Here is a 224,082-nt window from a genome sequence, read left to right as displayed (position 1 = left end):
CTCAGCTAGTTTGTCTTCGTCTAGCACTTCGACCTCAAGGCCCAGAGACTTCATCTCGTCCAGACGGGCGGCAAATTCGCTGGTTGTCAGGACATTTGCAGGCTCATTGGTCAAATCACGGGTCATCCGCACCCCATCCGCAACCGCATACATCGGTGCGAACTGGGCCTCGGCCTCTTCAGGCTTGTTGCAAGAGATTGTGACCGAGCCCGCGGCGTCGCTATCCTTAGTTTTATGCGCATCAAAATCATAGCTGCGCAGGGCGATCCCCATCGCCAGATGCTCGGCCCGTGCCTGATTGCCCGCCATCACCAGCATATCGCGCCCGCCCGCCAGTTTGGCCAACGCAGCACCGGCCTTGCGCGCCTCATCTGCCTCGGGGCGGCGAGGCAGGACCAGAACATCCAGAGCCTCGGCAGCCATTCCAACCGGCCAGGCCAGCGAGATGACATCGCCGGTTTTTGCCTTGCCAAACGCATCGCTTTCAACCAATCGGGCAACGGCCCCTTTGGTCAGGCGATTGGCCCGTCGGGCTGCCGGGCTCATCTTGCGGTCAGCTGGAACCACGATCGTAACGCGCCCTTCGGCCTGCGCCATGGCTTCCACGTCGAAGGCTTGAAAACGGATTGGGACTAGACTGCTCATTGCGCGCTCCTGAAACTGTGTTCCCCAAGACCTAGCCCGCGCCGCCCGGCTTGACCAGATAGCAGTTTTCCCTGACCGCCAATTGCATTAAGGTCCCCCAAAAATATCCGGCAGGCTCGGGGGAGACGACAGTGGCACGACAGCGCAGGCATAGACCGTCGCGCATGGGTTTATGCAAGGGCAATATTGACCTGAGCGCCAACGCTGCAAACCCTGCGGGGTCGCGCTTGTGATTTTGGATCGCTATTTCGCTCGCCGCTTCATGCAGAGTTTTCTGGTCATTGGGGGCATCTTTCTGACCCTGATGATTCTGATCGACTTGATCGAACAAGTGCGCCGGTTCGACGAGGTTGATCTGTCTTTTGGCCGCTTGTTGCAGCTGACCTTGCTGAACACACCTGCCGCGATCAGCGAAATGCTGCCCTTGCTGGTGATCCTGGCAACCATAGCGCTGTTTGTCGGGTTGGCGCGCACCTCGGAACTGGTGGTAACCCGCGCGACTGGCCGATCCGGCATACGCGCGCTGGTAGCGCCGGTCTTGCTGGCGCTTGTGATCGGGGCCCTAGCCGTGACGCTTCTGAACCCGATCGCAGCAGCTACCTCTGAAGAGTACAACCGCCTTTCTGATTCCTATCGAAACAATGGCAGCTCAGCGCTGTCGATCAGCGGCGAGGGTCTTTGGCTGCGCCAAAGCACCGAGACGGGCCAGGCCGTGATACACGCGCGCGGCACAGCAAATGGCGATGAGTTGAAATTGAGCGATGTGACCATCGTTTCATTCAACCCGGACGGAAAACCAACACAACAGATTGCCGCTGAACAGGCCCGATTGATCGATGGCAGCTGGGTCCTAAGCAATGCTAAAGTCTGGAACCTTGAAGACGGCCAGAACCCCGAGACACACTCGGTTGAGCATGCTCAGCTTGACCTTCCGACGACGCTGACCCGCCAACGTATTCTGGATACGCTGGGGCAGCAGGATTCTGTGTCGGTCTACGATTTGCCCCAATTGATAGCGGACCTGCGCGAGGCCGGCTTCTCGACCAAACAATATGAGGTCTGGCTACAAGTCCAACTGGCCCGCCCGTTCTTTTTGGTTTCGATGGTTCTGATCGGCGCAGCCTTTACCATGCGCCATGTACGCTTCGGCGGCACCGGCGTTGCGGTTCTGACCGCGGTATTGTTGGGGTTTGCCATTTATTTCGTGCGCAACTTTGCGCAAATACTCGGGGAAAACGGACAATTGCCCATCTACGTCGCCGCCTGGGCACCGCCCGTTGCTGCCATCTTTCTGTCGCTCGGCTTGTTGCTACATGCGGAGGACGGCTGATGCCGCGCATTCTGTCTGCGCTGATGGCGAGCGCCCTGGCTGTCACGGCCCCTGCTGCGCTGCTGGCTCAAACTGCGCCAGCACCTGCGACCAATCAGGCCACCCAACAGGATGAGCCCGCCCTGTTGGTCGCGGATAAGATATTCATCACGCCCGAACGCGTGCTGGTCGCCGAAGGCAATGTCGAGGCGTTTCAGGGCGATGCCAAGGTCAGCGCGCAGCGCATCACCTTTGACCGCGAAACCGGAAAACTGTCGCTTGAGGGACCCATTCGGATCGATCAGGGCGGGCGGACAACCTTGCTGGCAGATTCAGCCGAGCTGGATGATGGCTTGCAAAACGGGTTGCTGATCGGTGCGCGTATGGTATTCGATCAGCAGGTTCAGGTCGCCTCGGTTCAGGCGCGGCGCGCCTCGGGGCGCTACACACAGTTCAGCAAGGTCGCGGCCACCTCCTGCCATGTTTGTGCAAATGGCAAACCTCCGCTTTGGCAAATCCGGGCGCGCAAAGTGACCCATGATCAGCTAGAGCGGCAGCTTTACTTTGAAGGCGCGCAGCTGCGCGTGCTGGACTACCCGGTCTTCTATTTTCCATATCTGCGCCTGCCCGACCCGACGCTTGAACGCGCGACCGGGTTTCTGGCACCATCCTTCCGCAGAACCTCACAGCTGGGTCTGGGTCTGCAAGTGCCATACTTCATCAAGCTGGGCGACAACAAGGACCTGACGCTGACACCGTTTGTCTCGGCCAGCACCCGAACGCTGGGCTATCGCTATCGGCAAGCCTTCGTGAACGGACGCATCCAGTTCGAAGGTGCCTATACCCGCGATGATGTGCAGCGCGATCAGGATCGTGGCTATCTGTTTGCCAACGGCTTCTTCAATCTCAGGAATGACTTCCGGCTGACATTCGACCTCAAGACCACCTCGGACGATGCCTATCTGGCGGATTACGGCCTGCCCGATCTCGACCGGCTGCGCAGTGAGATCGCGCTGACCCGGATCAAGCGCGACACCGCCTTCAGGACCAGCCTGATCCACTATAAAACACTACGCGACAGTGAGGAACAGGATGAGATCCCCTCGCGCGTGTTTGACCTGAACTACGAGAAGCGGTTCTTCCCAAACACGGTCGGCGGCGAAATGCGGCTTGGCTTTGTGGCTCATGCCCATGAACGCACCAGTGACGAGAATGTTGTCGGGCGCGATATCGCGCGCGCGACGTTTGATGCGGAATGGCTGCGCAGCTGGACCTTTGCATCGGGGCTGCGCGCGGATGCCCAGATCGGCGCTGCAATTGATACGTTTAACATCCGTAATGACGACGCATTTCCCAGCAACGTCACGCGCACCACGCCCCGCGCGGCGCTGACCCTGCGCTATCCCATGACACGGCGCGAGCAAACCGGTGCGACCCAGTTTCTGGAACCAATCGTGCAATTCGGCTGGACCGATGTTTCGGACACGGATGTTCCGAACGATGAAAGCACCTTTCAGGAATTCGATCAGGGCAATCTGTTGTCCCTGTCCCGCTTTCCGGCCGAAGATCAGCGCGAAGACGGGGCAACAGCGGTGGTTGGCGTCAATTGGGCGCGTTACAAATCGAACGGATGGCAGGCCTTGGCCACAATCGGTCAGGTCTTTCGCGCCGATGCTGACCCGAATTTCAACCTGACCTCGGGCCTGCAGGGTACCAAATCCGATCTGCTGGTGGCTGGCCAGATTAAAACCGCCAATGGCTGGTCGCTGGCCGGGCGCGGCTTGATCGAAAGCGATTTCAGTTTTACACGCGCCGAGCTGCGCGGCGCCTGGACAGGCGAGTTCAGCGCAATATCAGGCAGCTATGTCTGGCAAGAGCCTGATCCGGCTGAAAATCTGGATGAAGAAGTGTCCGAGATCTGGTTGCGCGGGCGGCACCAAATCGATCAGAACTGGCTGACGCGTGCTTCGGCCCGCTACGATCTTGCCAATTCCGAACCCATCCGCCTGGGGCTGGGTGTGACTTATCAGAACGAATGCGTTCAGTTTAACATGTCCGTAAACAGACGCTTTACCTCAACAACGACTATTGAGCCTTCGACCGAATTCGGGTTTACCGTTACGCTGACAGGATATGCCGTTGAAGGCGGCGGAAAGACGTACAAGAGAAAATGCAGTTGATTTCAGGTTTCTTCAGGTTTCTCCGGGGCGGATGCGCCCGTTCGATCTCATCGGCGTTGGCTGCCGTTGTTTTGGCAGTCTCTGTCCCGCAGGCCAGTGCGCAAAGCCTGTTTTCCCCTGCGATCCGCGTCAATCAGGATATCATCACCTGGTTTGAGCTTGAGCAACGGCTGGAGTTCCTGAACGCGCTGGGTGTGCCGGGTGGAACCGAGGCAGAAGTGCGTCAGGCCCTAATCGACGACCGCCTGCGCCAGCAAGCCATGCGCGAGGCTGGCGTTCAGGCCGCGCCTGAAGATGTCCAGGTGGGTATTGACCAGCTCGCCGCTCGCGGCCAGTTCAGCACTGAACAGTTCCTGCAACTGCTCAGCGAAGCGGGTATCGAGCCTGAAACCGTTCGTGATTTTGTTGCGGATCAATTGTCATGGCGCGACTATATCAGCGCACGCTTCCTGTCGCAGGCCCGCCCCAGCGAAGACGAGATCAACCGGGCCCTGGGTCAATCCGGCGGTGGTGGTCTGCAGGTTCTGCTCTCCGAGATCATTATCCCGGTGAATCAGCAAACCGTTGCGCAGGCGGAGCGGCTGGCAGAAGAAATCTCGCGCCTCGAAGGGTATGACGCCTTCTCGGCAGCGGCAGCGCAATATTCAGCCGCTGACACCCGCAACAATGGCGGTCGTCTGGACTGGTTGAACATCAGTAACCTACCGCCCGCGCTGCAACCCGTGCTTCTGGGCCTCAAAAACGGTGAGATAACGGAACCACTGACCTTGCCGAACGCCATTGCGCTGTTCCAGATGCGCGGCGTGCGCGAAGTCGCAGCTGGCGCCCCCAGCTATTCGAAGATCGATTATGCAATCTACTACTTGCCTGGTGGTCGCAGTGCGGACGCGCTGGCGCAGGCCGCGCGCCTGAGCGAAGAGATTGACACCTGCGATGATCTTTATGGCATTGCCAAAGGACAACCCGCCGACGTGTTGGAGCGGACCGAAGCCGCCCCCTCCGATATCCCGCGCGATATCGCCGTTGAACTGGCCAAGCTAGACCGGAACGAAGTATCGACTACCCTGACCCGCAACAACGGTCAAACGCTGGTGTTTCTGATGCTGTGCAACCGCACCCGCGATCTGGGTGAAGATACCTCGCGCGTCGACGTGGCCAACGCCCTGACACAGCAGCGCTTGCAAGCCTTCTCAGAAAGCCTTCTGGAACAGCTACGCGCCGACGCCACTATCGTCGAGCAATGATTGCGCCCATCGCGCTCAGCTGTGGCGACCCGGCTGGAATAGGTCCGGAGATCGCCGCCAAAGCCTGGGCAGAGCTGCGCGATGACTGCCCGTTTTTCCTGATTGGCGATGCCACCCATCTGCCCCCAGGTACGCCCTTAGCCCGGATCACCGATCCGGCTGACGCGCTGGACGCAAGCGCCCAAACATTGCCCGTTCTGCACGTGGATTTCCCGGTCTCCAACATCCCGGGCCAACCGGAACCGGCCAATGCGCCCTCGGTCATTGACGCAATCGAGCGCGGCGTTTCTTTGGCTCAATCGGGCGCGGCCTCGGCCCTCTGTACGGCGCCTATCAACAAAAAAGCGCTGATCGACGGGGCCGATTTCGCCTACCCCGGCCATACCGAGTTTCTCGCCGCTCTGGCCGGGCGCCAACATGTGGTGATGATGCTGGCCAGCGCGCAGCTGCGCGTCGTGCCGGCCACGATCCACATCCCGCTCGCGCGTGTGCCACAGGAACTGACACCAGATTTGCTGACCCAAACCATCGCGCTGACCGCGCAAGGCCTGCAACAGCAGTTCGGCATCACACATCCCCGGATCGCCGTCGCGGGGCTGAACCCGCACGCAGGCGAAGGCGGCAAGATGGGCACAGAGGAGCTGGACTGGATCGCCCCGCTGCTGAAAGGCTTAGACAGCCCCGATTACACCGTCACCGGCCCGCACCCGGCGGATACGCTGTTCCACGCCGCCGCCCGCGCCCGTTATGACGCCGCTATCGCCATGTATCACGATCAGGCCCTGATCCCGATCAAAACACTGGATTTCGACCGGGGCGTGAATGTCACGCTGGGCCTGCCTTTCATCCGCACCTCGCCCGATCATGGCACCGCACTGGATATCGCCGGGCAAGGCATCGCCAATCCCACCAGCCTGATTGAGGCCCTGAAACTCGCCCAACGCATGGCACAAAGCTCTTGATCCTTCACCTAGCTAAAAATATCCCCGCCGGAGGCAAAAAACGTCTGGCGCTGTCCCATCAATCCGCGCGACTGTAACCGGATCATGAGCGCTATCGACACCCTGCCTCCGCTGCGCGAGGTCATCGCCACCCACCAGCTTTCAGCCCGCAAATCGCTGGGCCAGAACTTCTTGCTCGACCTCAACCTGACCGCCAAGATTGCGCGTCAGGCCGGGGATCTGACCCAATGCGATGTGCTGGAAATCGGCCCCGGCCCCGGCGGCCTGACCCGGGGGTTGCTTTCTGAGGGCGCGCGCAAGGTGGTTGCGGTGGAAAAAGACACGCGCTGTATCGCAGCGCTGAACGACATCGCCGCCGCCTATCCCGGCCAGCTTGAGGTGATCAACGGCGACGCGCTGGAAATCGACCCGCTCGAACACCTGACCCCTCCGATCCGCATCGCCGCCAACCTGCCCTATAATGTAGGCACCGAGCTTCTGGTTCGCTGGCTTACGCCACCCCAATGGCCACCCTTCTGGCAAAGCCTGACCCTGATGTTCCAACGCGAAGTGGCCGAACGCATCGTCGCCCAACCGGGCAATAAAGCCTATGGCCGCCTCGCCATCCTGGCTCAATGGCGGGCCGAGGCTCGCATTGCCATGTCCCTGCCCCCTGGCGCGTTCACGCCACCACCCAAGGTCTCCAGCGCCGTGGTCCACCTGAGTGCCCTGCCCGAACCGCGCTACCCCGCAGACGCCGCAACCCTATCCCGCGTTGTCGCAGCAGCGTTCAACCAACGCCGCAAAATGCTGCGCGCTTCTCTGAAAGGTGTGGCCCTGGATATCGAAGACCGCCTGATCGCCGCCGGGATCAAACCCACCGAACGCGCAGAACAAGTGCCGTTGGAGGCGTTTTGTGCCTTGGCCCGGGAAATCTGTAAAGGCTGACAATGAGAACCTGACTTGTAAGGTCACGCGAACTCGAAAACCGGTCTTTTCATTCGTCGGGGAATGGACATACACCGACACGCATATTTCCGCTGAGCAAGATAAAGCAGCCATTTACGTCGCTGTGACAAAGGCTGACGTTTCAAGGGACTTAGTCGCTCTTTGAGCGCACCAAGGTGCGTTCTGCCCGAGCGAAACTAATAGTTTTCAAACGTTTCCTCATAGGGCACCCCAACGGCCCGTATTTTATCAACCAACCAAGACAGGCTGACGCCGGAGAATGACCTGAGTTGGATGGGATCCCGCGCGTGGAAATGCACCCAATACTGACGCACATCCATGTCTTCTTGTTTTTGAATGGTCTTGAGTTCTATCCGCTCGATCTCCGTTAACGGCGCGGCGAAACCATCCTCTTTGCCATGTGCGTGATCAGGGACCTGCCAAAGCAGATCGCGGTCAGTAAGTCGAAAATGCCACTCGCCCGTCGTTGACCGCGCGCGCAGCGCGAAGACCAATTCCTTCAACAACCTGTAAATCCCCGTGCCTATCATCATAGCGCCGAAAAAGGACCAAACGGTCAACGCTTCGATTGCGTCAATATCGAGTGACAGGATCTTGTCTTCAGACAGCAGCCGTATCCCAAACCAGATTAGACCCACTGCAAACAACGGAGCTATGATGAGCCGTGTTCGGTTTCTACCCCGAACGGATTGACGCACATCGAAATATGGCTCGCCTTCGGCAATTTCAGTCACTCTACCCCCCGGGATGGTTTATGCTAGCGGCACAGGCGCCATCCTGCGGAAGTTCGCACAAACTCTCAATACGCGATGGCCCTGCTGTCACAGATTTCCCGACGTCCAAACGCGCTGCGGCTTGCGTTGAATTCGACCCGACCGCTCCCGCAGCAGAGAGTATAGTCACAATGATAACATCCAACAAAAAGCCCTGCGTTTATCGGCAGGGCTTCTTCGGATTTTGTCTCTATCTCACTCCGCCGCTTCGGGCGTGTCGCCGCCGTTTGCCGCTGGCTCATCATTGGTTTCAGCCGTAGGCTTCGGCTTACGCTGACGCGGGCGACGCGGGGCTTTTTCCTTGCGCTCTTTCGGCTCAGGGGCTTCGGCATCACTACCTTGATTTTCAGGTGTTTCCACCAGACCCGATTCCGGAGAAGCTGCGGGCGCGTCAAAACCCATGACATCGGGCTGAGGTGCCTCGGCAGGGTCCGCCTGACGGGCCGCTTCGCGTTCCTGGCGTTCGGCGCGTTCGCGATCTCGCTCGGCCTGACGTTCGCGATTCTGGCGTTCCTGCTCTTCGCGGCGGGCTTCGATTTCACGCTGCGCTTCGCTCAACATGCGCAGATAATGCTCCGCGTGTTGTTGAAAGTTCTCGGCCGCAACACGGTCGTTGGACAGTTGCGCATCGCGCGCAAGCTGGTTGTATTTATCAATGATCTGCTGCGGGGTACCGCGCACTTTGCCTTCGGGGCCCGAGCTGTCAAAAACACGGTTAACGACGTTACCGCCGGAAGGACGATTGCGGTTGTTCTTTGCCCGCGAGCGGGATTTGGAAGATCTCATCTTACTTTTCGTCAGCCTTATACATACGCTGTCGATCAACCCCGTTTTTGCACTGCTCTTAGGCGTTTGCCGCGACGGAATCTCGACTTTTTGGGCTTGGCGTCAGGGGTGCGCTGCAACAGCGTCAACCTCGCCGACTAATCTTGAGTAAACATGTCCAGCACCGGCAGACAAGAGGATTCTCAGAATTTTCGCAGGTTTTTTACATAAACCGGCGTTTTTCGGCCTCAGTTTCTGGTTTTCATCCTGGCAAACGGGCCCCGACCACGCGGTCACGGCCGTCCAGATCGGGGATAATGCGGATGTCAGACAGGCCTGACGCATCAAACAATGCTGAAACCTGTTGGGCCTGTGTCGGACCAATCTCAACCAGAATGCGCCCGCCTGGCAGCAGAAAGTCTGGCGCATCCGCGGCGATGTGGCGATAGGCGTTCAGCCCGTCACCTTCATCGGTCAGCGCCATCCGGGGCTCATGCTCGCGCACTTCGGGCGACAGCCCAGTCATCTCGGACAGTGAGATGTAAGGGGGGTTGGATAGGATCAGATCGAACTTGCCCTGAATGGTCGAGAACCAGTTGGATTGAACCACCTCAATACGATCCTGCACCTTGTGCTGCACGGCGTTGGCGCTGGTTTGCAGGCAGGCAGCCTCGCTCAAATCAACCCCAACGCCTGTGGCACTGGCGCGTTCGGCCAAAAGCGTAATCAGAATGCAGCCAGAGCCGACACCAAGATCCAGAACATGATCAAAGGGCTCGCTGAGCGCGGCTTCGATCAGCGCCTCGGTTTCGGGGCGCGGATCCAGCACTTCATTGCTGACGCGGAAGCGGCGTCCATAGAACTCACGCTCGCCCAGCAGATGGGAAACCGGCACGCGGATCGCGCGGAGTGAGATCAGTTGATCATAGCGTTCGGCAATATCGGGGGCTAATTCCTCGGGCGCAATCAGAGTCACGCGGCTGGCTTCGATCCGGGCGGCATGCGCCAGCAAGACACGGGCATCGCGGGCCGGATCTTCCACACCCGCCGCCCGCAGGCGTGCCGTTGCGGTCACCATGACCTGCGCTGCCGTTTGCGCGCCGGTCATTGCGCCATCTCGGCCAGCAGCCGGGCCTGATCGTCCGCCGTCAGCGCGTCGATCACCTCATCCAGGTCGCCCTGCATCACCTGATCCAGCTTATAAAGCGTCAGATTGATGCGGTGGTCGGTCATGCGCCCCTGCGGGAAGTTATAGGTTCTGATCCGCTCAGACCTGTCCCCCGACCCCACCTGACTGGCCCGATCGGCCGAGCGTTCGCTGTCGATGCGCTGGCGTTCCAGATCGTACAGGCGTGTCTTCAGCACCTGCATCGCGATTTCACGGTTGCGGTGCTGGGATTTCTCTGAGCTGGTCACAACCAAACCGGTCGGCAAATGGGTGATCCGCACTGCCGAGTCGGTCGTGTTGACGTGCTGCCCGCCCGCGCCCGAAGATCGCATCGTGTCGATGCGGATATCATTGGCGTCGATCTGGATGTCCACATCCTCAGCCTCGGGCAAAACAGCAACCGTGGCGGCAGAGGTATGAATACGCCCGCCACTTTCGGTTTCGGGCACGCGCTGAACGCGGTGCACGCCGGATTCGTATTTCATCCGCGCAAAGACGTTGTCGCCCTTGATATGGGCCACCACCTCTTTGATCCCGCCGAGGTCCGAGGCCTGTTCCTCGATGATCTCAAACCGCCACCCCCGTGCCTCGGCATAGCGTTGATACATCCGCAGAAGGTCTCCGGCGAACAGCGCGGCTTCATCCCCCCCTGTTCCGGGACGGATTTCCAGCATAGCCGGACGCGCATCTGCGGCATCCTTTGGCAACAGCGCCAGTTGCAGTGCATGTTCTGCCTCGGGGATGCGGGCCTTCAGCTCGGGGATTTCCTCTTCGGCCAGCTCTTTCATATCCGGGTCGGCCAGCATCGCCTCGGCTTCGGCCAAATCCGCCACCAGCTGCCGCCATCCCATGATCTGATCGACCACCGGCTTGAGGTCGGAATACTCTTTAGCCAAAGCCGCAATATCCCCGCCCGAGGCACCATCGGCCATGGCCGCTTCGAGGTATTGGAATCGCTGGGTTATCTGCTCAAGGCGTTCTTCGGGGATCATCCGGGCGGTGTCTATCATCCGGGGGCTTTGGTCAAGGGCCAGCCTTGTGCTAAGCTGCCCTGCATGAAGGGGTTGATTATCGTTTTATCGCTGTTCGCTGCACCCGCAATGGCCGACTATGTCGGTCCCGACGGCAAGGTTCGCGATTGCTACTGCACCGACAAAGCCGGTTCACGCGTGGAGCTGGGCGAGATGATTTGCCTGCAAGTCGATGGTCGCATGTTCATGGCGCAGTGCCAGATGTCGTTGAATGTGCCGATGTGGCGCGAGGTGCAGGAGGGGTGTTTGTCCTCGGGTTTGGACTGGCCCGATCTGGATCATACCCTCAAGAGTTCCGAGTCATAACTGCCGCCTACATCTGCCCCAACCACGCATCAACGCGGGCCTTGTTCACCCCGAAATCCTTACGGCCAAAGCGTAACCGGCCATGGATTCGCAGCGTGTCTCCGTCCTGCTGGACTGTAGTGTAATCGGGAAAGCCAAACACCTTAGTGCGGGTGATGTAGGTGATCATCCCTTCGCTCACTGAACCGGCTAGAACGCGGGTACGCGGCGTTGCACCAGCGATACTGTGAAGCCGCGCCAGCCCATCAGGACCGGTCTCGACGATCCGAACTACACCACCCGGCAGATCTCTCTCCGCGCCTTCAGGGGCCACGTGCCAGCGCGCAGGGTCTGAAGGCGCAAGACGGATATAGGCGCCCATTGCGACACCCATCGCAATCAATAACCAAAACACCATCTTCATCTGTCCGCTCAATCCATTTGCGTCCAGCCTATCGACATCGCGCGTCGGCCACACCCCTACCGTGACGTCACGCCCGGCAGGATGCAAAGCAACTCAAACAAAAGGTTTGCTGCCGTGAGTGCCGTATTACCGGAGGGGTCATAGGGCGGTGAGACCTCGACCAGATCACAGCCCACCACATTGATCCCCTGCAAGGCGTGGATCAGTTGCAGCGCCTGTGGTGTGGTCAGACCGCCGATCTCGGGCGTGCCTGTTCCGGGGGCATAAGCCGGGTCAAGGCTGTCGATGTCATAGGTGATATAGACCGGGTGATCCTCAACCGTCTTGCGGATTTGCGAGCCGATCTGTGTCAAGTTCTGTTGCCACAACTCCCATGCGGGAAACTGACGGAACCCCCAGTCCTTGGCCTCGGTAAAATCGGTGGCGGCATAGCCCGAGCCGCGAATACCGATCTGAAAGGTCTTGTCAGGGACAATCAGCCCCTCTTCGTAAGCACGGCGAAAAACGGTGCCGTGGGTTTCGCGTTCGCCAAACATCTCATCGTTTACATCCGCATGGGCATCCACATGCACCAGCGCCACCGGCCCGTGTTTCGCGGCAATCGCCCTTAGGATCGGCAGGGTGATAGAATGATCGCCACCCATAGCGACAGGGGTCACGCCCTGAGCCAGTATTCCGTTATAACTGTCTTTGATGATCTTCAGGCTTTCAGACAGCGAGAATGTGTTGATCGCCAGATCGCCGATATCCGCAATCTGCATGCTGTCAAACGGGGCGGCCGTTGTGGCCATGTTATAGGGTCGGATCATCGCGCTTTCGCTACGGATTTGCTTGGGCCCGAACCGCGTGCCCGACCGCCACGAGGTCCCGATATCCATCGGTATCCCCAACACCGCCACATCCAGCCCCGACAGCGAGGTCGCCTGCGGCAGCCGCATGAACGTGTTCGGCCCGGAAAACCGCGCCAGATCGTTGCCGCTAATGGGTTGATTGTATTCAGTCATGCGCGTTTGGGTCCCATCCCGTCCATTCACTTGCTTAAGCACATACCGGAAGTATGGCTAATCATCGGTTAACGCGCGCCGTTGCACGTTTACTTTTTGTCAGCCATAAGCCTGTTCCACCCCAGCAGGCAAATAATCTGCGTCGCCACGTGGGCCCCGGCAATCGCCGTTGCCCCAGACGTGTCGTAGGGCGGAGAGACCTCGACCACATCCCCGCCCTTGATGTTGATCCCGGCGATATCACGCAAAATGATCTGCGCTTGAATCGACGTTATCCCACCCCAAACCGGCGTCCCAGTCCCAGGTGCAAAGGCCGGGTCCAGTCCGTCGATATCGAAGCTCAGATAGACGGGACGGTCGCCGAGAATGGATTTGATCTTCTGCGCCACGGCGGCGGGGCCGGACTCGTAAACCTCGCGCGCATCGATGATGTTGACGCCCAGAGTATCCTCGTTGCTGGTACGGATACCCACCTGAACCGAACGTTTCGGGTCCACGATCCCCGATTTCACCGCCTTGTAAAACATGGTCCCATGATCGACGCGGGACATATCATCGTCGGCCCATGTATCCGTATGCGCATCGAATTGCAGCAGGGATATGGGCCCGTATTTCTCGGCATAGGCTTTCAGGATGGGAAAACTGATATAGTGATCCCCGCCCAGCGTGACCGAGGCCACATCGGCGGCCAGGATCGTCCGGATATGGTCCGTCAGCGTGTCTGGAAAGGCCGGGATATTGGCGTAGTCATAGGCCATATCGCCATAGTCGACGATTGCCAGTTCGCTGAGCGCATCGAACGGCCAACCGTATGGTGCGTCGGGGGATTGCAAGGCACTCGCCTCGCGGATCGCGCGGGGGCCCAGCCTTGTGCCAGGGCGGTTCGTCACTGCTTGGTCAAAGGGCACGCCGGTGACAGCGATATCCACACCATTCAGATCCTTGGTATATAGCCGTCGCAGGAAAGAAGTCGCGCCACCAAAGGTGTTCTCATAGGACAAGCCCTTGAGGTCGGGGTTGGTAAAGGCCTCATCGACCTGATGTTTTGCGTCTTCCAGTGCCATGTCTTGTCCCCTCAGCCCAGCGGCTGCGCCTTTTCCACGATCCGGGCAAAGAACGAGGCCCCGACCGGCGCGATATCGTCGTTGAAGTTGTATTTCGGGTGATGCAACCCGGCGCCCTCACCCTGACCCAGAAACAGATACGCCCCCGGACGCGCCTGCAGCATGTATGAGAAATCCTCGGCCCCCATATCGCGGCCCATATTGTCGACAACGCGGTCCTCACCTGAGACCTCGCGCGCCACATCTGCGGCAAAGGCCGTTTTCTCGGCGTCATTGATCGTCGCCGGATAGCCGATTTGATAGTCCAACTTTGCCTCAACGCCATATGAGGCCGCCTGCCCTGCCACGATCTGCTCCATCCGCTCCATCACCATCTTCTGCACCGACGGGTCAAACGTGCGAACGGTGCCGTTCAGGTAAGCCGTGTCCGGGATCACATTGTTCACCGTTCCGGCGTGAATTTGCGTGACGGAGATCACCAGATCCTGCACCGCATAGTGGTTCCGGCTGACAATTGTCTGGATGGCCTGCGCAATCCCGCAGGCCGCCATTACCGGATCTTTGGTCTGGTGCGGCAACGCTCCGTGCCCGCCCTGCCCTTGCACGTGGATCTCGAACGTGTCCACAGCAGCCATCAGAGGCCCGGCTGTCGTGTAGAAGGCCCCCTCGGGATTTCCCGGATCATTGTGAATGCCATAGACCTGAGAGATGTCGAACCGGTCCATGATGCCTTCCTGCACCATCACATCCGCGCCACCGCCTTCTTCTTCGGCCGGTTGGAAGATCAACGCCACACGGCCCGCAAAATTCCGCGTCTCAGCCAGATAGCGCGCAGCGCCCAGCAGCATCGTGGTGTGCCCGTCATGGCCGCAAGCATGCATCTTACCGGGGTTCTTCGAGGCATATTCAACGCCCGTCTCCTCGGGGATCGGCAGCGCGTCCATATCCGCGCGCAACCCAATGGTTGGCCCGTCCCCCTGCCCGTTGATGATCGCCACCATCCCCGTCTTGGCAATGCCTTCGTGCAGCTCATCCACGCCGAACTCCCGCAGGCGCTCGGCAACAAAAGCGGCTGTCTCGTAGCATTCGAACTCCAGTTCAGGGATCGTGTGCAAGTGCTGGCGCCACTTGGCCATATCGGCGGCAAAATCGGCAATGCGGTTGACGACGGGCATCTGGGGTGGACTCCTGATCGGGACTGCGGAATGGATGCATCTGACACCGGAACGAAAGGGTTCGCAATGGCTGAAAATCCACTGATCCATGACAGCGATGCGGGTATAGAACGCCTGCTGGAAATCATGCGCCGCTTGCGCGACCCGCAAAGCGGTTGTCCGTGGGACATCGAACAGGATTTCGCCACCATCGCCCCCTACACGATCGAGGAGGCGTATGAGGTCGCCGACGCCATCGAACGGCAGGCTTATGATGAGTTGAAAGGAGAATTGGGCGACCTGCTGTTCCAATCCGTCTTTCACGCCCAAATGGCTGAGGAAGCGGGACATTTCACCTTTCAGGACGTTGTCCGCACCATGTCCGACAAGATGGTCGCCCGTCACCCGCATGTCTTTGGCGACGAATCCCGTGAAAAATCCGCTGATCAACAAACCAAGGATTGGGAAACGATCAAAGCTGCCGAACGCGCAGGCAAGGAACAGAAAGGCGCGCTGGATGGTGTGGCCGCCAACCTGCCCGCCCTTCTGCGGGCCCAAAAACTGCAAAAACGCGCTGCCCGCGTGGGATTTGACTGGCCCGATGCCAGCCATGTGCTGGCCAAGATCTCCGAAGAGGCTGCCGAACTGGAAGAGGCGCGCGACAGCATGGATGCAGACGCGCTGGAGGATGAATTTGGCGACCTGTTGTTCGTGATGGTGAATCTGGGCCGTCATTTGGGCATCGAGGCCGAAACCGCTCTGCGTCGCACCAATGCGAAATTCACCCGTCGCTTTGAGAAGGTCGAGGCGCGGCTGGCCGACCGCGGCAAAACCCCCGCTCAAAGCGATCTGGCCGAGATGGATGCGCTATGGGATGAGGTCAAAACCGAGGAGCATCGCGCTAACGGCAAACTCCCGCCTGCGGATGCGAAGATTGGGGCCTGAAACCGCTGGACAAGTGTGGTGACACTTGCGAGTGTCCGCGCTTCAAGACACCGGAGGCACAATGGCACCCCGCAAGATCATCATCGACACCGACCCCGGACAGGACGACGCCGTCGCCATTCTGCTGGCGCTGGCCAGCCCGGAAGAGATCGAGGTTCTGGGCATCACCGCCGTTGCCGGAAACGTCCCGCTGGAACTGACCGCCAAGAACGCCCGCATCGTTTGTGAGCTGGCAGGGCGCACGGATATTCCGGTTTATGCGGGGTGCGATTGCCCGCTCAAACGCCCGCTGGTCACTGCGGAACATGTCCACGGCAAAACCGGTCTGGACGGCCCGGTTCTGCCGGACCCACAGATGCCTCTGGCCGAGGGTCACGGGGTGGATTTTATCATCGAAACCCTGCGCGCGCATGAGCCGGGCACGGTAACGCTCTGCCCGTTGGGGCCGCTGACCAATATCGCTACAGCGTTCCAGAAAGCGCCTGATATCATCGAGCGGGTGCAGGAAATCGTCCTGATGGGCGGCGCGTATTTCGAGGTCGGGAACATAACACCAGCCGCCGAATTCAACATTTATGTCGATCCGGAAGCCGCTGAAATCGTGTTTAAATCTGGCATTCATATTGTGGTGATGCCGCTGGATGTTACCCATGATGCGCTGGTCACACCCCATCGCAACGATGCGTTCCGCGCGCTCGGCAGCCAGGTTGGCCATGCGGTTGCCGAAATGACCGATTTCTTTGAACGGTTCGACAAGGAAAAATACGGGTCAGAAGGTGCGCCGCTGCACGACCCCTGCGTGACAGCCTATCTGATACAGCCAGAGCTGTTCTCGGGCCGTCACATCAACGTTGAGATTGAAACCCAATCAGAACTGACTTTGGGCATGACCGTCGCGGATTGGTGGGGCGTAACCGACCGTACACCAAACGCCATGTTCATGGGCGACGTCGACGCGCATGGCTTTTTCACGCTTCTGACAGAAAGGCTGGCCCGTCTATGACCGCCGCGCTCCGCCTGGCCCGCCCTGAGGATCTGGATCGCCTGATGACGTTGGTTTCGGCCTTCCATGGCGAAGAGGGTATTGAACAGGACGACCAGAAACGCCGCGCCGCGCTAACCCCCTTGCTGGAGGGTATACCGCATGGATGTGTTTACCTGATCGGCCCGGGCCGCGCGCCGTTGGGCTATGTCATCCTGACCTTCGGCTGGTCGGTCGAGTTTGGCGGCATGGACGCGTTTGTCGATGAGATTTACATCCGCCCTGCCGTTCGGGGCCGAGGCATCGCAACTGAAGTTCTGCTGGAACTGCCCAAAGCCCTTGCCGGGGCTGGTCTGACCGCGCTGCATCTTGAAGTCGACCGCACGAATGAGGCAGCGCAAAAGCTATATCTGCGCACCGGCTTCAAAGCGCGTGAGCGGTACATGCTGATGAGCAAGATTCTCTGAGCGCTCAACTCTTTGCATTCCGAACCCCTTGTGTCCGCACGGCCCAGCTTTCAGGGCTATAATGGTTGTTTTTGATCCATCTTTCCCCGTGACCGCGCCTCTCTCTGACATTTAGACAGCGCGGCACAATCAAAAGCAGACATTTAAAGGGATACGCAGATGGAACAATTGATCGGACAATTGATCGGCGGCGCAATTGGCGGCTCGGGTGGCGGCAAGATCGTCAAAGGCTCGGATATGGGTAATCTGGGCAACATGCTCGCCGGGGCCGTGGGCGGCGTTGGCGGTGGCCAGTTGCTAAGCGGCCTATTGGGTGCTGGCGGCGCGGCGGCAGGCGGTATGGATATTGGTGCGCTTGCTGCAAACTTTGTCGGCGGTGGGATCGCCGGGCTGGTTGTTCAAGTCGTTGTCGGCATGATCATTAAGAAAATCAAGGGCTAACACCTTTTGCGCCAGCAAAAACGGGGGCGAGAGGCCCCCGTTTTTTTTGTTTATTTCAGGATCGACGCGCCCGCGTATTCGGCAACTTCGCCCAGAGATTCCTCGATGCGGATCAACTGGTTGTACTTGGCCAACCGGTCCGACCGCGCCAACGAGCCGGTTTTGATCTGACCGCAGTTCGTCGCAACTGCCAGATCGGCAATCGTGGCGTCTTCGGTCTCGCCTGAGCGATGCGACATCACGTTGGTGTACCGTGCGCGGTGGGCCATTTCGACGGCGCGCAGTGTTTCGGTTAGAGATCCGATCTGGTTCACCTTGACCAGCATCGAATTCGCGCAGTCGCGCTCGATGCCTTCGGCCAGACGCGCGGGGTTGGTCACGAATAGGTCGTCGCCCACCAGTTGCACCTTGTCGCCAATGGCGTCAGTCAGGGCCTTCCAACCGTCCCAGTCATCTTCGGACATGCCGTCTTCGATTGAGATGATCGGATAGTCGTTGACCAGCGCCGCCAGATAGGCCGCGTTTTCGTCTGATGTCAGGGTCGTGCCCTCGCCTGCCAGCACGTATTTGCCGTCTTTGAAATATTCAGTCGCCGCGCAATCCAGCGCCAGATGGATTTCCTCACCCGGTTTGTAGCCTGCCTTCTCGATGGATTTCAGGATGAAATCCAAGGCTTCGCGGGTCGATGCGATGTTCGGTGCAAAACCGCCCTCATCGCCCACACCGGTGGCCAGACCCGCCGATGACAGTTCTTTCTTTAGCGTATGGAACACCTCGGAGCCCATGCGCACCGCCTCGCGGATATTCGCGGCCGAGGTCGGCATGATCATGAATTCCTGAATGTCGATTGGGTTATCGGCATGTTCGCCGCCATTGATGATGTTCATCATCGGTACCGGTAGAACGCGCGCCGAGGTGCCGCCAACATAGCGGTACAGGGGCTGAGTGGTGAAATCCGCCGCCGCTTTAGCGGTCGCTAGAGAGACACCGAGAATGGCGTTTGCACCTAGACGACCTTTGTTGTCGGTGCCGTCCAGTTCGATCATCGCCTGATCGATGGCCACCTGCTCGGTCGCGTCAAACCCAACCAGTTCCTCGGCGATTTCACCGTTCACGGCAGCGACAGCCTCTAGCACGCCCTTGCCCATGTAGCGGGACTTGTCACCGTCACGCTTTTCGACCGCCTCATATGCTCCGGTCGATGCGCCCGAAGGTACGGCGGCGCGGCCCATGGTGCCGTCTTCCAGAATCACGTCCACTTCGACCGTCGGGTTGCCCCGGCTGTCAAGAATTTCACGTGCATGGATGTCGATGATGGTGCTCATGAGGCCCGTCCCTGTGGCTGAAATCAGTTGCACGCCTCATAGCAGCAACCAGCAAAAAGTAAACCTATCACGTTACCGCTAACACCCATATTCTCTGGCCTTTAGGGCTAACAGTTTGCTGTTTGCGCCAACAAGCGATCAGGCTGGAACCATCTGCCGCGCCAGCCGACGCTCACGGACAAAGGTGTAAAGGCCCGAACCGATGATCAGCGTGGCGCCTGCCAGGGTCAGTGCATCCGGGCGCTCGTTGAACATCAACATGCCTGCGATCATTGAGAACACAAGCCGGGTATAGCGGAAGGGCATCATGGCCGATGCCTCACCCACCCGCATTGCAGCCACGATGCCGTAATAGCCCAACATGCTGAACACAAAGGCAGCTAGGTATGGCACAACCTGAGCCGATTGCACCGGAGCATATGTTTGCCCGGTGGTCAGCATCAACACGCCACCGGCGATGATCGCGGCGATATAGGCTTGCATCGCAACCACGGTCGAGGCGACCCGAACGTCCAGCCTGCGGGTGATCAGATCCCGCGCGGCAATCAGAAAGACAGTTGCAACAACCAGCAAGGTTTCCGGCTGGAACCCCTCCAGCCCCGGGCGGATGATCATCAGAACGCCGATGAATCCGACGCCAATGGCGCTCCAACGGCGCCAGCCTACCTGTTCGCCCAGAAACAGCGCGGCCCCCATCGTCACCGCCAAGGGCAGCGCCTGAAACACCGCTGCCACCGTTGACAGATCGATCAGAGACAGTGCGGTCACGAACAACACCGCGCCCAGCCCCTCAGAGGCCGCACGCGCAAGCGGCAAGAGCCCCCATGCTGCCGGATCAAAGATCCGCTTACGCGATGCGACCGACAAGATGGCAAAGCTGCCACCACAGACGATGCCCAGCGCAATCAAGATCTGCCCGGTCGGCACGTTGGCTGACAGGTGTTTGATAAACATATCTTCGATTGCAAAGGCTGCCATCGACCCGATAAGCAGCAAGATGCCGTTTACGTTGTTCATGCGCGTTTCCATTGGATCGGACCGCAAACCAGCAGGCCCAATGGTCACCAGAACCCAAACGCCCGCAACGTCGCAACCACAATTGCGGCAATGTTCAATGAATTCCCGTGCGCCGACCAATCGCGTTTCGTGATGTGTCAGTCTTTGTCCAACGGCACACCGTACAGCTCAAGCCGATGGCCTTTAAGCTTGTAGCCCAGCTTGGCAGCGATTTTTTCCTGCAGAACCTCGATCTCGGGATCGACAAATTCAATCACCTCGCCCGATTGCATGTCGATCAGATGATCATGGTGATCACGTTCTGCATCTTCATAGCGGGCGCGCCCGTCACCGAACTCAAGCCGTTCGAGAATCCCCGCCTCTTCAAACAGCTTGACGGTGCGGTACACCGTGGCGATCGAAATACCGGAATCCAGCGCAGAGGCACGGGCATACAGCTCTTCCACATCGGGGTGATCGGCGCTCTGTTCCAGCACCTGCGCGATGATGCGTCGCTGGCCTGTCATGCGCAGGCCCTTGGTCTCACAACGCGAGATAATCGTATCCGACATGATGCCCCTCAGCCGCTTCTTGGGTTGCTGTCATAACCGGTCTGATCGCCCAGCGCTACAGGGATTCGACGACCCAGGTTGAGATCATACCGCGCGCTGTAAATCTGCCCAGATCGGCAAATGATCCGAGGCGATATGGGCTGGGCGATCCTGATGCGCCCCGTGATCCAGTGCCGTGATCCCCTGCCCCAAGGCGATCCGATCCAGTGCACCCAGCGGCTGCGCCGCCGGAAAGCTGGCGACCGGTGGCAAAAACCGCATCTCGGGCACCAGCTTGTCCAGCACGGGCTGGCGTGACCATTCGTTGAAATCCCCGGCCCATACGGTGGGCATTTCATCCAGCCCGTCATCACACCGTCGGATATGCGTGATCTGCTGACGCCGGGACGCAGGCAGCAACCCCAGATGCAGGCCCATCACCCGCAGCGGCCCGATCTGCGTGTCGAATTCAACCCGAACAGCGCCGCGCGGCTCGAACCCCGGCAACTCGTGGTGATCTGTTGTGCGGACCGAGATCTGGTCGCCCCGCCAGATCACCGCATTGCCATGCCAGCCCAGACTGCCCGCTCCGCCCAGATCAACGATCTGCCAGCCAGCTTCATCCAGCATGAAATGCGGTAAAGCGGCAGGGCGCGGTGGCAGGCGTTTGTCGGCCTCCTGCAGCACAACGATATCCGCTTGCATCCCGTCAAGGACCTGCATGATCCGCTGCGGCTGACGTCGGAAATCCAGCCCGACGCATTTCTGGATATTGTAACTGGCAAGACGCAAGGTCTGGGCTGAAGTCATGATCGCAGTCTAAGCAGCTGAGCAAACGGTCATTTTATGTAGCGACAAAGCCAGACGCGAAACAAGCCCGCGCTGCTCATGTCCCGCAGAACGTTGCCTGAACAACCTCACTGGATGTCGGGGGCCGCATCAGGTCTGCCGCCTCGGGCTGATCCTCATAAGGCTGCGCCAGAACCGTGTTCAGTCGATGGAACGGGGCATAATCGCCCTTTACAGCGGCCTCGATCATCTGCTCCAAGCGATGATTGCGCGGAATGAAAGCCGGGTTCGCGGCGATCATCACCACTCGTGGATCGTCTTCCCTATCCAGTCGCGCGGTCCAACCGTCCGCCCAGCCGTCAAAGGCGCTTGGATCGGTGAACTGGTCTCGCGCAGCATTGCCCGCCAAAGCACGGAACGTATTGGTGAAATCCGCCTGGTTTTCAGCCATGCGCTTCAACAGGTCAGAGATCAGGTCTTGATCCGCCTCTTCCGCGCGCGTCAGGCCGATCTTAGCCCGGAACCGCGTCAGCCATTGCTCCTGCAACAGATCAGGCATCGCATGCACAATCTCGGTCGCCTCTTCCACGGCGGCCTCTTTATCTTCCATCTGCTGGATCAGAGCGGTCGCCAGCTGCGCCAAGTTCCACACGGCGATATCCGGTTGGTTGGAATAGGCATAGCGCCCCATCCGGTCAATCGAGCTATAGACGGTATTGGGGTGATAGCTGTCCATGAAGGCGCAAGGGCCATAATCAATGGTCTCACCGGCTATCGAGGAATTGTCGGTGTTCATCACCCCGTGAATAAACCCAACGCTCATCCAATGCGCAATCAGCCGCGCCTGCGCATCGCGCACCCCGCGCAGCAGGCCCATCGGCCCGTCGGCCTGCGGGTAGTGGCGTTCGATGGCATAGTCGGTCAGCCGTCGCAGGTTTTCCAACTGCCCACGCGCCGCAAACACCTGAAACGTGCCCACCCGCAGATGGCTACGGGCCACGCGGGTCAAAACCGCACCCGGCATCGCCACTTCGCGATAGACAGGCTCACCTGTTTCCACGGCCGCCAGTGCCCGGGTGGTTGACACGCCCAGCGCATGCATCGCCTCTGACACCACATATTCGCGCAGAACCGGCCCCAACCAGGCGCGCCCATCCCCCCGCCGCGAAAACGGCGTAGGCCCCGAGCCCTTGAGTTGGATATCCCGCCGCACGCCATCGGCCCCAATGGTCTCACCCAGCAACACGGCGCGCCCATCGCCCAGTTGCGGATTATAAGTCCCAAACTGATGCCCGGAATAGAGCTGCGCCAAGGGTTCTGCCCCATTTGGCAGCGCATTTCCGGCAAAGACTTCGGCCATTTCTTGCGCTTCGCCGGGCGATATCCGCAGCAGTCGCGCCAGATCTTCGTTGAACGCGATCAGCGTTGGTGCCCGCACGGGCACAGGCGCTTGCCGAGAAAAGAACGCATCGGGCAAACGGGCGTAACTGTTGTCAAACGGGATCGTCAGGGTCATGTCGCAAACATATGAGCTGCGCCGACAATTGCCATAGCAGATCGCGCGAGCCCGTGCATAATCCAGACAGAAACGCCGAGGATACCATGACCGCCGACGACATCATCACCCACCTGAACCTGCAGCGCCATCCAGAAGGCGGCTGGTTCAAGGAAACTTGGCGCGCCGATAATCCCGGCCGCGCCACAGGCACCTGTATCTACTTTCTACTGCAAGCCGGAGAGAACAGCCATTGGCACCGCGTCGACGCCACCGAAATCTGGCTCTACCACTCCGGTGCGCCGCTGATCCTGTCCCTCAGCGAAACGGATCAGGGTCCGGCCACCGATCACCTGCTGACCCCCGACCTGACCGCAGGTGCGCCGCAGTTGATCGTGCCCAAAGACCATTGGCAAGCCGCGCGCAGCACTGGCGATTTCACTTTGGTCAGCTGTACCGTTTCACCGGGGTTCGAGTTCGAAGGCTTCGAACTGGCCGCGCCCGGGTTCGACATTCCAAAGGCGTGATCTGATGGACCACCGCGCCCTGATCGCAGCGATCCCGACCCAGACCAAAGAGCAACTGCAGCAAAGGTCTGATCGCGCAGGGCTGCGCCAGCTGGCGCTCTATGCCGCTTTGCTGGGGGTGAGCTCAGCTGGGATCGCGGCGCAGGTCCCGCTCTGGCCGCTCTTGCTGATCCCCCAGGGGCTGCTGCTGGTTTTCCTCTTCACGCTCAGCCACGAATGCACCCACAAAACCCCGTTCAAATCCAGCTGGATCAATGAAGCGGTCGGACATCTGGTCTCGGTGCCGATCATCCTGCCCTTCACATGGTTTCGATATTTCCATCTGGCCCACCACAAATGGACAAACCACCCCGAAAATGACCCGGAACTTGCAGGCAAACCCCGCCCTGAGGATTGGACTAGCCTGCTCCTCTACCTCAGCGGCTGGCCCTATTGGCTCGGGATGGTCAAAACACTGCTGCGCAATGCGAGGGGGAGGATCGACGCCCCCTATCTGCCCGCACGCCAACATGGCGCGATCCGCACCGAAGCCCGCATTCTGCTTGGGCTCTATGCGCTGGCGATATTCAGCCTGTTCTTCACGCCAATCCTGTTCTGGCTCTGGATTTTTCCAGTGCTGATCTGCCAGCCTGCGCTGCGCCTCTATCTGCTGGCCGAGCATGGCCTCTGCCCGCCCGTGGCCGACATGCTGGAAAACTCGCGCACCACATTCACCAACCGGATCATCCGGTTTCTGGCCTGGAACATGCCCTATCACGCAGAACATCACGCCTTTCCGAACGTGCCCTTCCACCAACTTCCCGCGTTTCATAACTGGACCCAGACCCACCTGAAATCCACATCAAACGGCTATACCGAATTCACCAAGGACTACGCCCAAAGCCTCAATTCCTAGGATCCAGTCTTCATCTGGCCATAAATATCCCGGGGGAGTCGCACAGCGGCGGGGGCAGAGCCCCCTACTCCTTGCTGCGGGACTTTAGCAGCAGGCTGATCAGGGGAATCAGCACCGCAGTGAGTGACCCCAGAGGATTCGCACCGATGCCTTTCACCGCACGCGCAACATCGCGCGCCTCGGTCGCCAGTTCCTCCAGTTCATCTTCGATATCTGCTATCGCCATATCCCGAACTTCCACTGCCGGCGCGACCTCATCTTCGGCATTCGATCGCCGCGCAAACAGCATAAGCAAGCCAGCCAATGCAAGATTTCCTAGTGACAACATCGCTGCTGCTGCTGCGGGCGACATCACGTCTTTCAAGGCCAGGAACAGAGCAACATCCAATAAAACGAGGGCAGACAAGGCCGATATTCCCGCCAGCACCATCAAAATGGTCTGTTGACGCATAACAGCCAAACGACGACGCGCGATCAGATGTTCGGTTCGGTAGATCGTCACCAAATTTCTGCTCAATCTGCTCATCGCGCCCCTCCTAACCTTGTGCCCGTCCGACCACGTAGCCAAGCGAAAAGGCAATCACGAGCGCCGTGATCGGATAGTCTGTCTGTAAGCGCCCGAACTCCTCGACCACATCCTCGCCCAGCGATTGCGCCTTGCTCAGATCAATCCCGTGATCGGCCAGCAATTTGCGGATTTCATACGATGTTTTGACCGGTTCGCTTTGATCTTCGGGTTCTGGGTCTGATCCGGTCTTTGTCTCCAACTCGGCATTGCGTTTTCGCAGTGTATCCAGTTCGGCTTCAAGCTCGGCTTTTGTGGCCATTCTAGCTTACCTTCATTGCATGGGTCCCACCCAACCGTCGCACAATGAGTTGTTTTTTTGAACTGTTTTCCGGTCGCGCTTCAACCCGTGCTTCGGGCCGAGACCGCGCTGACAACGCCGCCGCCCACCAAAACCGGAACCCCAGTCGTTCCCGGGCATGAGGTCGGCAAACCGCGCGCCACCCGCACAGCGAGATAGGCAAAGGCCTGCGCCTCTAGCATATCGCCATCCAAGCCCACCGCCTCAACTGGTTCGACCGGGCAATCCAGCGCAACCCGCAGCATCTCCATCAGCACCGGGTTATGCCGCCCGCCCCCGGTGACCAGCAGCCGTGTCGGAGGTTTGGGACAATGATCCATCCCCTGCACAACCCCGGCGGCGCACATACCTGTCAGGGTTGCGACTGCGTCAGCGTCGCTGAGTTCCTGAACCAGTCCGATCATCTCGGCAAAGTCATTCCGGTCCAGCGACTTCGGCGGCATTTTGCTAAAGAACGGCTCATCCAGAAACAACTCCAGTGCGCCATTTTCAACAGTGCCCTCTCGTGCCAGTGCCCCGTCTCGGTCCATCGGCAGGCCAAGTCGAGCCTGCATCAGATCATCAACTGGGGCGTTTGCAGGCCCGGTATCAAAGGCCAGCAACGCGCCCGGCATCTCGGGACCGTCAAAATTGGGGTCGACATAGGTTAGATTGCCCACACCCCCCAAGTTAAGGAAACACAGGGGCGCATCCGCGCCGATCCATTTGGCACAGGCAAAGTGATAGAACGGGGCAAGTGGCGCCCCCTCACCCCCCATCGACACGTCATCACTGCGGAAGTCCCAGACCACCGGAACGCCCAGCGCCTGCGCCAACCCAAGCCCATCGCCCACCTGAAGCGTGCCACGTCCGCGCGGTTCATGCGCTAGGGTCTGGCCGTGGACACCGATCAGATCAATCACATCGAACTCAGACAACGCCTCGGCATGGGCCACTGTCACCAGTTCAGCCGCTGCATCAACCTCGGGGCCATGCCACTTGCCCAATGCGGCCCGTAACACCGCACGCTCCACCTCGGAATAAGGACGATAGCCGCTTTCACCGAACCCAAAGATCCTGTGACCATCCGTTTCGACGACCGCTGTATCCACCCCGTCCAGCGAGGTGCCCGACATCGCACCCAGCGCACGGATCGGTTCGTTTGTTCTTATGGTTCGGCGCACCTGCTGCTCTCCTGCCCAAGGGTTAGATGCTGCTGCGACACTGCCCGCTTTTCGAATCCCAAGGCAAGGCGAATACCCGTGCGGTTTGTGTTTTTTGCCATGCGCGACCCGGGATCAACACCCAAGATTAATGTGGTGGTTGAGCGATTTTCAGTTTCACGTCAGCATAGTATCTTCGCAATGTACCGACTCTTTCGAACGACACGCAGCATATGGCACAGCAACCAACACCCAAGGACGTCGACGCGGTTGTAAGCCGCAATTATCAACTGATCTTCTGGTCCGGGTCTCTGGCCACGATTGGCGGCCAGTTGGTGAACCCGCGCCTTGTTCTGCCCTTTCTTTACCTGGCTTTGGGTGCGCCAGCCTTTGTTGCAGGGTTGCTGCTGCCGTTCGTCACCGGCGCACGGTTGATCGCTGAAATCTTTGTTTCGCCACTGATTAACCGCATCACCCGTGCAAAGGTTGCGGTCTATATCCCAAACCTGCTAACCGGAGCGATCCTGGCCCTCGTCGCCCTATTTGCGACCAACCTGCCGCAAACGATGGTCATTTTATTGTTCCTGCTGACGGCGATCATCATGGGCCTGTGTCAAGGCATCACCAGCCTTGGGACGAGCCAGATCTATGGCACCTCGGTCCCCGAGGCGAAACGCAACCGAATGGTCTTTGCCCAGGCGACCATATCGGGTGTGCTGGCGATCATCGTGGTGTGGGCGACCAAGGATCTGTTGTCCTCAGACCAGCCGATGCAACGGCATATCGTGGTCATGTGGTGCGGCGTGATTGCCATGTTTGCAGCCGGGATCAGCTTTGCCGGTGTGCAGCTGTTTGAGGATGAAATCGAACACCCGCCAAAACCGGTAAAAAAACCAAAGCCGCTGAAAGAACTGGCAACCGGTTTTGAAACCGGAATGGCCATGCCCTGGTATCGCAAATTCCTGATCGCGCGGCTGTTGTTCGTCTCGGTCGAACTGGCCATGCCATTTTACACGATCCACGCCGCAACCTACCATATCGGCACCAAACACTCGCTCAGCTATTTCGTGATCGGCGCCAGCGCCGGCGTGGTCATCGGCTCGCTTCTATGGGGTTGGCTGAGTGGTCGCGTTTCGGTCAAACATGTAATGTGGCTGGGCTGCCTGACATCGGCAATCTCGGCTATCGCAGCGCTTGGGTTCACGATGATGGGCTATGCCTCCAATGTCTGGATCTACGCCTTTGTCATTCTGCTGTTGTCACTGGGTGGCAACGGCGTGATCTATGGCCGCTACCTGTATCTGATCGAAATGACCGGCGAGAAAGAGCGCCCCTATCTGGTCGCGTTGGGCGATGTGACGGCGGGCCTGTTCGGGATTGCCTTTGCCGCAGGTCTCGGAGCAGTGGCACACCTGCACGACCCGGTAACGCCTATCATCGCATTGGCCATTTTGAACGTCTGCGCGATGCTCTATGCATTCACACTGCCCACCACCCCGGCCAAAGGCATGGCACCCACTCAATAGGCCGCCATTTCTTGCGAATTGGTGCCTTTCCCTTACCCCATCTGCCGCCTATACAGTGCCCCGCAACATAAACCCAAAGGGCAAACCATGACCTACCACCCCAAATCGGATTTCATCGCCACGATGATCGAGCGCGGCTTTCTGGCTGACTGCACCGATTATCAGGGCCTTGACGACGCGCTGATCTCTGGGGTGCAGACGGCTTACATCGGCTATGACGCCACGGCGCAGTCTTTGCACGTGGGGCACCTGATGAACATCATGGTGCTGCGCTGGCTGCAAAAGACTGGGCATAAACCGATCACCCTGATGGGCGGCGGCACCACCAAGGTGGGCGATCCATCGTTCCGCTCGGATGAGCGCCCCCTGCTGGGCCCAGAACAGATCGACGCCAATATCGCAGGCATGAAACAGGTGTTCTCGAAATACCTGTCTTACGATGACAGCGAGACCGGCGCGCTGATGCTGAACAATGCCGAATGGCTCGACAGCCTGAACTACCTCGATTTCCTGCGCGATATCGGGCGGCATTTTTCGGTCAACCGGATGCTGAGCTTTGAATCGGTGAAATCCCGGCTGGACCGTGAGCAATCGCTGTCATTCCTCGAATTCAACTACATGATCCTGCAGGCCTATGACTTCCTCGAATTGAACCGCCGCTACGGCTGTGTTCTGCAGATGGGCGGCTCGGATCAATGGGGAAACATCGTCAACGGTATCGACCTGACCCGCCGCGTGCTGGATCACGAGATCTATGGCCTGACCACGCCCTTGCTGACCACCAGCGACGGGCGCAAAATGGGCAAATCACAGGGCGGTGCTGTCTGGCTGAACGGCGATATGCTGTCGGCGTATGAGTTCTGGCAATTCTGGCGCAACACGACCGACGCAGATGTGGGCCGGTTCCTGAAAATCTTCACCGAATTGCCTGTGGACGAATGCGACCGTCTAGCCGCACTGGAAGGGTCCGAGATCAACGAGGCCAAAATCCGCCTCGCCAACGAGGTCACAACCCTCCTGCACGGGTCTGAGGCCGCCGCAACGGCCGAGGCCACCGCCCGCGAAGTGTTCGAAAAAGGCGGCGTTGGTGATGATCTGCCGACACTGACCCTGTCGGGCGATGATCTGCCGGTTTCGATTGTGCAACTGATCGTCAAATCCGGCCTTGCCAAATCCGGCAAGGAGGCCAAACGCCTGATCGCCGAAAGCGGTGCAAAGTTGGATGACGCGCCGCTGACTGATGCCGGTTTGATGATCGATTCAGTTGCTCTGTCCTCACCCATCAAGCTCAGCGCGGGCAAGAAGCGGCATGCGCTGGTGCAACTGGGATAAAGTGACACCTGCGAGATCGCGAAGACAAACGGCCACCATTTGGTGGCCGTTTTTTTTCTTGTGCCATTGCGAAGCAAGATGGTTTAGCGCTTTCCTTTGCCACCGCCCTTGCCGGGACCGTCACCGCCTTTGCCGCCACCTTTGCCGCCGCCCTTACCGGGACCGTCACCGCCTTTGCCGCCACCTTTGCCGCCGCCCTTACCGGGACCGTCACCACCTTTGCCGCCACCTTTGCCGCCGCCCTTACCGGGACCGTCACCACCTTTGCCGCCACCTTTGCCGCCGCCCTTACCGGGACCGTCGCCGCCTTTGCCGCCACCCTTACCAGGGCCATCACCCCCTTTGCCGGGGCCTTCACCGCCCCCGTCACCGGGGTTATCACCACCGCCATCACCGGGGCCTCCACCACCATCGCCAGGACCGTCACCGCCGCCATTACCGGGATCGCCTCCGCCGTCACCGGGACCGTCACCGCCACCGTTGCCGGGATCGCCGCCCCCATCTCCGGGGCCGTTTCCACCGCCATTGCCAGGATCGTCTCCGCCGCCATTACCCGGCCCTTGACCTCCGCCACCGGAATCACCGCCATCGCCGTTTTCACCCGCACCCGGCGCGCTTGGTAATGGACCATCCGAGTTGCGGTCTTCTCCGCGATTGCTGGCCGGGTCAGAGATCGACGCCGTTGGCAAATCCGTCAACAAGGCTGCAAGACCCGGACACATGGCGCCGGTATTCTGCAAGGTCGTCTCAAAATCCGCGCGCCTTTGCAGTTGCTTCAGAAAACTTGGCGTGACCTGCGAACAGGCGCAGAGTGCGGCGTAATCTCCGTTATTCGCCGCCGTGCGGGCGGTTTTCCAGTTGCAGACTTCTGTTGCGGCAGCCGCGCTGCCTGCCATCAGAACTCCAACAAATGGCGCAATTGCAAATGCGCCCAGTTTACCTTTGGTACTCGTTAACATTTTCAGATCCTCCTGACCTAGAAACACCCGAAGATGTCAGGTTATTCGATCAGCAAATGGTGGTGGTCCGTAAAAACTGGATGAGCGTAAGCTGAAGATTTCTTAACCTAGGGTCACCTGGCACCATAGCTGAGAGAGGCAGAGTCAATTGTCTGGACAGATCCCGCCTCACCCCGTTATTGAACAAATGTTCAGAAAAGTTGGAGGGCCGCCATGAACCTGTCAAACACCGCTGCCATCGTGACCGGGGGCGCCTCGGGGCTTGGAGAAGCGACCGCTCGCCATTTTGGTGATAAAGGCGCACAGGTCACTATTCTGGACCGGGATCAGGATCGCGGCGCACAGGTCGCCCGCGAGATCGGAGGCCATTTTGCACAGACCGATGTGACCGAGGAAAGCTCGGTCTCGGCCGCCATCGCCACCGCAATGGAAAAAATGGGTCGGATAAATGCTGCGGTGAATTGCGCGGGCATCGCCTACGGTATCAAAACAGTGGGCCGGGATGGTCCGCATCCGCTGGGCGCCTTCCAGCGTACCATCGACATCAATCTGGTCGGCACCTTCAACGTCTCGCGTCTTGCCGCTGCTGAAATGGCAAGAAATGAGCCCGAACCGGATGGCGCGCGCGGCGTGATCATCAACACAGCGTCGATTGCGGCCTTTGACGGGCAGAAGGGTCAGGCGGCCTACGCCGCGTCCAAGGGCGGTGTGGTCGGGATGACTCTGCCGATGGCGCGCGATCTGGCCTCAACCGGTATCCGGGTTATGGCCATCGCGCCGGGTATTTTCATGACACCGATGCTGGCGGGCCTGCCCGAAGAAGTGCAGCAACAACTGGCCGCTGACGTGCCCAACCCGGCCCGTCTGGGCGATCCGCAGGAATACGCCCAACTGGCCGGTTTCATCGTCGAGATGGGGTATCTGAACGGAGAGGTCATTCGCATCGACGGGGCGCTGCGGATGCGGTAAGTCTGCCCCATGACCGAACGCGAGAAAATGCAGGCTGGTGCGTGGTATTGCTGCCTCGACCCCGAGCTCGACGCCCTGCGCGCCACGGCACGGCGCGCGGTTCACGCACATAACTCGTGCGATCCTGATGCACGCGGCAACATGGACCCGGCGCTGCATGCACTGCTGGGTGATCCGGGTTCCGGTTGCTATGTCGAGGCACCGTTTCACTGCGCCTATGGCCTCAATATCCACCTGGGCAAACGGGTCTATTTCAATGCAGGCTGCGTGGTTCTGGATACAGCACGGGTGCAGATCGGCGATGACACGATGTTCGGGCCTCAGGCGCAAATCTATTGCGCGCAACACGCCAAAGACCCGGCAGAGCGTGCCCGTGGGCTGGAAATCGCGTTGCCGGTGACTATCGGCAACAACGTCTGGGTCGGCGGCAGCGCCCTTATTCTGCCCGGAGTGACAATCGGCGATAACGCCATCGTCGGCGCGGGTGCTGTGGTCACAAAGGATGTAGCCGCCGCTAAAACCGTAGTCGGAAGCCCTGCACGGCCTCTCTGACGATGCTCAGATTAAAACACGGTTTTGCCCCCAATCGGCAAGTGCCTCAATCACAGGACCCAACGCTTGCCCCTTGGGTGTAAGGCTGTATTCGACCTTGGGCGGTACCTCCGGGTAGACTTCGCGATGCACGATTCCATCAGCCTCCAACTCACGCAGTTGTTTGGTCAGGCTGCGCTGGGTCACGGTTCCCAAAGCGCGTGATAACGCACTAAATCGCATGGTTCCGCCCAACAGATGATAGATCACCAAGCCCTTCCATTTGCCCGAGATTTGTTCCAGCCCCGCCTCAACCGGGCAACCGCCGCTGCAATCATATCTTTCGAACCGATTCATATTTGGCCTTTTGTTTTTACAGTATACAAACTGTGCCTACCTACACATATTGTGCGTTCTTGCGTAGTTGACGTGTATGTCACATATCCGTGGTCATCACAAAAATCACCCATAGGATACACCATGGCCTTGACTATTCTCGCCCAGATCACCGCCAATCCCGGCAAGGAAGACCTTGTGCGCACTGAGTTGGAAAAGCTGATCCCGATCACGCGTGGTGAAGAGGGTTGCAAGCAATACGACCTGCATATCGACACAACCAATCCCGGTTTCTTTGTCTTTTACGAAAACTGGGAATCTCGCGAGCTATGGCAGACCCACATGAATGCTCCGCACCTCTCCGCCTATATGGAGGCGACTGAGGGCAGTGTTGCTGATTTCGTCCTGAAAGAGATGACGCGGATTGGTTAACTGCTCAAAAGAAAAAGCCCGAGGTCAAAGAGCCTCGGGCTGCGCGCGAACAGGGTAAATGCGTTCGTTAAGCGGTTAACCCGCTTCGGCCTTTTCTTCCAGCGCCAGCCACTCTTCCTCAGCCGAGGCCAGCTTTTCCTGCCGTTCGACCAAGGCGTCAGTTGCTTTCTGGAACTTGACCGGCTCGCGGGTGAACAGTTCGGGATCGGACATCAATTCTTCCAGCTTCGAAATCTCGGCCTCAAGCCGTGCAATCTCGGCTGGCAGTTTCTCAAGCCGGTGTTTTTCTGAGAATGACAGGCCTGTTTTCGGCTTTGCCTCTTGCTTTATCTTTGGCTTTGAAGCTTTTGCTTTTTCTTCCTTTTTCTCAGGCACGTCGCCACGCTGCGCAATGTAATCTGACCATCCTCCGGCATAGACCGTCGCCCGCCCGTCGCCTTCCATGGCAATGGTTGTCGTCGCGACGCGATCCAGAAAATCCCGGTCGTGGCTGACCAGTAGAACAGTGCCGTCATACTCGTCCAGCAGCTCCTGCAGCAAATCCAGTGTTTCCACGTCCAGATCGTTGGTTGGTTCGTCCAACACCAAAAGGTTCGAGGATTTGGCCATTAGTTTGGCCAGCAGCAACCGCGCTTTCTCGCCCCCGGACAGAGATTTAACGGCGGCGCGGGCCTGTTGTTCGTCGAACAGGAATTCCTTCAGATACCCCACCACATGTTTGGGCTGCCCGCCCGCCATCACCTGATCGGCCTTGCCAGAGACCCGCATTTCGGGATCGCCGGTCAGGCTGTCCCACAGGGTCATCTCCGGGTCCAATTGCGCGCGGGCTTGGTCGAATACGGCCACCTCAAGATTGGTGCCCAAGGCGACAGAGCCCTCATCCGTTGGTTCCTGCCCCAATAGCATTTTCAGCAGGGTGGTCTTGCCCACACCGTTGGGGCCCACAAACGCGACGCGGTCGCCGCGTTGCACCAGCAGATCAAAGTTTCGCACAATCTGCTGAGTGCCAAAAGATTTGGCCAACCCCTTGGCTTCAATCACCTTTCGGCCGGATTTTGGCCCAGCCTCAAGCGTCATCGCAGCAGAGCCCTGGCGCTTGATCTGCGCTGCCTTCTCGGCCCGCAAGGCCTGCAGTGCCCGCACCCGGCCCTGATTGCGCTTACGCCGAGCGCTGATCCCTTCGACGGCCCATTTGGCCTCGGATTTGATCAAACGGTTCAGCTTGTGGCGCTGCTGATCCTCTTCTTCCCAGATCTTGTCGCGCCAGGCTTCAAACGCTTCAAAACCCTGCTCCTGTCGCCGCACGGCACCGCGATCGATCCACAGTGTCGCCTTGGTCAAAGCGCGCAAAAACGCGCGGTCATGCGAGATCAGCACAAAAGCTGCACGAGTTGACCCCAATTCGCGTTCCAGCCAGGCGATGGCTTCGATATCCAGATGGTTGGTCGGCTCGTCCAATAACATCAAATCCGGTGCTTCGGCCATCAGCTTGGCCAAGGCTGCCCGCCGCCGCTCACCGCCCGAGGCGGTTTCGACGGCGCGGTCGGGATCGAACTTCAGCCCCTCGCCCGCGCGTTCCACCTTGTACAGCTCGCCGGGCTCCAACCCGCTGCAGGCATAATCGCCCAGCGTGGCAAACCCCTCCATTCCGGGGTCCTGTTCCATATACCCAACGGATTTTCCGGGCGGCACGGTGATTTCGCCCTGATCCGCCTCAACCAGACCGGCCATCACTTTCATCAATGTGGATTTGCCCGACCCGTTCCGCCCCACAAGCGCGACGCAGTCGCCGGGCTGAACCACCAGATCAAGCTCGGAAAATACCGGATCACCCCCGAAGGTCAGGGAAATGTCGGACATCTGCAACAAAGGAATTCTCGCCATGCCCGCCAGCTAAACCGGCAGGCACAAGGCGTCAACGCCCCGCTTCACCTTTTCGGAAATACGCGACCTACCCGGCCACCGCGCGCAGCAGACGTTTCCGCGCCGGAGGAATCGACCCGATTTCCAGCCCGGTGAACACATGCAGCGTGTTCATATGCCGGTCGACCACCGCATGATCGCTGACCCAGCCACCCATCATCAGGTAGGTGCGCAACAAGGGCGGCATCCGCAGCATCGCCTTTTTTGCATCGGGCCTACGCCGCAGACTGGCTGCAAAGCGGAAGACATCCGGCGCCTTGACCCGTGGCAACCAGCGTTTCGGGGCCAGATGGCGATGCTTCAGCATCGCAAACGCATCGAGATAATGCGCGGTCTCGGTTCCTGCGAATGAGGAACAGCCAAACAACATTTCGATCCGGTTCTGGTCGACAAAGGTGGTCATGGCCCCCCACGCGACGCGCAGAATATCCGGATCGGTCCAGTCCGGATGGATACAGAACCGCCCCATCTCGACCATGCGGCCATCGAAATCTTCGAGGCTGGAGAGATCATAGAACTGGGCAGAATAGCTGCGCCCGATATCCGCACCATTTGCCATAGTCAGCATCCTAAAACAGCAAACCAACTGCCCATCGGCCCGCAAATCCTCGACCAGAACATGGGCGCAGGCGGCATCAAACGCGTCCGTATCGATCCGATCCGTTTCAAAGGCCAGGGTTCTAAGTCGCTGCGCTGCTTTCAGATCATTGGCACTTTGCGCCAGTCGCGCTTGATAGCGTCCCTTGCTTAACAAGACGGCATTGGTCATCGTCGCTTCCTCCGCGCTTGCGGACCGGATTTCTGAACTACGCTCCCGTTACCACAGAAGATGTGACCGTCATGTGAAGCAGACAAGACGGTCAGCGATATTATTCGGACGCACCCGGAATGTTCGCCGGGTTGAAGTTGCCGATATTGCCAAGCAGCTGACGCAGGAAGCCTGTGTCGCTGACGCTGGATTCGGTCACACGGCGTTCCAGCGGAATCACAAGCCCGTCTTCAAGCCCGAATCTTTCGATATTCCGGACCACGCCGCGCTGATCAAAGCTGATCGCGACCAGCTCTCGCGAAACGACCTCGGGCCGTTTGGGACCGTAGTGGCGCACGCGCGAGCGCACATAATAGAAGCCAGAATCGTTCACGACCCCGGATATGCCGGGGGCGCCGATGGCCTCGGTCACACTGTCGCGCGTGTCGGTCCCGACCTTGATTTCGGCCAGTTCATCCGCAGGCGGCACATAACCGTGATTCCTGAAAATCGGCGTACAGGCGGTAATCGCAGTAAGGCAGGCAAGGAACGCAACTGTTCGCAACGCCGTTTTCGACCTATTTCCAACCATCAACTTGCTCACCCTCTTGCCTTGGCCTCTTGCGGCTTCTATCCGATTACAGAAACCGCAGCCACGGTTCAACACATAGAAAGGCTCAGGACATGGGCAACGTTACATCCCTGCGGGTGGCCGACCTGCCCCAGAACACCGCAACCTCGTTTGAGCTACGCCCGGAAAAGGACGCGCTTGAGAACATCAAACAGGATTTGGGCCTGCTTGGGCTGCGCAAACTTAGCTTTGCAGGGCAAGTGCGCGCCGATGGCAAGCGCGACTGGGTCCTGACCGGCACATTGGGTGCAACGGTGATTCAGCCCTGCGTCGTGACGCTGGAACCAGTGACAACCCGGATCGATCTGCCTGTTTCACGCCTGTATGTGGCCGATTGGTCCGATCCGGACGAACCGGAATACGAAATCCCGGAAGGCGACGAGACCGAGCCGCTTGGGGCCGAGATCGACCCCGAGATCGTGATGATCGAAGCACTATCGCTGGCCCTGCCTCAATACCCTCGAAAGGACGGGGCCCAGATGGGTCAGGCTGACTATACAGAACCCGGCAAACAGGCGATGACAGATGAAGATGCCAAACCCTTTGCTGGGTTGGCCGAACTGCGGGATGCACTGAAAAAAGACGAGTGACAGAGCCTTGATTTCCTGTCATAGCAGGCGGTCAGAAAAATCGCTTGATCATGACGAGAATCGCAGTATTTTCGCGCGCTCATCGGATTTTAGGTTGGACAACGTGGGGCATGTACCCTAAACGCGCGTCAAACCACGATAAAACGAAATATGAAACCCGGTCGGCAGCGAATCTGCTGGCCCACAGTCAGACAAAGGTTGAGACCATGGCCGTCCAACAGAACAAAGTTTCCAAGTCGCGTCGCAACAACCGCCGCGCACACGACGCTCTGGTTGCTGCAAACCCGAACGAATGCCCGAACTGTGGCGAACTTCGTCGCCCACACCACGTCTGTGGCGCATGTGGCCATTATGATGACCGTGAGGTGATCGCACAGGCCGACGAAATCGACCTGGACGAAGACGCGGCCTAAGCCTGATTGAACGCTGGCCCGGGAATGACTGAACAGCCCACGCACGCCGAACGGATCACCATCTCGGTTGACGCTATGGGGGGGGACGCAGGTCCCGCAGTTGTTGTTGCAGGCCTTGCGCGATCAGCAAAGAAGAACCCCAATATCGGGTTTCTGCTGCATGGTCCCGAAGACACGCTGCGCAAGCTCGTAGCGAAACGGCGCGTCCTGGATGGGCGCGTCGATTTTCGTGATTGCCCAGACGTGGTCACGATGGAAGATAAGCCCAGCCAGGTTGTGCGCAACGGCAAACAGACGTCGATGTGGTCGACACTGGAAGCCGTGCGCCAGGGTGAAGCACACGGGGCGGTTTCGTGCGGCAACACCGGTGCCCTGATGGCGCTGTCGATGATGCGCCTGCGCAAATTGCCGGGGGTAAACCGTCCGGCGATTGCGATCCTTTGGCCTTCGCGCAATCCTCAGGGCTTCAACGTGATGCTGGATGTGGGCGCCGATGTCCGAGCCGATGCCAAGGACCTGCTGCAATATGCGCTGATGGGGGCCTCTTACGCCCGCAACGGGATGGCGCTGAACCGTCCCCGGATCGGCCTGCTGAACGTGGGCACCGAGGAACATAAAGGCCGGGCCGAGTTGAAAGAGGCGCATTCCCTGATCGCCGATTTTGCCGATCCCGCAAACTTCGATTTTGTGGGCTTTGTCGAAGGCAGCGATATCCCCGGTGACAAGGCAGATGTGATCATAACCGACGGGTTTACCGGTAATGTCGCCATCAAGACAGGTGAAGGCACCGCCAGCCTGATCGGTGATCTGCTGCGGCAGGCGTTCAAATATACGCCTCTTTCACGTCTTGCATCGGTTTTGGCAATTACTTCGTTGCGGCGTTTGAAGAAGCGTATCGATCCTCGACAAGTTAACGGCGGGGTGTTCCTTGGCCTGAATGGCACAGTCGTGAAATCGCATGGAGGTGCGGACGCAACCGGTGTTTCGGCAGCAGTCAAACTGGCCTTTACACTAGCCGAGTCGGGATTTGCCGAAAAATTGGCCGCACGGGTTGCATCAACAGCCCAGCTTGCACAAGATGCCGCCCATGCCGCGCCGCAGGCGGAAGAATAACAAAGAAGGCAGTACCCAAGAATGGCAGGCCGTTCAGTCGTTGTAGGTGTAGGGCATTATTTGCCCGAACGTATCGTCCCGAATTCCGAGTTCGAACGAACTCTGGATACATCGGACGAATGGATCCGAACGCGCTCCGGTATCGAACGCCGCCACTTTGCAGCCGAAGGGGAAACGACCTCGGATATGGCCACCAAAGCCGCCGAGGCCGCGCTGGCCGACGCGGGGCTGACAGTAGATGATATCGATGCCATCGTGCTTGCAACCTCAACCGCTGATCTGACCTTTCCGTCTGCTGCAACGATGGTGCAGTCGCGCCTTGGTATGACCAAGGGATTTGCCTTTGACGTGCAGGCCGTCTGCGCCGGTTTCGTCTACGCGATGACAAACGCGAACGCTCTGATCCTGTCAGACCAGGCCGAACGCGTTCTGGTGATCGGAGCCGAAACCTTCTCTCGAATCATGGACTGGTCAGACCGGTCGACCTGCGTGCTGTTCGGCGATGGCGCAGGCGCGCTGATACTGGAGCGGCAGGAGGGCGATGGTACCTCCGACGATCGCGGGATTCTGGCCACCGATCTGAATTCGGACGGGCGTTACAAGGATCTGCTCTATGTAGATGGCGGGGTGTCGACCCAGACCACCGGTTATCTGCGGATGAAGGGCAACCAATTGTTCCGGCAGGCGGTCGAGCGTTTAACCTCCACCGCCGAAACCTGCCTGAAAAAAGTTGGGCTGAAACACGAAGATGTGGACTGGATCGTCCCGCATCAGGCCAATATCCGCATCATTCAGGGCACTGCCAAGAAACTGGGCGTACCAATGGATCACGTTGTTGTCACCCTACAGGATCACGGCAACACATCGGCGGCCTCGATTCCCTTGGCCATGTCCGTGGCCAAGCAGCGCGGGCAGTTCAAACCGGGCGATTTGCTAGTGACCGAGGCAATTGGTGGCGGTTTGGCCTGGGGATCGGTTCTTTTGCGCTGGTAACAAGCGCATTCCAGCTTACACAGCCGCGCGCAATTCATTGATATTGACAGTGAATTTGCCCTGACCCTATGGTTTGGTAGCAACAGGGGAAAAAACATGGGCGACAAAACACTGACCCGAATGGATCTGAGCGAGGCCGTCTTTCGTGAGGTTGGCCTGTCACGCAATGAAAGCGCACAGCTGGTCGAAAGCGTGCTGAACCACATGTCCGACGCGCTTGTGCGTGGCGAACAGGTCAAGATTTCGTCTTTTGGCACCTTCAGCGTTCGGGACAAAACCGCCCGTATCGGCCGTAACCCCAAAACCGGCGAAGAGGTTCCGATTCAACCCCGCCGCGTTCTGACCTTCCGCCCGTCGCATCTGATGAAAGATCGCGTCGCTGCCGGGAATCGCAAGTAACGCCGGAGCTCTGCGGACATGAGCAAATCCCCCGACGCATTTCGCACGATCTCTGAAGTTGCGGATTGGCTCGGAGTTCAGGCCCATGTTCTGCGATTCTGGGAAAGCCGGTTCACTCAGGTCAAACCCGTTAAACGCGCCGGAGGGCGGCGATATTACCGCCCGAACGACATGCTGCTGCTGGGCGGCGTCAAGAAACTGCTGCATGAAGATGGGGTGACGATCAAAGGTGTTCAGCGGATTTTACGCGAACGCGGCGTTGCCCATGTCATTGGATTGTCCCATGGGCTGGACGAGGCCTCCGCGGCCATGCCACAGGCTGCGGAAGAGACGGTTGTCCCCTTCTCGCCCGCGCCTGCGCCCACCTCTGAACAGATTGATATGGACCTCGGCACGCCTGTCGCGGCCCCTCAGGCAGAGGCTCAAACCGAACCGGTGGCCGCCGAACCCAAGACGCAAGACCCGGTGCTCGACACGGCGCCGCTGACAGGCGGTCTGGCGTCTTTGGTCTGGAATCGCGCAGAGTTCGACCCCGATCTTCTGAACAAAATCGCCCCGATCGCGCGGGATTTGCGCAGCTGGCTGGACCGGATCGAAGCCAAGATGGCGGGATAGGAAAAAGGCAGTGTTTTCCTCTTGCCCCTGCCGGGAATTTCTTTATGAACACTCCAACGTCGGGCTATGGCGCAGCCTGGTAGCGCGTCCGTCTGGGGGACGGAAGGTCGCAGGTTCGAGTCCTGCTAGCCCGACCATATCACACCGACGTTTGTGGCACATTGGCCAGATCCCGCTCTGGCATCAGGGGGGATCGGAATGACAGGTGTATGCCCAAACCAGCAGATTGAAGCGATGATCGCACGCGGTGAGATCAGTGCTACCCCCGATGTCATCCCCGCTCAGGTGCAACCTGCCAGCCTTGATCTACGTTTGGGAACAGTAGCTTACCGGGTCCGCGCATCCTTTCTGGCAGGCGAAACCCGGTCCGTCGCCGACCGCTTGGCCGAGTTTGAGATGCACCGCATCGACATCACCGACGGGGCCGTTCTGGAAAAAGGCTGCGTCTACCTCGTGCCGCTGATGGAATCGCTGGCCCTGCCCGGCCACACCAGCGCCGTGGCCAACGCCAAAAGCTCAACCGGGCGGCTGGACCTGCTGACCCGTACCATCACCGATGGTGGGACCGAGTTTGACCGGATTCCAGCGGGTTATACAGGGCCTCTTTATGCCGAGATTTGCCCGCGCTCCTTCTCGGTTCTGGTCCGCCCAGGCATGCGTCTGAACCAGATCCGGTTCCGCCAGGGTCAGGCGGTTCTGACCGACGCGGAACTGACTGATTTGCATGCCGCCTCACCTCTGGTCGATGGCCCCGCTGTCATTCAGGACGGGTTGGGCTTTTCTGTCGATCTGCAACTGCCTGATACCGATCTGGTCGGCTATCGTGCCAAGCCCCATACCGGTGTGATCGACCTGGACCGCATCGGTGAATACGACCCTCAGGAATACTGGGAAGAGGTGCGTACCAAGGATGGGCGTATCATTCTGGACCCCGGCGCCTTCTACATTCTGGTCAGCCGCGAGGCGGTGCATATCCCGCCGATGTATGCCGCCGAAATGGCGCCCTATCTGGCCATGGTTGGTGAGTTCCGTGTGCACTATGCAGGGTTCTTCGATCCCGGTTTTGGCCATGCCGAGGCTGGCGGAGCCGGATCGCGCGGCGTGTTGGAAGTGCGCTGCCACGAGGCACCCTTTGTGCTGGAGCACGGGCAGGTCGTCGGGCGATTGGTCTATGAGAAAATGGCCGAGATGCCCACCCAGCTATACGGCGCTGGCATCGCATCGAATTATCAGGGACAGGGCCTGAAACTGTCCAAGCATTTCAAGGCTACAGGCTAGGCTTCAGAATTTCATGAACCGGCGCATCTGGCGCGTTACTCGATGCGCCTGCCTTAGGTTCTTCGCGTGACGCGGCGCACTGGCATTCTTCGGCGCGCCCGTATTCGAGGGTGCCTGATCCGGGTTCCCGCCACGACGACTGGCCATATCGATGCCCTTGTCGATTCCTTTGTTCACTAGGCGCCGCATGACCTGTCGCACGATCATGTCGATGATCCGATTGGCGTTCATTGCTCAACTCCGTTTCTTCTGCCTCAAGATAGCGTTCATCTGCGGCAACAAAAGGGCCGCTTGATCAATCTTCCTCGAACAGTTCGGTTTGATCCTCGTCTTCTGCCTCGTCCTGCCCCTCGCCCAGTGGCATTGCACTCGGTGGTGGGCGGTTTTCGAGCAGCCCGGCGGCGCGCAATTCCTTGAGGCCTGGAAGATCACGGGCGTTTTCCAACCCGAAATGGTCCAGAAACTCTGGGGTCACCACAAAGGTCACCGGACGGCCCGGCGTCATGCGCCTGCGACCCAATCGAATCCACTCCATCTCTAGCAGTTGATCAATCGTCCCGCGCGATACGGAAACCCCGCGAATCTCTTCGATCTCGGCCCGAGTGCAGGGCTGGTGATAGGCCACGATGGCCAGCGTCTCAATCGCAGCGCGGCTCAGCTTGCGGGTTTCAACCGTTTCCTTCTGCATCAAAAATCCGAGGTCGGGAGCGGTGCGGATCGCCCAGGCCTCACCCACCTTGACCACGCGCACGCCGCGCCCTTCGTACCGTTTCTGAAGCAGTTCAACCGCCTGCGCCGCATCGCTGCCATGCGGCATCCGCGCTTCGAGATCGGCAACCGTCACTGGCGCGGCGCTGGCAAACAGCACTGCTTCGACCATGCGTTCCTGCTCGGCCAGCGGGGGCGCTTCAAACAGGGTACCGGTCTCTTCGGGTGTGTCAGTCACGTGTTTCGGTCCTCTTGCGCAATTGGATCGGAGCAAAGGTCTCGCTTTGCTTCATTTCCATGTGTCCTTCTTTCACCAATTCCAGCGAGGCCGCAAAGGTCGCCGCTGTGGCCGAGCGGCGGCGAACTGGATCAGCCTCCCACCCCTCCGGCAGGTAGGTCTCCATATCGGTCCAAGCCCCGGCGAACCCGATCAGCGGGCGCATCCGTTCCAATGCTTGTTCCATGGTAAACACGGCATCACGGTCCATTACAAAGGGCCGGAACTCGTCCCGTGTGCGGATACGGGCATAACCCTGCATCAGGTCCAGCAGCGTCGCGGAATAGGTCACCGTGCGGATGCGGGTGACGTCCTCGCTCTGCCCGCGCTTGAAGAAATCACGCCCCAATTGGTCTCGTGCCATCAGACGTGCAGCAGCATCTCGCATGGCTTGCAAGCGTTCCAACTGGAACGCCAGATGCGCGGCCAGTTCCTCGCCCGAGGGGCCTTCGTCATCCGGGTCCGGTGGCAGCAACAAGCGGGATTTCAGAAAGGCCAGCCAAGCGGCCATGACCAGATAATCCGCCGCAAGTTCGATCCGTAGCGCGCGGGCCTTTTCCACGAAGGCAAGATATTGCTGCGCCAATGCCAGAACCGAGATTTTCCGCAGATCCACCTTTTGAGTGCGCGAGAGGGTCAGCAGCACGTCCAACGGGCCTTCGAACCCGTCGACATCAACGATCAACGCCTCGGCTGCCAGTCGATCGGCGACCGAGACCGGGTCTTCGCTGAAAAGGTTATCGTTCATATACCTGCCCGCCCATTAGGGCAGATAGTTCCGCTTCGGTGGCCTCGATGTCAAGTTCCTGCGGGGGCTTGCGCATCGCTAAGGCCCGTTCGGCGCGGGCCTGCGCGACTTCGGTCATCTGACCGGCGGCCTTAAGCACCTCGGCGCGTTCAACCAAGCTGGCATTGCAGTGCAATACTACGTCGCACCCGGCCTCGATCGCCTGACGCGACAGCTCAGCCGCCGAGCCGCTCAGCGCCTCCATCGAGATATCGTCGGTCATGATCAGACCGTCAAAACCAATAACGTCTCGGATCACCGTCATCATTTCGGGCGAGATGGTCGCCGGGAGCGGGTCAACCTGCCCGAACACCAAATGCGCGGTCATGCCCATCGGCAGATCATTCAACGCACGAAACGGTGCAAAATCAGTATCTTTCAGCTCCTCCAAAGGCAGATCGACCAAAGGCAATTCAAAATGAGTGTCCAGCGTTGCACGTCCGTGACCCGGCATGTGTTTCACCACGGGCAGAACACCGCCATCCAGATGGGCCTGCGCCACGGCACGTCCGATGTTGCCGATGGTGTCCACGTCTACGCCGTAACACCGGTTGCGCAGAAACGCATGGGTCTCAGCCCGGGCCAGATCCAACGTGGGTGCGCAGTTGCTATCGATCCCGAGCTCGAACAGCTCATGCGCGATCAGGCGATAGCGCAAATACATGGCCCGTTCGGCCTGTTCTCCGGCCCGGTTGGCATGATCCAGCGGAGGCATCCACACGCGGGCCAGAGGCGCGCGCAGACGCTGAACGCGCCCACCTTCCTGATCTATGGTGATCGGACAATTGCGCCCGACAGCCTCGCGGAAATCATCGCAGAGGGCCCGGATTTGATCGGCGCTATCGATATTGCGGGCAAACAGAATGAACCCAAACGGGTTCATGTCGCGGAACAGGGCCCGTTCATCGTCGGTTAGCCGCAGTCCCTCAGCATCGGTGATCGCAGCGCCAAATGTCACCGGACGGCGACCGGGATGCAGTCAGCGCCTTGTGCAACGAGCGCGGCACAGAACTGACGCGAGTCGCTCAGATCCTCGAACCCCAACACGCGCAGCCGATAGAAGGTGCGCCCTCCGCTTGAGGTTTTCTGGATAACACGCTGTTTTCCATCCATATACTCACCGAATTGGCCGCTCAGACGCACCCATTCGGCTTTTGCCACATCCGGGCTTTCAAAGGCGCCCAACTGGGCCAGACGGGTTCCTTTGCTGAGTGTATTGGGGTCGATATCCAATCCAACAGCCGCCTTCACTGCCGCATTGATCGACGCCTCGGAGGTATCGACAGCAGGCGCGCGACGCGCCGGGCGCGTATGCGGGCGCAATGACCGGCGCACACCGGGCAGTTCCGCAATCGCCGGGTCCGGCAGTGCAGCGGCCAGATCGGCCGGGTCGATGGCGGGTTCTTCCTCGGGCGCGGCAAGGGATGCAACCTGCACACCCGGTGCGGCCTCTTGATCGGCACGGGCCGCCTCGCCTGCCAGTTCCGCCACCAGAGCATCAACCGCGTTTTGCCGTAGCGCTGCAGCCTCTTGGTTCGAGATCGGTTCTTCCACCACGTGAAGTGCCGGAGTGGGCTTCAATTCGCCTGCCGGTAGGTCTTCGTCCGTCAACGAGACTGGACGCGGTGCAAGGATCAGGCGATCCGCAGGGGCCGCAGCCGTACCTTCGGCAGCCACGGCGTTCACCGCAAGCCCCTGATGATCGGCAGGTCGTCCGCCTGGATTTTCAGGCTGGATACGCATCGGACCTTCGGCGGCACGCACGACCGGTACACCGCTGACATCGCGCATCACCAGCTTGTAGCTCCAGACACCAACACCGGCGACCAAGGCCAATGAAGCCACCGCCCCCAGCACATTTACCATCCGCGCGAGCCCAAACGCACCGCGTGGTTCATCCTCGGGATAGACATCCTGAGCCTGTGATTGATTCGGATAGTGCATATGCTCGGGGTCGTGATGCCCCGAGTAATCGTAACTCGCCATGTTGCCTCACCGCCCGACTGCGCCTTAAATCAAAGCGCGCGGGTCATTTCTTGTCTGCCTCAGACCGGCGGTTCGGGCGGTATTGGTTACCGCATCTCCTGCGCCGGAGTAACGCCAAGAATACCCAAGCCTGCTGAAATCACAACCGAAACGGCACGGGCCAATGCGATTTTCGACTGGCTTGTGGCAACATCGCCATCCTGGATGAACCGCAGCTGGGTTTCTTCGTTGCCCTTGTTCCAAAGAGCGTGAAAATCCCCGGCCAATTCATAGAGATAGAAGGCAACCCGGTGCGGTTCGTTGGTGCGGGCCGCGATCTCAACCAAGCGTGGCCATTCGGCCAGTTTCTTGGCCACAGCCAGCTCTGAGGCATGATCGATCTTGCCCAGATCGGCGCCGACAAGGGTTGCGTCATCGGCGGCAATCTCAGCCTCGGCGGCGCGGCGCAGCACGCTCATGACGCGGGCATGGGCGTATTGCACGTAGAACACAGGGTTCTCGCGGCTCTGCTCCAGCACCTTGTCGAAATCGAAATCCAGAGGCGCGTCGTTCTTACGTGTCAGCATCACGAAACGGGTCACATCCGGGCCAACCTGATCGACCACATCGCGCAGGGTTACAAAGTTCCCGGCCCGTTTGGACATCTTGAACGGCTCGCCATTTTTCCACAGCTTCACCAGTTGGGTCAGCTTGATATCCAGCGGCACTTTACCGTCAGACAGAGCCGAAACAGCCGCTTTCATCCGTTTTACATAGCCACCATGGTCTGCACCAAACACATCGATCAGCGCATCAAAGCCACGGGTCACCTTGTCATAGTGATAAGCGATATCGGGGGCGAAATAGGTCCATGCGCCGTCCGACTTCTTGACAGGGCGGTCAACATCATCGCCATGTTCGGTCGATTTGAACAGGGTCTGCTCGCGCGGCTCCCAATCCTCGGGCTTCTTGCCTTTGGGTGGCTCCAGCACGCCTTCATAGATCAGGCCCTTGCCGGTCAGCGACTGCAACGCGGCCTCGATCCGGCCCGTGCCATAGAGGGATTTCTCCGAGAAGAACACATCCATCTCAACGCCCAGCGCCTTCAGGTCTGCGCGGATCAGGTCCATCATCGCGTCGGTCGAAAACTCGCGCAGATCTTCCAGCCATTCGCTTTCCGGCTTGTCGATCAGGTTGTCGCCATATTTCTCTTTCAGCGCCTCGCCGATCGGGATCAGATAGTCACCAGGATAGAGGCCCTCAGCAATCTCGGGGCTCAGACCATTGGCTTCGCGATACCGCTCGTAGGCGGACCGCGCCAGCACATCGACCTGCGCGCCTCCATCATTGATGTAGTATTCACGCGTCACGTCGTGGCCGGAATAAGCCAGCAAACTCGCCAAGGCGTCCCCAAATACCGCCCCCCGCGTATGACCAACATGCAGCGGGCCAGTCGGGTTGGCCGAGACATATTCCACGTTAACCTTCTGCCCCTGCCCCATGGTCGAGCGGCCATAGTCGGTGCCCTGCTCCAACACCGCCGCCAACACGCCCTGCCAGACCGACGGTGCAAGCCGCAGGTTCAAAAAACCCGGGCCAGCAACTTCGGCACTGGCGATCCGTCCGTCTGCGGCCAGCTTCCCGGCCAGAACATCCGCAATGTCACGCGGCTTCATCTTCGCCGGTTTCGCCAGCACCATCGCCGCGTTGGTCGCCATGTCGCCATGCGCCGCATCGCGCGGAGGCTCGACCGCCACGTTGTCAAAGCTCAGCCCCTCGGGCAGCGCGCCTTCGGACTGCATCTGCGCCAGCGCGTCCAGTACCAGGGCGCGGATCTCGGAAAACAGGTTCATTACGGATGTCCTTTTGCTTGCCGGGCGGTTTACCACGCAAGGCGTGAACGTCAATGGATCGCGCAAGTTTGCGCTTGGCTTCAATCCATAGCCCGCTAGTCTCGATAGGGCCTGACTAACCGGAGACTACCTTATGCGCCTTGCCCTACCCCTTGCCCTGCTGCTGACAACCTCGCTGCCTGCCGTGGCTTAGATGCCCGCCCCCACCGGTCACGTCCTGCTGACGCTTGGTGGTGCGGTGACCGAAACCAATCTGCCACCCCGTGGCGAGAATGACGGCGGTCTACTGGGCTTTCTAGATGTTCAGCACGAGGGCGCTGCCGGTTTCGACGCAGCAACTCTGAACAGCATGGAACAGGTCGAGATCACTATCCTCTATGGCCCCGAAGGCAACCAGCGACAGATCGCTTTTTCCGGACCTCTTTTGGCAGATGTTATGACATTGGCGGGCGCTGTCGGCAAAACCGCAAAACCCATGGCCATGGACGGCTATCAGTCGGAGATTTCGTGGGACAGCATCACGTCGCATCAACCCATCTTGGCCACGCATGCTGACGGGTCTCCGATGGGAATCGGCGGCTATGGCCCAACGATGATCGTATTCCCTCCGACAGATGATGAAGAGCTGGCGCAAGAACAAGCCGGGCAACAGGTCTGGGCGCTGGCTTACATCGAGGTTGAATAATCAATGCCCGGTCAAACGAGCGTGATCCTGCAGCGCGAACCGATCCGTCATCCCGGCGATATAGTCAGATACGATCCGGGCCAGAGCAGTTTCATCCTGCGCAGCCTCGATATCCCCATGCCAGCGCACGGGCATCTGTTTGGGATCATTGAGGTAGATCGGAAACAGTTCCTCAACAACCGCACTGACCTCGGCCCGAACCTGCATCACGCTGGGCGCGCGGTACATGCGCGCAAACAGGAAGGCGCGGATCTCTTCTAGTTGCGCCCAAAGAGCAGCTGAAAACTGGACCACCGGATGGCCGAGATGGCGGATATCCTCGACCGTCTGCGCCCCAGACTTAGCGATCAGGTCCCGCGACGTGTCGATCACGTCCGAGACCATCACCCCAAACACCCGCCGCAACGCCTCGTGCCTGCGGCGATATGGGTCCAGACCCGGATACTTGCGATCCACCTCAGCATAGCAATCCCCCACGATGGGCAATTGCTGAATGTCCTTATCCGTGAACAGATCAGCACGTAAGCCATCCAGCAGGTCATGATTGTTATAGGCAATGTCGTCTGACAATGCAGCAACCTGCGCCTCGGCGCTCGCATGAGTGTACAATTCCAGATCGAAACCGGCATTGCATTCTGCCAAGGCCCACGGAAGCTCTCCGACAACCGGCCCGTTGTGTTTGGCAATGCCTTCCAGACATTCCCAGGTCAGGTTACAGCCATCAAATTCAGCATAATGCCGCTCCAGCCGGGTCACGATCCGAATGGCCTGTGCGTTATGGTCAAAACCGCCATAGGGCTGCATCAATGCGTGCAGGGCGTCTTCACCAGTATGCCCAAACGGGGTATGGCCCAGATCATGCGCCAGCGCCACCGCCTCGGTCAGTTCCGGGTTGAGGCCAAGCGCACCGGCAATCGTACGCGCCACCTGAGCGACCTCGATGGAATGCGTCAACCGGGTGCGATAGCTGTCACCTTCATGTTCGACAAAGACCTGCGTCTTGTGTTTCAGCCGCCGAAAGGCGCTGGCATGAATGATCCTGTCCCGATCCCGCTGAAAGCATGATCGGAAACTGCTTTCTTCCTCTGGCACCAGCCGCCCCCTGGCGCGGCCTGGATCCGAGGCAAAACCCGCTCTGTCCAAAGGTCTTGTCCTTGTCGCCCGTCCTTTGGTTGCATATATTGCAGCGCGAGAAGGAAATAAACCTTTGGAGTCTGGCATGAATCTGCCCCCAACAGTTACTGAACGCGCCTTTGAGCGCCTCGCCGAAATCGGCGCGGCGGATCAGGGGCAAGCATTGCGCGTCGCAGTGGAAGGCGGCGGATGTTCCGGTTTTCAATACGAAATTGCGCTGGACCAACCCAAAGAGGACGATCTGGTGCTGGAAGGCAAAGGGCAAAAGGTGATCGTAGACTCGATCTCTCTGCCGTTTTTGGAAGCCGCTGTCATCGATTTCACCCAGGAACTGATTGGCGCGCGGTTTGTGATCGAAAACCCAAACGCAACCTCCTCTTGCGGATGCGGCACATCATTTTCGATGTAACTTAACATATGGGGGCTCTGCCCCCGCCGCGGCAAGCCGCGCCTCCCCCGAGGTATTTTCAAACAGAAGAAGTATGAGAAACCGCCCACCTTCTTCTGTTCCCAAATACCTCGGAGCGCGAGGCAGAGCCTCGCAACCCTACCCTCCATCTTGCCGTTGGGCCGGTTCTGCGCGATAGGTTGCCCTGAGGCATCGGAGGACCGCGTATGAAAATCGCCACGTTCAACATCAACGGCATCAAAGCGCGGGCCGAGGCCCTGCCCCGCTGGCTGGATGACGCGCAGCCCGATGTGGTTCTGTTGCAGGAAATCAAATCCGTCGATGAGAACTTCCCGCGCGAGATGTTTGAAGACCGGGGGTACAACGTCGAAACCCATGGCCAAAAAAGCTTTAATGGCGTTGCCATTCTGTCCAAGCCACCGCTCGAGGACGTCTCGCGCGGCTTGCCTGGCGATGAAGAAGACGAACAGGCGCGATGGATCGAGGCCACTGTTGTCGGCAAGCAGGCGATCCGGATTTGTGGGCTCTACCTGCCGAATGGAAATCCGGTGCCGGGGCCTAAATACGACTATAAGCTGGCCTGGATGGAGCGTCTCTATGCGCGCGCCAAAGACCTTATGGCAAGCGAGGAGCCCGCATTGATGGCGGGCGACTACAATATCATCCCGCAGGACGAGGACGCCAAACGCCCCGACGCGTGGCGCGAGGATGCGCTGTTTCGTCCAGAAAGCCGCGCGGCGTTTCGCAAAATTCTAAATCTTGGATTTACCGAAGCCTTTCGCGCCCGCACGCAAGGTCCCGGGCATTATTCATTTTGGGATTATCAGGCCGGTGCTTGGAATCGAAATGACGGCATCCGGATCGATCATTTCCTGCTCACCCCGCAAGCGGCTGATCTAATGCGCGATTGCCAGATCGACACCGATATACGCGGGCAGGAAAAACCATCAGATCATGTTCCCGTCTGGGTGGATCTGGACATTTGACCGCTCAGGTCGTCACATCGTGGCTGTAAACCCATTCATATCGGCGTGACAGATGCAGGCCGATCACTGAAAGCGCTAGCTGCGCAGTGATCCTTTTGGGGCCTTTAAGGTGAAAGTTGCGGGCATTTGCAGCTGCAGCCGCAACGACGCGCTCAGCGCGCGGCAGACGCGCCGCCTCATAGGCCGCCAGAGCGCTGCTCATCTCTGAATGATCGTCAAAGCACCGGGCCAAAACCCATGCGTCTTCAAGCGCCAAGCACGCCCCTTGCGCCATGAAGGGCAGTGTTGGATGCGCGGCATCGCCCAACAGAGCCATGCGGCCGTCCTGCCATGTGCTTGCAACCGGTCGCAGGAAAAGCGCCCAAAGATGTGCCTCTTTCACGTCGGCGAGTATGTCGCGCACCGGCCCTCCAAAATCCGCGAAACGGGCGCGCAGATCATCTGGATCGCCTTGCCTGCGCCAACCTTCTTCTTGCCAGTCTGATCGCTCTTCGATCGCAACAATATTCATCAAGCTCTGGTCGCGCAGCGGATAGGTCACCACATGGCGGCCTGGGCCCATCGTGAGTGTGGCGCGCGGTTGGGCCTCAGCCCCCTTCCATGGAACTGTCGCGCGCCAAGCAATCTGATGAGTGAATACGGGTGTCTCAGACCCGTTCAAGCTGGGCCGGAGCGTACTGCGTCCGCCATCGGCGGCGATGACGCAATCGGCGCGCACAGGCTCGCCGCTTTCAAATACAAGTTCGACCTCGGTCGGGTGTTTCCGCAACTCAGCGACACATGCGCCCAAACGGATATCGATCCCGGCGGTTTGGACCGCCTGAAGTAGCAGCCCCAAAAGATCGGCGCGATGATAGTAATAGGTTGGCCCGGCCTTAGGGCCTGGCAACCGACTGATGATACGACCCTTGCGGTAGTCGCGCAGCACGGTTCCGTAGGACCTTTGGCCCAAGGGCGGAATATCGGACACGACACCCAATGCGCGAAGTACGCACATCCCATTTGGGCTGATCTGCAAACCCGCGCCCACTTCGGTCAGGGCGGCGGCCTGCTCAAATACGGTTACCCGCGCCCCGCGTTGCTGCAAGGCAAGCGCGGCGGCCAGACCACCTATGCCACCGCCCACAACGCAGAATTTCAGCCCGTCGAGTTTCATCCCTTGGGCTTAACGCAAAAACGCCGAGGCGACAGGCCCCGGCGTTCCGAATTTTTTGCGATTTTCAGCGATCAATCGTCGCGGTGAACCTTCTCGCGGCGCTCGTGACGCTCTTGCGCTTCCAACGTCATGGTCGCGATGGGTCGCGCATCCAGACGCTTCAACGAGATCGGATCACCGGTCTTTTCGCAATACCCGTATTCGCCCTCGTCGATGCGGCGCAGGGCCGAGTCGATCTTGGCCACCAGCTTGCGCTGGCGATCCCGCGTGCGCAGTTCCAGCGCGCGGTCGGTCTCCTCGCTTGCGCGATCAGCGACATCGGGAATGTTACGGGTATTGTCCTGCAGCCCTTCGATCGTATCGCGGCTGCCTGCAAGTAACTCTGTCTTCCAATCCAGCAGCTTGCGTCGAAAATACTCAAGCTGACGATCATTCATGAAAGGCTCATCTTCGGCCGGGCGGTAATCATCCGGCAGAAAAACTTCCTGCTTCATATCTGCTCCCTCGGTATGGCCAGAAACGTCGGTCGCGGTTGTATCACCTGACATTTGGCACCCCCTTCTGCGCAGCGTTTATCCGACGGGCACGGGATTGTCACTACACAAACTTGGGTCAGGCGCGCCCAACGCCTGACTGGTCTAAATGTGATACTTGAAACGGAAAAAACGCGTTTTTCGGTGAACTTCTGTGGGTGATTTTGTGGCAGTTCACAATCAGTGAAGCAGAAAAATCGCCGCGAATCGCGTTAGGCGATGGCGTTTGCGCGGAAAATTGCGGTTGAGTCGACGCAGCGACCCGGGTTGTCAAAATCACTGGCTCTCTGTAACCGGGAATGCACCACGCGCAGCCGCGCGCAAGAGCTTGAGGGGCCCATGACTGCACGTTTCCAAGGCACAGCCGAATATGTTGCCACCGACGACCTGACCATCGCCGTAAACGCGGCCGTGACGCTGGAACGCCCCTTACTGGTTAAAGGCGAACCCGGCACCGGCAAGACCGAGCTGGCCAAACAAGTGGCAGGTGCTTTGGGCCTGACGATGATCGAGTGGAATGTGAAATCCACCACCCGCGCACAGCAGGGCCTGTACGAATATGACGCCGTCAGCCGACTGCGGGACAGCCAATTGGGCGATGAACGCGTACATGATGTGTCAAACTACATCCGCAAAGGTAAGCTGTGGCAGGCCTTTGACGCCGACGAAAAAGTCGTGCTGCTGATCGATGAGATTGACAAGGCCGATATCGAGTTTCCCAACGACCTTTTGCAGGAACTCGATAAGATGGAGTTCCACGTCTACGAAACCGGTGAAACGATCCGGGCCAAGCATCGACCGATCGTCATCATCACGTCGAACAACGAAAAGGAACTGCCCGACGCCTTCCTGCGCCGCTGTTTCTTTCACTATATCCGTTTCCCGGACGAGGCGACGATGCGCCGGATCGTCGAAGTGCATCATCCCGGGATCAAAGATGCCTTGCTGACCACGGCCCTGACCCAATTCTACGAAATCCGCGAGACTCAAGGCTTAAAAAAGAAACCTTCAACCTCTGAGGTATTGGATTGGCTGAAATTGCTGTTGGCCGAGGATCTGACACCTGAGGATCTGAAGCGCGACGGGGCAAATGCGTTGCCCAAGCTTCATGGGGCGTTGCTGAAGAACGAGCAGGACGTTCATCTGTTCGAGCGGCTGGCCTTTATGGCACGCAGCAAACGTTAGCCTGCTGTTGAATAGGTTGTGAACGCGGCTTGCCTTGGGGCGGGTCGGATGTCAGCATCGGGCAACCGGGGCTCAGTTTATCAATAGGGACGTATCGCTTGGCCAATGCAGCAGAAATTCGCCCCTTGCGGGCCGCGGACAAGGATCAATGGGCCGAGATGTGGCAGGCCTATCTGGACTTCTATGAAACGACTCTGCCTGCTGAGATTTATGAATCGACTTTTGCACGGTTGCTTGGGGACGATCCGCAGGATTTTTCCTGTTTCGTTGCCGAACAGGACGGCGTGTTGGTTGGGTTAACGCACTATCTGTTTCACCGCCATGCCTGGAAAGTGGAGCGGGTCTGCTACCTGCAAGACCTCTATGCCCGCCCCGAGGCGCGCGGGACCGGTGTAGGGCGCGCATTGATCCAGGCGGTGTATGACGAGGCCGACCGGCAGGGTGCGCCAACGGTCTATTGGTTGACGCAGGATCATAACCAGACAGCACGCCAGCTCTATGACCGGATCGGCACGCTGACGCCCTTTATCAAGTACAACCGCTCATGATGCGATGGGGCGCCCTTGCCGCGGTATGCCTGCTCTCGGCCTGCGCATCGGTCGAGCGGATTGAACTGCCGGGCAATGTGACAACCATTGAACAGGCCCTGCCCCCGGCCAACAGCTTTACGACGTCTCGGCCCACCGCTCCGGCCAGGTCCAACACAAATATAGCGGCTGATTTCCTCGATCTGCATTTTGCCTTGGAAAGTGGCACACAGCTGCCCGTGTTCACCCGGTTTGAAACCCCGGTCACGGTGCGGCTGACCGGTAAGCCCACCCCCAGCATGCAAAGCGATCTCGCCCGATTGCTGACCCGACTGCAGAGAGAGGCCCGGATCAATATCCGGCAGATTTCTGAAGGTCAGGCCAATATCACCATTGAGGCCGTCAGCCAGCGCGACATTCATCGTATCCTGCCGAATGCTGCGTGCTTTGTGGTGCCCAACTCCTCCAGCCTGGAAGAATACCGCCGGGATCGTCGCAAGGCCAAAAGCAGCTGGACCGAACTGCGACAGCGGGAACGCCTGGGCATCTTCATCCCCTATGATGTCAGCCCACAGGAAATGCGCGATTGCCTGCACGAGGAGTTGGCACAGGCGTTGGGGCCGCTGAACGACCTGTATCACCTACCCGATTCCGTGTTCAACGACGATAACATCCATACCGTCCTGACCGGCTTTGACATGCTGATCCTGCGGGCTGCCTATGCGCCGCAGTTGAAAACAGGCATGACGCGCGAACAGGTTGAGGCCGCCCTTCCCGCTGTGCTGAGCCGTCTGAACCCGCGTGGAGACCGGTTACCAGTTCAGCCCTTCACTAAAACACCGCGCGCATGGATCGACGCCATCAATAAAACGTTGGGTCCCGGCCCCGGATCACCCCGACAGTTCCGCTTTGCCCAGAAGGCCGCAGAGATCGGGCAGCAACAGGGCTGGACCGACCATCGCCGCGCCTATCCGCATTATCTGATGGGTCGCATGATCCAGTTCCGCGACCCTGCTACAGCACTGCAACAATATCAGATCGCCCTGCACTTCCTGAATGCCACACCAGGAACCGAGGTACATCGCGCCCATGTCACGGCACAAACCGCCTCTTTCGCGCTGGCTCGGGATCAAGGCCTCAACGTGTTGCCTGATCTGGACAAGGCTATAGATGTGATGACGCGGGCTGAAAACGCTTCGCTTCTGGCAACTCTCCTCTTGTTGAAATCCGAGGCGCTCATGCAGGCTGGGCAGGTACAGCAGGCACGTGCCGTCAGGCTGGACAGTCTGGGGTGGGCGCGATACGGGTTTGGCGCAGATGTGGTGGTGAAATCCCTGGCGGAAAGCCGTGCGACCAGATCAGCCGGTAACAACATAGGCGGATGACAAATACATGCTGGTAGTCCTGGGAATGGCTGTTTTGGGTGCGATACTTGGCGCTTGGAATGCGCGCAAACGCAATGGGAACGGCGCCGACATAGCTCAGTACGCAGCTGTTTATGGCATTGCCTTTGCCTTGATGGGACTTGTGATGTCGCTGATCCTGGTCCGACTGGTAATTTGACCAATGTTCCTGCCCTTTTTTGAGAACCTCCGTAAAGCTGGCATTCCCGTTTCTCTGCGGGAGTATCTGACCTTTCTGGAAGGGATGAAAAAGGGTCTGGCCACCTATGATGTCGAGGCGTTCTATTACCTCGCCCGAGTGTCGATGGTGAAGGATGAGCGCAATATCGACAAGTTCGACCGCGCCTTTGCCGCCAGTTTCGAAGGGCTGGGAGAGATCAGCTTTGATCAGGTTCTGGAGGCGGTCGACATACCCGCCGACTGGCTTGAGAAAATGGCCGAAAAGCACCTGTCGGCTGAAGAAAAGGCCGAGATCGAAGCACTTGGCGGGTTTGACAAGCTGATGGAGACGCTGCGCGAGCGTCTGAAGGACCAGCAGGGCCGCCATCAGGGGGGCAATAAGTGGATCGGCACCGCCGGAACCTCTCCTTTCGGGGCCTATGGCTACAACCCCGAAGGCGTGCGGATCGGCCAGAAGGAAAGTCGCCATCGGCGTGCGGTCAAGGTCTGGGACAAGCGCGAATTCAAGAACTTGGACGATACTGTTGAACTGGGAACGCGCAACATCAAGGTCGCCCTGAAACGCCTGCGCCGTTGGGCGCGCGAGGGCGCTGCCGAAGAGCTGGATCTGGACGGCACGATCCGCGCCACGGCGGAACATGGCTATCTGGACGTCAAGACCCGGCCCGAACGTCACAACGCGGTCAAGGTTCTGCTGTTTCTGGACGTTGGCGGGTCAATGGACCCACATATCAAAGTGGTCGAGGAACTGTTTTCCGCTGCGCGGACCGAGTTCAAGCATCTGGAGTACTACTACTTCCACAATTGCCTCTATGAGGGCGTGTGGCGCGACAATCGCCGCCGCTGGGACCAGCAGACGCCCACACATGAGGTACTGCGGACCTACGGCCCCGACTACAAATGCATCTTCGTCGGCGACGCCTCGATGAGCCCTTACGAGATCGCCTATCCTGGCGGGGCCAATGAGCATTGGAATCAAGAGGCGGGTCAGGTTTGGTTGCAACGCGCACGCGAAAAATGGGCGTCAAACCTGTGGATCAACCCGGTGCCCGAGAAATACTGGGAATATACCCATTCCATCGGCATGATCCGCGAGATTTTCGAGGATCGAATGGTGCCGATGACTTTATCCGGCCTAGAACAAGGCATGCGCGAGTTGACGCGGTAGGCCGCAAGATTTGCTTCGAGACTAAAGCCATCTTCACTGGCATGCATTACGATAGAACGACATTTCTTAGCCGGTGTTTTTTGTGTTCAGTCAAGGCACTCAGGGTCTGACGCGCATTTTGACAGCCCATCCAGCAACGCATCACCGATTTCACCATCTGGCCCGCCCGCATAGTGACCGGCGGATTGAAGGCGAAGCTGCCAGAGCGAAATGTCTTCTGAACTTGCGCTTTCCAAACCTCTGTGCCATGCGGCAAGCGCAGCTTGCGGGTCCCCAAGACGATGGTGAGAAAAGCCGAGTTTCGTGTATTGACGATCAATCACCTCGTCCGAGATTTCATTGCCCTCTTCCCGTTTCGATGCAACTTCAAAGAAATCATTAAGTGAGCTGATTGCCGCTTCGTCGTCCCCGAGATCAAAATAGACATCTGCTTTCCCGGCATGTGCAAAAGCATTGTCCGGCAGATTCGCAAGAACCGTGTCGAATTCGGCAAGCGCGCGCTCCGGCTCATCAAGATCTGCAAAGCTTCGAGCCAGCAGTGTACCAAAAGAAGGCCCAGCAATCTCGCGAGCAGCGGGTGTACTCAGCCTTTCGCTCCTTGCTATTGCTTCGTCAGTTTCCCGTACAAACCGCTCTGCAGTACGGAGCGCGAAGTCGTATTCCGGTTTGATTGCCAAAGCACGTTCAATCGCCGTCTCAGATTCTGCGTATCGACCAAGTCGCAGCAGGACATCACCAAGGACGGCCCATGCAACGTGGTCATTTGGGTATAGAGCCAAAACATGATTCAGGTCGACTTCTGCGTGATACGGCAGTTCAAGATGCTGGTAGTATAGCCAGGCGCGATCCAGTCGCACTAGAGCGTAGTTGGTGTCGAGCAAAACGGTTCTGGAGTATGCCTCAAGCGCCGCATCATAATCCTCAAGCTTATCCAGAATTCGCCCTTCGCGATGCTGATTTAACACTGAGTTCGGAACGGACGCGAGAACAAACCTCGTATCTGCCAACGCTTCCGAATACCGCTTCATTTCATAGTATGTGCTCGCCCGACTGCTGTGGCCAAAATCAGATGCCGGGTCAACCTCCAGAAGATGATTGAACAACGACAAGGCTTTATCATACTCATCCCTTTTCAAGTAGATCAGACCCAGATTGTGTAGAGGCGCTGTCCAATCTGGCGTGATTTCAAGAGCTGCAAGATAGTCGACCTCGGCCAAACCGGGATCTTGTTTTGCCAGAAACAGAGCGCGGTGAAACAGGGCCTGCGATCGAGTGTGTTCTGGAATATCGTCATAGGACAGAAGCGATGTGCAACCAGCGATGCGCTGCGCATCGGATTTGCCTTTCGAGAAGCATTTCTTGGCTTGCGCTTCAACGCCAAAAGGCGCGGAAACCACTAGAACAACGGCGGCCAGAGCGATACCGACAGCGGCCAGTCGAATTTTGTTCATGAGAGACTTTCAAAATATCGGATGCGGTAGAATAACCTTTTAGAGTTACATACATTCTCAGTATCGCGCGTCAATCACGAGAGGCAACCTGCGTTACTTCATGCGTCCCTAAACAAGGGACCTTGCAGTGCCTAACAATCAGAGCAGCCGTTTGTTGCCTCCGTAGCCTTCTCTTTTCAGGAGTGCAAAACACACCAACAATGGGCGTCAAACCTGTGGATCAACCCGGTGCACGAGAAATACAAGGAATACACTCGTTCCATCGGCATGATCCGCGTGATTTTCGAGGATCGAATGGTGCCGATGACCTTGTCCGGGCTTAAATAAGGCATGCGTGAGTTGACGCGGTAGGAGATGCTCCTTGAGGTCATCGCGCTGATGTTTCGAGGGCTAAAGGCCGTTGATCTTTAAGGTTTTACAACCCGGCCACTCCGACTAATGTGCATCCGGAAAAGTGGAACTTGCGCCTGCGTTTCTGGGCGTTCGATGCTCCCATGCCAGATCTGAGGTTTATTGATGTCAGAAGAGTTCTTTGAAGACGATGGCTCGGTGTCTTATCGCGGGGTCTGGATTCAAAAGGCGCCCGGATTGTTCACACGTCGAATTTTGAAATCTATGAGGTTGGGGCGGTACGAAACCGCAGAATTGCGTCATGCCGAGCGGTGCATCGAACAAGGCGAGCGTGTTCTGGATATCGGGGCTGGAGTTGGTTTCTTGTCGACCAAGATCGCGCAGATCGAAAAGGTGGATAAAGTTGTATCAGTCGAAGCAAACCCCGCATTGATTGACGTAATACGCACGACGTTTGAAGGAAACGGGGTTTCCCTTAAGGCCGAGTGTCTTCATGGCATTCTGGGTCAATCCTCAGATGGCGACACAGTCGATTTCTATATTAGAAAGAACTTCTGGGCGTCGTCGCTGAATGGTGACGAACGCGCCTTCATTGACAAAGTCGAAGTACCGATTTTGGATTTCGATGCGTTAATTGCAAGGTTTGCCCCGACGATGATCATTTGCGACATCGAAGGTGGTGAGTTGGAGCTTTTCCAGAAATGTCACCTCCGCTCTGTACCTCGCCTTGTGATTGAAGTTCATCCGGGAATTTACGGTCAAACCGGACTGGCCAAGGTGTTTCAGGCCGTGATGGATCAGGGGTTTGTTCTGGATATCCGTGCTCCACGTGCCGGTGATGTACTCACATTTCTGAACATGGATCACTTGGCGGAGTGAGACCGAGGGATCCGGGTGATGGGCCTGTGTATCTGTTTCTCGGGCATTTGATCTGCTGAAGAATTATGTTGCCCTGCTGCTGCGGCGCCCCCATATCTGAGCCATGTTGCGTTTCACCCCGATCCTGCTGGCCATTGCTTATGGCCTTGTGATGTACCGGATTTCCGTCTGGCGCACCCATCGTGAGCTGGATCAGAAATCAACCGAACTGGCCGATCCTGTATTGAAGAGGATGACCGACCGGTTGGCCGCCGCTTTGGATATCGCGCGGGTTCCGGTTTATATCTATGAGATCGATCCGGTGAATGGGTTGGCCGCACCCGATGGGCGCATTTTCATCACCCGCGGGTTTTATCGCAAGTTTCGAAATGGAGAGGTTTCAGCCGAGGAAATGGCCAGCGTGATCGCGCATGAGCTGGGGCATGTGGCATTGGGTCATGCCAAGCGGCGGATGATTGATTTTTCCGGCCAAAACGCGATGCGTACAGCGCTGATTATGGTGCTGAACCGGTTCATTCCCTTTATCGGCGCGATGATCGCCAATGCGCTGACCTCATTGCTGGCTTCGCGCCTGTCACGCCAGGATGAATATGAGGCCGATGAATACGCCGCCGCTTTGCTGACCAAGGCTGGGATCGGGATCGAACCGCAAAAGTCCTTGTTTCACAAGTTGGAGGACCTGACCCAGCAAAGGGCTGGAATGGTGCCAGCCTGGTTGATGAGCCATCCGAAGACACGAGAGCGGATTGCAGCGCTGGAAGCACTAGAGCAGCGTTGGAGTGCGGGCGGCCAGGCTTAGGCAGCGAGGGGCCAGCCCCTCGCGCTCCCCGGGATATTTGTAGCCAGGTGAAGGGGATCGCGCCTATTGGGAAAGGGCTTTGCCCAGGCGTGGGAGGCGCGCCTTTTTCATCAACGCGCGCAGGGTCCATTGGTCGCCAGAGAGGCGGTTGGCTTCATCAAGAACGCGGTTGGCGATGGTGGCCATACCGTTGGGGTCCGAGAGCCAGAAACCGTGCAGCAAGCCATCGGGATCACGGCGGTCGAGCCCCTCTTCTGCCAGGATATTTTTCGGGAAATCCTTTGCGTTGACCGTCACGATAATGTCGGCTGAAGCGGCTATCGCGGTTGCCAGAACGTGGATATCTGCAGCATCAGGCAGCCAAAGGCGGTTTTCGAGCCCTTGTGAGGTCGCGCGTTCGGCTTGTGGCCAGTGCGCCTGCGTCAGCGCGATTTCAGCGCGGGCTTGCGCCTCACCCTCGGGACCCAGCTTGCGGGCGGCGCGGGCCCATTCTTCGAGAATACGGGCGGACCAGATCGGGGTGAAATGACCCAGGCTGGCTGCGCCCAGCAGCATCTCTCGCATCACTGTCGGGTAGATGACGCAGGTATCGAGAACCGCCCTCACAGACGGTAGAACACGGCTTTGAGGTAACCGCTTTCTGCCAGCTGTGGCAGTTGTGGGTGATCGGGACCTGCGAAACCAGTGTGGATCAGCTGTGCCTGCCGGCCAGCGCGGCCAATCCCACGCGAGGACGCATCACGAAACCGGCCCAGATCGGCAGCGTGTGAGCAGGAGCAGAGGCCCAGATAACCACCGGGTTTGACCAGCGGGGCCGCCAGACGTGCGATACGTTCATAGGCGCGAAGGCCTGCATCTAATGCTTGTTTTGAGGGTGCAAAGGCGGGCGGGTCGCAGATGACCACATCGAATAGGGCGCCCTCATCGCCCAGCTGGGTCAGCACATCGAAGGCGTCGCCTTGGCGGGCATGAAAACGGTCGGCGCAGCCGGTCGCCTCGGCTCCTTGGGCTGCCAACTCCAATGCGGCGGCGGAGCCATCGACGCATGTGGCGTGCGAAGCCCCTCCGGCCAACATGGCAAGGCCAAAGCCGCCTACATGGCTAAACACATCCAGTACCGTTGCTTCGGGATGAACCAAACGGGCGGCGAAGGCGTGGTTGGGGCGCTGGTCGTAGAACAGGCCGGTTTTCTGGCCTCCAGTCAGGTCGGCCATATAGGTCGCGCCGTTCATGGGCACAGGCAGCGGCGCGTCTGGTGCTCTACCGCGTAGGGTTTGGTTCACGTCATCCAGCCCTTCCAAACCGCGGGTCCGGCCTGAGGCGTTCTTCAGGACCATCGTTACTCCGGTGACGTTGACCAACGCATCAGTGAGCCTTTCCAAATGCGCCTCGGCCCAGGCGGCGTTGGGCTGGATGACACAGGCGTCTCCGAAACGGTCGATGATCACGCCGGGAAAGCCATCGGTCTCGGCATGGATCAGGCGGTAATATGGCGCGTCGAACAGGCGCTCGCGCATATCAAGCGCACGGCGCAGACGGGTTTCGAACCAGTCGGCGTTCAAATCGGCCTCAATCTCGCGATCCAATACGCGACACATGATTTTTGAGTCGGGGTTCACCGCGACCAAAGCGATAGGTGCGCGCTTTTCATCCTCAAGCACGGCCAGCGCTCCGGCCGGGATTTTTCGAGTGCGGCGGTCGGTGACGATGTCATTCGCATAGACCCAGGGAAACCCATGTCGCAGGCCGCGCGCATTGGCTTTGGGTTTCAGACGGATACGTGGGTGATCAGTGGTATTGGTCATGGCCCTCTATTAGTGATGCACGCGCCGGGGGAAAAGCCCTAACGCGGGCGCGAGCGCCAACCGCCACGTCGTTTAGGCGCTTGTGAAGCTCGCAGCCCCTCGGCCATGACCTGAGTCATCGGGTGGTCGGCATCCTGCGCAGCATAGGTGGCGTGCAGGGTGGTCAACGCCTGCTTCTGGTCCTGCCCCTCCGGCAGGCTGAGCGCCCAATCGAGGAAGATGCTGCGGCATTCCTGCAAAGCGATGCCCTCGATATTATAGGCTTCGCGGATCAGGCCCTTGGGGTCGTTGGGATCAGTGCTGCGTGCCATCTTTGCCCTCTTTGATGACGCTGCCGATGATTTCGGCAGCGGTCGCGTAAGTGTCTTGTAGCGCGGATTGCAGTTGCTCAACCTGTTCAAACCCAGTGGCCCTGCACAGGAACGCCGCACCTCCCTCACCAATCTTGTCAGCCTCGATCACCTTGCCCGAAAGCAGCCGCGCTGCGCATTGCACGGACCAGCATAGATCGTAGCTGTCTTTCAGAGTTTGCGCCTGCGCGACATCCAGCAACTCGGCAACGACGGCGCCATCAAGGCCGGAGGGCACATCGCGATCCGCGAGACCTGCCATCAACGCGCCGGTTTGCGCCATCAGTTCGATATCCATCAAACGGCCGGGGCCATTTTTGGCATCCCAAACTCCGGCAGGGGCTTTCGCGGCGGCAAGCCGCGTGCGCATTTCGGCCACTTCGTGCAAAACCTTCTTCATATTGCGCGAACGCGACAGGAAATCAGCCCGAAAGGCTTCGATATCCATGGCCAGCCCCGCGTCACCCGCCACCAAATGCGCGCGTGTCAGGGCAAGGTGCTCCCAAACCCAGGCTTCGTTCTGCTGGTAATTGGTGAAGCTGGCCCAACTGGTCGCCACCGGCCCCTGATTGCCCGACGGGCGCAAGCGCATGTCGACCTCATAGAGCCGCCCCTGAGACATCGGGGCCGAAAGCGCCGTGATCAGTGCTTGCGTGAACCGCGCATAGTAGGTGCGGGTGGCCAGTGGGCGCGGACCTTCGGACATCTCCTGTTCCAGCGGGTCGTAGATCACGATCATGTCCAGATCAGATTGCGAATTGATCTGCCCTGCCCCAAGCGACCCCATACCCAGAATGGCAGCACCACGCCCCGGAGCGGGGCCATGCTTGCGGGCGAAATTCTCGGTCACATGAGGCAGGATCGAAGCGATAATAGCCTGCGCCAGTTCTGCATATTGGCGACCCGCTTGTGCGCCGTTGATCAGCCCGCGCAAATGGTGCACCCCCACACGGAAATGCCATTCCTTGCACCAGCGCCGCGCCAGATCAAGCTGGGTTTCATAATCCGCCTCTGCCGCCAAAGCCTGTTCCAGCTCGGCCTGCAGATCTTGCTGCCCGGGCCAGTCAGCAAAGAAACTGCCGCCTATGACCGCATCAAAGACCGAGGCATTGCGGGACAGATGCGAGGCCAGCGCGTGGGACGTGCCCACGATATCAATCAACAAATCGATCAGCTGCGGATTGGCCTCGAACAGGGAAAACAGCTGCACCCCGGCGGGCAGCCCGGCCAGAAACCCGTCAAGCGCCACCAAGGCCTCTTCCGGTTGTGCTGTCTTGGCGAGGCGCGACAGGAGTTCAGGTTTGAGCCGGTCAAAGATGCGCCTGCCCCGTTGCGAACGCAGCGCCGGGTAAGAGGCCCAGCGGGCCAGGATGCTTTTGTCGAACGTAACCTCTTGCTCGGGCGTCGGGGTCGCACCAGGACCGGGGGCAAAGAACCCCTCGGTCAAGTCATGCACCTCGGTCAATCGGCGGGTCAGGTCGGTCGTCAGCTCGGTACTACTGATCCCCATCAGGCAGGCCACACGTTCGATACCGTCCTGGGATTGCGGCACTTTGTGGGTCTGAGCATCATGGATCATCTGAATCCGATGTTCGACCTCACGATGCGCGCGATAGTGGTCGGTTAGCTTTTGTGCGACCTCTTCGGGCACCCAGCCTTTTGCAGCCAAAGCAGCCAAACCGGGAACCGTTCCGCGCACGCGTAGGTCCGGGTCGCGCCCACCGGCGATCAATTGGCGGGTTTGGGTGAAGAACTCAATCTCCCGAATACCGCCCTGCCCCAGTTTCATATCATGGCCAGGAATCGAGAGGCTGCCACCCGTCCCCTTATTCTCACGAATGCGCAGGCGCATGTCATGGGCGTCCTGAATGGCGGCAAAATCCAGATGCCGACGCCAAACAAAGGGGCGCAGAGTTTCCAGAAACCGCTCTCCGGCAGCGATATCGCCCGCACAGGCGCGCGCCTTGATATAGGCGGCGCGTTCCCAAGTTCGGCCAAGGCTTTCATAGTACCGCTCGGCCGCTTCCATCGCCATACAGACCGGGGTCACCGCCGGATCAGGCCGCAGCCGCAAATCGGTGCGAAAGACATAGCCGTCAGCAGTTTTGTCGCTGAGCGTGGCGCAGAAGTTGCGTGTGGCGCGGACCATCCCATGCCGCGCATCGTAGAAATCATCCGGGTCATGACGTGTTTCATCGAACAGTACGATCAGGTCGATATCCGAGCTGTAATTCAGCTCATGCGCGCCCATCTTGCCCATCGCCAAAATGACCATCCCAGCAGCGGTTTCGACGTCATCTTCGGTCATTCCGGGCAGTTTCTTGCGCCGGATCAGGGCGGCGATCTCGGCCTTGGCCGCGACATCTGCCGCCAACGCACCAAAATCGGTTAGCGCGGCGGTCACTTTTTCCAAAGGCCACGCACCCGAGATATCGGCCAGCGCAGTCAGCAGCGCCATCCGGCGCTTGGCAAGCCTCAGACCCGACTTCAGCTGATCTGGGGCCAAAGCCCGCGCCGCATCCATAAGCTCAACCATGGCCTGATCCGGCCCGGACAGCGCTTGCGGCAGCCAGTCTCTCTCGCGCTCAATCAACCCTTTCAGATAGGGGCTGGACCCGGCGGTTCCGGCGATCAACTCCCCTTGTTCAGGTGTCAAATCCGCCAGCAAATCACGTGTTTCATCGCCCAAAGACGGGTCGAACGCGCGTGGCAAACGGGTGATGGCCAAACTGTCACTCATATCGCGACCCTGCGCATTGCCTCACCCCAAGGTCAATGGGTCAAACGCATCACGCGTTCTGAACCGGCGTGTCCTGACTGAAACTGTTGACCCACTTGTCATGCCGACGCTCCCACAGCGAGGAAATCAGCATCGCCTCCCACCTGGCTGCACCAGGCCGCACGTAGTCGGCGCGATAGGATAGCAAGACGATGTCCGCCGTCAGAACCCGCAGCTTTTCCTCGCTCAGTCTGAATTCAGCCATCGTCGGCGCATCGGCAAATTGACCAACGTGATCGTCCCGATTGGCAAAGCCCGACGGGTAGACACCCAGAAAGTCGGCGCTCAGAAGCGCGCGATCCGCGCTGGCATCCCCGACAACCAGCGCGGTCCAAACCTGCTTTTCCAGATCCAGTATTTCGGCAATCGAAGGGGCGGTGTTGTTTTCATCCATAGTCATAATCGTTTGTTACGCTAATCTGCGGCTGCACGAAAGAAGGCGAATGTGCAGCTACGAACAGCGATCAAAGATATTTTTTAGGCAACATGTCAAAGGTCACAAGCCTGAAGAACGATCAACAAAGCCCGATGCGGCATACGCTCAACCTTGCCTCGGTTTTTGAACCAAAATAGGCTCATTCCATGTGTGGTAAGTTTGCAGCCGGTCACCTAACGCAGAAACAGATGCTCGCGACTCTGGAGTACTTTCTTTATGGAAAAGTCTCTCCCGATCTACCCAAGCCGCTGCCCTCTGGGGGCTATAACGTCTCACCGACCGATCAGGTCAATATGATCCGCTGGGATGGCGACACTGCCGAACTCACGTCCGCCCGCTGGCAGCTAAAGGATCCGCGCAGTCAAAAGCCCATGATCAATTCCAAGATTGAGAATGTCGCGTTCTGGCAGGACTATTGGAACAACGGCCGGTGTCTTATCCCGGCGCTTGGATACTATGAATGGCAAAAGGATCAGGGGCATGGCTGTCCGACCTATGTCACAGTCAAACGTAATGAACCGCTTATGTTCTTTGCCGGGTTCTATCGAACGCACGATGGGCGGCACAGCTGCACCATCATGACACGTAAACCAAGCCCCCAGATAGCGCACATCCATAATCGCATGCCGGTCATTCTGACCCCTTCAGAGATCGAGACTTGGTTAAACGGCGTCACAACACCACAAGAGGCGCAAGAGACGCTTGGTACGGGATATGAGGGGCGATTTGAATATCATACTGTGAAGCCGATCAAACGCGCATCCGACGGCGAAGACCTAATCGAACCCTACACGCCCCCGATCCAGAGCAAGTTCGACTTCTGAAAACGATAGAACGCGCGCGCTGCTCAGCCCTGTTCTGTCGATGCTGCAAACATCCGTTCAATAAATTGAATAAAACACTGGCGCGCTACAATAGCTGCGTTCTGTGAGGGTACAGGTTCCCGGTCATCCGACTCGAAAAAATGTAAATCTTTTTCACATCGCCCCTTGCAACCATCCGAAGGCTTCCCATCTAGACAATGTGAAAGGAATTTACATCAACCCCTGGAGAGACCAAATGACCGCATTGTCCGAACCCACCGTCCCTGCAAACCCGGGATGGCTGCACCGCGCCGAGGCCTGGATGGACGACAAAGGCAAAGGTGCCTGGATCGCCGCCATGGTCCTTGGTTTCATCTTCTTCTGGCCTGTGGGCCTGGCCCTTCTGGCCTATATGATCTGGAGCAAACGCATGTTCAGCAAATCTTGCAGCCGCCGCAAATCTTGGCACAGCCACATGAGCGCAATGAAACCTTCGGGCAACACAGCATTCGACGCCTACAAAGCCGACACGCTGGCGCGCTTGGAACGTGAGCAGCAAGATTTCGAAGCCTTCCTGCATCGCCTGCGCGAAGCCAAAGACAAGGCCGAGTTCGACCAGTTCATGGATGAACGCGCCCGCGACAACCACGAAGAGGACGGTAAAGGCGAACCTGCCTGATCCCCCTTGCCCTGTCCCGGTCTTCGGGACAGGGTAACGCGACCTTCATTTTCGGAAATCTGTTTATGACCCACCTGCCCAACCCTGACACACAACCCGAGTTTTATCAGTCCGTCACATCCAAGCGCTTTGTCGCCTGGCTATTCGATATCGCGCTGATCTCGCTGCTGTGTATTGTTCCCGTCTTTTTGACCTTTGGCGCAGGGCTGTTTTTCCTGCCCCTGATCTATGCGGTCATAAGCTTTGTCTATCGGGTCATCACCATCTCAAACGGCTCGGCCACGCTGGGCATGCGCTTCATGGGGATCGAATTGCGCGATGCGTTTGGCGAACGTATGGATATGGGCAAAGCGCTTGCGCATACCGCCGGATATTTCATCAGCATGGCGTTTTTCGTAGTCCAGATCATCTCGATCATCATGATGCTGACTAGCGCGCGCTGTCAGGGTCTGACAGACGCCTTCCTTGGCACCGTCATGATCAATCAACGGGCCTGACCACCCATCGCGTGAATCACTTGGCGGCGCCAAAAACCGTTGCTATCATCGGGTCCGAGGCTACATGGGACCTTCATGCGACATACGCTGCCAATTGCGCCACAATTCTATGTGACGGCCCCACAGCCCTGCCCTTACCTTGAGGGCAGGCTGGAGCGTAAGCTGTTCACCGCCCTGCAAGGCGAAGGTGCAGACCAGCTGAACAATTCCCTGTCCCAACAAGGGTTTCGCCGGTCTCAAAACGTACTCTATCGCCCGTCCTGCACTGATTGCGCGGCCTGCCTGTCCGCTCGGATCGATGTTGCTGCCTTCCGCCCAACCAAAAGCCAGAAACGCGCCGCAAAACGGAATTCCTACCTGCAGCGGCGCGCCACATCGCCCTGGGCTACGGACGAGCAGTACGAGCTGTTCCGCCGCTACCTCGACACGCGCCACGCCGATGGCGGCATGGCCGATATGGATGTGTTCGAATTTGCCGCGATGATCGAGGAAACCCCCATCCGCAGCCGCGTGGTGGAATATCTGGACCCCGAAACCGGTGACCTGATCGCCGTCAGCCTGACCGATGTGCTCGATGACGGGCTCAGCATGGTCTATTCCTTCTACGACCCGCAGCAACCGCAGAACTCTCTGGGCACCTATATGATCCTGGATCACATCGACATCGCGCGCGAGGCGGGCCTGCCTTATATCTACCTGGGCTACTGGGTGCCCGGCAGCCCGAAGATGGGGTACAAGGCCAAATTCTCAGGCCTCGAAGCCTATGTTCAAGGGCAATGGCAAAAGGTTCAGGACCCTGCAACGTTCTCTGATGAGTCGCATCATCCGCTCTCTGCGGCCCCTATCGCGGAACAGGTTGCCAATATTCAGTTACCCGACCGCCACCCCACCAAGGGTTGATCTGATATGAAACAAAGCCTGCATGCCGTCACTCTTGTGGTGCCGGATTATGACGCGGCGATCGCCTTCTACACCGAAACGCTCAGCTTCACGCTGGAGCAAGATATCGATCTGGGCGGAGGCAAACGCTGGGTGCGGGTGGTCCCACCCCGCAGCAACGGCGCCTCGCTTCTGTTGGCCAAAGCCGTTGGTCCTGATCAAAACGCCGCCATCGGCAACCAGACCGGAGGCCGCGTCGGCTTCTTCCTGCAAACCGATGACTTCCAGCGCGACCATGCCGCGATGCGCGCAAACGGTGTGCACTTCGAAGAAGACCCTCGCACCGAACCCTATGGAATTGTCGCCGTCTGGCGCGACCCGTTCGGCAATCGATGGGATCTGATCCAGTTCACCTGATCCACTCTTCATCTGGCCAGAAAATATCCCGGGGATGAATTGGCCGCAGGCCAAGAAGGGGCTGGCCCCTTACCCCCCAACATAAAAAGCAAAAGGGGGCCATCAGGCCCCCTTTTTCAATTTGATTACTCAATCCGATCAATTCGGAATCAAATCCGGGACAATGGTTACAATCGCCGGGAAGAACCACAGGATTGCGATCCCAACCACCTGGATGACCACAAAAGGTGCAACCCCTCGGTAGATATGTCCGGTCGTCACCTCTTTTGGCGCGACACCCCGCAGATAGAACAGCGCAAACCCAAAGGGCGGCGTCAGGAACGAGGTCTGAAGGTTCACCGCCACCATGATCGTCACCCATTTCGGATCAAACGACCCGCCATAGATCACCGGGCCCACAATCGGGATCACAATGTAGATGATCTCGAGAAAATCCAGCACAAAGCCCAGAATGAACAGCACCAGCATCACGATCAGGAAGACCGTGAACTCGTTGTCAAAGCTTTTCAGGAACTGCTGGATATAGTGCTCCCCCCCGAACGAGATCACCACAAGGTTCAACAACTGAGACCCGATCAGGATGGTGAACACCATCGAGGTCACCTTGGCCGTCTCGCGCACCACAGGGGTTAGAACGCCGCTCGAAAACAGCACCCAGCAGCCATATAGCAGGCCAAACAGCGCATAGAGATAAGCTGAATATGCCAGACCAAAGGCGATCCAGGTTTCGGCGTTTGCTCCGCTCTGGTTCACCCGCAGGTCAAAGTTCACACCCAGCAACAGGCAGATGATCACGGCAAAGGTCGACCAGATGATCACACCGCCCGACTGACCCTGCTCACGCAACTTACGATAAGCAGCCAACATGATCGCGCCACCGGCGCCAAGCGCGGCCGCCGGTGTCGGGTTGGTGATCCCGCCAAGGATCGAGCCGAGAACGGCAATGATCAGAACCAGCGGAGGAAAGACCACGCGGATCAGATCATTGGTCGCACAACGTGCAGCCGCTTCCTTACAGCCATACATCGCAACAGCAAACGGGATGGCCAAGAGAAGGAAGGTGGCGCCGGATGAGGTGATTGGTGAGATCAGCAGGATATCAACCAGCAACATCAGCAACAGACCGATCGCCCCAACGATCAGGGGCTGAGGGGAACGCGATGGCGCAATACCGCGACCCAGAACCAGGGTCAGGGCCAGCAGCACCACGATGATCGTGACACCGGTCCCAATCGGCGCGGCACCGGCAATCTTGGCCTCACGCGCCGCGGCGATTTCTTCCTCGCTCAGACGTTCGGCATTGGCAATTCCACCGGCTGCATCAATCTCCTGTTGCTCGATCACAGCCTGATCCCAGGCCGCCTGACCATGCAGGTCGATCATCGAGGCTTTGCATTCCTCCGACACATTTGTCCTCAGCGATGCATCCTGCCCCACATCCGAGAAGGCCGAGACCGAGATATTCTGGCTGCCAATGATCCCGGCACTGCCCAGAAGCATTGCGCCAACAATAATAGCAACCGGCGCGCCCAGCAGCCATGTCAGACCTTCGGATCGTGTGATGGTCTCACCTGACCCGCCCGACAGTTCGACGGCAGGTGCCTTGTCCGGATTCAACAGCGCATAGCCAAAGGCGTAAAGCGCATAAAGAAGTGCCAACATGATCCCCGGCAGCAGCGCGGCCTGGAACAATGTCCCCACCGAGACCACCGCTGGCTCACCCAGATAGGTCAACGCATCGGTACATCCCGCTGCAACAGCTCGACTTTCCTGAGCTGTGGAATACAGATCTCCTGCCAGTGTGCCCAAAAGGACAATCACAATCGAGGGCGGAATGATCTGCCCCAAAGTGCCCGACGCAGCAATCACACCGGTCGCAAGCTCTGGCGAATAGTTGTTTCGCAACATGGTCGGCAGTGCCAACAATCCCATGGTCACCACGGTCGCACCAACAATCCCGGTTGAGGCCGCCAGAAACGCGCCAACAACCACAATCGAAACCGCCAAACCACCCGGCAGAGGGCCAAAAACGCGCGCCATCGTGGTCAGCAGATCATTGGCAATCTTGGACCGCTCCAGCGTAATGCCCATCAGAACGAACATCAGCACCGCCAGCAGGGTCTCAATCGACTGCCCCGCCAACACACGCTCGTTCATACGGTTCACGATGAACGAGACGTTGCGATCCAGCGCGGTTTCCCAACCCGAGGGGAAGACCGGCTCGCCGATCCTTGGCAAATCCGGGTATCGGAACACCGAAACTGAATCGGGTTTCACCCCCGTCGCAACCAGATCCCGGTACATTTGCGAACTGGTATCGATTGCCTGATGGATCAATAGCCCGGCACTGTCCAGCGCGGCAATGATCCCGAAGGATATGACCCCGGCCCCACCAATGGCAAAGGCCACCGGGAAACCAGAGAGGATGCCTCCGAAAAGGCAGAAAAATACGATAATGAGGCCTATCTCGACGCCATCAAGTCCGAATAGCATTGTCTGGGTCTCCGTCCCTAATGTGCGCCTTCATAGGCTTCTTCACCTGCGCCAAGGCTGTCCTTGTCGAGGTATTTTCCGGCGCTCTCGGGCCCTTCCACATATTCCAGATACGATCGGTAAAGGAACGCAATCGCATGCAGGAACACCATGCCTGCAAATAGGACAAGCAGGATTTTGAACAGGAAATATGCGTTGAAACCGTTGGGGCTGAAGCCGATGGTTTCCACATTCCACCGCAGCGCGCGTGATTTGGCAACCAACCGGTCCAGAGTATCACTGGCCGATGGTTTCGGCACGATCAGATGCCGCCACATGAAATACCAGCCATACATCCAAGTCAGCACCGCCATCGGCATCATGAACAATAGCGCACCGCACATGTCGACCACACGCTTGGCGCGGTGGCTTATGCCTGCGTAGATCAGGTCAACCCGCACATGTCCGCCTTGCACAAATGTGTAGGTACAGCATAGGCAGACCACCATGGCGTTATATAGTTTAAGTTCTTCTGCGAACCAACTGATATCCTTTTGAAAAGGAATACCAAACCCGAACGCCATATCCGCGCGCGTAAAGACACGCTGCATGAAAACGATGATGATCTGCTGAAGCACCATCAGCAAACCGGCCCAGGCAAAGAACCGCCCGGTGATGTTTGCGAACCCTTCCAGCCCGCGAACCATGCCCCACATGAAATTCCGGTAGTAGAGGCCAATGGCCGTCAGCACCAGAAACAGGGCAAAAATCACAAAGAAGAACTCGACCGACCCGCCATAGTAGACAAAGCGCATCACAGCTTCATTGTCCGACCAGTTCAGCCACAGTTGCGGATGCGTGATCGCATATCCAAAATTATAGAAGGCTTCGGCAATGCTCTGAATGAACCAGATCAGTCCATTCCACAGGGCGCCGAAGAACGAGATACCGTTTTCGTCCTGCATGTTGTCCCCAGGTCGCGTCGGTTGCACTGCCTATTGGTGCGGCATGATGGGTCCGCGCATGTGCAACAGGAAAGGTTTCCCCGCGCCTGCGGGGAAACCGTTTGGTCTGATGATCAGGGCTTAGCCGCGCACGCGGTCGCGCTGAGCGGTGTAAGCACCAGACGACAGGTTCAGCCAGGCCGAGGACGATGCCATCGACGCCATCGCGCTGTCGTGGATCTTCTTGAACAGCTCGTCGCCCATGTTCTCGTCCAGAACTTCTTGGCTGGCCTGACCGAAGGCATCCCAAACGCTGTCCGGGAATTCCATGACCTTGACGCCACCCGACTGCAGACGCTGCAGGGCTGCACCGTTGTTGGCCAGGAATTGCGCCAGGTTCCACTGGTGCGCTTCGGCAGCTGCGATCTCGATGATCTTCTGCTGGGCAGGTGTCAGCTCGTCGAACACGTCGCGGTTGGTCGCCAGCGACAGACCTGCGCCCGGCTCGTGGAAGCCCGCAGTGTAGTAGGTCTTGGTGATTTCCTGGAAACCAGCTTTTTCGTCCGCCCAGGGGCCGATCCACTCGGTGCCGTCAATCGCACCCGAGGACAGCGCCTGATACACCTCTGAGCCCGGAATGTTCTGAACCGATGCGCCCAGTTTACCCAGCGCCTGACCACCCAGACCCGGCATACGGAACTTCAGACCCTGGAAATCCTCGGGGCCGTTGATCTCTTTCGAGTACCAACCGCCTGCCTGCGCGCCAGTGTTACCGGCCAGGAAGGATTTCAGGCCGAAGATCGAACCCAGCTCATCATGCAGCTCCATACCACCATCGTGGTAGTACCAGTTCACCAGTTCCTGAGCGGTCATGCCGAACGGAACTGCGGTGAAGAAGGCATAGCCTGGGTGCTGACCAACAAAGTAGTAGTCTGCCGCGTGGTACATATCGGCCTGACCCGAAGATACAGCGTCAAACACTTCAAACGCGCCAACCAGCTCGCCTGCGGCCTTGATGTCAACATTCAGGCTGCCATCGGACATCGCGTTGATGCTGTCGGCGCAACGCTGCGCGCTGTCGAACACGCCAGCCAGACCACGACCCCACGAGGTCACCATGGTCAGTGTCCGCTGACCCTGCGCATAGGCCGGTGCCGCCAGAGCGGTTGCCGCAGCTGCAGAGCCGCCCAGAGCAGATTTCTTTAGAAATGAACGACGATCCATATGAGTGTTCCTCCCCTTACATAATGGTAACCGGTAAACACTCCGGGCCTGTCGCATTCAGTAGGCCGCAGGGTAATGCCGAAGATGTGAAAAGGAATACCTAGTACTGCGTAGAAACGCAGGTTTCTGACGGGTTTTTATAGGAAAATAACTAGCAAATACGGCTCGAACCCCGGATTTTCGGTCGTTCTGGTCCTTAAGATGTCCATTCTTTTTGCATTTCTGCCGCCTGTTGCGTATCGATTCGACAATGCAGAGATTAAGAAATCTGGTTTCGCTGACCTATGCGCAGAAGCTGTCCCTTGTCGCCGCGATCCCCTTGGTTGTGGCCGTGGCAGCCATTGCCGTGCTGGTAGCCTACGAAGCGCGTGCAACAGCCGAACGCGAAATCGAAGCGTTGGAGCGCAGCCTGATCGAAGCCAAGAAAGAAGAGCTGCGCAACTACGTCACGCAAGCCCGCAACGGATTTGCTTACATCTATGGTCGGGCGACACCTGATGACGAGGTGGCCAAGAACCTCGTGTCTCAGATCCTGTCGGCCATGATCTACGGGCAGGACGGGTTCTTCTTTGTCTATGACTATGACGGCAACAACCTTGTCAGCCCCAGGCAGACCGAATTCATCAACCGAAACTGGGAGGGCCTGACCGATAGCGATGGCACACCTGTTGTTGATGAGTTTATTCGCCTCGCCCGCCAAGGCGCAGGGTGGCACAGTTTCATGTGGCAAAAACCGTCTACCGGAGAAGAGGCGCAGATGATCGCCTATGTGGTCGGGCTGCAGGATTGGCGCTGGGTGGTCGGTACGGGCGTGTTCATCGACGACATCGTTGCCGCTGTTGCGAATGCACGCGCCGAGGTCGAAGCCCGCGTGCAGCGTACCTTTATGTATATCGGCGCCATTGTTGTGGCGGCTGTCCTGATCGTGTTTGCCTCGGGTATGTTGCTGAACATCCGCGAACGGCGGCTGGCTGACGCAAAGCTGAAAGAGCTGACGCAGCGTGTATTTGATGCACAGGAAGAAGAACGCGGACGAGTTGCGCGAGAATTACATGATGGGATCAGCCAGATTTTGGTCGGCGTCCGCTATGCGCTGGACACCGCCCGGCGGCGGGTATCTCGTGGGGATTTTTCAAATGCAGAGGACCCGCTGGACAAAGGGATCGAACATTTGGGCACCGCCATAACCGAAGTGCGCCGGATCAGTCGCGACCTACGCCCTGGTGTGCTGGATGATCTGGGTTTGGGCCCTGCTCTTAAATCGCTGACGGATGATTTTCGGGACCGCACCGGGATCGAGACCGAGTTCTCGACCGTTGTATTCCGCAACCGGCTGGATCAGGACAGCAAGATCGCGCTCTATCGAATTGCGCAAGAAGCGCTGACCAATATCGAACGTCATGCCGATGCGTCGCATGTTACCATCGATCTGCGTGGCCACAAGAAAGGTGCGACGATGCGGATCACCGACAATGGGCGCGGGTTGCGAAACGAACCGGGCCGTGTGGCCACCGGGATCGGGCTGCGCAACATGCAGGAGCGCATCGAACAGCTTGACGGAGCGCTGCGTATTCTGTCATCACGCGGCCCGCATGGCGGCACGGTGATAGAAGCCAGCTTGCCGCTGAGCCACCTGCTCCCACCGCAGGAAGACGCAACACCAAAGCGAAAGGCCGGGACATGACCATCCGAGTCCTTATTGTCGACGATCACCCGATGGTGGCCGAGGGCATTCAGTCGATCCTTGAAAGCTATGACGAGATTGAGGTGGTCGGTACGCTCAGCAGCGGTCAGTCTGCTGTGGATCAGGCCGCAAGCCTATCCCCCGATGTGATCCTGATGGATCTGAACATGCCGGGCCTGGGCGGCCTAAGCGCAACGGAAATGATCCTTGAACGTTTGCCTCAAACGCGCATCTTGATCCTGTCGATGCATGACAGCCCAGAATACATCTCAACCGCGCTCAGCCATGGGGCCAAAGGCTATCTGCTCAAAGACGTCCCAACAGACGAAATCAAACAGGCCATTGATGCCGTCATGGCAGACGAGCAATATCTTTGCACCGGAGCAAGCGGGTCGCTGAAACCCAAAGGCGACAGCACCCGAGAGGCCCTGACCGGCCGGGAACAGACGATCCTTCTGGAACTGGCGCAGGGCAAATCCAACAAAGAAGTCGCCCTGGCCTTGGATATCTCGGTTCGCACGGTCGAAACCCACCGCAAAAACATCAAGCGTAAGTTGGGTATTTCCTCCACCGCTGGGCTCACCCGCTATGCGCTGGAACATGGGGTTTTGCAGGGAACCGGCGTGGGGTTCTAACCCGACCGCGGCGTGGCACGCGCCGCCCGGCCCAACCAGACAAGACGCGCTAAAGACGCGTTGCCGAGGGGCGGGAGGCTTTAATTTCGAGGGCGAATATCTTCCCCGAAAAAGATCAAGGTCCCGTCCTCATCCAGGACGTGAAACTCGCGCTGTAGGTAGGGCTGATCAAAAGGTGGCCGCACGCGTCCCTCGGGCAGGTCGCTCAAACCATCTTTCAAACTGTCATAGAGCGCATCAATACCTTTCACATCGATGTAAAAGGACTGGTTATCACCCAAAGGTTTGCCATCGGTGCGTGGCGGGCATTCCAGCAACCGGACAGCAACTGACCCCCGCGACAGAAAGGCATAGTTATCCTGCTTGAATCCGCACTCAAACCCCAAACGTCGGCAATAGAAATCAATCTGCGCCTCCAGTGACGCGCAGAGAACAAACGGCGTAATCTGTAGCACTTCGGGCATTGGAACCTCCGGCCTGCTTCAGGATCATGCTACATGTTCTGCTGGCTCAATCCAGCAATTGATCCTGCCGTGTGCCTTCACGCTCATAATGATGCGGCAGGACGCGACCGTATAGCTGCCGGGTGCGCTCGACCCCGCCGCACATTCCTTCGGTTTCCACAAAGGAAAAGATGCCGACATATCTTTGGCGGGTCCCAAAAACCGGCGCGACCCGGTGCAGGGAATACCGCCCCTTGAAGATTTGCAGATCGCCTGGCTGCAGTTCCAACCGGCGCACGCGCGACATGTCGCCATCCAGAACGGCAGAGACTGCACCGAAATTCTCATCCTCCGAAGTCCGCAGGTTCGGCGCATATTCGAACGCACCCCCGTCTTCACCATTTTGAATGGCCAGAGTCACCGTGAAGTTGTTTGTGTCGAAATGCCAGGGAAAGCCCTGCCCCGCTTCCACGACATTGATGATCACATCCGCCAGCGGGTCGTCATAGCGAAAGAACCGATCCGCAGGCTCCTCCAGCGCGGTCCGGATGAAGGGCATGAACCCGTCAAACTCATAAATCCGTCGCAGGGGTCCGGATTTAGGGAAATTGTCCGCCGGGACAAAGGCATTCGATCGTTCATAGAAGCGGCGGATGGGATGGCCGATTCCGAACCGCGGATCATCTTTAGTGAAATAGGCGTTCGTTCGGTTGAAGGAGCGATGGGCCTGCGGCGACACCGCGTCGGCCTCTTTCACCAACAATTCGAGCCCGCCGGGATGCACAAAACCCGGCAATACCGCACAGCCATCTTCGCTCAGTTCGCGCTGAACATCATCAATCATCCGGTCATAAGCCTGTGAACCTGGCCGGTCGATGGGATAGCGGCCCAAATCCACCAGATCATGCAGCATGACATACCTCCCTCGTAGTCCCGTCTCTGTCAGCGTGACTCAGTTAAACCGCCCGATCATGCCCATTTTGGACATTTGCTTGACGCATTCAGACTGGCGAATATCCATCCCAACCGGCGCCCAAGACATCATTTTTCGCTAAAATTCCCAGCCTGCGGCAATCTGCGCAATAAAATGTCGCAAAATAACTTCTTGAAGATAGAAAATTGGCGCAATTGCCTGTTGACGCCCTTGCGCGCCGCTCATAATGTCCCTGCACGCAAAAAGGAGCCTCTGGCGATGAGAACGCTAGTCGTAATCGTGGGAACCAAGCGCATGGGCCGGTAACGGTAAACCATAATCGAACCCATGCGCCTCCGACACAATCGGGGGCTTTTTTTTGTCAAACGCAAGACACATGTCGCGAACGGAGCAAAGCAGATGACACGTGAGATGACCGGCGCAAAGATGGTGGTTCAGGCCCTCAAGGATCAGGGCGTGGACACGGTATTCGGATACCCCGGCGGCGCCGTGCTACCGATCTATGATGAGATTTTTCTGCAAAACGACATTCGCCACATTCTGGTGCGCCACGAGCAGGGTGCAGTGCACGCCGCCGAAGGTTATGCGCGTTCGACCGGCAAGCCCGGCGTTGCGCTTGTAACCTCTGGCCCCGGCGCCACCAATGCGGTGACCGGCCTGACCGACGCGCTGTTGGACTCGATCCCTATTGTTGTTCTGACCGGCCAGGTTCCGACTTTCATGATCGGCTCGGACGCGTTTCAGGAGGCCGACACGGTTGGCATCACCCGCCCCTGCACCAAGCATAACTGGCTGGTGAAGGACACTGATGCGCTGGCCGCAACCATGCACGAGGCCTTCCATGTCGCCACTTCGGGCCGCCCCGGCCCGGTACTGGTCGACATTCCCAAGGACGTGCAGTTTGCATCGGGGGAATACACCCCGCCCAAGCCATCAAACTCACACTACCAGCCTGTGCTGAAAGGTGATCTGGAAGAGATCACCGAGCTGGTTGCCGCGATAGAAACCGCGAAAAAACCGGTGTTTTATACGGGCGGCGGCGTCATCAACTCTGGCCCTGCCGCCAGCCAGTTGCTGCGCGAGTTGGTCGATGCCACCGGATTTCCGATCACCTCGACCCTGATGGGGCTGGGTGCTTATCCGGCTTCGGGAAAAAACTGGTTGGGTATGCTGGGGATGCATGGTCTGTATGAGGCCAATATGGCGATGCATGATTGTGATCTGATGATCAATATCGGCGCGCGGTTTGACGACCGGATCACAGGCCGGATCGATGCGTTCTCGCCCAATTCGAAGAAAGCGCATATCGATATCGATCCATCCTCGATCAACAAGGTCATCCGCGTGGATATCCCGATTGTGGGCGATGTCGCCCATGTGCTTGAAGATATCCTGAAGATCTGGAAAGCGCGGGGCCGCAAGACGGATGCGGCGAATGTCAAACAATGGCAGGCGCAGATCGCGGACTGGCGTAAGGTGAATTGCCTCGCCTTTACCGCCAGCGAAAAGACCATCAAGCCGCAACATGCGCTGCAACGGCTTGAGGAACTGACCAAGAAGCATGATCGCTACATCACCACCGAAGTGGGCCAGCACCAGATGTGGGCGGCACAGTACCTTGGGTTTGAAGACCCCAACCGCTGGATGACCTCGGGCGGCCTGGGCACGATGGGCTACGGCTTCCCGGCCTCGATCGGCGTGCAGATGGCGCACCCGGATGCGCTGGTGATCAATGTTGCTGGTGAGGCATCTTGGCTGATGAACATGCAGGAAATGGGCACCGCCGTTCAGTACCGGCTGCCGGTGAAGCAGTTCATCCTGAACAACGAACGTCTTGGCATGGTGCGCCAGTGGCAGGAACTGCTGCACGGTGAGCGGTATTCGCATTCCTGGTCTGAGGCCCTGCCCGATTTCGTCAAACTCGCCGAGGCCTTCGGGGCCAAGGGTATCCTGTGCTCCGACCCCGCCGATCTGGATGACGCGATCATGGAGATGATCAACTATGACGGTCCGGTGATCTTTGACTGCCTTGTTGAAAAGCACGAAAACTGCTTCCCCATGATCCCGTCGGGCAAAGCCCACAACGAGATGCTGCTGGGCGAGGCCGAAACGCAAGGCGTGATCGATAGCAAAGGTTCGGTTCTGGTCTGACGCATTCGAAGATTTCAGTCGGACGCCACGCGCGTCCGGCCTAAAATGGATGATGAAAGGGACATAAATGTCTGCCCTACATATCAAAAAAGGCTCCACCCGCCATTCGGCCTATAACCTACGGCCCACCTTCTCGGACGTACAGGAACGGCACACGATCGCGGTTCTGGTCGAGAACGAGCCGGGCGTTCTGGCCCGTGTGATCGGCCTGTTCTCGGGCCGTGGATACAACATCGAAAGCCTGACCGTGGCCGAGGTCGACCACACTGGGCATCTCAGCCGCATCACCATCGTGACCACCGGCACCCCGCAGGTGATCGAACAGATCAAGACACAGCTGGGCCGGATCGTGCCGGTTCATGATGTACATGATCTGACGGTCGAGGGCCCCTCGGTCGAGCGCGAACTCGCGATCATCAAAGTGGTCGGAGAAGGTGACAAACGGGTCGAGGCGCTGCGTCTTGCCGATATCTTCCGCGCCAATGTGGTCGACAGCACGCTGAATTCGTTCATTTTTGAGATCACCGGCGCACCCGACAAGATCGACGCCTTTGCCGATCTGATGCGCCCGCTGGGACTGATTGAAATTGCCCGCACCGGTGTTGCCGCCCTGCTGCGTGGCGATTGATTTTTCTTAAGCCCCGACCCTGCCTCCGAAAACTTCGGGCGGGGTCGATCTGAAATTGGTCGATTTCCACAGATGCTGGCAATCGAGTGGCTTTATGTGCGTTATTTTTACCATAACGCCCCTTCTCCTGAGAAAAACCTCAAACAAATTAAGATAAAGCCTATTGCTTTTGGCTTACGGCGCGTTAGCTTCGGCCCGCAACGCGATTTGGGGATGCGTTGTTTTGGTGATTTTTGTGATTTCTCAGTGCCTGCGGTGATCCGTAAGCCTGAACTTTTAACACGTGAAGCAATAAAGCGCCGGGGAAAAACATGGCCGATGACATTCGCAGCCCTGCTGAGCTTCGGGCTATGTTCGGCTCGAACCTAAGGCACCTTGCGCGCGACTACCCATCTGTCTCGGCCTTGTGCCGGAAGCTCGGCATCAATCGGACGCAGTTCAATCGCTACCTCGCAGGCGAGAGCTTCCCGCGCCCGGATGTTTTGGATCGGATTTGTCGGTTTTTTGATGTTGATGCAAGGATTGTCCTAAGCCCCTTAGGTGAAATTCCCGCTGTGACAGAACATCCTGCAAGTTCAATTCTGACACAGTTTCTGGGGTCCGGGTCTGAAGTTCGAGGACCAAAGAACTTTACATCCGGTTTCTACGCGGTCGCCGAAAGCCAGCCCTCGGCACCACAAGTGACATTGCTTTACGCCAAACGGCGACCTCAATGCACCTTGATACGGGGTTATACCCCCCGAGCCCACATGCCCGGCACATCACCTCAAGCGCGTGAAATTCAAGGAATTGCAGCGACCACTGGCGATCATGTCTACATTCTGACCTCACAACGCGGTGGCCATAACAGTAAGATATACTTGCTGAATCAGGATGCCGAAATTTGGCGCGGAACGGTTATCAAACCCTCTGAACCGCATCAGCCAAAGCCGGTTGTTCTGCGCCATCTCAAACAGAACGCCGAAACCGTGTTCCAAGCCGCGCGACGATCTGCAAAAACCGGTGGACCATCAGTCTAACACTCGCGAAACGGCGCTTATGCCAGATCGATCAATCTGGTGCGTCGTCACTGCAAATCCCTCGGTACAAATGCCAGCTTGCATGGCCCAACAAAGGCAGCACGATCAACAGGCCCAAAAACCAGGGAAGCATCGCAACAAAGGTCAAAACCGCGATAAACAGCCCCCAAGCCAGCATCACGACTTTATTTTGTGAGACATATGTAAAGCTGGCGATCATGGCGGTGACAAAATCGAGCTCTCGATCCAGCAGCATCGGGATCGACAGAACCGAAATCATGTAAAGCAGCGTTGCAAAAACCGCACCAACAGCCGTGCCGACAGCCAACATCATCAACCCGTTGGGGGTCAGAAAAACCTCCAACGAACTGGATATGTTCGTCATCGTCGAGAGCCCCATGAACAGGGCAAATATCATGTGGCCCAAAAAGAACCAGAACAAAAACACCACAACGATGATGGCGCAGATCGAGGGCAATTGGCGGCGGCTTTGCTGCAGCACCACGCCAAACACGGCAGGCATATCAAGGGGTTCCCCCTGTTCTAACCGACGAGAGACCTCGTAGAGGCCGACAGCCGCAAACGGCCCGATCAGCGGAAAGCCGATCGCGGCCAGAACCAGCCAGAAACTTGTACCAGTTTGCACGGTGATCCAGGCCATGGCCCAACCGGCCAGAACATAAACCCCCGCGAAGATCAGACCGAACACCGGCGCGCGGCGCAGATCAGCCCAGGCCTGATGCAGTGCCTGCCGTATCATCACGCGGTTCACCGGGCGCAGGTTCGGTACACCAAAGGGTCTATCCATCTCAACTCCTCCTCGCCATGAGGCGTTACTGCAAGGCGGGCCGCCTTTGGGGCCACTCTGTTGCCGCATGATAGGCCGCGCCAATGGACAACAGGCGGGCATCCGACCCACGCGGCCCGAACAGTTGCAGCCCCATCGGCAATCCTTGCGCCCCAAAACCAGCTGGAACCGCCAGGCAGGGCAGACCGATCAGGCTGACGGGCACGGTCACATGCATCCAGCGGTGATACGTATCCATGGCCCGCCCAGAGATTTCGGTCGGATATGGCAGGTTGACATCAAAAGGCCAGACCTGCGCCGCCGGCAGGATCAGGGCATCGTAGTGGTCAAAAACCTCGACTGCCTTTCGGAACCAATCGGACCGTACCACGCTCGCCTGATGCACTTGCAACGCCGACAGTGCCAGACCTCGATCCAGCTCCCACTGCGCGCTGTCTTTTAGGGCATCGCGGTTCTGGGACAACGGCTCCAGACCCGACGCAACAGACCAAGATCGCAACGTGATCCAACTGTCCCACATGGCTTCCGCATCAAAAGGCGGCGGTATACGCTCGATATGGGCCCCCAACTGCCCGAACACACCCAAAGCCGTTTCGCAAAGGTCCAGGACCCCCGCGTCCATCGGAAAGGCGCCTCCCCAATCCGCCAGCCAGCCAATACGCATCCCCGTCAAATCCAGGGGCTCAACCGGCGACACAGACCTATGGGGCGCGTTCAAGGGCAATCGCGGATCAGACCCCGCGATCACATCCAGCAACAGGCCAATATCCTCGGGGCTGCGCGCCATTGGTCCAAGGGTTGACAACTGGTGCAGAAAGCTATCCCCAACCGGGTCCGACGGCACCAGGCCCCAACTGGGCCGAAACCCGTAGACGTTATTCCAGGCCGCCGGATTGCGCAAACTGCCCATCATGTCCGACCCATCGGCCAGCGTCAGCATCCCGGTCGCCAAGGCCACCGCCGCACCGCCCGAAGATCCACCGCAGGTTCGCGCGGCATTGTAAGGATTGCGCGTCGCCCCGTAGACCGGGTTGAACGTATGTGATCCCAACCCAAACTCGGGCGTGTTGGTCTTGCCAATCAGGATCGCGCCTGCTGCCCGCATCCGCGCTGCGATCAGATCATCTGTTTCGGGCACGAAGCCGTTAAACAGCGGTGATCCCTGCGATGAGGCAACACCCGCCACATTCACCAGATCCTTTACCGCCACGGGCACCCCATGTAGTGCCCCGCGTATTGGCCCGGCATCCATCGCACGGGCCTCCGCCAACAGCGCCTCTTCATTCCGTATCGCCACGATGGCGTTTACCACGCCGTTGACCTGCCCGATCCGCTCCAGCGTCGCGCGCATCACGCCTTCCGCAGATACCCGCCGCTCCGATAAGTCCGCGATCAGCATCTGCGCAGAATATTCTGTGATGTCCATTTAGGCTCCAACGGCAGGGGTCGTGAATGTCACATCCAGCCTAGCCGCGCCACCAGATCATTAAAACCCACTGTTTCAATACATCTTTTCGGCCCGCGGACACGCACACCGTATCCACTTCATCTGGCCAAAAAATATCCCGGGGGAGCCGCGGCCCGCCGCGGCGGGGGCAGAGCCCCCTGCCGACTTACTCGCCTTGCGCTTCGGACCGGCTCTTGCCCGCCACGTTCAACGCCAGCGTCGCCGCCATGAACCCATCCAGATCCCCGTCCAGCACCCCTTTGGTGTCCGAGGTTTCATAGTTTGTCCGCAGGTCTTTCACCATCTGATAGGGCTGCAACACATAAGATCGGATCTGGTTGCCCCAGCCCGCATCACCTTTCGCCTCATGCGCGGCGTTGATGTCAGCGTTCCGGCGATCCAGCTCTTGCTGATAGAGCCGCGATTTCAGCGCCTTCATGGCTATGTCGCGGTTCTGGTGCTGGGATTTCTCGGACGAGGTCACAACAATCCCGGTGGGAATATGCGTGATCCGTACCGCCGAGTCCGTGGTGTTCACGTGCTGACCACCCGCACCGGACGACCTGTAAGTATCGATCCGAATATCCGACGGATTAACCTCAATCTCGATATTGTCATCCACGACCGGATAGACCCAGACCGAACTGAAAGACGTATGCCGTTTTGCCGCCGAATCGAACGGAGAAATTCGCACCAGTCGGTGCACGCCGCTTTCAGATTTCAGCCAACCGTAAGCATTGTGACCGGTGATTTTATATGCTGCAGACTTAATCCCAGCCTCTTCACCGGCCGTCTCCGATTGCAGCTCGACCGTATAGCCCTTTTTCTCTGCCCAGCGCACATACATACGCGCCAGCATCGAGGCCCAGTCGCAGCTTTCCGTGCCACCCGCACCTGAATTGATCTCAAGAAAAGTGTCGTTGCCGTCAGCCTCGCCATCCAACAGCGCTTCAAGCTCTTTCTTGGCAGCCTTCGAGCCCAGCTTGGCGATGGCTTCTTCGGCGTCCTGAACAACCTCGTCATCCTCTTCCATCTCGCCAAGTTCGATCAGCTCAATATTGTCGCTAAGGTCAGTTTTGATGGATTCGTATGTCTCAATGGCGTCGACCAGCATCTGCCGCTCGCGCATCAGTTTCTGCGCGTTTTCAGGGCTGTCCCACAGGTTGGGGTCTTCGACCCGCGCATTGAACTCCTCAAGCCGGTGAGGCGCGGTTTCATAGTCCATGCGCTGCGCCAGCAGCTCCAGCGACTTTTCAATCTCCGCCACGATATTTTGGGTTTCGGCGCGCATGGTGTTGTCCCAACTTGCTCAATCAGGCCTGCGTGATAGCAAGAGGTGGAGGCCACCACAAGACAGGCGCATCGGGAATGCAGAACCCACCACAAGAGATTCTGGATCAATGGCAGCTGACTTTGATCACGCCGGTTGCGGAAACCGGCGCGGCCCGTGTTTGGAAGGTTCTGGATCCTGATGATACAGCGGCTGCGCTCAAACTCTATCACCGCCCGGATCGCGGCAACGAAGCAGCGGGAACCGAAATCCTGAGCGCCTGGCAAGACCGGGGAGCCGTCAGGATTCTCAAAGAGACCGGAACAGCGATCCTGATGGAATGGCTCGAAGGCCCCACGCTCGGGGACATCGCGCGGCGGGGAGAGTATGGTCAGGCCCTAGTCACTTTGGCAGAGACCGCCAAGCGCCTGCACGCCAAGCCCACCCCTCAGATTTCGGGGTTGCGCCCGCTGACCCAGGTGTTCCACCCCCTTTTCGAATGCCAATTCGCCCCCTCCTGTCCCGTCGATCTGGTTCGGGATATGCAACAGGCCATTGGGTTGGCGCGAAGCCTATTGGACAGTCAGACAGCGATGACCCCGCTGCACGGCGATCTGCACCCCGACAATGTCATCCTCAGCAGCGCGGGTCCACGTGTCATCGACGCCAAAGGCTATCTGGGCGATCTTGCCTTTGAATTGGCCAACACAATCCGGCATCCCAAGGGTATGCCAGAGCTCGTGCGCCAACCGGATCACATGAACAAATGTTTTTTGCTCTACGCAGATACTCTCGGCGTTGACCGAAAGCGCCTGGCCCAATGGGCCGCCGCCAAATGCGCGTTGTCGATCTACTGGAGGGCAAAAGGCTCCCTTGCACAAGACAAAGAGGCCGATTTGTTGCGCTTGCTGCTTAACGCAGCAAATCAGTAAAGACCGCCCGTGCTCAAATCGCCTTGCGAGGCTTTTGGGCCGACGGTGACCGTTTCACCTGTTGAAGTTTGCACCTGTACACCTGCGCGCTGAACCTCTTCGAACAGCGGCAAATCTGATCCGATGGCAAAGCCGCCATCATAAATCCGGTCGATAAAGCCATCGACACCATCGCGGAAGTATTCAGCCACGACATAATCGCCAGTCGCCTCTGCGGGCAGACGCGCGCCGCTGAACCGGTCAATCTTGATAAAGTGACCACCGGGCGGCACGTCGAACGGGCCCCCGCCATATTTCTCAACCGCTTTTTCCATGAAGCTCTGGAACACCGGGCCGCACATGGTGCCACCATAGGCCCCCCGGCCCATCGGGCGCGGACGGTCATAGCCGATATAGCAGCCCGCCACGATGTTCGAGGTAAAGCCGATGAACCAGGCGTCTTTCGAGTCGTTGGTCGTTCCGGTCTTACCCGCGGTCGGCACCGGAAGGTTCACAAAGCGCGAGGCCGTACCCCGGTCGACAACGCCCTTCATCATTGAGGTCAACTGATACGCCGTAATCGCATCCATCACCTGCGAGCGGTTGGTCTCAATCGTGGGCGATTCATCCGGCTCCAGCCAGCTGGAGTTACAATCCAGACATTGCCGATCATCATGGCGATAGATCGTCTTGCCGAACCGGTCCTGAATACGATCGACCAGCGTGGGCTCTACCCGTTCACCTCCATTTGCGAACATCGCGTAAGCCGCGACCATCTTGTAGAGCGTCGTCTCTTCGGACCCAAGCGAGCTGGCAAGGAAAGCGCCCATGCGGTCATAGACGCCGAATCGTTCTGCGTAACCCGCAACAACGGGCATCGTCACCTCTTGCGCCAGACGGATGGTCATCAGATTTCGGGATTGTTCGATCCCGGTGCGCAGCGGCGTCGGGCCATAGAACTTGTTGGACGAGTTCTTGGGCCGCCACAGACCCTGCGGCGTGTTCACCTCAATCGGCGCGTCCACAACGATGGTTGCCGGGCTATAGCCGCTGTCCAGCGCAGCCGCATAAACAAAGGGTTTGAATGAAGACCCCGGCTGACGCTGCGCTTGCGTCGCGCGGTTAAACACCGTGTCCTGATACGAGAACCCGCCCTGCATCGCCAGAACGCGGCCCGAGTTTACATCCATCGCAACAAAGCCGCCTTGCACTTCGGGCACCTGACGGGCGGACCACTGCCCCTCTTCCCCGGCCATCACAAGGATCACGTCACCGCGTTTGAAATTGTCGAAGAAATTGCCCTGCATCCACTTGATGTCAGAACGCGGGATGATGCCGTCGGACGGACCATCCTCGATCCCGACGGTCAATTGCTGCTCGGCCACGTCCAGCACCACAGCCGGATACCATTTGGTCGGCAGCACCACGTCGCGGGGGATTTCCATCAGCGAAAGCGCCTCGCGCCACTGCGCCTCATCCGCCAGCGCATCTTCGGCGATCACCTCACCGGTTCCGCGCCATTTGCCACGGGACAGGTCGTATTTCTGCAATGCGGTGCGCAGGGCCTTGGCGGCCTCGACCTGCATTTCCTCATCAACCGAAGCACGGACGGTGAAACCGCCGGTAAAGAACTCGCCCTCACCGAAATCTTCGCTCAACTGACGGCGGATTTCATCGGTGAAATAGTCGCGCGGTGGCAGCGCGGTGCGGAAGCTTTCGAAATCGCCGTTCTGCACCGACCGCAGCGGCATCTCAACCTCGGCCTCATAGGTGGCCTGATCAATATAGCCGTTCTGGTTCATCTCACGCAGCACATAGTTGCGGCGTGCAAGCAGGCGTTCTTTTTGCCGAACCGGGTGATAGTCAGACGGCGCCTTGGGCATCGAGGCCAATGTCGCGGCCTCATGTGGGGCCAGTTCCTGTAAGGTCTTGTTGAAATAGGTCTGCGCCGCCGCCGTCACGCCATAGGAGTTCTGACCCAGGAAAATCTCGTTCATATAAAGTTCGAGGATTTGCTCCTTGTCCAATGTATCCTCAAGCCGGGTGGCGAGGATGATCTCTTTGATCTTGCGCTCGGCCCGACGGTCGCCCGACAACAGGAAGTTCTTCATCACCTGCTGCGTAATGGTCGAGGCCCCGCGCACGGTTTCACCCTTTGACCGCACCGCCTCAACACCCGCTGCTATGATCCCGCGCGGGTCATAGCCCTGATGGCTGTAGAAATTCTTGTCCTCGGCGGAGATAAAGGCCTGCTTCACCAGATCCGGGATCTCCTCTGACGGGGTGAACAGACGACGTTCCTGCGCGAACTCGTCGATCAGCTGGCCTTTGCCGGAATAAATCCGGCTGATCGTCGGGGGCTTGTATTGGGCCAATGATTCATGGCTGGGCAGGTCGCGGCCATACATCCAGAACACGGCACCAACCACCAGCGCCGCCATAAAAATACCCAAAGTCACGAGGCTGAAAATCGCCCCGAAAATCGAAAGAACAAACCGGATCACGTTACTGCCTTTTTTTCGCGCTGCCGCCTATATAGGGGCGCACCGCCCAAGGGTCAAAACCACAGGCGCATTCTAGCCGTTTTGAGGCGTTAGGTCACTGTCCAATCAGGGACCGCCTGATCACATCCTGCTGGTTCCAGTCCTCAAGCCCCTGATAAATCCCAAAGGCCATCTTGGCGCGCCAATCGGGGTTCTTGATGTTTTCCAGGTCTCGGGGGCTCGACAAAAACCCCAATTCCACAAGAACCGAAGGTATATCTGCGGCCTTCAGCACTGAAAAGGACGCGGTGCGCAAGGGCTTGCGATTCATCGGCCCCCCCTGCTGCGCCATACCGTTGACCAGAGCTTGCGCCAGCGCGTCTGTGCGGGGTTCTGTCTCTTGCCGAGCCAGATCCAGCAGGACGTCCGTGACCTCATCATCCGCACCTTTCAGATCGACGCCCGCCAGCAAATCCGCGCGATCGTGGCGTTCGGCCAGCTTTGCACTGGCCACGTCCGAGGCCTCATCCGACAGGGTATAAACCGCCGCGCCGTGCGCCTGCCCCTCGGACAGCGAATCCGCATGCAGCGAGATGAACACATCTGCACCCGCCCGATGGGCCAGCGCGATGCGACGTTCCAGCGAAACAAACTGATCGTCAACGCGGGTCATCACCACCTCATACCCGCCTGAACGCAACAGCATTTCCCGTAGTTCGCGCGCAAAGGTCAGCATCATGTTTTTCTCGGTGATCCCCCCAACCTCGGCCCCCGGATCGATACCGCCATGTCCGGGGTCCAGCATCACGCGTAATGGTCCATCTGACTTGCGAGGAGTCGCCTGACCGGTCAGCGAAGGTTCGGGAAGATCCCAACCCGGATTCTTGGGCTCACCTGCCGAGGCGTTGAACACGTCGAAATCAACGCCCTTGAGGTTGAGCGTCAGCAAGGCCGTGCCAGCATTCGGATCGATCTGCATCTCGGCGGTGTCCACGGCCATCGGTGCACCAAGTTCCAGCACCAATCGAGACCAGCCAGGAACATAAGCGCCAAACCGAACGCCGCTGATCAGCTCGGATTGCAGGAAGTCTGAACTGCTCAGGCCACTCCAGTCGACCTCTTGGAAATCCATCACCATCCGGTAGGGATCGCGCAGAGTGAAGATGCGGTACGGCACCCCCTGGCTAAGGCCAAGATCGACCTGCACACCGGTGCGTCCCGTGTCGACAATGCGGCTTTGATCCGGCTGAATGCGTGCAAGGGCGCTGAAATCCTGCGCGACAGCAGCACAAGACAGCGCCCAGATCAGCGCGATACAATAGAAAATCCTGCTCATGGCCTCAAGTTATCCCGAGATCGTTTGGCGGGCAGCCTATACCAATCCGCAACTTTTGTGAACGGGTCAGGCGCGCTGATCCAGCCCGTGACGTTCCGACATGAAAGCCCGCAGTCGCTTCAATCCCTCTTCGATATCGGCCGTGGCGCGCGCGTAAGAGAACCGCAGGGTCGTGTGTCCACGCACTGGGTCGAAATCCAGCCCCGGCGTGACTGCAACGCCCGCTCTATCCAGAATCTCAGCCGCAAAGGCGCGACTGTCATCGGTCAGATCCGAGACATCGGCGTAGACGTAAAACGCCCCATCAGGCGGGGCGATATTGGTGAAGCCAGCGCTGGGCAGACCGTCCAGCATCAAAGCCCGGTTCCGGCGATAGACATCCAGATTGGCTTGTAGCTCATCCTCGCATTCCATCGCAGCCAAGGCTGCCACCTGACTGGCATGGGGGGCGCAGATGAACATGTTCTGGGCAATGCGTTCGACCACGCGCACCTGATCCTCGGGCACCACCATCCAACCGACCCGCCAGCCGGTCATCGAGAAATACTTGGAAAATGAGTTGATCACATAGCACTCATCCGTCAGTTCCAATGCGGTGACGGCTTTGGCCTCATATTCCAGCCCGTGGTAGATTTCATCGCTGATGAAGGATGCGCCCTGCCGGCGCGCTGCATCGATCAGCGCGCCCATGGCCGCGCGATTCAACATGGTACCGGTCGGATTGGCGGGTGACGCCACCATCAGACCCTGCAGGTCCAGCCCTGCGAAATCGGATGGCACAGGCTGCAATCGGTTCTCGGGCGCGGTTGGCAGATCAACGGGAACCAAGCCCAGCGCTTTCAGAATCTGTCGGTAAGACGGATAGCCCGGCGCGCCGATACCCACACGGTCGCCGCTGTCGAACAGCGCCGTGAAAGCCAGCAGAAACCCGCCCGAGGAGCCGGGTGTGATCAGCACCCGTTCGGGGTTCAGATCGACATTGTACCATTCGCCATACATCTGCGCGATCCGCTGGCGCAGTGCGGGCAGGCCCAAAGCCACCGTATAGCCCAACGGGCCCTGCTGCATCGCGTGGGCCAAAGCCTCGGTCGCGCCTTTCGGAGCGCCGGTTCCGGGCTGGCCGACTTCCATATGAATGATGTGACGTCCGGCCTCTTCCGCCCGACGCGCGGCCTCCATCACGTCCATCACAATAAAAGGATCGACCCCGGATCGGGTTGAGTTTCTCATGCCCATCTCCCATGTTGCAGCCATGGCTTTTGAACGCGTATCCCGGCTGGCGTCAATCCCAGCCCTGATACTGGCGGCTGTCCTGTGGCTGACGGCGGCGGTGCAGAGCCATGCGCAAAGCCTGATCCGCGACCCCGATATCGAATACGGCCTGCGAGAACTGGCCTTTCCCGTGCTCCGCGCAGCCGGGCTGAACACCAACCGGGTTCGAATCCTGGTGGTCAATGACAGCACGTTTAACGCCTTTGTGATCGACTATAACGCGATCTACTTGAACTATGGCCTGATCCTGGGCGTCGACAGCCCCGAAATGCTGCAGGCGGTGATCGCACACGAAGCCGCGCATATCGCCAACGGGCATCTGGCGCGGCGTTCAGAGAATCTGCGTGCGGCGAACCGCAATGCAGGCCTTGGCACCGCATTGGCGCTGATCGCAGCTGCGGCGGGCGGCGGAGAAGCCGCCGCCGGGATTGCCGCGGGTGTACAGGGCTCTGCGCTGCGTAGCTTTCTGGGGCATACACGGGCCGAAGAGGCCTCCGCCGACCGCAGCGCAGCCAGCTACTTGCGATGGGCCGGTATCTCTCCCAGCGGGATGGTCACGCTTCACCGCAAATTCGCTGGGCAGGAACTGCTGAGCACGGTAAATCAGGACCCCTATATGCGGTCGCATCCGACCAGCCGCGAACGCCTGCGCGCCGCCGAAGCGTTTCTGGAGGAATTCGGCGACAGGGCCCAGCCTAACGCAAATGCCGACTACTGGTTTGCGCGTGTCAAAGGCAAGCTGTCGGCCTTTTTGCGCACCCCGTCCTGGACCCTGCGCCGCGCCAAAGAAGAGACCGATCGCGACATCCGCATGATGCGAGAAGCCTCGGCCCACCACCAAAACCGCAATCTGGCCAGTGCGCGCGCCGCGATTGACGAGGCGCTGGCCATCCGCCCGGACGATCCGTTCTACTATGAGCTCAAAGGTCAAATCCTGTTGGAAAACAGACAACTGGCTGAGGCAGTTCAAGCATATGGTCAAGCGGTTGAAATGGCACCGAATGACTCGTTGATCCTGGCAGGCTATGGGCGTTCCCTTTTGGCGCAAGGCAAAACCAAAGACGCCCTGCACGTGCTTGAGAAGGCACGCGCCCGCGATTTTCGCAATGCCCGCCTGATGCGGGATTTGGGACTGGCCTACGCACAGGTCGGCAACAATGGGATGGCCTCGGCCGTCACCGCTGAACGATATGCCCTACAAGGCCGGCTGGCAGATGCAGGGATCCACGCAAGGCGCGCAGTCGGGCAATTGCCCGAAGGATCTCCGGGTTGGCAAAGGGCACAGGATGTGTTGATTGCGTCGGAACGCGCAAAGAAGAACTCAAAAAGGAAACGGAAATGATCCTCAGACATGCAGCCCCCGCCCTTCTGGGGCTTTCCCTGATTGCAGGCCCAGTACAAGCACTGGACCTGAACGCCATGAGCGATGCGGAACGCGCCGAATTTGGTGCGCAGGTGCGCGAATACCTTCTGGAAAACCCCGAGGTTATTCTGGAAGCGATCAATATTCTGGAACAGCGCAACGCCGCGGCCGAAGCCGCCGCAGACAAGGATCTGGTCGCCGCAAACGTGGATGAGCTGTTCGATGACGGCTACAGCTGGGTCGGCGGCAACCCGGATGGCGATATCACCCTAGTCGAATTCATGGACTATCGCTGTGGCTATTGCCGCCGCGCGGTTCCTGAGGTCGCGCAATTGCTGGAAGCCGACGGAAACATCCGTTTGGTGATCAAGGAATTCCCGATCCTTGGCGATGCCTCGGTACTATCGTCGCGCTTTGCAGTGGCCACCAAACATGTGGCCGGGGATGATGCGTATAAGCAGGTGCATGACGCCCTGCTGGAGTTCACCGGAGAACCCAGCGAAGTCACCCTGCGCCGCATCTCGGACGGTCTGGGCCTTGACAGCGACGCCATCATCGCCGCGATGGAAAGCGAGCAGGTCACCGATGAGATTACCCGCACTCGCGCGCTGGCGCAACGGATGCAGATCTCGGGCACACCGTCTTTTGTTCTGGGCACCGAGATGCTGCGCGGCTTCCTGCCTGCGGATCAGATGCAGCAGATTGCGGACGGGGTACGCGCGGATCGGGGCTAAACCTCGGGCGTGATCATCAGACACGAAAAAGGCCGCATTTGCGGCCTTTTTTGGTCTATTTGCCGGTCTTCTCAAAAATGGCAAACTTCGCTTCATAGTCCGGATGCCAGCGAGAAAGCGGAGGCCGATTTTCTATCAGATCAACTGCATTCCACTCGATCCGTCGGTTGTCGCGCGTGCTATCCACGTCATTGTCAGGACAAAGAATATAGAACTCACCCTTCGACATGCGATCAACGAAATGGTCAACTGTCTGTTCGCTCGTCCAAGCAGCTGCAGGCTTCTCGGGAAAGAACGAAGCAGTCATACCAGTGTAGGTGAAGCCGGGAACGAACAGGTGAACCGAGATTGGAGCCTCCGCCTGCCGCAGTTCATGGGCCAATTGTTCACTGAGTACGCGCACCGCTGCTTTGCTGACGTTGTAACCCGGATTACCAGGCGGTGTAGTGATGCCCTGTTTGGAACCTGTATTGATCACCACAGCAGGGCGATCTGCCTTTATCATGCGTGGTACAAACGCTTGAACGCCGCGGAGAACACCGAGCAAATTGACGTCTAATATTTTTTGCCAATTCTCCCATTCGGACCAAGTATTGGTCGGCAGACTGATCCCAGCATTGTTCATAAGAACGGCGACAGGCCCTGCTGCGAATGCCTTGTCTGCCAACGCATAGATATCTTCCTGTTTAGTGACATCGGTAGGAACGCCAAAGACTTCAGCACCGCCTTTTGCTTGAGCCCGAACCTCTTCAATTGCCTCTTCCAAAGCAAGACCGTCAAGGTCGGCGAGAACGACGCTCAGCCCCGCCTGCGCGAAGCGGTTCGCCGCGACGCGACCTACGCCGCTGGCAGCTCCGGTGACAACGGCGACACCGCCTTGTTCGATTGCCTTGAGATACATGCCGAGCCTCCCCAAGTAGGTTTAGTGTGGTGTTACTCTGCTGCCTCAGCCGCGGCGTCCAGTTCCGCCGCTTTCTTTTCGACCTCTTCCACGATGTGATCGATCATCTGGTCGTTCGACATCTTGTGGCTGGCCTTGCCCGCCAGATACACCATACCGGACCCGGCCCCACCGCCGGTAAAGCCCACATCGGTCATCAGCGCCTCGCCTGGGCCGTTAACGACGCAGCCGATGATCGACAGGGACATCGGCGTCTTGATATGTTCCAGCCGCTGTTCCAGCGCCTCAACCGTCTTGATCACGTCAAACCCCTGCCGCGCGCAGGACGGGCACGAGATGATGTTCACGCCGCGATGGCGCAGGCCCAGAGATTTCAGAATCTCGTAGCCCACCTTGACCTCTTCCACCGGATCGGCAGACAGGCTGACGCGGATTGTGTCGCCGATCCCCATCCAAAGCAGGTTGCCCAGACCAATGGCGGATTTGATGGTGCCGCTGACCAGCCCTCCGGCCTCGGTGATGCCCAGATGGATCGGCGCGTCGGTGGCCTCGGCAATGCCCTGATAAGCCGCCGCCGACAGGAACACGTCGCTGGCCTTTACGCTGATCTTGAAATTATGAAAGTCATTGTCTTGCAGAATGCGGATATGCTCCAACCCGCTTTCGACCATCGCCTCGGGGCAGGGTTCGGCATATTTCTCAAGCAGGTGCTTTTCCAGACTACCCGCATTCACGCCGATCCGGATGGAACATTCGTGGTCGCGCGCGGCCTGAATGACCTCTTTGACGCGCTCTTCATTGCCGATATTGCCCGGGTTGATCCGCAGGCAGGCGGCACCTGCCTCTGCTGCCTCGATCCCGCGACGGTAGTGAAAGTGGATGTCGGCCACAATCGGCACAGGGCTTTCGCGTACGATCTCTTTCAGAGCTTTTGATGATGCCTCATCCGGTACCGATACGCGCACGATATCGGCCCCTGCCTCAGCCGCCGCCTGAACCTGCGCCACCGTCGCCGCCACATCCGTGGTCAACGTGTTGGTCATGGTTTGAACCGCAATCGGGGCATCGCCGCCAACCGGCACGTTCCCCACCATGATCTGACGAGATTTACGACGATAGATGTTCCGCCAGGGGCGTACATGATTGAGGGACATGGGGATCGGTCCGCATCTGCCTGAGTTGCGTCTTTAGATAGTCCGCCAACAGGGGTACCGCAATGCCTAGATCACTCAGAGGGCTGTTCTGTGACGTCTGTCTGCAGCTCAGCGACCAACTGCTTAAGGGCGCTGTTCTGTTCCGCCTCAAGATCGGCCACGGCATAGGCTTCTGACACGGCATCCTTGGACAGAACGACCCCCTTGGCGACGGTGCCAGGGGCACCTGCCGGGCCAAAATGCTGACCGTTCATCGAGAAATAGACCGAACCAGACGCCCCTGCCCGCAGCTGCGGCGGTTCTTCAGTCAATGGAACCTCGAACACGTTTCCCTGTTCGACTGTGCCCAGCGTGCCTTCGAAGATCACGCTGCCATCGGCGGCGGTGACGCGCATCCAAGCTGGATCAACCGCCACGATTTTCAGAGTTGTGTCGATCTGTTCAACAACCTGCGGCAAGCTTGGGCGTTCAACGGTATGAATGTCTGCCACAACAACTTCAGGCAACTCCGGTGGACGGAAGGTTCCCACATCACGCGGGTCGAGCGTTGATATAGGCGCATCGCGCGCAACCAGAACAGGGACATCCAAAGCCTGTGGGCGATACAAACGGTCCAGCGCTTCGGTGTTGGCCGCCGCCGTTTCAATCTCGGCTGTATTGGTCCGGGCCGCATCCAGAGGATCCAGATCTGACAGAACGACCGGTGCCTGTTCAACCGGGCTGACCTGGACCTGTTGAATCTTGTTCAAAACAGACCAGCCGCCATAGCCGATGCCGGCAATCACAGCCAACAGCACCAAAGACGAGCCAATCGCGCGCGGTTCAATCTGGCTGACCAGAGATTCCTTGCCCGGAATATATGGGGTGTTTGGCGAAATGAACGGGTCGCGTCCCATCGGACCGCGCGACAGCACATCACCTGAAGGCTTGCGTACAACTGAGGCCTCAGCCGACATCCCATGCGCGACTTCAAAACCGCTTTCTTCGCAGAAGCTGGCAAAAGTCTCATCCGGGTTCATGCCAAGATAGCGAGCGTAGGAACGCACATACCCGGCGATGAAGCCGGGTGTATCAAACGCGTCAGGATCGGCGTTTTCGATGGCAGCGATGTAGTTGGCCTTGATCCGCAGCTCTCGCTGCACATCTAGAAGCGACTTGCCCATGGTGGCGCGCTCACCGCGCATCTGGTCACCCAGACGCACTTCGTAGTCGTCAAAACCCTTTGGTCTGAACTCCACGCCTTCTTCAGATTCGCGCTGTGATCTGCGCCCAATCATGCCTGCCGCCCCATTCTGCCTGTCACGCGTTTTGCGCTAACGCCGAATCGTCCCCCATAGACGATTCGTCCGCTTCTTTTGTTAGCGTAAGCTTAACACGTGGCAAATAAGTTGCACACTTTAGCGTAAGGTTATCCGGCAAGTTCGGCGCGATTTAGCGCACAATGTGACCAAAGTTCGTCCATCGCCTGAACCAAGCGGTTCATTTCGCCCGGTCCATGCACCGGAGACGGCGTAAACCGCAACCGCTCGGTCCCGCGCGGAACGGTCGGGAAGTTGATCGGTTGCACATAAATGCCATAGTCATCCAGCAACCGGTCGCTCAGAATTTTCGTATGGACCGGGTTGCCCACGATCACGGGCACAATATGGCTGCCATGATCAATCAGCGGCAGCCCCATCCCCTTTAGACGCAGTTTGAGGATCTTGGCCTGGGTCTGATGCTGCTCGCGCAGCTCGGGCGCCGTTTTCAGATAGGCCACCGAGGCAGCAGCCCCCGCGGCAACTGCAGGCGGTAGTGACGTGGTAAAGATGAAACCCGGTGCATAAGAGCGCACCGCATCACACATCTTTTCGCTGGCGGCGATATAGCCGCCCATCACGCCATAGGCCTTGGCCAGCGTGCCGTTGATAATGTCGATGCGATGGGCCAGACGATCCCGCTCGGTCACGCCACCGCCACGTGGGCCATACATGCCAACCGCATGCACCTCATCAATGTAAGTGAGCGCACCGAATTCATCGGCCAGATCGCAAATCTGTTCGATGGGTCCAAAATCTCCATCCATCGAATAGACCGATTCAAACGCGATCAGTTTGGGTGATTTGGGATCGTCGGCTTCCAGCAACTCACGCAGATGTTCCACATCATTGTGGCGGAAGATGCGCTTAGACCCACCGTTGCGGCGCACGCCTTCGATCATCGAGGCATGGTTCAGCGCGTCGGAATAAATAATGAGGCCCGGGAATAGCTTTGGCAGTGTGCTGAGCGTTGCATCATTCGCAATATAGGCACTGGTGAACAGCAGAGCCGCTTCTTTGCCATGCAGATCGGCAAGCTCGGCCTCAAGCCGCTTGTGATAAACGGTGGTTCCCGAGATATTGCGGGTGCCGCCTGAACCTGCGCCAGCAGCATCGACGGCTTCGTGCATTGCATCTAAAACCACCGCATTCTGCCCCATGCCCAGATAGTCATTGCCACACCAGACAGTGATATCCTGCGTCGACCCATCCGCACGCGTCCGCACCGCATGGGGGAAGTGTCCCTTGCGGCGTTCGATGTCGATGAAAGTCCGGTAACGTCCTTCGTCGTGCAGCCTGGCAATCGCTTTATCGAGCTGAGCAGTATAGTCCAAAGGACCCTCCTTGGCCGCCCGGTGAACGGTCAGTAAACCGGGCATATTCTTTCCAGCGTCACAGCTTACACTGTTTAGGACGCATTTGCATTCACCTGTTATTCGGCCTATCGCCAACGGGTAAACCCAACTTTGATTTGCATCAAATACAGCCTTGTTCCCGCCCCGACAAGTAAAGTTGCGGATATCTGGCGCGAGGAAACGACGCAGGCGAAAGTCGATGTTTCAAATAAGTTCCAATACAATACTCAGTTTACTAACTCCGCCGACTGGACCTTGGCGACAACGCTGATAGGTTTCGGCCAACACAGTCTACCACAAAGGAATCCTTCATGTCTTTAGACCCTGTGCTCAGTCGGATTGATGATGACCTGCAAAGCGCGATCGACCGTTTGATGGAGCTGCTGCGCATCCCGTCGATCTCAACCGATCCTGCCTACAAGGAACAGGTTGATCAGGCCGCCGATTGGTTGGTCGGGGATTTGCAAAGCATTGGTATTCAGGCCGAAAAACGCGAAACACCAGGCCATCCGATGGTTGTGGGCCATGTGGGCGAAGGCCAAGACGGACCCCATGTTTTGTTCTATGGCCACTACGACGTGCAGCCTGTCGATCCGCTGAACCTGTGGAATCGTGATCCGTTTGATCCGGCAATCGAGGATACCGAGCATGGGCAGGTCATTCGCGGGCGCGGGTCCTCGGACGACAAGGGCCAGTTGATGACATTTGTAGAGGCCTGCCGCGCCTGGAAAGCGGTTCACGGCACCCTGCCTTGCCGCATCACGTTTTTCTTCGAGGGTGAAGAGGAATCCGGTTCACCCTCTCTGGTGCCGTTTCTGGAGGCCAACAAAGACGAATTGCGGGCCGATCTGGCGCTGGTCTGCGATACGTCGATGGTCTCGCGGGGGGTACCGTCGATTGCTTCGCAGTTGCGCGGTATGCTCAAGGATGAGTTCACCATCGTCGGGCCGCGCATCGACTTGCATTCAGGCCACTATGGCGGCCCAGGCCTGAACCCTCTGCGTGAGCTTTCGAAAATTGTGGATTCATTCTACGACGATGAAACCGGCCGCGTTGCCGTGGAAGGCTTCTACGAAGGCGTCCACGAAGTGCCTGCCGAGCAGTTGCGCCAATGGCAAAATTGCGGGTTTGACGAAGCCGAGTATCTGAATTCGGTCGGCTACAGCCAGCCGCATGGGGAAAAGGGCTATTCCACACTTGAACAGCAATGGGCCCGGCCAACGCTCGAGGTGAACGGGCTCTGGGGTGGCTACAACGGTGCAGGGTCGAAAACGGTTATCCCATCCGAGGCGCATTGCAAGATAACCTGTCGCCTTGTGGGTGACATGGACCCGGACGCGCTGCGTGACAAAATCCGCAAACATGTGGAAGATCACCTGTCACCAGATGCCAAAGTCGTATGGGACAACGACCTAGAAGGATCGCCAGCCTCGGTCATGAATCTGAACCGGCCTGAATTCGAAGCAGCGCGCGGTGCGCTATCTGACGAATGGGGCCGCGAGGCGGTGTTTACCGGCATGGGCGGCTCTATCCCCGTTGTCGGTTACTTCAACACCGTGCTTGGGCTGGATTCCATGCTGGTGGGTTACGCCAATGACGATGACGCCATCCACTCGCCCAACGAAAAGTATGACGTCAAAAGCTTCCACAAGGGCATCCGTTCCTGGGCCCGCATTCTAGACGCTTTGAATAAGTAAGTCTTTTGCGAGGCTCTGCCTCGCGCTCCGAGGTATTTGGGAACAGAAGAAGTTCGGATGCCCTGCTTCTTCTGTTTGAAAATACCTCGGGGGAGTTGCGGCTTGCCGCGACGGGGGCAGAGCCCCCTAACCTTACATGTGGATTACGCGCCCATAGGCATCCAGAACGGCTTCGTGCATCATCTCTGACAGGGTCGGATGCGGGAAGACGGTGTTCATCAGGTCCTCTTCGGTGGTCTCCAACTGGCGGCCAACCACATAGCCCTGAATCAGTTCTGTCACTTCCGCACCTATCATGTGCGCACCCAAAAGCTCTCCGGTCTTGGCGTCAAAGACGGTTTTGATCAGACCTTCAGGCTCGCCCAGCGCTATGGCCTTGCCATTGCCGATGAAGGGGAAGCGACCGACTTTGATATCATAGCCAAGTTCCTTTGCCTTGGCTTCGCTGTAACCGACTGAGGCGACCTGGGGCTGGCAATAGGTGCAACCTGCGATGCTCTCGGGCTTGACTGGATGCGCGTGTTTCCCGGCGATCAGATCCGCGACCATGACGCCTTCGTGGCTGGCCTTATGCGCCAGCCAGGGGGCGCCTGCGATATCACCAATGGCATAGAGCCCATCGACGCCGGTATGGCAATATTCATCCGTGACTACATGGGTTCGGTCAATTTTCACGCCCAGAGCCTCAAGCCCCAGGTTTTCGACATTGCCAACGATGCCGACAGCGGAAATCACGGTATCGAAGTCGTGTTTTTCGATTTTGCCCTTCACCTCGATATGCGCGGTGACTTTGCCCTTGGCGCGGTCCAGTTGTTTGACCATCGCCTTTTCCATGATGGTCATGCCTTGTTTGGTAAAGGCCTTCTTGGCAAAGGCGCTGATCTCTGCATCTTCGACAGGCAGCACGCGGTCCATGACTTCGACCACGGTCGTATCCGCGCCCAGCGTGTTGTAGAAACTGGCGAATTCGATACCAATTGCACCCGAGCCGATCACCAATAGCTTCTTGGGCATCCGCGGCGGTTGCAGCGCGTGTTTATATGTCCAAACCAGATCGCCGTCAGCTTCCAGCCCCGGCAATTCACGCGCCCGAGCGCCGGTGGCCAGAACGATGTTCTTGGCGGCCAGTTCTTCGGTGCCTTTGTCTGTTTTGACCGTAACCTTGCCTTTGGCCGGGATCGTTGCCTCGCCCATCACCACGGTCACTTTGTTTTTCTTCAGCAGGTGTCCGATGCCACCCGAAAGCTGCCCTGCTACACCGCGTGAGCGTTTGACGACCGCGTCCAGATCATATCCGACCTTATCCGCCTTCAGGCCGAAATCCTTGGCGCGCTCCATCAGGTGGAACACTTCGGAAGAGCGTAGCAGTGCCTTGGTCGGGATACAGCCCCAATTCAGGCAGATCCCGCCCAGATGCTCTCGTTCAACCACACAGGTTTTTAACCCCAATTGCGCGGCGCGGATTGCAGCGACATAGCCCCCCGGACCAGCCCCGATAACGATCAGATCAAAAGATTGTGCAGCCATGTGTCCCTCTCGGCGCAGGTCGAACGAAATTTAGTTTACCATTAAACTACTTTTCAAAGCGCATCAACACAGCACATCCGCGACAAAAGCGACGCGAGGAACCAGCAGCGAAAAGGCGCTGTTTTCAACCTATACCCGGGACTGCCCAAAGGCTAGAACAGAAGAGCCTTAGGCGATTTCATAGTCTCAACCCCAGTTTATTCGAAAGGCTTACCATGGCCAAAACATTGAAAGATCTTTTGCTCGCGCTGCTCAATGCCACCCTGATCCTGGTGGCCCTTTGCCTATTTCTTGGCTGGAAACTAGGGTCGAGTGTGGAGAGTATCTCGGCTAATTTTTCGAATGTCATTCAAGTCGTTGCCCCCCTGCGCGACGAAGCCCAAGGCATTCGCGGAGAGCTGACTGCCCTGCGTAGCGAACTGGCTTCTCTGCCAACCGATGGCAGCGCATTGGATACGGCCACCGCGCAGCGTATTTCCATGACGCTGAATCGTTTGGACGCGATTGAAGACAGTTTGAAATCTGCTCAGACCCGGTTCTCCGACCTGGCCGAAGAGCCTGATGTGTTGGTGGAGACGGCCATCACCACCGCTGGCGATGTGATCGCCGAGAAGGTTCTGGCCATTCGCGGATGCGTGCCCGAGGTTTAACCCCCGGCCTGCAATTCCCGCACCGTCGAGCCATAGCCGCCCATGCTGACATACGCCATTTCATGTTCGGTGGAATGGCGTGACAAAGCCTCATTCCGGTAGGGGAACCGACCGAATTTGCGGATCACCTCACGGTGGGCGCGTGCATGTAGCAGGTTGCTGGGCTCGCTGCTGAGGTTTTGGCAAATCAAGCGGACACAGCGTTCCTGATCGCACAGGTTTTCTGAATGCATCATCGGCAGATAGAAGAACTGCCGCGCCGGTTCATCGATCTTAAGGTCCCAGCCTTTGTCGACCGCACATTTAGCTGCGGCCAGCGCCGCCCGATCGGTTGAGAATGCCCGCGCACTGCCCCGAAACATGTTGCGTGGAAACTGGTCGGTCAGAATGATGTATGCCAAGGCACCGCTGGGATATGTCAACCAAAGCGAGAACTTGCCCTCGGTCGATGCTTCCCAAGTTTTCAGAAAACGATCACGGATTTTTGCGTCCAAGGCATCATCCTGCAGATACCAACCGTCTGGACCAACTTCATCCAACCAAAAACTCAGTACGTCTTCAGGCCCTACCATTGCCCTAAACTCCGTCTTGTGCCCTCCCCAGGGACGTAACGTCATTTATTGCCATTTTACAGATTTGTTACAGTAAAATATTGCAACAATATCGACATATTTTCGTGTCTTAAGCTGTTTCCTGCGCATCCTGCTCGGCCTCGGCCGCCTCGATAGCAACTTCCTGCGCCACCTCAAACGCCACAGGCGAGGCTGTGGGGTAAAGCGGCGACATCGTACCGGTCTCGTCTACAGGAACCGTCGGACGCTGCGTGGTCCGATACAGCGCATAAATCGCGGTCATGAACAACAATGCGGCGAGGAACAGGAAAAAGCCCTGCGGGCCAAAGACCTCATCGCCCATTAACCAACCCGTGATCAGTGGACCCGCAATGGCACCCAAGCCGTTGATGAACACCAATCCGCCTGAAGCTGCAGCCATATCCTCGTGATCAAGAAAGTCGTTCGCATGCGCAATCAGTAATGAATAAAGCGGGTTCGACAGACCTCCGATGACAAAAGCTGATCCCAGTAGAACAGGATAGGTCACGCCATAGATCATCCCGACCACGGCACCAACGCCACCTGCAACCGAGACCAGCGTGATCAGCAGGCGGCGGTCCATTCGGTCCGAGAACCAACCCAGCGGATATTGGAAAACAACCGCGCCGATATAAAACGCGGCCACAAAGGTTGAAATCTCGAATAGCGACAACCCGGCCCGCGCGCCGTAAACCGCCGACATACCAAACTGAGCTGAGAACACACCGCCCAGAAAGAACATACCAACGCAGGCCAAGGGCGACTTTCCAAGCAGCTCACGCAATGTCATCGGCTTGGTTGAATCGAACGCAGGCGTTGGCGAGATGGACAGCAAAATCGGCGCGAATGAGATCGAAACCAAAATCGAAGCAATGACAAAGGTCTGATAGCCAGCCGGGTCCCCGAGCAAAACCAAGCCCTGCGCGCTGATGATCCCGGTCATCTGAACGATCATATAGAGCGATAGAGCCTGGCCGCGGTTTTCATTGCTGGCTGCGTTATTCAGCCAGCTTTCTGCGGTCACGTATACGCCCGAGAAACAGAATCCGATCACGACACGACCCAGCACCCAGGCTATCGGGTCGGTCAGCATCGGATACATGATCATGACAGCCGAGATGAACGAAGCCAGCGCCGCAAAGACGCGTACATGGCCAACGCGGCGGATCATCTCGGGTGCCAGACGTGATCCGCCCAGAAAGCCGACGAAATAGGCAGACATCACAAAGGACATCTCAAGCGTCGAGAACCCTTCGATTTCACCACGCACACCCAGGATAGTGCCCTGCAGGCCGTTGCCGACCATCAACAGCCCCATTCCCAGCAACAACGCCCACGCGCTGGACAGAACCTGAATCATTGGGGCCTCCGGTGAAATGCCGATCAGAATACGGATTCGTTGGTGCGATCAAAAACCGCCTCGGTCGCGCTTGTCTACGACATTCCTGTCGTTCGCCGCCTGAAACGCGGCCCTCACGGGATCAAAAGCGACGAATCTCCATATGAGAAGAAGCGATATTTTTGAGCGATTGCATGATCATAGAGCTGCCGCATCCGGTCCTGCCCCATCAGGGCGGACACCAGCATCAACAAGGTGGATTTGGGCAGGTGGAAATTGGTCATCAACGCATCGGTTACGTGGAACTGAAAGCCGGGATAGATGAAGATATCAGTTTCACCTTCCCAGGCTTCGATCTGCCCCGCGCGCGCAGCGCTTTCGATCAGGCGCAGCGCTGTGGTGCCAACCGGGATGACGCGTCCGCCTGCGGCTTTGGTCGCCCTGATCTCAGCAGCGGCTTCGGCGCTGACCCGACCCCATTCAGCATGCATTTTATGAGTGGTTACATCTTCGACCTTCACCGGCAGAAACGTGCCTGCGCCCACATGTAATGTCACATGGCTGAAGGTGACCCCGCGCGCGGCCAAGGCCTGCATCAGCGCGTCGTCAAAATGCAGCGACGCCGTTGGTGCGGCCACAGCACCTGCGTTTTGGGCCCAGATGGTCTGGTAGTCGGTCTTGTCCTGTTCGTCCGCAGGGCGTTTGGCGGCAATGTAGGGCGGCAAAGGCATCGCGCCTGCCTGTTCCAACGCCGCATCGAAATCATCACCAGTCAGGTTGAAGCGCAGAAAAGCCTGACCGTCCTCGACCCGATCCAATACTGCTGACAGATCATCTGAGAAGACAATATCCTCCCCTGGCTTCACCTTTTTCAAAGGTTTGACCAAGGCGGTCCAACAGCCATCTGACTGCGGCTCTAGCAAGGTTGCTTCGATCGCGGCAGAGACTGGGCCCTGCGCGCTGTTACGGTGTCTGCGTCCGCTCAACCGTGCTGGGATCACCCGTGTGTCGTTCAACACAAGGCGGTCGCCGGGTCGCAACCAATCGGGTAGATCGAAAACGTTGCTGTCGGTGACCCGATCCCCGTGCGCGACCAGTAAACGAGCCGAGGATCGCGGATTGGCGGGCCGCGTGGCAATCAGCTCTTCGGGCAGATGGAAATCAAAATCGCTGAGTTTCATGGCCGCGCCTTACAAGGCTAGGATAGATTCGGCCATATCCCGGTTCAATTGTCCCGAGGCGGTGATCCAAAGGTCCGCTTTGGCTCATCCGGTTTCTGGCGCTGCGCATTCGGCCCATCCGAGACGGTGGGTGCCGGTGGGCGCAACAGATTGCGCAGGAACAACGGGGCCAATCCGGACAGAGGGTTCACCGATACTTTAGGTGCGCTCAGTGGGCCAGTAAGAGAATAGTTAAAGCCGATGATCCCTTCACCCTTGCGGGTCAGCACGCTGCCGATGGCATTCACCAGGTAGATTGGCGAGATCGCACCACGTAGATCGAGCCTGCCGTTCACCGTATCAATAATGCCGTCGAAAGACAGGCCCATCGACGGGCCGACGGCGCTGCCGCTTAGCACTTTGATTTCGGTCGGCGTCAGCCTCATCCGGCTGTCGATGGATGAGAAAAAGATCCCCTGCCCAGCCATCTCATCCAGTAGACCCACAAGGCTGATGGCATTTAACAACGCCGCCATGGCCGGGGCGTCGGTAATGCGGGTATTTATGATCTTGAGGATCACGTCATAGCTGTCGGGCGCGGTTACCGGCTCAAGCTGCAAATCCAGATCGCCCCCTTTTGCCTGTGTCAGTACCCCGGCAGCGCGCAAAACCGCCCCTGCGTCGCCAGAGGTCAGGTTCACGGCGCTGCGATTGCCGCGCGGCGTCACCTGCCCCTGAACCGCAGCCTCCCCATTCACGCGCGCCCGAAAGCTTCCATTGACCCCGCCCGTGGTTTGAAACACCCCCTGAAATCCCGTCAACGCCACGGTCTCGGTGACCTGCAACCGATCCAGCGTCACGTCCACCTGCGATCCTTGGCCCGTGCCGCCTGCGCCCCCGTCGCCCTCGCCAAATTGCGCGCGGCCCAGGTTCAGCACGCCCCCCAGCACGCGAATATCGGGCGGTCCCGACTCGCGCCCGATCAATACTGCCGGGACGGCCAGCCAATCGCCCAGATCAAATGAGCTAAAGCTGACGCGATCAAACGCCCCGTCTTCGCGGAAGGAAATCGCGCCTTTGGCCCGCAATCCAGCCGCGTTCAACTGCAAGCTATCGACACTGATCTGATCTCCCAAGGTCGCTTCTGCGCTCAGCGTACCAGTGCTGCCCGCAGCTTTGCGCCAACTGAGTTCCGGGATGGCGAGCGCAACCCCCCGCAAATCAGACTGGGCCGATAGTTTCGGCGGTTCCCCTGCACCGATCCCCAGCGTGATATCGGCCGTGCCTTTCCCCGTTAGCATCCCCCGCGGAAGCCCCGCCTTCAGCGTTTCCATCAGTTTGGGAGACAACTCAATCTGACCGGTCAATTCGCTGCGCTGCGCCGTTTCACCATTGATGGGTTGCCGCCAACTGGCCTCGATCGGCACATCACCGAAAAGACCCTGCCCCGCGATCTGCACGCCGGTTTGATCGCCGCTCAGGCGCAGGGTGTCAGCGGAAACGGAAAACCCGGGAACCAGCCCGTCGCTGCTTAGGTTGTCTAGATCGCCATCAAAATGGAACTGGGTGTCCTGAAACTTCAACTTTTTCTTTAACGGCAAAGACAGCGTACCGCTTAGCGCAACGGTACCATCAGCCAGATCAACCGGCAGATTAGCTTTGCTGAGCAAGGATAGCGGCGGTCGATCCAGCAGCGACAGCGCGGCCGTCACATTGCCTGATGCCTTGATCCGGGCAATGGCCGGGGCGGATTTCTTGATATCCGTATCCGGAATGATGAAAGACGTCCCCGATGCGTCCACAAGGCCACCAGCATCTGCAACCACGAACCCGCTCTGCGCAGTCGCGGTAAATCGGCGATTGATCAAGCTGGCCTGTCCCTGAGCGTTTTCAATCGGGGGCAACGTTTTGACAAACCGGATCGTTGCGTCTTCGAACCCGAAATCCAGATAGAGGTCCGGTTTCGATCCGGGCCGCAGGCGCAACGCGAAATCCATGTCCGACAGTTTGCCCTGATAGAGGTTCTTCGTGACCCATTCGCGCGGCTTCGGGGCCAGTCTTTCAGGCCAATAGCCAAGCACCTGATCTGAGGTCATGCGATCCAGATGGGCATCCAGATCGACGGACCAACCGTCTTCCAGCCCGAGCAACTCACCCGATGCGCTTACACGATGTTCGCCGTCTTCGACGGTTATCTGCCCAAGGCGCAGCTTGAACGGAGCAAAGGTCATTTTGAAATCAAGATCCGCCTGCCGCAGCTTCAAAGCCTCGGGGAACAACCCCGCCGGATTGGCATCGATACCGGTGAATCGAAGCTGCGCGTCAAGGCTGTCCAGCGTTCCATTTTCGACGCCCTGCAAATAGGCTTTACCGGACGCCTGCACCGCCCCCCAAGCCGAGACAACCGATACTTCGTTAAAATCGATCTCCTGACGTGTGGGCTCATAGGTGAAATAGGTCCGAGCCGAATCAAACGGCACCGGGCGCGTCTCGGGCGTCGGCTGCACCACACCGGCCCCCAGATTGAGCGTTGCAAACAGCGGACCGACTGCGCCTTCTCCATCGATGCTGCCCCGCAACGCGCCAGAGATTGGCGTGCGCAGAACTTGCAGCCATGCCAAGGCAGGGCTTTGGTCGTAGACATCCTCGGCAGGTAAATCCGTGATCGTGACCCCGAACCGCGCCTCAGGCGTGCCCAGAACGCTGGTGTAATTGGCCTCGATCCCGCTTACAAAATCGCGCCCGGATAGAACCGAGAAGCCGGTTGCCAGTCGCATTTCGTTGTCGTTGCGGGTGATCTGGATATGCCCGCCATCCATGATCCACGACCGACCCAGTCGCAGATCGCGGTAGTCCAGCGTGATCGCGTCCAGCCGAACGGATGTCAGCGCCGAGAGCATCGGAGACAAAAAGATATCATCCGAGGTTTCGATCAGCTGCGCCAGGTTGGGGGCCTGTTGAACCGGCGAACTGTCAGTGCCAACCGTGAGGGTCAGCGCCCCGTCCAGGCCCCGGGTCAACGAAATCTGGGCACCGCTCAGCAGGATGCGCTTGGGGCGTACGTTGCCGCGCAGCAAGGGGCGCATCGCAAGGCTCGCCCGCATGTCCGACACCTGCGCGATTTGCTGGCCCGCAGCATCCGCGATGCTGACATCTGTCAAACGCAAGCGTGGGCGCCAGCCTTCATTGATGATAAAACTGACATCGCCAAACCGAACCTGTAGCCCGCCAAAGCTCTGTTCCAGCCGCGCCTCGACCCGATCCCGCACCCAGGCCGGGGCATGCATGCGCTGGCCGATCAGCATGAAACCCGCAATCAGCGCCAGCACCACCAGCAACACGGCCCCGCGCATGGCCCAGAGCCCTGCAACCCGGCGGCGCGAGCGGCGACGCGGGGCAGGTTCCGGCGGATCGCCCCCTTGCTGTTCCTGCTGCGCCAATTTGCTGTCCACGCCTTTTAACCCGCTGATATCGCCCTATGATGTCGGGCAGCCCTTAAAACCCTATTGCGGAGTATCCAATGCCCGACATTTCAGACATGGCCCCCGATTTCACCCTGCCTCGTGACGGAGGTGGCGAAGTCACCCTATCGGACCTGCGTGGCACAACCGTCGTTTTGTTTTTCTATCCCCGCGATGATACGCCGGGCTGTACCAAGGAATCCATCGGTTTCTCGGAACAACTTCAGGCCTTTGCCGATGCAGGCGCTCAAGTTTTCGGCATCTCGCGCGACAGCGTTGCCAAACATGACAAGTTTGTCGCCAAGCATGGGCTGACCACGCCGCTTTTGTCAGATGAAAACTCGACCGTCTGCGAAGACTATGGCGTCTGGGTCGAAAAGAACATGTATGGCCGCAAGTCGATGGGAATCGAACGGTCCACTTTCATCATCGACGGCGAAGGCCGCATCGCGCAGCTTTGGCGCAAGGTCAAGGTGCCTGGCCATGTTGATGCCGTGCTGGATGCTGTGAAGGCGATGTAAACCCCTCGACCCCGGCGTCCATCCGGTTTATTCCGCAGCCTTGCATTAAACAGGCGGAGCGTATCTGTGCCCACAACACTGACCCAGATGGCCACCGAGGTTCTGACAACAGCGGACGGGCGGGAAAAAACCGCCCTTTCGAAACGCCACTCCGCCGCATGGTTTGCCGCCCGCAAAGGTGAAGCCGAGGCGATCGAGATCGGCACCGCGACGCCCCCCTTGCAACCCGCGCGCCCGGACAAACCCGAGCTGCTGTCGCCGCGCGAAGTGCCCAAGCGCAAACCGGGAACCGAGGCTGGGCGGATCGCTCTGCTGCACGCCGTTGCCCATATCGAACTTAATGCGGTCGACCTGCATTGGGATATCATCGCCCGGTTTGGGCATGTCCCTATGCCCATCGGATTCTATGACGACTGGGTTAAATGCGCCGAGGAAGAGTCGCGCCATTTTGAGATGGTCTGCGACTGCTTGGAACAGATGGGCAGCTCTTACGGTGCCCTGCCCGCACACGCAGGTATGTGGCGTGCGGCCGAAGACACGGCAGAGGACTTAATGGGGCGTCTGGCCGTCGTGCCTATGGTACTGGAGGCCCGCGGGCTGGACGTCACACCCGGCATGATCAACATTTTTCGGAAGGCCAAGGCCGATCAGGCCATTGCGGCGCTGGAAGTCATCTACGCAGAAGAGGTCGGGCACGTGGCCTACGGGTCCAAATGGTTCCATTTCCTGTGCGGACGCGAGAATGCCGATCCCAAGGATGTATTCCACGACTTGGTGCGGCGCTATTTCCATGGCGTCCTGAAACCGCCCTTTAACGAAGAGAAACGCGCCGAGGCCGGATTGCCGCCAGATTTCTACTGGCCCCTCACCGAAGACCTACCACAGCCCGGCACCGTCTCAGATTGATCCAAATAGGTTAATTTAGGCGAATTCCTGCCGATGACACAGGGTAATTTCGCAAGCTTCGCGTCAAATTGGTCAGCAAACTTGCCCGATGTCCCAGTCCGCTTTATGAAATCCCCCCAAGGGACGGAGATTGCACCACGACCGGTCCCGATCTTGGGGATGAGAGGTAAGACGCGTGAGAACACGTCTGGCAATAAAGTTTCACTCATGGCTTGAACGCCGTTTCCCGGAACGCCGGGTTTTTCTTAAATCAGATCAGGACACCCGGTTCATCCGGCTCAGCTCCGAGACGCAAGTGGTCGCTGTTGCCGGTGTTGCGGTGATTGTTGGCTGGACCGCGCTTTCGACCGCGATCCTGCTGATGGACAGCATTGGGTCAGGCAACTTCCGGGAACAGGCGAAACGCGATCAGGCGACCTATCAGGAACGGCTAAACATATTGTCTGCCGAACGGGACGCCCGCGCGCAGGAAGCGCTGGCCGCACAGGATCGGTTCAATGCAGCCCTTGCGCAGATTTCGGCAATGCAGTCGGAACTGCTGGCCTCGGAAAACCGCCGCCGCGAGTTGGAAACCGGGATCGAGGTGATCCAGACCACGTTGCGCACAACCATGAAACAACGCGAAGAGGTCCGCACCGAACTGACCGAGCTGAAGCAGGACAGCGACGGATCGGGCATGTATCTGGCGTCGGTCGGCGATACGGCGCAGATGGAGTTCATGACCGACGCATTGGCGCGCACCGCCGAAGAACGCGACCAGATCGCCGCCGATGCGCAGACCGCGCTGGATCAGCGCGACGAATTGGAGCTTGAAATCCGCCTGATGCAGGAACGTAGCGACGAGATCTTCCGGCAATTGGAAGAGGCGATGGTGATCTCGGTCGAGCCATTGGACAAAATGTTCCGTCAGGCAGGTATGCCAACAGATCGTATCATCGAAGAGGTCCGGCGCGGATATAGCGGTATGGGCGGTCCGCTGACCCCTTTATCCTTCAGCAGCCGCGGCGATGAAGAGCTGACGGCTGACGAAATCAGGGCCAACAAACTGCTGCAGCAGATGGATCAGCTGAACCTGTACCGTCTGGCTGCCGAAAAGGCCCCCTTTGCCAATCCTGTGCATTCTGCCGTGCGTTTTACCAGCGGCTTCGGCTCGCGCCGCGACCCGAAAACCGGCGGTCGCCGGATGCATAACGGCGTCGATTTTGCGGGTCCGCAAGGCACCGATATCTTTGCAACTGCCGATGGTGTGGTCAGCCATGCCGGGTGGCAATCCGGCTTTGGTCGCCTTGTGAAGATCAAACATGCCTTCGGGATTGAGACACTTTATGCTCATAACACCAAGATCAACGTAAAGGTCGGCCAAAGGGTCTCGCGCGGGGATCATATTGCTGATATGGGTAGCACCGGACGGTCCACCGGCACGCATTTGCACTATGAGGTGCGCGTGAACGGAAAACCCGTAAACCCAATGACTTACATCAAGGCTGCGAGAAATGTTTTCTAAGAGCAAAATGAACGAGCCCGGATCCAAGGAAACTGAGGCGGCAAAACCTGCTGCTCCGGCGACTCCGGCGGCCCCTGCCCCATCCGAGACCAAGGCCAGCACCGCGCCCAAGCCAAAGCCGCCCGCATCGGTTCTGTCTTCGGACTTGCACATCACCGGCAATATCAAGACCACTGGCGACATTCAGGTTGAAGGCACTGTCGAAGGCGACATTCGCGCGCATTTGCTGACCATCGGCGAAACCGCCACGATCAAGGGTGAAGTTACCGCCGATGACGTTGTGGTCAATGGCCGTATCGTGGGTCGTGTGCGTGGCCTGAAGGTGCGCCTGACATCGACCGCACGTGTCGAAGGCGACATCATTCACAAGACCATCGCCATCGAAAGCGGCGCCCATTTCGAAGGCTCGGTCCAACGTCAGGACGATCCGCTGAACCCCGGTCGCAGCGGTAAATCCGGCGGCAACCCTGCGGCGGACGTCAAGCAGTAAGCCAAACGCGAAGCAGATTTCTGAAACGCCGCAGGACAATCCTGCGGCGTTTTTCTTTCGACACTCGATTTGCGTTTCCCGCCAGGCAGGAACTGGCATAGGGTCGGATCATGTTGATATTCCTCAGCCTTGTCGCCCTGATCGCCTGTGCCATCGCCTACTACCTGTGGTCGCGCCGTCAGGCCCGCGCCCGGTTGCTGGCCACCACGCTAACAGCTTCGGAACGTCAGGTGGTCGAGACCATGGTGCCGATCGTTCGGCGGTTGCCACCCGATTTGCGCAGCAAGTTGGACGGTAAGATGACCCTGTTTCAGGATCAGGTCCGCTTCTTTGGCTGTGATGGGCTTGAGGTCACAGAAGAGATGCGCCTTTCGATCTCGGCTCAGGCCTGCCTTCTCGTTGTGAACACGGACATGTGGTTCGACAATCTGACGACCATTCTGATCTATCCGAACGCGTTCAAATCCCGCCAACAAAGGCGAAGCGGCTATGTGGTGACCGAAAAGGAAATCATCCGCACCGGAGAAAGCTGGAACCGAGGCCCGGTGATCCTATCCTGGGCGCATAGTCGGCAAGGGGCCCTGAACGACCACGACGGGCACAATGTTGTCTTTCATGAGTTTGCGCATCAGATCGATGATCTGTCCGGCGGCACAGATGGCGTACCCGTCTTGAATCGAGCGCAGAGCTATGCCGATTGGGAGCGCGTTTTTGTCGCCGCTTACGATGCCCATGTCCATGCAGTTGAAACCGGTAGACCCACTGTCATCGATCCCTACGGCGCCGAAGGACATGAAGAGTTTTTCGCCGTCTCAGTCGAGGTGTTCTTTGAACGCCCAAACGCGCTGAAAGACAGTGTGCCCGAAGTTTATGAACAGCTCTCACTGCTGTTTCAACTGGACCCGGTCAGCTGGACTTAACGCAATACGCGTTAGCTGTGACACGTCCCACGGAAAACTCCCCGTGCCTGCAAATTTAACAAAAGGCATCTTCTGAACTAAACTCAAACCCATTGGTTTATCGGAGGAGTTTTCATGTCATCAAAACTTATGGCCGAGTTTTTCGGCACATTCTGGCTGGTTCTGGGCGGATGCGGCAGTGCGGTTCTGGCCGCTGGTGTGGCAGATGTGGGCATCGGATGGCTGGGTGTATCCTTCGCCTTTGGCCTGACTGTCCTGACCATGGCTTATACGGTTGGCCATATCTCGGGCGGGCATTTCAACCCGGCGGTCAGCCTGGGGCTGATGATCGGCGGGCGGTTTCCAGCCAAAGACCTGTTGCCCTATTGGGTCGCTCAGGTCATCGGCGCCATCGCGGCAGCCGTGGTCCTTTATCTGATCGTCAGCGGAGCGCCCGGCTTTGAGGGCGTCGGTGGATTTGCCTCAAACGGATATGGCGACGCCTCCCCTGAGGGATACTCGCTGATGTCCGCTTTGGTGATCGAAATCGTGCTGACCGCGTTCTTCCTGCTGGTCATCCTGGGTGCGACCTCAAGCGGCGCCCCGGCCGGGTTTGCCCCGATTGCGATCGGTCTGTGCCTGACGCTGATCCACCTGATCTCGATCCCGGTGACCAACACATCAGTGAATCCGGCACGGTCGACCGGTGTTGCGCTGTTTGCCGATGGCCCGGCCCTTGCTCAGTTGTGGCTGTTCTGGGTGGCGCCGCTGATCGGTGCTGCAATTGGCGCACTGATTTGGAAAATGATATCGCCCGACGATTAACCTGAACTAAACGGCGCAGCCAAAGGGTTGCGCCGCTTGATCTGATACAAGACACACATTTTCTCGGAATTCCCGCCCTGATAACTGCCAGGTTGAATTCCAACCGAAAGCGACGAATATCGCTGCGCATGTGTAAGAGTTTTTGTTCATGACCTCGCGAACCGGCTTTAAGCGCCCCGCATCGGCCATCCCGGCCTCAACCGGGCTGGTCGCGATCTGCAGTATCCCGATCCTGCACTACCTGTGGCCCGCGATGCCCGGTGTTTCAGACCGCGATCAAACCGTGCTGTTCGCCCTGTCCGTATTTGGTTTGATGGTCGCGTCAGAGTTTGCCTTTGCCAAGCTGCACCGCATGCCCGGCAGCGGCCTGGTTTTCAACGCACGAAACTTCCGCGATGCGACCTATATTCGGGATTTTCAGGTCAAACTGGTTGGGCTGGTGGCCAGCGCCGGGCTGCTCGCGCTGTTCTACTGGTCGGCAGACCTCTATCGCGGGGATTGGTATTCACCCTTCTTTTCGCTGCTGGCTGACTACTGGTGGCTAATTCTAGCCGTCGTTCTAGCGGTCGTAACATCGGTACATTTCATGATGCGGCATCCGCGGGATGGGATGTGGCATCTGGGGCGCGTGGTTCTGACGCTTGGGCAGCACTCCACCCGCGCGCGCGGCCTAAAAGTCTATCTGCTGGGTCTGCTGGTCAAAGGCTACTTTCTGCCCCTGATGTTTTGCTATCTGGTCTATGACTGGACGTTCTTTCAGTCGCGATCTTTGTGGGAGATGACAAGCTTCCCGCAGGTCTATGAATACCTGTTCCGCTTCTCCTTCTTCCTTGATCTGACGGTTGTTGTCATCGGCTACGCAACGGCCACCCGGCTGCTGATGTCCCATATCCGTTGGACAGAAACCACCGTCAGCGGCTGGCTGGTCTGCCTGGCCTGTTACGCGCCGTTCTGGCAGGTGCTGTCGCGGGACTACTTCAACTACACCCAAGAGGGCTTCGCCTGGGGCGCCTGGCTGTGGGATTATCCGGTACTCTACACGATCTGGGGCTGCACGATCCTGTTTTTCCTTGGGATATACTGCCTAACAGCCGCCCGTATGGGGTTAAGGTTTTCGAACCTCACCTATCGCGGGTTGGCCTGTGATTTCCCCTATAATCTAAGCAAACACCCCTCGTACATCAGCAAGAACATCAGCTGGTGGCTTGTCTCGATCCCGTTCATCGCGGTGGATTTCTGGACCGGTGTGGCCAATTGCATGGCCCTGCTGGGGGTGAACTTCATCTATTTCATGCGCGCCTGGCATGAAGAACGGTGCCTGTCGCAGTCGCCATCCTACAGGGCCTATCAACAGCATATCAGGGAAAATGGGTTGCTTGCCCGGATCAGGCGCGCGATGTTCCCAACAGCGCAGCGGGCGTCAGAAAAGCTGAACTAGGATAGACCCGGCGCTTTGGCGCGCCGGGCGAAACGTTTATTCGGTTACAGTGACGGTTTTCATCACATCCGGTTGGCCGGAAACAGCACCCGATTCAGGATGACCACGCTTGATCGCATCAACCACATCCATGCCTTCGGTGACCTGACCGACAACCGTGTACTGGCCATTTAGAAACGGCCCCGGTTCGAACATGATGAAGAATTGCGAGTTTGCGCTGTTGGGGTCCTGCGACCGTGCCATGCCGACGACACCACGATCAAAGCTGACATCCGAGAACTCTGCCGGTACGTCCGGGCGATCCGACCCGCCACGGCCCGCATAGCGCATGTCAAACGCCTCATCGCTTTGATCGCCATATTGCACATCGCCGGTTTGGGCCATGAATCCATCGATCACGCGGTGAAACACCACACCGTCATATTGGCCTTCGCTGGCCAGAGCGGTGATCTGTTCAACATGTTGCGGGGCGACGTCTTCGAACAGGTCGACAAGAATGGTGCCGTTGGCCCCTTCCCCTTCGACCTCGATCTGCAGGCCTGTGGCCAAGGCCGGGCTGGCCAGCAAAGTGAGAGCGACTGCCAGCTTACGCATCTGCCGCCACTTTCACGCTGATCATGCGATCGGGCTGCATCGGCGGCTCACCCCGCACGATGGCGTCCACATGTTCCATACCGTCAATGACACGGCCATAGACGGTGTACTGGCCGTTCAGAAAATGATTGTCCTTGAAGTTGATGAAGAACTGCGAGTTTGCCGAGTCCGGATTCTGCGACCGGGCTGCGCCCAATGTGCCGCGATCATGCGGCAGTTTTGAGAACTCTGCCGGAACGTTCGGCAAGGAAGACCCGCCGGTGCCCGCCATACGCAAGTTGAACCCGTCCTCCATATCACCATGCTGCACATCGCCGGTTTGTGCCATGAAGCCGTCGATCACGCGGTGGAAGGCCACGTTGTCATACTCACCACCACGGGCCAGTTCCTTCATCCGTGCACTGTGTTGCGGGGCGACGTCGGGCAGCAGTTCGATGACGACATTGCCGTCTTTCAGCTCGATGATGATGGTGTTTTCGGGATCCTTGATTTCGGCCATCTGGCCCTCCTGTCGTTTTGTCTTGCGCAAATACCTATGCGCCGGGCGCGTGAAAGCCAAGTGACGCATTGACCTGACGACGAAATGAAGGAAAAGAACCGCCTAAATCGGTATCAAACTCACGAAGGAATGCACGATGGGATGGAAAACGCTGGACGATATGGACCTGAACGGCAAACGCGTCTTGGTGCGTGTGGACATCAACGTACCCATCGTGGATGGCGTTGTCACCGACGCCACCCGGATCGAGCGGATCGTGCCGACCGTGCGCGACATTCTGGCCGCAGGCGGCAAACCGATCCTGCTGGCGCATTTCGGGCGTCCGGGCGGTGAACGGCGCGAGAATCTGTCACTCAAGCAACTGGTGCCCACATTGGAAAGCGCCTTTGGCACGTCGGTCCTGTTTGCCGCCGATTGCGTCGGCACCGAGGCCGAACTGGCCGCAGACGCCCTGCAGCCCGGTCAGGTTCTGCTGCTGGAAAACACCCGCTTTCACGCAGCAGAGACAAAGAATGACGCTGATCTGGCCGCAGGCATGGCCAAGCTGGGTGACATCTATTGCAATGATGCGTTCTCTGCCGCACACCGTGCCCATAGCTCGACCGAGGCGCTGGCCCGTCTTCTGCCTGCTTGCGCAGGCCGCCTTATGCAGGCCGAGTTGCAAGCGCTGGAAGGTGCGTTGGGCGCCCCCAAACGCCCTGTGACGGCCGTGGTGGGCGGCGCGAAAGTGTCGACCAAGCTGGAACTGTTGGGCCACCTGATCGACAAGGTGGACTATCTGGTGATTGGCGGAGGAATGGCGAACACCTTTCTTGTCGCCCAAGGGATCAATGTCGGTAAATCGCTGGCTGAGCGCGATATGAAAGACACCGCAGCCGAGATATTGGCAAAGGCCGAAACCTCGGGCTGCACCATTGTTCTGCCCACTGACATCGTTGTCGCTGAAAGCTTCGCGGCTCATGCACCGCATCAGGTGCTGCCTGCTGATCAATGCACCGAAGACGGCATGATCCTGGATGCCGGGCCCGATAGCGTTGCGGCAATTTCCGAGATCTTCGCAAAAAGCCAAACCTTAATCTGGAACGGCCCCCTTGGTGCGTTTGAACTGGAACCGTTTGATATGGCCACAAACGCAGCCGCACTGAAAGCGGCCGCGCTGACGCGGTCTGGTCAGTTGGTCTCGGTCGCCGGTGGGGGCGATACGGTTGCCGCCCTGAACGCATCCGGTGCTGCGGCGGATTTCTCGTACATCTCGACAGCAGGTGGTGCATTTCTGGAATGGATGGAAGGCAAAACCCTGCCCGGCGTTGCCGCGCTGGAGCAATAACGCGGTTTTGCGGGCGGTCGATTAATCTGAACCTTCCGCAAGATTTTGCGAATCAGGGGATTCACAAGCCGAATCACCTGTGACATAGTGCTGTCAGAGGTTCGCAAAGAACCCGTTATTGAGGCAAGTTTTCATACGGCGGTAAACAGAGTGTCCCGTTCCAATCGGCCCGGTTTGGGCTCAGTTGCTTTTTTCTCGGTGGCTTTCATGCTGGGTGTTTATTTCACCTTTGCCGCCGTGCAGGGCGACTATGGCCTGTTCCGGCGGGTCGAGATTGCAGCGGAACGGGACGCTCTGTCACGCGACCTGGCCAAGCTCGAAACCGAGATCGTCGAGATGGAAAACCTGACGCGTCGCCTGTCAGATACCTATCTGGATCTCGATCTGCTGGACCAACAGGCGCGGTCGATCCTGGGCATGATCCGCGCAGATGAGATTGTGATCCGTTAAGGCGGACCAAGCTTTCGTCGAAAATCCTATCTTTTACGGCTAGCTGACCGGTTGCACCCCGGCCAGTTTCTGCACCTTGCGACGCTGCGTCAGATTTCCCCTCGCCAGAAAGACAGAAATGCTTTATGAGATAGTTTAACGCTAAACTATCTGTCCGAAAGGGAGAGGTCGCCACGATGGCTGCGCGAAAAACCACAAAGAAACCAAATGTTTCTGCGGAAGAACTTAAGACTTACTACCGCGAAATGCTTCTGATCCGCCGATTCGAAGAAAAGGCTGGTCAGCTTTATGGAATGGGTCTGATCGGTGGGTTCTGCCACCTCTATATCGGACAGGAAGCGGTTGTTGTCGGTCTGGAAGCAGCGGCCAAGGAAGGTGACAAGCGGATCACCTCGTACCGCGATCACGGCCATATGCTGGCCTGCGGCATGGACCCGGGCGGCGTGATGGCCGAACTGACCGGGCGCGAGGGCGGTTTGTCCAAGGGCAAAGGCGGCTCGATGCATATGTTCTCGAAAGAGAAGCATTTCTATGGCGGCCACGGCATCGTAGGTGCGCAGGTCCCGCTGGGTGCCGGGCTGGCCTTTGCGGATAAGTACAAAGAGAACGGTGGTGTGACCTTCACCTATTTCGGGGACGGGGCCGCGAACCAGGGCCAGGTTTACGAAACCTTCAACATGGCCGCCCTTTGGGAGCTGCCGGTGGTGTTCGTGATCGAGAACAACCAATACGCCATGGGCACCGCACAGGCGCGCTCGACCTCGTCTGCTGACATCTACCATCGCGGTCAGGCCTTTGGCATTCCCGGTGAAATGGTCAACGGTATGGATGTTCTGGCGGTCAAGGAAGCGGGTGAAAAGGCTGTTGCCCACTGCCGCGCCGGCAAGGGGCCTTACATCCTCGAGGTCAAAACCTACCGCTATCGCGGCCATTCAATGTCTGACCCGGCAAAGTACCGCACCCGTGAAGAAGTTCAGAAGGTCCGCGAACAAAGCGACCCCATCGAACATGTGCGCGAGTTGCTGCTGACCGGCAAACACGCGACCGAGGATGACCTGAAAGCGATCGACAAAGAGATCAAAGAGGTCGTCAACCAGGCCGCTGAATTCTCGAAAGAAAGCCCCGAGCCTTCCGTCGAAGAGCTCTGGACCGACATTTACGCCTGAGAGGACGAATAAGACATGGCAACCGAAATTCTCATGCCCGCCCTTTCGCCCACGATGGAAGAGGGCACGCTGGCCAAGTGGCTGGTCAAAGAAGGCGATACCGTATCCTCGGGCGACATTATGGCCGAGATCGAAACCGATAAGGCGACGATGGAGTTTGAGGCCGTTGACGAAGGTATCGTTGGCAAAATCCTGATCGCGGAAGGCACCGAGGGGGTCAAGGTCAACACCCCCATCGCGGTGCTGGTGGAAGAGGGCGAAGACGCCTCCTCCCTGCCCGCGGCTGCGCCCGCAGCCGCAGCGGTGGCAGAGGCCGCCCCTGCGGCGGTTGAAGCCCCCGTTCCCGCAGCTGCCGCCCCGGCCGCTCCGGTTGTGGACCTGTCGCCCGATTGGCCAGCCGACGCGGAAATGAAAACCGAGACTGTCCGCGAAGCCCTCCGCGATGCGATGGCCGAGGAAATGCGCGGTGACGCAGACGTTTACCTTATGGGCGAAGAAGTCGCCGAATATCAGGGCGCATATAAAATCAGCCAAGGTCTTCTGGACGAGTTTGGCCCCAAGCGCGTGATCGACACCCCGATCACCGAGCATGGCTTTGCTGGTATCGCGGTTGGTTCAGCGTTTGGTGGCTTGAAACCCATCGTCGAGTTCATGACCTTCAACTTCGCCATGCAGGCGATTGACCAGATCATCAACTCCGCCGCCAAGACGCTCTATATGTCTGGCGGTCAGATGGGCTGCCCAATCGTGTTCCGTGGCCCCAACGGTGCCGCCGCCCGCGTGGCCGCGCAGCACTCGCAAGACTACGCGGCATGGTACATGCAGATACCGGGCCTCAAGGTCGTCATGCCCTATTCGGCGGCCGACGCCAAAGGCCTGCTGAAATCGGCAATCCGAGACCCCAACCCGGTGATCTTCCTGGAAAACGAAATCCTCTACGGCCGGTCCTTCGACATGCCGCAGGTGGATGACCTGACCATCCCACTGGGCAAGGCCCGCATCTGGCGCGAAGGCTCGGATGTGACCATCGTCAGCTTCGGCATCGGCATGCAATATGCACTCGAAGCCGCCGACAAACTGGCGGAAGAGGGCATCAGCGCCGAGGTCATCGACCTACGCACCATCCGACCGATGGACACAGGCGCGATCATCAACTCGGTGATGAAGACCAACCGTCTCGTGACCGTCGAAGAAGGCTGGCCACAGGGGTCAGTCGGCAGCTACATCAGCTCGGTCGTGATGCAAGAAGCGTTCGACTATCTCGACGCCCCTGTCATCAACTGCACAGGCAAGGATGTTCCGATGCCCTATGCCGCGAACCTGGAAAAGCTGGCACTGATCACCACCGATGAGGTCATCGCGGCGGTCAAACAAGTGACCTACCGATAGGCAATGACCCCCGGGAACGTACATAATCCTGCGGGTGTGGACTGGCTTTTCGAAAGCCTCGTCTCCGCGCGCAAGGATAACAACCGCAACCTGCTTTATGTCTGTGCGGCGTTCCTGGTGGTTTCCTTTGTCAGCATCGCGTTCAATCTGGAGGCCTTCGACCAGATCTCGTTCGATCTGTTATCGGTCGAAGGCAGCCTGACAAGCGCCTGGCCCATCCGAGCCATGCTGTGTGTAGCCTGCGTCGTCTCATACGCTTCGGTCATTTACATCGTGCTCGAGCAGCAACGCCTGCAATTGGGTATGGATTATCTGGCCGCAGTGGAACACAGCGATGCCGCTGCCCTGGGCCAGTTCACCGAGTGGCTTGAAAAGAACCATCCGCGTGTCTCAAAGGCGCGCTCTGTGGTCGTGGGGGTGTTCGTCACCTTTTGCGCGGCCATCCTCCTGATCGATATCGCAACGCTGATTTACTCATTTTCGAAGTAAGAGGACATGAAGACATGCCCACCGAAATCCTGATGCCCGCCCTTTCGCCAACCATGGAGGAAGGCACCCTTGCCAAATGGCTGGTCAAGGAAGGCGACACCGTGTCGTCCGGCGATCTGCTGGCCGAGATCGAAACCGACAAAGCCACGATGGAGTTCGAAGCCGTTGACGAAGGCACCATCGGCAAGATCCTGATCCCCGAAGGCTCCGAAGGGGTCAAGGTCAACACTGCCATCGCCGTTCTGCTGGAAGATGGCGAAAGCGCGGATGATATCGCCGCTGCGCCTGCCAAGGCCCCTGAGGCGGCCCCAGCCGCCGCGGGCAACGAGGCTGCCGCGCCAGCGGCATCCGAGGCGCCCGCCCCTGCCCCGGCAGCACCGATGAAGGCCGACGGCGGTCGTATCTTCGCTTCGCCCTTAGCCCGTCGGATCGCTGCACAAAAAGGTCTGGATCTGGCGCAAATCGCTGGCTCGGGCCCGCATGGCCGCATCGTCAAGGCGGACGTGGAAGGTGCTACCGCGACGGCTCCGGCTGCTGCACCTGCGCCTACGGCCCCTGCAGCCCCAGCTACTGCTGCTCCGACCGGCCCATCCGCCGATATGGTTGCGCGGATGTACGAAGGGCGCGAATACGAAGAAATCAGCCTCGACGGAATGCGCAAAACCATCGCCGCGCGCCTGTCCGAAGCCAAACAGACCATCCCGCATTTCTACCTGCGCCGCGATATCAAACTGGATGCACTCCTCAAGTTCCGCAGCCAGTTGAACAAGCAGTTGGAAGGCCGAGGCGTCAAGCTCAGCGTCAATGACTTCATCATCAAAGCCGTCGCCAACTCACTGCAACAGGTTCCGGCTTGTAATGCGGTCTGGGCAGGTGATCGTGTGCTGCAGTTGAAACCCTCGGATGTGGCCGTTGCGGTTGCCATCGAAGGCGGTCTGTTCACACCCGTCCTGCAGGACGCCGACACCAAGTCGCTGTCAGCGCTGTCGACCGAGATGAAAGACCTCGCCGGTCGCGCTCGAGAACGCAAGCTGGCACCGCATGAATATCAGGGCGGAACTTTCGCGGTTTCTAATCTTGGCATGTTCGGCATCGATAATTTCGACGCCATCGTGAACCCGCCGCATGCTGGTATTCTGGCCGTCGGTTCGGGCGTCAAGAAACCAGTTGTTGGTGAGGACGGAGAGCTAGCGGTTGCCACCGTCATGTCGGTAACCATGTCTGTCGATCACCGGGTCATCGATGGGGCGCTTGGGGCAGAGCTGTTGCAAGCTATCGTCGACAATCTGGAAAATCCGATGGTCATGCTGGCTTAAATACAGCCAACCACAAAAAAGCAAAGGCCGCCTCTGTAACCGAGGCGGCCTTTTGCGTTTATCTATATCCAACTACTGATCTTTGCCGAGCATGTGATCCATCGAGATCGAAGGTTGATCACAACCAGCCTCGCCTACGATCTTGGCAGGTATGCCAGCAACGGTTTTGCAGGATGGAACAGGCTGCAGAACCACAGACCCGGCAGCAATGCGGCTGCAATGTCCGACCTCGATATTACCCAGAACCTTGGCCCCGGCACCGATCAGAACGCCATCACCAATCTTGGGATGGCGCTGCTCCTCTTCCTTGCCGGTCCCACCCAGCGTGACCGAATGCAACATCGAGACATTGTCGCCAACAATCGCAGTCTCACCGATAACGATGGAATGCGCGTGGTCGATCATGATCCCTTTGCCGATTTTGGCGGCAGGGTGAATATCGATCCCGAATATCTCGGACGAGCGCATCTGGAAGAAATACGCCAGATCGTGCCGCCCTTTCCGCCACAGCCAATGCGCCACGCGATAGGCCTGCATCGCCTGATAGCCTTTGAAGTACAGAATTGGCTGCAACAGCCGGTGGCAGGCCGGATCACGTTCATAAACCGCCATCAGGTCGGCCCGCGCGGCCTCAAGCAGAGACGGATCATCGGCATAAGCCTCATCCACGATCTCGCGCAGCACCATCATCGACATCTCGTTCGAACACAGTTTGGCCGAGATACGATAAGACAAAGCTCGCTCAAGACTGCGGTGATGCAGGACACAAGCATGGACGAGCCCACCCATCAGTGGCTCTTTTTCCACAGCCTCAGTCGCCTCTGAGGTGATGCGGGTCCAAACCGGATCTACCGGCGTTACATGGCTGCGCTTTTCAAACATGGCTTTTGATCCTCTGCTGCGCCTAGAATGCCATTTAGTGACAAAAACACCAAACGCAAACCCGTGATCGGGTCATCAACAAAAATGAATGAAACAGAACGAAGCGATTTCGACACCCTGATCCGCGCCCGTTTAGAGGAGCTTACGGCGCTATCTGCCTCCGCTGAGCAGTCGCAGGCTGTGGTCGAATTAGATCAACAGGCCGTGGGACGCCTCAGCCGCATGGATGCCTTGCAAAATCAGGCGATGGCCAAAGCGCAGCAAACGAACCGGAGTATCGAAACGCACCGCCTCAAAGCGGCGTTGCAACGTTTGGAAGACGGCGAATATGGATATTGCGAGGATTGCGGCGACCGAATTCCCGATGGCCGTCTAAAACTGGACCTTGCGGCCAGCAAATGCGTCAGCTGCGCCTCTGGCTAAGGTGAAAGCGGACCAGTTGACGCAGAACCAATTCAAAACATTGGCAATAGTTCACGTCGTCAAAGCCGGGCTCGCCCACCAGTTTTCGCTTTCGCGCGGCCGCAATCAGCGAGCCATTGCCATACAGCGGATGCAAGCGACCGGAGGCTCTGACATGCGCGTCGGCCAGTTCCGCCTCTGCGATCATCTTCAAACACAGGCTCTTTCGCTGAGACTGCGGCACCGCCAACAAGGCGCGTGCCGCAGCGCTAAGGTCCCCATGAAACAAAGATCGCATCGGAACGGCCTACCCGACCATCACACGGGCCGAAGCACCCGGTCCGTAGATGGCGGAAACCTGAGCGACTTCTACGTCAAACGGACCGGATACCCCATCTGCCACCTGCATCGCGGCTGTGTAGGCCCAGCTTGGTTGGGTCACCACCTCTTCGCGCAGAACCGTTGAGCCGGACCATGCCCGCAACAGATACGCTTCCGCTTCTTCACCGAGCGGTACATCCAGACCGGACCAGTCATCGCCATCTACACGGGTGCGACGCACCCAGCTGACTGCATAACCATCGGTAACTGCCCTTGCCGTCAGATGTGCCGGCGCATACGGTCGAAGCCCATTGCCCTCAAATGCCTGCACCAGATGCGTATAAGATGGATCGTCATACCCTCGGGTCGCGGGTCCGATGCGATAGTGCTTGTCTATCCGCCGCTCAGTCCGCAGCAGGTTGATCTGCGAGACACTGGCGTTCAGCAGCACAAAAACCGATCCGTCTGGCCAGGCATCGGGCATCAGGGCATCCGTCCCTAACTGCCCGCGCAGTCGCCCTGACAGCGCGTAGACACCGGGGCTTTCCAGCATCGCATTCGAAAACTGAAACACTTCCCAATTGCCGGTTGTTCCATCGCCAATGGCCGCAAGGTTCAACCCGTTCAACAGCGCCTCGCGCGGTTGCGATTCCAGCTGACCCTCAATCAACCTGACCCGAAGGATCGGGCCATCGTCCCAAAGCCCAGTGCTGGCGCGCAGCAGTGGCGTTTCGGTTCGGCCAATGGTCGCAGGTGCGGTGATCACATCGCTGAGCGTATAGCCCTGATCCGTCGTCGAACTATAGACCACCGCGTTGCCCGGCCATGGATCAGCCGAAACAGCCAGATAAGGCGCATGCGGCACCTCCGCCCCTGTGATCAACGGCAAATCCATAAAGACCGGCAGTACCGGAACAGGCGCTAGATAGGGCTTTACCGAGATAGGATCTTCTTCGATATCCGACAGTTTATAGACCCCAGGCTCAACCCGAATTGCGTCTGCAAGTTGCAGTTCTGCCGTCTCCATCCGGTCAATCCGATAGAGCGCACCTTTGGCCTCACCCGACAGGCGCACGACATCCCCGGCCCCCAGATGCAGCATAGACGGGGGCAGCGCAAACCGGGTGCTGTCGCGCGACACGCGCGCCTCGCTGAGCCAGCGTTCTGCTGTTTGCCTTCCCTCACCGCGCGTCATCGACAGGGGCATCTCATTGACCGAAACGGAATGGGTACTGACATCGGGCAACACAGCCTCTTCGGCGACGAAATCGTGGTCCGCATCGGACTGGACAAAGCGCAGGCGCACGCGCCCGGTCATCTCGGCTTCGGCCTCGCGGCGGTATTCGACTGTGCCATCCAGATCAGGGCTGACCGCCAGAAGATCTGGGTTTAGATCGACCGCGCCATAGCCATCCCGCATCTGAAACCGCAACACGCCGTCACGTTCGATGGCGTCGAACCCATAGCGCAGCATAAGTGGTTGCAAGGCGGAGCGCGCATTGGTCACGTCTTCGATGACATAGCCGCGCACAACGCCATAGAGGCCCGAAACATCGATATCAGTCACCCCGGCGCCATAGCAGATTTCAGTCACGACCGAGGCCAGCGTGCGTGCGCCTGACCGCCCATTCAGCCAGTGACCGCGCGCATAGTTGCCACCGTCGCTCCATTTCGCGCCCTGGTTGGGGAAAGCCGGAAACGGCCGCGCATCCCAGGCCCAGACATAGGCGTTGGACATATCCACCATCGGACCGCCATAGACCGTTGAGGTCGGGTTGATCTGCGGATCACCCCAATAGCTCAGCATCGCCCTCAGATACTGAACCTGAATGAAATCATCCCGCATGCCGTTGGAATAGGCAGGCAGCCGAGATTCAGACGATTTGGGATCCAGAAACTTGTTTGGCTGATTGGTGCCCTTGTCGATGGCCGCACAGCCCAGTTCCGTGAACCAGATCGGCTTGGACCCTGGTATCCAATCCGTTGGATTGGTCTGTCGCACGCCGCCTATCCGGTCGTGGTGGGTGTTCAACCACCAGTTCCGCAGGTCTTTGTAGCGCCAGATCCAAGGCTCGTCATACTCGCCATCTTCTATCGGAGCACGGATCTGCGCCTCTGCTTCCTCGGGTGAGGCATAGTACCAGTCATACCCTTCACCGCCTTCGATATTGCGGCGCAAATAGTCCAGATCATAGATCGAGGGCGCGCCTGCCTCGGCATCCAGATGATCCTCACCATCGCGCCAATCGGACAGGGGCATGTAATTGTCGATACCGATGAAATCGATATTTTCATCGGCCCACAATGGGTCGAGGTGGAACAGTCGGTCAGTGGTACCGGGCGGTAGATAACCGAAATACTCGCTCCAATCCGCCGCATATCCGATTTTGGTATCTGGGCCCAGAATGCTGCGCGCCTCGGCTGCCAACGCCCGCAGCCGTGCAACCGCTGGAAAACCAGTGGCCCCACGTATTTGAGTCAAGCCGCGCATCTCGGATGAGATGCAAAACGAACTGACCCCGCCCGCAGCCTTACACAAGGCCGCATAATGCAGAATGAACCGGTTCAGCCCCCATTCCTGCGGGCCCGTATAGCTGACAGTGCCATTACCGATGACAAAGTCGCTGGCCTTTGCAGTCCCGAAGAACGCAGCGACCTGCGCGTCGGCAATAGCAGTGCCATCGGGTGAACCGGCGCGCCCAGGGGCCTCGCTGAGCGTTATCCGCCCACGCCATGGCAGATGCGGCTGATCTGTTGCATCCGACCAAGGGTCAGGCAACCCGTTGCCAGCCAACTGCTCCATCAGGATGAACGGGTAGAACATGACCCGCTTGCCCCATAGCTTCAGATGCCGGATCGCCTCGACCACCGACGCATCCGTAGGTGTCCCGCCATAGATCGGGCGATCATCCTCGTGCGCTACCAGCTGCGCCTGACTGCGTGAAAGCCCGGATACGTTCCACGGCATCCCCTGCCCATCTGCGTCGCGACGTTCAACCTTGGGGCGGATATCACAGGACCCGCAGCGCAGATCATTGCCGAACCAAGACACGATCAACGAAGTTGCACCGCATTGCGGCAGTTCCCACGACAAGGCGCGGACCGATGTTACCAAATCCGTCCAGCCCGAGGCGGAACTGGCATTGGCCGGTGCACTTTTGCCGTAACCAAGCGCATAGTTTACCTGCGAGCTGGCCAGGGCGTATTCACCTGATCCCGGCATCATGGCGACGCCGCGCACCAACTCCTGCACCGAGGATTCACGGTCCGGCAAATCCACTTGCGGCGGGCGCACAACTTCGAAGGAAAACTGCGGAACACGGTTCCCGAAGTTCCCCAGTTGGAAGTCTTCGATCACGACGTAAGCCGTACCACGATAGCCCGGAACCTGGCCCGCACCTTCGATGGATTCGATCAGCGGATCCGGCAGTTGATCATCCGACCCATGATAGATGCGCATGTTCAGGCTGCTCAGTTCCTGTTCTTCCCCATCGGCCCAGACGCGGCCAACATCCGCGATCTGACCCGAGCCAACGGCAATCGCCAGCGAGATGGAGTAGCTGTAGGTAACAGTCGTCACCTTGGGAGTCTTCGGCTTGCCTTTGCCGCCTCCGCCTTCGGTGGTCTCACTGCGCGTTTCTAGGAAGTCCGAGGCCCAGATCACCTGCCCTCCGACCCGCATCCGCCCAAATACCGTCGACACCGGCGCGCCTTCGCCCGTCTCTGTCAGACGGAACCGGTCCATCCGCCCGGTTTCGACAACGTCACTGCCGCCGCCCATCACGGATTGGCTGAGAAGACGCTGGTCAATTACCCGCCCGATGGTCGCACCCACCGCGCGACCGATAATGGCGGTCGACAGGCCAGCAATCGTGCCACCGATTGATCCACCCAGTGCAGCACCGGCTGCAGAAAGAACTATCGTCGCCATCAGCGGACCTCCAACGGGAATTCAAAACAAGCCACAATCCGGCGGCGCCACGGCTCGCTCAGGGCGTTTTCGACAACGCCGTGCCCGCTATAGGCATGCACAAAACGCGGGACTGCACCGATGCTGGTCACAATCCCCAAATGCTTGGCGATGCCGCTGTCGCGCATGCGAAACAAAACGACATCACCCGCCGAAAGATCCGCGCTTGGCTTTTCGATCAAATGACGTTGCGCAGCGGCCCACATTCGCTCCTCGCCCTGAGGTTCGGACCAATCCATCGTATAAATGGGCACTTCTTCGGGTTCGTGACCGATTTGCGCGCGCCAAACGCCGCGCAGCAGACCCAGGCAATCCGTGCCTGCCCCCTTGGTCGAAGCCTGATGGACGTAAGGAGTGCCGAGCCAACTGCGCGCCTCGTCCACGATATCCTGTCTGCGTGGCATCACCGTCTGCTCCCCCCGTTGTTCGGATTGGTTTTCTTAGGCACCGCCATCATCCAATCTTCACCCGGAAGATCGGGGAAACCCTGAAAATTCAACAGATTGTTAAACTTTTCTCGACAGGTCGACATGCGCTTGTCGCAGCCTGCGGTCAGCCGAACCCGGTCGCCAACCGACAGCCCTCCGCCAATACCGGACCACAAGGTGACCTTGCGCCCGCCATCATCCCTGTGATCCGCTTTGATCGAAGACCAAAGCCCGCTGGCCGAGCCGGACAGCACGTCCAGACGACCCCGCTCAAACCAAGCCGCAGCCGCGTTTTCACCACCGTCCACATGGATCAATGTGCTACCGTCAAACGCCACGATCTCAGCCTCGACCGAGAACCCTTCGGCATTTGTGTCGAACTGGCACACCTTGTCGCCCAGAACTGCAGTACAGGGTTTCTGATAGATACGCCCAAGCGGACGGTTCAGCAGATCGGTCAGCCCGCGCAGCTCGGCGTGAAATGCACCGCCCGAGCGGCGCAGCTCTCCAATCGATCCGCGAAACTGCAGGATACGCTGATCCAGATCGGCCCAGTTGACCAACCAAGCCCGCACCTTTGCGCCATCGAACCGGCCCGCTTCGATATCTTCCTCGCGCACGGCGGCGTCAGACAGCGCGCCCATTGCTTCGGTGTTATCAATCGACAGCCCGGTGGCCTGTTCAATCGCCGCAGCGGTCAGGCCGGTACTGGCCTTGAAGGTCACGCCTTCGAATTCCAGTTCCCGGTCGTGATCCGTAAAGCCATATTCCTGCCCATCCGCGCGCGTGATCGCCCAACAACGGCATACAGTGGTCAGACCGGTCTGAAGATGGGCGTGCAGCCCCTGAACATCCCCGGCCATCAGACACGCACCTCGACCACTGGAACACTTGGCGCGTCACCGGCCTGAAAGCTGGCAACACTGGTCTGAATCTTGTCGGTATCGAACCGCACTGGCACGTCGAACTCGTACCCGGCTGTAATCTCGACACCTTCAGGCGGCGGATCCGCGAACACGACTGCGCCTGTGGTCAGATCAACCTCAAAATCTACGCCTTCTCGGATTTCATCCTGATCTAGCCCCAAGACCACCGTGCCCAACGCTGGCTTGGTAATCGGGCGCACATAGCTGACACCGCCCGATGTGTAGGTCTTGACCAGCTGAAATTCAGTGCGCACACCATCGCCCAGCGCTATGACCTGATCCCCACGTTCCACATCGGCCGAAGCCAGACCCGATTTGAAATCAGACCAATCCTTCCAGCGGAAACCGAACATCTGCCCCTGCCGCGCCTCGAAGAATGAAATCAGCGTCTCAATATCGTCCAGCGACCGCATCCCGAGCCCCGCGTCATAGCGACGGCGCGAATGGGCCCAAGGGGTGTTGCGTTCTTCGAACCCGTTGGCCAGCGTCACGATATCCGTGCGCCGCTCGGGACCGCCGACCGAGCCAAAACTCAGGCTGGCCGGAAATCTGACCTCGTGAAAATTCATGACCTGCTCCCGGTTTTATCTGTTGCGATTGCCGCGCCCCAAAGCACGGCTCATCTGTGCTGCGATCTGGCCCTGGCTGCGGCGGAACCCTTGAACATCGGGTGTTGAGATGTTCATGACGACGTTGACCGCACCCCCGCCGCCCGAACTGCGAACCCCCAGTTTTCCATCCGCCCCGCGTGCCAATGGCATGATCGCCTCGGGGCCCGCCTCGCCCATCAGGCCGGTGCCGCCGCGCATCGGAAAGGTTGTGGGGCCGCTGATCACACCGCCATTGGCAAAGGGCATCACGCGCCCTTGGCTGAAACTGCCGCCATCGGCAAACGGCAGAAGACCCTGCACAAGACCACCAACCGTACCGGACAACAGCCCACCAAAGTGATCCGTTACCGGCTTGATCGCAGCCGAATAGGCCGTCTGGATCAGCGAGTTCTTCAGAACGTCCAGCGCATCAGACAGGCTCTTCCCATCCAGCACCACACCGTCGAAGGCTTTGCGCAGCCCACTGGACATTCCCCGCTCCAGCGTGGCGACATCCTTTCCCGTTTCCTCAAACGCAGCGCCGATCCGCTTCATCTGACTGTCAAAAGCCGCCGCCATGCTGGCCGCATCACTTAACGAGTCGCCCAGCGCCTCGCCCCGCTCCTGCAGGTCGTCAAACCCATCACGATCCGTCATCACGCTCTCCTTGTTCTGTGTCCGGATATGCTGCCAACAGCGCATCCAGCCCGGCCCGGTTCATCGCCGGTATTCCGGCACTCTGCCCCAGCAGCAGCCGCAACTCGGCCGGGGTCAGACGCCAGAACTGATCCGGCGTTAGGCGCAGCCCGAGGAACCCGGCCCGCATCAAAGCAGGCCAGTCGAACCCGCTCATGCGCCACCCGGCACCATGAAGGCCCGCGCCAGCAACTCAGCCGCAGCCCTTGCACCGGCCAAAGGGCCCCCTTCGATCTCCGCATGCATCACGTCAGTACGGGACACATCCGCCCCGCCGCCCCGCAGTCCCGCCACGATCAGCGCAAGCACATCGTTGCTGGAATAGCCGCCACCTTCGAACCGCTGGACCAGCTCAACCAATGACCCGGTATCCAGTTCCTGTTCCAATTCCGCCAAAGCACCCAACGTTAGCTTGAGTACCCGCCGCTCCCCATCGATGGTCAATGCCACCTCGCCCGTCCACGGATTGGCCATCGGATTACAGCGCGGTAAAGGTCAGCGCACCGGCGCTTGCCAAGCTCATCTCATAGGTCGCCTCGCCATTGTGCGAGCCCGCATATTCAATGCCGGTCACCTGAAACGGCCCCTCGACAATGCCGAAATCGGGGATGATCACCTGAAAGCCCGGTGTCTCGCCATCAAAGAACAACTGCCGCGCGCGCTCGTCGGTGCCTTCGTCCTTGAATACGCCCGAGCCCGAGATCGCGGCCGATTTGACTCCTGCCCCTGATAGCAGCTCGCGCCAGCCTCCCTGGCTCTCCAGGGTGGTCACATCCACGCTTTCGGCGTTGAAACTGATCCGCGTGGCGCGCAGGCCAGCGATGGTTTCGAACAGGCCCGTGCCGTTCATATCAACTTTGACCAAAAGGTCTTTTCCGTTCTGGGCAGCCATGTGCTCTCTCCGTTGATTGCTTAGTCGTCTTCCACGCGGGCGCGGAATCTCAGGTCGATCTGGCGGATTGCACCGCCGGTTCCGGTGCGCCGGGCGCTGGCGCGTTCGAACCAAAGCCCCACTAGGCGGCCCCGATCCAAACTCAGCCCCACGCCGTCCAGCGCGTCACACACGGCACCGGCCAGTGATTTTGCGGCGCCAAATCCTGCGGCCTCGGACACAACCGAGATCGTGAACCGATGCAGCGCACCTGCGCCGGACCTGTCCGACGCTTCGCGGACCTCTTCCGGGCCCAGCGTCACATAGGTGGTTGGAACCGGCCCAGTCGGCACCGCATCAAAGATTGCGCCACCAGATTGCGCGCTGACATCAGCGTCAGCTGAAAGCCGCTGAAACACCGCCGCCTGCAACGCGGCTGCTACGCCATAGCTCATGCCGCCACCTCTTCATCTGCGAAACAGGTCAGATACTGACCGCGCGGATCGCGATCCGCGACAGCGCGGATTACGAAACGCCGCGTGCCTTCGACAAAACGCTGATCCGGTGTTGGCCTCATCGACGATCCCTCGGGCGCGCCCCGCACCACAATGCGATAGCCCACCCGTGATACCGGCACCCCTGCGATGGCCCGCTCGGACCCGCTGCGCGCCGTAACCTCTGCCCAAATCGTGCCCAGCACCGCCCAGGTCTCAACGAACCCGCCCGCACCATCGGCCGAACGATCCGGCGTTTCCAGCACCAGCTTGCGGTTCAGACGAGGCGCTGTCATTGCGCCATTCCCGAACCAAAACGCACCATACGGTACCGCTGTATCAGGCTGGTCACCCCAAAGGGCATACACCCATCGCTAAGCGACGTCTCATCGCGGTATTCGTAGTAATGCGCTGCTAGCAGCAGCACCGCCTGCCCCAGATCGGCAGGCAGGCTATCCCAACCTGCAGCCATACCGGCAGTTAAGGCAATCTTCACCGATCCACCCGTTGGAACATTTGGCAAAGACGTTGCCGCAGGCCGCAATCGGGGGCGCTGACTATCACGCTCCAACCGATAGATGCCGGCATCAAGATCAGTGTCCATTCCGGTCGCATCTGTCATTGTGACCGCATCAATTGCTGAAACCGGGGCCACGGGCAGCACTTCGCCCGCCGGGTCGCGCCAACAGCTCAGGCTCCAAAAAAAGGCGCGCTCGATCAGCACTTTGCCAGTTCTGGCCTCGATTGCCGCAATGGCCGCACGCAGGAACCCTTTCAGCACCTCGTCCTGCACATCGCGCTCGGCAAACCCCGTGCCCATCCGCAAATGCGCTTTGAACTGATCCACCGGCAGCGTCGCATCCGCGATAGCGGTCTCTTCGATCAACATCATCCATTCACTCCGCAATCTCGGACCCCTCCGGGGCCGTAGTCTTGAAAATGACGGGCACGCGCCGCCCCACGTTGCTCGGACGGAGGGGAGCAGCTAGACAACGCGGGGGATCTCACCCCGGCCCGTACCCGCCGCCCGAAGGACCGGTCGCCCGGCCCCCCGGATCCGTCACCGCTCAGGCGGTGCCGAATTTCAGCAGCTTGATCGCGGCAAAGTCGCTGACATCACCACCCACACGCTTGGTTGCGTAGAACAGGACATGCGGCTTCGCGCTGAACGGATCACGCAGCACGCGCAGATCGGGACGCTCGGCAATGGTGTATCCAGCCTGGAAATCGCCAAACGCGATCGAGAAGCTGTCCGAGGCGGCATCCGGCATGTCCTCGGCGATCAGAACCGGATAGCCCATCAGGCGCGCAGGCTCACCCGCAGCCAGGCCATCCGACCACAGGAAGCGGCCATCGCTGTCTTTCAGCTTGCGGATCAGGCCAGCGGTTTTCGAATTCATCACGAAGGTGCCGTTGACGCGGTACTGTGCGCCCAGCGCATAGACCACATCGACAATCGCATCCGCGTCGATACCACCATCGATACCAGTGGCGACGTAACCAAGGCTGCCCCAGGACCAGCCATCATCCGGCACCGCGCGGTGGATCATCAGCCCCTTGGGCTTGTCTACACCATCGCCATTGATAAACGCCGCCGCTTCGGCGCGGGCGAATTTGTCCGCAATACGACCGGCCAGCCAGCCTTCGACATCAAACGCACTGTCATCCAGCAAGCGCTGCGAGGCCTTGGGCAACGCGCTCAGCTCGTGCAGCGGGATCGAGATACGGTCAATCGACGGGGTGCCGGTTTCTGCCGTGGCCGAATTCTCATCGGCCCAACCCGCGCCCACATCCGTATGGTCGATCAGCACGTCAAACGAGTTCGCCTCGACATTCACAACCGAAGCAATCGAACGGATCGACGCGGTTGAATTCAGAACCGACTTGATCGCCTCCGCAGTCTGCGGATCAACCAGGTACCCGCCTTCGCTGTTCACAGCGGTCGACAGCGATTTGGCCTCGATCTCCAGCCCGCGCAGCCCGTCATCCTCGCCCGAACGCACGTAAGCATCAAAAGCTTTCTGATGCGGGGCACCGTCCTCGTTCGAGGCCGCAAGATGCGGGCGCGCCGCGATGGTTGATTTACGATCCAGCATGGTCAGTCGCTCTTCTGTCTGTTGCAATTTGGTTTTCACTTCAGCCTTCAGGCCCTTGAATTCATTCACGAAGCCAGCCATCGCCTGCTTCACCTCCTGAACCAGGGGCGCACCCTCTCCGGTCAAGGCCGGGGTCTCGGTCTTGCTCATCAGCTTGTCCTGTTCTGAGTGGGTTTGAGGCGCGCTAGGTCCGCGCCAGCTCCTGCCGGGCATGGTCAAACACCTCGGCAATACTGCGCCAGGTGTTCTCGGCCTCAGGATCTACCCCCTTGGCCGCCACCCGCGCACTGGGCAGCATTGGGAATGTCACTAGTGACACCTCCCACAGCTCCAGTTCGGTCAGGACCCGCTGGCCCTTATCATTCTTCACGGCCCGCTTGGTGCGATAGCCGATCGACAGGCCATCCATGGCCCCCGCCCGGATCAGCTCGGCCGCCTCTCGGCCCTTCTGCGTGCTTTCCAGCAGACGGCCCTTGACCCACAGGCCCTTGTCGTCTTCACGGACCTCATCCCAAACACCGATAGGCTGCGCCGGATCGTGCTGCCACAACATCTTGACCCGTTGGCCCAGCTTGGTCAGCCCAGCCAGCGAACCGCGATACGCGCCGCGCTGCACCACATCGCTACCCTGATCGACCTGACCAAACAGGCTGGCATAGCCTTCGATCACAGCATCCTCGGATACCGACAAACCATCTCCAAACCGCGCGAATTTATGTTCCAAATCCATGAACTTCTCCATGTAACTAACTGAAATCAAGGCGTTACCACCAAAAGAGACTGAAAGGCTTGCGCCAGGATCACCGCCGCCACGCCATAAACGGTCAACCACAACCGTTTCTCCAGCCGCTCCATCATCTCTTCAATCTGGTCCAGCCGCCTGCACAGATGCGCATGCTGGATCTCGGCCACCCGCTCATGCGCGGCCAGCCGCAGGCCCGGCGCACATTCGAACGGAGGATACGGATCAGCCATCCGCTCGCTCCGGCAGCCCCAACAACGCGCGCTTCTCGGCATCACTCAGGAAATCGGCCCCATTGACCCGCGCCCATTGCGCATCCCGTTCCGCCGACAGAGCCGGGACCTGATCCAGATCGGGCTTCAGCACCAGTTCCTCGCCGGTAAAGCCCGCCAGCCAGTCCGACACCGCCGCCGCCACCCGCGTCACCAGAGGCAGAACAGTCAGGCGATAGAACGCCCGGTTGGCCTCCTGATAGTTCGAATAGGTCGCGTCGCCTTGTATCCCCAGCAGCATCGGCGGGACGCCGAAGGCCAGCGCGATCTCGCGGGCGGCGGCTTCCTTGGTCTTTTGAAACTCCATATCGGACGGAGAGAACCCCATCGGCTTCCAATCCAGCCCCCCTTCCAGAACCATCGGACGGCCTGCATTGCGCGCCCCGCGATAGTTCTGCTCGATCTCGTCTGACAGACGCCGGAACTGATCTTCGGCCATCACCCCATGGCCATCACCTTTCCAGACCAGCGCCCCCGAAGGCCGCGCCGCATTGTCCAGCAGCGATTTCGACCACCGAGACGCGCTGTTATGCACGTCAATCGCCATCGCTGCCGCCTGCATCGGCGAGAACCCATAGTGATCATCCTGAGGGTGAAACGACTTGATATGACAGATATTTTCCGCCGCAAACCGGTGCTTATTACCGCCCACCGCGTAATCATACGCCTTGGGCCAGCCATCCGCCCCCGGCACCACGCTCATCCGGTCCGAGCGCAAGACATGCAGCTCAACCGGTAGGCCTTCCTCGGCCTGAACCGCCTCAACATAAGCATTTCCCGACAGCAGCAACTGCCCGAACAAAGCCTCCATCAACTCCGCCCGCCCCTGCGCCGCATTCGGACGACGCATCAACGACAGGATCGGATGGGTATCGAACCGCTGCGCCTGATCCTGCAACACCAACGGCAGAGCCGCCGCCGCCTCGGCAATCAGCTTGACCGAGCGAAACCCCACCGGGTTCCCCGAGAACCCTGTCCGTGTCAGCGACACCGCATCCCGAGGGCTCCACGCCACGCGCCCGCCCGTCTGCCACGCCACCACAGGCCCCGCTGCGCTCGCCTTCGCCTCGGGCGCCTCGCCAGCCGATCCACGACGCAAGAAATCGAATACCATCTGTGCTCCTTTCTGCCGCCGCTCTGCCCGGCTTGTTGAAAGGAGTTATGACGGAAAGAAGTTTAGGGCTTGGGAATAGGGCGTACGGGGGATGGGCAACGGTGCTAACAGGACGAGCAACAAACCCTTTAAATTCCAACGGCCCTCTAACAGAAATGACCTTGGAGATCAGGCGTCGTTAGCCGCCTTCCGATCTTCTGCACAAGACCTTATCATCACAAGCAACTGTTCTGAGTTTGCCAGATAGTCCAGGAAAATCGGTTGAACACCACGATCAAACCGTTCCGGATGACCTGGATGCGACAAACCAAACCCTAGGAATTGAACCTGTTGTTCTGAAAGCAGGGTTCCTACCCTTAGGGACGGATAAGGCCGGGTAGGTAGAACCTCGTATGGAAATGTTTTTGAATGTTCGCACGAAACGACAAATAGCCGGGTGCTAAGCCTCCAGTTTCTTCCCAAACGACAGATGATTACACGTGTATCGGTAACGTAGTAGATTAGATTGCTCAAAACGAACTGGCGCTGAGAGGCGAGGTAGGCGGAAAAAGAAAGCAAGGCCAACGTTGCAATACCATACACAAACAAAGCCTTAAATCGACCGAAGCGTGCCTCTGGGTCAGCATCGATAAATGGTAGCGTTGCCCAAAGCGCAACAAGTGCCACTAGAACAAATATTTGCAACTTCCGTTCTTCGCCTACAGCTTGAAAAAACTTCAAGCCAAAGCCCGGGCGACCTGACCAAAGCAAGCGTTCTTTTGGACCAAGGATTTCTTCTAAATCAGGCGAACGGAGAGTTGTAACGGTAACAAATGACATATGATTGGCCATACAGCGCGCAAGCCCCTGAAACCAGTTAGAATCGGTGTAAGGCGCATCAGAAACCATACTTCAAATAAGTAGCGTTTCACAAACTCCGCACCCTCGGCCTCCGATACACCCCCGCAGGCCCCACCACCAACTCATGCAGCGCCCAGACCAGCGCGTCGACCCGGTCGGGTGAGCCCTGCCCCTCGAACCCGCGCGCGGTCATCTGGCACATCTGCTCCTCCAGCGCGTCCAGCCCGGCCACATGGCTCACCCGCCCTTGCTCGTATAAAGCCGCCACAGGCTCGGCCCGCGCGACCTTGCCGCGTGAGGCCCTCACCGCGCGATAAGGGACCAGAGGGTCCACCTGCCGCACAACCTCTTCCACCAGTTGTCCGCCCTGATTGACCTCAGCCACCAGCCGTTCGGCCCCGAATTCATCCATCGCGTCAATCGCCGCCTGCGCCCAGCCCGCCGGGCCAACACCCTGCACCGTCCGGTCGGCCAGCACATAGGCGCGCCAATCCTCGGGCGGCCCCTGTACCTGAGCCCCCACGACCACGATCCCGCAGGCATCCGCATCCGCCCCCGCAGTCACCGCCGGGTCCAGCGCCACGACGATGCGGTCCAACGCAGGCACCCGCGCACAGCGCGCCGCCTCGAGCATCGACCTGGTCCACAGCGCGCCTTCGGCATCCGACAGCAGCACCCCGTCCAACTCCTGCCGCCCCAGCCGCGTACCCGCATAGCGCGCGCGTACCTCGTCCAGAAACGACCTGGCCAGATTGGCCCGGTTCGCCTCGGTCGGCGCGTGCGTTTGTAGGGTGGACGGAGACGCCAGCAAATCCTTCAAAACCTTCACATTGCGCGGCGTGGTGGTCACACAAACGCGCGGTTGATCCCCCAAACGCAACGCAAATTGCAGCATATCCCAAGTCTCACTGGCTTTCTTCCACTTGGCCAGTTCATCTACCCAAGCCGCATCAAACTGCGGGCCGCGCAGCCCCTCGGGATCATGCGCCGAAAACGCCTGCGCTTCGGCCCCGTTGGGCCAGATCAGCTTGCGCTCCGATGCCTTCCACGTGGGCCGCCGATCCGGCGGTGAGCACTGCAATATCCCACTATCACCAAAGATCATCACATCGCGCACCTGATCGTAGGTCTCACCGACCAAAGCCACACGACAAGCTTCTCCCTTGTCCAGAGGCTTTGACCCCTCAACCATCGACCGCACCCATTCGGATCCCGCGCGCGTCTTACCCGCACCGCGCCCGCCCATGATCACCCAGGATCGCCAGTCGCCCTCGGGCGGCAACTGATGCGGCAACGCCCAGAACTCGAACAGGAAAGGGAGGGCACACAGCCCCCCCTCCCCGATCTCACTCAGAAATCTGTCCTGCACCGCAGCAGGCGCGGAGGCGAGCCAGCCTGCACCCGATCTCAGATCGTGCCCGATCAAGGTCGAGCGCGTAGCCCCCTTGGGCAATTCCGGCTTGTCTGTGATGTTGTTCGACAAAGCTTGTCTCCACTTTCTGGCAACTGCGGATCAGCCCCTCTAACTGCCCGAGTTGCTTGGCTGAACCAGCAAGATCTGCATCCTCCCCGGCCCCAATTTGCTTGCGCAGGTCTTCCGCCGCTTGCCGCAAACTGCGAATGGACGCCTCAAGCGACCGCAACAAATCGGCCGTTTGGGAGATCCGCTCTTCCGGGGTAATTAACGTCATGTTTGCTTGTGACCTCATGCGTGAGTTTTCTCCGCACGACAGAAACGAAAAACGGCCGCCGGGTCGCCCCGGGGCCGTTGCCCACTTCTTCTAGCATGACACAACTAATACGCGATACCGCGCGCAAAGTCAATGTTGCACGCAACGGCCCGCAACACCTAACGCACGGAAATTGTTAATTTTTCTTAAGATTTAGACTTACAAGATCGGTAGAGGCCCACGCGTTTTGGTCTGACGCAAAACAAAGTTGCTGCGCGTGTCGCGTACCAGCCCTGATTTCAAAAGCCGCTGCATGATAAAATGCTCCAGATCTTCGGGCGTCTTCGCGTAAACCTTGAGAATGAAATCATGATCCCCTGTAATCGAAGCGCACTCAACGATCTGCGGCTCTGATTCAACCAGGCGCAGGAACGAGGAGATGCTGTCTTCCTGATGATCCTGCAAGGCAACATGTATATAAGCAATCGCGTTCAGACCCACCGCCTTGGCTGTAACTTGCGCGCGATACCCCGATACGACACCCGCAGCTTCAAGATCACGAACCCGCCGCCAGCATTGCGACGCGGACAGGCTGGTTCGTTCCGCCAATTCCTGCATCGACAGACGGCCACTGACCTGCAGCTCCCGCAGGATTGAAATGTCCGAGGACTGAAGTGTTTCTTTCACTTTTGGCTCTCTTCTGAATTGTTCATCTCAATTCTGGCGAGATTTCCACGAATTTCAAAGATTTTTCTTGGCACGACACCTCTAGACTCGTTGTAGGAGGATGCCCGAGATGCCCAAATCAACCAAGTACACTGCAAAATGCGCCGATGCGCAGGGTCACATTGACTATTCCGCAGAAGAAGACGCTGTCTGGGCCGATCTCTATGCCGCTCAAGAACCGAACATTCGCAGCTTCATGGCCCGGGAATATCTGGATGGTTTGGACCGTTTGAACCTTCCCAAAACCAAAGTCCCCTCATGTGCAGACGTCTCGGACCGACTGCTCGACTTGACCGGCTGGCAGGTTCAACCCGTTCCGGCCTTGATCGGTTTCAAAGAGTTCTTTGGAATGTTGGCTAACAAGGTCTTTCCTGCCGCGTCTTTCATCCGCTCTCGCGAAGATTTCGACTACATCGAAGAACCAGATATCTTTCACGAAATCTTCGGACACACTCCCCTTCTCAGCGACCCGCGCTTTGCAGCGTTCAGTCACGCAATCGGAGCGGCCGGAACACGGGCAGATGCCTCCGACTACATTTGGTTGATCCGCCTCTACTGGTTCTCGATCGAGTTTGGCTTGCGCCGCCAGAACGGGCAAATCAAAGCGCTCGGATCTGGTCTTGCATCCTCGCCAACCGAACTGATTTATTCTGTGTCCAGTGATGTTCCCGACCGCGATCCGTTTGATGTTCTGACTATTCTGCGCACACCATATCGAATTGACATGCATCAGATGGGATATTTCGTTTTGGACGATCCCGAAGAACTCTTCGCCGCTGCAGAACGTGATCTCCTTGCCGATGTGCATCAGGCGCGTTCGTTGGGCCTGTTACCAAACAAGTTCCCACCAAAGGCCACGGCTGCCGAATGAAGCATCAAAATCGATTTGTCACCTGCGGTCAAACGGCCACTGGCCGGTAGTTCGCATGGTTCATGGCTTGACAATCCTCTCTCGACACCGCATGTGCCCCTCAAACAGCGCTGATGCGTGAGCACAGGCGGGCCTCACCCGCCTCACAGCGCCCTACAAACACTTCTCCAGTTCCCCTTCACGCAGGGTTCTTGATGCGACGGCCAGATAGTACAGGGTGCGCCTGTATATCCCGAGGTCACGCAAAACCCCTGCCGGTTGCGCGGTTGCCGCGCGACCTGTTTCAATTGCGCTCCTGCCAATGTGGCCCGGGGCCAAAAAAGGATAGACATTGTTCGACTTCGATATGCTGGGCCTGGCGCCCGCGCTGAACGACGCGCTGAAACGCGCAAACTTTTCTGAACCGACCCCGATCCAGAATCAGGCCATTCCATTGGCCCTGAACGGGCATGACATCCTCGGCCTGGCTCAAACGGGAACCGGCAAAACGCTGGCGTTTGGCCTGCCTTTGATCAATCAACTCTTGGCCCAACCGGGCAAGCCCGACCCCAAAACCGCCAAGGCCCTGATCCTTGCCCCGACGCGCGAGCTGGTAAACCAGATCGCCGACAGCCTGCGCAATCTGACCAGAAAGACAAAGCTGCGCGTCGCCACTGTTGTGGGCGGCCAATCGATCAACAAACAGATCGCCTTTCTGGCTCGCGGCACAGACATTCTGGTGGCGACCCCCGGTCGTCTGATCGACCTGATGGAGCGTGGGGCCGTAGATCTTGGCGCTGTGCGCCATCTGGTACTGGACGAGGCCGACCAAATGCTGGACTTGGGCTTTATCCACGCACTACGCAAGATCGCGCCTGCTCTGGGCACTCCGCGCCAGACCATGCTGTTCTCGGCCACCATGCCCAAGCAGATGGAAGAGCTTAGCCGAGCGTATCTGACCAACCCGCAGCGTGTGCAGGTGTCGCCTCCGGGCAAGGCCGCAGACAAGATCACCCAATCGGTCCATTTCGTCAGCAAGCCGGAAAAGCCCCGAAAGCTGCGTGAAATCCTGTCGCAGGATACTGATGCGCTGACGCTCGTCTTCTCGCGCACCAAACACGGGGCCGAGAAGCTGATGAAAGGCCTTGTCGCAGATGGCTACAACGCGGCCTCGATCCATGGCAACAAAAGTCAGGGGCAACGAGATCGCGCGATCAAGGCCTTCCGCGCTGGTGAAATTACGGTGCTCGTCGCAACGGATGTGGCCGCACGCGGGATCGACATTCCCGGCGTGGCTTATGTTATCAACTACGACTTGCCCGAGGTACCCGACAACTATGTCCATCGCATCGGGCGCACCGCCCGCGCCGGACGCGAAGGCGAGGCTATTGCCTTCTGTTCCCCGGAAGAGGTTGACCTGCTGCGCCAGATTCAGAAGCTCATGAAAATCGACATCCCCGTCGCCAGCGGTGAGATGCCCGAGGCCGTCCAAATGGAACGCCCCGGTCGGCGACAAGGCAACAGACGCCGCAGCTTCAAGCCGAAACCAGCAAACGGGACGTCAAAGCCTTCGCAATCCAAGCGTCGGCGCCCCCGCCGCAAACCGGCAGCTTGATCGAGACAAAAAAACAGCGCCCTAATCGGCGCTGTTTTTTCTTCTTAGTTTAGTTGCCCGAATTCCGCTCGGCCTCAATCTCGCGCCATTTGGCGACATTGCGGTTATGTTCTTGCAACGTCTCAGCAAAGGCATGACCACCTGTTCCATCGGCAACAAAGAAAATGAAATCCGTGTTGTCCGGGGACACGGCTGCCTCAAGGCTCGCCTGACCGGGGTTCGCAATCGGTGTAGGTGGCAAACCATCAATCTGATAAGTGTTCCACGGCGTTGGGCGGTTCAATTCGCTGCGACGCAGCCCACGTCCCAACGTCCCCTGCCCCTTGGTGACACCATAGATCACAGTCGGGTCCGTTTGCAGCCTCATGCCCTGATTCAAACGGTTTACAAACACGCTCGCCACCTGCCCGCGTTCACCGGCGACGCCGGTTTCCTTCTCGATGATCGACGCTAGGATCAGCATCTCTTCGGGGCTTTGCAGCGGCAGACCATCCTGACGGCTCTCCCAGGCTGCATTGATACGCAGCTGTTGCTTGTCTTGCATCGCCTTAAGGATTTCGTTCCGGTCCTGCCCGGCGTCAACATCATAGCTGTCCGGCGCCAACGATCCTTCGGCAGGAATTTCAGTCACCTCACCGCTCAGCGCTTCAAAACCCTTCAATGCCTCGACCACCTGCCACGAGGTCACACCCTCGGCCAGCGACACACGATAGCGAGTATCCGCTTCGCCACGTTTCTCAGTGTAAGCCTCAGGCGTTTCTTCTTCCGCAGCATCAAATGACGCGATTTCGTCGAAATCCAGCGTTGCCGGATTCAGTTCACGCACCCGCGTCTGGGCACGGGTCACACCGATCCGGTATTCTATCTCAGACCCACAGGTGCTGGCGCCGCTGCTGGTGATTTCGTCGATGATCTCCTCCATCGACGCACCTTCGCGCACCAGAAAGCTACCAGCCTTCAACTGTTGCGACCGGTCGGTGTAATCCGCCGCCATACGAAAGATCGTGGCACTGCTGATGGCGCCCTGATCCTCTAGCTCACGGCTGACGCGGGTCATGTTCGATCCGCCTGCAACCTGCAGACAGATCGCAGTTTCTAACGGGCCTTCGGCCTTATACTGGCTCTGGCCCCACAGGATCAGACCGCCCATCAGAAACAGGCCGACCACCAGAATGGTCAGCGCGTTTGATGCAATGGCCCGCCACATTTAACTGACTTTCCCGAAGATCACGCTGGCATTGGTGCCGCCAAACCCGAACGAGTTCGACAGGGCTACATTGATCTCACGCTCACGCTTGGCATTCGGTGCCAGATCAATCGCGGTTTCAACCGCAGGGTTGTCCAGGTTGATCGTCGGCGGGGCCACCTGATCCCGGATCGCCAGGATCGAGAAGATCGCCTCAATCGCGCCTGCAGCGCCCAACAGGTGCCCTGTGGCCGATTTAGTCGAGGTCATCGTGGCATTCGCGGCATGCTCACCCAATAGCCGCTCAACCGCGCCCAGTTCGATTGTGTCCGCCATGGTCGAGGTGCCATGTGCGTTTATATAGTCCAAATCCTTCGGCTCAAGACCTGCGCTGCGTAGCGCGGCCTTCATCGAACGCTCGGCACCGTCTCCATCCTCGGACGGTGCTGTGATGTGATAGGCGTCACCCGACATGCCATAGCCCAGCACCTCGGCATAAATCTTGGCACCGCGCGCCTTGGCGTGTTCATAGTCTTCCAGCACCACGATGCCCGATCCTTCGCCCATGACAAATCCGTCGCGGTCGATGTCATAAGGGCGGCTGGCTTTCTTCGGATCGTCGGCATATTTGGTCGACAGCGCTTTGCACGCGTTAAAACCCGCAATTCCGATCTCACAGATACAGCCTTCGCCGCCGCCTGCGATCATCACATCCGCATCCCCTGCGCGAATGATCCGGCTGGCATCACCAATTGCATGAGCCCCGGTCGAACAGGCTGTCACAACGGAATGGTTCGGCCCCTTGAACCCAAACCGGATCGATACCTGCCCCGAAGCCAGGTTGATCAGAGCACCCGGAATAAAGAAAGGCGACACGCGGCGCGGTCCCTTGTCACGGATCAGATTGGCGGTTTCGGCAATCGAGCCCAGACCACCAATTCCGGACCCAATCAGAACCCCAGTCCGCAGGCGATCTTCCTCACCTTCCGGGGTCCAGCCTGCATCCTTGCACGCCATTTCGGCTGCAGCGATGGAATACAGGATAAAATCCTCGATCTTGCGCTGTTCTTTCGGCGGCATCCAATCGTCAGGATTGAATGTGCCGTTTGTTCCGTCGCCACGGGGAACTTCGCATGCATATGTCGTGGTGACACCGCTTGCTTCGGCATCAAACAACGTGATGGGGCCTGCGCCGGACTCACCGTCCAACAGGCGCGACCAGGTTTCTTCGACCCCGCTGGCCAAAGGAGTGACCAATCCCAGACCGGTTACGACGACTCTGCGCATGTAGTGCCTCTTGCCTGCTTGCTGTTATGAGAAACGCTCATACCCCGGCCCGGGGTCCGGGGGCAAGAGCAAGGCGATAATCGGCGCAAGCGACTTACCGCCTTGCTGTCAATCTTTGCGGTACTACTGAAACTGCGCGACGGGTTCCCGCGCCGAGGCGGCAACGTCAAGCACATCGGACAGATCCACGGTCTTGCGGAACAATGCGCGGCCCACCAAGGCCCCCGCGATGTTAGGTATATAGCTAAGGCGCGAGATATCGTCGGCCGTGCGTACAACCCCACTGGCAATGACCGGTGTCCGAGAATGCTGCGCCAGCCCAGAGATTAATCCAAGCTGCGCCTCGACATTTTCCACATCGCTGTCAATATCGGTGACGAGAATGGCGGCAAAAGGTGTGCCATCAAACGCGTCGATGAACGCCTCAGGCGTGAATGCACTTTGGCTGCGCCACCCTTCGGTCATGACGAACCCTTTCCAGACATCCACCGCCAGAACGATCTGGTCCGGATAAAGCTTCGCCAGTTCCTTGACAAGGTTCGGGTCCCGGGCTGCTAGGGTTCCGATAACGATCCGACCGGCCCCTTTGTCGATCCAGTTTTCAACCTGCTCGCGGTTTCGCATGCCACCGGCCAGTTGCACCGGCATCTCTGCGGTACGGATCAATTCTTCGACCAGGTCGAAATTGGTATCGCGCCCTTCGATCGCATCGAAATCCGTCAGATGCATCCACTCAGCACCCGCTGTTGACCAGCCGCGTGCCGTTTCAACCGGATTCACATGCCAGATCATCGCCTCATCCAGACGGCCCTTGTCCAGTGTCACACACCGGCCGTTCTGCAATTCCATAGTGGGGTAAATCCTCATGAGCACGCTCCTTCGCCCAATCGCTCTAAAACACAGTGTAGCATAAAGGCAGGAACCGCGCCGGTTCGACCGGGATCGGCAAAGTTTGGTCGATTTGCGGCATCAGTGGTTTTCGGCGTATTTACGCCCGCGCAGGAGGGCCGTTGCGGCGCAGCAGATGAACATCGGCGCCGTTGAACTGCGCCGCGCGCATCCGCACATATCCAAGCTTCTTAGCCAGCTTCTGCGAGGACTCATTGGCGGCATTCACCATGGCCACCAACGGGCCCGGCATAATCCTGTCAAACCAGTCATGTGCGGCCAAAGCCGCCTCATATCCCAATCCCTGCCCTTGGGCCTCGGTGGCCAAAACCCAACCTGCTTCGGGACAGGCATCGAAATCCTCACCGAGCCCGCGATTTCCATAGAAAAACCCGGCCTGACCAATCAGCTTACGATTCGATTGCTGCAGAATGCCCCACTGGCCAAAGCCAGCCATCTGCCAATGCCCGGCGTTTCGTAAAAACGAATCCCAAGATTCCCCACGTGAGCGCGGCGAGCCGCCGATATGTTCGACCACACAGGGATCACGCCAGATTTCGGCAAAGCGCTCAAAATCCTCAGGCCGCATCGCACACAATGTCAGCCGCGCTGTATTGATCATAGGAGTGGATCTTATCATAGCCTGCCCACTTGGAATTATGCCTCAGTGGAAACAGTGATCAGCGAATGGCACTGGCGCAAGACAGAATTGCTGGCAGACAATAAAATACGGCGCCTCCGTTGCCCGGAAGCGCCGCTTTTGATCAGAAATGAAACGCTTAGGACGCTTCGCTGATGAATTTGACCGCGTCGCCGAAGGTCTGAATGGTCTCGGCTGCGTCATCAGGGATCTCGATGCCGAACTCTTCTTCGAAGGCCATAACCAGTTCAACAGTGTCCAGGCTGTCTGCGCCCAGATCGTCGATGAAGGACGCGTTTTCCGCAACTTTGTCCTCTTCAACACCCAGGTGCTCAACAACGATCTTTTTAACGCGATCTGCGACGTCGCTCATGTCTATTCCTCATTCCTATTCAGGGCGGTTTGCCCGGTTCTGCCCTTGCCCGCTCAGGCTGGCCTTAGTTTGCCCATTCCGGGCGGTTTGGGTCCCGGTGCACCGGGAAAGTAGAAGGCCGATCTGAACAACCGGCCTCTGCATAGATGCGCCGCCTATAACATAGTCGGCGCACAAGGCAAACGCTTTCGCGCCTGTCCTGTTATGCGCTCACAACATGGCCATACCGCCATTCACATGCAAGGTGCTTCCCGTGACATAACCTGCTTCGGGGCTGGCTAGGTAAAGAACCGCCGCCGCGATTTCCTCGGGATCGCCCATCCGACCAGCCGGAACCTTGAGCAGCAGCCCCTTTTTCTGCTCCTCGGTCAGCTTCTCGGTCATGGCCGTGGTGATAAACCCCGGCGCCACCGCGTTTACAGTAATACCGCGCGTTGCAACTTCATGCGCCAAGGCCTTGGAAAAGCCGATCATTCCGGCCTTCGACGCTGCATAGTTGGCTTGCCCCGGATTGCCGATCGCAGCCACGACGGACGAGACATTCACGATCCGGCCCCACCGCGCCTTCATCATGCCCCGGATAACGCCTTTGCACAGTTTCATGGTCGAGGTCATGTTCACGTCGATGACGCTCTGCCATTCCTCATCGGACATACGCATAAACAGATTGTCCCGGGTGATCCCAGCGTTGTTGACCAGAATATCCACCGATCCCATGGCCTCGGCTGCCTGTTTCGGCAGGGCCTCTACGGACTCGGGGTCACTCAAGTTGCAAGGCAGAACATGTGCACGCTCGCCCAGCTCATCTGCCAGCGCTTTCAACGGCTCTACCCGTGTGCCGGACAGGCCAACCGTGGCCCCCGCACCATGCAGCGCGCGCGCAATGTAGCCTCCGATCCCGCCTGACGCGCCAGTGATCAGCGCATTCTTACCAGTCAAATCAAACATTCTGTTTCCTTCATGAGGCGCCCTTGCGGGCGCATTCTATGCTTACGATTCGGCGCCAATGGCCTTTTGGACATCGTCAGGTGTGCCAACCGCCTTGCCGACTATGTCGCGGTTGATCTTGCGCACCATGCCTGACAGCGCCTTGCCTGCGCCGATCTCCCAGGTTTCGGTCACCCCTTGCGCTGCCATATACTGCACGCTTTCACGCCAGCGCACGGAACCGGTGACCTGTTCGACCAGCAACTGCCGGATCAGATCAGGGTCCGAGACCGCCTCGGCGCGCACATTGGCGACCAGAGGCACTGCCGGAGCTTTGATCTCAACCGCCGCTAGGGCCTCTGCCATTACATCTGCAGCAGGTTGCATCAGCGCACAGTGAAATGGAGCACTTACAGGCAACAAAATCGCACGTTTTGCACCCTTTTCTTTGGCAATCTCTGCCGCACGTTCGACGGCGGCCTTTGCGCCGGACACAACAACCTGGGTCGGATCGTTGTCATTGGCCGCCTGACAAACGTCACCCTGTGCGGCCTCTTCAGCCACGGCACGCACGCCTTCCAGGTCAAGACCAAGGATTGCAGCCATCGCGCCTTCGCCGACGGGAACCGCACTTTGCATCGCCTGCCCGCGCTTGCGCAAAAGGCGGGCGGTATCGGCGACCGACAATGCACCTGCAGCCGCCAGCGCTGAATATTCCCCCAGCGAATGCCCTGCCACAAAGGCCGCATCGGTGACCGAGACACCCTCAGCCTCCAACGCGCGCATTGCGGCCAGCGAGGTGGCCATCAGTGCGGGTTGAGCGTTCTGCGTCAGAGTGAGATCAGCAATGTCACCTTCCCAGATCAGATGGCTCAGTTTTTCACCCAGTGCGTCGTCGACCTCATCAAAAACGGCTTGGGCGGCCGGATAGGTTTCGGCCAGTGCTTTGCCCATTCCGATGGTCTGGGCACCCTGCCCCGGGAAAACGAACGCGCGTGTCATTGCAACCTCATAGATGACGTTAGGTTGCGGCGGGGTGTAAACTGACAAGGGGCGCGGCACAAGTAGGGTGCACAGCGGCACTGGGTATGTGCGCAAGCTGTTACTTGCACGCACGCCCGGTGGCTTTAGGTTGGACACAGCCAAACAAATCCGGAGTTCCCATCCGATGCCCGCAAATAACACGTTCTCAAGCTATGGCAGTGTAACCAAAGCCTTTCACTGGCTGACCGCTCTGCTGATTTTTACGGCACTGCCTTTGGGATGGTTCGCAAACCAACTGGCCCACGCGATCTACGACCCCTCTATCCCGACCACAGAAGAGGATATCGCCCGCGCTGCTCAGATATTCTCAATTCATAAGACCGTTGGGATCGCAGTGTTCTTTGTCGCGCTGGGGCGCATCCTCTGGGCCGTCACGCAAACCAAACCCGGGCTGCTGAATGCCGAAAACAAGCCCGAAGCCTTCGCCGCCGAGACGGTGCATTGGATGCTCTATGCCTCTCTGGTTCTTGTCCCGCTGACGGGCTGGATACATCACGCCGCTGCCGAAGGATTTGCTCCGATTTTCTGGCCCTTTGGCCAAAACCTGCCCTTTGTTCCCAAATCGCCCTATGTGGCAGAGGTTACAGCCGGGCTGCACTGGCTGTTCATTTGGGTTCTGGCGGGGTCATTGGCACTGCACATCATGGGCGCTTTGAAGCACCATGTCATTGATAAGGACAGTACCCTGCGTCGCATGTTGCCCGGCCACTCTGACGCCCCGGAGCCCCCGGCCCAACACCACTCGATCCTGCCCGCCTTCGCAGCGCTGTGCCTCTGGGGCGCGGTTCTGATCGGCGGCGGGATGATCGGCATCTTTGCAGATCACTCCAAGACACATACCGACACGACAGAGCTGGCCGAGGTGCAATCGGATTGGCAGGTGCAGGAAGGCAGTTTGTCGATCACGATCACGCAGCTGGGCAGCCCGGTCACCGGTAGTTTCGCGGATTGGACAGCAGCCATCGCTTTCGAGGACCCATCTGAGCCCGGTCTTGCCGGATCAGTTGATGTAAATGTATCTATCGGATCGCTTACCCTTGGAACGGTCACGGATCAGGCGACGGGTGCTGATTTCTTTGACAGCAGCCAGTTTCCAACCGCGCGGTTTGCAGCCGACCTGTATAAAACAGAAACCGGGTACGAGGCCCGCGGCCCCCTGACCATTCGAGACAAGACGCTGGATGTGGTCTTGCCGTTCGACCTGGCACTTCAGGGCAACACCGCAACCGTTGCAGGGCGGCTAGAGCTAAACCGTCTCGATTTCGATATCGGCGCGACAATGCCAGCCGAGGATTCGCTGGCCTTTGCCGTATCGGTTGCGATTGAGCTGACCGCGATCCGGGCCGAATAAACCTATGAAAAACCGCCGAGGCAAAGCCACCGGCGGTTTCTTTTCCAGAATTAGATCGGATCTTAGTCTGCTTTTTGCGCTTCGACCGAGATCTGAACTTCGACTTCATCGCTGACGAACGGGGCGAACTGGCCCAGATCAAATTCGCTGCGGACCAGAGTTGTGGTCGCGTTGAAACCAGCCCAAGGCTTGTTTGCCATCGGGTGCTGATCCACTTTGTTCAGCTTTGCATCCAGAACAACCGATTTGGTGACACCATTCATAGTCAGATCACCTGTGATATTGGCTGTACCTTCGCCGGTGACTTCAATACCGGTCGAGGTAAAAGTGACCATGTCGCCCTCGGAAGCACCAAAGAAGTCTTCGGTCATGAAGTGATCTTCGCGCGCTTCCCAGCCGGTGAACATCGACATCACAGGCATGGAGACCGACACAGTCGAGGCTGCGGGGTCTTCCTGATCAAACATGATCTCGCCCTCAAAGCCCGAGAACATGCCATAGGTGGTCGAGAAACCAAGGTGGTCATAGCTGAAGATCACCTGGCTGTGGCTTGGGTCCAGAACGTATTTCTCGGCACTGGCGAACGCTGTGGTCGCCGACAGTGCAAGCGCGGCGGCAAGAAGTGTGGATTTCATGACAGTCTCCGGGTTTATGAACACTATGCAAACTAGTGCGTTTGCTCGGAAACAAAAATGTGCCGCCAAACGGCGGCACACAAGTCATTTTGATTCACAAACTCTGTTCCTTTTTGAACAGAATAAAAATCAAGCGAAAATTGTTACTGTTTGGCTCAATTGCGCTTTGAGCGCTCGGCTAACATCCGCCGATTGCAAGGGCAGCTTCATCAAAAGACTGCCATCGACGTCATAGAGTTCCACCTCATCGTCCTCGAAACGGGCTCCACCCAACGTGTCATAGCTGCGGCGCAGTACGGTCTGTGGGCGACCGTTTTCATTCTTTTGAAGAATGCGCACTTCGCGGCGGATTGGATCAAAATAGGCGTCTGGACGCGGGTCCATCAACTCGATCGTCAGTAGGCTGACCCCGATCATCAGGAACAACATGGACGCAGCCAGTTTGATCGGCCAGACCTCAGCGCCAATCACCGACCCGGGCATCAGCCACATGGAAAAGGCAGAGACGATCAGAAACGCGCCAACAACCCGCGCTAGAATGATCCGCGCCTGCCAATTCGCCTTGAACGCGATCTTGACCGGCACCGAATGCTCAAAGCTCGCGCTGGGGGTCTGCTTGGTAAGTGTGTTTGTGTTCATCGCGGTCATAACATATTCACCCTGAATAGGTTGCCTTTCTCGGCTAACTGTCCGGCTCATCTCCGGTTTGGTAAACAACCTTGAGCCGAAAAGCGTCAGGAATTGGGCGCAGCAAAGGAAATTGGGCGACTTCACCAAGGCATCTATGGCAGGTCTTGCCCCGCGCGCTGAAACGTGTATATCGGGCCATCCTTCGCATTACGTATGAATCGCGCAGCCTCTCGTGGCAGGGTCGCGAAGGACCAGATGGCCCCGCCTTTGAAATGCGCCTTGATATAAACAGGAGTGAACATGCCACTTTATGAGCATGTAATGATCGCGCGTCAGGATCTGTCCAACGCGCAGGCAGAAAGCCTTGTCGAACACTTCGGCACCGTTCTGGCTGACAATGGCGGCAACGTCATCGACAGCGAGTACTGGGGCGTTAAGACAATGGCCTACAAGATCAACAAGAACCGCAAGGGTCACTACTCTTTCCTGAAGACCGACGCCCCCGCCGGCGCCGTTCAGGAAATGGAGCGCCTGATGCGCCTGCATGATGACGTGATGCGCGTTCTGACCATCAAGGTCGACGAGCACGCCGAGGGCCCCTCGGTCCAGATGCAGAAGCGCGACGAGCGCGAAGGCCGCCGCGAGCGCCGCTGATCAACGCCTGACGAAAGGACATAAACCATGGCCGCAAAACCATTTTTCCGCCGCCGCAAGGTCTGCCCGTTCTCGGGTGAGAACGCGCCGAAAATCGACTACAAAGACACCCGTCTTCTGCAGCGCTACATCTCTGAGCGTGGCAAGATCGTACCTTCGCGCATCACCGCCGTTTCGGCGAAAAAGCAGCGTGAACTGGCCCGTGCTATCAAGCGCGCCCGCTTCCTCGCCCTGCTGCCCTACGCCGTGAAGTAAGGAGAGACTGACATGCAAGTTATCCTTCTGGAACGCGTTGCGAAACTGGGTCAGATGGGCGACGTCGTTGACGTCAAGCCCGGCTACGCCCGCAACTTCCTGCTGCCCCAGGGCAAAGCCCTGAGCGCGTCCGAGTCGAACATCGCCTCGTTCGAAGCCCGCAAGGCGCAGCTTGAAGCGCACAACCTGGAAACCAAGAAAGAAGCTGAAGCGCTGGCTGAAAAGCTGGATGGTCAGCAGTTCATCGTGATTCGCTCGGCATCGGATTCGGGCGCTCTCTACGGCTCGGTCACCCCGCGTGACGCCGCAGACGCCGCAACCGAAGCAGGCTTTACCGTCGACAAGAAACAGATTGCCTTGATCGCACCGATCAAGGAATTGGGTCTGCACGCGCTCGCCGTAAAGCTGCACCCCGAAGTTGAAGTCGAAATCAAGATGAACGTTGCCCGTTCGGAAGAAGAAGCCGAACTGCAAGCTTCGGGCAAATCGATTCAGGAACTGGCTGCCGAAGAAGAAGCCGCTGCTGAATTCGAAATCGCCGAACTGTTCGACGATATCGGCTCGGCCGCATCGGATGATGACGAACTGGTTGCCGACGCAGCACCCGCTGCTGAAGAAGACGAAGCAAAAGCCTGATCAGGCCTCGCTGAAGACAACAAAGGGCTGCGCCTTCCGCGCGGCCCTTTTTTTATTTTCCAACCAGCAAAATTCGGCCCAAATTCAGGGATACGGTTGCGACACCCAATGCGATCCATATCATCGCAGTTCTGAGCTTGGAGTACATAAATGGCAGTCTTCTCCCGTCGTGGCCTCATCACCTTGATCGCGATCTCAGCCCTAAGCGCGTGTAGCGCCGCCGAGGTATCGCGGAACGACACCGAAGCATTCGATCCTCCGCTCTACCCCAATGAAACTCCAGAACTACGTGCATCCATCAACAATTGGGCTGATCATTACGACCTGCCCCGCGAACTCGTTCACAAGCTAGCGATCCGTGAAAGTACGCACAGACCGTGGGCTGTGAACCGACCGTATTACGGACTGTTGCAGATTCTGCCGGCCACAGCGCGCTCAATGGGTTATCAGGGCGACGCTCAGGGCCTTCTGGACGCGGACACCAATCTGGAGTTCGCTGGGAAGTACCTACGGGGTGCATGGCTGCTATCCGATGGTGACCAGCAACGAGCGATTTTCCTGTACGCCAAAGGCTTCTATCCCGAAGCAAAAGCGCGCGGAATGCTGGTTGAAACAGGCCTGAGACCGGCCCCCTGACACCGTGCCATTTCCGGGACACCGCCTGTGGATTTGGAATTTGGCAATAGTGATATAAATGTTCTAATCTACGCAAGTTATACTCAAATGTGCAGACAATTGGCACCTCGCCTTGTCATATTCTCAAAAGTATGTTGTCCTTTCTAATGTGAGGTAATTTGGGTTCCGCTCTAAGTTTACTACTGGTCCGAAGACACCATCGGGCTTGTGGGATGGGCCGCAGTTGGTAGACGCCGCATGGAAATTGTTGATCTGAGCACTCTGCCGGATGCAGAAACTCGGTACACCGAGTTTCTGAAACAAGTGTGCGAAAAGCATGATATGGATCATGCCGCCTATGCAGGCATGAACCCTGCGTCTGGTACGGTTGCGGGCTTTGTAACCTATGACGATGCTTGGACCGAACATTATCAGAACCAGGGGCTGATCATGATCGACCCCACGATCCACATGGCCCGCCGCAGTATTGCACCCGTGGATTGGAGCCGGTTGGAACGCGGCCCTGAATTCCAGCGCATGTTCAATGATGCCAGTGAATTTGGTATATCAAACCAAGGTGTTACGATACCTGTCCGCGGACCGTTCGGGGATATCGGATTGCTAAGCGCCTCGCGCGACTGCAGCAAGGAAGAGTGGCGCAAGCTCTACACCCATGTGATTGGCGACTTGCAATCCATGGCTGTACATATTCACGACCATGTCGTGTCTTCTGATGAGGTCACAAGTGCGCTCTACCATCCCAACCTCTCGACACGTGAAGTCGAGATTCTACAATGGGTTGCAGCGGGGAAATCGCAACAGGATATCGGCGATATCCTATCGATTTCACATCGCACGGTTGAGGTTCATCTGCGATCCAGCCGCGAGAAACTCAGCGCATTGACAACGCCACAAGCGGTTGGTCGAGCTATTGCCATTGGCCTCATTACGCCTAGTTAACCACAAAAAACCCCAAATTCTGCCAAAATACGGGAAACCCCCAATAGAAAACCCCCGACAAAACGGTAACGTCTAGTTTACCGAACAACCACTCGAAGGGGGAAAAAATGATTGTTGTTGTTGATGGGCTGAACAGACACCTGTTCGGCGAAGTTCTCGACGAAATGTTTGAACTGCGCGCGCGCGTTTTCGGCGGGCGCCTTGGATGGGACGTAAAGATCGAAGACGGGAAAGAGATTGACGAATTCGATCATCTGGACCCGGCATACGTGATCGGACTCGACGACGGGGGGAATGTCGTCGCAGCGGTGCGTGCCCTACAGACCACCGGACCTCACATGCTGGCTGATGTTTTCTCAGCCATTCTCGACGGAGAAGCTCCGATCCGTAGCGCAAGAATGTGGGAATCCACACGCTTCTGCGTCGACACTCAAAGGCTCAGCCGCGGGAAAGAGAAAAACTCGGTCTCTTATGCGACCTGCGAATTGATGATTGGCTCGCTAGAATACGCCAAGAATGCTGGCATGGAAGACATCATCACTGTCATTGATCCGGTCATGGACCGGGTTCTGAAACGCTCGAATTGCGCGCCGTACGACTATGTGGGCAAAACCGTTCCGATGGGCAAAGTGTCGGCTCTGGCCGCACTGCTGGATTGTACTGACGAACGTATCCAAGGCATTCGCGAATTCGCCGGTATACACGAGGACGTGTTCTTGGAAGAAGAAGAGGCGCTGGCCCTGTTCAACTCGAAGAAAACCATCGAGCAGCAACCCGCGAACCGCGATCACAAACCGCTCACCGATCTTGAGAAATACTTTGTCGAGCAGATGAGCGCAGCGCGCACCGAAGAAGAACGTCAAGATGTTCTTCGGTTGATCGAAACGCTGACCGATACCTTCACGCCAGAGCAAAGACATGCTCTGCTAGATACCCCCCGTGCTTTTGCTCATGAGGCCTGACCCCCTCACCTCATAATACAAAAGCCACCCACGCGGAGCCGCCTTATTCAAAGGCGGCTCCGCTCTATTTTCAGCCCCCACAAAAGGGGGGGAAGAGGATTATTCCTCTTCCAGTGCCTCAACTGCTTTTTGCAGATCGTCTTTGCTGACTTCTTTGTCCGCAACCGTGGCCAGTTCGAACACGTAGTCGACAACCTTGTCCTCGAAGATAGGCGCGCGCAGCTGCTGCTGCATCTGGGCGTTCTGCTGCACAAACTCAAAGAACTGGCGTTCCTGACCCGGGTACTGACGCGCCTGGTTCATGATGGCCTGGGTCATCTCGGCATCGGTCACTTCAACCTCAGCCTTTTGGCCCAGTTCAGCCAACAGCAAGCCCAGACGTACGCGGCGCTCGGCCAGCTTGTTGTGCTCGTCGGTCGGCTCAACCTCGCCGTGGTCGTGGCCTTCCACATCCGGGTTTTCTTCGTGGAACAGCTGATGGGCGATCTGCTTGGCCTCGGCCTCAACCAGCGACGGGGGCAGGTCAAACGAGACTTTCTCGTCCAGCACATCCAGTAGGCCGCGCTTCATAACAGCGCGCGAGGCGCCCGCATATTCAGCTTCCAGACGTTCAGAAATCTGACCTTTCAGGGCATCCAGATCTTCAGCACCGAATTTCTTGGCCAGCTCGTCATTCAGCTCCGCAGCAACCGGTTCTTTCACTTCTTTGATTGTGCAGCTGAAAACCGCATCTTTACCGGCCAGGTGTTCCGCGCCGTATTCTTCTGGGAACGTGACGTTCACGTCCTTTTCTTCATCGGCCTTCACGCCAACCAGCTGCTCTTCAAAGCCGGGGATGAAGCTGTTCGAGCCCAGAACCAGCGGGTAGTCCTCGGCCGAGCCACCTTCGAACTCTTCGCCATCGACCTTGCCGACAAAGTCGAACACGATCTGATCGCCATCCTTGGCTTTCGAACCCTTGCGACGTGCTTTGAAGTCCTGCGCGGTTTCCGCCAGGTTGTTCAGCGCTTCTTCAACGGCTGCGTCATCGGCTTTGACAACCAGCTTTTCCAGCTCAACCGATTTCAGATCAACTTCTGGGATTTCCGGCAGCGCCTCGTAGGACATTGCGACCTCGACATCGTCGCCTTCTTTCCAGTCCTCGTTGGTCATCTTGACCTCAGGCTGCAACGCAGGGCGCTCACCGCTGTCTTCAAAGTGCTTGTTCATCGCACCGTCGATGGTTTCCTGCATCGCTTCGCCCAGCAGGCGCTGGCCAAATTGCTTCTTCAGCAGCGCCATCGGCACCTTGCCTTTGCGGAAGCCCTTCATCTCAACTTCGGGCTGCGCCTCGGTCAGCTTCTCGTTGACCTTGTCGTCCAGCTCGGCTGCGGTCACAACGATGTTGTAGCCGCGTTTCAGACCTTCGTTAAGCGTCTCGGTAACCTGCATTATGGTAGTCCCCATAGGATTCGGGGCGCGCAACACGGGCGCGCCGGGCAAATTTGACGCCTTCTATTTGCACAGCCGCCCGCGTGCAAGGGGTCAAAGGCCCGATAACTCCGGTTTTAGGGTGTCTGCAACGAAAAAACGCTCAGTATCAAAGCTGGGCCCGTGCGTTCCTTCAGAACATGCAATTAGAACCGCCAGCGCGCGCCCAGAACCCAAGCCGCATTCTTGTCGAACGAAGTCCCGTCATCAAAATCGTGATTGCGGTATTTCAGGTAGGCATCGGTATTGATGCTGTCGATCCGCTGAACCACAGCGATCCCCCAGGCCTGGGTACTAGAACCGTCAGTCTCGAAGTCCGAGCCGTCATAATAGTCGATACCGACACCGGTTTTTCCCCAGGCTATCCAATCGCCTTCATATGACAGCTTCCCATACCAGAAACTGGGATCCGAGACGCCAGCCTCATCCTCATCCCGGGTACCAGCCGCGAATGTAACGCCTAACCCGCTGGGCAACAGAACCGAGGCGGATCCGATCGTATCCTTGCGGTCCCCGGAATTGTCATCACGCGACCGCACGGCAAAGGCCAGCGCGGCTTTGAATTCAGCGCCGCCAGCAAAGGTGGATTGATATCCAAGGCTGATATCGTAGTAGTCATCATCATCACTGCTGGACAGAATGTTCTGACCATAGGCGATGGCGGCTGAAAACCCGTTGAAATCTGGCGTGTCATAGCGAATGCGGCCGCGCCGGGACCCATCGAAGTTGCTGCTACTGTCTCCGATTGTGATGTCACTCAGAACGCCATCAGTACCACGATAAAAGAAGCTGGAATTCTCATCATTGGTAAAGGAATAAAGCGCCGTACCAACATAGGTCAGGTCCACCTCAGCCGCCCCGTCCGAGGCCATGCTGCCCTGTCCGGCCGAGAATTTGCCCCATCCCCCTTTCAGCGCGAAATCCACATGTCGGATATCCTCACGCGACCACCCATCGCTGTTAGTGCCGAACTGATCAGCTGATGCCGATCCGGGCAAACCTAACCCGGTTTCAAATCGGAACGTGAATTCGTTGGTCCCGAAGGGCTGCATCAGACGCAGGCCAACCCGGCTGTTGGACAGATCATTGTCGAGCACGCGGGTTTCGGTTTCCTGCCCATCGTCGACTGAGATCAGCGCCGGGTTGAACTGACCATACAGTTCGACATAACCGCCACTGTTGTTTTCATACTTCAATTCGGCGAACGCCGAGGTCGCAGTGGCTGTGACCAAAATGGCGGTCGCAGATGTTGGTTTGAAATAAGAGTTCATATCAATCACCATCAATGGCTTAGGTTTTGGTACTGCCCAGACAATCACAAAAACATGTGTTTCCTGTGATGCAGGTTCCGGGTCGCCCGCCGTCGATTCAGCTGCCAAATCCCACGGATGTGGGCATAAACATTGTTTTGATCACTAGCTTGGAATTGCGTGGTGTCTCTTTTGATCCACCAAGGCAAGTTTGCACCTTTGGCGTGACTCTTGCAAATCCCAGGCATCGCCCAGCGATCGGCAGCGATATAAAGCCTCTATTTCTTAGCGATCTCGGCCAAAACCCGCTGATTGCCTTCACGTCTCCAGTGTCCGAAACACGGCCGGCAGTTGCTCAGGCAAGTCCTCGGCAATCAAGCCCGGCCCGAACTGTCGGGCACATTCCACATGCAGCCAGGCTGCGCTTTCTGCGGCCTGCATCGGGCCAAAACCGCGCGCAAGCAAACCAGTGATAAACCCGGCCAGTACATCACCCGACCCGGCTGTTGCCAGCCAAGGGGCTGCACGTTCATAGACCGCAGCATTGATCGAGCATCGCCCGTTCGGGTCGGCAATCACCGTGTCTGGCCCTTTGAACAGCAAAACGCACCCTGCCCGTTTGGCAGCCTCTCGCGTTGCATCGACCTTGGAATAGGCCGGGCCTTTGGTTGGCACAACGTTCAGTTTTTCCGAGATGTCCGGAAACAGTCGCGCGAACTCGCCCCCATGTGGGGTCAGCACACAGTGCTTGTGCAGTTGGGCGAACAGCGCGGCTGGGTCATCTGCAAAAGCAGTCAAAGTATCCGCATCCAGAACCGTCGCGCGCCCGGCTTCCAAGGCAACCGGCACGAGTTCGCGCGCACGTTCCAAACCCAACCCGGGTCCAAGACACAAGGCGTTCAGCCGCTCGTCCAGCAATACTTCGGACAACCCGTCTGCACCTTCAACCCGCTGCAACATGATCGCCGCCACCTGCGCCGCAACCTCCACCTGCGCCGAAGGAGGCACACCCAACGTCACCAGCCCCGCCCCGATCCGCAAAGCCCCCCGCGCTGCCAATCGCGCGGCGCCGGTTTTACCGGGGCCGCCTGACAGGATCAGGGCATGGCCGTGAGAGTACTTGTGAGTACTGTCCGTTTTGCTCAAGGCACTGGAAGGACTAACAAGCTTTGCAATCGCCCTTCGATGGCTATCTGCCTGGTTTTGTTCTTTTCTGAAATCTTCCACATTCGTCCGCACTCGTGCCGGGTCATTCACATACGCAATCAATTCGTCAGTTGACTCGAAAACCGGCACAGGCAAACCGATCTCTTTGACCACAACGCGGCCCGACCGCTCTGGTCCTTCACTCAAAAAATGACCCAGCTTTGCATTGTGAAACGTGACCGTCAGGTCGGCCTTACCCGATACGCCAATCGGACGGCCGCTGTCGGCGCACAGCCCCGAGGCGATATCGACCGCGACCGCAACAAAATGCGGATGCCGCTTATGAAGGTATGAAAGCGAATAAGATACTTTCTCAGATACGCTTCGCGTCAACCCCGTGCCAAATAGTGCATCGACATGGAGATCGCACTGAGGCAACCAGAAGCCTTCGGGAAGCGGAGACACATCCCCAAACTCCACCCACCGCTCATAATTCACCCGCGCGTCCGGAGGCAGTTTCTCGGGATCGCCATATAGAAAAACTTCGACCTCCCATCCCCGCTCTCGCAACAACCGCGCCACGACAAACCCGTCACCGCCATTGTTCCCCGGCCCGCACAGAACCACCGCACGCAGGGGATCCCCTTCATCTGGCCCCAAATCTCTCGGGGAGCGGTCTTGATCGTTTGCGTCGTCGGTTCGAACAACCGATGACGACGGGCCGGCCCCGCGATCCTTCAACTCCGGCCATTCCTCAAAGATCGCCTCGACAACGCCCTGCCCTGCGCGCTCCATCAATTCCAATCCGGTGACTTCGCCGGACTCGATCGCCGCCTGCTCAACCGCCTTCATCTGCGCCGCTGTCAGCAATTCCACCATCCCGAACCCTCACGCGATTCAATTTCGATTATTTTTTGTGCAACATGCGCAAAAATTAACCCGTGACAGGATTTCCATCCATCCGGCACAGGCCATATCCGCAATCACATTGCCCCCCTGATTTAGACGTGATCACTGCGGGTCTGACAACCATGCGAGGTGAGCCGGGATGAAAAAGATCGAAGCGATCATCAAGCCGTTCAAACTGGACGAAGTTAAAGAGGCATTGCAGGACGTCGGCGTCCAGGGTCTCAGCGTGATCGAGGTTAAGGGCTTTGGCCGTCAGAAAGGTCACACGGAACTGTACCGTGGCGCTGAATATGTGGTCGACTTCCTACCCAAAGTGAAGGTCGAGGTGGTGCTGGACGACGATCAAGTCGACGCCGCCATCGAAGCCATCGTTTCGGCCGCAAAAACCGACAAGATCGGCGACGGTAAAATCTTTGTCTCTCCCGTTGAACAAGCCATTCGCATCCGTACCGGCGAAACCGGCTCGGACGCGCTGTAACACACCCATCTTCAAACCAGAGGAATAGATAGTATGAGCAAGGACGCAGTTCTTCAGCTGATCCGCGATGAAGACGCAGAATATGTCGACATCCGCTTCACCGACCCGCGCGGCAAACTTCAGCACGTGACCGTTATGGCCGATCAGGTTGACGAAGACTTCCTCGAAGAAGGCTTCATGTTCGACGGGTCGTCCATCGCGGGCTGGAAATCAATCGAAGCATCTGACATGAAACTGATGCCCGACACCGACAGCGCTTATGTCGATCCTTTCTATGCGGAAAAGACCATCTGTCTGCACTGCTCGGTTGTTGAGCCAGACACTGGTGAAGCGTATGAGCGCGACCCGCGTGGCACCGCTGAAAAAGCCGAAGCCTACCTGAAATCTTCGGGCATCGGTGATGTGGCCTATATGGGCCCCGAGGCCGAATTCTTCCTGTTTGACGATGTCCGCTTCTCGAACAGCATCAACAAGGTGTCCTACGAAGTGGATGCGACCGACGCGTCCTGGAACACTGACACCGAGTACGAAATGGGCAACATGGGCCATCGTCCGGGCGTCAAGGGCGGTTACTTCCCGGTCAACCCGATTGATGAAAGCCAGGACCTGCGTTCGGAAATGCTGTCGACCATGAAACGTTTGGGCATGAAGGTCGACAAGCACCACCACGAGGTTGCGTCCTGTCAACACGAGCTGGGCCTGATCTTCGACAGCCTTACCAAGCAAGCCGACGAGCTGCAGAAGTACAAGTACGTCATCCACAACGTGGCACATGCCTACGGCAAATCGGCCACCTTCATGCCGAAGCCGATCGCAGGTGACAACGGCACCGGTATGCATGTGAACATGTCGATCTGGAAAGACGGCAAGCCTCTGTTCGCTGGCGACAAATACGCCGATCTGTCGGACGAAGCGCTGTACTTCATCGGCGGTGTTCTGAAGCACGCCAAGACCCTGAACGCCTTCACCAACCCGTCGACCAACAGCTACAAACGTCTGATCCCGGGTTTTGAGGCCCCTGTTCTGCGCGCCTACTCGGCCCGTAACCGTTCGGGCTGTGTCCGTATTCCGTGGACCGAAAGCCCGAAGGCCAAGCGGGTCGAGGCTCGCTTCCCTGATCCGGCAGCGAACCCCTATCTGGCGTTTGCCGCTCTGTTGATGGCCGGTTTGGACGGCATCAAGAACAAGATCGATCCGGGCGAAGCCATGGACAAGAACTTGTACGATCTGCCTGCCGAAGAACTGGCCGACATCCCAACCGTTTGCGGTTCGCTGCGCGAGGCTCTGGAAGCTCTGGCATCCGATCACGACTTCCTGCTGCAGGGCGACGTGTTCACCAAAGACCAGATCGACGGCTACATCGCACTGAAGATGGAAGAGGTCGAAACCTACGAGCACACACCGCACCCGGTAGAATACGGCATGTATTACAGCTGCTGATCCTGCACTGGGTTACATCTGCAAGGGCGTCCATTCGGGCGCCCTTGTTTCGTTTGGCGTGATCTTTCAAACTGGCCGTCAAAACAGGTTGGGAGAGAGCATATGTCATCCGATGACCCGTTCGCGCAATTCACGGACTATGTGACCTCGGCTGAACAGCTGGAAGGCATCACCGGCGCTCCATTGCCTCAGATCATCGCAAAGGAGTTGTCGGCTCTGGATCAGATGTGCAGGGACTTCATCGACAGGTCCACCTTGTGCCTGATCGCATCAGCCAACCCGGACGGGTATCTTGATATCTCGCCTCGTGGTGACCCCGAAGGGTTCGTGCATGTCATCTCGGACGACTTGCTCGCAATCCCCGATCGCCCTGGCAATAAGCGCGTTGATACCTTTCACAATGTTCTGAAGGACCCACGCGTCAGTGTGATCTTCTTTGTCCCCGGCAAGATCGAGACGCTACGCATTCGCGGCACGGCGCGTATCTGTGCGGATGAGACGCTATTGGGGCCCATGGCCGTCAACGGCAAAGCGCCCAAACTGGCGCTGCTGGTGCATGTCGACACCGCCTTTGCCCACTGCCCCAAATGCGTCATCCGCGCCAACCTCTGGCAGCCGGAGAATTGGCCGGTCTCCTCGGACCTGCCAAACATGAACGCGATGATGGTCAAACACGCCAAGATCGGCAAAACGCCTGATGAATGGTTCGAAGACCTCAAGCAAGCAGGCGAGTTGGACCTGTATTAAAGCCTTTGCCATGGAACGGTTGGCGTTTAGCTTTGGTGCAGATTGTACAAAGGAATTGACTTGATGTTGCGCATTCTAAGCCTCACGCTCGCCCTTTCTGCACCGATGCTTGGCCATGCGGCCCCTTGCGGAAATACCAGTGCTGGGTTCGAGGTATGGAAGGCTGATTTCGCCAGGGAGGCCCGCAAGGCAGGAGTGAAAAAGAAGGGCCTTCAAGCGCTGGCCCAGACGCAATATGCCATCAGAACGATCGCCGCGGACCGAAATCAGAAGAGTTTCAGATACTCGCTGGACAAGTTCATGCGTGTGCGCGGCGCAGACACGATTGTCGCCCAAGGACGCAAACGCAAATCGCGGAACCCGCAGTTTTACGCTGCGCTTGAACAGCAATACGGCGTGCCAGCAGGTGTTCTGATTGCCATCCACGGCATGGAAACCGGCTTTGGCAATTTCATGGGCGACAGCCAGGTTGTGTCAGCAATAACCACTCTGGCCTATGATTGTCGCCGATCCGAGTTCTTTGTTCCCCATGCAATTGGGGCACTGAAACTGGTCGATCAGGGCAGTATCACCATGGCGACAAAAGGGGCAAAACATGGCGAGCTGGGCCATACCCAGTTCCTGCCAGGCAATGCTCTGAAATACGGTGTGGATGCCACTGGGGATCGCCGCGTGGATTTTTACAACCTGACGGATGCAATGGCCTCAACCGCCAATTTCCTGCGCAAAAAAGGGTGGAAACCGGGGCGCGGCTATCAGCCGGGGCAACCCAATTTCGCCGTTATCGAACAGTGGAACGCGGCCACGGTTTATCAGCAATCCATCGCCATCATGGCCGCCCGAATCGACCAATAGCCCAGTCATGTGCGCAACACGTGATTTACGCAATTTCGCCACAATGTCGCCACAGCGGTCGCAAAAACCCCTTATTTTATTGGTTTCCAAAGCGTAATCAATCATCCGGTTTTCTGATTTTTTTGCACTTTTCGTCAAATTCTACCCAAAAACGGTTGTTAACCTTTGATTTGCAACGAAAGCGACAAAGGAAACTCCCGTGGCTCAGAACCGCAGTTATCATGGCGGCCTGCAATTCGATGGCGACGCCGATGGCGCAATCGAACGGTTTAGTTCGATCGTCGCGACAACACTTGAGGATTACGGTCACCTGATCGAGCGCAAAGCGATGCTGAATCACACAGAGGCCAGCATCGTCTCAAGCCAGTATCTGGTGCGCCTGACGCTCAAACGCGAGGCGGCGAACGCGGACACCCATCATGACCGCCTGGATCGGGTGGTGGGGCTGAAAACAGCACCGCGTCGCCGCATTGCCACGCGCCCGCAGAACAGGATGCAGATCACTGTCTCGCCGGTCTCTCCTGTACTGGATGATCCGGAGATTTCAGAACTGATGCTAGCGGTCATGCTATATCGCATGGTCGATATCTGCTCAACCCGTCGCGTCGAATGGCTATCGCCGCGTACTGTTTTGACCCTTGAACAATTCATGAGTGCGTTTGACACTCTGGCGCCCGGAAAATCCCGAGACAGAAAACAGATTTTCCAATCAATATCCGGCCAATTCGCGGGGGTGGATATACCCGAGCCCGACGAACAGATCGCGGTCTCGAACCCGTCTGCTCGCCCGATCCAGCTGACCGATGACCAGCTACTGAGCATCGCGTTTCGCGCAGATGAGACGCTGGAACCACCATCAAACGAAAACAAACCTTTTGAGCAGATCCAAGACAATACCGAAGACGAAGACCGCCCAAGCGACATCCTGCGGCTCAGCAGTTGGTGTGTAACGGGCGTGATCGCCAGCGTTTCCATGCCCATCGCCTGTTCGATGGCAGCCGTCAATCTGATCCGGGGTGAAGATTTCCGGCTGAACACGCAGGTTTTGGTCTTTTCCTCTGCCATTGTCGCGCTGAACACCAGCAATGCCTTTGCCGACGTGGCCAACGTCCTGGGCATGTAACCGAATTACCGAAGACCCTCCTTGGAGGCCCCGCCGTCAGGCGGGGTTTTCCATTTTTGGAAGGCTGTCTGCGGCCAGAACATAAGTGTGAATCGAAAACACAACTGCACCGGTGCGTGGCAGACGCAGTAAGGTTTGGCGTTCGCTGCGTAGATACGAGGTTGTCCCCTCCTCGGGCTTTTCACGCGGGGTACTGGCGCTGCGCGGCTGGTAAAGCTCGGGGTCTTCATACCAAAGCGCATTGAAGCGCCACAGCGGGCGGTCAGGCTTTATCCCATCAAACAGACGCTGCACGCGCCGCGCAATGTTGTCATCATAGCTGTCAACGGGGATATGAATATCCACCAAAGGCCGCATGAACTTTTCCGACAGGCGCCAGCTGGCCGGAAAGCACAGAACCGCACCTGTTAGCACGTGTTCGTTCCCATGCTTTTGAAGGATGCAGAAATCCTCTTGCACCAGCAAGCAGAGCGTATCCATCGGTCGTGCCGTATCAATTTCAACGCGCACCCTGTCAGGCCGCACTACGTGATCAGTTGCACCGGGGTAAGCCGTTGCCAGAACCAGCGCCAACAACTCCTGCGCGGCCTCTTCTGCCTGCGAGTCCAGCGCCAGCACATCGTCACGACGTTCACTCAGCAGCGCCGCGCGTCTATTCATCTGCGCTGCAAAGGCATCATCCTGATACAGCCAATCCTGCATTTTTGTGGGCTGAATACCCGGTAAGGCACGTAAGTCCGTCGGATCATACGGAATTTTCTTTTGCAGGATCACACTCATAAAAACCAGCTATCATTGAATTTCCCGAATGTCGGTCAAAAAACGACAAGCGGGCGGTCGCTATCTTCTGCGACGTCTTTCGACCGTCTTAACAAGATTACCTCAAACAGAGGGAGGCGCGTTGTGAATCAGCACTATCGGGATACCCGCAAAATCGACCCAACCCGCGGCGAAACGCTGGGCGATGGCACACCGAACGACAACGACAGAATCGAGATCGGGCCCACGCAGTTGGCCTTTGACGAATGGTCAGCCGCAGGGCTGATCTTGCCCAATCTGGACCAGATGCGCGCGTTTCGCTGGAAACGCCTAACCCAGGCTATCGTAGATCGCGGTTATGGTGGTTTGCTGATTTTCGATCCCCTGAACATCCGTTACGCGACCGACAGCACAAATATGCAGCTTTGGAATACACACAACCCATTTCGTGCAGTCCTGCTGTGTGCTGATGGCTATATGGTGATCTGGGACTATAAGAACTCCCCCTTCCTCTCCACATTCAATCCTCTGGTCCGCGAGCAGCGCTCAGGCGCGGATTTGTTTTACTTTGACCGCGGCGACAAGGTGGATGTGGCCGCCGATGTGTTCTCGAACGAGGTGAGGCTGCTGATCGACGAACATGGCGGCTCCAACAAACGGCTGGCGGTCGACAAGATCATGCTGCACGGCCTGCGCGCGCTTGAAGCACAGGGTTTTGAGATCATGGAAGGCGAGGAGCTGACCGAGAAAACCCGCGCCATCAAAGGACCCGACGAAATTCTGGCCATGCGCTGCGCCAGCCATGCCTGCGAAACCGCCGTGGCCGAAATGGAGGCGTTCGCGCGCGCCAATGTGGGCGATGGAAAGACATCGGAAGATGACATCTGGGCGGTTCTGCATGCCGAAAACATCCGGCGCGGTGGTGAGTGGATCGAGACGCGCCTTCTGGCGTCGGGCCAACGCACAAACCCCTGGTTTCAGGAATGCGGGCCCCGGATCACGCAGCAGAATGAGATCATCGCATTCGACACCGATCTGATCGGATCCTATGGGATTTGCATTGATATTTCACGCACTTGGTGGATCGGAGATCAGAAGCCGCGTGCCGATATGATCTACGCAATGCAACATGCGCATGAACATATCATGACCAATATGGAGATGCTGAAGCCTGGTGTCTCGATCCCCGAATTGACAGCGAATTCGCACCGGTTGGACGACAAGTTTCAGGCCCAGAAATATGGCTGCCTGATGCACGGCGTAGGCCTGTGCGATGAATGGCCACTGGTCGCTTACCCGGACAAGGCCGTAGCCGGGGCCTATGATTACCCGCTGGAACCCGGCATGGTGTTGTGTGTCGAGGCTGCGGTTGGCGAGGTGGGCGGCGATTTCTCGATCAAGCTGGAAGATCAGGTTCTCATAACCGAAGATGGCTATGAAAACCTGACGCGATATCCGTTTGATGCCCAGCTTATGCGTTTGGAGTAACCCGCTTAGTCAGACCAGGTCGATCGCCGCACGTTTCCATGCCAGTCTTCAATGGGCTGGTTGATTGTATGTGAATGCTCATTCTCGGTCGGCGGCAAGGCCTGGCCCAGTGCGAACCCCAAGACGACGGCCAGAATAAGTGCGACCAGCCGTTCCATGCCAACCCAGGGTGCATTTGGCTTTGCTGCAATATCTACCATTTTTCCCTCCGGTTATGGTTTCGATAGCGGGAAGATGGGCCTTCAAGTAAAATAAGTGAAACGAATATTTGATTGCATATATATCACAAAATGAAATAAATGATCCACATCCCCATTTCGATGGCTGACCGCAAACCCGTCGGCAACCTAACAGCAGTCTCTCACCTTACCGTGACGCCTTTGACATATAGGTTGTGGCAGGCCTTGCATGATCGCAATATTGCAATCGCCCCCAACGGAAGGAGCCGAAATGCCCACGGAACGCATAACCTTTGCCGGTCATGACAGCGGCCAGCTTGCCGCTCGACTGGATCTACCTGATGCTCCGGTACTGGCGACGGCCCTGTTTGCGCATTGCTTTACCTGTTCCAAGGATATCCCTGCGGCACGCCGTATCTCGGCCCGATTGGCGGCGATGGGGATCGCTGTGCTCAGGTTCGATTTTACCGGACTGGGGCATTCTGAGGGCGAGTTTGCCAACACCACTTTCACATCGAATGTTGAAGACCTGATTGCGGCGGCAACGTATCTGGCAGGCCGAAACATGGCACCGGCCCTGCTTATTGGCCATTCGCTTGGGGGTGCTGCTGTACTGCGCGCCCGCGCGGGTATCCCGTCGGTCAAAGCGGTGGTGACGCTTGGCGCCCCTGCAGACCCCAGCCATGTTTCGCACCATTTCGAACAGGCCCTGACCGAGATACAGCAGGAAGGCAGCGCCGAGGTCTCGCTGGGTGGTCGACCGTTCCGCATTGGCAAAGCGTTTGTGGACGACATTGCTGAAACGGCCCTAACACCCTCGGTGGCAGAGTTGAAAGCCGCCTTGCTGATCCTTCATGCACCCTTGGATGAAACAGTCAGCATCGACAACGCCAGCACCATCTTTCTGGCCGCCAAGCATCCCAAAAGCTTTGTGACGCTTGATGACGCTGATCACCTAATCACCCGCGCCGCGGATGCGGAATATGCGGCAGATGTGATCGCTGCGTGGGTGTCACGATATGTGCCCCTGCGCCCCCCGGCCCCGCCTCCCGGCGCGCCCGAAGGCGTTATTCGCGTGACCGAAGCAGACCCGGATGGGTTTTTGCAGGATATTCAGGCCGGGCCGCACCATCATGCTGTGGCGGATGAACCTGTGTCATATGGCGGCACAGATCGCGGAATGTCGCCTTATGGGTTCGTCTCGTCCGGGCTTGGGGCCTGCACGTCGATGACCATTCGCATGTATGCAAGACGCAAACGGTGGCCTCTGACCGGCATCAGTGTGGACGTGTGTCATGACAAAGTTCATGCACAGGATGCAGGGCTGGCAAATGAAGGCAAAGTGGACCAGTTCAATCGCAAAATCCGGCTTCAGGGTCCTCTGACCCAGGAACAAAAAGAGCGGCTGCTGGAAATTGCCGACAAATGCCCCGTGCACAGAACGCTGGAAGGCTCGGCACTTGTTACGACCATACTGATTGACAACTGATTGGAATAGCTGCCACAAGGCCGCTCTATCAGGCAGTAAGCGGCGGGCGCATGGACAAACAGATCGTTTGCATCAACTGGGGCACGCGCTACGGTGCCCCCTATATCAACCGTCTGTACCGGATGGTCTGCGCCAACACGACGCCGCCGTTTCGATTTGTCGCGTTTACTGACACGCGCGAAGGGGTCGACCCCGGCGTTGAGTGCTTTGACCTGCCCGAAATGCCGGGGTTCATGCCCAAACGCACCATCGGCCAATGGCCGAAATCCAGGCTTTGGGCTGCTGAACTGGCCGATCTAAAGGGGCCATTTCTGTTCCTGGATCTGGATGTTGCAATCACGGGCTCTTTGGACCCGTTTTTTGAGTTTGGCGATGCGGACGATGTTGTTCTGGCGCGCAACGTGGCCAAACCGTTGAACCGGTTGGGGCAGACCTCAATCTACCGTATGCCGGTTGGTGCACTCGCCTCGCTTCAGGATGTCTTTGCCGCCGACCCTCAGGGCGTGGCCGACAAATACCGGTTCGAGCAGCATTTCGTCACGAAGAATGCGCCAAACGGGGTGAAGTTCTGGCCAACCGGATGGGTCCGCCATTTCCGGATCGAGTGCATTCCGACTTTCCCACTGAACTACTTCAAGGACACGTGCCCGCCCAAAGGAACTCGCGTGGTCATCTTTGCCGGATCGTTGAACCCGCCGGACGCGATCAAAGGGCAATACAACGACGCGGTTCCGCACCTGCCTCCGAAACAGCATATCCTGAGGGCGCTCAGGTCAAAGCACAAACTCCGCGCGATGCGACAGTACTTTCGACCTGCGAACTGGGTGGCCCGAATCTGGGATCAGGCCGAACGCAACTAGTTTCGACCCGCTTTCGTAACCCAGGCAAAATCTCAAAAACAAAAAAAACCGCGCCGGATCTCTCCGGCGCGGGTCACTCAGATTGAAAATGACAATCGCGGTCAGCCGCGCGCGTTTCCGACCAGTTTCCAAACCGCAGGGATCAGCAGTGCAGCCAAAGCCAGCTTGATCGCATCCCCTGCCAGGAACGGTGTCAGACCCCATTCAAGGATCGGCTTATCCCAACCATACAGTTGGCCCAGCCACAGCAGGCCGGGAACATAGATCAGCACGTTGGCCAAAAGCAGTGCGAATGCCAGTTTGCCGACCGAACGGTCCCAACCGCGGGCAGCCAAAGCGCCCAGCATGACGGTGGCAAGCAGATAGCCAACCAGATAGCCGCCCGTGCCGCCCATCATGTAGGTCAGGCCAAATTTCTCAGCCGACGAACCGGCAAAAACGTCAAAGCCCAAAGCACCGACCAGCAGATAGCCCATCATGGTGACCAGACCCAGACGCGCGCCATAGGCTGTGCCGATGGTCAGAACGGCAAAGGTACCCATTGTCATCGGGACCGGCCACATTGGCACTTTGATCTTTGCGGCGATGGCCAGAGCGGCGGCACCCAAGACAACCAGGGCCACCTGCTTGACGCGCAGCGCCGTTCCTTCGCGCGGGCCAAATGCGTTGGCCAAAACGTTTGCGTTCATCTCATATCTCCACGTTCGGATTTATTTGCACCTGCAGCAATGCCTGTTCCGGGCGTCTGCTGCAAGATGATTACGCTATCGCAGCGTGTATTTGGTCTCCATTTCATAAGATTTTCGCGGCCCAGACACGGTCCAACAGACTGTCCAGATCGGCCATCCCGAGAAATCGTAATCTGCATCATAGCTGTCAGGGGGGCAATCATGATGGTCGATCACCGTGGTTTCGCCAAGTTTCAGCGTATGAAAATACCGCCCATCGTCAAAATAAACGGAAATGCGATCCGCATCTGACCGCCAAAGATAGCGACGGGTGCCTTTCATCGGCGGCTGACCTGGAACACGCACCGTCACCTCTTCGCTATAGGTCAGACCGTTGGCATCTGGCACTAGATCGGCGATGCCATCGGCCTGCACAATCTGCCCGGCCTTGTTGTCGCGGATTTTTCGCGTCAGAAGCCAGGTCCCGGCGAAATCCGTCAAATCGCGTGGCAGAATCATTCCGCAAACACGCCATCTGTTGCATTGCCAGCGTCATCAATAAACCGGATCGTCTGACCGTTTTGTTGAACGTCGTAACAGGCCCAGAGGTCCGACGGCGGCCAGTACGAACAATAGCGATCATCCCGAACGGCCCAGCTGCCCGCGCTGGGTCCGCCCGAGAAATAGTTGGTCAGCATCGAGCCCTCGAAGGTTTGCCAGACACCGCCGCCATAATCCAGCTTTCGCTCGGTTAATGCCGCCAGTATTTCAGGGCCTGACAGCTCTCTGAACTCGCTTGCAGACAAAACACCCGGCCAGATCGCTAGAATCAGGGCAAACCGTCTCATATTTGCACTCTCGTCTTGTTCCTGTGGCTGCTCAGGTTTAAACCCCGCGGCATCACCCACTGCCCAATCACAATAAGGCGATGCTGCCAATGATTCCACGTTATTCCCGCCCCGATATGGTCGCCCTCTGGTCGCCTAAATCCAAATTCCGCATTTGGTACGAGATTGAGGCACATGCCTGCGACGCCATGGCCGATCTGGGCGTGATCCCGCGTGAGAACGCCGAGGCCGTGTGGAAAGCCAAAGACGTGGAATTCGATGTGGCTCGGATTGACGAGATTGAGGCCGTCACCAAGCATGACGTCATCGCCTTCCTGACCCACCTGGCTGAACATGTCGGCAGCGAAGAGGCACGTTTTGTGCATCAGGGCATGACGTCTTCGGACGTGCTGGACACCTGTCTCAACGTGCAACTAACCCGTGCCGCCGACATTCTGATCGCAGATCTCGAAGGACTGCTGGCGGCCCTGAAACGCCGCGCGATCGAGCACAAACATACCGTTCGCATTGGCCGCAGCCACGGCATCCATGCCGAGCCGACCACGATGGGCCTGACCTTTGCCCGCTTCTACGCCGAGATGGACCGCAACCTGTCCCGTATGCGCGACGCCCGTGCAGAAATCGCCACCGGCGCGATCAGTGGCGCGGTTGGCACTTTTGCCAATATCGATCCGCGTGTCGAAGAACATGTCTGCGACCAGTTGGGGCTTGTGCCAGAGCCGATCAGCACGCAGGTCATCCCGCGCGACCGTCACGCAGCCTTCTTTGCGACACTGGGCGTCATCGCCAGCAGCATCGAAAACATCGCCATCGAAATCCGCCACATGCAGCGGACCGAGGTGCTGGAAGGGGCCGAGTTCTTCTCGATGGGGCAAAAAGGCTCCTCAGCCATGCCGCACAAGAAAAACCCGGTTCTGACCGAAAACCTGACCGGTCTGGCTCGTATGGTGCGCGCGGCTGTGATCCCGGCGATGGAGAATGTGGCGCTTTGGCATGAACGCGACATCTCGCATTCCTCGGTCGAACGTATGATCGGACCCGACGCCACAATAACGCTGGACTTTGCTCTGGCCCGTCTGACCGGCGTGATCGACAAGATGCTGATCTTCCCGGAAAACATGCTGGAAAACATGAACAAATTCCCCGGACTGGTCATGAGCCAGCGCGTTCTGCTGGCCCTGACCCAGGCAGGTGTCAGCCGCGAAGATGCCTATGCCATGGTTCAGCGCAACGCGCTGAAGGTCTGGGAACATCGGACCGACTTCAAAGAAGAACTGCTGGCGGACGCCGATGTCACCGCTGCGCTGAGCGCCGAGGAAATCGAAGAGAAGTTCGACCTCGGCTATCACACCAAACATGTCGATACGATTTTCGAGCGAGTGTTTGGCGAATAAGCGCCTGCGACAACGCAGAAAAAGCGCGGCCAGCCTGATGCTGGCCGGGCTTTTTGGTGAATCCACGGGAATCGGGTAGTCTGGTGAAGATACTTCCGCGAAAAGGACAGATCATGATCAGAACCGTATTTTGCTCAATCGCACTTGTTTGCATGGCCTCAGCCAGCCTGGCCTGCAGCGGCCATAGCAAACAAACCCAGTCCTGTATCGAGGGGACAACCTGGGACCAGGAAACCCAAAGCTGCCTAAAAATCATCAACAGCTGAAAAATTTCTTTCCTGTTTGTGAATAAATGCGACCGATCCGGTGTTAGCTTTTTGGAAGATCACACTATGATTTCAAAAAGCAGACCTGAGAACGGAGTCGAATAATGCGCCTTGTCTTAGCATCCGCAATCGCGTTTCAAGCCTTTGCCTTTGCCCCTGCCGTCCACGCCGCAGGCGGCGACAGCAATCCGCCCAAGCCTACGAATACCACAAAGAAATGCCTGTTCGGCCGGGTGTATGACGAAGCGGCCGGCAGATGCGTAAAGCCGGACAAGAACAAATTCTCGGATGATCAGCTTTATGACGCGGTTCGTGAGCTGGCCTATGACGGCCAGTACAAAAACGCTCAGGGTATTCTGCGCATCATGGATCAGGCCGATGACCGTGTTCAAACCTATTGGGGCTTTACCTACCGCAAGATGGGTGAACTTGAGCTGGCGAACCTGTTCTATGAAAAGGCCATCGCCGCTAACCCCGATAACATTCTGGCCCGCAGCTATATGGGTCAGGGGTTCGTAGCCGAAGGCAAAACCGATCTGGCCATTGAGCAGTGGCGCGAGATCAAAGCCCGTGGTGGCGAAGGCACCTGGGCCGAGGCTTCGTTGCGCGAAGCCATCCAGACCGGTCTTACATACAGCTACTAAGTCCTTTGAACAGCGGCACATCGCCAGCTTCCCGGAAATGCAAAAAAGCATCAGCCGGGACTGGCGATGCGTTTGTTTTGGTGCATCGGGCTTCAGCCTTTCTTTACCCGACTCTCTTTATGCTGACTGCGGAACTGAATTTGGCTCGGCAGGCACATGCAGGATACAAACGCACTGATAAAAATGGCTCCGGGGGCGACGCCACCCGCGGGCACCGAAAGCAGCGCTGCCAAGATCGTCCCCAGATCGCTGAGCAGTTTGCAAAAAGCTGCCGTTGTTGTGCGGCTTTTGCTAAACGAAGGCGCGGATATCCCGCTAGAGGACCTGCCAGACGATCTGCAGGAACGGCTCACGCATCAGCTTGGCCAGATGGGTTTGGTGGATCGGGTCACACTGGATTCCGTGGCGCAAGAATTTGGGGATGCCCTTGATAACGTCGGATTGTCCTTTCCCCATGGGCTGGCCGGCGCGCTGGATGCCATAAACGGTAAGATTGCCCCTGCGACGGCTGCACGCTTGCGCAAGGTTGCCGGTGTTCGCCAGATTGGGGACCCATGGCAGCGTTTGCGGGAAATCCCAACTGAAGAACTGGCAGTCTTAGCGCAAGCCGAAAGCACCGAGGTGGCCGCTGTCATGCTGTCCAAGCTTGATACGGCGCAGGCCGCGCAGCTTTTGGGCCACTTGCCCGGCCCGATCGCGCGGCGCATCACCTACGCGATATCAAAAACCGCCAGCGTCACACCCGAAGCGGTGGAACGTATTGGCTGGTCGCTGGCCTCGCAACTGGATCAACGTCCGGCACAAGCCTTTAGCGATGGCCCGGGCGCGCGTGTCGGGGCAATCCTGAACCAATCCGCTGCTGCAACCCGCGACGGTTTGCTGGATGCTTTGGATGCCGAAGATGCCGATTTCGCCAGCGTTGTTCGCCAATCCATCTTTACCTTTTCGCATATCCAGACCCGTATTCAGGCACGCGATATCCCGGCGGTTCTGCGCGAGGTTGAACAACCGGTTCTGATCACCGCCTTGGCAGGCGCTGCTGCAGATGATGACAAGGCATCGGTTGAGTTTCTGTTGTCGAACATCTCCGCCCGAATGGCCGATAACCTGCGCGAAGAAATGGCCGAGCGCGGGCGCGTCAAACAAGCCGAGGCCGAAGAGGCAATGACTCAAATCATTGGCGCCGTGCGCACTCTGGTTGATGCAGGCTCGATCATTCTGGTCGAAACCGAAGAGGACGAAGACTAGATCCTTCGCTCGCTGCTTCTAAGGGTCAAACCAACCAGTCTGGCGTCAAGCGTGCTTGAACGCTTGAGATTGCAGGTCCTGACATATATGTCTGACCCCAAAATGCGCAAAACGCGGTGAGACGCTTTCATGCCCGTCGAAAAGTCAAGGCTCAGCCGAAGTGAGCTTGCAAAATACTATGTCGCCAATCTGTTCCTGAAGGGGTTCATCGGCACGATGCGCTTGCTGCCTTACGAGCGGCGCATCGCCACAATGGGCGCAATCGTCCGCGGCCTTGCCCCCATTGTCGGCTTTCGACGTCGGGTTCTGCGTAACCTGAACCTCACCTGCCCCGATCTTTCAGACGCTGAGGCGAAGAAGATCAGTAGCGATGTCTCTGACAATGCCGGGCGCGCAATTATGGAGCATTTTTCGCCCGAGGGGTTCATCGAACGTCAGAAACACGCAAAAATAAGCGGGCCCGGTATCGAAGCCTTTGACGCAGCGATTGCCGAAGGTCGCCCGGTCATGATGATCACCGCGCATTTCGGGCACTATCTGGCTGCACGCGTTGCACTTCAGCATCTCAGCGACAAACCGATTGGCTGCCTGTATCGCCGCATGGCGAACCCCTATTTTAACGATGCCTATGTCGAAGCCTTCTATAAATCCGGCTCGCCGATGTTCGAACAGGGCCGGCGCGGCATGGTGGAAATGGTCAGGTCCCTCAAGAACGGCGGCATCATCGCCATCGTTTCGGACCTGCATTCACAGGGTGGCGAACAGCTGCAGTTTTTCGGTAAACCGGCGATCACATCGGTCTTGAATGCTGAACTGGCGATAAAATACAAAGCCGTCTTGATCCCGTGCTACGCGGTTCGTCAACCCAACGGGCTGGATTTTGAGATCATCCTGCACGACCCCGTTCCGCACACGACCCCGCAAGAGATGACGCAGTTTACCAATAATGATCTGGAACAGATGGTTCGCCAGCATATGGGCCAGTGGTTCTGGATTCACCGCCGCTGGAAACACTGGAAGGGCCTTGGCGTCAGCCCTGAGGAAATGCCCTAATCATTTCACATTGGCGGCGGCGACAATGGGTCCGTGTCCGACTTGCTGCACCAGAACCACGGCAGGGAATTCGGCGCTCAGAGAGGTCTCGAATCTCTGCGGCGCGGTGCCATCCCATTGACCTGCGATCTGCCAGTTTTCAACAACGTTGGCATAGTCCAGTTCATGCCCGGCCAACTCACCCCGACGGATCGAGGCATGCCGCATCGGAGAATACTGAACCACCCGCACATCATAGACCTGCCCATTGGGCAATGCGACTGGGGTAACATCGACCAATATTGCATCCCCATCACGTCGGGCCTGAACCGAAGCCTGGGGCACGGTCGCCAAGTGCGTCTCGATCAACTGGTTCAACTCGCCTGCTTTGGCGCCGACAACATCCTCTTGTCCGTTGATCACCATCTGAGGCGTATAGATCATAGACCGCCCGTCCTGACGCGCATAGGCGCGCTGTCGCAACGTATGATCAGGATCTGCATATTCATCTTTCCAGCCGATATAGTCCCAATAGTCCACATGCAGCGCCAGACCGATCACATCGTCGCGTTTAGCGAGTTCGTGCATGATCCGGTCGGCTGGCGGGCAAGACGAACACCCCTGCGAGGTAAACAGCTCAATGACAACCGGATCTTCTTCGGCCGCAGCATGGGTCGCGAGCAGAAGGGCAAGAACGGTTGTGACAACAGTGGCTTTAAACATCGGTAGGCCTTGGCTGGTTGGGCTGTTCAGAAGGTTTAGCTGCTTTGACGTTCAACCTCCAATCAAGGTTTCTTGAAACGCGGTAAGAATACACTTAGATTGCTGTGTACAGTGGTATACAAATATCAAATCAAAAGCGCTGATCACCCTTGAACCGACAGTGCTGGTGATGCAGATAAAGTGTAGCGACCCCATAATCCAAGTCATTTGAGAGGGAGGCCAAAAGATGCCAATCAAAGTCGGACAGGACACCGCCAAGACCCGCCGCAGCCTGAGCGTGAATGGCACATCCATTTCCTATTATTCGATCCCTGCGGCGCAAGAGGCCGGTCTCGGCGATTTCTCGAACCTGCCCGCCGCGTTGAAAGTGGTGCTCGAAAACATGCTGCGGTTCGAGGATGAGGGTTTCTCGGTCTCGGTTGATGACATCAAAGCCTTCGCCGAATGGGGTGCGAATGGGGGCAAAAACCCGCGAGAGATCGCTTATCGCCCTGCCCGCGTTCTGATGCAGGATTTCACCGGTGTTCCGGCGGTCGTCGACCTTGCCGCGATGCGCGACGGGATTAAGGGCTTAGGTGGCGACGCACAAAAGATCAACCCGTTGAACCCGGTCGATCTGGTCATCGACCACTCGGTCATGATCGACGAGTTCGGCAACCCACGCGCCTTTCAGATGAACGTGGACCGCGAATATGAGCGCAACATGGAACGGTACCAGTTCCTGAAATGGGGTCAGACCGCGTTCAACAACTTCCGCGTTGTGCCCCCTGGCACCGGCATCTGCCATCAGGTGAACCTGGAATACCTGGCTCAGACTGTCTGGACCGATACGGATCAGAACGGGGAAGAGGTCGCCTACCCCGACACGCTGGTCGGCACCGACAGCCACACCACCATGGTCAATGGCATGGCCGTGCTGGGCTGGGGCGTTGGCGGAATCGAGGCCGAAGCCGCGATGCTGGGTCAGCCAATCTCGATGCTGATCCCCGAGGTTGTGGGCTTTGAACTGACAGGGTCCATGGTCGAAGGCACCACCGGCACAGACCTGGTTCTGAAAGTAGTCGAGATGCTGCGTGAAAAAGGCGTCGTCGGCAAATTCGTTGAATTCTACGGCGAAGGTCTGGACCATCTGCCGCTGGCGGATCGCGCGACCATCGCCAATATGGCACCTGAATACGGTGCGACCTGTGGCTTCTTCCCCATCGACGGAGAGACCCTGCGCTATATGCGGAATACAGGCCGCGACGAAGACCGCATTGCGCTGGTCGAAGCCTATGCCAAGGAAAACGGGTTCTGGCGCGGTTCGGATTATGCACCGATCTACACCGATACATTGACGCTGGATATGGGCACCATCGTACCTGCGATTTCCGGCCCAAAACGTCCGCAGGACTATGTTGCGCTTACGGATGCCAAAACCGCCTTCACAAAGGAAATGACTGAGACGTTCAAACGCCCGATGGGCAAGGAAGTCGCCGTCAAAGGTGAAGACTACACGATGGAATCGGGCAAGGTTGTGATCGCGTCGATCACCTCCTGCACCAATACGTCGAACCCTTATGTTATGATTGGTGCGGGTCTGGTGGCGCGTAAGGCAGCGGCTCTGGGTCTGGATCGCAAACCTTGGGTCAAGACCTCTCTGGCGCCGGGATCGCAGGTTGTGTCGGCCTATCTTGAGGCTGCTGGCTTGCAGGATGATCTGGACAAGATTGGCTTTAACCTGGTGGGCTATGGCTGCACCACCTGTATCGGCAACTCGGGCCCAATCCAGAAGGAAATCAGCGACGCCATTGCCGAAGGCGATCTGGTCGCCACATCGGTTCTGTCGGGCAACCGCAACTTTGAGGGCCGCATCTCGCCTGATGTACGCGCCAACTATTTGGCCTCGCCGCCGCTGGTTGTGGTCTATGCGTTGGCCGGTACGCTGGATATTGACCTGACTTCGGACCCCATCGGTCAAGACAAGGATGGCAACGATGTCTACATGAAAGACCTTTGGCCCAGCCAAGCTGAGATTGCGGAACTTGTTCAGGCGACCGTGACCCGCGAAGCGTTCCAGTCTAAATATGCGGACGTCTTCAAGGGCGACGAGAAATGGCAGAGCGTTGAGGTGCCGCAACAAGAAACCTATGACTGGCCGCCAACCTCAACCTATATCCAGAACCCGCCTTATTTCCAAGGTATGGGGGCTGAACCGGGTACCATCTCGAATATCGATGGGGCCAAGGTGCTATTGATCCTGGGGGACATGATCACCACCGATCATATCTCACCCGCCGGATCGTTCGCGACCACCACCCCTGCCGGGAAGTATCTGATCGAACGGCAGGTGCAACCGCGCGAGTTCAACTCGTATGGATCACGCCGCGGCAATCACGAGATCATGATGCGCGGTACCTTTGCCAATATCCGCGTCAAGAACGAGATGCTGGATGGCGTTGAAGGCGGGTACACGAAAGGACCTGATGGCCAACAGACCTCGGTCTATGAGGCGTCGATGGCCTATCAGGAACAGGGCACGCCCTTGGTGGTATTCGGCGGCGAGCAATATGGCGCGGGCTCGTCCCGCGACTGGGCAGCCAAAGGGACCGCCTTGTTGGGTGTGAAGGCCGTGATCGCGGAAAGCTTTGAGCGCATCCACCGGTCAAATCTTGTTGGCATGGGTGTTATTCCGCTGGAATTCACGGGCGGGGACACACGCAAAACACTGGGCCTGAAAGGTGATGAGACAGTGTCGATTCATGGGTTGGATACGGTCGAGCCGTTGCAAGAGGTACCCTGCACGATAACCTATGGCGATGGGTCCGAGAAGACCATCACCCTGAAGTGCCGGATCGATACCGCTCCCGAGATTGAATACATCGAAAATGGCGGTGTGTTGCATTATGTGTTGCGAAATCTCGCCAAGGCTGGCTGAGGCCGCTTTGTTCGTGGCCGTAAAAGGACGCCTACGGGCGTCCTTTTTGCATTTTTTAGCGAGGCTCTGCCTCGCGCTCCGAGGTATTTACGAACAGAAGAAGTTGAATATCGCCCATAATCCGGGTCTGGTCAGCGCAAGGAGGCTGGTATGGATAAAGTGGCATTGATAACAGGCGGCGCGCGCGGAATTGGGCGCGCAATTGTCGACGAATTGCGCGGCGACCACCATGTGGCGTTCACTTGGTTGGCGAGCGAACCCAAGGAGAAAAGCGAGTGTCTGGCCTTGCGTTCTGACCTAACAGCAGAAGGGCAGCCCGAGGCGGTTATTCAGCAGGTCATAGAAAAGTTTGGACGTCTCGATCTGATCGTGAACAATGCCGGAGCGGTTACGATGACCCCGAAAGACGTGTTCGATAAGGATGATCACCTCTCCATATTAGACCTGAACCTGCTGGTGCCCGCCGCTTTGCTGACCGCAGCTTTGCCGCATCTGAAACCGGGCGCCGCGATTGTCAGCATCTCTTCGATGAATGCCGTTCTGCCGCCCAAGGATGCGGTGACCTATGGGGCCAGCAAAGCCGCACTGAACTTGTGGACGCGTGGTATGGCCAAAGAACTGGGGCCCAAGGGTATTCGTGTGAACGCCGTGGCCCCTGGCGCGATCAACATCCCCGAGGCGCCGCGCCCGGATGACCTGACCGCCTTATTCGTCAAGGATACCGCAGTTGGACGCGTAGGCCGGCCAGAAGATATTGCAAAGACTGTTCGGTTTTTGGCCTCGGATGACGCCAGTTTCATTACGGGTGAAGTTCTGGGCGTTACCGGCGGGTATCGGTTATGAGCCGCCTGCCGCCTGTTCCAGAGCAGGCCGGATCGTGCTTTCGATAACACGCCGCGTAATCGGCCCGGCGAAGCGTAGGATCACGGTACCCTCGCCATCGATCACATAGGTCTCGGGCACGCCGTAGAGGCCCCAATCCAGAGCCATACGCCCCTGCTCATCTCGGCCTATGCCTGAATAGGGATCGCCTAGTTCTTGCAGAAAGCTTTCGGCATTATCCAACTGATCTTTGTAGTTGATGCCGTAGACGGGGATGCCTTCGGCAGACAGCGCTTCGAGGTTGGGATGCTCGGCCCGGCAGGGAGCGCACCAGCTGGCCCAATAGTTGACCAGTTTAACCTTGCCATCCCTCAGCGTTTCATCGTTGAACAAGGTTTTGCCGGGAAACTCGGTCAGGACGACAGGTGGTGCAGGCTGTCCTTGCCGCGCCGAGGGCAGCGCGTCAGGATCCTCACGGAACATGCCAATCCCGGCAAGAACCGCAAATGCGCCGAAGATCAGGGGTGGCGCGATCATAAGGGGCGAAATCTTAGCCATTGCGCGTAACCCTTTGTTCAACCTTTTCCATCTCGGTCCGTACTTTGCGGCCGCGTATCACGCTGATCGCGACCAGCGCCAGCAGCAAAATGATTGAAACGGCATAGGACCACAGAACAGCATCTGCATATTTTCCAAGATCGGGGATCATCCGCCCACCCTTTCACGTGCCAGCAGGGCCTTGACGCGCCGCGCGCGGATTTCGGTGCCCGTGCGGTACAGAACCAGCGCGACGAACAGCAAAACAAAACCGATGATGCAGATCAGAAGCGGGTAGAAGAAGATGTTGCTCACCTTCTCCTCGGTATCAGTACCTGTGATGGCTCCGGCTCGCATAACGGATGCGCCCTGATGCAGGCCTTGGTTCCAGAAATTCACTGCATAGCGGCTGAGGATGGCGAAGACCGAGCCCACCAGACACAAGACCGATGTCAGGTCGGCCGCCGTATCAGGGTCTTCTATGGCTTCCCAGAGCGCCACATAGCCAAGGTAGAACAGAAACAGGATCAGGAATGAGGTCAAGCGCGGATCCCACGCCCACCAGGTGCCCCACATGGGTTGACCCCAGATCGCTCCGGTTGCCAATGCAATCAGAGTCATGACAATGCCCACTGGGGCTGCGGCCCGGGCGGCCAGGGCGCTGACATGATGGCGGCGCACCAGCCAGATCAACGAGGTTACCAGCATCATCAGCCAGCAGTTGATGGCCATCAATGCCGCAGGAACATGCAGATAGATGATCTTGACGGTCGATCCCTGCTTGTAATCGTCCGGCGTGAAGAAAAAGCCCCAGACAAGCCCGACCGTCAGACACAATGCTGAGGTGATCCAGAAAAACGGCAAGATGCGTTCGCTGGTGGCAAGAAATTTGCGCGGATTGGCATATTCCCAAAGGGCGTTGGCTCTGGCTGCGATTGTCATGGCTGATATCTAGTCTGAAACCGGCAGTTTCTCAATTGACCTCCGTCAAGAATGTGGCGCTTCACCGCAGATTGATCCGTAGCACAGCCGCGCTGGCAAATGGCAGCAAGGCAATCGTGGCGGCGGTAATCCCGGCCAGCATCAGCAGTGGGGTCTGTGTGTCCATTCCGGTCGCACCGCGACGGGCGACCTCTGCCCCGAAAATCAGAGTCGGAACGTAGAGCGGCAGCACCAAGAGCGAAAGAAGTAACCCCCCACGTTTGAGCCCAACGGTCAAGGCCGCGCCGAAGGTGCCGATCACGCTCATGGCCGGGGTGCCCAGCAGCAGTGAGATCACCAGCCCAAAAAAGCCCGGTGCTGGCAGGTTCAGCAAGATGCCCAGAAAAGGCGCTGCCAAGACCAATGGCAAGCCAGTTGTTATCCAATGTGCAAGCGCTTTGATCGACACAATGGCTTCGAGCGGCAACGGAGCGGTTGCGAGAAGATCCAGTGATCCATCCTCCCAATCCAACGCGAGGAGACGGTCGAGCGAAAGCAGACAGGCCAGGAGCGCACCGAGCCATAGAATGCCGGGTGCGATGGTGGACAGCAGCGCCGACTGCGGGCCAACTGCAAAGGGCACCAGAACCGTCACGATCAGGAAAAAGGCCAGCCCCAGACCAAAGCCGCCCCCGGCCCGGAAGGCCAGTTTCAGGTCGCGCAGCAGCAGAGCGATCACAGGAACCCTCCGTCCAGGTCATCGGTCAGGTCAAGACGGGCTTTGTAGGGACCGACATCCAGTATTTCAGCTTCAAGACCCAGATCGATATGGGTGGCGATCAGGGCGGAGCCGCCCTGCCCCAGATGTCTTTGTACGGTTGACGCGAACATTTGCACCGCGCTTTGGTCCAGGGAAACGGTCGGCTCATCCAAGGCCCAGATTGATCGGCCCGTCACCAACATGCGCGCCAAGCCCAGCCGCCGCTTTTGACCTGCTGACAGATTGCCCGCGTGGCGATCTGCAAGCGCGTTCAGATGAAAGGCATCCAATGCGGGCTGGATGTCATGCGTTCCGAAGACCTCAGCCCAAAAGGTGAGATTCTCGGTCACGGTCAGGGTTGGTTTCAACCCGTCTGAATGAGAGGCGTAGGCGATCTGATCCTCGGCCCCGTCGATACGCCCGGACAGCGGTGGTTGCAGACTTGCCAAAGTGCGCAGCAGCGTTGTCTTGCCGATGCCGTTCGGTCCGCGAACGATCAGAGCCTGACCGGGGGCAAGCGAGAAGCTCAGCCCTTCGAGCACGGGAATGCCGCCACGCGCAATCGCCAGATTTGTCACCGTGAGTGTCATATCCATCGCTTATCTGATTGGAGAGGCGGGCAAAAGGATGGATTTGCCGCAGGGTTCATAGGCCTGTTCATATGGTGAGTGCGGGAGCGAGAGGCCAGCCTCTCGCGCTCTCCGGGATATTTTTTGGCCAGATGAAGGAGGATCCGTTTACACGGGGATCAAGGCAAGCGCGATGCGGCGACCTTCAGAGAGCAGCACGTTATAGGTGCGGCATGCGGCGGGTGAATTCATGATCTCGACACCAAGGCCCGCCTCTTCCAAAGCGTTGCGCAGGTCTGCTGGAATATGGGATAGCTCAGCGCCTGTACCAATGAACAAGACATCGACCACATCTGCAAGTGCCAGCAGATCGTCGACCTGTGCATAGCCGTCCCAGAGTGTTGTTCCTGTTGGACCGGTCAGGATGCCGCCGTGATGCAACTGTCCACCAATGCGAAAAAAACCGGGGCCATAGCCATCGACTGGCTGGGCATTTGTATAGGTGATCTCATTCAATCGCATGCGTGTCTTTTACCCCCAAAGCGGCAGGCCGGACAAGGCGGCAAAGGCAATCGCCAGATAGGCTGCGTTGCGGTAGATGCGCTCGCGCTCAGGTCGGAATAGCCAGCCGCCCAGCCAATTGCCCAGCAGGTTTGGTATCGCAAGCGCAAGCCCCAGACCTGCGGTTGCATAGGTGACTTGCCCCATTGCCGTCAAAAACCCCAGCAGCAGGAAGTCGAACGCTAGAAGGAACAACAAGATGGTTGCCCGGATCACCTCGACCGGCAGCGGGCGTGACATATAAAAAAGAATGACAGCTGGCCCCGGGAGGCCCGCAACGCCGCCCAGGAAACCCGCTGCGGCACCGATCGCGTTGACCATCATGTGGCTGACGTGACCGTGATAGCGCAGGCCCAGGATCAAGATGGCTAGCATGGCCAGCGCAAGGCCGCTGACCGCGTAGCGGAACACATCCGGGTCGACTTGGGTAAGAAGCCACAGGCCTACGGGCAAGACCAAGGCGCAGCTTATTACCAAGCGCCACAGGTCGGCCTGATTCACAGACACCCAAGCCCTTCGCAGGTTGGGCAAAGGGCCGAAGACATCCATGATGGTTAAACCGATCAGGGCACCAAACGGACCCAAATGCGGCGTTGCAAGGGGAAGGAAGATCAGCGCAGTTCCAAAACCTGAAAACCCGCGTACAACACCGCTGAGACCTGCGGCAAAGACAATGATGGCCAGCCCCTGAGGGGACTGGCCGAAAAGCTCAGGCATCCACGTTGGCAAACTGGTTGCCCGCGTTGTTCGATGGCTTGGACCAGTCGCGTTTGACCCCCAGCCACAGCAAGATGGTCGATGCGACGAAGACCGACGAATAGGTTCCCACGATCACGCCCCAGATCATCGCAAACACAAAGCCTCGGATCACGTCGCCGCCCAACACGTAAAGCGAGATCAGCGCGAGCAGCGTGGTGACCGAGGTCATGACCGTTCGGCTGAGCGTTTCGTTGATCGAGATGTTGAGCACCTCTTTGAGGTCTTTCTTTTTGTACTTCCGCAGGTTCTCTCGCACCCGGTCGAACACGACCACGGTATCGTTCAGCGAGTAGCCGACGATGGTCAGCAGTGCTGCGATGATGGCCAAGTCGAAGCGAATCTGTAGTTCCGAAAAGATGCCGATGGTCAGGATCACGTCATGCACAAGGGCCGCGACCGCGCCCAGTGCGAATTGCCATTCGAAGCGAAGCCAAATGTAAACAAGCACCGCGCCAATGGCCAATGCCACGGCGATGATCGCCGTTTGGATCAATTCGCCGGATACTTTCGGGCCGACCGATTCGACTGAGACAAACTGAATATCCGGGATCACGATTTTTAACGCATCTTCGACAGCGGTGATTGTCGCCGCCTCGACCGCTTCGGCATCGGCCTGCGCCTGGATGCGGATCATCGCGACGTTTTCGTCCGAGCCAAAGGTCGGGTCAAAAATCTCGGTGATCGTCACATCGCCAAGCCCCAAAGGCGCGATGGCATCGCGATAGGTGCCCACGTCAATTTCAACCGCACTTTGGGTCCGAATGGTCGTGCCACCGCGGAAGTCGATACCAAAGTTCAGCCCCTGCAAAAGGAAAGAGGTGAAGGCGATGACCATCATCAGGCCCGAGATACCCAGCCAGAGCTTCCAGCGGCTGAAGAAATCGAACGAGGTGTTCTGGGGTACGAGTTTCAGTCTCATGTCAAACCTCGATCGTTTTCGGGCGGCGGCGTTCGAACCAGATCACAACCAACAGTCGCGTGACGAAGATCGCCGTAAAGACCGAGGTCAGAATACCCAACCCCAGTGTAATCGCGAATCCGCGTACCGGCCCGCTGCCCATGGCAAACAGGATCACGGCGGTGATGAACGTGGTGACGTTGGCGTCCACAATAGCTGACAGCGCCTTTTCATAACCCAGCTCGATCGCGCGTGCCGGGCCTTTAGCGGATTTCAGTTCTTCTCGGATTCGTTCAAAGATCAGCACGTTGGCGTCAACGGCCATACCAACTGTTAGAACTATGCCCGCGATGCCTGGTAGAGTTAATGTAGCTCCGATGAGGGATAGAAGGCCGAACAGAAGGCCCACGTTGATGATGAGCGCGACATTGGCGAAGAGACCAAACAACCCGTAGCTGAGCGCCATGAAGGCCAGCACTGCCACAAATGCCACAATGGTTGCGACCTTACCTGCATCGATACTGTCTTGGCCCAGCTCTGGTCCGATTGTGCGTTCTTCCAGAAAGACCAACTCTGCCGGCAGGGCACCCGCGCGAAGCAAGATTGCAAGGTTAGTGCTTTCCTCAACGGTGAAATTTCCGGTGATGATCCCAGACCCACCCGGGATATGGCTTTGGATAACAGGGGCCGAGATGACCTCATCATCCAGCACAATCGCGAACGGCGCGCCGATATTGTCGCGAGTGTAGTCACCAAACTTCCGGGCGCCCGAAGTGTTAAAGCGGAAGCTGACAGCCGGGCGGCCATTTTGGTCAAAAGAGGGCTGCGCATCCACCAGTTCCTCACCGGTAACCACCGGAGCGGATTCGATGATGTAGAAGATACCGTTTTCATCAATCGACGGCACCACCTCTTGACCGATGCCAGCGACGGCATCTGGATCGGTGCCGCGATTGATCACGGGGTTAAAGGTCAGCTGCGCCGTGGTTCCTATAATATCCTTCAGCTCTCCAGCGCTGCCGATCCCCGGCACCTGGATCAGGATACGATCCGAACCCTGACGTTGGATGGTTGGTTCACGCGTACCAACCTCATCAATCCGGCGGCGCACGATTTCCAGCGCCTGACGTACCGTTCGGTCATCCGAGGCAAGCTTCTCGGCTTCAGACAGTTGAACGACGATCGTGTCCCCATCGGCGCGGGCTTCAATATCCGTGGCACCAACCCCGGTTAGGGTTTGTACCTGACGGGCAAGCCCTCGAACAACCTCAAGCGCGCGGGGCATGCCTTCGGGCTGGCTGATGCGCACACGAATCTCACCGGGTGCTGCGTCCTGCCTGCGGATCGTACCCACTGTGGACCGTTCATCCCGCAACGCGTCGCGGATTTCCGGCCACATCGCCTCCATCCGCGCTTCGTAGACATCTTCTACCTTTACCTCGGCCAGCAGATGCGCGCCGCCCCGAAGATCAAGGCCCAGATTAACTAGCGAAGATGGCAGCCAGTTCGGCCATAACGCGGCCTCGGCCTGATTTTCTGGCGTATCCGCGCCCAGCTCAATCGCAGCTTTGGCGTCGTTCGAAAGCTCGACCCGCGTGTAAAACGCATTCGGCAGGGCCAAGAGCAGGCCGGTCACGCAGACCAGCCAGATCAGAACCCGCTTCCAGGTATCAATTTGCAGCATTACCCTGCCTTTTCAAGGAATTGTCAGGCGAAGTTACTTCGCAGGTTCGGTCTTGTTCAGAACTTGAGCAATGGTTGACTTGACCACGCGAACCTTGACGCCCTCGGCGATCTCGACCTCGATCTCGTTTTCGCCTTCCTTGACCTTCGACACTTTGCCGATCAGACCGCCTTGGGTAACAACTTGATCACCACGGCGCACCGCTTCGACCATGGCCTGATGTTCTTTCATCTTTTTTTGCTGCGGACGGATCAGCAGAAAATACATGATCGCGAAGATCAGGATCAGCGGGAGAAACTGGGCGATTGCGCCACCTTCCATGGGATATTCCTTTGCTTTGTGCTGCGGTACCGTTCCGCAAATTTGGCGGGAACCTATGCGCTGATATGCCTGTTTGCAAGCAAAGGCGGCGGTGTGACCTACCTGCACTGCCTCTGGCCCCCCAAAGACGGAGCAGAGCGTTGCAGATATGCCCTAGGAACACGAGGCATCTTGGGTATAGTCGGCCCTAGGGGGGCGTGATGAGATTTCTCTACAAATACTTGCAGCGACTGAAGCTTTTGCTATCCACGCTGCTGCTGATCACCATTCTATCCACCGCAGGACAGGCTCAGGATACACCCGCTGAGCCATCCGAGGCTGACGCGGCTGGCTCTGAAGTGTTCAAAGCGCCGGTCATTATCGATGGTGATCCGCTCTTCTTCCTGCGTGGTTCGTCTGCTCTGCCCGCCAATGAACGGGCTGAGCGGGTCCAGAACAGGATCATTGAAATCGCTGAATCATCAGAAAGCCTGAATGTCGAGATCACCTATCGGGACAGCGAGCTCGGAACGGAGATTCTTGCAGATGGTGTTGTTGTGTCCGTGGCAACCGAGGCGGATGCCGAACTGGACCAGATGGAGATCGATATTATCAGCGTGTTGCAGGGAGATGCGATCCGCGAAGCCATCGTCACCTACCGTGCCAACCGCAGTGATCAGGCGCGCGTTTCCGGCGCTATCGAGGCCGCTGGCTGGACCTTTGGGTTTGTGGTCTTCATCGTGCTGATCCTTTGGCTGCACCGACGGATCAAGCGGCGCACGCTGGAAATCGTTCAAGGCTATTTGAAAGACGTTGAAACCGTGACGGCCAAAAGCGTCCAGGCCGAAGCGATTGCCGCCCTGATCCGCTATGGGCTGAACTTTATCCTGCTGATCCTCTTCTTTTTGGGTTTCTACTACTACCTGTCCTTCGTGCTGCTGTCGTTCGCCGAAACACGGTATTTTGCCCAGTTGCTGCTGACCTACCTGACCGAACCGGTCTTGCTGATCTTCCGAGGCATAATCAGCTATATCCCCAACCTGATCATGCTGGCGCTGATCACATGGATCACGCTGTATATCATCCGGGGAATGCGGGTGTTTTTCGACGCGGTCGAGGCCGGATCTTTTGAGATGCGGGATTTCGAAAGGCACTGGATCAATCCAACCTTCAACATCGCCCGGGTCGTCGTCGTTCTAATCGCCCTTGTATTTGCGGTGCCTTACATTCCGGGCTCGGATTCGGCAGCCTTTCAGGGGCTGACCATTCTTGTGGGGGCCATGCTGTCGTTAGGCGCGAACTCGGTTGTGTCCAACATGCTGGCTGGCTTGTTTGTGATCTATCGCCGATCAACCTCGATTGGGGATCGCATTCAGATCGGTGATCACATCGGTGACGTGGTGCAGATCAAGCTGATGGAAACCCATCTGAAATCCATCAAGAACGAGTTGATCTCAATCCCAAATTCCCAGTTGATGAATTCAGACGTTGTGAATTTCTCGAAGAAAACCGATGGCAGCGGCTTGTTGCTGCACACAACGGTTGGCATCGGTTACGAAGAGCCACCCGAAAAGATCGAGGCGATGCTGATCGAGGCCGCGCATCGCACCAAGAGCATCAAGACCAAACCAGAACCCTTCGTTTTGTGGACTGCGTTGGCTGACTACGCGATCAACTATCAGATCAATGGATATACCACGCGAGGCAGCATCATTCCCAAGATCAAATCTGATCTGCACCGTAACATCGTGGCCGTGTTCAACGAGAACAACGTCCAGATCATGACGCCGTCTTACATCGCCGATCCGCCAGAGCCCAAAATTCCGACTGAAGGTTGGGACGGCCATCTGGCGCATGAAGATGATGGGGATGAAAAGGCCTAGGCGGAAATCGCTTAACCGGTGCTACACCCTTGCAGCCATATAGTGCATAAGCGGCTTTAGTGATTCACGCATTAAGGATCTGAACTATGCACGACATCCGCGCCATACGCGAAAACCCTGCCGCCTTTGACGCCGCCCTTGCGCGCCGTGGGGACGCGCCGGTGTCGTCAGATTTGTTGCGGCTGGATGAAAGCCGCCGCGCCAAGATTCTGGCCGCAGAGACGGCGCAGGCCGAACAGAACAAGGCCAGCAAAGAGGTCGGCGCCGCCAAGGGCCGTGGGGATGAGGCTGAATTCGAACGCCTGCGCGCGCTTGTGGCGCAGAAAAAGGCCGAAATCGCCCAGATGCAGAACGAGGCCAAGGACCTTGATGCGCTGCTGACCGACCAACTGGCGCGCATCGCCAACCTGCCCGCGGACGACGTACCCCAGGGTGCGGATGAAGAGGACAATGTCGAAGTGAACCGCTGGGGAAATCCCCGCAACTTCGATTTTGACCCGAAGGAGCATTACGACATCCCCGCCGTTGCCGCAGCGATGGATTTTGAAACCGCCGCCAAGACCAGCGGCAGCCGGTTTGTGAACCTGTCCAAAGGCGTGGCACGCATACACCGAGCACTGGCCCAGTTTATGCTGGACACCCATATCGACAAGAATGGTCTGACCGAAATGCAAACGCCCGTTCTGGTTCGGGATGAGGCGATGTACGGCACCGACAAGCTGCCGAAATTCGGCGATGACAGCTATAAAACCACCAATGGCTGGTGGCTGATCCCCACCTCCGAAGTAACGCTGACCTATTCGGTAGCGGGTAACATTCTGGACGAATCCGCCCTGCCTATCCGCATGACCGCGCACACCGCCTGTTTCCGGTCCGAGGCCGGCAGCGCTGGCAAGGACACCGCCGGTATGCTGCGTCAGCACCAGTTCGAAAAGGTCGAAATGGTCTCGATCACGCATCCGGACAAATCGGATGAGGAACAAAAGCGCATGCTGCGCTGTGCCGAGGACCTGCTGGAACAGCTGGGCATCCCCTACCGCACCGTCGTTTTATGCACTGGCGACATGGGCTTTGGCGCGCGCCGCACCTTTGATATCGAAGCCTGGTTGCCGGGTCAGAACACCTATCGCGAAATCAGCTCGGTCTCGACCACCGGTAATTTTCAGGCCCGCCGCATGAACGCGCGATTTCGTCCCGAAGGCGGCGGCAAGCCGGAATATGTGCACAGCCTGAATGGCTCGGGTCTGGCCGTAGGTCGCTGCCTGATCGCCGTACTTGAAAACGGTCAGAACGAAGATGGTACCGTGACTCTGCCCGAGGTACTGAGCCCCTATCTGGGCGGTAAGCTGACGCTTCAAACAGACGGTACACTAACATAAGAAAAACCGGCGCTTCGATCAGCGCCGGCTTTTAAGACAATGGGGCGAAGATAGGTTACTTCTTCGCCTTTTTCTTATCTTTTTTCTTTTCTTTCTTCTTGCTGTCTTTCTTGCCAGCGTCTTTCTTTTTATCGTCCTTTTTGGACTTCTTGTCCTTTTTAGACTTGGCCTTCACCTTGTCCTTGGCTTTCGAAAACGCGGCCTCCATCTCGGCGCGCTTCTTGGCAGCCTTCTCTGCCTTTGCTTTGGCTTTGGCTTTCTTCTTGGCCTTCGCCTCGGCAGCTTCAGCAGCGGCTTTTTCCTCGGCGGCTTTCTTCGCGGCTTCTTCCGCACGTTTTTCAGCTGCGGCGGCAGCAACGGTTTTGCGCGTAGTAGTTTTTTGGGCCGCGGGTTTGCGAGCCGCCGGTTTGCGTGTCGCAGCCCGCCGCGTTGCCGGGGCGCGCTTCGCGGTGGCGGGTTTCGCAGCGATTGCTTCTTTGGCAGCAGCGATCAGAACAGCGGCGCGCGCCAAACCAATTCTAGGGACCTTGACCAGATCTTCGGGCTTGGCCTTTGCCATGGCTTCGGCAGTCTTATAGCCATTGGCGGCCAAAGCTGTGGAGAGCACGTCTCCCACACCTTTTACGTTGGTCACTGCGGTCATTATCGGTCCTTTCTCTCATTCCCTGCATCTACGTATATACACCGGATATACAAACCTTCAAGTCACGACGGTCACTTGCTGCGAACTTAACTGCTATGGGCCAGATTGGCCGTGCGCCCCTTCTTCGGAAAAGGCACCAGACGCTTTGCATCTTCGTCCCAAAGTTTGAGGTTCAGCGCCGCCACAGCCTCGGGGAATTTGATCCGGCGCGGGGTGTATTCAGGCGGCAGGTTATAGTGGCATGCACGCAGCCTGTAAGACGGGATGCGGGCATTGAAATGGTGGATATCGTGCAGGGTGATACAGGCCACCGCATTATCGAACCACCATCCAAAGTCCAAAGCCGAAGATCCCTGTAGCGCTGCGATTTTAGGATCGAGATCAGGCCGCCTGTCCCAATAGGTGTCTTCAAAGTTGTGCTGAAGATAGACAAGGAACACACCCAGCATTCCGCCGATAAACGAAAACACAAGCCAGACCAGAATGCCCGTTGTCCCCGCGATCAGCCAGAGCAGCCCCAGAAACACGATGATCGACAGGTTGTGCAAAAGAACACCGGCAACGCCGAACCGGACCGTGTTCTTGGGCCAGCGATAGCGGATGAAATAGGTGAACAACGCCCCGACGGGCACAAGGATGAACGGGTTGCGATACAGGCGATAAAACAGGCGTTTCTTCCAGTCTGCTTCAGACCATTCCCGCAGGGTCATAGTGTGGATTTCACCGGTTTCACGGTGTTCCAGATTGCCGATCCCCGAATGATGAAGATTGTGGTTCTGCTTCATCACCTCGAACGGCGCGAAGGTAAACGGCGACAACCCATGCCCCGCCCATTCATTCTGTTGCCGCGTCTCAAACAGCGAATGGTGCCCGCAGTCATGTTGTAACACATAAAGACGTACGGCTGAAAAAGCAAAAACGATGCCAGCCGGAACCATGATATACCAGCGATCCACAAACGCGATCGCCAGAGCCAGCGATGCAAAATACACCGCAAAAGTTCCGAAATAGCTTAGCGCTGCCAGCCTGTTATCCTGAACTGCGTATTGTCTTGTATATTCCCTAAGATCCATCCAATGCGCTCCCCACGAGGCCTGGTTAATTTGAACCAAAAATAAGCGCGGATTGCCCGCGCACAAGCCGCGCGCATGAAAACATATGCACGCAGACGAATGCTAGCGCGGGGAAAAGGCGCTGTCACGCCCCAAGGCTAAAAACGCTGAAAATTGGCGCAGTTACGCCTTACCCTTGAGATGCTTGGCCAAAGCACCGGCATTTTTCTTGCGCCGTCCCTTATACGGGTTCTTGTCGCCTTGCCCCCGCAGGGTCAGGCGGATCGGCGTGCCGGGCATGTCAAAATCTTCGCGCAAACCATTCACCAGATAGCGAGTGTAGCTGGCGGGCATCTTGTCGGGATGTGAACACATCACCACAAACCCCGGCGGGCGGGTTTTGGCCTGGGTCATGTAGCGCAGTTTGATTCGACGCCCTTGGGGTGCTGGCGGCGGGTGCTGTTCCAGCATTGCGGTCAGCCAGCGGTTAAGCGCAGCCGTGGGCACGCGGCGATTCCAGACGTCATGCGCACGTAGTATCGCAGCACGCAAGCGTTCGAGCCCGCGACCCGTCTTCGCCGATACAGTGATCAGAGGTGCACCGCGCAGTTGCGGTAGCAAACGCTCAAATGACTCCTTAAGGTCACGCAGTTTTTCCTGCTTGTCCTCTTCGATATCCCATTTGTTGACGGCAACCACCACGGCGCGCCCTTCACGCTCAGCCAGGTCAGCGATGCGCAGGTCCTGCTGCTCGAAGGGGATCGCCGCATCCAGAAGGACGACCACAACTTCGGCAAACTTCACAGCGCGCAGACCATCTGACACCGAGAGTTTTTCAAGCTTTTCCTGAACCTTGGCCTTTTTGCGCATCCCCGCCGTGTCGAAAATCCGCATAGGGGTGCTGTCGCCATCGGGATCGGCCCAGTCGATCCGCAAGCTGATCGCGTCGCGGGTAATCCCGGCTTCTGGGCCGGTTAATAGACGATCTTCACCGATGATTTTATTGATCAGTGTGGATTTACCAGCATTCGGGCGACCTACGACGGCAACCTGCAAGGGCTTCGCTGCCGTAATCAGAGGAGTTTCGCCCTCGCCATCCTCATCAAGTTCAATATCGACGACGGGCGTGTCGTCCTCGGCCTTTTCCTCAGCCGCATCTGCGAGCGGCATCAGTTGAGCATAGAGGTCCGTCATCCCCTCGCCATGCTCTCCTGATAAGCGCACTGGCTCACCCAGGCCCAGATTGTAGGCCTCAAGCACACCGGCATCTGCCGCCGAACCTTCGGCCTTGTTGGCAGCCAAAATCACGTGTTTCGAGCGTTTGCGCAGGATCTCCGCAAACATTTCATCCGTTGGGGTTAGCCCGGTACGCGCGTCTATCATGAACAGGCACACATCGGCCATATCCACCGCACGTTCGGTCAGGCGGCGCATCCTGCCCTGAAGGCTGTCATCGGTCGCATCCTCAAGACCCGCCGTGTCGATAACCGTGAACCGCAGATCGCCCAGCCGCCCTTCGCCTTCGCGCAGGTCGCGCGTCACACCGGGCTGGTCATCGACCAAGGCCAGACGTTTGCCCACAAGGCGATTGAACAGGGTGGATTTGCCCACATTTGGGCGCCCCACGATGGCGAGGGTCAATGACATGTTCTCAACTTTCAAGACTCAAGATGCGCCCTTTAGCGTATCTTTGGGTCAACGAAAAGCGTGTAGATCACCCTTGGTCGAGACAACGTACAATGTCTGGTTGGCCACAACAGGCGTTGTTGTTGCGCCGCCCGGCACCTCGACCTGATTGATCAGCGATCCGTCAACTGGATTGAAGAAGCGCAGATAGCCATCATTGGACGCCACCACAAGACGCCCACCCGCCAAAATCGGGCCATAATGGGCCACAATCGGCCCGCGCCGTCCTGGGCGGTCTTTCACAAAACCCGGAAGATCCTGCGCCCAGATGACGGACCCGTCAGCAGCACTCAGGCGTACCAGCTGGCTGCGATCACTGATCAGGAAAACGCTGTTACCTGCAGGCCAAACCGTATCGACCGCGCCTTCATCTGCGGTCCAATTTCGCTCACCCGATGCAGCGTCAAACGCAACGGTGCGGCCCGAGTGGTTTCCGATGTAGATCGTATCGCCGACCACCATGGGGGAACCCGTGACATCCACGATCTGAGCGGCGGCCCGCCCCCGACGCCCACCAGCGACCGAGGCGTTCCAACGACGGATGCCACCACGACGGAAGGTGGCAGCGATGTCCCCCGATCCGAACGCAAATACCGAGAGGTCCGAGGCAATGACCGGCGCAGGCGCACCCAGAACATTGCCGACGCTCGGGGTACCTTCGATCTGCCAAGCGATGCGCCCATCCTTGGTCGTGATGGCCCAGCCGGTTTCGTCGCCCGCGACCAGATACAAAAGCCCATCTGAAACCAAGGGCGAACCACTGCCTGTTGCGTTCAGGCGATTCTGCCAGCGAACGGCACCACTTTTGGCGTCCAACGCGGTCAGACGGCCAAAACCGGATGACACATAAAGAACCCCATCCGCGTAGGCCATGCCACCACCTGTGGCATCACCGTCTTTGTCCGTGGCAGGGATAAGGTCCGCAGTCCATGCCACCTGCCCCTGAGGCGTCACCGCCGAAACGGTGCTGGCCGCGTCCAGCGTATAGATCAGTCCACCGGCGACAACGGGCTCGGCAGTGATGCGCTGCTTGCGCGAGTCGCCTGCACCGATCGAAGCCGACCACACCCGCTGCGGCGCAGCCCGCAACGCGGCATGGGTTGTTCTGAAGGCAGGCGTACCGGGGCTTTGTGACCAGCTGCTGTTCGCAGTTTGCGCCGGCAGGCTGATGGGCTGCGACCCTTGCGTTTCCACAGTCTCGGTATCGGATGCGGGCCGGATGTCTTCGCGTGCGCCGGGAAGTATAACCTCGGGCTCTTGGCAGGCAGCCAACGTGGTCAGGGCAATCGCCGCAGCGGGCAGCCCCATGCGGGAGAATACATTTGTTACCATATCAATCCGAACTCGCCTGTCCTTTGTCTTCCCGTCAGCTTAGCCTTGTTGTGCCACTAACGGGTCCGGCTCGCCACCCAAAGCGGTGATCAGTTGCGCGGCACGCTGCTGCATATCGATCCCGATCTCGGCATCTTGTCGCAGCGCTTGCAGACGATCCAGGGCCGCATCCACATTGCCTTCGGAAATGTCGATGAGCGCCAATTGTTCTTCCGCCAGCAGACGCAGCGGTGCACCAGGAGCGGCCAGCGCCTCAAACTGCAAGCGCCGATCTGCAACTGGCATCGTATCTGTCTGCAGCAAAAGCGCTTTGAAGCTTGCAATCGCGCGATAGATTTCCGGCAGATCCCCCTGCACTGCGATTGCATTTAGGCTGGCTACTGCATCCGACTCCGAACCGGCTTCTATCTGCGACGCGGACAGCAACATATTTAGAACCGCCTCGCCACCCGCAGATGGTGTTTCAATGCCTTGCAAACCAGTAGCCCGCGCGGCGGAATCATTCTCGGACAATGCCGCGAGAATCTCGTCACCCAGCGACTGTGCCCGTGCTGTTTCGCGCGCTTTGCGGACCTCATTGAAGGCCGCGCCACCTACGATCAGGATGACCGCAACAACACCAACCCAGCCCCAGCGGCGCAACAGCAGGTACATCCGGTCGCGCCGGACTTCTTCTGTGACCTCATCGATGAAACTGTCGGTATCGCTCATCCCTGCCCCCGGGCTGTTCTGTCTTGCATTCGTGCGCCATGTCATACCCCGCCGCCACGGCCAAGCCAAGAGCCGGATTTCGCACGATCTTGATGCCAGAGTCCGCCCTTGCGAAAAAAAGTGAACCGAACTATTCAGTTCAGCGTAGAAAATCCACATGCCGAACCCCATCTACAGGCATGAATGTCAGATATTTTCTGATACGGAACTCTGGGAGTACCACTTTATGCGGTTGATTTCATTCATCAACGCCCTTCTGGTGATTGTTGCTTTGTATTTTCTGGTTTTTGAGCGCGACTCGCTATTTGCATTTGCCGGGCGCGACGACGCGGATGCGCCTGCCGCCGCTGAGGGTGAAAACCCGGACGCCGCAGCCGAAGACGCGGTGCGCGTGGTGGCTATTCGCTCACAAGCGCGCGAGATCGACAGCGCCGTTCTGTTGCGCGGTGAAACACAAGCAAACCGTCAGGTTGAAGTGCTGGCCGAAACCACATCAACCGTTGTGTCAGAACCCAAGCGGCGCGGCGCCTTTGTCGAAAGCGGCGATCTGCTGTGCGAACTTGATCCCGGCAGCCGTCCCGCCAGCCTCGCCGAGGCGATGGCCCGGAAGCTGGAAGCGGAAAGCCGTATCCCTGAATCCGAAGCGCGCCTGGAAGAAGCGCACGCCCTTGTTGCTGAGGCACAGATCAATCTGACGGCGGCTCAGAAGTTGTCAGAAACCGGGTTCGGATCAGAGACCCGTCGTATTTCCAGCGAAGCTGCGATGAGTACCGCCGAAGCCGGTATCAAATCCGCCGAAGCGGGGTTAGAAGCCACCCGCGCGGGTATCGAGGCAGCCGCGGCAGAGGTCGAAGCCGCTCAGCGTGAGATCAACCGCCTGACCATAAACGCCCCGTTCCGAGGTCTGCTGGAAAGCGACACGGCAGAATTGGGCAGCTTGATGCAGCCTGGCTCTCTTTGTGCCACGGTAATTCAGCTGGACCCGATCAAGTTGGTTGGATTTGTACCCGAGACCGAGGTCAATCGCGTACAAGTCGGTGCTGAAGCATCTGCACAATTGGTCACGGGTCGACAGGTTGAAGGCCGCGTGACATTCCTCAGCCGTTCAGCGGATGAAACCACCCGTACCTTCGAGGTGGAAATCACCGTGCCCAATGCGGACCTAACCATCCGCGATGGACAAACCGCCACGATTCGCATTGCTGCCGAAGGGGCCAAGGCACATTTGCTGCCTCAGTCAGCATTGACGCTGAACAACGAGGGTCAATTGGGCGTTCGGACGGTTGGAGCGGGGAATATTGTCGATTTTGCACCCATCCGCGTGCTGCGCGACACGGCCGAGGGCGTTTGGATTGGCGGATTGGCAGAAACAGTTGATATTATAGTCGTCGGACAGGAATTCGTGATCCGGGGCGTCACTGTCGCCCCAACCTATCAGGAAGCGTCGCAATGACAGGTGTTGTCGCATGGGCCGCTGATCGGGCCCGAATGGTTCTGGCCTTTATCGCCATTTCGCTGGTCATTGGCGGCTTTGCCTATGTGAATCTGCCGAAAGAAGGCGAGCCGGATATTGAAATCCCGGCCCTGTTTGTGTCGGTCCAGTTTCCGGGCATTTCCGCCGAGGATTCCGAGAACCTTTTGGTCAAGCCAATGGAGACGGAACTCGCTGATCTTGACGGTCTGAAAGAAATGACCGCCACGGCTGCCGAAGACTATGCCGGTATCGCGCTCGAATTTGATTTCGGATGGGACAAGACCGCGATCATGGCAGATGTACGCGATGCCATGAACAGTGCGCAGGCCGAGTTCCCGGAAGGGGCCGAACAATACTCGCTGTTCGAGATAAACTTTTCCGAATTCCCGATCGTGATCGTCAACCTGACCGGCGCTGTGCCGGAACGCACGATGGCGCGCGTCGCCAAAGACCTGCAGGACGAGCTGGAGGCACTGGATTCAGTGCTCGAGGCCGGGATCGCCGGCAATCGGGACGAGCTGCTGGAAGTCATCATCGATCCGTTAAGGCTTGAAGCCTATAACGTCACCGCAGCTGAGTTGATTGATGTTGTTCGCAACAACAACCAACTGATCGCAGCCGGTGAAGTTGATACTGCACAGGGCACATTCTCAGTCAAAATCCCATCATCATTTAAAACCCCAAGCGACGTGTATGGCCTTCCGATCAAGGTCAATGGCGACCGGGTTGTAACCTTGGGCGAGTTGGCCGAGATCAATTACACCTTTGAAGATCGCGAAGGCACGGCCCGTTTCGACAATGTACCAACCGTCGCTTTGCAGGTAGTGAAACGCAAAGGGTTCAACCTGATCGACACGGTTGAGCAGGTCAAAGCAACAGTGGCCGAAGCGCAAAGCAAGTGGCCGCCTGAACTGCAGGCGGCTGTCGATGTGGGCACGTCAAATGATCAGAGCCGCATAGTCGGTTCGATGGTCAGCCAGTTGGAAGGCTCGGTTCTGACGGCGATTGCGTTGGTGATGATCGTTGTTCTAGCTTCGCTAGGTTCGCGCGCAGCTTTGCTGGTGGGCTTCGCGATCCCTACGTCGTTCCTGCTGTGTTTCGCTTTCCTTGCGGTCATGGGCGTGAGTATTTCGAACATCGTGATGTTCGGTTTGATCCTGGCCGTGGGCATGCTGGTGGACGGCGCAATCGTGGTTGTCGAATTCGCAGACAAGCGCATCAAAGAAGGGGTTGGGCCGATGCATGCCTATGTGCAGGCTGCGCAGCGCATGTTCTGGCCTATCGTCTCGTCAACCGCCACCACACTTTGCGCATTCCTGCCAATGCTGTTCTGGCCCGGCATTCCGGGTGAGTTCATGGGGATGCTTCCGGTTACCCTGATCTTTGTTCTGTCCGCTTCGCTCATCGTTGCGCTGATCTACCTGCCGGTCATGGGCGGCGTGTCCGGACGGCTGAGCCGTGTCTTCGACCGTTCGTCGAACTGGTTGCGCGCACGCACTCCATGGTGGTTGCGTGCCGTATTGGTGGCACCGTCGTTCTACCTTGTTTTCCTGGGTGCGATGCAGGTCCTGAATCCGGGATATTTGCTACCGGTTGGTGGATCATTTGCGGGCGCTGTGCTGATGATCTTCGGCGCATTTGCCGGGTCGGTAACCCTGGGCGCCGCCAAAATCGAACGCGCGCCAGATACCACCGTTCATACAGCGAAAGAGCACACGCCTTTCGGATATGCGATCAAGTTTCTGGTCGGCAATCCAATCATGCCAATCGTTTCAATCGTCGCAGTGGGGTTTGCCGTTATTTCGGTTGTTACATATTTCGGGGAAAACAATCGCGGAGTTGAGTTTTTCGTCGAAAGCGAGCCGGAACAGGCCACCGCCTATGTGCGCGCCCGCGGGAACCTGTCGCTTGATGAAAAAGACGCCATGGTGCTGGCAGCAGAACAGGTTATTGCCGCGCATCCAGCGGTTATCAATGTGTTCTCATTTGCGGGCGAAGGCGGTCTGAATCAGAACAATGGAGGGGCCGAAGCCCCGGCAGACACGGTTGGTCGTGTCCAGTTCGAGATCATCCCATGGGAAGATCGCCCCAATGTACACGAACCCATTCTGGGTGGCTTGTTTGATCGCCATTCCGTCGCCCCCGAGTATGACGGCGACTTTGTCCTGGAAGAGCTGGGGGCTCAACTGGCCGAACTGCCGGGGTTTGTTGTCGAAATAGCGGCGCTAGAACAAGGGCCCGCCTCGGCCAAGCCCGTGCATCTGCGGATCAAGGGTGACAATTGGGACAGCTTGACCGCAGCCACCGACGCCGCACGCGCGCAGTTCGATACGACACCCGGCCTGATCAAGGTTGAAGACACCCTGCCCCTGCCCGGCATCGACTGGCAGATTGATGTGGACGTTGCCAAAGCGGGCCGTTTCGGCGCCGATGTGGCGACCGTTGGTGCGATGGTTCAACTGGTCACACGTGGCATTCTGCTGGGAGAGATGCGCCCTGATAGCACGGATGAAGAAATCGAAATTCGCGTTCGCCTGCCCGAGGAAGATCGGGTGCTGTCAACGCTGGATACCTTGAAAGTCCGCACACCTGACGGGTTGGTGCCCTTGTCGAACTTTGTCACACGCCAACCGGTGCCCAAACTGGCCGAGATCAACCGCATTGATCAGGAGCGCTACTACGATGTAAAAGCGGATGTTGAACCGGGCCTGAGCAAGCTGTTTGTGAACGGCAGTGACGGCACCGAAGAGCGTCTGGCCGTGGTCCGCGCGCTTGAGGACGGCACAGAGCCCACCGCATCAACCCTGACCATGCCGGATGGCAAGCAGTTCGATCTGGTGATGCTGACGGGTGCAGCTTCGATTGACGAGCTGCGCACAGCCATCGACGATGGTGATGCGCGGACCAGCCTGATCAACCCGAACGAGCGGATCGCTGTTCTGACCGAGTGGCTGGACACCAGCCCCTTCGACCCCGCGATCAGCTGGGAATGGACCGGCGATCAGGAGGATCAGGCCGAGTCCGGGGCCTTCCTGATGAATGCCTTTGCCGGTGCGTTGGGCTTGATGTTCGTGATCCTGCTGGCGCAGTTCAACAGCTTCTACAACTCGATCCTGGTTCTACTGGCCGTGGTCCTGTCCACCACCGGGGTGTTGATCGGGATGCTGGTGATGGAGCAACCCTTCTCGATCATCATGACCGGCACCGGGATCGTGGCGCTGGCGGGGATTGTGGTGAACAACAACATTGTTCTGATCGATACCTATCAGGAATACAGCCGTTATATGCCGCGTATTGATGCGATTGTCCGCACAGCCGAAGCCCGGATTCGCCCGGTTCTGCTGACCACCCTGACCACCATGGCGGGCCTGACACCGATGATGTTTGGCCTGTCTTTGGACTTCATCAATGGCGGCTACACGATCGACAGCCCGACAGCCTTGTGGTGGAAGCAGCTGGCAACTGCCGTGGTGTTCGGGTTGGGCATCGCAACGGTTCTGACGTTGATTGTCACGCCCTCAATGCTGGCGCTACGCGTTTGGGTGACAACCTACGCGATCTGGTTCGGCAGGGTGCTGGCACGCGTCACCGCCGGCCGCTCTAGCCAGATCGCGCAGGATATGGCCATCGGGCGCAGCGCGCGCGCCATGCAGGCGACCGAGCTGGTCTGGACAGATCCCCCCGCAGCGGCGGACAAAACGCCCGACGCACCACCCGGTGCACCCTTGAAAGCTGCGGAGTAAATCAAAAGGGCCGGATCACCCGGCCCTTTTTTTGTTGCGTCGAATAGTGGCTGAACAAAGATCAGATCAAGCAACCTGAGTATCTGATTGCTGGCGGCTCCAAAGCTGCGCATAACGCCCCTCATGCGTCAACAATGCATCATGGGTGCCTTGTTCGATAATCTCGCCGCTTTCCAGAACTACGATCTGATCCGCCTCGGCAATCGTGCTGAGCCTATGGGCAATCGTAATAACTGTGCGCCCCTCACCCGCGCGGGCCAAGGCATCTTTGATCTCTTGCTCGGTGTCGGTATCCAGCGCCGAGGTCGCCTCGTCCAGCAGCAGAATGGGTGGGTTCTTAAGCAGCGTCCGGGCGATGCCAACGCGCTGCTTCTCACCGCCTGACAGTTTCAACCCGCGCTCGCCAACCTTGGTATCGTACCCCTCAGGCAGAGAGGTGATGAACTCGTGTATCTGCGCTGCGCGTGCGGCCTCTTCTACATCCGACTGCGTCGCGCCATCCCGACCATAAGCGATGTTGTAACGGATGGTGTCATTGAACAGGACAGTATCCTGCGGCACCACACCGATAGAGGCATGCAGGCTGTCCTGCGTCACATCACGCACATCCTGGCCATCAATCTTCAGCGATCCGCCGGTGACGTCGTAAAAGCGAAACAGCAAACGCCCGATGGTCGACTTACCTGATCCGGTCGCGCCAACGATGGCCACTGTCTGTCCGGCGGGGACGGTCAAGGACACACCTTTGAGGATTTCGCGCTCGGCCTCATAGCCGAAACGCACATCCTGCAAGGTAACCTCACCCCCGTTGACCTGAAGGTCGGGCGCCGCGGGCTTGTCTTCAACCTCGGCAGGCTGTTCCAACAGATCAAACATCTGACCCATATCAACTAAGGACTGCCGGATTTCGCGGTACACTGTGCCCAAAAAATTCAGCGGCACGGTGATCTGGATCATGTAGGCATTCACCATCACAAAATCACCCACGGTGAGTAAGCCATTTTGCACCCCGATGGCGGCCAACACCATGACACCGATCAGGCCACAGGTGATCAGGAAGGACTGGCCGAAATTCAGAAATGCCAATGAATAGGCTGTTTTCAAAGCCGCCCCAGCATAGGCTTTCATCGAGACATCGTATCGTTCTGCCTCACGCGTTTCGGCATTGAAGTACTTGACGGTTTCGAAGTTCAACAGGCTGTCGATGGCGCGCTGGTTCGCTTCGGTATCCTGATCGTTCATTTCGCGCCGCAGTTTCACGCGCCATTCGGTAACCGCAAAGGTGAACCAGATATATAGCGTGATCGTCGCCGCCACGACGACCAGATACCAAACGTCAAACAGCCACATCAGGATGATGGCGATCAGCAACAGTTCCAAGATCAGCGGTCCGATTGAGAACAGCAAGAACCGCAGCAGAAAGTCGACCCCTTTGACGCCACGCTCGATAATCCGGCTAAGCCCACCGGTACGGCGAGAGACGTGATACCGCATCGAAAGCTGATGGATATGCTGGAAGGTCTCTAGCGCCAGCGCGCGCAGGGCCCTCTGACCCACTGGTGCAAAGGCTGCATCCCGTAGCTGCTGAAACCCCACTGTCATCATCCGCGCGACACCATAAGCGACGGTCAAACCGACTGCGCCCAGCGCCACGGCCGGCACCCCTTCGCCGGCCAATACATCGACCGCCCCTTTGTACAGGATTGGCGTATAGACCGCGATCAGCTTGGCAAGCACCAGCATGGCCATCGCAATCACCACCCGGCGTTTCACCCAAGGCTCATCCTCGGGCCACAAATACGGCGTCACCTTGCGGATCGTTCGCCAGCCCGAGCGGCGTTCGTCGATCTCGGCCAATTCGTCAGAAGTCATCGGGACCGTCCGTCTCATCACGTGCCTTATCTGCGGTCAGAGATATCGTCTGGCCCTCAAAGGGCCAGAAGTTTTTATTCGGGGATCGTGAAAATCTGCCCCGGATAGATCAGATCAGGATCACGGATCAGATCGCGGTTGGCATCGAACAGGCGCACGTAAAGGACGCCATCGCCAAAACGTTCACGCGAAATCGCCCACAAGGTATCCCCTTTTTGCACCGTGACCTGGCGTATAGGGGGTGTTTCAGCGGCGGCGTCCGCGGTTGACGCGGTGTCTGCCGCTTGCAGAACCTCGACAGGCTCACGCTTGAACGGCGTCTCAAGGCGACTGACAACGGTACCATCGGTGCCGACCTCATCAACGCGCAGGGTGTAAACACCGGGTTCAATCCCCTGCAACTCACCTCTCCAATTGCCACCTGTCTCAGGCGTAACATCCGCAACCAGACGGTTGTTCAGATAGAGGCGCACAGCCGAACCTTCGGTGACCCGGCCCGTCAATTGAACATCGCCCGTATCCGAATAGCCGATCGTATCCAGTTCCACTTGCTCGGGCTCTGTCGGCTCCGTCGATGGAGATTGAACCAGTTCGACCCCTTCTTCGCCCGAGCGCAGCACCGCCACTTGCTGATCATCTGATGTGGCTTCAGCCGGTGATGCGCTTTCGGCCGGAGCCTCAGCAACCTCAGTATCCGCAGGCTGTTGGGGCTGTTCCCCAGCGTCTGTGGTGCCAGAGGTGTCAGACGGGGCAGCAGTGTCAGACTCGTTATCCTCGGGTGTTACGGAAGGATCGGCGCTGGCGACCTGCTCTTCTTCAACAGGTTTCGGCAGGGCCGCAATCAGGTAGTCATCGGATTGGGCAGTCACCTCACCATCAGACGTTTCCAACACCAATCCCCGCGCAACCTCACTGAACGGGATCGAAACAAACTCGGCAAACTGTCCGGTATTGTCGACCGTAAAGCTGTGCACAGCTTCGCCATCCAGCAAAACCCGAATCTCACTCCCGGGCGCAGCTTCACCCGACAGCAACGCATTGCCATCTTTTTCGACGAAGATCTGATCCAAAACCGCAGCGGTTATCTGAGGTGCTTCCGTCACCTCCTGAGCGGGTTCATCCGCGTCGGCATCCGCATCGACCTCTGCCACAGTGTCTGGTTCCGCGTCGGCTGGAGCGTCGGTCTCGGTGTCCGCCGCCTGTGCGCTCGGCTCTGATGCTTCGGGCGCAGGCGCAGCTGCAGTTTGTTCCTGAGGCGCATCCGCTTGGTCCGGCGCGCTGTCAAATGCACCAGACAGGTATGCCCCGCCCAAGCCCAACAGAGCGACTATTGCGGCAACGACTCCCCATACGAAGTTGCTCGAACTTCCGTTTCCCGACTTGGCGTCCATTGTTTTCCTTTCACCCCGCAGCACAAACACATGGTTTCTGAATGTGTTCAGGCGGACAGTTGAGCCAATTTATCAATCCCGCTATCACGGGTCAAAACCTCTGACACAACCCCGGAGCGTCAAATTCATGTCTCACAAGTCTGTCTGTGTGTATTGCGGGTCACGCGATGGCGCTAACAAAGCCTATGCCAGCGCGGCCAAATCGCTTGGGACTCTGCTGGCGCGCGAGGGCTGGCGGCTGGTCTATGGCGCGGGTGATGTCGGCCTGATGGGAGAGGTTGCGCGCGCCGCTCAAAACGCGGGCGGAGAGACGTTTGGGGTCATACCCGTGCATCTGGTTCAGCGCGAGGTCGGTAAGACCGACCTGACCCATTTCGTGATCACCGAAACAATGCACGAGCGCAAGAAAGTCATGATCATGAACGCTGACGCGGTGGTTGTTCTGCCCGGTGGCCCCGGATCGCTGGACGAGCTGTTCGAAGCACTCACATGGCGGCAGTTGGGCTTGCACGACAAGCCTATTGTCGTGGTGAATGTAGATGGGTATTGGGACGCTTTAAAAACATTGCTGGATCATGTCGTTGATCAGGGTTTTGCCGAACAGTCGCTTGCTGCGTTTGTCACCTGGGTCGACAGCGCCGATGCAGCAATAGCAGCCTTGCGCACAAATATCTAACCGCGCGCGGTACGGCTGGGCGGCATGTGCCGCCCAAACAGGGTTAAGCTAAACGGTGTGTGGGCTTAAGACGCTGCCTTAAAACCTGTTCGACCTTGTGGAGCGGGTGGTTCGTTAGCGTCTTATCGACCTCAGCCACAACTTTGGCCAGCACCTCACTGTGCAAACGCCGGCGCAGCAATCCCAGAACATGCGGGCTTGCGACCAGAACAAGGCGCTTATAGGCACCCTTCAGCCCCTTGCGGTTCAGCAAAGTTGCCAATTCCTGCACAAACAGAGACTTGGCATGGGCCTTCCAAGACGGATCATTCAAGGCTGACTTCTGGTTCGGTCCGCCATCATTGCGCCGCCCCGCCCGGTCAGAAGGTTGTGCAGCTGGCATGTCTGTTTCTTCGACTGAAACAACAACCAGATTGGGGTCTTCGGCATCAGTTATGTTTTCCATGAACAATGCCTTCTCTCCATCTGCGACAATGACCCAAGTTCCCTGTGAAAGTGCGACCATCGAGATCTCCTGTTATGACGTTTTTAGACGCATCCCTCGTCAATCAGGCGGGGTTGGTTCCCACGTTGCCGGACGCATCCGACGCTTTGCCTGTCTGTTGGTATGTGGTTTGCGGCTCTCCCGGTCCGCTTCACCTTAGGTAAGCATTGAAGGGCCGCATTCAATCCCGTCTCAGCATGAAACTTCGTTTATGAACGGTTGTTCGCAGCAAAAAGGCCTGCCAGCGTCTCCGCCAGCAGGCCCTTATAGACCCGTAGTCGGGTCAGATACTACATGCGCGATGCAACGTTTTCCCAGTTTACCAGATTGTCGAGGAAGTTCGACAGGTAAACCGGACGCTTGTTGCGGAAGTCGATGTAGTAGCTGTGCTCCCACACGTCACAGCCCAGCAGCGCGGTCTGACCAAAGCACAGCGGGTTCACGCCGTTCTCGGTTTTGGTCACGGCCAGCGAGCCGTCTGCGTTTTTCACCAGCCACGCCCAGCCCGAGCCGAACTGACCGGCACCCGCCGCGCTAAACTGCGACTTGAACTCGTCGACCGAGCCAAAGCTCTCGGTCAGTGCTTTTTCCAGCTCACCGGGCATCGCGTTGTCGCCGGGACCCATCATCTCCCAGAACTGGTTGTGGTTCCACAGCTGGCTGATGTTGTTGAAGATACCGTTCTGCGCCACGGCATCGGCGTCATAGGTGCCGACGATGATCTCTTCCAGCGTCTTACCGTCCCACTCAGTGCCCGCGATCAGCTTGTTGCCGTTATCGACATAGGCCTTGTGGTGCAGGTCGTGGTGAAATTCCAGTGTTTCAGCGGACATACCCTTGGCTGCCAGCGCGTCATGTGCATAAGGAAGATCAGGAAGTTCAAAAGCCATGTCGGCCCCCTGTTGAAATGAATGTTGCGGTTTCCAAAGGTTAAATGCTTTGGCAAGCGCCGCAGGTCAAGGGCCGCGACAATAAAACCGAAAGGTCCGCGATGCGAACAAAGGCACGCAAGATGTTCTACCGCGCGCGCGGATACTATACAGGCAATCTGAATAGTGAGGCTTTTCGCCTTGATCCGTACCATTCCAAGTTCTGGCGCGAAGCAGGCGATGGAACATGGGAACCTGAAACGTTCAAGGTTCTCGACAAATTTCTGACGCCCGATAGCGACTACCTTGATATCGGGGCCTGGATCGGCCCGACGGTTCTGTATGGGGCCCGCAAAGCCCGGCATGTCTATTGCTTTGAACCTGATCCAGCGGCCTATCGGTTTCTGGCGTGGAATCTGGACTTGAACCAGATCAGAAATGTCTCTGCTTTCGGTGTCGCCTTGTCCGACACGTTTGGTGTGGCCAGAATGGCCTCGGTCTGGGGCGAGCCCGGGGATTCAACCACGTCCCTGCTGCACGACGAAGCGCATGGGAATGACGCGCTGACGATCACATGGGAGCAATTCCAGTCGACCTGTGATCTGTCGAAGGTTTCACTGGTCAAAATGGATATTGAAGGGGCCGAGTTTTTTGTTCTGCCGACGTTGATTGCTTGGCTAGAACGACAAAAACCAGCGCTGTATTTGTCACTTCACGCACCACTATTGGCCGAAGATGAAAGGCTTGAAGCTACACAGAGCCTGCTGAACTCATTGAGTTTTTACTCCAATCTCAGCGACGAGAACTTTGATCCAGTTACGATCGAGCAACTGCTGAAGCCCGAGGCACTTTCTAGGTTTCAAACGGTTCTGTTGCACGCATAGACGCGTCAATTGAGTTTCTTGTTAATCGAGCAATTTAACTTGCCTTTTCGCGCTTAAGGTGCTGCCTTGGCGACACCAAATCAATCACGACAGGCATTCATGAAACATCTTACTATCGCATTGTTCACACTAATTGGCACACAAGTCGCAGCCACAGAATCCGTTAACTATGTCTGCAAAATGACCAAGCAGGATAGCCATGGCTGGATCGCGTCAGAATATTCGTTCCGCATCGATCCGGCCGCGACGTCCGCAATGGCAGCAAGCTCTTATCAGGACTGGGCAGAAGCCAAATTCAAAAATCGTGGTTCCAAGGGTTATCGCCTTGTATGGAACATCGACGAAACAATGGCCGCCGGCGGAAATGTCCGCGTTCGATACCAGGCTAACCTGAATCCGTCAGATAACTCAGTCAAAGTTCGTATGGCATTTTTGCAGGGCAACTTTGCGAACAAACCCTATGGCGTAGGGACTTGTTCGTCTAACAAATGATACAACAAGGCCCCGTCTAAGTCGGGGCCTTATTAATGCAAATCAGTAAACCCCAACCTCACTGCCGGGCTGCGCCGCCACCTTGAGCAGTTTGAACACGTAATCCGCCGCTGAGCGGAAGCAGACCACGCGGAAGCTGTTGGCGTCATCCATCCAGAATGCACCTGCCACCTGGGCAAGACGCGAGCGGCGGATTTGGCCGGGTTGGAACGCGTCGCCCGAGAAATCGACCGGGGCAACCTTGCCCATCACCTCGCGTGCTGTTGCGCCGGAGACCCGAAACACCGCACGGGCATCCGAGACGTTGACAGCTAAGGCATGCGTTCCACCCAGCGCATTGGTCATGGCGGCCAGTTTGGCTTCGACCTCAGCATATGGGACCAGCACCAGCAACTCGTCCGGGGACATCCAGCAGACGCCGGTATCACCGTTCACCAGCGCCTGATGCTGATCGGGCACTTTTTGCCCGGTGGCATCTTTGATCGCCTTGGCCAGCACCTTGTCGGATTGGTTGCCGCGCAGGGTGATCATGCCCTGCAGTCCGCATTCCTCGATCTTAGCGATGCCGTCATAGCTTGCATGATTCAGGGCGCTGATGGGTTCAGACATTCTGCTTCTCCCCGTCTTTGTCATAGAAGATCGGATCTACGATCTTGGCTTTGTAGGTTTTGCCATCGGTACCCGGGAACTCGACAATCTCTCCCATCCGATCGGGCCCATGCTTGATCAGACCCATGGCGATGCCTTTGCCCAGATTGGCCGAGTAGTAGGTCGAGGTGACACGCCCGATCATATTGCGCTGACCGTTGGCGTTGACGCCCTCGCCCACCGCATAAGCGCCATCTGGGATGACGGAACCATCCACAGTCTCCAGCCCGACCAGTTTCCAGCGGTCCGGGTCGGCCATGTGGCTGCGCGAATGGGCGCGTTTGCCCAGATAGTCTTCTTTCTTCTTGGACAGAGCCCAATGCAGCCCAAGATCCTGAGGGATCACGGTGCCGTCGGTCTCATCCCCGATCATGATAAAGCCCTTTTCGGCCCGCAGGATGTGCAAACACTCGGTGCCGTAAGGCATCACGCCGAATTCTTTGCCTGCCTCCATCAGCGCATCCCAGAACGCCTGACCCTGCGACGCAGGCACGGCGATCTCATAAGACAGCTCACCCGAGAACGAGATGCGATAAGCACGGCAGTCGAAGTCACCGATCTTGCCATCGCGCCATTCCATAAAGGGCAGCGCCTCTTTGCTGACATCCATGCCGCCCAGCTTTTCCAAAACCTTGCGGGCATTGGGGCCAACCACGGCGACCTGAGCGTATTGCTCGGTCACGTTAGCGACATAGACTTTCCAGTCCCACCATTCGGTCTGCAGCCATTCTTCCATATGACCATGGATACGCTCGGCGCCGCCAGTGGTGGTGTGGCACAGCCATGTATCCTCATCGATCCGCGCGACAACGCCGTCGTCGATCAGGAAGCCGTTCTCGGAACACATCAGGCCATAGCGGCATTTACCGATCTTCAACGTGGACATCATGTTGGTATACATCATGTCCAGGAACTTGCCTGCATCCGGGCCTTTGACGATCAGCTTGCCCAGCGTCGAGGCATCCAGCAGGCCGAGGTTCCCGCGGGTGTTCTTCACCTCACGGTTCACGGCGTCATGCACAGATTCACCGGGACGGACATAGGCATAGGTCCGGCGCCAATGGCCGACTGGTTCCCAATCGGCGCCGTTCTTGTCGTGCCAATTGTGCATCGGGGTCTGACGGATCGGTTGGAAGATTTCGCCACGTGCTTCACCACCAATCGAGGCCAGCGAGATAGGCGTGTAAGGCGGGCGGAAAGTGGTGGTGCCGACCTTCGGAATCTCCGAATCCAGCGCATCAGCAAGGATCGCCAGACCGTTGATATTGCTCAGCTTACCCTGATCGGTCGCCATGCCCAGCGTGGTGTAACGCTTGGTATGCTCAACGCTTTCATATCCTTCGCGCGCGGCCAACTGAACGTCCGAGACTTTGACATCATTCTGGAAGTCCAGCCAGGACTTGGCGCGCAGTTGGATTTCTGCATTGGCTGGCATCAGCCAGACCGGTTCCAATGGCGCCTCGGCGGTGGTTTCACCTGCCGGAGCCTTGGTGCGTTTGGGTTTGTGCCCGGCCGCTTTCGCCGCCGCTTTGCCCGCTGCATCCGCGTCGGTCAGAACATCGCCCAGTGCAAGCGGCCCGTTCGAGCTACCTGCGGCCAAAACGAAACCTTCACCATCGGCTCCGCGCGGAGGGCGCGCGGGATCGGGGCGGAAATGGGCATTTGCCTCATCCCAAATCAGCTTGCCGCCGCAATGCGACCACATGTGCACAACCGGGGACCAGCCACCGGACATGGCGACCGCATCGGCCTCGACCTCTTCGCGAGCGCCGCCGATGCCTTCTTGATTGCAGATGGCGACTTTCTTGACACGCTTGCCGCCTTTGACCTTGGCAATCGCCTTGCCGGGATCCACACGAATACCCAACTGGCGCGCCTCCTCGGCCAGCGGACCTGCCGCGGCGCGGGCATCGACCACGCGTAACACATCAACTCCGGCCTGTTTCAGGATAATCGCGGTTCGGTATGCATCGTCATTGTTGGTGGCCACGATCACGCGCTGGCCTGGGGTCACGCCCCAGTTCACAACGTAATCGCGCATGGCCGAGGCCAGCATCACACCCGGCACGTCGTTGCCCGCAAAGGACAAGGGGCGTTCAATCGCACCCGTCGCAGTCACTACCTGCTTGGCGCGGATGCGCCACAGGCGATGGCGCGGGCCCTGGGTGCCGGGTTTGTGATCAGTCAGACGTTCATAGCCCAGCACATAACCATGGTCGTAAACCCCCGCGCCCATACAGCGGGTGCGCATGGTGACATTGTCCATCGTTTCGAGTTCGGAAACCAATTGTTCCACGAACTTATCCACAGACTCACCATTGATCGAACCGCCATCAACCGGAGCACGACCACCCCAATGGGCTGTCTGCTCGATCAGCATGACTTTGGCGCCAGACGCAGCCGCCACTTTGGCCGCTTGCAGGCCTGCGACACCACCGCCGATCACCAACACATCGGTGAAGGCGTAGAAATGCTCATAAGTATCCGCATCGCGGCTGTCCTTGTCGGGCGCTTTGCCCAGACCTGCAGATTGGCGAATGAACGGCTCGTAGACGTGTTTCCAGAACGGTTTCGGATGGATGAACGTCTTGTAGTAGAACCCGGCAGGCAGGAACCGTGCCAGAGCGGTGTTGACCGCACCAATGTCGAATTCCAGGTTCGGCCAGTGGTTCTGCGAGGTTGCGGTCAACCCGTTGAACAGCTCGGTCGTAGTGGCGCGCTGGTTCGGCTCGAACCGGTTGCCCTGCCCCAGACCGACCAATGCGTTCGGTTCTTCCGCGCCGCTGGCGACCATACCGCGCGGGCGGTGGTACTTGAATGACCGGCCCACCATCATCTGGTCATTGGCCAGCAGGGCCGAGGCCAGCGTATCGCCCTCAAAGCCCTGCATTGAGGTGCCGTTGAAGGAAAAGGTAACCTTTTTCGACCGGTCAACCAGCCGGCCTTGTTTTGCGAGACGGGTGCTCATTGTGCGGACCTTTCGCAGGTGGAAGCATCAGGACTTCCGGCGGGAGTATTTTTGAACAGGTGATGCATCAGGAGAACTCTCTCCACGACCAGCCGGGGCGTTTGGCCGTGATGGCGTCTTTGATCTCTTGCGGCGGTTCAGTGGTCTGGGCCGGATATGTTCCGTAGACCTCAAGCGTGTCGGTATCGCGGGCTGCGATGAACCATTTCCCGATTCCATAGGCGTGTAGCCAAAGCTCGAAATGCACACCGCGCGCGTTTTCGCGGGTGAACATGTAGCTTTCAAACTCCTCATCCGAGGAGCCCGGGCCAAAGCGTTTACGATGCGCTTCACCGCCACAATGGAGTTCGGTTTCATCCAGCATGGCGCCGGTGAATGGGCATTTGAGTGTCAGCATGATGCAGTCTCCTTGAAGACGCAGAGTTGAGACAACAGGGTTTCCGAGAACTGCGGATGCATCAGTGCGCCACTCCGGCGGCAACGCTTTCGTCGATAAAGCGGCCCTCTTTGAAGCGGTCCATCGTGAAAGCTTCGGTCAGCGGCGAATGACCTGTGGCCATCAGCTGCGCCATGCCCCAACCCGAGCCGGGAATGGCCTTGAAGCCGCCAGTGCCCCAACCGCAGTTGATAAAGCAATTGCCCAGCGGCGTGGTTGACAGAATGGGCGAACGGTCGCCGGTCATGTCCACGATACCACCCCACTGACGCAGCATTTTCAGACGTGAGATCATCGGGAAGGTTTCGATCAGCGCGCGCACGGTTTCTTCGATATGGTGGAAACTGCCGCGTTGGGTGTAGTTGTTGAACCCGTCGGTGCCGCCGCCAATAACCATCTCACCTTTGTCGGACTGGCTCATATAGCCATGCACTGTGTTGGCCATCACGACCACGTCCATGCAGGGTTTGATCGGCTCGGAAACCAGCGCCTGCAGCGCCACCGCTTCCAACGGCAGACGGAAACCCGCCATCTCGGCCAGCTGACCGGAATGCCCGGCAACCACGATGCCCAGCTTGTCACAGTCGATGGCACCCTTGGTGGTGTCGACACCAACGACGCGGCCATTTTCCGACCGAACCCCGGTGACCTCGCATTTTTGGATGATGTCCATGCCCATGGCCGAGCAAGCACGCGCATAGCCCCAGGCAACCGCATCGTGGCGCGCGGTACCACCACGTTCCTGCCACAGCGCCCCCAGAACCGGATAGCGCGGGCCATCGATATTGATAATCGGCACCAGCTGCTTGACCCGCTCAGGCCCGATCCATTCGGTTTTGACCCCTTGCAGGGCATTCGCATGCGCCGTGCGCTGGTAACCCCGAATTTCGTGTTGGGTCTGCGCCAGCATCATCACGCCGCGCGGGCTGAACATGACATTGTAGTTCAGGTCCTGGCTCAGATCCTCGTACAGGCTGCGTGCTTTTTCGTACAAAGCCGCCGATGGGTCCTGCAGATAGTTCGACCGGATGATGGTCGTATTCCGACCGGTGTTACCACCGCCCAGCCAACCCTTTTCGATGATCGCGATATTCTGGATGCCGTAGTTCTTGCCCAGATAGTAGGCCGTCGCCAGACCATGCCCCCCCGCACCAACGATAATCACGTCATAACGTTTCTTGGGTTCAGGGGATCGCCACGCGCGTTCCCATCCTGTGTGATAGCGCAACGCTTCGCGCGCAACAGCAAAGGCTGAATAGTGTTTCATATGCGAATCCATCCGGTTCGGTGATTGGGCGCAGATATGCCTTGAAGCAGCAGAATATCTCTGCCGCACAACGCCGCAATATCGCACTATTGCGACATGTCGTCCATTCGCGGCCATTTGTCCCTTTTGTCAAACGACTGGCGGGTCTAAGTCAGATCAGCTACTTCGGAGGAGCCATGACGTTCTGGGTTCTGATACTGTCCATCGCGCTGCTGATTGCAGCCTTTCTAAGCTACAGCTTGCTCCGTGGTCGCCGCGATGCAGAGCCCGCCGCAGCCTATGACCTTCGTGTCTACCGGGAACAACTGGTGGGCGTTGACCGCGATCTGGCCCGCGGCGTGATCGGCGAGGCAGACGCCGAGAGGGTGCGCACCGAAATCTCTCGCCGTATTCTGGCGGCAGATGCCCAGATGAACAAAAAGACTTCCGAGGTCGGCCCTTCGCGGGTCGTGTCCTTGATTGTGATTGGCGGGCTGGCACTGATACTCGTCGGCGGTGCGGCGTTTATGTATCAACGTCTAGGTGCCGTAGGTTTGCCGGATATGCCGCTTCAGGCGCGGATCGAACTGGCGGAAGACGTCCGCGAGAACCGGCCCTCGCAAGCCATCGTCGAAGAAATGACGCCTGCGCCTCCGCCAAGGCAGTTGGATGAAAGTTATGCCAGCCTTCTCGGTCAGTTACGTGAAACAGTTGCAGCGCGCCCTGACGATCTGCAAGGGCAGATGCTGCTGGCGCAACATGAAACAAATGCCGGGAATTTTCGCGCGGGGTATGCAGCGCAGCAACGGGTGATTGAACTGTCAGGCGACGCGGCAACAGCTGACGCTTATGCGGATCTTGCTGAAATGATGATTTTGGCAGCGAATGGCTATGTCTCACCCGAGGCCGAACAGGCCCTTTCGCACGCCCTGGATCGCGATCCGAACCACGGCCCCGCGCGATACTACTCTGGTCAGATGCTGGCACAGATCGGTCGCCCGGACATCGCGTATCGCGTCTGGATCGAAACCTTGCGCGATGCCCCTGCGGGCGCGCCATGGGCCGAGGCGATCCGGACCCAATTGGATGACCTTGCCTGGCGCGCAGGTGTCTTCAATGCCCCCGAAACTGCCCCTGTACCGGGACAATCTGGTCCCAGCCAGCAGGATGTGGCTGCTGCTGCCGATATGACGCCAGAAGAACGGCAGGAGATTATACAAGGCATGGTGAACCAACTGTCGGATCGTTTGGCGACCGAGGGCGGAACCCCCGAAGAATGGGCGCGCCTGATCGCAGCACTCGGCGTTCTGGGACAAGCCCAACGCGCCATCGATATCCGCGACGAAGCCGTGACCGTATTTGCTGGCAACACCGCCGCCCTGCAACTGATCGACGCCGCAGCGCTGCAGGCGGGTATTGCCCAATGATCCATGATACGTTCGAAGAATTTGCTGCCACTCTGGCACCGATGACGGCGCTGATGGGTCTGGACCTAGGCGAAAAGACGATCGGCGTTGCCGTGTCAGACCGAATGCGCGGCGTGGCAAGCCCGCTTGAAACCGTGCGCCGCAAAAAGTTCACCCTCGATTCCGCCCGATTGCTTGAATTGATCGCCGATCGTGAGATCGGTGGCATCATTCTGGGCCTGCCGAAAAACATGGACGGAACCGAAGGGCCCAGGTGCCAATCGACCCGCGCCTTTGCCCGCAACCTGTCGCGTCTGACCGCATGCCCCATCGGGTTCTGGGATGAACGCCTCAGCACAGTTGCGGCAGAAAAGGCACTGTTAGAGGCGGATACGACACGAAAACGTCGCGGACAGGTTATTGATCATGTCGCAGCGGGTTATATCCTTCAAGGAGCGCTCGACAGGTTGCGCTTTTTGTAACGGGTCGGAGACCGCACATGACAAACATGGTTTGGAAACGGAACGAGGTGGAAAGCCCCTGTATCCAGATCTGTGTCGTACACCCGACTGAGCGTATTTGCACCGGCTGCTACCGCACGATTGATGAGATCACCCGCTGGTCCAAGATGGACAGCTCAGAGCGCGCGGAAGTCATGGAAGACCTGCCCAACCGCAAGCCGCGTCTTGCGAAACGTCGGGGCGGTCGGGCCGCGCGTTTGAACGGGTTGTAACTCATCAGTTCGCTGTGTCGTGATGCTCTGGCAGTTTTGTACGTGCTGCATCGTGAATTGGATGGCGGCCACGCAATTCCTCGGCAAATAGACCTGCGATCTCGGATTGGCTGGTTTTGAGTTGATCTGGGGTCGTGAGCTCATGAACCTCAGCCAGATCACCGGGCAAAGTCTGAACAACGCCGCGGGCGGAAAAGATTTTATTTAAGACAGTCCTGAACGTCATTTCGAGCATCCTTTAGTGAATTAAATAATCAGTGCCGCCGCGGGCAGCGTTCGAGCTGAGAGGGGTCGTGCTCAAGAACGTTTCCGGCGTGAGTGGCAACCCGCGGCGACAGCGCCGAGGTAGCCAGTTCGATCCTCAATTTTACGGGGAAAACTCTCAAATTTTGATCGTTTTTGAGTACAAAACTGGAATTTCCAACAAATACCCACAAATTCCCTTACGTCACAAACGACGTCTATCGGCACTAAACGCGCCAATACGCGCACTCCAATGCCCGTGTTCGAATCGAGTTTGTGCAGATTTCAGCCAGCAGCCAGCCAGGATTTGGCGTTTTCCACCTCGGCCGAGGGGAAAAACTGCGTGCGAACGCCCAGGATATGACGCGCCACGCGCTGTGCGATATGCTGCCAGGCTGCATCACCAACGATGGCCGCGCGATCTAGCAGGCGGATGTGATTTCGAGCCAGACGGAAATGCGCAGCCAGTGCCGATAGACCTTGCCAGCCGTCAAACTCGCGCAGGTCAATCAGCAACCGAAAGCTCTCGCGCCCTTGCAGAACAGCGTCCAGTGCTTCCTCGGCCTTGCTGTATTCGTCTGGGTCCAGCTTGCCCAACAGACTGATCTGAACACAGGGTCCGCCCAGATCGGTGACATGGATCGATCCCAGAGACTCACGCATCCATCGCCGTGCAGCTTCCAGTTCTGCCATCTCGAACACCTGCGTCGGACAGGGTAGGATCGGGGCGGCCAGACGGATACTGGTTTGCACCCAACCCTGATCGGCGACAACCGCGATCCGGTCAAACCCACGCCAGTGGCTGAGCCCCAGCTTGGTATCGGACCAGGCGGCCCCCAAATCATAGCCTTTGAACTCGGGCTGAACGATGACCAGCAATCTAACCGCTTCATGCTTGGCCAAGGCAGCCTCGATCGCAGGAACCAGTGTCTGGGAATAGTCTGCGCTGGTGACTTCACCTGACAGTTCGACTTCTATCAACGCACCGTCTGAATTCGTGTGAACCGTAATCATGGTTCAAAACCTCCACTCAAAACAATGATTGGAGGTTATGGGGATTCGATCCATTCGGCCACTCCCCCCGGATATTCGGGGCGGAAATAGGCGATCATCCGTCCATCTGGCCCGGCCGAGGCCCCATCACTCCATGGGGCAACCCCATGCAGACAGTGGCGGTGCAACACATAGGCCTCACCCGGTTTGGCAGGCAGAGTGATCCGGGGACAGGTTTCAAACACAGTACGGCGTGTGGCCTGATAGATATCGGTGATATCAACCGTATGCAAAACATCGCCCGCGTGGTCCGCCAGCGCATCCCGAAAGGCTGCGCCCATTGCCTTGTGGCTTTCATCCCAAACAACCAATGGCGCAGCCTCATCGCTGGCCTCGGTCAACGGGATGCCCAATATCCACGCATGAGGTTCGTCAATCCGGCGTCGGCGATCCCGCCCCATGGGGCGCAATCCATCCACATGGGCCGCATCCCTATTGCGCCTATACCGCGCGGCAGCCTCGCTTTCGCCCCGTCGGGCGCGTGGGTATCCGGGATAAATGACCGAGACCTGACCTCGGTGTAGTGGCAGCTGGCCAAAGTGATCCTGCAAGAAAGTGGCGGCCTTGCCCGCCAGTGGCGCTGAGTTCCCAACGCGACCCTCAGTATCATTCGGTAGCGCATCAACACCAACAAACCATGTGCCATCGCAATCCAGCCATTCTGCAAAAGCGGGATCGCGCACCGTTTTTTGCGCAGCAGGCAGCGCATGTTCGATCCAATCCGCCAGCACCGGGTCATAGGGGAATTTCACCCATCCACGCGACCAGAAATCACCTACCATCCCAGCGCCTTGCGCAACATGTTCAGCGCCACCAGCGTCAGGAACACGGCAAAGACGCGCTTAAGCGGCTTCGGGTCCATCGCGTGGGCCAGCTTTACCCCCCAGGGCGCGGTGATCATAGTCATCGCCACGACGATGCCAAAGGCGACAAGGTTCACCGCGCCGATGGTCAATGGGGGCCGATGTTCCGGTGCAATGCCCAGGAACAAAAACCCAAGAACGGAAGGTACAGCAATGATCACGCCAAACCCGGCTGCCGTTGCAACCGCCCTGTGGATAGGCATGTTGTAAAGGCTCATAAGTGGTACACCGAAACTGCCCCCTCCGATCCCCATCAGGACGGACAGAAACCCAACCGATGGTGAAAGAGCCGCGCGTTTAATCCCTTTGGGCATTGCATCCCCCAGGCGCCATTCGGATTTTCCCAGACCCAGATAGGCACCAATCACCATGCCCAGCACCCCAAAAAGCGCCTGCAGCGCTTCGGTGCGCAAGGCTGACGCGACCAGAACGCCAAAAACCGCCCCCACAGCGATCCCTGGGCCCCAACCGCGCAGGATATCCCAATCCACCGCGCCCTTTTTGTTGTGGGCCAGGACCGAACGAATAGAGGTGACGATTATCGTCGCCAAAGACGTGGCAAGGCACAGCTGCATCAACTGTGGTCCGCCATATCCTAGTGTTTGGAAGGCGTAGAAGAACGCCGGCACCAGCACGATGCCGCCACCTACCCCCAAAAGCCCGGCCAGAACGCCTGCAAACGCTCCGATCACAAGCAAAAGACCCAGCATCTGCGCCAGCAACATTGTATCGGGCATATTTCCCCCAAGAACCGGCGGTGCCGGTGTTACCTTCCTAAGCCTCTGCCATAGGTGCGACACGGTCCAGGGCCTGTAACATCACTTCCGGCCCGGCCCCGTCATGCACCGCCCCTTCGGACAAGGCCCGCCGCCACGCCCGGGCCCCCGGGCGGCCAGCAAACAGGCCAAGCATATGCCGGGTGATCTGGTGCAAACGCCCCCCATTGGCAAGGTGGCGTTCGACATATGGCACCATGTCCTGAACAACGGCAATTGGATCCACAGTCGCGCCGGTCTGGTAAATCCTCATATCCGCCTGAGCCAGAATATCGGTTGGCTGATGATAGGCCGCACGCCCGATCATCACGCCATCCAACCCTGCCTCAAGATGCGCCTCTGCCTGATCCAGCGAGGTGATCCCGCCATTGATCGAAATATGCATATCCGGAAACTCCGCCTTCATCTGATGCACCAGATCATAATCAAGCGGAGGGATATCCCGGTTTTCCTTTGGGCTGAGCCCTTGCAGCCAGGCCTTTCGGGCGTGGATCGTCACCCGCATACATCCTGCCGCGCGGATTTGGGTCAGAAAATCCGGCAGAACCTTTTGCGGCTGCTGATCATCGACTCCGATCCGGCACTTGACCGTCACGTCAACATCCACCGATGTCCGCATCGCCGAGACGCATTCGGCCACGCGACCCGGTTCTTTCATCAAGACCGCACCAAAGGTTCCGGATTGCACCCGATCCGAGGGGCAGCCGCAATTCAGATTGATCTCATCATACCCCGCATCTGCTCCAAGCCGCGCCGCCTGTGCCAGCTCCTCAGGATCGGAGCCGCCAAGCTGCAGCGCCACGGGATGTTCTTCGGGATTATAGTCGAGTAAATGCAATGCCCCACCCCTTACCAGAGCGGGTGCAGTCACCATTTCTGTGTACAACAAGGTCTCGCGACTGAGCAGCCGATGCAGGTACCGGCAGTGACGATCCGTCCAGTCCATCATCGGCGCAATAGACAATCGCGCTGCACTTACTGCCTTGCCTGTCACAGCAAAACCCCCGTCTAACTCTGTAGGCCAGGCATTGGAAATACGAGCATGCGCACGGCCCGCCGGGTCTAACCTGTATTTATCCGGATTGCCATCGGACATCTAACCGCCTCAGAAGGCCCTTAGCTAGGAAGCCCATATCGGCTGATCATCATCTCGACGCTGTTCCCAATTGTCTCGGCCATCTCGGCCTCGCTGAGCACCGAACCACTGAACAGCAAGGGCCAGAACGCACGCGCCTTGATCAGGCCGATGAACTCCTTGCCCGCCTGTTCAGGGTCATCAATTTTTAGTTTTCCATCCTCCGCCGCGCCTTTCAGCATGTCGACAAAGGCAGCTGTCTTGTCCAGTTTGCCCTGCGCTTCGGCGGCAAGCATCGGGTTGCGCAAAGTTTCGCTTATCACCATGCGCGACATGGCGATAACCTCGGGCAGCATCAGAATACGCCCCTCGGCCCAGGCCAGCTCTGTCATCTGTTCGCGTATGTCCCGATTTGAATCGTACTTGATTTCGACCACTTCCGCGAACCTACTCGATAACTCCACGACAATGGATCGAAAGAGATTTTCCTTGCTTTCGAAATACTTATAAAGTGTCCGCTTGGAAACTTCAGCCCGAGCTGAGATGCGATCCATACTGGACGCGGCAAATCCCTTTTCAAGGAACTCGGCTACGGCTGCGTCGATGATCTGCGCGTATTTTGACGCATTCGGCGCGCTGCATTCGTTCATGGCAGAGCTATAGACCCATTGACCTGCGCAGGTCAAACACTACGTAAACTTATCAGTTTACAGGGCGCATTTCCTGTGCCACATGTAAACGCGCCAGTTTACCGATTCAGGTAACAGCCAACAGGAGACGACCCCCATGGCCCTTTCACTAAAACTGAACGGCGAGACCCACACGGTTGACGCCGAACCCGGCACCCCCCTGCTGTGGGTGATCCGGGATGAGCTCAAGCTGACCGGAACCAAATTCGGTTGCGGCGTTGCCTCATGCGGCGCTTGCACTGTTCACGTCAACGGCGAGCCTGTCCGGTCGTGCCAGACCTATATCGAAGATCTGGAGGATGCCGAGATCACCACCATCGAAGCGATCGGCGACGACAAAATCGGCGCGGCCGTGCAACAAGCTTGGGTCGAGCTGGATGTGGTGCAATGCGGATACTGCCAATCCGGTCAAGTGATGTCAGCTGTGGGTCTTTTGTCTGAAAACCCAAAACCCAGTGCTGAAGAAATCGACGAATACATGTGGGGCAATGCCTGCCGCTGCGCCACCTATCAACGCATCCGCGCTGGTGTTCAGCGCGCATCTGAGATTCTGGAGGCCTGATCATGACCATCAACACCTCCCGCCGTGGATTTTTGAAAGGCGCAGCAGCAGCCAGCGCCGTTTTGATTATCGGTGCCCGCCCCGATGGCGTGCTTGCCGCCGCATCCTCGGACAGCGCCCAGCTCAATCCGTTTGTGAAAATAGATGCGGATGGCACCGTGACCGCAATCGTCAAGCATTTTGAGATGGGTCAGGGCCCAGCAACCGGTCTGCCAACCATCATCGCCGAAGAGCTTGGCGTGACGATGGATCAGATCGAATACGAATTCGCACCATCTGATCCGCAGGTTTACAATAACCTTCTGTTCGGCCCGTTCCAGGGAACTGGCGGTTCGACTGCGATTGCAAATTCGTGGATGCAATACCGTCAGGCAGGTGCCTCCGCGCGCGATATGCTAATCAATGCTGCCGCCCAAAGCTGGGGCGTCAACCCAAGCGGTGTCACGATCGAGGATGGGATCATCACTGCTGGTGACAAAACCGCCCCAATTGCAGAATTTGTGGCCGCCGCATCTGCACTGGAGGTGCCTGCAGAGCCCCGCCTGAAAGACCCGTCAGAGTTCCGATTGATCGGAAACGAGAGCGTGCGCCGCAAGGATTCGGCGATCAAGGGCAACGGCCAGGCGAAATTTGCGATGGATGTGCATCTGCCCAACCAGATGGTGGCCATGATCAAGCGGCCAGAGTCGCGCGGTGGCATCGCTTTGGGCTTTGACGACAGCGCATCGAAAGAGATCAAAGGCTATATCAACGCGGCTATTCTACCCAATCAGGCCGGTGTTGCGGTTTATGCCGAAAATACATGGGCCGCGATTCAGGCAAGAGACATGCTTGAGGTCGAATGGGACATGTCAGCGGCAGAAACCCGTGACTCGGACCAAATCAAAGCCGAGATCATGGCCGCGCTGGACGCAGAGCCAGAGTTCAACGTGAACCAGGCGGACGCCGCAACGGTCGCCGCAGCCATTGATGGTGCGGATACTGTGATCGAACAGTCGTTCTATTTCCCCCTGCTGGCCCATGCGCCGATGGAACCGCTGAACTGCACCATCGAACAGACCGCAGAGGGTGACATCATTCTGCATGATGGCGCGCAGATGCCGACCGGTCCGCACATGGCCTACCAGCAGATCTTCCAACTGCCACCAGAGAAAATCCAGATCAAGACAATGCTGGCTGGCGGGTCCTTTGGACGCCGCGCAACGCCGGATGCAGACTATCAGGTCGAAGCTGCGCTGGCCTTTGTGGTCACAGACCGGTCGCGCCCTGTGAAGCTGGTTTGGACGCGTGAGGATGACATCCGCAGCGGATACTATCGCCCGGCCTTTGGTCACAAAGCGCGGGTTGGTCTGGACGCGGATGGCAATATCGTCGGATGGCAGCATCAGGTGGCCGGTCAGTCGATCATGAAGGGAACGCCGTTCGAATCCTTCTCGGTTCATGACGGCGTCGACCACAGCTCGATCGAGGGTATTGCAGACAGCCCCTACAATATTCCCGGTATGGCGCTTGGTCTGACGGATACGCCCAAGGCAACTTCGGTTCTGTGGTGGCGGTCGGTGGGGCACACTCACACCGGTTACGTCATGGAGGTCATGATGGACCTGGCGGCTAAGGCAGCGGGTCGTGACCCGGTTGAATTCCGTCTCTCTTACCTGGCTGATGGTGATGATCCAGATCAGTCGCGCAAAGCAGGCGTATTGAAACTGGCGGCTGAGAAGGCCAATTGGGGCAATCCTGCTGAAGGACGGGCTCAGGGTATCGCTGTGCACAAATCCTTTGGATCCTATGCCGCTCAGGTCGTCGAAGTCTCTGGCGACCCTGAATCGGGCATCAAGATCGAAAGGGTGACCTGTGCAGTGGATTGTGGGATTGCGGTTAACCCTGATGTTGTCCGTGCCCAGATGGAAGGTGGCATCGGTTATGGCATCGGTCACGTGATGCGCGGTCAGATCACGCTGACCGGTGGCGCTGTAGATCAATCGAACTTCCCCGACTATGAGCCGCTGAGGATCGGTGATATTGCCGCCATTGATGTCCATATCGTGCCATCGGCCGAAGCGCCCACCGGGGTGGGTGAGCCAGGAACGCCCCCAGCGGCGCCTGCTTTGGCCAATGCGATCAACACTCTGTCCGGCGTGCAGATTGCGGCGCACCCGATGACAGAGGATGGCATCAGCTTCGTCTGATCTAGTGGATCCCATAACGCAAATTGCGCCGCCCCTTTGGGCGGCGTTTTTCTTTGCAGAAGGCTCCTTATGAATAATTTGATCAAATTTCGTGACTTCGAGGGCCTGCTTCGATACATCTCAGTTAATCGGAAGAACGGAACCTGAAAAATGGACCTGAGTACTTTGCATAATTTTCGCGTCGCAGCCTGCGATCTGAACGGTCAACTGCGCGGCAAACGGGTTCCACCAAGTTATGCGGACAAACTCTCAAAGGGTGCGGTACGTATGCCGTTCTCGGCCCTGAATGTGGACCTGTGGGGTGCGGATATCGACGGCAGCCCCTTGGTGTTTGAAAGCGGCGATGCAGATGGCGTTCTGCTGCCAACGGAACGTGGGCCTGTTCCGATCCCATGGCTGGGCGCGGAAACCGCATTGGTTCCCATGTGCCTTTATGACGATGCCGGTACTCCGTTCGCGGGCGACCCACGGCATGCCCTATCGGCCACATTATCCCGTTACGCCCAGCGCGGCTGGTCGGTGGTTGCCGCGACTGAACTAGAGTTCACCCTGCTGGACGCTTCCGGCCCCCACCCCCAGCCCCCTCTGAACCCAGTGACCGGTCGTCACCTGACGGACGAAGCGGTGTTGTCGGTCGCGGAAATGGATGCGTTCGAGGCGTTCTTCTCTGATCTCTACGATGGCTGCGCCGTGATGGGCATTCCGGCGCAAACCGCCATATCCGAGAGCGGTATCGGCCAGTTCGAGATCAACCTGAACCATCAAGATGCGATGCGCTGTGCAGATGATACATGGCTTTTCAAGGCGTTGACGCGCGGTCTGGCCCGCAAATACGGGTTTGCTGCAACATTCATGGCGAAACCTTATGCAAATGATGCGGGAAACGGGATGCATGTGCATTTCTCGGTCATCGATGCCGACGGGCGAAACGTTTTTGATGATGGTAGCCCCGAAGGCACCGACCTGTTGCACTCTGCCGTTGCGGGCTGTCTAGTGGCCATGCCAGCCAGTAGCCTGATTTTCGCACCACACGGCAATTCCTATGCACGACTGGTGCCCGGTGCACATGCACCCACCGGCGCAAGTTGGGCCTATGAAAACCGAACAGCGGCCATCCGTATTCCAGGGGGCGCACCGGCCGCCCGGCGTATCGAACATCGTGTTGCCGGCGGTGATATCAACCCTTACCTTATGCTGACCGCCGTACTGGGTGCGGCACTGATCGGGATCGAAGATGATATGAAGCCGCCCGCCCCGATCACCGGGAATGCCTATGAGGTAGACGGGCTGCCGCAGCTTGCGAGCAATTGGTCCGAAGCGATTGACCAATTCGAGGCCGACCCAATCATGACCCGCCTGTTCCCAGCTGAGTTGATCCGCAACATGGCCCTGACAAAACGGCAAGAGATCGCGCGCTTTGCAGATCGTCCTGAAGACCAGCATTGGCTGAGTTATTTAGAAGCTGTTTGACCCCCCTTGCCCGGCGTTCGCGACTAGGGTATTTCTGAATTTGATCAAATTCGGTGACTTATGAAAATCGGTATTCTACAAACCGGCCACACCCCCGACGTGCTTAAAGACGAATTCGGAGATTACGACTCGTTATTTCCCGCCCTCCTGAAAGGCCACGGGCTAGAGTTCGAAACCTTTGCCGTTGTGGACGAGGTTTTTCCAATCAGTGCGGACGAGGCTGACGGGTGGTTGATTACAGGTTCCAAATATGGCGCCTATGAGGACCTGCCGTGGATCCCGCGACTCGAAGAGTTGATCCGCCAAATCCACCACAGCGGCAAACCCATAGTTGGCGTCTGTTTCGGCCATCAGATCATCGCGCAAGCCCTTGGCGGCAAGGTCGAAAAATTTGATGGCGGGTGGTCAGTTGGACGCACCGAGTATGACTTTGAGGGCGAAAAGGTCTGGTTGAACGCCTGGCATCAGGATCAGGTGGTTGGCCTGCCCGAAGGGGCCAAGGTCACAGGCCACAGCGACTTCTGCCAGAATGCGATGCTGCAATATGGCGATCAGATATGGACCGTTCAGGCACATCCCGAGTTTTCCAATGACTTTGTAACCGGGCTGATGCGCACGCGCGGCAAGGGTGTGGTACCCGACGATCTGATGCAGGCCGCTGCGAACCGGCAATCGGCACCAGATCACAATGATCAGATCGCGCATCTTATGGCGAATTTCCTGAAGAAAGCGAGGGCCTGATGGCCGATTGGACAGATGCACTGCCTCCGGCAGCACAAGCTTACATCGAAGGGCACCGGCTGGATGAGGTTGAGTGCATCATCTCCGATTTGCCCGGCATCGCTCGCGGCAAGGCTGTTCCCGCGTCGAAATTTGCACGGCAATCCTATTTCCACCTGCCCGACAGTATCTTTTATCAGACAATCACCGGGGATTGGGGAGAAGCTGCGGGCGAAGACGGGTTTATCGAACGGGACATGATCCTGAAACCTGATTTCTCGACTGCTTCTGCTGCGCCCTGGACCGGGGATTGGACGTTGCAGGTGATCCACGACGCCTATGATCGCGATGGCGAGCCGATCCCGTTCAGCCCGCGCAACGTGTTGAAGCGTGTCGTACAGCTCTACCATGACAAAGGGTGGAAACCCGTCGTTGCCCCCGAGATGGAGTTTTTTCTGGTCGCCCCAAACGTAGACCCGGCGCAAGGGATCAAGCCTATGATGGGCCGCTCGGGCCGCCCGGCAGCAGCACGTCAGGCCTATTCCATGACCGCCGTCGATGAATTCGGCCCGGTGATTGATGACATCTACGACTTTGCCGAACATCAGGGGTTCGAGATTGACGGTATCACCCAAGAGGGTGGCGCCGGGCAGCTCGAGATCAACCTGCGCCACGGCGATCCCGTCAAGCTGGCGGATGAGGTGTTCTATTTCAAACGCCTGATCCGCGAGGCAGCGCTGCGACACAATTGTTTCGCCACGTTCATGGCCAAACCGATCGAGGATGAGCCCGGTTCGGCCATGCATATCCACCATTCGATCATTGAGATGGAGACAGGGCAAAACATCTTCTCGGGTCCGCAAGGCGGCGAGACGGATGCGTTTTATCACTATATCGCAGGACTGCAGAACCATCTGCCCGCAGGTCTTGCCGTGATGGCGCCTTACGTGAATTCCTATCGGCGCTATGTCAAAGACCATGCCGCGCCGATCAATCTGGAATGGGCGCGCGACAATCGAACAACGGGAATCCGGGTACCCTTGTCCGGCCCCGAAGCACGGCGGGTTGAAAACCGCATCGCCGGAATGGATTGCAACCCATATCTTGGCATCGCGCTGTCGCTGGCCTGCGGCTATCTGGGTCTGACCCAGCAGGAACGCCCCCGTCGTCAGTTCTATGGCGATGCGTAT

The 224,082-nt window shown here is 58.1% G+C and carries 228 protein-coding genes, 1 tRNA gene and 1 pseudogene (2 of these 230 cut by a window edge); 104 read left to right on the top strand and 126 right to left on the bottom strand.

Annotated features, from left to right (window positions below):
* Positions 1-645 carry the beginning of a leucyl aminopeptidase gene (locus ACR0KG_RS07175; RefSeq protein ID WP_480826855.1) on the bottom strand. 822 nt of this gene lie to the left of the window's left edge, so 645 of the gene's 1,467 nt are visible here — the first part of the coding sequence; its start codon is at positions 643-645; its stop codon lies beyond the left edge, outside the window.
* Between the two features lie 229 nt (positions 646-874).
* Between ACR0KG_RS07175 and lptG the strand changes: the two genes are divergently transcribed.
* The 5 genes from lptG (at position 875) to rsmA (ending at position 7,267) form a co-directional block, all read left to right on the top strand.
* Positions 875-1,975, top strand: a complete 1,101-nt coding sequence (gene lptG, locus ACR0KG_RS07170) for an LPS export ABC transporter permease LptG (RefSeq protein ID WP_480546986.1) — start codon at positions 875-877, stop codon at positions 1,973-1,975.
* Positions 1,975-4,134, top strand: a complete 2,160-nt coding sequence (locus tag ACR0KG_RS07165; protein WP_480546984.1) for an LPS-assembly protein LptD — start codon at positions 1,975-1,977, stop codon at positions 4,132-4,134. Before lptG ends, ACR0KG_RS07165 begins: the two co-directional genes overlap by 1 nt.
* Positions 4,125-5,378, top strand: a complete 1,254-nt coding sequence (locus ACR0KG_RS07160; RefSeq protein WP_480546983.1) for a peptidylprolyl isomerase — start codon at positions 4,125-4,127, stop codon at positions 5,376-5,378. Before ACR0KG_RS07165 ends, ACR0KG_RS07160 begins: the two co-directional genes overlap by 10 nt.
* On the top strand, positions 5,375-6,340 hold the full coding sequence (gene pdxA, locus ACR0KG_RS07155; RefSeq protein ID WP_480546981.1) for a 4-hydroxythreonine-4-phosphate dehydrogenase PdxA: 966 nt from the start codon (positions 5,375-5,377) through the stop codon (positions 6,338-6,340). Before ACR0KG_RS07160 ends, pdxA begins: the two co-directional genes overlap by 4 nt.
* 84 nt (positions 6,341-6,424) lie before the next feature.
* Positions 6,425-7,267: a 16S rRNA (adenine(1518)-N(6)/adenine(1519)-N(6))-dimethyltransferase RsmA gene (gene rsmA / locus ACR0KG_RS07150; RefSeq protein ID WP_480546979.1), complete on the top strand. Its 843-nt coding sequence runs from the start codon at positions 6,425-6,427 to the stop codon at positions 7,265-7,267.
* Between the two features lie 197 nt (positions 7,268-7,464).
* Here the strand turns inward: rsmA and ACR0KG_RS07145 are convergent, their stop codons facing one another.
* The 4 genes from ACR0KG_RS07145 to prfA all read right to left on the bottom strand — a co-directional run bounded on the left by ACR0KG_RS07145 (position 7,465) and on the right by prfA (position 10,986).
* Positions 7,465-8,022, bottom strand: coding sequence for a hypothetical protein (locus ACR0KG_RS07145; protein ID WP_480826854.1), 558 nt, complete (start codon positions 8,020-8,022; stop codon positions 7,465-7,467).
* Between the two features lie 234 nt (positions 8,023-8,256).
* Positions 8,257-8,847 carry a DUF4167 domain-containing protein gene (locus tag ACR0KG_RS07140; RefSeq protein ID WP_480826853.1) on the bottom strand — a complete coding sequence of 197 codons (591 nt, stop codon included), beginning with the start codon at positions 8,845-8,847 and terminating at the stop codon, positions 8,257-8,259.
* 241 nt (positions 8,848-9,088) lie between these two features.
* Positions 9,089-9,934, bottom strand: coding sequence for a peptide chain release factor N(5)-glutamine methyltransferase (prmC, locus tag ACR0KG_RS07135; RefSeq protein ID WP_480826852.1), 846 nt, complete (start codon positions 9,932-9,934; stop codon positions 9,089-9,091).
* Positions 9,931-10,986, bottom strand: coding sequence for a peptide chain release factor 1 (prfA, locus tag ACR0KG_RS07130; protein ID WP_480827337.1), 1,056 nt, complete (start codon positions 10,984-10,986; stop codon positions 9,931-9,933). Before prfA ends, prmC begins: the two co-directional genes overlap by 4 nt.
* A gap of 63 nt (positions 10,987-11,049) precedes the next feature.
* On the opposite strand from prfA, the gene ACR0KG_RS07125 reads away from it, so the two are divergent.
* Positions 11,050-11,331, top strand: coding sequence for a hypothetical protein (locus tag ACR0KG_RS07125; protein WP_480542639.1), 282 nt, complete (start codon positions 11,050-11,052; stop codon positions 11,329-11,331).
* 7 nt (positions 11,332-11,338) lie between these two features.
* Here the strand turns inward: ACR0KG_RS07125 and ACR0KG_RS07120 are convergent, their stop codons facing one another.
* From ACR0KG_RS07120 to ACR0KG_RS07105, 4 genes are all read right to left on the bottom strand, one after another.
* Positions 11,339-11,734 (bottom strand): DUF1499 domain-containing protein, encoded by a 396-nt coding sequence (locus tag ACR0KG_RS07120; protein WP_480542637.1) that lies wholly within the window; start codon positions 11,732-11,734, stop codon positions 11,339-11,341.
* A 56-nt stretch (positions 11,735-11,790) separates the two neighbouring features.
* Complete coding sequence (speB, locus tag ACR0KG_RS07115; protein WP_480826851.1) at positions 11,791-12,738, bottom strand: agmatinase; 948 nt, start codon at positions 12,736-12,738, stop codon at positions 11,791-11,793.
* A gap of 89 nt (positions 12,739-12,827) precedes the next feature.
* Positions 12,828-13,802 (bottom strand): agmatinase, encoded by a 975-nt coding sequence (speB, locus tag ACR0KG_RS07110; protein ID WP_480826850.1) that lies wholly within the window; start codon positions 13,800-13,802, stop codon positions 12,828-12,830.
* 11 nt (positions 13,803-13,813) lie between these two features.
* Positions 13,814-14,977, bottom strand: coding sequence for a M20 aminoacylase family protein (locus ACR0KG_RS07105; RefSeq protein ID WP_480826849.1), 1,164 nt, complete (start codon positions 14,975-14,977; stop codon positions 13,814-13,816).
* A gap of 66 nt (positions 14,978-15,043) precedes the next feature.
* On the opposite strand from ACR0KG_RS07105, the gene mazG reads away from it, so the two are divergent.
* The 4 genes from mazG to ACR0KG_RS07085 all read left to right on the top strand — a co-directional run bounded on the left by mazG (position 15,044) and on the right by ACR0KG_RS07085 (position 17,791).
* Positions 15,044-15,901 (top strand): nucleoside triphosphate pyrophosphohydrolase, encoded by an 858-nt coding sequence (gene mazG, locus ACR0KG_RS07100; RefSeq protein ID WP_480827336.1) that lies wholly within the window; start codon positions 15,044-15,046, stop codon positions 15,899-15,901.
* A 61-nt stretch (positions 15,902-15,962) separates the two neighbouring features.
* Positions 15,963-16,904 (top strand): nucleoside hydrolase, encoded by a 942-nt coding sequence (locus ACR0KG_RS07095; RefSeq protein WP_480826848.1) that lies wholly within the window; start codon positions 15,963-15,965, stop codon positions 16,902-16,904.
* Entirely contained in the window at positions 16,901-17,350 is a 450-nt protein-coding gene (locus ACR0KG_RS07090) for a GNAT family N-acetyltransferase (protein WP_170530469.1), read from the top strand. Before ACR0KG_RS07095 ends, ACR0KG_RS07090 begins: the two co-directional genes overlap by 4 nt.
* 159 nt (positions 17,351-17,509) lie before the next feature.
* Positions 17,510-17,791 (top strand): hypothetical protein, encoded by a 282-nt coding sequence (locus ACR0KG_RS07085; RefSeq protein ID WP_480826847.1) that lies wholly within the window; start codon positions 17,510-17,512, stop codon positions 17,789-17,791.
* 50 nt (positions 17,792-17,841) lie between these two features.
* On the opposite strand, the gene eno is transcribed toward ACR0KG_RS07085, so the two are convergent.
* The 5 genes from eno to ACR0KG_RS07060 form a co-directional block, all read right to left on the bottom strand.
* Positions 17,842-19,116 (bottom strand): phosphopyruvate hydratase, encoded by a 1,275-nt coding sequence (gene eno, locus ACR0KG_RS07080; RefSeq protein WP_480826846.1) that lies wholly within the window; start codon positions 19,114-19,116, stop codon positions 17,842-17,844.
* Positions 19,117-19,254: 138 nt separating this feature from the next.
* On the bottom strand, positions 19,255-20,133 hold the full coding sequence (locus ACR0KG_RS07075) for a DMT family transporter (RefSeq protein ID WP_480826845.1): 879 nt from the start codon (positions 20,131-20,133) through the stop codon (positions 19,255-19,257).
* Between the two features lie 137 nt (positions 20,134-20,270).
* Positions 20,271-20,684, bottom strand: coding sequence for a Fur family transcriptional regulator (locus tag ACR0KG_RS07070; protein WP_480546954.1), 414 nt, complete (start codon positions 20,682-20,684; stop codon positions 20,271-20,273).
* An 84-nt stretch (positions 20,685-20,768) separates the two neighbouring features.
* Positions 20,769-21,473 carry an endonuclease/exonuclease/phosphatase family protein gene (locus ACR0KG_RS07065; RefSeq protein ID WP_480546952.1) on the bottom strand — a complete coding sequence of 235 codons (705 nt, stop codon included), beginning with the start codon at positions 21,471-21,473 and terminating at the stop codon, positions 20,769-20,771.
* A gap of 76 nt (positions 21,474-21,549) precedes the next feature.
* On the bottom strand, positions 21,550-22,968 hold the full coding sequence (locus tag ACR0KG_RS07060) for a protein adenylyltransferase SelO (protein ID WP_480826844.1): 1,419 nt from the start codon (positions 22,966-22,968) through the stop codon (positions 21,550-21,552).
* A gap of 86 nt (positions 22,969-23,054) precedes the next feature.
* Here ACR0KG_RS07060 and ACR0KG_RS07055 point away from each other — a divergent pair, with 86 nt between their 5' ends.
* Both ACR0KG_RS07055 and ACR0KG_RS07050 read left to right on the top strand, forming a co-directional pair.
* Entirely contained in the window at positions 23,055-23,474 is a 420-nt protein-coding gene (locus ACR0KG_RS07055; protein WP_480542616.1) for a cupin domain-containing protein, read from the top strand.
* A gap of 4 nt (positions 23,475-23,478) precedes the next feature.
* Positions 23,479-24,369: a fatty acid desaturase gene (locus tag ACR0KG_RS07050; protein ID WP_480826843.1), complete on the top strand. Its 891-nt coding sequence runs from the start codon at positions 23,479-23,481 to the stop codon at positions 24,367-24,369.
* Positions 24,370-24,433: 64 nt separating this feature from the next.
* Here ACR0KG_RS07050 and ACR0KG_RS07045 read toward each other — a convergent pair whose 3' ends face one another.
* The 3 genes from ACR0KG_RS07045 to ACR0KG_RS07035 all read right to left on the bottom strand — a co-directional run bounded on the left by ACR0KG_RS07045 (position 24,434) and on the right by ACR0KG_RS07035 (position 26,350).
* Positions 24,434-24,895: a hypothetical protein gene (locus ACR0KG_RS07045; RefSeq protein WP_480826842.1), complete on the bottom strand. Its 462-nt coding sequence runs from the start codon at positions 24,893-24,895 to the stop codon at positions 24,434-24,436.
* Positions 24,896-24,905: 10 nt separating this feature from the next.
* Complete coding sequence (locus ACR0KG_RS07040; protein WP_480826841.1) at positions 24,906-25,196, bottom strand: hypothetical protein; 291 nt, start codon at positions 25,194-25,196, stop codon at positions 24,906-24,908.
* 80 nt (positions 25,197-25,276) lie between these two features.
* Positions 25,277-26,350, bottom strand: a complete 1,074-nt coding sequence (locus ACR0KG_RS07035; RefSeq protein WP_480827335.1) for an anhydro-N-acetylmuramic acid kinase — start codon at positions 26,348-26,350, stop codon at positions 25,277-25,279.
* 260 nt (positions 26,351-26,610) lie between these two features.
* On the opposite strand from ACR0KG_RS07035, the gene ACR0KG_RS07030 reads away from it, so the two are divergent.
* Positions 26,611-27,903 (top strand): MFS transporter, encoded by a 1,293-nt coding sequence (locus ACR0KG_RS07030; protein WP_480826840.1) that lies wholly within the window; start codon positions 26,611-26,613, stop codon positions 27,901-27,903.
* 87 nt (positions 27,904-27,990) lie between these two features.
* Positions 27,991-29,235, top strand: a complete 1,245-nt coding sequence (gene tyrS / locus ACR0KG_RS07025; RefSeq protein ID WP_480826839.1) for a tyrosine--tRNA ligase — start codon at positions 27,991-27,993, stop codon at positions 29,233-29,235.
* Positions 29,236-29,318: 83 nt separating this feature from the next.
* Here tyrS and ACR0KG_RS07020 read toward each other — a convergent pair whose 3' ends face one another.
* Entirely contained in the window at positions 29,319-30,194 is an 876-nt protein-coding gene (locus ACR0KG_RS07020; RefSeq protein WP_480826838.1) for a hypothetical protein, read from the bottom strand.
* A 213-nt stretch (positions 30,195-30,407) separates the two neighbouring features.
* On the opposite strand from ACR0KG_RS07020, the gene ACR0KG_RS07015 reads away from it, so the two are divergent.
* Positions 30,408-31,163, top strand: coding sequence for a 3-hydroxyacyl-CoA dehydrogenase (locus tag ACR0KG_RS07015; RefSeq protein ID WP_480826837.1), 756 nt, complete (start codon positions 30,408-30,410; stop codon positions 31,161-31,163).
* A 9-nt stretch (positions 31,164-31,172) separates the two neighbouring features.
* Positions 31,173-31,715 (top strand): sugar O-acetyltransferase, encoded by a 543-nt coding sequence (locus ACR0KG_RS07010; protein WP_480826836.1) that lies wholly within the window; start codon positions 31,173-31,175, stop codon positions 31,713-31,715.
* A 6-nt stretch (positions 31,716-31,721) separates the two neighbouring features.
* Here ACR0KG_RS07010 and ACR0KG_RS07005 read toward each other — a convergent pair whose 3' ends face one another.
* Complete coding sequence (locus ACR0KG_RS07005) at positions 31,722-32,051, bottom strand: winged helix-turn-helix transcriptional regulator (protein ID WP_480546932.1); 330 nt, start codon at positions 32,049-32,051, stop codon at positions 31,722-31,724.
* A gap of 123 nt (positions 32,052-32,174) precedes the next feature.
* Here ACR0KG_RS07005 and ACR0KG_RS07000 point away from each other — a divergent pair, with 123 nt between their 5' ends.
* Positions 32,175-32,462 (top strand): putative quinol monooxygenase, encoded by a 288-nt coding sequence (locus ACR0KG_RS07000; RefSeq protein ID WP_480546930.1) that lies wholly within the window; start codon positions 32,175-32,177, stop codon positions 32,460-32,462.
* Positions 32,463-32,537: 75 nt separating this feature from the next.
* On the opposite strand, the gene ACR0KG_RS06995 is transcribed toward ACR0KG_RS07000, so the two are convergent.
* From ACR0KG_RS06995 to ACR0KG_RS06985, 3 genes are all read right to left on the bottom strand, one after another.
* Complete coding sequence (locus tag ACR0KG_RS06995) at positions 32,538-34,346, bottom strand: ABC-F family ATP-binding cassette domain-containing protein (protein ID WP_480826835.1); 1,809 nt, start codon at positions 34,344-34,346, stop codon at positions 32,538-32,540.
* A 67-nt stretch (positions 34,347-34,413) separates the two neighbouring features.
* On the bottom strand, positions 34,414-35,154 hold the full coding sequence (locus tag ACR0KG_RS06990) for a GNAT family N-acetyltransferase (RefSeq protein WP_480826834.1): 741 nt from the start codon (positions 35,152-35,154) through the stop codon (positions 34,414-34,416).
* 100 nt (positions 35,155-35,254) lie between these two features.
* Complete coding sequence (locus ACR0KG_RS06985) at positions 35,255-35,725, bottom strand: outer membrane protein assembly factor BamE (protein WP_480826833.1); 471 nt, start codon at positions 35,723-35,725, stop codon at positions 35,255-35,257.
* A gap of 92 nt (positions 35,726-35,817) precedes the next feature.
* Here ACR0KG_RS06985 and ACR0KG_RS06980 point away from each other — a divergent pair, with 92 nt between their 5' ends.
* From ACR0KG_RS06980 to ACR0KG_RS06945, 8 genes are all read left to right on the top strand, one after another.
* Positions 35,818-36,354 (top strand): YceD family protein, encoded by a 537-nt coding sequence (locus tag ACR0KG_RS06980; protein WP_480826832.1) that lies wholly within the window; start codon positions 35,818-35,820, stop codon positions 36,352-36,354.
* A 206-nt stretch (positions 36,355-36,560) separates the two neighbouring features.
* Positions 36,561-36,767 (top strand): 50S ribosomal protein L32, encoded by a 207-nt coding sequence (gene rpmF / locus ACR0KG_RS06975; RefSeq protein WP_480542586.1) that lies wholly within the window; start codon positions 36,561-36,563, stop codon positions 36,765-36,767.
* 24 nt (positions 36,768-36,791) lie between these two features.
* Entirely contained in the window at positions 36,792-37,880 is a 1,089-nt protein-coding gene (gene plsX, locus ACR0KG_RS06970) for a phosphate acyltransferase PlsX (RefSeq protein ID WP_480542584.1), read from the top strand.
* A 21-nt stretch (positions 37,881-37,901) separates the two neighbouring features.
* Positions 37,902-38,873, top strand: coding sequence for a beta-ketoacyl-ACP synthase III (locus tag ACR0KG_RS06965; protein ID WP_480826831.1), 972 nt, complete (start codon positions 37,902-37,904; stop codon positions 38,871-38,873).
* 96 nt (positions 38,874-38,969) lie between these two features.
* A complete protein-coding gene (gene ihfA / locus ACR0KG_RS06960) occupies positions 38,970-39,272 on the top strand; it encodes an integration host factor subunit alpha (RefSeq protein WP_008755922.1) in 303 nt (100 codons plus the stop codon).
* Positions 39,273-39,290: 18 nt separating this feature from the next.
* Positions 39,291-39,887, top strand: coding sequence for a MerR family transcriptional regulator (locus ACR0KG_RS06955; protein WP_480826830.1), 597 nt, complete (start codon positions 39,291-39,293; stop codon positions 39,885-39,887).
* A 60-nt stretch (positions 39,888-39,947) separates the two neighbouring features.
* Positions 39,948-40,024, top strand: a tRNA-Pro gene (locus tag ACR0KG_RS06950).
* A gap of 61 nt (positions 40,025-40,085) precedes the next feature.
* On the top strand, positions 40,086-41,165 hold the full coding sequence (locus ACR0KG_RS06945) for a 2'-deoxycytidine 5'-triphosphate deaminase (protein WP_480826829.1): 1,080 nt from the start codon (positions 40,086-40,088) through the stop codon (positions 41,163-41,165).
* 3 nt (positions 41,166-41,168) lie between these two features.
* On the opposite strand, the gene ACR0KG_RS06940 is transcribed toward ACR0KG_RS06945, so the two are convergent.
* From ACR0KG_RS06940 to argS, 6 genes are all read right to left on the bottom strand, one after another.
* The gene (locus tag ACR0KG_RS06940) at positions 41,169-41,396 is read right to left on the bottom strand and encodes a hypothetical protein (protein WP_480542578.1); all 228 of its coding nucleotides are present in this window, start codon (positions 41,394-41,396) and stop codon (positions 41,169-41,171) included.
* A 64-nt stretch (positions 41,397-41,460) separates the two neighbouring features.
* Complete coding sequence (gene scpB, locus ACR0KG_RS06935; protein WP_480546918.1) at positions 41,461-42,111, bottom strand: SMC-Scp complex subunit ScpB; 651 nt, start codon at positions 42,109-42,111, stop codon at positions 41,461-41,463.
* Positions 42,104-42,898 carry a segregation and condensation protein A gene (locus tag ACR0KG_RS06930; protein WP_480546916.1) on the bottom strand — a complete coding sequence of 265 codons (795 nt, stop codon included), beginning with the start codon at positions 42,896-42,898 and terminating at the stop codon, positions 42,104-42,106. Before ACR0KG_RS06930 ends, scpB begins: the two co-directional genes overlap by 8 nt.
* Positions 42,888-43,895, bottom strand: a complete 1,008-nt coding sequence (gene nagZ, locus ACR0KG_RS06925; RefSeq protein WP_480826828.1) for a beta-N-acetylhexosaminidase — start codon at positions 43,893-43,895, stop codon at positions 42,888-42,890. Before nagZ ends, ACR0KG_RS06930 begins: the two co-directional genes overlap by 11 nt.
* Positions 43,892-44,923, bottom strand: coding sequence for an SPOR domain-containing protein (locus tag ACR0KG_RS06920; RefSeq protein WP_480826827.1), 1,032 nt, complete (start codon positions 44,921-44,923; stop codon positions 43,892-43,894). Before ACR0KG_RS06920 ends, nagZ begins: the two co-directional genes overlap by 4 nt.
* An 86-nt stretch (positions 44,924-45,009) precedes the next feature.
* On the bottom strand, positions 45,010-46,755 hold the full coding sequence (gene argS / locus ACR0KG_RS06915; RefSeq protein WP_480826826.1) for an arginine--tRNA ligase: 1,746 nt from the start codon (positions 46,753-46,755) through the stop codon (positions 45,010-45,012).
* Positions 46,756-46,948: 193 nt separating this feature from the next.
* On the opposite strand from argS, the gene ACR0KG_RS06910 reads away from it, so the two are divergent.
* Positions 46,949-47,440: a putative pterin-binding protein gene (locus ACR0KG_RS06910; protein ID WP_480826825.1), complete on the top strand. Its 492-nt coding sequence runs from the start codon at positions 46,949-46,951 to the stop codon at positions 47,438-47,440.
* Here the strand turns inward: ACR0KG_RS06910 and ACR0KG_RS06905 are convergent, their stop codons facing one another.
* Positions 47,441-48,583 (bottom strand): deoxyguanosinetriphosphate triphosphohydrolase, encoded by a 1,143-nt coding sequence (locus ACR0KG_RS06905; RefSeq protein WP_480826824.1) that lies wholly within the window; start codon positions 48,581-48,583, stop codon positions 47,441-47,443.
* 76 nt (positions 48,584-48,659) lie between these two features.
* Between ACR0KG_RS06905 and ACR0KG_RS06900 the strand changes: the two genes are divergently transcribed.
* Positions 48,660-48,983, top strand: coding sequence for a HesB/IscA family protein (locus ACR0KG_RS06900; protein ID WP_480826823.1), 324 nt, complete (start codon positions 48,660-48,662; stop codon positions 48,981-48,983).
* Between the two features lie 206 nt (positions 48,984-49,189).
* Positions 49,190-49,969, top strand: a complete 780-nt coding sequence (xth, locus tag ACR0KG_RS06895; protein ID WP_480546904.1) for an exodeoxyribonuclease III — start codon at positions 49,190-49,192, stop codon at positions 49,967-49,969.
* Between the two features lie 4 nt (positions 49,970-49,973).
* On the opposite strand, the gene ACR0KG_RS06890 is transcribed toward xth, so the two are convergent.
* Positions 49,974-51,125, bottom strand: coding sequence for an FAD-dependent oxidoreductase (locus tag ACR0KG_RS06890; RefSeq protein WP_480826822.1), 1,152 nt, complete (start codon positions 51,123-51,125; stop codon positions 49,974-49,976).
* 71 nt (positions 51,126-51,196) lie between these two features.
* Positions 51,197-51,619 carry an RNA polymerase-binding protein DksA gene (gene dksA / locus ACR0KG_RS06885; RefSeq protein ID WP_170450050.1) on the bottom strand — a complete coding sequence of 141 codons (423 nt, stop codon included), beginning with the start codon at positions 51,617-51,619 and terminating at the stop codon, positions 51,197-51,199.
* Between the two features lie 378 nt (positions 51,620-51,997).
* On the opposite strand from dksA, the gene ACR0KG_RS06880 reads away from it, so the two are divergent.
* From ACR0KG_RS06880 to ACR0KG_RS06860, 5 genes are all read left to right on the top strand, one after another.
* Positions 51,998-52,843 (top strand): AAA family ATPase, encoded by an 846-nt coding sequence (locus ACR0KG_RS06880; RefSeq protein WP_480497664.1) that lies wholly within the window; start codon positions 51,998-52,000, stop codon positions 52,841-52,843.
* Positions 52,844-53,001: 158 nt separating this feature from the next.
* On the top strand, positions 53,002-53,391 hold the full coding sequence (locus ACR0KG_RS06875) for an N-acetyltransferase family protein (RefSeq protein ID WP_480547300.1): 390 nt from the start codon (positions 53,002-53,004) through the stop codon (positions 53,389-53,391).
* Positions 53,388-54,755 carry a DUF2927 domain-containing protein gene (locus tag ACR0KG_RS06870; RefSeq protein WP_480826821.1) on the top strand — a complete coding sequence of 456 codons (1,368 nt, stop codon included), beginning with the start codon at positions 53,388-53,390 and terminating at the stop codon, positions 54,753-54,755. Before ACR0KG_RS06875 ends, ACR0KG_RS06870 begins: the two co-directional genes overlap by 4 nt.
* A gap of 7 nt (positions 54,756-54,762) precedes the next feature.
* The gene (locus tag ACR0KG_RS06865; protein ID WP_480826820.1) at positions 54,763-54,933 is read left to right on the top strand and encodes a hypothetical protein; all 171 of its coding nucleotides are present in this window, start codon (positions 54,763-54,765) and stop codon (positions 54,931-54,933) included.
* Positions 54,934-54,936: 3 nt separating this feature from the next.
* A complete protein-coding gene (locus ACR0KG_RS06860; RefSeq protein ID WP_480826818.1) occupies positions 54,937-56,121 on the top strand; it encodes a vWA domain-containing protein in 1,185 nt (394 codons plus the stop codon).
* Positions 56,122-56,207: 86 nt separating this feature from the next.
* On the opposite strand, the gene ACR0KG_RS06855 is transcribed toward ACR0KG_RS06860, so the two are convergent.
* Entirely contained in the window at positions 56,208-57,338 is a 1,131-nt protein-coding gene (locus tag ACR0KG_RS06855) for a tetratricopeptide repeat protein (RefSeq protein ID WP_480546895.1), read from the bottom strand.
* 432 nt (positions 57,339-57,770) lie between these two features.
* On the opposite strand from ACR0KG_RS06855, the pseudogene ACR0KG_RS06850 reads away from it, so the two are divergent.
* The 3 genes and pseudogenes from ACR0KG_RS06850 to ACR0KG_RS06840 all read left to right on the top strand — a co-directional run.
* A pseudogene (locus tag ACR0KG_RS06850) lies at positions 57,771-57,899 on the top strand (VWA domain-containing protein); the annotation flags it as partial.
* A 189-nt stretch (positions 57,900-58,088) separates the two neighbouring features.
* Positions 58,089-58,802: an FkbM family methyltransferase gene (locus tag ACR0KG_RS06845; RefSeq protein WP_480546893.1), complete on the top strand. Its 714-nt coding sequence runs from the start codon at positions 58,089-58,091 to the stop codon at positions 58,800-58,802.
* A gap of 103 nt (positions 58,803-58,905) precedes the next feature.
* Positions 58,906-59,601: a M48 family metallopeptidase gene (locus ACR0KG_RS06840; protein ID WP_480542552.1), complete on the top strand. Its 696-nt coding sequence runs from the start codon at positions 58,906-58,908 to the stop codon at positions 59,599-59,601.
* 63 nt (positions 59,602-59,664) lie between these two features.
* Here ACR0KG_RS06840 and ACR0KG_RS06835 read toward each other — a convergent pair whose 3' ends face one another.
* The 5 genes from ACR0KG_RS06835 to ACR0KG_RS06815 are packed head-to-tail and all read right to left on the bottom strand — an operon-like array spanning position 59,665 to position 64,929.
* Complete coding sequence (locus ACR0KG_RS06835; protein WP_480546891.1) at positions 59,665-60,207, bottom strand: RSP_2648 family PIN domain-containing protein; 543 nt, start codon at positions 60,205-60,207, stop codon at positions 59,665-59,667.
* A complete protein-coding gene (locus ACR0KG_RS06830; RefSeq protein ID WP_480826817.1) occupies positions 60,204-61,406 on the bottom strand; it encodes an RSP_2647 family RNA methyltransferase in 1,203 nt (400 codons plus the stop codon). Before ACR0KG_RS06830 ends, ACR0KG_RS06835 begins: the two co-directional genes overlap by 4 nt.
* A gap of 38 nt (positions 61,407-61,444) precedes the next feature.
* Positions 61,445-61,717, bottom strand: a complete 273-nt coding sequence (locus ACR0KG_RS06825) for a hypothetical protein (protein ID WP_480546887.1) — start codon at positions 61,715-61,717, stop codon at positions 61,445-61,447.
* The gene (locus ACR0KG_RS06820) at positions 61,701-64,496 is read right to left on the bottom strand and encodes a [protein-PII] uridylyltransferase family protein (protein ID WP_480826816.1); all 2,796 of its coding nucleotides are present in this window, start codon (positions 64,494-64,496) and stop codon (positions 61,701-61,703) included. Before ACR0KG_RS06820 ends, ACR0KG_RS06825 begins: the two co-directional genes overlap by 17 nt.
* A gap of 49 nt (positions 64,497-64,545) precedes the next feature.
* Positions 64,546-64,929 (bottom strand): DUF4440 domain-containing protein, encoded by a 384-nt coding sequence (locus tag ACR0KG_RS06815; RefSeq protein WP_480542542.1) that lies wholly within the window; start codon positions 64,927-64,929, stop codon positions 64,546-64,548.
* A gap of 188 nt (positions 64,930-65,117) precedes the next feature.
* Here ACR0KG_RS06815 and ACR0KG_RS06810 point away from each other — a divergent pair, with 188 nt between their 5' ends.
* The 5 genes from ACR0KG_RS06810 to ACR0KG_RS06790 all read left to right on the top strand — a co-directional run bounded on the left by ACR0KG_RS06810 (position 65,118) and on the right by ACR0KG_RS06790 (position 68,246).
* Complete coding sequence (locus ACR0KG_RS06810; protein WP_480826815.1) at positions 65,118-65,795, top strand: SOS response-associated peptidase; 678 nt, start codon at positions 65,118-65,120, stop codon at positions 65,793-65,795.
* A gap of 235 nt (positions 65,796-66,030) precedes the next feature.
* Positions 66,031-66,453 (top strand): DUF2852 domain-containing protein, encoded by a 423-nt coding sequence (locus tag ACR0KG_RS06805; protein ID WP_170530529.1) that lies wholly within the window; start codon positions 66,031-66,033, stop codon positions 66,451-66,453.
* A gap of 65 nt (positions 66,454-66,518) precedes the next feature.
* The gene (locus ACR0KG_RS06800; RefSeq protein ID WP_480542538.1) at positions 66,519-66,950 is read left to right on the top strand and encodes an RDD family protein; all 432 of its coding nucleotides are present in this window, start codon (positions 66,519-66,521) and stop codon (positions 66,948-66,950) included.
* Positions 66,951-67,025: 75 nt separating this feature from the next.
* The gene (locus ACR0KG_RS06795; RefSeq protein WP_480542536.1) at positions 67,026-67,850 is read left to right on the top strand and encodes an arginyltransferase; all 825 of its coding nucleotides are present in this window, start codon (positions 67,026-67,028) and stop codon (positions 67,848-67,850) included.
* Between the two features lie 6 nt (positions 67,851-67,856).
* The gene (locus ACR0KG_RS06790) at positions 67,857-68,246 is read left to right on the top strand and encodes a VOC family protein (protein ID WP_480826814.1); all 390 of its coding nucleotides are present in this window, start codon (positions 67,857-67,859) and stop codon (positions 68,244-68,246) included.
* 138 nt (positions 68,247-68,384) lie between these two features.
* Here the strand turns inward: ACR0KG_RS06790 and ACR0KG_RS06785 are convergent, their stop codons facing one another.
* The 3 genes from ACR0KG_RS06785 to ACR0KG_RS06775 all read right to left on the bottom strand — a co-directional run bounded on the left by ACR0KG_RS06785 (position 68,385) and on the right by ACR0KG_RS06775 (position 72,886).
* On the bottom strand, positions 68,385-70,739 hold the full coding sequence (locus ACR0KG_RS06785; protein WP_480826813.1) for a TRAP transporter large permease subunit: 2,355 nt from the start codon (positions 70,737-70,739) through the stop codon (positions 68,385-68,387).
* A gap of 17 nt (positions 70,740-70,756) precedes the next feature.
* The gene (locus tag ACR0KG_RS06780; protein ID WP_170530534.1) at positions 70,757-71,683 is read right to left on the bottom strand and encodes a TRAP transporter small permease subunit; all 927 of its coding nucleotides are present in this window, start codon (positions 71,681-71,683) and stop codon (positions 70,757-70,759) included.
* 120 nt (positions 71,684-71,803) lie between these two features.
* Positions 71,804-72,886 carry a TRAP transporter substrate-binding protein DctP gene (locus ACR0KG_RS06775; RefSeq protein ID WP_170530535.1) on the bottom strand — a complete coding sequence of 361 codons (1,083 nt, stop codon included), beginning with the start codon at positions 72,884-72,886 and terminating at the stop codon, positions 71,804-71,806.
* A 250-nt stretch (positions 72,887-73,136) separates the two neighbouring features.
* On the opposite strand from ACR0KG_RS06775, the gene ACR0KG_RS06770 reads away from it, so the two are divergent.
* Entirely contained in the window at positions 73,137-74,570 is a 1,434-nt protein-coding gene (locus tag ACR0KG_RS06770; RefSeq protein WP_480546879.1) for a cache domain-containing protein, read from the top strand.
* Complete coding sequence (locus ACR0KG_RS06765; protein WP_170530537.1) at positions 74,567-75,205, top strand: response regulator transcription factor; 639 nt, start codon at positions 74,567-74,569, stop codon at positions 75,203-75,205. Before ACR0KG_RS06770 ends, ACR0KG_RS06765 begins: the two co-directional genes overlap by 4 nt.
* A gap of 80 nt (positions 75,206-75,285) precedes the next feature.
* On the opposite strand, the gene ACR0KG_RS06760 is transcribed toward ACR0KG_RS06765, so the two are convergent.
* Positions 75,286-75,669: a bleomycin resistance protein gene (locus tag ACR0KG_RS06760; protein ID WP_170530538.1), complete on the bottom strand. Its 384-nt coding sequence runs from the start codon at positions 75,667-75,669 to the stop codon at positions 75,286-75,288.
* Between the two features lie 46 nt (positions 75,670-75,715).
* Positions 75,716-76,561 carry a HalD/BesD family halogenase gene (locus tag ACR0KG_RS06755; RefSeq protein ID WP_480542526.1) on the bottom strand — a complete coding sequence of 282 codons (846 nt, stop codon included), beginning with the start codon at positions 76,559-76,561 and terminating at the stop codon, positions 75,716-75,718.
* Positions 76,562-76,981: 420 nt separating this feature from the next.
* Between ACR0KG_RS06755 and ACR0KG_RS06750 the strand changes: the two genes are divergently transcribed.
* From ACR0KG_RS06750 to ACR0KG_RS06735, 4 genes are all read left to right on the top strand, one after another.
* Positions 76,982-78,733 (top strand): acetolactate synthase 3 large subunit, encoded by a 1,752-nt coding sequence (locus tag ACR0KG_RS06750; protein WP_480826812.1) that lies wholly within the window; start codon positions 76,982-76,984, stop codon positions 78,731-78,733.
* Positions 78,734-78,800: 67 nt separating this feature from the next.
* The gene (gene ilvN / locus ACR0KG_RS06745) at positions 78,801-79,361 is read left to right on the top strand and encodes an acetolactate synthase small subunit (RefSeq protein ID WP_170530541.1); all 561 of its coding nucleotides are present in this window, start codon (positions 78,801-78,803) and stop codon (positions 79,359-79,361) included.
* 72 nt (positions 79,362-79,433) lie between these two features.
* Positions 79,434-79,730 carry a hypothetical protein gene (locus ACR0KG_RS06740; RefSeq protein WP_480542524.1) on the top strand — a complete coding sequence of 99 codons (297 nt, stop codon included), beginning with the start codon at positions 79,434-79,436 and terminating at the stop codon, positions 79,728-79,730.
* On the top strand, positions 79,673-80,380 hold the full coding sequence (locus ACR0KG_RS06735; RefSeq protein ID WP_480546875.1) for a helix-turn-helix domain-containing protein: 708 nt from the start codon (positions 79,673-79,675) through the stop codon (positions 80,378-80,380). The genes ACR0KG_RS06740 and ACR0KG_RS06735 overlap by 58 nt, the downstream gene beginning before the upstream one ends.
* A 31-nt stretch (positions 80,381-80,411) precedes the next feature.
* Here ACR0KG_RS06735 and ACR0KG_RS06730 read toward each other — a convergent pair whose 3' ends face one another.
* From ACR0KG_RS06730 to prfB, 3 genes are all read right to left on the bottom strand, one after another.
* Complete coding sequence (locus ACR0KG_RS06730; protein WP_480546873.1) at positions 80,412-81,188, bottom strand: DUF2189 domain-containing protein; 777 nt, start codon at positions 81,186-81,188, stop codon at positions 80,412-80,414.
* A gap of 25 nt (positions 81,189-81,213) precedes the next feature.
* Complete coding sequence (locus tag ACR0KG_RS06725) at positions 81,214-82,614, bottom strand: amidase (RefSeq protein WP_480826811.1); 1,401 nt, start codon at positions 82,612-82,614, stop codon at positions 81,214-81,216.
* A 187-nt stretch (positions 82,615-82,801) separates the two neighbouring features.
* On the bottom strand, positions 82,802-83,926 hold the full coding sequence (prfB, locus tag ACR0KG_RS06720; protein WP_480542517.1) for a peptide chain release factor 2: 1,125 nt from the start codon (positions 83,924-83,926) through the stop codon (positions 82,802-82,804).
* Between the two features lie 77 nt (positions 83,927-84,003).
* Between prfB and ACR0KG_RS06715 the strand changes: the two genes are divergently transcribed.
* On the top strand, positions 84,004-84,837 hold the full coding sequence (locus tag ACR0KG_RS06715) for an aminoglycoside phosphotransferase family protein (protein ID WP_480826810.1): 834 nt from the start codon (positions 84,004-84,006) through the stop codon (positions 84,835-84,837).
* Here the strand turns inward: ACR0KG_RS06715 and ACR0KG_RS06710 are convergent.
* From ACR0KG_RS06710 to ACR0KG_RS06700, 3 genes are all read right to left on the bottom strand, one after another.
* Positions 84,831-87,320, bottom strand: coding sequence for a penicillin-binding protein 1A (locus ACR0KG_RS06710; protein WP_480546865.1), 2,490 nt, complete (start codon positions 87,318-87,320; stop codon positions 84,831-84,833). The two genes, ACR0KG_RS06715 and ACR0KG_RS06710, sit on opposite strands and share 7 nt — an antisense overlap.
* 94 nt (positions 87,321-87,414) lie before the next feature.
* Positions 87,415-88,635: an N-acetylmuramoyl-L-alanine amidase gene (locus tag ACR0KG_RS06705; RefSeq protein WP_480546863.1), complete on the bottom strand. Its 1,221-nt coding sequence runs from the start codon at positions 88,633-88,635 to the stop codon at positions 87,415-87,417.
* Positions 88,636-88,701: 66 nt separating this feature from the next.
* A complete protein-coding gene (locus tag ACR0KG_RS06700; RefSeq protein WP_480826809.1) occupies positions 88,702-89,865 on the bottom strand; it encodes a pyridoxal phosphate-dependent aminotransferase in 1,164 nt (387 codons plus the stop codon).
* Here ACR0KG_RS06700 and ACR0KG_RS06695 point away from each other — a divergent pair.
* Positions 89,864-91,249: a M48 family metalloprotease gene (locus ACR0KG_RS06695; RefSeq protein ID WP_480546859.1), complete on the top strand. Its 1,386-nt coding sequence runs from the start codon at positions 89,864-89,866 to the stop codon at positions 91,247-91,249. The genes ACR0KG_RS06700 and ACR0KG_RS06695 overlap by 2 nt on opposite strands.
* Positions 91,246-92,004 (top strand): DsbA family protein, encoded by a 759-nt coding sequence (locus ACR0KG_RS06690; RefSeq protein WP_480542505.1) that lies wholly within the window; start codon positions 91,246-91,248, stop codon positions 92,002-92,004. Before ACR0KG_RS06695 ends, ACR0KG_RS06690 begins: the two co-directional genes overlap by 4 nt.
* Before the next feature lie 55 nt (positions 92,005-92,059).
* Here the strand turns inward: ACR0KG_RS06690 and ACR0KG_RS06685 are convergent, their stop codons facing one another.
* The 4 genes from ACR0KG_RS06685 to hemA all read right to left on the bottom strand — a co-directional run bounded on the left by ACR0KG_RS06685 (position 92,060) and on the right by hemA (position 96,691).
* Positions 92,060-92,905: an SDR family NAD(P)-dependent oxidoreductase gene (locus ACR0KG_RS06685; protein ID WP_480546857.1), complete on the bottom strand. Its 846-nt coding sequence runs from the start codon at positions 92,903-92,905 to the stop codon at positions 92,060-92,062.
* A gap of 32 nt (positions 92,906-92,937) precedes the next feature.
* The gene (ispG, locus tag ACR0KG_RS06680) at positions 92,938-94,059 is read right to left on the bottom strand and encodes a flavodoxin-dependent (E)-4-hydroxy-3-methylbut-2-enyl-diphosphate synthase (RefSeq protein WP_480546855.1); all 1,122 of its coding nucleotides are present in this window, start codon (positions 94,057-94,059) and stop codon (positions 92,938-92,940) included.
* A 71-nt stretch (positions 94,060-94,130) separates the two neighbouring features.
* Positions 94,131-95,336: a helix-turn-helix domain-containing protein gene (locus tag ACR0KG_RS06675; protein WP_480826808.1), complete on the bottom strand. Its 1,206-nt coding sequence runs from the start codon at positions 95,334-95,336 to the stop codon at positions 94,131-94,133.
* Between the two features lie 131 nt (positions 95,337-95,467).
* Complete coding sequence (hemA, locus tag ACR0KG_RS06670; protein WP_480826807.1) at positions 95,468-96,691, bottom strand: 5-aminolevulinate synthase; 1,224 nt, start codon at positions 96,689-96,691, stop codon at positions 95,468-95,470.
* A gap of 332 nt (positions 96,692-97,023) precedes the next feature.
* Between hemA and ACR0KG_RS06665 the strand changes: the two genes are divergently transcribed.
* Complete coding sequence (locus ACR0KG_RS06665) at positions 97,024-98,409, top strand: dipeptidase (protein WP_480546851.1); 1,386 nt, start codon at positions 97,024-97,026, stop codon at positions 98,407-98,409.
* Between the two features lie 132 nt (positions 98,410-98,541).
* On the opposite strand, the gene lpdA is transcribed toward ACR0KG_RS06665, so the two are convergent.
* Positions 98,542-99,936 carry a dihydrolipoyl dehydrogenase gene (gene lpdA / locus ACR0KG_RS06660; protein ID WP_480546849.1) on the bottom strand — a complete coding sequence of 465 codons (1,395 nt, stop codon included), beginning with the start codon at positions 99,934-99,936 and terminating at the stop codon, positions 98,542-98,544.
* A 215-nt stretch (positions 99,937-100,151) separates the two neighbouring features.
* On the opposite strand from lpdA, the gene ACR0KG_RS06655 reads away from it, so the two are divergent.
* Positions 100,152-100,586, top strand: a complete 435-nt coding sequence (locus ACR0KG_RS06655) for a hypothetical protein (RefSeq protein WP_480546847.1) — start codon at positions 100,152-100,154, stop codon at positions 100,584-100,586.
* On the opposite strand, the gene ACR0KG_RS06650 is transcribed toward ACR0KG_RS06655, so the two are convergent.
* From ACR0KG_RS06650 to ACR0KG_RS06635, 4 genes are all read right to left on the bottom strand, one after another.
* Positions 100,583-101,158, bottom strand: a complete 576-nt coding sequence (locus ACR0KG_RS06650; RefSeq protein ID WP_353006581.1) for a DUF924 family protein — start codon at positions 101,156-101,158, stop codon at positions 100,583-100,585. The two genes, ACR0KG_RS06655 and ACR0KG_RS06650, sit on opposite strands and share 4 nt — an antisense overlap.
* A gap of 109 nt (positions 101,159-101,267) precedes the next feature.
* Positions 101,268-102,539 carry an MFS transporter gene (locus ACR0KG_RS06645; protein ID WP_170530557.1) on the bottom strand — a complete coding sequence of 424 codons (1,272 nt, stop codon included), beginning with the start codon at positions 102,537-102,539 and terminating at the stop codon, positions 101,268-101,270.
* Positions 102,540-102,652: 113 nt separating this feature from the next.
* Positions 102,653-103,699, bottom strand: coding sequence for a tRNA preQ1(34) S-adenosylmethionine ribosyltransferase-isomerase QueA (gene queA, locus ACR0KG_RS06640; RefSeq protein WP_480826806.1), 1,047 nt, complete (start codon positions 103,697-103,699; stop codon positions 102,653-102,655).
* Positions 103,700-103,743: 44 nt separating this feature from the next.
* Entirely contained in the window at positions 103,744-107,130 is a 3,387-nt protein-coding gene (locus tag ACR0KG_RS06635) for a YhdP family protein (RefSeq protein ID WP_480826805.1), read from the bottom strand.
* Between the two features lie 68 nt (positions 107,131-107,198).
* Here ACR0KG_RS06635 and ACR0KG_RS06630 point away from each other — a divergent pair, with 68 nt between their 5' ends.
* From ACR0KG_RS06630 to ACR0KG_RS06600, 7 genes are all read left to right on the top strand, one after another.
* Positions 107,199-107,660: a peroxiredoxin gene (locus tag ACR0KG_RS06630; protein ID WP_353006573.1), complete on the top strand. Its 462-nt coding sequence runs from the start codon at positions 107,199-107,201 to the stop codon at positions 107,658-107,660.
* Positions 107,661-107,747: 87 nt separating this feature from the next.
* Complete coding sequence (locus ACR0KG_RS06625; protein ID WP_480547296.1) at positions 107,748-108,566, top strand: ferritin-like domain-containing protein; 819 nt, start codon at positions 107,748-107,750, stop codon at positions 108,564-108,566.
* Between the two features lie 175 nt (positions 108,567-108,741).
* Positions 108,742-110,070, top strand: a complete 1,329-nt coding sequence (locus tag ACR0KG_RS06620) for a DUF5930 domain-containing protein (RefSeq protein ID WP_480546839.1) — start codon at positions 108,742-108,744, stop codon at positions 110,068-110,070.
* Entirely contained in the window at positions 110,060-110,560 is a 501-nt protein-coding gene (locus tag ACR0KG_RS06615; RefSeq protein ID WP_170530561.1) for a bactofilin family protein, read from the top strand. The genes ACR0KG_RS06620 and ACR0KG_RS06615 overlap by 11 nt, the downstream gene beginning before the upstream one ends.
* Before the next feature lie 110 nt (positions 110,561-110,670).
* On the top strand, positions 110,671-111,480 hold the full coding sequence (locus ACR0KG_RS06610; RefSeq protein WP_480826804.1) for a M90 family metallopeptidase: 810 nt from the start codon (positions 110,671-110,673) through the stop codon (positions 111,478-111,480).
* A 114-nt stretch (positions 111,481-111,594) separates the two neighbouring features.
* A complete protein-coding gene (gene aqpZ / locus ACR0KG_RS06605; protein WP_480826803.1) occupies positions 111,595-112,284 on the top strand; it encodes an aquaporin Z in 690 nt (229 codons plus the stop codon).
* A gap of 148 nt (positions 112,285-112,432) precedes the next feature.
* Positions 112,433-113,722 carry a hypothetical protein gene (locus ACR0KG_RS06600; protein WP_480826802.1) on the top strand — a complete coding sequence of 430 codons (1,290 nt, stop codon included), beginning with the start codon at positions 112,433-112,435 and terminating at the stop codon, positions 113,720-113,722.
* Positions 113,723-113,758: 36 nt separating this feature from the next.
* On the opposite strand, the gene ACR0KG_RS06595 is transcribed toward ACR0KG_RS06600, so the two are convergent.
* Positions 113,759-114,316, bottom strand: coding sequence for a peptidylprolyl isomerase (locus tag ACR0KG_RS06595; RefSeq protein ID WP_480542476.1), 558 nt, complete (start codon positions 114,314-114,316; stop codon positions 113,759-113,761).
* Positions 114,309-114,815: a peptidylprolyl isomerase gene (locus tag ACR0KG_RS06590; RefSeq protein WP_480546833.1), complete on the bottom strand. Its 507-nt coding sequence runs from the start codon at positions 114,813-114,815 to the stop codon at positions 114,309-114,311. The genes ACR0KG_RS06595 and ACR0KG_RS06590 overlap by 8 nt, the downstream gene beginning before the upstream one ends.
* 136 nt (positions 114,816-114,951) lie before the next feature.
* On the opposite strand from ACR0KG_RS06590, the gene ACR0KG_RS06585 reads away from it, so the two are divergent.
* From ACR0KG_RS06585 to ACR0KG_RS06560, 6 genes are all read left to right on the top strand, one after another.
* Positions 114,952-116,142, top strand: a complete 1,191-nt coding sequence (locus ACR0KG_RS06585) for a phosphoglycerate kinase (protein WP_480826801.1) — start codon at positions 114,952-114,954, stop codon at positions 116,140-116,142.
* 150 nt (positions 116,143-116,292) lie between these two features.
* Positions 116,293-116,592: a septum formation initiator family protein gene (locus tag ACR0KG_RS06580; protein WP_170530568.1), complete on the top strand. Its 300-nt coding sequence runs from the start codon at positions 116,293-116,295 to the stop codon at positions 116,590-116,592.
* A 176-nt stretch (positions 116,593-116,768) separates the two neighbouring features.
* Positions 116,769-117,758, top strand: coding sequence for a pyruvate dehydrogenase (acetyl-transferring) E1 component subunit alpha (pdhA, locus tag ACR0KG_RS06575; RefSeq protein ID WP_480826800.1), 990 nt, complete (start codon positions 116,769-116,771; stop codon positions 117,756-117,758).
* A 15-nt stretch (positions 117,759-117,773) separates the two neighbouring features.
* Positions 117,774-119,147 carry a pyruvate dehydrogenase complex E1 component subunit beta gene (locus ACR0KG_RS06570; protein ID WP_480546825.1) on the top strand — a complete coding sequence of 458 codons (1,374 nt, stop codon included), beginning with the start codon at positions 117,774-117,776 and terminating at the stop codon, positions 119,145-119,147.
* 3 nt (positions 119,148-119,150) lie between these two features.
* A complete protein-coding gene (locus ACR0KG_RS06565) occupies positions 119,151-119,636 on the top strand; it encodes a hypothetical protein (protein WP_480497565.1) in 486 nt (161 codons plus the stop codon).
* A 14-nt stretch (positions 119,637-119,650) separates the two neighbouring features.
* Positions 119,651-120,952: a pyruvate dehydrogenase complex dihydrolipoamide acetyltransferase gene (locus ACR0KG_RS06560; protein ID WP_480542466.1), complete on the top strand. Its 1,302-nt coding sequence runs from the start codon at positions 119,651-119,653 to the stop codon at positions 120,950-120,952.
* A 72-nt stretch (positions 120,953-121,024) separates the two neighbouring features.
* Here the strand turns inward: ACR0KG_RS06560 and cysE are convergent, their stop codons facing one another.
* A complete protein-coding gene (cysE, locus tag ACR0KG_RS06555) occupies positions 121,025-121,834 on the bottom strand; it encodes a serine O-acetyltransferase (RefSeq protein WP_480542464.1) in 810 nt (269 codons plus the stop codon).
* An 84-nt stretch (positions 121,835-121,918) separates the two neighbouring features.
* Between cysE and ACR0KG_RS06550 the strand changes: the two genes are divergently transcribed.
* Complete coding sequence (locus ACR0KG_RS06550; protein WP_480546821.1) at positions 121,919-122,257, top strand: TraR/DksA family transcriptional regulator; 339 nt, start codon at positions 121,919-121,921, stop codon at positions 122,255-122,257.
* Here the strand turns inward: ACR0KG_RS06550 and ACR0KG_RS06545 are convergent.
* The 19 genes from ACR0KG_RS06545 to ACR0KG_RS06455 form a co-directional block, all read right to left on the bottom strand.
* A complete protein-coding gene (locus tag ACR0KG_RS06545) occupies positions 122,238-122,534 on the bottom strand; it encodes a DUF7742 family protein (protein WP_480546819.1) in 297 nt (98 codons plus the stop codon). The two genes, ACR0KG_RS06550 and ACR0KG_RS06545, sit on opposite strands and share 20 nt — an antisense overlap.
* A gap of 9 nt (positions 122,535-122,543) precedes the next feature.
* Positions 122,544-126,488, bottom strand: coding sequence for a baseplate multidomain protein megatron (locus ACR0KG_RS06540; protein WP_480826799.1), 3,945 nt, complete (start codon positions 126,486-126,488; stop codon positions 122,544-122,546).
* Positions 126,488-126,931 (bottom strand): NlpC/P60 family protein, encoded by a 444-nt coding sequence (locus tag ACR0KG_RS06535; protein WP_480546815.1) that lies wholly within the window; start codon positions 126,929-126,931, stop codon positions 126,488-126,490. Before ACR0KG_RS06535 ends, ACR0KG_RS06540 begins: the two co-directional genes overlap by 1 nt.
* The gene (locus ACR0KG_RS06530) at positions 126,931-127,818 is read right to left on the bottom strand and encodes a DUF2163 domain-containing protein (protein WP_480546813.1); all 888 of its coding nucleotides are present in this window, start codon (positions 127,816-127,818) and stop codon (positions 126,931-126,933) included. Before ACR0KG_RS06530 ends, ACR0KG_RS06535 begins: the two co-directional genes overlap by 1 nt.
* A complete protein-coding gene (locus tag ACR0KG_RS06525; protein ID WP_480546811.1) occupies positions 127,818-128,450 on the bottom strand; it encodes a phage distal tail protein, Rcc01695 family in 633 nt (210 codons plus the stop codon). Before ACR0KG_RS06525 ends, ACR0KG_RS06530 begins: the two co-directional genes overlap by 1 nt.
* A gap of 15 nt (positions 128,451-128,465) precedes the next feature.
* Positions 128,466-129,128 carry a phage tail tape measure protein gene (locus tag ACR0KG_RS06520; protein ID WP_480546809.1) on the bottom strand — a complete coding sequence of 221 codons (663 nt, stop codon included), beginning with the start codon at positions 129,126-129,128 and terminating at the stop codon, positions 128,466-128,468.
* Entirely contained in the window at positions 129,115-129,324 is a 210-nt protein-coding gene (locus ACR0KG_RS06515; protein ID WP_480546807.1) for a rcc01693 family protein, read from the bottom strand. Before ACR0KG_RS06515 ends, ACR0KG_RS06520 begins: the two co-directional genes overlap by 14 nt.
* On the bottom strand, positions 129,321-129,641 hold the full coding sequence (locus ACR0KG_RS06510; protein ID WP_480546805.1) for a gene transfer agent family protein: 321 nt from the start codon (positions 129,639-129,641) through the stop codon (positions 129,321-129,323). Before ACR0KG_RS06510 ends, ACR0KG_RS06515 begins: the two co-directional genes overlap by 4 nt.
* A gap of 4 nt (positions 129,642-129,645) precedes the next feature.
* Positions 129,646-130,059, bottom strand: a complete 414-nt coding sequence (locus ACR0KG_RS06505; protein WP_480546803.1) for a phage major tail protein, TP901-1 family — start codon at positions 130,057-130,059, stop codon at positions 129,646-129,648.
* Positions 130,060-130,079: 20 nt separating this feature from the next.
* Positions 130,080-130,493: a DUF3168 domain-containing protein gene (locus ACR0KG_RS06500; protein ID WP_480546801.1), complete on the bottom strand. Its 414-nt coding sequence runs from the start codon at positions 130,491-130,493 to the stop codon at positions 130,080-130,082.
* Positions 130,490-130,828, bottom strand: coding sequence for a phage head closure protein (locus ACR0KG_RS06495; protein ID WP_480826798.1), 339 nt, complete (start codon positions 130,826-130,828; stop codon positions 130,490-130,492). The genes ACR0KG_RS06500 and ACR0KG_RS06495 overlap by 4 nt, the downstream gene beginning before the upstream one ends.
* Complete coding sequence (locus ACR0KG_RS06490) at positions 130,825-131,424, bottom strand: head-tail connector protein (protein ID WP_480826796.1); 600 nt, start codon at positions 131,422-131,424, stop codon at positions 130,825-130,827. Before ACR0KG_RS06490 ends, ACR0KG_RS06495 begins: the two co-directional genes overlap by 4 nt.
* Before the next feature lie 175 nt (positions 131,425-131,599).
* Positions 131,600-132,778: a phage major capsid protein gene (locus ACR0KG_RS06485; protein WP_480826795.1), complete on the bottom strand. Its 1,179-nt coding sequence runs from the start codon at positions 132,776-132,778 to the stop codon at positions 131,600-131,602.
* Between the two features lie 34 nt (positions 132,779-132,812).
* A complete protein-coding gene (locus tag ACR0KG_RS06480) occupies positions 132,813-133,358 on the bottom strand; it encodes an HK97 family phage prohead protease (RefSeq protein WP_480546793.1) in 546 nt (181 codons plus the stop codon).
* A gap of 26 nt (positions 133,359-133,384) precedes the next feature.
* Complete coding sequence (locus ACR0KG_RS06475; RefSeq protein ID WP_480546791.1) at positions 133,385-133,603, bottom strand: GTA head formation protein, RCAP_rcc01685 family; 219 nt, start codon at positions 133,601-133,603, stop codon at positions 133,385-133,387.
* Positions 133,596-134,756 (bottom strand): phage portal protein, encoded by a 1,161-nt coding sequence (locus ACR0KG_RS06470; protein ID WP_480826794.1) that lies wholly within the window; start codon positions 134,754-134,756, stop codon positions 133,596-133,598. Before ACR0KG_RS06470 ends, ACR0KG_RS06475 begins: the two co-directional genes overlap by 8 nt.
* 168 nt (positions 134,757-134,924) lie before the next feature.
* A complete protein-coding gene (locus tag ACR0KG_RS06465) occupies positions 134,925-135,587 on the bottom strand; it encodes a hypothetical protein (protein WP_480826793.1) in 663 nt (220 codons plus the stop codon).
* 76 nt (positions 135,588-135,663) lie between these two features.
* The gene (locus tag ACR0KG_RS06460) at positions 135,664-136,950 is read right to left on the bottom strand and encodes a DNA-packaging protein (RefSeq protein WP_480827334.1); all 1,287 of its coding nucleotides are present in this window, start codon (positions 136,948-136,950) and stop codon (positions 135,664-135,666) included.
* Positions 136,951-137,485: 535 nt separating this feature from the next.
* A complete protein-coding gene (locus tag ACR0KG_RS06455; RefSeq protein WP_480542428.1) occupies positions 137,486-137,953 on the bottom strand; it encodes an Lrp/AsnC family transcriptional regulator in 468 nt (155 codons plus the stop codon).
* 109 nt (positions 137,954-138,062) lie between these two features.
* Here ACR0KG_RS06455 and phhA point away from each other — a divergent pair, with 109 nt between their 5' ends.
* Both phhA and ACR0KG_RS06445 read left to right on the top strand, forming a co-directional pair.
* The gene (gene phhA, locus ACR0KG_RS06450; RefSeq protein WP_480546785.1) at positions 138,063-138,863 is read left to right on the top strand and encodes a phenylalanine 4-monooxygenase; all 801 of its coding nucleotides are present in this window, start codon (positions 138,063-138,065) and stop codon (positions 138,861-138,863) included.
* A 331-nt stretch (positions 138,864-139,194) separates the two neighbouring features.
* Positions 139,195-140,457 carry a DEAD/DEAH box helicase gene (locus ACR0KG_RS06445; protein ID WP_480826792.1) on the top strand — a complete coding sequence of 421 codons (1,263 nt, stop codon included), beginning with the start codon at positions 139,195-139,197 and terminating at the stop codon, positions 140,455-140,457.
* 49 nt (positions 140,458-140,506) lie between these two features.
* On the opposite strand, the gene mltG is transcribed toward ACR0KG_RS06445, so the two are convergent.
* The 7 genes from mltG to fabD form a co-directional block, all read right to left on the bottom strand.
* Positions 140,507-141,664, bottom strand: coding sequence for an endolytic transglycosylase MltG (gene mltG / locus ACR0KG_RS06440; protein ID WP_480546781.1), 1,158 nt, complete (start codon positions 141,662-141,664; stop codon positions 140,507-140,509).
* Entirely contained in the window at positions 141,665-142,930 is a 1,266-nt protein-coding gene (gene fabF, locus ACR0KG_RS06435; protein WP_480546779.1) for a beta-ketoacyl-ACP synthase II, read from the bottom strand.
* Between the two features lie 123 nt (positions 142,931-143,053).
* The gene (locus tag ACR0KG_RS06430; protein ID WP_480826790.1) at positions 143,054-143,797 is read right to left on the bottom strand and encodes a 1-(5-phosphoribosyl)-5-[(5-phosphoribosylamino)methylideneamino]imidazole-4-carboxamide isomerase; all 744 of its coding nucleotides are present in this window, start codon (positions 143,795-143,797) and stop codon (positions 143,054-143,056) included.
* A gap of 121 nt (positions 143,798-143,918) precedes the next feature.
* Complete coding sequence (locus tag ACR0KG_RS06425) at positions 143,919-144,458, bottom strand: GNAT family N-acetyltransferase (protein WP_480546777.1); 540 nt, start codon at positions 144,456-144,458, stop codon at positions 143,919-143,921.
* 139 nt (positions 144,459-144,597) lie between these two features.
* Complete coding sequence (locus tag ACR0KG_RS06420) at positions 144,598-144,831, bottom strand: acyl carrier protein (protein WP_008756330.1); 234 nt, start codon at positions 144,829-144,831, stop codon at positions 144,598-144,600.
* 210 nt (positions 144,832-145,041) lie between these two features.
* Positions 145,042-145,779, bottom strand: coding sequence for a 3-oxoacyl-[acyl-carrier-protein] reductase (gene fabG, locus ACR0KG_RS06415; protein ID WP_480542415.1), 738 nt, complete (start codon positions 145,777-145,779; stop codon positions 145,042-145,044).
* Between the two features lie 42 nt (positions 145,780-145,821).
* Positions 145,822-146,760 (bottom strand): ACP S-malonyltransferase, encoded by a 939-nt coding sequence (gene fabD, locus ACR0KG_RS06410; protein ID WP_480546775.1) that lies wholly within the window; start codon positions 146,758-146,760, stop codon positions 145,822-145,824.
* Positions 146,761-146,926: 166 nt separating this feature from the next.
* Here fabD and ACR0KG_RS06405 point away from each other — a divergent pair, with 166 nt between their 5' ends.
* On the top strand, positions 146,927-148,153 hold the full coding sequence (locus tag ACR0KG_RS06405; RefSeq protein ID WP_480826789.1) for a cytochrome b/b6 domain-containing protein: 1,227 nt from the start codon (positions 146,927-146,929) through the stop codon (positions 148,151-148,153).
* A gap of 62 nt (positions 148,154-148,215) precedes the next feature.
* Here ACR0KG_RS06405 and ACR0KG_RS06400 read toward each other — a convergent pair whose 3' ends face one another.
* Both ACR0KG_RS06400 and ACR0KG_RS06395 read right to left on the bottom strand, forming a co-directional pair.
* Complete coding sequence (locus ACR0KG_RS06400; RefSeq protein ID WP_480542409.1) at positions 148,216-148,788, bottom strand: YceI family protein; 573 nt, start codon at positions 148,786-148,788, stop codon at positions 148,216-148,218.
* Between the two features lie 129 nt (positions 148,789-148,917).
* The gene (locus tag ACR0KG_RS06395; RefSeq protein WP_480546771.1) at positions 148,918-149,436 is read right to left on the bottom strand and encodes a hypothetical protein; all 519 of its coding nucleotides are present in this window, start codon (positions 149,434-149,436) and stop codon (positions 148,918-148,920) included.
* Between the two features lie 282 nt (positions 149,437-149,718).
* Here ACR0KG_RS06395 and rpsF point away from each other — a divergent pair, with 282 nt between their 5' ends.
* From rpsF to ACR0KG_RS06365, 6 genes are all read left to right on the top strand, one after another.
* Entirely contained in the window at positions 149,719-150,072 is a 354-nt protein-coding gene (gene rpsF / locus ACR0KG_RS06390; RefSeq protein ID WP_170530602.1) for a 30S ribosomal protein S6, read from the top strand.
* A gap of 27 nt (positions 150,073-150,099) precedes the next feature.
* Positions 150,100-150,327, top strand: coding sequence for a 30S ribosomal protein S18 (gene rpsR, locus ACR0KG_RS06385; protein WP_005608650.1), 228 nt, complete (start codon positions 150,100-150,102; stop codon positions 150,325-150,327).
* Between the two features lie 12 nt (positions 150,328-150,339).
* Entirely contained in the window at positions 150,340-150,963 is a 624-nt protein-coding gene (gene rplI, locus ACR0KG_RS06380) for a 50S ribosomal protein L9 (RefSeq protein ID WP_480546769.1), read from the top strand.
* 150 nt (positions 150,964-151,113) lie between these two features.
* On the top strand, positions 151,114-151,599 hold the full coding sequence (locus tag ACR0KG_RS06375; RefSeq protein WP_480542404.1) for a transglycosylase SLT domain-containing protein: 486 nt from the start codon (positions 151,114-151,116) through the stop codon (positions 151,597-151,599).
* A gap of 237 nt (positions 151,600-151,836) precedes the next feature.
* Positions 151,837-152,538, top strand: coding sequence for a LuxR family transcriptional regulator (locus ACR0KG_RS06370; protein WP_353006449.1), 702 nt, complete (start codon positions 151,837-151,839; stop codon positions 152,536-152,538).
* A 107-nt stretch (positions 152,539-152,645) separates the two neighbouring features.
* Positions 152,646-153,500: an acyl-homoserine-lactone synthase gene (locus tag ACR0KG_RS06365; protein WP_480546767.1), complete on the top strand. Its 855-nt coding sequence runs from the start codon at positions 152,646-152,648 to the stop codon at positions 153,498-153,500.
* A 99-nt stretch (positions 153,501-153,599) separates the two neighbouring features.
* Here the strand turns inward: ACR0KG_RS06365 and tig are convergent, their stop codons facing one another.
* From tig to ACR0KG_RS06350, 3 genes are all read right to left on the bottom strand, one after another.
* On the bottom strand, positions 153,600-154,931 hold the full coding sequence (tig, locus tag ACR0KG_RS06360; RefSeq protein WP_480546765.1) for a trigger factor: 1,332 nt from the start codon (positions 154,929-154,931) through the stop codon (positions 153,600-153,602).
* A 185-nt stretch (positions 154,932-155,116) separates the two neighbouring features.
* Complete coding sequence (locus ACR0KG_RS06355; RefSeq protein WP_480546763.1) at positions 155,117-156,241, bottom strand: porin; 1,125 nt, start codon at positions 156,239-156,241, stop codon at positions 155,117-155,119.
* 297 nt (positions 156,242-156,538) lie between these two features.
* Positions 156,539-158,245, bottom strand: a complete 1,707-nt coding sequence (locus ACR0KG_RS06350) for an NAD(P)H-hydrate dehydratase (RefSeq protein WP_480826788.1) — start codon at positions 158,243-158,245, stop codon at positions 156,539-156,541.
* Between the two features lie 169 nt (positions 158,246-158,414).
* On the opposite strand from ACR0KG_RS06350, the gene ACR0KG_RS06345 reads away from it, so the two are divergent.
* From ACR0KG_RS06345 to ACR0KG_RS06325, 5 genes are all read left to right on the top strand, one after another.
* Positions 158,415-158,753, top strand: a complete 339-nt coding sequence (locus tag ACR0KG_RS06345; RefSeq protein WP_050602105.1) for a P-II family nitrogen regulator — start codon at positions 158,415-158,417, stop codon at positions 158,751-158,753.
* A gap of 33 nt (positions 158,754-158,786) precedes the next feature.
* Positions 158,787-160,193: a type I glutamate--ammonia ligase gene (gene glnA / locus ACR0KG_RS06340; protein ID WP_170530610.1), complete on the top strand. Its 1,407-nt coding sequence runs from the start codon at positions 158,787-158,789 to the stop codon at positions 160,191-160,193.
* A 102-nt stretch (positions 160,194-160,295) separates the two neighbouring features.
* The gene (locus tag ACR0KG_RS06335) at positions 160,296-160,940 is read left to right on the top strand and encodes an MSMEG_1061 family FMN-dependent PPOX-type flavoprotein (protein ID WP_480546759.1); all 645 of its coding nucleotides are present in this window, start codon (positions 160,296-160,298) and stop codon (positions 160,938-160,940) included.
* A 63-nt stretch (positions 160,941-161,003) separates the two neighbouring features.
* On the top strand, positions 161,004-161,795 hold the full coding sequence (locus ACR0KG_RS06330; protein ID WP_480546757.1) for a lytic murein transglycosylase: 792 nt from the start codon (positions 161,004-161,006) through the stop codon (positions 161,793-161,795).
* A 199-nt stretch (positions 161,796-161,994) separates the two neighbouring features.
* Positions 161,995-162,918, top strand: coding sequence for a hypothetical protein (locus ACR0KG_RS06325; protein ID WP_480542389.1), 924 nt, complete (start codon positions 161,995-161,997; stop codon positions 162,916-162,918).
* A 36-nt stretch (positions 162,919-162,954) separates the two neighbouring features.
* Here the strand turns inward: ACR0KG_RS06325 and ACR0KG_RS06320 are convergent, their stop codons facing one another.
* A complete protein-coding gene (locus tag ACR0KG_RS06320; RefSeq protein ID WP_480826787.1) occupies positions 162,955-163,698 on the bottom strand; it encodes a heme-dependent oxidative N-demethylase family protein in 744 nt (247 codons plus the stop codon).
* Between the two features lie 123 nt (positions 163,699-163,821).
* Between ACR0KG_RS06320 and dddP the strand changes: the two genes are divergently transcribed.
* On the top strand, positions 163,822-165,165 hold the full coding sequence (gene dddP / locus ACR0KG_RS06315) for a dimethylsulfonioproprionate lyase DddP (RefSeq protein ID WP_480826786.1): 1,344 nt from the start codon (positions 163,822-163,824) through the stop codon (positions 165,163-165,165).
* A gap of 5 nt (positions 165,166-165,170) precedes the next feature.
* Here the strand turns inward: dddP and ACR0KG_RS06310 are convergent, their stop codons facing one another.
* Positions 165,171-165,365: a hypothetical protein gene (locus ACR0KG_RS06310; RefSeq protein ID WP_480826785.1), complete on the bottom strand. Its 195-nt coding sequence runs from the start codon at positions 165,363-165,365 to the stop codon at positions 165,171-165,173.
* A gap of 250 nt (positions 165,366-165,615) precedes the next feature.
* On the opposite strand from ACR0KG_RS06310, the gene ACR0KG_RS06305 reads away from it, so the two are divergent.
* Entirely contained in the window at positions 165,616-166,833 is a 1,218-nt protein-coding gene (locus ACR0KG_RS06305; RefSeq protein WP_480826784.1) for a bifunctional alpha/beta hydrolase/OsmC family protein, read from the top strand.
* Positions 166,834-166,883: 50 nt separating this feature from the next.
* Complete coding sequence (locus ACR0KG_RS06300) at positions 166,884-167,693, top strand: glycosyl transferase (RefSeq protein WP_480826783.1); 810 nt, start codon at positions 166,884-166,886, stop codon at positions 167,691-167,693.
* A gap of 101 nt (positions 167,694-167,794) precedes the next feature.
* Here the strand turns inward: ACR0KG_RS06300 and ACR0KG_RS06295 are convergent, their stop codons facing one another.
* From ACR0KG_RS06295 to ACR0KG_RS06285, 3 genes are all read right to left on the bottom strand, one after another.
* Positions 167,795-168,382, bottom strand: coding sequence for a biotin transporter BioY (locus ACR0KG_RS06295; RefSeq protein ID WP_480542377.1), 588 nt, complete (start codon positions 168,380-168,382; stop codon positions 167,795-167,797).
* Positions 168,383-168,457: 75 nt separating this feature from the next.
* Positions 168,458-168,880 carry a DUF6314 family protein gene (locus ACR0KG_RS06290; RefSeq protein WP_480542375.1) on the bottom strand — a complete coding sequence of 141 codons (423 nt, stop codon included), beginning with the start codon at positions 168,878-168,880 and terminating at the stop codon, positions 168,458-168,460.
* On the bottom strand, positions 168,877-169,209 hold the full coding sequence (locus ACR0KG_RS06285) for a hypothetical protein (RefSeq protein ID WP_480546747.1): 333 nt from the start codon (positions 169,207-169,209) through the stop codon (positions 168,877-168,879). Before ACR0KG_RS06285 ends, ACR0KG_RS06290 begins: the two co-directional genes overlap by 4 nt.
* Before the next feature lie 89 nt (positions 169,210-169,298).
* On the opposite strand from ACR0KG_RS06285, the gene purB reads away from it, so the two are divergent.
* From purB to ACR0KG_RS06265, 4 genes are all read left to right on the top strand, one after another.
* A complete protein-coding gene (purB, locus tag ACR0KG_RS06280; RefSeq protein WP_480546745.1) occupies positions 169,299-170,603 on the top strand; it encodes an adenylosuccinate lyase in 1,305 nt (434 codons plus the stop codon).
* Positions 170,604-170,973: 370 nt separating this feature from the next.
* On the top strand, positions 170,974-171,513 hold the full coding sequence (locus ACR0KG_RS06275) for a tetratricopeptide repeat protein (RefSeq protein ID WP_353006402.1): 540 nt from the start codon (positions 170,974-170,976) through the stop codon (positions 171,511-171,513).
* Positions 171,514-171,669: 156 nt separating this feature from the next.
* On the top strand, positions 171,670-172,761 hold the full coding sequence (locus ACR0KG_RS06270; RefSeq protein WP_480826782.1) for a flagellar motor switch protein FliG: 1,092 nt from the start codon (positions 171,670-171,672) through the stop codon (positions 172,759-172,761).
* A 129-nt stretch (positions 172,762-172,890) separates the two neighbouring features.
* The gene (locus ACR0KG_RS06265) at positions 172,891-173,814 is read left to right on the top strand and encodes a lysophospholipid acyltransferase family protein (RefSeq protein ID WP_480542367.1); all 924 of its coding nucleotides are present in this window, start codon (positions 172,891-172,893) and stop codon (positions 173,812-173,814) included.
* Here ACR0KG_RS06265 and ACR0KG_RS06260 read toward each other — a convergent pair whose 3' ends face one another.
* Complete coding sequence (locus ACR0KG_RS06260; RefSeq protein ID WP_480542365.1) at positions 173,815-174,516, bottom strand: DUF1223 domain-containing protein; 702 nt, start codon at positions 174,514-174,516, stop codon at positions 173,815-173,817. It abuts the gene before it with no gap.
* 226 nt (positions 174,517-174,742) lie between these two features.
* Between ACR0KG_RS06260 and acnA the strand changes: the two genes are divergently transcribed.
* Together acnA and ACR0KG_RS06250 are read left to right on the top strand one after the other, a co-directional pair.
* Complete coding sequence (gene acnA / locus ACR0KG_RS06255) at positions 174,743-177,433, top strand: aconitate hydratase AcnA (protein WP_480826780.1); 2,691 nt, start codon at positions 174,743-174,745, stop codon at positions 177,431-177,433.
* A gap of 150 nt (positions 177,434-177,583) precedes the next feature.
* Positions 177,584-178,276 carry an SDR family NAD(P)-dependent oxidoreductase gene (locus ACR0KG_RS06250; protein ID WP_480546733.1) on the top strand — a complete coding sequence of 231 codons (693 nt, stop codon included), beginning with the start codon at positions 177,584-177,586 and terminating at the stop codon, positions 178,274-178,276.
* Here ACR0KG_RS06250 and ACR0KG_RS06245 read toward each other — a convergent pair.
* The 10 genes from ACR0KG_RS06245 to yajC all read right to left on the bottom strand — a co-directional run bounded on the left by ACR0KG_RS06245 (position 178,271) and on the right by yajC (position 185,265).
* Complete coding sequence (locus ACR0KG_RS06245) at positions 178,271-178,813, bottom strand: DsbE family thiol:disulfide interchange protein (protein WP_480826779.1); 543 nt, start codon at positions 178,811-178,813, stop codon at positions 178,271-178,273. The genes ACR0KG_RS06250 and ACR0KG_RS06245 overlap by 6 nt on opposite strands.
* Positions 178,806-178,964, bottom strand: a complete 159-nt coding sequence (gene ccmD, locus ACR0KG_RS06240) for a heme exporter protein CcmD (RefSeq protein ID WP_480826778.1) — start codon at positions 178,962-178,964, stop codon at positions 178,806-178,808. The genes ACR0KG_RS06245 and ccmD overlap by 8 nt, the downstream gene beginning before the upstream one ends.
* Complete coding sequence (locus ACR0KG_RS06235) at positions 178,961-179,734, bottom strand: heme ABC transporter permease (protein WP_480826777.1); 774 nt, start codon at positions 179,732-179,734, stop codon at positions 178,961-178,963. The genes ccmD and ACR0KG_RS06235 overlap by 4 nt, the downstream gene beginning before the upstream one ends.
* A gap of 61 nt (positions 179,735-179,795) precedes the next feature.
* Entirely contained in the window at positions 179,796-180,452 is a 657-nt protein-coding gene (ccmB, locus tag ACR0KG_RS06230) for a heme exporter protein CcmB (RefSeq protein ID WP_480542353.1), read from the bottom strand.
* Entirely contained in the window at positions 180,449-181,063 is a 615-nt protein-coding gene (gene ccmA, locus ACR0KG_RS06225; RefSeq protein WP_480547292.1) for a heme ABC exporter ATP-binding protein CcmA, read from the bottom strand. The genes ccmB and ccmA overlap by 4 nt, the downstream gene beginning before the upstream one ends.
* Before the next feature lie 147 nt (positions 181,064-181,210).
* A complete protein-coding gene (locus ACR0KG_RS06220) occupies positions 181,211-181,564 on the bottom strand; it encodes an Mth938-like domain-containing protein (RefSeq protein WP_480546731.1) in 354 nt (117 codons plus the stop codon).
* A 9-nt stretch (positions 181,565-181,573) separates the two neighbouring features.
* On the bottom strand, positions 181,574-182,320 hold the full coding sequence (locus ACR0KG_RS06215) for a TSUP family transporter (RefSeq protein WP_480542349.1): 747 nt from the start codon (positions 182,318-182,320) through the stop codon (positions 181,574-181,576).
* Entirely contained in the window at positions 182,313-183,281 is a 969-nt protein-coding gene (secF, locus tag ACR0KG_RS06210) for a protein translocase subunit SecF (RefSeq protein WP_480826776.1), read from the bottom strand. Before secF ends, ACR0KG_RS06215 begins: the two co-directional genes overlap by 8 nt.
* Before the next feature lies 1 nt (position 183,282).
* Complete coding sequence (secD, locus tag ACR0KG_RS06205) at positions 183,283-184,944, bottom strand: protein translocase subunit SecD (RefSeq protein ID WP_480546727.1); 1,662 nt, start codon at positions 184,942-184,944, stop codon at positions 183,283-183,285.
* A 33-nt stretch (positions 184,945-184,977) separates the two neighbouring features.
* Complete coding sequence (gene yajC / locus ACR0KG_RS06200; RefSeq protein WP_170449793.1) at positions 184,978-185,265, bottom strand: preprotein translocase subunit YajC; 288 nt, start codon at positions 185,263-185,265, stop codon at positions 184,978-184,980.
* 200 nt (positions 185,266-185,465) lie between these two features.
* On the opposite strand from yajC, the gene ACR0KG_RS06195 reads away from it, so the two are divergent.
* Together ACR0KG_RS06195 and serS are read left to right on the top strand one after the other, a co-directional pair.
* Positions 185,466-187,127 carry a mechanosensitive ion channel family protein gene (locus ACR0KG_RS06195; RefSeq protein WP_480826775.1) on the top strand — a complete coding sequence of 554 codons (1,662 nt, stop codon included), beginning with the start codon at positions 185,466-185,468 and terminating at the stop codon, positions 187,125-187,127.
* A gap of 86 nt (positions 187,128-187,213) precedes the next feature.
* On the top strand, positions 187,214-188,506 hold the full coding sequence (serS, locus tag ACR0KG_RS06190; protein ID WP_480826774.1) for a serine--tRNA ligase: 1,293 nt from the start codon (positions 187,214-187,216) through the stop codon (positions 188,504-188,506).
* 55 nt (positions 188,507-188,561) lie between these two features.
* Here serS and ACR0KG_RS06185 read toward each other — a convergent pair whose 3' ends face one another.
* From ACR0KG_RS06185 to ACR0KG_RS06165, 5 genes are all read right to left on the bottom strand, one after another.
* On the bottom strand, positions 188,562-189,149 hold the full coding sequence (locus tag ACR0KG_RS06185; protein ID WP_480826773.1) for a helix-hairpin-helix domain-containing protein: 588 nt from the start codon (positions 189,147-189,149) through the stop codon (positions 188,562-188,564).
* An 86-nt stretch (positions 189,150-189,235) separates the two neighbouring features.
* Positions 189,236-190,222, bottom strand: coding sequence for a fatty acid desaturase (locus ACR0KG_RS06180; protein ID WP_480542338.1), 987 nt, complete (start codon positions 190,220-190,222; stop codon positions 189,236-189,238).
* A 162-nt stretch (positions 190,223-190,384) separates the two neighbouring features.
* Positions 190,385-191,848 carry a ribosome biogenesis GTPase Der gene (der, locus tag ACR0KG_RS06175; protein ID WP_480826772.1) on the bottom strand — a complete coding sequence of 488 codons (1,464 nt, stop codon included), beginning with the start codon at positions 191,846-191,848 and terminating at the stop codon, positions 190,385-190,387.
* Between the two features lie 48 nt (positions 191,849-191,896).
* Positions 191,897-193,219: a PQQ-like beta-propeller repeat protein gene (locus ACR0KG_RS06170; RefSeq protein ID WP_480542334.1), complete on the bottom strand. Its 1,323-nt coding sequence runs from the start codon at positions 193,217-193,219 to the stop codon at positions 191,897-191,899.
* 39 nt (positions 193,220-193,258) lie between these two features.
* On the bottom strand, positions 193,259-193,930 hold the full coding sequence (locus ACR0KG_RS06165; protein WP_480826771.1) for a hypothetical protein: 672 nt from the start codon (positions 193,928-193,930) through the stop codon (positions 193,259-193,261).
* A 226-nt stretch (positions 193,931-194,156) separates the two neighbouring features.
* Between ACR0KG_RS06165 and ACR0KG_RS06160 the strand changes: the two genes are divergently transcribed.
* Both ACR0KG_RS06160 and ACR0KG_RS06155 read left to right on the top strand, forming a co-directional pair.
* Entirely contained in the window at positions 194,157-195,383 is a 1,227-nt protein-coding gene (locus ACR0KG_RS06160) for an efflux RND transporter periplasmic adaptor subunit (protein ID WP_480826770.1), read from the top strand.
* Positions 195,380-199,147: an efflux RND transporter permease subunit gene (locus ACR0KG_RS06155; protein WP_480546709.1), complete on the top strand. Its 3,768-nt coding sequence runs from the start codon at positions 195,380-195,382 to the stop codon at positions 199,145-199,147. The genes ACR0KG_RS06160 and ACR0KG_RS06155 overlap by 4 nt, the downstream gene beginning before the upstream one ends.
* A 66-nt stretch (positions 199,148-199,213) precedes the next feature.
* On the opposite strand, the gene ACR0KG_RS06150 is transcribed toward ACR0KG_RS06155, so the two are convergent.
* Both ACR0KG_RS06150 and ACR0KG_RS06145 read right to left on the bottom strand, forming a co-directional pair.
* Entirely contained in the window at positions 199,214-201,019 is a 1,806-nt protein-coding gene (locus ACR0KG_RS06150) for an ABCB family ABC transporter ATP-binding protein/permease (protein ID WP_480826769.1), read from the bottom strand.
* 74 nt (positions 201,020-201,093) lie between these two features.
* Positions 201,094-202,410, bottom strand: a complete 1,317-nt coding sequence (locus tag ACR0KG_RS06145; RefSeq protein WP_480826768.1) for a LysM peptidoglycan-binding domain-containing protein — start codon at positions 202,408-202,410, stop codon at positions 201,094-201,096.
* Positions 202,411-202,537: 127 nt separating this feature from the next.
* On the opposite strand from ACR0KG_RS06145, the gene ACR0KG_RS06140 reads away from it, so the two are divergent.
* Positions 202,538-203,086, top strand: coding sequence for an LOG family protein (locus ACR0KG_RS06140; protein WP_480826767.1), 549 nt, complete (start codon positions 202,538-202,540; stop codon positions 203,084-203,086).
* A gap of 43 nt (positions 203,087-203,129) precedes the next feature.
* Here the strand turns inward: ACR0KG_RS06140 and ACR0KG_RS06135 are convergent, their stop codons facing one another.
* Together ACR0KG_RS06135 and ACR0KG_RS06130 are read right to left on the bottom strand one after the other, a co-directional pair.
* The gene (locus tag ACR0KG_RS06135; RefSeq protein ID WP_480542321.1) at positions 203,130-203,591 is read right to left on the bottom strand and encodes a baeRF12 domain-containing protein; all 462 of its coding nucleotides are present in this window, start codon (positions 203,589-203,591) and stop codon (positions 203,130-203,132) included.
* Positions 203,592-203,860: 269 nt separating this feature from the next.
* Positions 203,861-204,460 (bottom strand): superoxide dismutase, encoded by a 600-nt coding sequence (locus ACR0KG_RS06130; protein WP_480546699.1) that lies wholly within the window; start codon positions 204,458-204,460, stop codon positions 203,861-203,863.
* A 101-nt stretch (positions 204,461-204,561) separates the two neighbouring features.
* Here ACR0KG_RS06130 and ACR0KG_RS06125 point away from each other — a divergent pair, with 101 nt between their 5' ends.
* Complete coding sequence (locus ACR0KG_RS06125) at positions 204,562-205,323, top strand: FkbM family methyltransferase (protein ID WP_480546697.1); 762 nt, start codon at positions 204,562-204,564, stop codon at positions 205,321-205,323.
* Between the two features lie 99 nt (positions 205,324-205,422).
* Positions 205,423-205,815 (top strand): hypothetical protein, encoded by a 393-nt coding sequence (locus tag ACR0KG_RS06120; RefSeq protein ID WP_480546695.1) that lies wholly within the window; start codon positions 205,423-205,425, stop codon positions 205,813-205,815.
* A 42-nt stretch (positions 205,816-205,857) separates the two neighbouring features.
* On the opposite strand, the gene ACR0KG_RS06115 is transcribed toward ACR0KG_RS06120, so the two are convergent.
* The 4 genes from ACR0KG_RS06115 to ACR0KG_RS06100 all read right to left on the bottom strand — a co-directional run bounded on the left by ACR0KG_RS06115 (position 205,858) and on the right by ACR0KG_RS06100 (position 211,134).
* Entirely contained in the window at positions 205,858-206,424 is a 567-nt protein-coding gene (locus ACR0KG_RS06115; protein WP_480826766.1) for a sarcosine oxidase subunit gamma, read from the bottom strand.
* The gene (locus ACR0KG_RS06110) at positions 206,417-209,431 is read right to left on the bottom strand and encodes a sarcosine oxidase subunit alpha family protein (RefSeq protein WP_480826765.1); all 3,015 of its coding nucleotides are present in this window, start codon (positions 209,429-209,431) and stop codon (positions 206,417-206,419) included. The genes ACR0KG_RS06115 and ACR0KG_RS06110 overlap by 8 nt, the downstream gene beginning before the upstream one ends.
* A gap of 67 nt (positions 209,432-209,498) precedes the next feature.
* Positions 209,499-209,828: a sarcosine oxidase subunit delta gene (locus tag ACR0KG_RS06105; RefSeq protein ID WP_480542310.1), complete on the bottom strand. Its 330-nt coding sequence runs from the start codon at positions 209,826-209,828 to the stop codon at positions 209,499-209,501.
* Between the two features lie 61 nt (positions 209,829-209,889).
* Positions 209,890-211,134: a sarcosine oxidase subunit beta family protein gene (locus ACR0KG_RS06100; protein ID WP_170530698.1), complete on the bottom strand. Its 1,245-nt coding sequence runs from the start codon at positions 211,132-211,134 to the stop codon at positions 209,890-209,892.
* Positions 211,135-211,310: 176 nt separating this feature from the next.
* Between ACR0KG_RS06100 and ccmI the strand changes: the two genes are divergently transcribed.
* Genes ccmI through ACR0KG_RS06085 form a run of 3 tightly spaced genes read left to right on the top strand, consistent with a single transcriptional unit; the run spans position 211,311 to position 213,252 of the window.
* Entirely contained in the window at positions 211,311-212,540 is a 1,230-nt protein-coding gene (gene ccmI / locus ACR0KG_RS06095; RefSeq protein ID WP_480546687.1) for a c-type cytochrome biogenesis protein CcmI, read from the top strand.
* Entirely contained in the window at positions 212,537-213,001 is a 465-nt protein-coding gene (ruvX, locus tag ACR0KG_RS06090) for a Holliday junction resolvase RuvX (RefSeq protein WP_480546685.1), read from the top strand. Before ccmI ends, ruvX begins: the two co-directional genes overlap by 4 nt.
* 17 nt (positions 213,002-213,018) lie before the next feature.
* Entirely contained in the window at positions 213,019-213,252 is a 234-nt protein-coding gene (locus ACR0KG_RS06085; RefSeq protein ID WP_480542303.1) for a DUF1289 domain-containing protein, read from the top strand.
* Between the two features lie 4 nt (positions 213,253-213,256).
* On the opposite strand, the gene ACR0KG_RS06080 is transcribed toward ACR0KG_RS06085, so the two are convergent.
* The 6 genes from ACR0KG_RS06080 to ACR0KG_RS06055 form a co-directional block, all read right to left on the bottom strand.
* Positions 213,257-213,478 (bottom strand): hypothetical protein, encoded by a 222-nt coding sequence (locus ACR0KG_RS06080; RefSeq protein ID WP_480542301.1) that lies wholly within the window; start codon positions 213,476-213,478, stop codon positions 213,257-213,259.
* 302 nt (positions 213,479-213,780) lie between these two features.
* Positions 213,781-214,509, bottom strand: a complete 729-nt coding sequence (locus ACR0KG_RS06075) for a SpoIIAA family protein (RefSeq protein ID WP_480546681.1) — start codon at positions 214,507-214,509, stop codon at positions 213,781-213,783.
* A 35-nt stretch (positions 214,510-214,544) separates the two neighbouring features.
* Positions 214,545-215,330, bottom strand: a complete 786-nt coding sequence (locus tag ACR0KG_RS06070) for a hypothetical protein (protein ID WP_480826764.1) — start codon at positions 215,328-215,330, stop codon at positions 214,545-214,547.
* Positions 215,324-216,148, bottom strand: coding sequence for a sulfite exporter TauE/SafE family protein (locus tag ACR0KG_RS06065; RefSeq protein WP_480546677.1), 825 nt, complete (start codon positions 216,146-216,148; stop codon positions 215,324-215,326). The genes ACR0KG_RS06070 and ACR0KG_RS06065 overlap by 7 nt, the downstream gene beginning before the upstream one ends.
* Before the next feature lie 37 nt (positions 216,149-216,185).
* Positions 216,186-217,283 (bottom strand): tRNA dihydrouridine(20/20a) synthase DusA, encoded by a 1,098-nt coding sequence (dusA, locus tag ACR0KG_RS06060; RefSeq protein WP_480826763.1) that lies wholly within the window; start codon positions 217,281-217,283, stop codon positions 216,186-216,188.
* Positions 217,284-217,303: 20 nt separating this feature from the next.
* Positions 217,304-217,912 (bottom strand): TetR/AcrR family transcriptional regulator, encoded by a 609-nt coding sequence (locus ACR0KG_RS06055; protein WP_480546673.1) that lies wholly within the window; start codon positions 217,910-217,912, stop codon positions 217,304-217,306.
* A gap of 136 nt (positions 217,913-218,048) precedes the next feature.
* On the opposite strand from ACR0KG_RS06055, the gene ACR0KG_RS06050 reads away from it, so the two are divergent.
* The 5 genes from ACR0KG_RS06050 to ACR0KG_RS06030 all read left to right on the top strand — a co-directional run.
* Positions 218,049-218,513 carry a (2Fe-2S)-binding protein gene (locus ACR0KG_RS06050; RefSeq protein WP_480546671.1) on the top strand — a complete coding sequence of 155 codons (465 nt, stop codon included), beginning with the start codon at positions 218,049-218,051 and terminating at the stop codon, positions 218,511-218,513.
* Positions 218,514-218,515: 2 nt separating this feature from the next.
* Positions 218,516-220,702, top strand: a complete 2,187-nt coding sequence (locus tag ACR0KG_RS06045) for a xanthine dehydrogenase family protein molybdopterin-binding subunit (RefSeq protein WP_480546669.1) — start codon at positions 218,516-218,518, stop codon at positions 220,700-220,702.
* 150 nt (positions 220,703-220,852) lie between these two features.
* Positions 220,853-222,172, top strand: coding sequence for a glutamine synthetase family protein (locus tag ACR0KG_RS06040; RefSeq protein ID WP_480546667.1), 1,320 nt, complete (start codon positions 220,853-220,855; stop codon positions 222,170-222,172).
* Positions 222,173-222,232: 60 nt separating this feature from the next.
* On the top strand, positions 222,233-222,913 hold the full coding sequence (locus tag ACR0KG_RS06035) for a type 1 glutamine amidotransferase (RefSeq protein ID WP_480542285.1): 681 nt from the start codon (positions 222,233-222,235) through the stop codon (positions 222,911-222,913).
* Positions 222,913-224,082 carry the 5' portion of a glutamine synthetase family protein gene (locus tag ACR0KG_RS06030; protein WP_480546665.1) on the top strand. 189 nt of this gene lie beyond the right edge of the window, so the window shows 1,170 of its 1,359 coding nt (coding positions 1-1,170); it begins with the start codon at positions 222,913-222,915; the stop codon falls past the right edge of the window. The genes ACR0KG_RS06035 and ACR0KG_RS06030 overlap by 1 nt, the downstream gene beginning before the upstream one ends.

It is taken from the genome of Ruegeria sp. H4 (assembly GCF_056533065.1).
Note: the sequence above shows the minus strand (reverse complement) of the source record. Positions and strands in the feature narration are given on the sequence as shown.

What these genes read in the sequence shown, in the direction of transcription:
- ACR0KG_RS06530 (WP_480546813.1), bottom strand. Translation starts at nt 127,818, where the DNA reads ATGGCCGGGGATGTTCAGGGGCTGCACGCCCATCTTCAGACCGGTCTG.
- ACR0KG_RS07140 (WP_480826853.1), bottom strand. Translation starts at nt 8,847, where the DNA reads ATGAGATCTTCCAAATCCCGCTCGCGGGCAAAGAACAACCGCAATCGT.
- ACR0KG_RS07085 (WP_480826847.1), top strand. Translation starts at nt 17,510, where the DNA reads ATGGAACAATTGATCGGACAATTGATCGGCGGCGCAATTGGCGGCTCG.
- ACR0KG_RS06375 (WP_480542404.1), top strand. Translation starts at nt 151,114, where the DNA reads ATGGCAGTCTTCTCCCGTCGTGGCCTCATCACCTTGATCGCGATCTCA.
- phhA (WP_480546785.1), top strand. Translation starts at nt 138,063, where the DNA reads ATGCCCAAATCAACCAAGTACACTGCAAAATGCGCCGATGCGCAGGGT.
- ACR0KG_RS06085 (WP_480542303.1), top strand. Translation starts at nt 213,019, where the DNA reads ATGACAAACATGGTTTGGAAACGGAACGAGGTGGAAAGCCCCTGTATC.
- ACR0KG_RS06535 (WP_480546815.1), bottom strand. Translation starts at nt 126,931, where the DNA reads ATGCCACGCAGACAGGATATCGTGGACGAGGCGCGCAGTTGGCTCGGC.
- ACR0KG_RS06295 (WP_480542377.1), bottom strand. Translation starts at nt 168,382, where the DNA reads ATGAACGCAAACGTTTTGGCCAACGCATTTGGCCCGCGCGAAGGAACG.
- ACR0KG_RS07120 (WP_480542637.1), bottom strand. Translation starts at nt 11,734, where the DNA reads ATGAAGATGGTGTTTTGGTTATTGATTGCGATGGGTGTCGCAATGGGC.
- ACR0KG_RS06770 (WP_480546879.1), top strand. Translation starts at nt 73,137, where the DNA reads ATGCAGAGATTAAGAAATCTGGTTTCGCTGACCTATGCGCAGAAGCTG.
- ACR0KG_RS06805 (WP_170530529.1), top strand. Translation starts at nt 66,031, where the DNA reads ATGACCGCATTGTCCGAACCCACCGTCCCTGCAAACCCGGGATGGCTG.
- ACR0KG_RS06760 (WP_170530538.1), bottom strand. Translation starts at nt 75,669, where the DNA reads ATGCCCGAAGTGCTACAGATTACGCCGTTTGTTCTCTGCGCGTCACTG.
- ACR0KG_RS06990 (WP_480826834.1), bottom strand. Translation starts at nt 35,154, where the DNA reads ATGACCAATGCCGTCTTGTTAAGCAAGGGACGCTATCAAGCGCGACTG.
- ACR0KG_RS06735 (WP_480546875.1), top strand. Translation starts at nt 79,673, where the DNA reads ATGGCCGATGACATTCGCAGCCCTGCTGAGCTTCGGGCTATGTTCGGC.
- rpmF (WP_480542586.1), top strand. Translation starts at nt 36,561, where the DNA reads ATGGCCGTCCAACAGAACAAAGTTTCCAAGTCGCGTCGCAACAACCGC.
- aqpZ (WP_480826803.1), top strand. Translation starts at nt 111,595, where the DNA reads ATGTCATCAAAACTTATGGCCGAGTTTTTCGGCACATTCTGGCTGGTT.
- ACR0KG_RS06675 (WP_480826808.1), bottom strand. Translation starts at nt 95,336, where the DNA reads ATGATTGGGCGCAGATCACAGCGCGAATCTGAAGAAGGCGTGGAGTTC.
- ACR0KG_RS06275 (WP_353006402.1), top strand. Translation starts at nt 170,974, where the DNA reads ATGCGCCTTGTCTTAGCATCCGCAATCGCGTTTCAAGCCTTTGCCTTT.
- ACR0KG_RS07015 (WP_480826837.1), top strand. Translation starts at nt 30,408, where the DNA reads ATGAACCTGTCAAACACCGCTGCCATCGTGACCGGGGGCGCCTCGGGG.
- ACR0KG_RS06955 (WP_480826830.1), top strand. Translation starts at nt 39,291, where the DNA reads ATGAGCAAATCCCCCGACGCATTTCGCACGATCTCTGAAGTTGCGGAT.
- ACR0KG_RS06160 (WP_480826770.1), top strand. Translation starts at nt 194,157, where the DNA reads ATGCGGTTGATTTCATTCATCAACGCCCTTCTGGTGATTGTTGCTTTG.
- ACR0KG_RS06570 (WP_480546825.1), top strand. Translation starts at nt 117,774, where the DNA reads ATGGCAACCGAAATTCTCATGCCCGCCCTTTCGCCCACGATGGAAGAG.
- ACR0KG_RS06625 (WP_480547296.1), top strand. Translation starts at nt 107,748, where the DNA reads ATGGCCACCGAGGTTCTGACAACAGCGGACGGGCGGGAAAAAACCGCC.
- ACR0KG_RS06585 (WP_480826801.1), top strand. Translation starts at nt 114,952, where the DNA reads ATGGGATGGAAAACGCTGGACGATATGGACCTGAACGGCAAACGCGTC.
- rpsR (WP_005608650.1), top strand. Translation starts at nt 150,100, where the DNA reads ATGGCCGCAAAACCATTTTTCCGCCGCCGCAAGGTCTGCCCGTTCTCG.
- ACR0KG_RS06345 (WP_050602105.1), top strand. Translation starts at nt 158,415, where the DNA reads ATGAAAAAGATCGAAGCGATCATCAAGCCGTTCAAACTGGACGAAGTT.
- ccmD (WP_480826778.1), bottom strand. Translation starts at nt 178,964, where the DNA reads ATGATCCCCGATCTTGGAAAATATGCAGATGCTGTTCTGTGGTCCTAT.
- tyrS (WP_480826839.1), top strand. Translation starts at nt 27,991, where the DNA reads ATGACCTACCACCCCAAATCGGATTTCATCGCCACGATGATCGAGCGC.
- ACR0KG_RS06800 (WP_480542538.1), top strand. Translation starts at nt 66,519, where the DNA reads ATGACCCACCTGCCCAACCCTGACACACAACCCGAGTTTTATCAGTCC.
- ACR0KG_RS06265 (WP_480542367.1), top strand. Translation starts at nt 172,891, where the DNA reads ATGCCCGTCGAAAAGTCAAGGCTCAGCCGAAGTGAGCTTGCAAAATAC.
- dksA (WP_170450050.1), bottom strand. Translation starts at nt 51,619, where the DNA reads ATGAAGCAGGAAGTTTTTCTGCCGGATGATTACCGCCCGGCCGAAGAT.
- ACR0KG_RS06105 (WP_480542310.1), bottom strand. Translation starts at nt 209,828, where the DNA reads ATGCTGACACTCAAATGCCCATTCACCGGCGCCATGCTGGATGAAACC.
- ACR0KG_RS06120 (WP_480546695.1), top strand. Translation starts at nt 205,423, where the DNA reads ATGAAACATCTTACTATCGCATTGTTCACACTAATTGGCACACAAGTC.
- prfA (WP_480827337.1), bottom strand. Translation starts at nt 10,986, where the DNA reads ATGATCCCCGAAGAACGCCTTGAGCAGATAACCCAGCGATTCCAATAC.
- ACR0KG_RS06865 (WP_480826820.1), top strand. Translation starts at nt 54,763, where the DNA reads ATGCTGGTAGTCCTGGGAATGGCTGTTTTGGGTGCGATACTTGGCGCT.
- ACR0KG_RS06270 (WP_480826782.1), top strand. Translation starts at nt 171,670, where the DNA reads ATGCAGGATACAAACGCACTGATAAAAATGGCTCCGGGGGCGACGCCA.
- ACR0KG_RS06145 (WP_480826768.1), bottom strand. Translation starts at nt 202,410, where the DNA reads ATGGACGCCAAGTCGGGAAACGGAAGTTCGAGCAACTTCGTATGGGGA.
- ACR0KG_RS06870 (WP_480826821.1), top strand. Translation starts at nt 53,388, where the DNA reads ATGATGCGATGGGGCGCCCTTGCCGCGGTATGCCTGCTCTCGGCCTGC.
- ACR0KG_RS06475 (WP_480546791.1), bottom strand. Translation starts at nt 133,603, where the DNA reads ATGGCTGATCCGTATCCTCCGTTCGAATGTGCGCCGGGCCTGCGGCTG.
- ACR0KG_RS06370 (WP_353006449.1), top strand. Translation starts at nt 151,837, where the DNA reads ATGGAAATTGTTGATCTGAGCACTCTGCCGGATGCAGAAACTCGGTAC.
- cysE (WP_480542464.1), bottom strand. Translation starts at nt 121,834, where the DNA reads ATGTTTGAAAAGCGCAGCCATGTAACGCCGGTAGATCCGGTTTGGACC.
- ACR0KG_RS06305 (WP_480826784.1), top strand. Translation starts at nt 165,616, where the DNA reads ATGCCCACGGAACGCATAACCTTTGCCGGTCATGACAGCGGCCAGCTT.
- ACR0KG_RS06220 (WP_480546731.1), bottom strand. Translation starts at nt 181,564, where the DNA reads ATGCGATTGAATGAGATCACCTATACAAATGCCCAGCCAGTCGATGGC.
- ACR0KG_RS06495 (WP_480826798.1), bottom strand. Translation starts at nt 130,828, where the DNA reads ATGACAGCGCCTCGTCTGAACCGCAAGCTGGTGCTGGAAACGCCGGAT.
- ACR0KG_RS07105 (WP_480826849.1), bottom strand. Translation starts at nt 14,977, where the DNA reads ATGCCCGTCGTCAACCGCATTGCCGATTTTGCCGCCGATATGGCCAAG.
- ACR0KG_RS06330 (WP_480546757.1), top strand. Translation starts at nt 161,004, where the DNA reads ATGTTGCGCATTCTAAGCCTCACGCTCGCCCTTTCTGCACCGATGCTT.
- ACR0KG_RS06485 (WP_480826795.1), bottom strand. Translation starts at nt 132,778, where the DNA reads ATGAGCAAGACCGAGACCCCGGCCTTGACCGGAGAGGGTGCGCCCCTG.
- ACR0KG_RS06965 (WP_480826831.1), top strand. Translation starts at nt 37,902, where the DNA reads ATGGCAGGCCGTTCAGTCGTTGTAGGTGTAGGGCATTATTTGCCCGAA.
- purB (WP_480546745.1), top strand. Translation starts at nt 169,299, where the DNA reads ATGATTCCACGTTATTCCCGCCCCGATATGGTCGCCCTCTGGTCGCCT.
- ACR0KG_RS06140 (WP_480826767.1), top strand. Translation starts at nt 202,538, where the DNA reads ATGTCTCACAAGTCTGTCTGTGTGTATTGCGGGTCACGCGATGGCGCT.
- ACR0KG_RS06780 (WP_170530534.1), bottom strand. Translation starts at nt 71,683, where the DNA reads ATGCAGGACGAAAACGGTATCTCGTTCTTCGGCGCCCTGTGGAATGGA.
- ACR0KG_RS06795 (WP_480542536.1), top strand. Translation starts at nt 67,026, where the DNA reads ATGCGACATACGCTGCCAATTGCGCCACAATTCTATGTGACGGCCCCA.
- ACR0KG_RS07065 (WP_480546952.1), bottom strand. Translation starts at nt 21,473, where the DNA reads ATGACTTCAGCCCAGACCTTGCGTCTTGCCAGTTACAATATCCAGAAA.
- ACR0KG_RS06700 (WP_480826809.1), bottom strand. Translation starts at nt 89,865, where the DNA reads ATGAGAAACTCAACCCGATCCGGGGTCGATCCTTTTATTGTGATGGAC.
- ACR0KG_RS06685 (WP_480546857.1), bottom strand. Translation starts at nt 92,905, where the DNA reads ATGTATCTCAAGGCAATCGAACAAGGCGGTGTCGCCGTTGTCACCGGA.
- ACR0KG_RS06310 (WP_480826785.1), bottom strand. Translation starts at nt 165,365, where the DNA reads ATGGTAGATATTGCAGCAAAGCCAAATGCACCCTGGGTTGGCATGGAA.
- ACR0KG_RS06750 (WP_480826812.1), top strand. Translation starts at nt 76,982, where the DNA reads ATGACACGTGAGATGACCGGCGCAAAGATGGTGGTTCAGGCCCTCAAG.
- ACR0KG_RS06645 (WP_170530557.1), bottom strand. Translation starts at nt 102,539, where the DNA reads ATGATTCAGGTTCTGTCCAGCGCGTGGGCGTTGTTGCTGGGAATGGGG.
- ACR0KG_RS06560 (WP_480542466.1), top strand. Translation starts at nt 119,651, where the DNA reads ATGCCCACCGAAATCCTGATGCCCGCCCTTTCGCCAACCATGGAGGAA.
- ACR0KG_RS07005 (WP_480546932.1), bottom strand. Translation starts at nt 32,051, where the DNA reads ATGAATCGGTTCGAAAGATATGATTGCAGCGGCGGTTGCCCGGTTGAG.
- ACR0KG_RS06490 (WP_480826796.1), bottom strand. Translation starts at nt 131,424, where the DNA reads ATGATGTTGATCGAAGAGACCGCTATCGCGGATGCGACGCTGCCGGTG.
- ACR0KG_RS06900 (WP_480826823.1), top strand. Translation starts at nt 48,660, where the DNA reads ATGAATCTGCCCCCAACAGTTACTGAACGCGCCTTTGAGCGCCTCGCC.
- ACR0KG_RS06845 (WP_480546893.1), top strand. Translation starts at nt 58,089, where the DNA reads ATGTCAGAAGAGTTCTTTGAAGACGATGGCTCGGTGTCTTATCGCGGG.
- ACR0KG_RS06920 (WP_480826827.1), bottom strand. Translation starts at nt 44,923, where the DNA reads ATGGCGAGTTACGATTACTCGGGGCATCACGACCCCGAGCATATGCAC.
- pdxA (WP_480546981.1), top strand. Translation starts at nt 5,375, where the DNA reads ATGATTGCGCCCATCGCGCTCAGCTGTGGCGACCCGGCTGGAATAGGT.
- ACR0KG_RS06810 (WP_480826815.1), top strand. Translation starts at nt 65,118, where the DNA reads ATGTGTGGTAAGTTTGCAGCCGGTCACCTAACGCAGAAACAGATGCTC.
- ilvN (WP_170530541.1), top strand. Translation starts at nt 78,801, where the DNA reads ATGTCTGCCCTACATATCAAAAAAGGCTCCACCCGCCATTCGGCCTAT.
- ACR0KG_RS06890 (WP_480826822.1), bottom strand. Translation starts at nt 51,125, where the DNA reads ATGAAACTCGACGGGCTGAAATTCTGCGTTGTGGGCGGTGGCATAGGT.
- ACR0KG_RS06405 (WP_480826789.1), top strand. Translation starts at nt 146,927, where the DNA reads ATGCCCGCAAATAACACGTTCTCAAGCTATGGCAGTGTAACCAAAGCC.
- ACR0KG_RS06630 (WP_353006573.1), top strand. Translation starts at nt 107,199, where the DNA reads ATGCCCGACATTTCAGACATGGCCCCCGATTTCACCCTGCCTCGTGAC.
- ACR0KG_RS06980 (WP_480826832.1), top strand. Translation starts at nt 35,818, where the DNA reads ATGGGCAACGTTACATCCCTGCGGGTGGCCGACCTGCCCCAGAACACC.
- prfB (WP_480542517.1), bottom strand. Translation starts at nt 83,926, where the DNA reads ATGCGCGCCGAAACCCAAAATATCGTGGCGGAGATTGAAAAGTCGCTG.
- ACR0KG_RS06910 (WP_480826825.1), top strand. Translation starts at nt 46,949, where the DNA reads ATGCCCGCCCCCACCGGTCACGTCCTGCTGACGCTTGGTGGTGCGGTG.
- ACR0KG_RS06820 (WP_480826816.1), bottom strand. Translation starts at nt 64,496, where the DNA reads ATGAGTGACAGTTTGGCCATCACCCGTTTGCCACGCGCGTTCGACCCG.
- ACR0KG_RS06465 (WP_480826793.1), bottom strand. Translation starts at nt 135,587, where the DNA reads ATGGCCAATCATATGTCATTTGTTACCGTTACAACTCTCCGTTCGCCT.
- lpdA (WP_480546849.1), bottom strand. Translation starts at nt 99,936, where the DNA reads ATGGCTGCACAATCTTTTGATCTGATCGTTATCGGGGCTGGTCCGGGG.
- ACR0KG_RS06260 (WP_480542365.1), bottom strand. Translation starts at nt 174,516, where the DNA reads ATGTTTAAAGCCACTGTTGTCACAACCGTTCTTGCCCTTCTGCTCGCG.
- dusA (WP_480826763.1), bottom strand. Translation starts at nt 217,283, where the DNA reads ATGTCCGATGGCAATCCGGATAAATACAGGTTAGACCCGGCGGGCCGT.
- ACR0KG_RS06365 (WP_480546767.1), top strand. Translation starts at nt 152,646, where the DNA reads ATGATTGTTGTTGTTGATGGGCTGAACAGACACCTGTTCGGCGAAGTT.
- ACR0KG_RS06755 (WP_480542526.1), bottom strand. Translation starts at nt 76,561, where the DNA reads ATGCTGCATGATCTGGTGGATTTGGGCCGCTATCCCATCGACCGGCCA.
- ACR0KG_RS06165 (WP_480826771.1), bottom strand. Translation starts at nt 193,930, where the DNA reads ATGAGCGATACCGACAGTTTCATCGATGAGGTCACAGAAGAAGTCCGG.
- ACR0KG_RS06355 (WP_480546763.1), bottom strand. Translation starts at nt 156,241, where the DNA reads ATGAACTCTTATTTCAAACCAACATCTGCGACCGCCATTTTGGTCACA.
- ACR0KG_RS06600 (WP_480826802.1), top strand. Translation starts at nt 112,433, where the DNA reads ATGACCTCGCGAACCGGCTTTAAGCGCCCCGCATCGGCCATCCCGGCC.
- serS (WP_480826774.1), top strand. Translation starts at nt 187,214, where the DNA reads ATGCACGACATCCGCGCCATACGCGAAAACCCTGCCGCCTTTGACGCC.
- ACR0KG_RS06235 (WP_480826777.1), bottom strand. Translation starts at nt 179,734, where the DNA reads ATGACAATCGCAGCCAGAGCCAACGCCCTTTGGGAATATGCCAATCCG.
- ACR0KG_RS06115 (WP_480826766.1), bottom strand. Translation starts at nt 206,424, where the DNA reads ATGTCTGAACCCATCAGCGCCCTGAATCATGCAAGCTATGACGGCATC.
- ACR0KG_RS07000 (WP_480546930.1), top strand. Translation starts at nt 32,175, where the DNA reads ATGGCCTTGACTATTCTCGCCCAGATCACCGCCAATCCCGGCAAGGAA.
- ACR0KG_RS06045 (WP_480546669.1), top strand. Translation starts at nt 218,516, where the DNA reads ATGACCATCAACACCTCCCGCCGTGGATTTTTGAAAGGCGCAGCAGCA.
- ACR0KG_RS06470 (WP_480826794.1), bottom strand. Translation starts at nt 134,756, where the DNA reads ATGGTATTCGATTTCTTGCGTCGTGGATCGGCTGGCGAGGCGCCCGAG.
- ACR0KG_RS06715 (WP_480826810.1), top strand. Translation starts at nt 84,004, where the DNA reads ATGCAGAACCCACCACAAGAGATTCTGGATCAATGGCAGCTGACTTTG.
- ACR0KG_RS07160 (WP_480546983.1), top strand. Translation starts at nt 4,125, where the DNA reads ATGCAGTTGATTTCAGGTTTCTTCAGGTTTCTCCGGGGCGGATGCGCC.
- ACR0KG_RS06500 (WP_480546801.1), bottom strand. Translation starts at nt 130,493, where the DNA reads ATGAGCTATGGCGTAGCAGCCGCGTTGCAGGCGGCGGTGTTTCAGCGG.
- ACR0KG_RS06655 (WP_480546847.1), top strand. Translation starts at nt 100,152, where the DNA reads ATGGCCAAAACATTGAAAGATCTTTTGCTCGCGCTGCTCAATGCCACC.
- rplI (WP_480546769.1), top strand. Translation starts at nt 150,340, where the DNA reads ATGCAAGTTATCCTTCTGGAACGCGTTGCGAAACTGGGTCAGATGGGC.
- ACR0KG_RS06180 (WP_480542338.1), bottom strand. Translation starts at nt 190,222, where the DNA reads ATGGATCTTAGGGAATATACAAGACAATACGCAGTTCAGGATAACAGG.
- ACR0KG_RS07090 (WP_170530469.1), top strand. Translation starts at nt 16,901, where the DNA reads ATGACCGCCGCGCTCCGCCTGGCCCGCCCTGAGGATCTGGATCGCCTG.
- ihfA (WP_008755922.1), top strand. Translation starts at nt 38,970, where the DNA reads ATGGGCGACAAAACACTGACCCGAATGGATCTGAGCGAGGCCGTCTTT.
- ACR0KG_RS07020 (WP_480826838.1), bottom strand. Translation starts at nt 30,194, where the DNA reads ATGTTAACGAGTACCAAAGGTAAACTGGGCGCATTTGCAATTGCGCCA.
- ACR0KG_RS06035 (WP_480542285.1), top strand. Translation starts at nt 222,233, where the DNA reads ATGAAAATCGGTATTCTACAAACCGGCCACACCCCCGACGTGCTTAAA.
- ACR0KG_RS07165 (WP_480546984.1), top strand. Translation starts at nt 1,975, where the DNA reads ATGCCGCGCATTCTGTCTGCGCTGATGGCGAGCGCCCTGGCTGTCACG.
- fabG (WP_480542415.1), bottom strand. Translation starts at nt 145,779, where the DNA reads ATGTTTGATTTGACTGGTAAGAATGCGCTGATCACTGGCGCGTCAGGC.
- ACR0KG_RS06840 (WP_480542552.1), top strand. Translation starts at nt 58,906, where the DNA reads ATGTTGCGTTTCACCCCGATCCTGCTGGCCATTGCTTATGGCCTTGTG.
- ACR0KG_RS06615 (WP_170530561.1), top strand. Translation starts at nt 110,060, where the DNA reads ATGTTTTCTAAGAGCAAAATGAACGAGCCCGGATCCAAGGAAACTGAG.
- ACR0KG_RS06285 (WP_480546747.1), bottom strand. Translation starts at nt 169,209, where the DNA reads ATGAGACGGTTTGCCCTGATTCTAGCGATCTGGCCGGGTGTTTTGTCT.
- ACR0KG_RS06400 (WP_480542409.1), bottom strand. Translation starts at nt 148,788, where the DNA reads ATGAAATCCACACTTCTTGCCGCCGCGCTTGCACTGTCGGCGACCACA.
- ACR0KG_RS06730 (WP_480546873.1), bottom strand. Translation starts at nt 81,188, where the DNA reads ATGGATAGACCCTTTGGTGTACCGAACCTGCGCCCGGTGAACCGCGTG.
- ACR0KG_RS06875 (WP_480547300.1), top strand. Translation starts at nt 53,002, where the DNA reads ATGTGGCAGGCCTATCTGGACTTCTATGAAACGACTCTGCCTGCTGAG.
- ACR0KG_RS06830 (WP_480826817.1), bottom strand. Translation starts at nt 61,406, where the DNA reads ATGACCAATACCACTGATCACCCACGTATCCGTCTGAAACCCAAAGCC.
- ACR0KG_RS06695 (WP_480546859.1), top strand. Translation starts at nt 89,864, where the DNA reads ATGCCCATCTCCCATGTTGCAGCCATGGCTTTTGAACGCGTATCCCGG.
- ACR0KG_RS06690 (WP_480542505.1), top strand. Translation starts at nt 91,246, where the DNA reads ATGATCCTCAGACATGCAGCCCCCGCCCTTCTGGGGCTTTCCCTGATT.
- ACR0KG_RS06040 (WP_480546667.1), top strand. Translation starts at nt 220,853, where the DNA reads ATGGACCTGAGTACTTTGCATAATTTTCGCGTCGCAGCCTGCGATCTG.
- glnA (WP_170530610.1), top strand. Translation starts at nt 158,787, where the DNA reads ATGAGCAAGGACGCAGTTCTTCAGCTGATCCGCGATGAAGACGCAGAA.
- ACR0KG_RS06130 (WP_480546699.1), bottom strand. Translation starts at nt 204,460, where the DNA reads ATGGCTTTTGAACTTCCTGATCTTCCTTATGCACATGACGCGCTGGCA.
- ACR0KG_RS06860 (WP_480826818.1), top strand. Translation starts at nt 54,937, where the DNA reads ATGTTCCTGCCCTTTTTTGAGAACCTCCGTAAAGCTGGCATTCCCGTT.
- ACR0KG_RS07030 (WP_480826840.1), top strand. Translation starts at nt 26,611, where the DNA reads ATGGCACAGCAACCAACACCCAAGGACGTCGACGCGGTTGTAAGCCGC.
- ruvX (WP_480546685.1), top strand. Translation starts at nt 212,537, where the DNA reads ATGATCCATGATACGTTCGAAGAATTTGCTGCCACTCTGGCACCGATG.
- ACR0KG_RS07055 (WP_480542616.1), top strand. Translation starts at nt 23,055, where the DNA reads ATGACCGCCGACGACATCATCACCCACCTGAACCTGCAGCGCCATCCA.
- ACR0KG_RS06740 (WP_480542524.1), top strand. Translation starts at nt 79,434, where the DNA reads ATGCTGGCAATCGAGTGGCTTTATGTGCGTTATTTTTACCATAACGCC.
- ACR0KG_RS06070 (WP_480826764.1), bottom strand. Translation starts at nt 215,330, where the DNA reads ATGGTAGGTGATTTCTGGTCGCGTGGATGGGTGAAATTCCCCTATGAC.
- ACR0KG_RS06170 (WP_480542334.1), bottom strand. Translation starts at nt 193,219, where the DNA reads ATGGTAACAAATGTATTCTCCCGCATGGGGCTGCCCGCTGCGGCGATT.
- ACR0KG_RS06540 (WP_480826799.1), bottom strand. Translation starts at nt 126,488, where the DNA reads ATGGCGACGATAGTTCTTTCTGCAGCCGGTGCTGCACTGGGTGGATCA.
- ACR0KG_RS06350 (WP_480826788.1), bottom strand. Translation starts at nt 158,245, where the DNA reads ATGGTGGAATTGCTGACAGCGGCGCAGATGAAGGCGGTTGAGCAGGCG.
- fabF (WP_480546779.1), bottom strand. Translation starts at nt 142,930, where the DNA reads ATGCGCAGAGTCGTCGTAACCGGTCTGGGATTGGTCACTCCTTTGGCC.
- ACR0KG_RS06125 (WP_480546697.1), top strand. Translation starts at nt 204,562, where the DNA reads ATGCGAACAAAGGCACGCAAGATGTTCTACCGCGCGCGCGGATACTAT.
- ACR0KG_RS06525 (WP_480546811.1), bottom strand. Translation starts at nt 128,450, where the DNA reads ATGAATTTTCACGAGGTCAGATTTCCGGCCAGCCTGAGTTTTGGCTCG.
- ACR0KG_RS07040 (WP_480826841.1), bottom strand. Translation starts at nt 25,196, where the DNA reads ATGGCCACAAAAGCCGAGCTTGAAGCCGAACTGGATACACTGCGAAAA.
- ACR0KG_RS06550 (WP_480546821.1), top strand. Translation starts at nt 121,919, where the DNA reads ATGAATGAAACAGAACGAAGCGATTTCGACACCCTGATCCGCGCCCGT.
- secD (WP_480546727.1), bottom strand. Translation starts at nt 184,944, where the DNA reads ATGCTGCAAATTGATACCTGGAAGCGGGTTCTGATCTGGCTGGTCTGC.
- ACR0KG_RS07075 (WP_480826845.1), bottom strand. Translation starts at nt 20,133, where the DNA reads ATGAACAACGTAAACGGCATCTTGCTGCTTATCGGGTCGATGGCAGCC.
- ACR0KG_RS06610 (WP_480826804.1), top strand. Translation starts at nt 110,671, where the DNA reads ATGTTGATATTCCTCAGCCTTGTCGCCCTGATCGCCTGTGCCATCGCC.
- ACR0KG_RS06785 (WP_480826813.1), bottom strand. Translation starts at nt 70,739, where the DNA reads ATGCTATTCGGACTTGATGGCGTCGAGATAGGCCTCATTATCGTATTT.
- argS (WP_480826826.1), bottom strand. Translation starts at nt 46,755, where the DNA reads ATGAACCTGTTTTCCGAGATCCGCGCCCTGGTACTGGACGCGCTGGCG.
- ACR0KG_RS06590 (WP_480546833.1), bottom strand. Translation starts at nt 114,815, where the DNA reads ATGGCCGAAATCAAGGATCCCGAAAACACCATCATCATCGAGCTGAAA.
- ACR0KG_RS06300 (WP_480826783.1), top strand. Translation starts at nt 166,884, where the DNA reads ATGGACAAACAGATCGTTTGCATCAACTGGGGCACGCGCTACGGTGCC.
- ACR0KG_RS06985 (WP_480826833.1), bottom strand. Translation starts at nt 35,725, where the DNA reads ATGGTTGGAAATAGGTCGAAAACGGCGTTGCGAACAGTTGCGTTCCTT.
- ACR0KG_RS06290 (WP_480542375.1), bottom strand. Translation starts at nt 168,880, where the DNA reads ATGATTCTGCCACGCGATTTGACGGATTTCGCCGGGACCTGGCTTCTG.
- ACR0KG_RS06995 (WP_480826835.1), bottom strand. Translation starts at nt 34,346, where the DNA reads ATGGCGAGAATTCCTTTGTTGCAGATGTCCGACATTTCCCTGACCTTC.
- ACR0KG_RS06395 (WP_480546771.1), bottom strand. Translation starts at nt 149,436, where the DNA reads ATGACCGCGATGAACACAAACACACTTACCAAGCAGACCCCCAGCGCG.
- ACR0KG_RS06430 (WP_480826790.1), bottom strand. Translation starts at nt 143,797, where the DNA reads ATGAGGATTTACCCCACTATGGAATTGCAGAACGGCCGGTGTGTGACA.
- ACR0KG_RS06480 (WP_480546793.1), bottom strand. Translation starts at nt 133,358, where the DNA reads ATGGATTTGGAACATAAATTCGCGCGGTTTGGAGATGGTTTGTCGGTA.
- ACR0KG_RS06595 (WP_480542476.1), bottom strand. Translation starts at nt 114,316, where the DNA reads ATGCGTAAGCTGGCAGTCGCTCTCACTTTGCTGGCCAGCCCGGCCTTG.
- ACR0KG_RS06155 (WP_480546709.1), top strand. Translation starts at nt 195,380, where the DNA reads ATGACAGGTGTTGTCGCATGGGCCGCTGATCGGGCCCGAATGGTTCTG.
- ACR0KG_RS06215 (WP_480542349.1), bottom strand. Translation starts at nt 182,320, where the DNA reads ATGCCTGAGCTTTTCGGCCAGTCCCCTCAGGGGCTGGCCATCATTGTC.
- ACR0KG_RS07010 (WP_480826836.1), top strand. Translation starts at nt 31,173, where the DNA reads ATGACCGAACGCGAGAAAATGCAGGCTGGTGCGTGGTATTGCTGCCTC.
- acnA (WP_480826780.1), top strand. Translation starts at nt 174,743, where the DNA reads ATGCCAATCAAAGTCGGACAGGACACCGCCAAGACCCGCCGCAGCCTG.
- ACR0KG_RS06335 (WP_480546759.1), top strand. Translation starts at nt 160,296, where the DNA reads ATGTCATCCGATGACCCGTTCGCGCAATTCACGGACTATGTGACCTCG.
- ACR0KG_RS06825 (WP_480546887.1), bottom strand. Translation starts at nt 61,717, where the DNA reads ATGGCACGCAGCACTGATCCCAACGACCCCAAGGGCCTGATCCGCGAA.
- mltG (WP_480546781.1), bottom strand. Translation starts at nt 141,664, where the DNA reads ATGTGGCGGGCCATTGCATCAAACGCGCTGACCATTCTGGTGGTCGGC.
- ACR0KG_RS06055 (WP_480546673.1), bottom strand. Translation starts at nt 217,912, where the DNA reads ATGAACGAATGCAGCGCGCCGAATGCGTCAAAATACGCGCAGATCATC.
- prmC (WP_480826852.1), bottom strand. Translation starts at nt 9,934, where the DNA reads ATGACCGGCGCGCAAACGGCAGCGCAGGTCATGGTGACCGCAACGGCA.
- ACR0KG_RS06520 (WP_480546809.1), bottom strand. Translation starts at nt 129,128, where the DNA reads ATGACGGATCGTGATGGGTTTGACGACCTGCAGGAGCGGGGCGAGGCG.
- ACR0KG_RS06100 (WP_170530698.1), bottom strand. Translation starts at nt 211,134, where the DNA reads ATGAAACACTATTCAGCCTTTGCTGTTGCGCGCGAAGCGTTGCGCTAT.
- ACR0KG_RS07060 (WP_480826844.1), bottom strand. Translation starts at nt 22,968, where the DNA reads ATGACCCTGACGATCCCGTTTGACAACAGTTACGCCCGTTTGCCCGAT.
- ACR0KG_RS07070 (WP_480546954.1), bottom strand. Translation starts at nt 20,684, where the DNA reads ATGTCGGATACGATTATCTCGCGTTGTGAGACCAAGGGCCTGCGCATG.
- ACR0KG_RS06135 (WP_480542321.1), bottom strand. Translation starts at nt 203,591, where the DNA reads ATGGTCGCACTTTCACAGGGAACTTGGGTCATTGTCGCAGATGGAGAG.
- ACR0KG_RS06065 (WP_480546677.1), bottom strand. Translation starts at nt 216,148, where the DNA reads ATGCCCGATACAATGTTGCTGGCGCAGATGCTGGGTCTTTTGCTTGTG.
- xth (WP_480546904.1), top strand. Translation starts at nt 49,190, where the DNA reads ATGAAAATCGCCACGTTCAACATCAACGGCATCAAAGCGCGGGCCGAG.
- ACR0KG_RS06320 (WP_480826787.1), bottom strand. Translation starts at nt 163,698, where the DNA reads ATGAGTGTGATCCTGCAAAAGAAAATTCCGTATGATCCGACGGACTTA.
- fabD (WP_480546775.1), bottom strand. Translation starts at nt 146,760, where the DNA reads ATGACACGCGCGTTCGTTTTCCCGGGGCAGGGTGCCCAGACCATCGGA.
- ACR0KG_RS06940 (WP_480542578.1), bottom strand. Translation starts at nt 41,396, where the DNA reads ATGAACGCCAATCGGATCATCGACATGATCGTGCGACAGGTCATGCGG.
- ACR0KG_RS07125 (WP_480542639.1), top strand. Translation starts at nt 11,050, where the DNA reads ATGAAGGGGTTGATTATCGTTTTATCGCTGTTCGCTGCACCCGCAATG.
- ispG (WP_480546855.1), bottom strand. Translation starts at nt 94,059, where the DNA reads ATGTCCCTCAATCATGTACGCCCCTGGCGGAACATCTATCGTCGTAAA.
- ACR0KG_RS07095 (WP_480826848.1), top strand. Translation starts at nt 15,963, where the DNA reads ATGGCACCCCGCAAGATCATCATCGACACCGACCCCGGACAGGACGAC.
- ccmI (WP_480546687.1), top strand. Translation starts at nt 211,311, where the DNA reads ATGACGTTCTGGGTTCTGATACTGTCCATCGCGCTGCTGATTGCAGCC.
- der (WP_480826772.1), bottom strand. Translation starts at nt 191,848, where the DNA reads ATGTCATTGACCCTCGCCATCGTGGGGCGCCCAAATGTGGGCAAATCC.
- ACR0KG_RS06765 (WP_170530537.1), top strand. Translation starts at nt 74,567, where the DNA reads ATGACCATCCGAGTCCTTATTGTCGACGATCACCCGATGGTGGCCGAG.
- ccmA (WP_480547292.1), bottom strand. Translation starts at nt 181,063, where the DNA reads ATGACACTCACGGTGACAAATCTGGCGATTGCGCGTGGCGGCATTCCC.
- plsX (WP_480542584.1), top strand. Translation starts at nt 36,792, where the DNA reads ATGACTGAACAGCCCACGCACGCCGAACGGATCACCATCTCGGTTGAC.
- rsmA (WP_480546979.1), top strand. Translation starts at nt 6,425, where the DNA reads ATGAGCGCTATCGACACCCTGCCTCCGCTGCGCGAGGTCATCGCCACC.
- ACR0KG_RS06725 (WP_480826811.1), bottom strand. Translation starts at nt 82,614, where the DNA reads ATGGACATCACAGAATATTCTGCGCAGATGCTGATCGCGGACTTATCG.
- ACR0KG_RS07045 (WP_480826842.1), bottom strand. Translation starts at nt 24,895, where the DNA reads ATGAGCAGATTGAGCAGAAATTTGGTGACGATCTACCGAACCGAACAT.
- pdhA (WP_480826800.1), top strand. Translation starts at nt 116,769, where the DNA reads ATGGCTGCGCGAAAAACCACAAAGAAACCAAATGTTTCTGCGGAAGAA.
- ACR0KG_RS06420 (WP_008756330.1), bottom strand. Translation starts at nt 144,831, where the DNA reads ATGAGCGACGTCGCAGATCGCGTTAAAAAGATCGTTGTTGAGCACCTG.
- ACR0KG_RS07050 (WP_480826843.1), top strand. Translation starts at nt 23,479, where the DNA reads ATGGACCACCGCGCCCTGATCGCAGCGATCCCGACCCAGACCAAAGAG.
- ACR0KG_RS07035 (WP_480827335.1), bottom strand. Translation starts at nt 26,350, where the DNA reads ATGTCGGGCACCTCGCTGGACGGGGTGGATACAGCGGTCGTCGAAACG.
- ACR0KG_RS06545 (WP_480546819.1), bottom strand. Translation starts at nt 122,534, where the DNA reads ATGCGATCTTTGTTTCATGGGGACCTTAGCGCTGCGGCACGCGCCTTG.
- ACR0KG_RS06705 (WP_480546863.1), bottom strand. Translation starts at nt 88,635, where the DNA reads ATGAGCAGGATTTTCTATTGTATCGCGCTGATCTGGGCGCTGTCTTGT.
- ACR0KG_RS06050 (WP_480546671.1), top strand. Translation starts at nt 218,049, where the DNA reads ATGGCCCTTTCACTAAAACTGAACGGCGAGACCCACACGGTTGACGCC.
- ACR0KG_RS06195 (WP_480826775.1), top strand. Translation starts at nt 185,466, where the DNA reads ATGAGATTTCTCTACAAATACTTGCAGCGACTGAAGCTTTTGCTATCC.
- ACR0KG_RS06245 (WP_480826779.1), bottom strand. Translation starts at nt 178,813, where the DNA reads ATGGCTAAGATTTCGCCCCTTATGATCGCGCCACCCCTGATCTTCGGC.
- ACR0KG_RS06075 (WP_480546681.1), bottom strand. Translation starts at nt 214,509, where the DNA reads ATGATTACGGTTCACACGAATTCAGACGGTGCGTTGATAGAAGTCGAA.
- ACR0KG_RS06185 (WP_480826773.1), bottom strand. Translation starts at nt 189,149, where the DNA reads ATGACCGCAGTGACCAACGTAAAAGGTGTGGGAGACGTGCTCTCCACA.
- ACR0KG_RS06665 (WP_480546851.1), top strand. Translation starts at nt 97,024, where the DNA reads ATGTCTTTAGACCCTGTGCTCAGTCGGATTGATGATGACCTGCAAAGC.
- ACR0KG_RS06880 (WP_480497664.1), top strand. Translation starts at nt 51,998, where the DNA reads ATGACTGCACGTTTCCAAGGCACAGCCGAATATGTTGCCACCGACGAC.
- ACR0KG_RS06515 (WP_480546807.1), bottom strand. Translation starts at nt 129,324, where the DNA reads ATGAGCGGGTTCGACTGGCCTGCTTTGATGCGGGCCGGGTTCCTCGGG.
- ACR0KG_RS06150 (WP_480826769.1), bottom strand. Translation starts at nt 201,019, where the DNA reads ATGACTTCTGACGAATTGGCCGAGATCGACGAACGCCGCTCGGGCTGG.
- speB (WP_480826851.1), bottom strand. Translation starts at nt 12,738, where the DNA reads ATGACTGAATACAATCAACCCATTAGCGGCAACGATCTGGCGCGGTTT.
- ACR0KG_RS06790 (WP_480826814.1), top strand. Translation starts at nt 67,857, where the DNA reads ATGAAACAAAGCCTGCATGCCGTCACTCTTGTGGTGCCGGATTATGAC.
- ACR0KG_RS06945 (WP_480826829.1), top strand. Translation starts at nt 40,086, where the DNA reads ATGACAGGTGTATGCCCAAACCAGCAGATTGAAGCGATGATCGCACGC.
- ACR0KG_RS06650 (WP_353006581.1), bottom strand. Translation starts at nt 101,158, where the DNA reads ATGGTAGGGCCTGAAGACGTACTGAGTTTTTGGTTGGATGAAGTTGGT.
- ACR0KG_RS06815 (WP_480542542.1), bottom strand. Translation starts at nt 64,929, where the DNA reads ATGGATGAAAACAACACCGCCCCTTCGATTGCCGAAATACTGGATCTG.
- queA (WP_480826806.1), bottom strand. Translation starts at nt 103,699, where the DNA reads ATGAAACTCAGCGATTTTGATTTCCATCTGCCCGAAGAGCTGATTGCC.
- ACR0KG_RS06505 (WP_480546803.1), bottom strand. Translation starts at nt 130,059, where the DNA reads ATGGCTGCCCAGAACGGAAAAGACCTTTTGGTCAAAGTTGATATGAAC.
- ACR0KG_RS06080 (WP_480542301.1), bottom strand. Translation starts at nt 213,478, where the DNA reads ATGACGTTCAGGACTGTCTTAAATAAAATCTTTTCCGCCCGCGGCGTT.
- mazG (WP_480827336.1), top strand. Translation starts at nt 15,044, where the DNA reads ATGGCTGAAAATCCACTGATCCATGACAGCGATGCGGGTATAGAACGC.
- ACR0KG_RS06930 (WP_480546916.1), bottom strand. Translation starts at nt 42,898, where the DNA reads ATGAACGATAACCTTTTCAGCGAAGACCCGGTCTCGGTCGCCGATCGA.
- ACR0KG_RS06110 (WP_480826765.1), bottom strand. Translation starts at nt 209,431, where the DNA reads ATGAGCACCCGTCTCGCAAAACAAGGCCGGCTGGTTGACCGGTCGAAA.
- ACR0KG_RS06250 (WP_480546733.1), top strand. Translation starts at nt 177,584, where the DNA reads ATGGATAAAGTGGCATTGATAACAGGCGGCGCGCGCGGAATTGGGCGC.
- ACR0KG_RS06425 (WP_480546777.1), bottom strand. Translation starts at nt 144,458, where the DNA reads ATGATAAGATCCACTCCTATGATCAATACAGCGCGGCTGACATTGTGT.
- secF (WP_480826776.1), bottom strand. Translation starts at nt 183,281, where the DNA reads ATGAGACTGAAACTCGTACCCCAGAACACCTCGTTCGATTTCTTCAGC.
- speB (WP_480826850.1), bottom strand. Translation starts at nt 13,802, where the DNA reads ATGGCACTGGAAGACGCAAAACATCAGGTCGATGAGGCCTTTACCAAC.
- rpsF (WP_170530602.1), top strand. Translation starts at nt 149,719, where the DNA reads ATGCCACTTTATGAGCATGTAATGATCGCGCGTCAGGATCTGTCCAAC.
- tig (WP_480546765.1), bottom strand. Translation starts at nt 154,931, where the DNA reads ATGCAGGTTACCGAGACGCTTAACGAAGGTCTGAAACGCGGCTACAAC.
- ACR0KG_RS06565 (WP_480497565.1), top strand. Translation starts at nt 119,151, where the DNA reads ATGACCCCCGGGAACGTACATAATCCTGCGGGTGTGGACTGGCTTTTC.
- ACR0KG_RS06510 (WP_480546805.1), bottom strand. Translation starts at nt 129,641, where the DNA reads ATGGCCAATCCGTGGACGGGCGAGGTGGCATTGACCATCGATGGGGAG.
- ACR0KG_RS06775 (WP_170530535.1), bottom strand. Translation starts at nt 72,886, where the DNA reads ATGGATCGTCGTTCATTTCTAAAGAAATCTGCTCTGGGCGGCTCTGCA.
- eno (WP_480826846.1), bottom strand. Translation starts at nt 19,116, where the DNA reads ATGAGCACCATCATCGACATCCATGCACGTGAAATTCTTGACAGCCGG.
- yajC (WP_170449793.1), bottom strand. Translation starts at nt 185,265, where the DNA reads ATGGAAGGTGGCGCAATCGCCCAGTTTCTCCCGCTGATCCTGATCTTC.